This window comes from Shewanella sp. OMA3-2 (genome assembly GCF_021513195.1).
Taxonomy (GTDB): Bacteria; Pseudomonadota; Gammaproteobacteria; order Enterobacterales; family Shewanellaceae; genus Shewanella.
Window position 1 is genome coordinate 433,015 of sequence record NZ_CP090974.1, and the last position, 230,686, is coordinate 663,700.

Annotated in this window: 186 protein-coding genes, 1 tRNA gene, 3 rRNA genes, 13 pseudogenes and 1 riboswitch (2 of these 204 running past the window's edge); of the genes and pseudogenes, 123 read left to right on the forward strand and 80 right to left on the reverse strand. The window is 41.6% G+C overall.

Translation table 11 applies throughout. The features are described 5' to 3' along the window. Positions 1-322, reverse strand: partial view of a YigZ family protein gene (locus tag L0B17_RS02000; protein WP_235087205.1) — the 5' portion only. It extends 293 nt beyond the left edge of the window; the window shows 322 of its 615 coding nt (coding positions 1-322); it begins with the start codon at positions 320-322; its stop codon lies off the left edge, out of view. After that, a pseudogene (gene pepQ, locus L0B17_RS02005) lies at positions 315-1,630 on the reverse strand (Xaa-Pro dipeptidase). Before pepQ ends, L0B17_RS02000 begins: the two are co-directional and overlap by 8 nt. Before the next feature lie 235 nt (positions 1,631-1,865). Here pepQ and fadB point away from each other — a divergent pair. The 5 genes from fadB to L0B17_RS02030 all read left to right on the forward strand — a co-directional run bounded on the left by fadB (position 1,866) and on the right by L0B17_RS02030 (position 9,706). After that, positions 1,866-4,016, forward strand: coding sequence for a fatty acid oxidation complex subunit alpha FadB (gene fadB / locus L0B17_RS02010; RefSeq protein WP_235087207.1), 2,151 nt, complete (start codon positions 1,866-1,868; stop codon positions 4,014-4,016). Between the two features lie 22 nt (positions 4,017-4,038). Continuing rightward, the gene (gene fadA, locus L0B17_RS02015) at positions 4,039-5,202 is read left to right on the forward strand and encodes an acetyl-CoA C-acyltransferase FadA (RefSeq protein ID WP_235087209.1); all 1,164 of its coding nucleotides are present in this window, start codon (positions 4,039-4,041) and stop codon (positions 5,200-5,202) included. Positions 5,203-5,476: 274 nt separating this feature from the next. After that, complete coding sequence (gene tusA, locus L0B17_RS02020; RefSeq protein ID WP_235087210.1) at positions 5,477-5,740, forward strand: sulfurtransferase TusA; 264 nt, start codon at positions 5,477-5,479, stop codon at positions 5,738-5,740. A 2-nt stretch (positions 5,741-5,742) separates the two neighbouring features. Beyond that, positions 5,743-6,186, forward strand: a complete 444-nt coding sequence (locus tag L0B17_RS02025; RefSeq protein WP_235087212.1) for an MOSC domain-containing protein — start codon at positions 5,743-5,745, stop codon at positions 6,184-6,186. 334 nt (positions 6,187-6,520) lie between these two features. Beyond that, a complete protein-coding gene (locus L0B17_RS02030) occupies positions 6,521-9,706 on the forward strand; it encodes an amidohydrolase family protein (RefSeq protein ID WP_235087214.1) in 3,186 nt (1,061 codons plus the stop codon). Between the two features lie 114 nt (positions 9,707-9,820). Here the strand turns inward: L0B17_RS02030 and L0B17_RS02035 are convergent, their stop codons facing one another. Continuing rightward, positions 9,821-10,390, reverse strand: a complete 570-nt coding sequence (locus L0B17_RS02035) for a DNA-3-methyladenine glycosylase I (RefSeq protein WP_235087216.1) — start codon at positions 10,388-10,390, stop codon at positions 9,821-9,823. A gap of 113 nt (positions 10,391-10,503) precedes the next feature. Here L0B17_RS02035 and glyQ point away from each other — a divergent pair, with 113 nt between their 5' ends. Both glyQ and glyS read left to right on the forward strand, forming a co-directional pair. Further along, a complete protein-coding gene (glyQ, locus tag L0B17_RS02040) occupies positions 10,504-11,409 on the forward strand; it encodes a glycine--tRNA ligase subunit alpha (protein ID WP_235087217.1) in 906 nt (301 codons plus the stop codon). 9 nt (positions 11,410-11,418) lie between these two features. Next, positions 11,419-13,488, forward strand: a complete 2,070-nt coding sequence (gene glyS, locus L0B17_RS02045; protein WP_235087219.1) for a glycine--tRNA ligase subunit beta — start codon at positions 11,419-11,421, stop codon at positions 13,486-13,488. 82 nt (positions 13,489-13,570) lie between these two features. On the opposite strand, the gene L0B17_RS02050 is transcribed toward glyS, so the two are convergent. From L0B17_RS02050 to dnaA, 5 genes are all read right to left on the reverse strand, one after another. Continuing rightward, positions 13,571-14,632, reverse strand: coding sequence for an HDOD domain-containing protein (locus L0B17_RS02050; RefSeq protein WP_235087220.1), 1,062 nt, complete (start codon positions 14,630-14,632; stop codon positions 13,571-13,573). Positions 14,633-15,077: 445 nt separating this feature from the next. Next, entirely contained in the window at positions 15,078-17,495 is a 2,418-nt protein-coding gene (gene gyrB / locus L0B17_RS02055) for a DNA topoisomerase (ATP-hydrolyzing) subunit B (protein WP_235087222.1), read from the reverse strand. Positions 17,496-17,510: 15 nt separating this feature from the next. Next, entirely contained in the window at positions 17,511-18,593 is a 1,083-nt protein-coding gene (gene recF, locus L0B17_RS02060; RefSeq protein ID WP_235087223.1) for a DNA replication/repair protein RecF, read from the reverse strand. Positions 18,594-18,689: 96 nt separating this feature from the next. Further along, positions 18,690-19,790, reverse strand: a complete 1,101-nt coding sequence (dnaN, locus tag L0B17_RS02065) for a DNA polymerase III subunit beta (RefSeq protein WP_235087225.1) — start codon at positions 19,788-19,790, stop codon at positions 18,690-18,692. 19 nt (positions 19,791-19,809) lie between these two features. Next, positions 19,810-21,198: a chromosomal replication initiator protein DnaA gene (gene dnaA, locus L0B17_RS02070; protein WP_226412258.1), complete on the reverse strand. Its 1,389-nt coding sequence runs from the start codon at positions 21,196-21,198 to the stop codon at positions 19,810-19,812. Positions 21,199-21,644: 446 nt separating this feature from the next. Here dnaA and rpmH point away from each other — a divergent pair, with 446 nt between their 5' ends. The 6 genes from rpmH (at position 21,645) to L0B17_RS02100 (ending at position 26,103) form a co-directional block, all read left to right on the forward strand. After that, on the forward strand, positions 21,645-21,782 hold the full coding sequence (rpmH, locus tag L0B17_RS02075) for a 50S ribosomal protein L34 (RefSeq protein WP_006083827.1): 138 nt from the start codon (positions 21,645-21,647) through the stop codon (positions 21,780-21,782). Between the two features lie 15 nt (positions 21,783-21,797). Beyond that, positions 21,798-22,154 carry a ribonuclease P protein component gene (gene rnpA, locus L0B17_RS02080; protein ID WP_235087227.1) on the forward strand — a complete coding sequence of 119 codons (357 nt, stop codon included), beginning with the start codon at positions 21,798-21,800 and terminating at the stop codon, positions 22,152-22,154. After that, entirely contained in the window at positions 22,121-22,375 is a 255-nt protein-coding gene (gene yidD, locus L0B17_RS02085) for a membrane protein insertion efficiency factor YidD (RefSeq protein WP_235087228.1), read from the forward strand. The genes rnpA and yidD overlap by 34 nt, the downstream gene beginning before the upstream one ends. A gap of 3 nt (positions 22,376-22,378) precedes the next feature. Continuing rightward, complete coding sequence (gene yidC / locus L0B17_RS02090) at positions 22,379-24,007, forward strand: membrane protein insertase YidC (RefSeq protein WP_235087230.1); 1,629 nt, start codon at positions 22,379-22,381, stop codon at positions 24,005-24,007. Between the two features lie 96 nt (positions 24,008-24,103). Beyond that, positions 24,104-25,465 (forward strand): tRNA uridine-5-carboxymethylaminomethyl(34) synthesis GTPase MnmE, encoded by a 1,362-nt coding sequence (mnmE, locus tag L0B17_RS02095; RefSeq protein WP_235087232.1) that lies wholly within the window; start codon positions 24,104-24,106, stop codon positions 25,463-25,465. Between the two features lie 26 nt (positions 25,466-25,491). Continuing rightward, positions 25,492-26,103, forward strand: coding sequence for a 3'-5' exonuclease (locus L0B17_RS02100; protein ID WP_235087234.1), 612 nt, complete (start codon positions 25,492-25,494; stop codon positions 26,101-26,103). Between the two features lie 28 nt (positions 26,104-26,131). Here L0B17_RS02100 and L0B17_RS02105 read toward each other — a convergent pair whose 3' ends face one another. After that, complete coding sequence (locus tag L0B17_RS02105) at positions 26,132-27,001, reverse strand: LysR substrate-binding domain-containing protein (RefSeq protein WP_235087235.1); 870 nt, start codon at positions 26,999-27,001, stop codon at positions 26,132-26,134. 141 nt (positions 27,002-27,142) lie between these two features. Here L0B17_RS02105 and L0B17_RS02110 point away from each other — a divergent pair, with 141 nt between their 5' ends. The 22 genes and pseudogenes from L0B17_RS02110 to L0B17_RS02215 all read left to right on the forward strand — a co-directional run bounded on the left by L0B17_RS02110 (position 27,143) and on the right by L0B17_RS02215 (position 51,157). Continuing rightward, positions 27,143-28,273 (forward strand): S-(hydroxymethyl)glutathione dehydrogenase/class III alcohol dehydrogenase, encoded by a 1,131-nt coding sequence (locus tag L0B17_RS02110; protein ID WP_235087237.1) that lies wholly within the window; start codon positions 27,143-27,145, stop codon positions 28,271-28,273. A gap of 90 nt (positions 28,274-28,363) precedes the next feature. Then, positions 28,364-29,209, forward strand: a complete 846-nt coding sequence (gene fghA / locus L0B17_RS02115) for an S-formylglutathione hydrolase (protein ID WP_235087238.1) — start codon at positions 28,364-28,366, stop codon at positions 29,207-29,209. A 610-nt stretch (positions 29,210-29,819) separates the two neighbouring features. Next, complete coding sequence (gene mioC, locus L0B17_RS02120) at positions 29,820-30,263, forward strand: FMN-binding protein MioC (protein ID WP_235087240.1); 444 nt, start codon at positions 29,820-29,822, stop codon at positions 30,261-30,263. 484 nt (positions 30,264-30,747) lie between these two features. Continuing rightward, complete coding sequence (gene mnmG / locus L0B17_RS02125; protein ID WP_235087241.1) at positions 30,748-32,637, forward strand: tRNA uridine-5-carboxymethylaminomethyl(34) synthesis enzyme MnmG; 1,890 nt, start codon at positions 30,748-30,750, stop codon at positions 32,635-32,637. Positions 32,638-32,750: 113 nt separating this feature from the next. Next, positions 32,751-33,371 carry a 16S rRNA (guanine(527)-N(7))-methyltransferase RsmG gene (gene rsmG, locus L0B17_RS02130; protein ID WP_235087242.1) on the forward strand — a complete coding sequence of 207 codons (621 nt, stop codon included), beginning with the start codon at positions 32,751-32,753 and terminating at the stop codon, positions 33,369-33,371. Positions 33,372-33,427: 56 nt separating this feature from the next. After that, positions 33,428-34,216 (forward strand): ParA family protein, encoded by a 789-nt coding sequence (locus L0B17_RS02135; protein ID WP_226412236.1) that lies wholly within the window; start codon positions 33,428-33,430, stop codon positions 34,214-34,216. A gap of 9 nt (positions 34,217-34,225) precedes the next feature. Then, complete coding sequence (locus L0B17_RS02140) at positions 34,226-35,107, forward strand: ParB/RepB/Spo0J family partition protein (RefSeq protein WP_235087244.1); 882 nt, start codon at positions 34,226-34,228, stop codon at positions 35,105-35,107. A gap of 226 nt (positions 35,108-35,333) precedes the next feature. After that, positions 35,334-35,717, forward strand: a complete 384-nt coding sequence (locus L0B17_RS02145; RefSeq protein ID WP_235087246.1) for an ATP synthase subunit I — start codon at positions 35,334-35,336, stop codon at positions 35,715-35,717. A gap of 12 nt (positions 35,718-35,729) precedes the next feature. After that, positions 35,730-36,550 (forward strand): annotated as a pseudogene (atpB, locus tag L0B17_RS02150) (F0F1 ATP synthase subunit A). Between the two features lie 38 nt (positions 36,551-36,588). After that, positions 36,589-36,864, forward strand: coding sequence for a F0F1 ATP synthase subunit C (gene atpE / locus L0B17_RS02155; protein ID WP_235087248.1), 276 nt, complete (start codon positions 36,589-36,591; stop codon positions 36,862-36,864). Between the two features lie 28 nt (positions 36,865-36,892). Next, positions 36,893-37,363 (forward strand): F0F1 ATP synthase subunit B, encoded by a 471-nt coding sequence (gene atpF, locus L0B17_RS02160; RefSeq protein ID WP_188843211.1) that lies wholly within the window; start codon positions 36,893-36,895, stop codon positions 37,361-37,363. Positions 37,364-37,378: 15 nt separating this feature from the next. Further along, on the forward strand, positions 37,379-37,912 hold the full coding sequence (gene atpH / locus L0B17_RS02165) for a F0F1 ATP synthase subunit delta (protein ID WP_235087250.1): 534 nt from the start codon (positions 37,379-37,381) through the stop codon (positions 37,910-37,912). 14 nt (positions 37,913-37,926) lie between these two features. Beyond that, a complete protein-coding gene (gene atpA / locus L0B17_RS02170) occupies positions 37,927-39,468 on the forward strand; it encodes a F0F1 ATP synthase subunit alpha (protein ID WP_235087251.1) in 1,542 nt (513 codons plus the stop codon). Between the two features lie 51 nt (positions 39,469-39,519). Next, on the forward strand, positions 39,520-40,380 hold the full coding sequence (atpG, locus tag L0B17_RS02175) for a F0F1 ATP synthase subunit gamma (protein ID WP_235087253.1): 861 nt from the start codon (positions 39,520-39,522) through the stop codon (positions 40,378-40,380). A 35-nt stretch (positions 40,381-40,415) separates the two neighbouring features. Continuing rightward, positions 40,416-41,807 (forward strand): F0F1 ATP synthase subunit beta, encoded by a 1,392-nt coding sequence (gene atpD, locus L0B17_RS02180; RefSeq protein ID WP_235087254.1) that lies wholly within the window; start codon positions 40,416-40,418, stop codon positions 41,805-41,807. Between the two features lie 36 nt (positions 41,808-41,843). Further along, on the forward strand, positions 41,844-42,272 hold the full coding sequence (locus L0B17_RS02185) for a F0F1 ATP synthase subunit epsilon (protein WP_235087255.1): 429 nt from the start codon (positions 41,844-41,846) through the stop codon (positions 42,270-42,272). A gap of 177 nt (positions 42,273-42,449) precedes the next feature. Further along, entirely contained in the window at positions 42,450-43,814 is a 1,365-nt protein-coding gene (gene glmU / locus L0B17_RS02190; protein ID WP_235087257.1) for a bifunctional UDP-N-acetylglucosamine diphosphorylase/glucosamine-1-phosphate N-acetyltransferase GlmU, read from the forward strand. 190 nt (positions 43,815-44,004) lie between these two features. Further along, positions 44,005-46,152: a TonB-dependent receptor gene (locus tag L0B17_RS02195; protein WP_235087258.1), complete on the forward strand. Its 2,148-nt coding sequence runs from the start codon at positions 44,005-44,007 to the stop codon at positions 46,150-46,152. Between the two features lie 141 nt (positions 46,153-46,293). Further along, positions 46,294-47,070 (forward strand): DeoR/GlpR family DNA-binding transcription regulator, encoded by a 777-nt coding sequence (locus L0B17_RS02200; protein ID WP_235087260.1) that lies wholly within the window; start codon positions 46,294-46,296, stop codon positions 47,068-47,070. Between the two features lie 28 nt (positions 47,071-47,098). Next, positions 47,099-48,928, forward strand: a complete 1,830-nt coding sequence (gene glmS / locus L0B17_RS02205; protein ID WP_235087262.1) for a glutamine--fructose-6-phosphate transaminase (isomerizing) — start codon at positions 47,099-47,101, stop codon at positions 48,926-48,928. Positions 48,929-49,116: 188 nt separating this feature from the next. Next, positions 49,117-50,178 carry a type I restriction endonuclease gene (locus L0B17_RS02210; RefSeq protein WP_235087264.1) on the forward strand — a complete coding sequence of 354 codons (1,062 nt, stop codon included), beginning with the start codon at positions 49,117-49,119 and terminating at the stop codon, positions 50,176-50,178. 385 nt (positions 50,179-50,563) lie between these two features. After that, positions 50,564-51,157, forward strand: a complete 594-nt coding sequence (locus L0B17_RS02215) for a TetR/AcrR family transcriptional regulator (RefSeq protein ID WP_235087266.1) — start codon at positions 50,564-50,566, stop codon at positions 51,155-51,157. 239 nt (positions 51,158-51,396) lie between these two features. On the opposite strand, the gene L0B17_RS02220 is transcribed toward L0B17_RS02215, so the two are convergent. Both L0B17_RS02220 and L0B17_RS02225 read right to left on the reverse strand, forming a co-directional pair. Beyond that, positions 51,397-52,050 (reverse strand): DsbA family oxidoreductase, encoded by a 654-nt coding sequence (locus L0B17_RS02220; RefSeq protein WP_235087267.1) that lies wholly within the window; start codon positions 52,048-52,050, stop codon positions 51,397-51,399. Between the two features lie 78 nt (positions 52,051-52,128). Further along, complete coding sequence (locus tag L0B17_RS02225; protein ID WP_235087269.1) at positions 52,129-52,683, reverse strand: carboxymuconolactone decarboxylase family protein; 555 nt, start codon at positions 52,681-52,683, stop codon at positions 52,129-52,131. 409 nt (positions 52,684-53,092) lie between these two features. On the opposite strand from L0B17_RS02225, the gene L0B17_RS02230 reads away from it, so the two are divergent. The 4 genes and pseudogenes from L0B17_RS02230 (at position 53,093) to L0B17_RS02245 (ending at position 60,751) form a co-directional block, all read left to right on the forward strand. Next, positions 53,093-56,416: an MHYT domain-containing protein gene (locus L0B17_RS02230; RefSeq protein ID WP_235089492.1), complete on the forward strand. Its 3,324-nt coding sequence runs from the start codon at positions 53,093-53,095 to the stop codon at positions 56,414-56,416. Between the two features lie 14 nt (positions 56,417-56,430). Further along, positions 56,431-57,425: pseudogene (locus L0B17_RS02235) on the forward strand (response regulator). A gap of 427 nt (positions 57,426-57,852) precedes the next feature. After that, a complete protein-coding gene (locus L0B17_RS02240; RefSeq protein ID WP_443019916.1) occupies positions 57,853-59,862 on the forward strand; it encodes an alpha-amylase in 2,010 nt (669 codons plus the stop codon). A gap of 190 nt (positions 59,863-60,052) precedes the next feature. After that, positions 60,053-60,751, forward strand: a complete 699-nt coding sequence (locus L0B17_RS02245; RefSeq protein ID WP_235087271.1) for a FadR/GntR family transcriptional regulator — start codon at positions 60,053-60,055, stop codon at positions 60,749-60,751. A 224-nt stretch (positions 60,752-60,975) separates the two neighbouring features. Here the strand turns inward: L0B17_RS02245 and L0B17_RS02250 are convergent, their stop codons facing one another. From L0B17_RS02250 to L0B17_RS02260, 3 genes are all read right to left on the reverse strand, one after another. After that, entirely contained in the window at positions 60,976-61,185 is a 210-nt protein-coding gene (locus L0B17_RS02250) for a DUF2061 domain-containing protein (RefSeq protein ID WP_235087273.1), read from the reverse strand. Positions 61,186-61,350: 165 nt separating this feature from the next. Further along, complete coding sequence (locus L0B17_RS02255) at positions 61,351-62,253, reverse strand: 1,4-dihydroxy-2-naphthoyl-CoA synthase (protein WP_235087274.1); 903 nt, start codon at positions 62,251-62,253, stop codon at positions 61,351-61,353. An 84-nt stretch (positions 62,254-62,337) separates the two neighbouring features. Next, positions 62,338-62,688 carry a hypothetical protein gene (locus L0B17_RS02260; RefSeq protein ID WP_235087276.1) on the reverse strand — a complete coding sequence of 117 codons (351 nt, stop codon included), beginning with the start codon at positions 62,686-62,688 and terminating at the stop codon, positions 62,338-62,340. Positions 62,689-62,765: 77 nt separating this feature from the next. Here L0B17_RS02260 and ccoG (L0B17_RS02265) point away from each other — a divergent pair, with 77 nt between their 5' ends. The 7 genes from ccoG (L0B17_RS02265) (at position 62,766) to L0B17_RS02295 (ending at position 71,111) form a co-directional block, all read left to right on the forward strand. After that, positions 62,766-64,193: a cytochrome c oxidase accessory protein CcoG gene (gene ccoG, locus L0B17_RS02265; RefSeq protein WP_235087277.1), complete on the forward strand. Its 1,428-nt coding sequence runs from the start codon at positions 62,766-62,768 to the stop codon at positions 64,191-64,193. Between the two features lie 566 nt (positions 64,194-64,759). Then, positions 64,760-66,303: ribosomal RNA gene (locus tag L0B17_RS02270) — 16S ribosomal RNA — on the forward strand. Between the two features lie 377 nt (positions 66,304-66,680). Then, positions 66,681-69,583 (forward strand): 23S ribosomal RNA (locus L0B17_RS02275). A gap of 159 nt (positions 69,584-69,742) precedes the next feature. Then, positions 69,743-69,858, forward strand: a 5S ribosomal RNA gene (gene rrf / locus L0B17_RS02280). The 16S, 23S and 5S rRNA genes sit together here with 1 tRNA gene alongside, the layout of an rRNA operon. A 104-nt stretch (positions 69,859-69,962) precedes the next feature. Next, positions 69,963-70,039: transfer RNA gene (locus tag L0B17_RS02285), tRNA-Asp, on the forward strand. 330 nt (positions 70,040-70,369) lie between these two features. Next, positions 70,370-70,621, forward strand: coding sequence for a YkgJ family cysteine cluster protein (locus L0B17_RS02290; protein ID WP_235087279.1), 252 nt, complete (start codon positions 70,370-70,372; stop codon positions 70,619-70,621). Between the two features lie 34 nt (positions 70,622-70,655). Next, positions 70,656-71,111, forward strand: coding sequence for an Rrf2 family transcriptional regulator (locus L0B17_RS02295; RefSeq protein WP_235087281.1), 456 nt, complete (start codon positions 70,656-70,658; stop codon positions 71,109-71,111). On the opposite strand, the gene L0B17_RS02300 is transcribed toward L0B17_RS02295, so the two are convergent. The 4 genes from L0B17_RS02300 to gpmM are packed head-to-tail and all read right to left on the reverse strand — an operon-like array spanning position 71,086 to position 75,806. Continuing rightward, complete coding sequence (locus L0B17_RS02300) at positions 71,086-71,841, reverse strand: divergent polysaccharide deacetylase family protein (RefSeq protein WP_443019917.1); 756 nt, start codon at positions 71,839-71,841, stop codon at positions 71,086-71,088. The two genes, L0B17_RS02295 and L0B17_RS02300, sit on opposite strands and share 26 nt — an antisense overlap. Before the next feature lie 29 nt (positions 71,842-71,870). Next, positions 71,871-73,082 carry a S41 family peptidase gene (locus tag L0B17_RS02305; protein WP_235087282.1) on the reverse strand — a complete coding sequence of 404 codons (1,212 nt, stop codon included), beginning with the start codon at positions 73,080-73,082 and terminating at the stop codon, positions 71,871-71,873. A gap of 35 nt (positions 73,083-73,117) precedes the next feature. Continuing rightward, positions 73,118-74,251: a murein hydrolase activator EnvC family protein gene (locus tag L0B17_RS02310; RefSeq protein WP_235087283.1), complete on the reverse strand. Its 1,134-nt coding sequence runs from the start codon at positions 74,249-74,251 to the stop codon at positions 73,118-73,120. Positions 74,252-74,261: 10 nt separating this feature from the next. After that, on the reverse strand, positions 74,262-75,806 hold the full coding sequence (gene gpmM / locus L0B17_RS02315) for a 2,3-bisphosphoglycerate-independent phosphoglycerate mutase (RefSeq protein WP_235087285.1): 1,545 nt from the start codon (positions 75,804-75,806) through the stop codon (positions 74,262-74,264). Between the two features lie 337 nt (positions 75,807-76,143). Between gpmM and L0B17_RS02320 the strand changes: the two genes are divergently transcribed. From L0B17_RS02320 to L0B17_RS02350, 7 genes are all read left to right on the forward strand, one after another. Next, positions 76,144-76,578 carry a rhodanese-like domain-containing protein gene (locus L0B17_RS02320; protein ID WP_235087286.1) on the forward strand — a complete coding sequence of 145 codons (435 nt, stop codon included), beginning with the start codon at positions 76,144-76,146 and terminating at the stop codon, positions 76,576-76,578. Between the two features lie 207 nt (positions 76,579-76,785). Beyond that, on the forward strand, positions 76,786-77,271 hold the full coding sequence (gene secB, locus L0B17_RS02325) for a protein-export chaperone SecB (protein ID WP_235087288.1): 486 nt from the start codon (positions 76,786-76,788) through the stop codon (positions 77,269-77,271). 3 nt (positions 77,272-77,274) lie between these two features. Further along, positions 77,275-78,285 carry an NAD(P)H-dependent glycerol-3-phosphate dehydrogenase gene (gene gpsA, locus L0B17_RS02330; RefSeq protein WP_235087289.1) on the forward strand — a complete coding sequence of 337 codons (1,011 nt, stop codon included), beginning with the start codon at positions 77,275-77,277 and terminating at the stop codon, positions 78,283-78,285. A 260-nt stretch (positions 78,286-78,545) separates the two neighbouring features. Beyond that, entirely contained in the window at positions 78,546-79,727 is a 1,182-nt protein-coding gene (locus tag L0B17_RS02335; RefSeq protein ID WP_235087291.1) for an NAD(P)/FAD-dependent oxidoreductase, read from the forward strand. A 412-nt stretch (positions 79,728-80,139) separates the two neighbouring features. Beyond that, a complete protein-coding gene (locus L0B17_RS02340; protein ID WP_235087293.1) occupies positions 80,140-80,316 on the forward strand; it encodes a DUF1328 family protein in 177 nt (58 codons plus the stop codon). A 98-nt stretch (positions 80,317-80,414) separates the two neighbouring features. Then, positions 80,415-80,609, forward strand: a complete 195-nt coding sequence (locus L0B17_RS02345; RefSeq protein ID WP_235087294.1) for a hypothetical protein — start codon at positions 80,415-80,417, stop codon at positions 80,607-80,609. A gap of 61 nt (positions 80,610-80,670) precedes the next feature. Next, the gene (locus L0B17_RS02350) at positions 80,671-82,335 is read left to right on the forward strand and encodes a diacylglycerol kinase family protein (RefSeq protein WP_235087296.1); all 1,665 of its coding nucleotides are present in this window, start codon (positions 80,671-80,673) and stop codon (positions 82,333-82,335) included. Here the strand turns inward: L0B17_RS02350 and L0B17_RS02355 are convergent. Then, positions 82,332-83,690, reverse strand: coding sequence for a sigma-54 interaction domain-containing protein (locus L0B17_RS02355; protein WP_235087298.1), 1,359 nt, complete (start codon positions 83,688-83,690; stop codon positions 82,332-82,334). The two genes, L0B17_RS02350 and L0B17_RS02355, sit on opposite strands and share 4 nt — an antisense overlap. Positions 83,691-83,950: 260 nt before the next feature. Here L0B17_RS02355 and L0B17_RS02360 point away from each other — a divergent pair, with 260 nt between their 5' ends. Beyond that, positions 83,951-84,451, forward strand: coding sequence for a hypothetical protein (locus L0B17_RS02360; protein ID WP_235087299.1), 501 nt, complete (start codon positions 83,951-83,953; stop codon positions 84,449-84,451). 201 nt (positions 84,452-84,652) lie between these two features. Then, entirely contained in the window at positions 84,653-85,207 is a 555-nt protein-coding gene (locus L0B17_RS02365; RefSeq protein ID WP_235087301.1) for a BON domain-containing protein, read from the forward strand. A gap of 109 nt (positions 85,208-85,316) precedes the next feature. Here L0B17_RS02365 and L0B17_RS02370 read toward each other — a convergent pair whose 3' ends face one another. Then, positions 85,317-86,090, reverse strand: coding sequence for a substrate-binding periplasmic protein (locus tag L0B17_RS02370; RefSeq protein WP_235087303.1), 774 nt, complete (start codon positions 86,088-86,090; stop codon positions 85,317-85,319). A gap of 306 nt (positions 86,091-86,396) precedes the next feature. On the opposite strand from L0B17_RS02370, the gene L0B17_RS02375 reads away from it, so the two are divergent. The 3 genes from L0B17_RS02375 (at position 86,397) to L0B17_RS02385 (ending at position 88,487) form a co-directional block, all read left to right on the forward strand. Beyond that, positions 86,397-87,515, forward strand: coding sequence for an anaerobic C4-dicarboxylate transporter (locus tag L0B17_RS02375; protein WP_235087304.1), 1,119 nt, complete (start codon positions 86,397-86,399; stop codon positions 87,513-87,515). A 5-nt stretch (positions 87,516-87,520) separates the two neighbouring features. Beyond that, the gene (locus tag L0B17_RS02380) at positions 87,521-87,712 is read left to right on the forward strand and encodes a hypothetical protein (protein ID WP_235087305.1); all 192 of its coding nucleotides are present in this window, start codon (positions 87,521-87,523) and stop codon (positions 87,710-87,712) included. Between the two features lie 214 nt (positions 87,713-87,926). After that, positions 87,927-88,487, forward strand: a complete 561-nt coding sequence (locus tag L0B17_RS02385; RefSeq protein ID WP_235089497.1) for a C40 family peptidase — start codon at positions 87,927-87,929, stop codon at positions 88,485-88,487. A gap of 94 nt (positions 88,488-88,581) precedes the next feature. Here L0B17_RS02385 and L0B17_RS02390 read toward each other — a convergent pair whose 3' ends face one another. Beyond that, positions 88,582-91,731 (reverse strand): efflux RND transporter permease subunit, encoded by a 3,150-nt coding sequence (locus L0B17_RS02390; RefSeq protein ID WP_235087307.1) that lies wholly within the window; start codon positions 91,729-91,731, stop codon positions 88,582-88,584. A gap of 11 nt (positions 91,732-91,742) precedes the next feature. After that, positions 91,743-92,978, reverse strand: a complete 1,236-nt coding sequence (locus tag L0B17_RS02395; protein ID WP_235087309.1) for an efflux RND transporter periplasmic adaptor subunit — start codon at positions 92,976-92,978, stop codon at positions 91,743-91,745. A gap of 417 nt (positions 92,979-93,395) precedes the next feature. Between L0B17_RS02395 and L0B17_RS02400 the strand changes: the two genes are divergently transcribed. Then, positions 93,396-94,025 (forward strand): TetR/AcrR family transcriptional regulator, encoded by a 630-nt coding sequence (locus tag L0B17_RS02400; protein WP_235087311.1) that lies wholly within the window; start codon positions 93,396-93,398, stop codon positions 94,023-94,025. Between the two features lie 302 nt (positions 94,026-94,327). Beyond that, positions 94,328-94,861: a molybdopterin adenylyltransferase gene (mog, locus tag L0B17_RS02405; protein ID WP_235087312.1), complete on the forward strand. Its 534-nt coding sequence runs from the start codon at positions 94,328-94,330 to the stop codon at positions 94,859-94,861. Between the two features lie 69 nt (positions 94,862-94,930). Here the strand turns inward: mog and L0B17_RS02410 are convergent, their stop codons facing one another. From L0B17_RS02410 to L0B17_RS02425, 4 genes are all read right to left on the reverse strand, one after another. Further along, entirely contained in the window at positions 94,931-95,155 is a 225-nt protein-coding gene (locus L0B17_RS02410; protein WP_235087314.1) for a hypothetical protein, read from the reverse strand. Between the two features lie 76 nt (positions 95,156-95,231). Continuing rightward, the gene (locus L0B17_RS02415; RefSeq protein ID WP_235087316.1) at positions 95,232-96,380 is read right to left on the reverse strand and encodes an ABC transporter permease; all 1,149 of its coding nucleotides are present in this window, start codon (positions 96,378-96,380) and stop codon (positions 95,232-95,234) included. Beyond that, complete coding sequence (locus L0B17_RS02420) at positions 96,380-97,114, reverse strand: ABC transporter ATP-binding protein (RefSeq protein ID WP_235087317.1); 735 nt, start codon at positions 97,112-97,114, stop codon at positions 96,380-96,382. Before L0B17_RS02420 ends, L0B17_RS02415 begins: the two co-directional genes overlap by 1 nt. Before the next feature lie 2 nt (positions 97,115-97,116). Beyond that, positions 97,117-98,811, reverse strand: a complete 1,695-nt coding sequence (locus L0B17_RS02425; RefSeq protein ID WP_235087319.1) for an alpha/beta hydrolase — start codon at positions 98,809-98,811, stop codon at positions 97,117-97,119. Between the two features lie 93 nt (positions 98,812-98,904). On the opposite strand from L0B17_RS02425, the gene L0B17_RS02430 reads away from it, so the two are divergent. The 5 genes from L0B17_RS02430 to L0B17_RS02450 all read left to right on the forward strand — a co-directional run bounded on the left by L0B17_RS02430 (position 98,905) and on the right by L0B17_RS02450 (position 104,558). After that, a complete protein-coding gene (locus tag L0B17_RS02430) occupies positions 98,905-99,279 on the forward strand; it encodes a GntR family transcriptional regulator (RefSeq protein WP_235087321.1) in 375 nt (124 codons plus the stop codon). Positions 99,280-99,318: 39 nt separating this feature from the next. Beyond that, positions 99,319-100,194, forward strand: a complete 876-nt coding sequence (locus L0B17_RS02435; RefSeq protein ID WP_235087323.1) for an ABC transporter ATP-binding protein — start codon at positions 99,319-99,321, stop codon at positions 100,192-100,194. Further along, on the forward strand, positions 100,194-101,522 hold the full coding sequence (locus L0B17_RS02440) for a hypothetical protein (RefSeq protein WP_235087325.1): 1,329 nt from the start codon (positions 100,194-100,196) through the stop codon (positions 101,520-101,522). The genes L0B17_RS02435 and L0B17_RS02440 overlap by 1 nt, the downstream gene beginning before the upstream one ends. A 134-nt stretch (positions 101,523-101,656) precedes the next feature. Continuing rightward, complete coding sequence (locus L0B17_RS02445) at positions 101,657-103,444, forward strand: AMP-dependent synthetase/ligase (RefSeq protein WP_235087326.1); 1,788 nt, start codon at positions 101,657-101,659, stop codon at positions 103,442-103,444. 169 nt (positions 103,445-103,613) lie between these two features. Next, entirely contained in the window at positions 103,614-104,558 is a 945-nt protein-coding gene (locus tag L0B17_RS02450) for a hypothetical protein (protein WP_235087327.1), read from the forward strand. On the opposite strand, the gene L0B17_RS02455 is transcribed toward L0B17_RS02450, so the two are convergent. Then, complete coding sequence (locus L0B17_RS02455; protein WP_235087329.1) at positions 104,524-104,667, reverse strand: hypothetical protein; 144 nt, start codon at positions 104,665-104,667, stop codon at positions 104,524-104,526. The genes L0B17_RS02450 and L0B17_RS02455 overlap by 35 nt on opposite strands. Before the next feature lie 214 nt (positions 104,668-104,881). Between L0B17_RS02455 and L0B17_RS02460 the strand changes: the two genes are divergently transcribed. From L0B17_RS02460 to L0B17_RS02470, 3 genes are all read left to right on the forward strand, one after another. Next, complete coding sequence (locus tag L0B17_RS02460) at positions 104,882-105,049, forward strand: hypothetical protein (protein ID WP_235087330.1); 168 nt, start codon at positions 104,882-104,884, stop codon at positions 105,047-105,049. Between the two features lie 112 nt (positions 105,050-105,161). Next, positions 105,162-105,950 (forward strand): lipase family protein, encoded by a 789-nt coding sequence (locus L0B17_RS02465; RefSeq protein WP_235087332.1) that lies wholly within the window; start codon positions 105,162-105,164, stop codon positions 105,948-105,950. Between the two features lie 85 nt (positions 105,951-106,035). Beyond that, positions 106,036-106,437: an acyl-CoA thioesterase gene (locus L0B17_RS02470; protein ID WP_235087333.1), complete on the forward strand. Its 402-nt coding sequence runs from the start codon at positions 106,036-106,038 to the stop codon at positions 106,435-106,437. 35 nt (positions 106,438-106,472) lie between these two features. Here L0B17_RS02470 and L0B17_RS02475 read toward each other — a convergent pair whose 3' ends face one another. Further along, complete coding sequence (locus L0B17_RS02475; protein ID WP_235087335.1) at positions 106,473-106,721, reverse strand: GNAT family N-acetyltransferase; 249 nt, start codon at positions 106,719-106,721, stop codon at positions 106,473-106,475. 12 nt (positions 106,722-106,733) lie between these two features. Next, positions 106,734-107,159: an acyl-CoA thioesterase gene (locus L0B17_RS02480; RefSeq protein WP_235087337.1), complete on the reverse strand. Its 426-nt coding sequence runs from the start codon at positions 107,157-107,159 to the stop codon at positions 106,734-106,736. A gap of 187 nt (positions 107,160-107,346) precedes the next feature. Here L0B17_RS02480 and L0B17_RS02485 point away from each other — a divergent pair, with 187 nt between their 5' ends. Beyond that, positions 107,347-108,411, forward strand: coding sequence for a hypothetical protein (locus L0B17_RS02485; RefSeq protein WP_235087338.1), 1,065 nt, complete (start codon positions 107,347-107,349; stop codon positions 108,409-108,411). A 39-nt stretch (positions 108,412-108,450) separates the two neighbouring features. Here the strand turns inward: L0B17_RS02485 and mtnC are convergent, their stop codons facing one another. Next, positions 108,451-109,128 carry an acireductone synthase gene (gene mtnC, locus L0B17_RS02490; protein WP_235087340.1) on the reverse strand — a complete coding sequence of 226 codons (678 nt, stop codon included), beginning with the start codon at positions 109,126-109,128 and terminating at the stop codon, positions 108,451-108,453. 431 nt (positions 109,129-109,559) lie between these two features. Between mtnC and L0B17_RS02495 the strand changes: the two genes are divergently transcribed. Beyond that, a complete protein-coding gene (locus L0B17_RS02495; protein ID WP_235087342.1) occupies positions 109,560-110,009 on the forward strand; it encodes a dCMP deaminase family protein in 450 nt (149 codons plus the stop codon). Between the two features lie 70 nt (positions 110,010-110,079). Here the strand turns inward: L0B17_RS02495 and hutI are convergent. Beyond that, a pseudogene (gene hutI / locus L0B17_RS02500) lies at positions 110,080-111,308 on the reverse strand (imidazolonepropionase). A gap of 133 nt (positions 111,309-111,441) precedes the next feature. On the opposite strand from hutI, the gene hutC reads away from it, so the two are divergent. From hutC to L0B17_RS02520, 4 genes are all read left to right on the forward strand, one after another. Continuing rightward, on the forward strand, positions 111,442-112,149 hold the full coding sequence (gene hutC / locus L0B17_RS02505; RefSeq protein ID WP_235087343.1) for a histidine utilization repressor: 708 nt from the start codon (positions 111,442-111,444) through the stop codon (positions 112,147-112,149). 125 nt (positions 112,150-112,274) lie between these two features. Next, the gene (hutU, locus tag L0B17_RS02510) at positions 112,275-113,963 is read left to right on the forward strand and encodes a urocanate hydratase (protein WP_235087345.1); all 1,689 of its coding nucleotides are present in this window, start codon (positions 112,275-112,277) and stop codon (positions 113,961-113,963) included. A gap of 13 nt (positions 113,964-113,976) precedes the next feature. Continuing rightward, positions 113,977-115,500, forward strand: coding sequence for a histidine ammonia-lyase (gene hutH, locus L0B17_RS02515; protein WP_235089499.1), 1,524 nt, complete (start codon positions 113,977-113,979; stop codon positions 115,498-115,500). Between the two features lie 301 nt (positions 115,501-115,801). Beyond that, positions 115,802-117,079, forward strand: coding sequence for a mechanosensitive ion channel family protein (locus tag L0B17_RS02520; protein ID WP_235087347.1), 1,278 nt, complete (start codon positions 115,802-115,804; stop codon positions 117,077-117,079). Positions 117,080-117,127: 48 nt separating this feature from the next. On the opposite strand, the gene L0B17_RS02525 is transcribed toward L0B17_RS02520, so the two are convergent. The 5 genes and pseudogenes from L0B17_RS02525 to L0B17_RS02545 form a co-directional block, all read right to left on the reverse strand. After that, positions 117,128-117,679: a 1-acyl-sn-glycerol-3-phosphate acyltransferase gene (locus L0B17_RS02525; protein ID WP_235089506.1), complete on the reverse strand. Its 552-nt coding sequence runs from the start codon at positions 117,677-117,679 to the stop codon at positions 117,128-117,130. Positions 117,680-117,832: 153 nt separating this feature from the next. After that, positions 117,833-118,300: a DUF2489 domain-containing protein gene (locus L0B17_RS02530; protein WP_235087349.1), complete on the reverse strand. Its 468-nt coding sequence runs from the start codon at positions 118,298-118,300 to the stop codon at positions 117,833-117,835. A 69-nt stretch (positions 118,301-118,369) separates the two neighbouring features. Beyond that, positions 118,370-118,928, reverse strand: a pseudogene (gene yihI / locus L0B17_RS02535) (Der GTPase-activating protein YihI). A 55-nt stretch (positions 118,929-118,983) separates the two neighbouring features. Continuing rightward, positions 118,984-119,646, reverse strand: a complete 663-nt coding sequence (locus L0B17_RS02540) for a methyltransferase domain-containing protein (RefSeq protein ID WP_235087350.1) — start codon at positions 119,644-119,646, stop codon at positions 118,984-118,986. A gap of 812 nt (positions 119,647-120,458) precedes the next feature. Then, entirely contained in the window at positions 120,459-121,079 is a 621-nt protein-coding gene (locus L0B17_RS02545; RefSeq protein WP_235087352.1) for a c-type cytochrome, read from the reverse strand. A 254-nt stretch (positions 121,080-121,333) separates the two neighbouring features. Here L0B17_RS02545 and yihA point away from each other — a divergent pair, with 254 nt between their 5' ends. Continuing rightward, positions 121,334-122,005 carry a ribosome biogenesis GTP-binding protein YihA/YsxC gene (gene yihA / locus L0B17_RS02550; protein ID WP_235087354.1) on the forward strand — a complete coding sequence of 224 codons (672 nt, stop codon included), beginning with the start codon at positions 121,334-121,336 and terminating at the stop codon, positions 122,003-122,005. Positions 122,006-122,669: 664 nt separating this feature from the next. Here the strand turns inward: yihA and polA are convergent. After that, positions 122,670-125,426, reverse strand: coding sequence for a DNA polymerase I (gene polA / locus L0B17_RS02555; protein ID WP_235087356.1), 2,757 nt, complete (start codon positions 125,424-125,426; stop codon positions 122,670-122,672). Positions 125,427-125,994: 568 nt separating this feature from the next. On the opposite strand from polA, the gene elbB reads away from it, so the two are divergent. Further along, positions 125,995-126,648, forward strand: coding sequence for an isoprenoid biosynthesis glyoxalase ElbB (gene elbB / locus L0B17_RS02560; RefSeq protein WP_235087357.1), 654 nt, complete (start codon positions 125,995-125,997; stop codon positions 126,646-126,648). A 26-nt stretch (positions 126,649-126,674) separates the two neighbouring features. On the opposite strand, the gene glpG is transcribed toward elbB, so the two are convergent. The 5 genes from glpG to L0B17_RS02585 form a co-directional block, all read right to left on the reverse strand. After that, positions 126,675-127,529 (reverse strand): rhomboid family intramembrane serine protease GlpG, encoded by an 855-nt coding sequence (gene glpG / locus L0B17_RS02565; protein WP_235087359.1) that lies wholly within the window; start codon positions 127,527-127,529, stop codon positions 126,675-126,677. Then, entirely contained in the window at positions 127,526-127,834 is a 309-nt protein-coding gene (glpE, locus tag L0B17_RS02570; protein ID WP_235087361.1) for a thiosulfate sulfurtransferase GlpE, read from the reverse strand. The genes glpG and glpE overlap by 4 nt, the downstream gene beginning before the upstream one ends. A gap of 124 nt (positions 127,835-127,958) precedes the next feature. Continuing rightward, positions 127,959-128,984: an L-threonine 3-dehydrogenase gene (gene tdh, locus L0B17_RS02575; protein WP_235087363.1), complete on the reverse strand. Its 1,026-nt coding sequence runs from the start codon at positions 128,982-128,984 to the stop codon at positions 127,959-127,961. Between the two features lie 44 nt (positions 128,985-129,028). Beyond that, the gene (locus L0B17_RS02580) at positions 129,029-130,222 is read right to left on the reverse strand and encodes a glycine C-acetyltransferase (RefSeq protein WP_235087365.1); all 1,194 of its coding nucleotides are present in this window, start codon (positions 130,220-130,222) and stop codon (positions 129,029-129,031) included. Positions 130,223-130,502: 280 nt separating this feature from the next. Beyond that, positions 130,503-131,159 carry a TetR/AcrR family transcriptional regulator gene (locus tag L0B17_RS02585; protein WP_235087367.1) on the reverse strand — a complete coding sequence of 219 codons (657 nt, stop codon included), beginning with the start codon at positions 131,157-131,159 and terminating at the stop codon, positions 130,503-130,505. A 134-nt stretch (positions 131,160-131,293) separates the two neighbouring features. Between L0B17_RS02585 and waaA the strand changes: the two genes are divergently transcribed. Further along, positions 131,294-132,559, forward strand: a complete 1,266-nt coding sequence (waaA, locus tag L0B17_RS02590; RefSeq protein ID WP_235087369.1) for a lipid IV(A) 3-deoxy-D-manno-octulosonic acid transferase — start codon at positions 131,294-131,296, stop codon at positions 132,557-132,559. A 55-nt stretch (positions 132,560-132,614) separates the two neighbouring features. Here waaA and L0B17_RS02595 read toward each other — a convergent pair whose 3' ends face one another. Continuing rightward, complete coding sequence (locus tag L0B17_RS02595; RefSeq protein WP_235087371.1) at positions 132,615-133,349, reverse strand: 3-deoxy-D-manno-octulosonic acid kinase; 735 nt, start codon at positions 133,347-133,349, stop codon at positions 132,615-132,617. A gap of 102 nt (positions 133,350-133,451) precedes the next feature. Here L0B17_RS02595 and L0B17_RS02600 point away from each other — a divergent pair, with 102 nt between their 5' ends. Next, positions 133,452-134,483: a glycosyltransferase family 9 protein gene (locus tag L0B17_RS02600; protein WP_235087373.1), complete on the forward strand. Its 1,032-nt coding sequence runs from the start codon at positions 133,452-133,454 to the stop codon at positions 134,481-134,483. Between the two features lie 201 nt (positions 134,484-134,684). On the opposite strand, the pseudogene L0B17_RS02605 reads toward L0B17_RS02600, so the two are convergent. The 4 genes and pseudogenes from L0B17_RS02605 to L0B17_RS02620 form a co-directional block, all read right to left on the reverse strand. Further along, a pseudogene (locus tag L0B17_RS02605) lies at positions 134,685-136,873 on the reverse strand (YjbH domain-containing protein). A 2-nt stretch (positions 136,874-136,875) separates the two neighbouring features. Continuing rightward, on the reverse strand, positions 136,876-137,652 hold the full coding sequence (locus L0B17_RS02610) for a capsule biosynthesis GfcC family protein (protein WP_235087375.1): 777 nt from the start codon (positions 137,650-137,652) through the stop codon (positions 136,876-136,878). Continuing rightward, entirely contained in the window at positions 137,649-138,275 is a 627-nt protein-coding gene (locus tag L0B17_RS02615; RefSeq protein WP_235087377.1) for a YjbF family lipoprotein, read from the reverse strand. The genes L0B17_RS02610 and L0B17_RS02615 overlap by 4 nt, the downstream gene beginning before the upstream one ends. 185 nt (positions 138,276-138,460) lie before the next feature. Then, positions 138,461-138,763 (reverse strand): hypothetical protein, encoded by a 303-nt coding sequence (locus L0B17_RS02620; RefSeq protein WP_235087378.1) that lies wholly within the window; start codon positions 138,761-138,763, stop codon positions 138,461-138,463. A 242-nt stretch (positions 138,764-139,005) separates the two neighbouring features. Between L0B17_RS02620 and coaD the strand changes: the two genes are divergently transcribed. The 3 genes from coaD (at position 139,006) to L0B17_RS18260 (ending at position 141,403) form a co-directional block, all read left to right on the forward strand. Then, positions 139,006-139,503: a pantetheine-phosphate adenylyltransferase gene (coaD, locus tag L0B17_RS02625; RefSeq protein ID WP_235087380.1), complete on the forward strand. Its 498-nt coding sequence runs from the start codon at positions 139,006-139,008 to the stop codon at positions 139,501-139,503. Between the two features lie 16 nt (positions 139,504-139,519). Continuing rightward, positions 139,520-141,013, forward strand: a complete 1,494-nt coding sequence (locus L0B17_RS02630) for a capsule assembly Wzi family protein (protein ID WP_235087382.1) — start codon at positions 139,520-139,522, stop codon at positions 141,011-141,013. A gap of 252 nt (positions 141,014-141,265) precedes the next feature. Beyond that, entirely contained in the window at positions 141,266-141,403 is a 138-nt protein-coding gene (locus tag L0B17_RS18260; protein WP_443019933.1) for a transposase domain-containing protein, read from the forward strand. A 107-nt stretch (positions 141,404-141,510) separates the two neighbouring features. Here the strand turns inward: L0B17_RS18260 and mutM are convergent, their stop codons facing one another. The 7 genes and pseudogenes from mutM to L0B17_RS02665 all read right to left on the reverse strand — a co-directional run bounded on the left by mutM (position 141,511) and on the right by L0B17_RS02665 (position 147,801). After that, the gene (gene mutM, locus L0B17_RS02635; RefSeq protein WP_235087383.1) at positions 141,511-142,326 is read right to left on the reverse strand and encodes a bifunctional DNA-formamidopyrimidine glycosylase/DNA-(apurinic or apyrimidinic site) lyase; all 816 of its coding nucleotides are present in this window, start codon (positions 142,324-142,326) and stop codon (positions 141,511-141,513) included. 51 nt (positions 142,327-142,377) lie between these two features. Further along, on the reverse strand, positions 142,378-142,830 hold the full coding sequence (locus L0B17_RS02640) for a hypothetical protein (protein ID WP_235087385.1): 453 nt from the start codon (positions 142,828-142,830) through the stop codon (positions 142,378-142,380). 149 nt (positions 142,831-142,979) lie between these two features. Then, positions 142,980-144,809 carry a bifunctional molybdopterin-guanine dinucleotide biosynthesis adaptor protein MobB/molybdopterin molybdotransferase MoeA gene (locus L0B17_RS02645; RefSeq protein WP_235087387.1) on the reverse strand — a complete coding sequence of 610 codons (1,830 nt, stop codon included), beginning with the start codon at positions 144,807-144,809 and terminating at the stop codon, positions 142,980-142,982. An 87-nt stretch (positions 144,810-144,896) separates the two neighbouring features. Beyond that, positions 144,897-145,517 (reverse strand): molybdenum cofactor guanylyltransferase MobA, encoded by a 621-nt coding sequence (gene mobA, locus L0B17_RS02650; protein WP_235087389.1) that lies wholly within the window; start codon positions 145,515-145,517, stop codon positions 144,897-144,899. Next, positions 145,501-146,265 carry an ABC transporter ATP-binding protein gene (locus L0B17_RS02655; RefSeq protein ID WP_443019918.1) on the reverse strand — a complete coding sequence of 255 codons (765 nt, stop codon included), beginning with the start codon at positions 146,263-146,265 and terminating at the stop codon, positions 145,501-145,503. The genes mobA and L0B17_RS02655 overlap by 17 nt, the downstream gene beginning before the upstream one ends. Continuing rightward, positions 146,265-146,971, reverse strand: a pseudogene (locus tag L0B17_RS02660) (ABC transporter permease). Before L0B17_RS02660 ends, L0B17_RS02655 begins: the two are co-directional and overlap by 1 nt. Next, entirely contained in the window at positions 146,971-147,801 is an 831-nt protein-coding gene (locus L0B17_RS02665) for a substrate-binding domain-containing protein (protein WP_443019919.1), read from the reverse strand. The pseudogene L0B17_RS02660 and the gene L0B17_RS02665 overlap by 1 nt, the downstream one beginning before the upstream one ends. A 295-nt stretch (positions 147,802-148,096) precedes the next feature. Between L0B17_RS02665 and L0B17_RS02670 the strand changes: the two genes are divergently transcribed. Both L0B17_RS02670 and L0B17_RS02675 read left to right on the forward strand, forming a co-directional pair. Next, on the forward strand, positions 148,097-149,476 hold the full coding sequence (locus L0B17_RS02670; protein WP_235087394.1) for a sigma-54-dependent transcriptional regulator: 1,380 nt from the start codon (positions 148,097-148,099) through the stop codon (positions 149,474-149,476). Between the two features lie 44 nt (positions 149,477-149,520). Further along, positions 149,521-151,608 carry a sensor histidine kinase gene (locus L0B17_RS02675; RefSeq protein WP_235089512.1) on the forward strand — a complete coding sequence of 696 codons (2,088 nt, stop codon included), beginning with the start codon at positions 149,521-149,523 and terminating at the stop codon, positions 151,606-151,608. 384 nt (positions 151,609-151,992) lie between these two features. Here the strand turns inward: L0B17_RS02675 and L0B17_RS02680 are convergent, their stop codons facing one another. From L0B17_RS02680 to L0B17_RS02690, 3 genes and pseudogenes are all read right to left on the reverse strand, one after another. Continuing rightward, positions 151,993-152,655: a 7-cyano-7-deazaguanine/7-aminomethyl-7-deazaguanine transporter gene (locus L0B17_RS02680; RefSeq protein WP_235087395.1), complete on the reverse strand. Its 663-nt coding sequence runs from the start codon at positions 152,653-152,655 to the stop codon at positions 151,993-151,995. 231 nt (positions 152,656-152,886) lie between these two features. Then, a pseudogene (locus L0B17_RS02685) lies at positions 152,887-156,047 on the reverse strand (efflux RND transporter permease subunit). A gap of 9 nt (positions 156,048-156,056) precedes the next feature. Further along, positions 156,057-157,204: pseudogene (locus tag L0B17_RS02690) on the reverse strand (efflux RND transporter periplasmic adaptor subunit). A gap of 618 nt (positions 157,205-157,822) precedes the next feature. On the opposite strand from L0B17_RS02690, the gene L0B17_RS02695 reads away from it, so the two are divergent. Further along, complete coding sequence (locus L0B17_RS02695) at positions 157,823-158,440, forward strand: TetR/AcrR family transcriptional regulator (protein ID WP_235087397.1); 618 nt, start codon at positions 157,823-157,825, stop codon at positions 158,438-158,440. 15 nt (positions 158,441-158,455) lie between these two features. Here the strand turns inward: L0B17_RS02695 and L0B17_RS02700 are convergent, their stop codons facing one another. Both L0B17_RS02700 and L0B17_RS02705 read right to left on the reverse strand, forming a co-directional pair. Beyond that, entirely contained in the window at positions 158,456-159,145 is a 690-nt protein-coding gene (locus L0B17_RS02700) for a DNA-3-methyladenine glycosylase I (protein ID WP_235087399.1), read from the reverse strand. 135 nt (positions 159,146-159,280) lie between these two features. Further along, positions 159,281-159,811: a thioesterase family protein gene (locus L0B17_RS02705; protein ID WP_235087401.1), complete on the reverse strand. Its 531-nt coding sequence runs from the start codon at positions 159,809-159,811 to the stop codon at positions 159,281-159,283. A gap of 148 nt (positions 159,812-159,959) precedes the next feature. Further along, positions 159,960-160,153, forward strand: a riboswitch (FMN riboswitch). A gap of 93 nt (positions 160,154-160,246) precedes the next feature. Between L0B17_RS02705 and ribB the strand changes: the two genes are divergently transcribed. Next, positions 160,247-160,903 (forward strand): 3,4-dihydroxy-2-butanone-4-phosphate synthase, encoded by a 657-nt coding sequence (gene ribB / locus L0B17_RS02710; RefSeq protein ID WP_235087402.1) that lies wholly within the window; start codon positions 160,247-160,249, stop codon positions 160,901-160,903. A 125-nt stretch (positions 160,904-161,028) separates the two neighbouring features. On the opposite strand, the gene L0B17_RS02715 is transcribed toward ribB, so the two are convergent. Then, positions 161,029-161,691, reverse strand: a complete 663-nt coding sequence (locus tag L0B17_RS02715; protein WP_235087404.1) for a flagellar brake protein — start codon at positions 161,689-161,691, stop codon at positions 161,029-161,031. 180 nt (positions 161,692-161,871) lie between these two features. Beyond that, positions 161,872-163,910, reverse strand: a pseudogene (gene prlC / locus L0B17_RS02720) (oligopeptidase A). Between the two features lie 389 nt (positions 163,911-164,299). Between prlC and L0B17_RS02725 the strand changes: the two are divergent. The 4 genes from L0B17_RS02725 to L0B17_RS02740 all read left to right on the forward strand — a co-directional run bounded on the left by L0B17_RS02725 (position 164,300) and on the right by L0B17_RS02740 (position 168,055). Continuing rightward, entirely contained in the window at positions 164,300-164,989 is a 690-nt protein-coding gene (locus tag L0B17_RS02725; RefSeq protein ID WP_235087406.1) for a hypothetical protein, read from the forward strand. Between the two features lie 104 nt (positions 164,990-165,093). Then, positions 165,094-165,618 carry a hypothetical protein gene (locus L0B17_RS02730; protein WP_235087407.1) on the forward strand — a complete coding sequence of 175 codons (525 nt, stop codon included), beginning with the start codon at positions 165,094-165,096 and terminating at the stop codon, positions 165,616-165,618. Between the two features lie 78 nt (positions 165,619-165,696). Beyond that, positions 165,697-167,052, forward strand: a complete 1,356-nt coding sequence (gene gorA, locus L0B17_RS02735; protein WP_235087409.1) for a glutathione-disulfide reductase — start codon at positions 165,697-165,699, stop codon at positions 167,050-167,052. A 529-nt stretch (positions 167,053-167,581) separates the two neighbouring features. Continuing rightward, a complete protein-coding gene (locus L0B17_RS02740; protein WP_235087410.1) occupies positions 167,582-168,055 on the forward strand; it encodes a CYTH domain-containing protein in 474 nt (157 codons plus the stop codon). Between the two features lie 88 nt (positions 168,056-168,143). On the opposite strand, the pseudogene L0B17_RS02745 reads toward L0B17_RS02740, so the two are convergent. Continuing rightward, a pseudogene (locus L0B17_RS02745) lies at positions 168,144-169,671 on the reverse strand (DUF3612 domain-containing protein). Positions 169,672-169,828: 157 nt separating this feature from the next. Between L0B17_RS02745 and L0B17_RS02750 the strand changes: the two are divergent. Further along, a complete protein-coding gene (locus tag L0B17_RS02750; protein ID WP_235087412.1) occupies positions 169,829-170,347 on the forward strand; it encodes a malate synthase in 519 nt (172 codons plus the stop codon). On the opposite strand, the gene ccoG (L0B17_RS02755) is transcribed toward L0B17_RS02750, so the two are convergent. Next, positions 170,261-171,904 carry a cytochrome c oxidase accessory protein CcoG gene (gene ccoG / locus L0B17_RS02755; protein ID WP_235087414.1) on the reverse strand — a complete coding sequence of 548 codons (1,644 nt, stop codon included), beginning with the start codon at positions 171,902-171,904 and terminating at the stop codon, positions 170,261-170,263. The genes L0B17_RS02750 and ccoG (L0B17_RS02755) overlap by 87 nt on opposite strands. A gap of 207 nt (positions 171,905-172,111) precedes the next feature. Continuing rightward, positions 172,112-173,552, reverse strand: a pseudogene (locus L0B17_RS02760) (sigma-54 interaction domain-containing protein). A gap of 249 nt (positions 173,553-173,801) precedes the next feature. Here L0B17_RS02760 and L0B17_RS02765 point away from each other — a divergent pair. Then, positions 173,802-174,737 (forward strand): YeiH family protein, encoded by a 936-nt coding sequence (locus tag L0B17_RS02765; RefSeq protein ID WP_235087416.1) that lies wholly within the window; start codon positions 173,802-173,804, stop codon positions 174,735-174,737. Positions 174,738-174,812: 75 nt separating this feature from the next. Then, on the forward strand, positions 174,813-175,151 hold the full coding sequence (locus tag L0B17_RS02770; protein WP_235087417.1) for a DUF1971 domain-containing protein: 339 nt from the start codon (positions 174,813-174,815) through the stop codon (positions 175,149-175,151). A gap of 49 nt (positions 175,152-175,200) precedes the next feature. Here L0B17_RS02770 and L0B17_RS02775 read toward each other — a convergent pair whose 3' ends face one another. After that, positions 175,201-175,383 (reverse strand): hypothetical protein, encoded by a 183-nt coding sequence (locus L0B17_RS02775; protein WP_235087419.1) that lies wholly within the window; start codon positions 175,381-175,383, stop codon positions 175,201-175,203. 483 nt (positions 175,384-175,866) lie between these two features. Between L0B17_RS02775 and L0B17_RS02780 the strand changes: the two genes are divergently transcribed. Genes L0B17_RS02780 through L0B17_RS02795 form a run of 4 tightly spaced genes read left to right on the forward strand, consistent with a single transcriptional unit; the run spans position 175,867 to position 180,140 of the window. After that, a complete protein-coding gene (locus L0B17_RS02780) occupies positions 175,867-176,547 on the forward strand; it encodes a methylamine utilization protein (protein ID WP_235087420.1) in 681 nt (226 codons plus the stop codon). Then, the gene (locus L0B17_RS02785) at positions 176,537-178,834 is read left to right on the forward strand and encodes a bifunctional diguanylate cyclase/phosphodiesterase (RefSeq protein WP_235087421.1); all 2,298 of its coding nucleotides are present in this window, start codon (positions 176,537-176,539) and stop codon (positions 178,832-178,834) included. Before L0B17_RS02780 ends, L0B17_RS02785 begins: the two co-directional genes overlap by 11 nt. Positions 178,835-178,890: 56 nt before the next feature. Next, a complete protein-coding gene (locus L0B17_RS02790; protein ID WP_235089514.1) occupies positions 178,891-179,709 on the forward strand; it encodes a DUF3034 family protein in 819 nt (272 codons plus the stop codon). Further along, a complete protein-coding gene (locus tag L0B17_RS02795) occupies positions 179,706-180,140 on the forward strand; it encodes a group I truncated hemoglobin (RefSeq protein ID WP_235087423.1) in 435 nt (144 codons plus the stop codon). The genes L0B17_RS02790 and L0B17_RS02795 overlap by 4 nt, the downstream gene beginning before the upstream one ends. Positions 180,141-180,175: 35 nt before the next feature. On the opposite strand, the gene L0B17_RS02800 is transcribed toward L0B17_RS02795, so the two are convergent. Further along, entirely contained in the window at positions 180,176-181,369 is a 1,194-nt protein-coding gene (locus L0B17_RS02800) for an HD-GYP domain-containing protein (RefSeq protein ID WP_235087425.1), read from the reverse strand. A gap of 264 nt (positions 181,370-181,633) precedes the next feature. Here L0B17_RS02800 and L0B17_RS02805 point away from each other — a divergent pair, with 264 nt between their 5' ends. Further along, positions 181,634-182,992, forward strand: coding sequence for an isochorismate synthase (locus L0B17_RS02805; RefSeq protein WP_235087426.1), 1,359 nt, complete (start codon positions 181,634-181,636; stop codon positions 182,990-182,992). A gap of 114 nt (positions 182,993-183,106) precedes the next feature. Here the strand turns inward: L0B17_RS02805 and L0B17_RS02810 are convergent, their stop codons facing one another. Further along, the gene (locus tag L0B17_RS02810) at positions 183,107-184,723 is read right to left on the reverse strand and encodes an AbgT family transporter (protein WP_235087428.1); all 1,617 of its coding nucleotides are present in this window, start codon (positions 184,721-184,723) and stop codon (positions 183,107-183,109) included. A gap of 531 nt (positions 184,724-185,254) precedes the next feature. Here L0B17_RS02810 and L0B17_RS02815 point away from each other — a divergent pair. The 4 genes from L0B17_RS02815 (at position 185,255) to L0B17_RS02830 (ending at position 188,511) form a co-directional block, all read left to right on the forward strand. Further along, positions 185,255-185,773 carry a LemA family protein gene (locus L0B17_RS02815; RefSeq protein WP_235087430.1) on the forward strand — a complete coding sequence of 173 codons (519 nt, stop codon included), beginning with the start codon at positions 185,255-185,257 and terminating at the stop codon, positions 185,771-185,773. A gap of 281 nt (positions 185,774-186,054) precedes the next feature. Continuing rightward, positions 186,055-186,708 (forward strand): lytic transglycosylase domain-containing protein, encoded by a 654-nt coding sequence (locus tag L0B17_RS02820; protein ID WP_235089515.1) that lies wholly within the window; start codon positions 186,055-186,057, stop codon positions 186,706-186,708. Positions 186,709-186,826: 118 nt separating this feature from the next. Further along, positions 186,827-188,227 (forward strand): M28 family peptidase, encoded by a 1,401-nt coding sequence (locus L0B17_RS02825; RefSeq protein ID WP_235087432.1) that lies wholly within the window; start codon positions 186,827-186,829, stop codon positions 188,225-188,227. A 23-nt stretch (positions 188,228-188,250) separates the two neighbouring features. Further along, positions 188,251-188,511, forward strand: a complete 261-nt coding sequence (locus L0B17_RS02830) for a hypothetical protein (protein WP_235087433.1) — start codon at positions 188,251-188,253, stop codon at positions 188,509-188,511. Between the two features lie 86 nt (positions 188,512-188,597). On the opposite strand, the gene L0B17_RS02835 is transcribed toward L0B17_RS02830, so the two are convergent. Then, a complete protein-coding gene (locus tag L0B17_RS02835) occupies positions 188,598-189,440 on the reverse strand; it encodes a 23S rRNA (adenine(2030)-N(6))-methyltransferase RlmJ (RefSeq protein WP_235087435.1) in 843 nt (280 codons plus the stop codon). Between the two features lie 153 nt (positions 189,441-189,593). Here L0B17_RS02835 and L0B17_RS02840 point away from each other — a divergent pair, with 153 nt between their 5' ends. The 7 genes from L0B17_RS02840 (at position 189,594) to L0B17_RS02870 (ending at position 198,072) form a co-directional block, all read left to right on the forward strand. Beyond that, positions 189,594-190,352 carry a class I SAM-dependent methyltransferase gene (locus tag L0B17_RS02840; protein ID WP_235087436.1) on the forward strand — a complete coding sequence of 253 codons (759 nt, stop codon included), beginning with the start codon at positions 189,594-189,596 and terminating at the stop codon, positions 190,350-190,352. Between the two features lie 1,178 nt (positions 190,353-191,530). After that, positions 191,531-192,757: an efflux RND transporter periplasmic adaptor subunit gene (locus tag L0B17_RS02845; protein ID WP_443019920.1), complete on the forward strand. Its 1,227-nt coding sequence runs from the start codon at positions 191,531-191,533 to the stop codon at positions 192,755-192,757. A 2-nt stretch (positions 192,758-192,759) separates the two neighbouring features. Continuing rightward, positions 192,760-194,769 (forward strand): MacB family efflux pump subunit, encoded by a 2,010-nt coding sequence (locus L0B17_RS02850; protein WP_235087439.1) that lies wholly within the window; start codon positions 192,760-192,762, stop codon positions 194,767-194,769. A gap of 17 nt (positions 194,770-194,786) precedes the next feature. Next, positions 194,787-195,566 carry a HAMP domain-containing protein gene (locus L0B17_RS02855; protein ID WP_235089517.1) on the forward strand — a complete coding sequence of 260 codons (780 nt, stop codon included), beginning with the start codon at positions 194,787-194,789 and terminating at the stop codon, positions 195,564-195,566. Then, positions 195,527-196,207 carry an ATP-binding protein gene (locus L0B17_RS02860; RefSeq protein ID WP_235087441.1) on the forward strand — a complete coding sequence of 227 codons (681 nt, stop codon included), beginning with the start codon at positions 195,527-195,529 and terminating at the stop codon, positions 196,205-196,207. Before L0B17_RS02855 ends, L0B17_RS02860 begins: the two co-directional genes overlap by 40 nt. Before the next feature lie 29 nt (positions 196,208-196,236). Next, positions 196,237-196,941, forward strand: a complete 705-nt coding sequence (locus L0B17_RS02865) for a response regulator (protein WP_235087442.1) — start codon at positions 196,237-196,239, stop codon at positions 196,939-196,941. A gap of 618 nt (positions 196,942-197,559) precedes the next feature. Continuing rightward, positions 197,560-198,072, forward strand: a complete 513-nt coding sequence (locus tag L0B17_RS02870) for a DUF2937 family protein (protein WP_235087444.1) — start codon at positions 197,560-197,562, stop codon at positions 198,070-198,072. An 89-nt stretch (positions 198,073-198,161) separates the two neighbouring features. Here L0B17_RS02870 and L0B17_RS02875 read toward each other — a convergent pair whose 3' ends face one another. The 4 genes and pseudogenes from L0B17_RS02875 to putP all read right to left on the reverse strand — a co-directional run bounded on the left by L0B17_RS02875 (position 198,162) and on the right by putP (position 202,938). Continuing rightward, on the reverse strand, positions 198,162-198,773 hold the full coding sequence (locus L0B17_RS02875; protein WP_235087446.1) for a HutD/Ves family protein: 612 nt from the start codon (positions 198,771-198,773) through the stop codon (positions 198,162-198,164). A gap of 313 nt (positions 198,774-199,086) precedes the next feature. After that, a complete protein-coding gene (locus L0B17_RS02880) occupies positions 199,087-200,334 on the reverse strand; it encodes a glutamate-5-semialdehyde dehydrogenase (RefSeq protein WP_235087447.1) in 1,248 nt (415 codons plus the stop codon). Further along, entirely contained in the window at positions 200,331-201,434 is a 1,104-nt protein-coding gene (gene proB / locus L0B17_RS02885) for a glutamate 5-kinase (RefSeq protein ID WP_235087449.1), read from the reverse strand. Before proB ends, L0B17_RS02880 begins: the two co-directional genes overlap by 4 nt. Positions 201,435-201,442: 8 nt before the next feature. After that, positions 201,443-202,938: pseudogene (gene putP, locus L0B17_RS02890) on the reverse strand (sodium/proline symporter PutP). 362 nt (positions 202,939-203,300) lie between these two features. Between putP and L0B17_RS02895 the strand changes: the two are divergent. From L0B17_RS02895 to L0B17_RS02925, 7 genes are all read left to right on the forward strand, one after another. Continuing rightward, on the forward strand, positions 203,301-203,780 hold the full coding sequence (locus L0B17_RS02895; RefSeq protein ID WP_235087451.1) for a MarR family winged helix-turn-helix transcriptional regulator: 480 nt from the start codon (positions 203,301-203,303) through the stop codon (positions 203,778-203,780). Positions 203,781-204,335: 555 nt separating this feature from the next. After that, on the forward strand, positions 204,336-205,076 hold the full coding sequence (locus tag L0B17_RS02900; RefSeq protein ID WP_235087452.1) for a PepSY domain-containing protein: 741 nt from the start codon (positions 204,336-204,338) through the stop codon (positions 205,074-205,076). Position 205,077: 1 nt separating this feature from the next. Continuing rightward, on the forward strand, positions 205,078-205,809 hold the full coding sequence (locus L0B17_RS02905) for a hypothetical protein (RefSeq protein ID WP_235087454.1): 732 nt from the start codon (positions 205,078-205,080) through the stop codon (positions 205,807-205,809). Between the two features lie 269 nt (positions 205,810-206,078). Continuing rightward, the gene (locus L0B17_RS02910; RefSeq protein WP_235087456.1) at positions 206,079-206,534 is read left to right on the forward strand and encodes a hypothetical protein; all 456 of its coding nucleotides are present in this window, start codon (positions 206,079-206,081) and stop codon (positions 206,532-206,534) included. 109 nt (positions 206,535-206,643) lie between these two features. After that, positions 206,644-208,032 carry an efflux RND transporter periplasmic adaptor subunit gene (locus L0B17_RS02915; protein WP_235087457.1) on the forward strand — a complete coding sequence of 463 codons (1,389 nt, stop codon included), beginning with the start codon at positions 206,644-206,646 and terminating at the stop codon, positions 208,030-208,032. Between the two features lie 12 nt (positions 208,033-208,044). Beyond that, positions 208,045-211,179, forward strand: a complete 3,135-nt coding sequence (locus tag L0B17_RS02920; RefSeq protein WP_235087459.1) for an efflux RND transporter permease subunit — start codon at positions 208,045-208,047, stop codon at positions 211,177-211,179. A 243-nt stretch (positions 211,180-211,422) separates the two neighbouring features. Then, positions 211,423-213,897, forward strand: a complete 2,475-nt coding sequence (locus tag L0B17_RS02925) for an alpha/beta hydrolase family protein (protein ID WP_235087461.1) — start codon at positions 211,423-211,425, stop codon at positions 213,895-213,897. Positions 213,898-214,255: 358 nt separating this feature from the next. Here the strand turns inward: L0B17_RS02925 and ppiC are convergent, their stop codons facing one another. Beyond that, complete coding sequence (gene ppiC / locus L0B17_RS02930) at positions 214,256-214,534, reverse strand: peptidylprolyl isomerase PpiC (protein ID WP_226412588.1); 279 nt, start codon at positions 214,532-214,534, stop codon at positions 214,256-214,258. Positions 214,535-214,649: 115 nt separating this feature from the next. Then, complete coding sequence (locus tag L0B17_RS02935; RefSeq protein WP_235087463.1) at positions 214,650-215,081, reverse strand: PACE efflux transporter; 432 nt, start codon at positions 215,079-215,081, stop codon at positions 214,650-214,652. 91 nt (positions 215,082-215,172) lie between these two features. On the opposite strand from L0B17_RS02935, the gene L0B17_RS02940 reads away from it, so the two are divergent. From L0B17_RS02940 to hmpA, 3 genes are all read left to right on the forward strand, one after another. After that, positions 215,173-216,051 (forward strand): LysR family transcriptional regulator, encoded by an 879-nt coding sequence (locus tag L0B17_RS02940; RefSeq protein ID WP_235087464.1) that lies wholly within the window; start codon positions 215,173-215,175, stop codon positions 216,049-216,051. Between the two features lie 276 nt (positions 216,052-216,327). Continuing rightward, positions 216,328-216,801, forward strand: coding sequence for a peroxiredoxin (locus L0B17_RS02945; RefSeq protein WP_235087466.1), 474 nt, complete (start codon positions 216,328-216,330; stop codon positions 216,799-216,801). 207 nt (positions 216,802-217,008) lie between these two features. Continuing rightward, a complete protein-coding gene (gene hmpA, locus L0B17_RS02950; RefSeq protein WP_235087468.1) occupies positions 217,009-218,202 on the forward strand; it encodes an NO-inducible flavohemoprotein in 1,194 nt (397 codons plus the stop codon). Positions 218,203-218,283: 81 nt separating this feature from the next. On the opposite strand, the gene L0B17_RS02955 is transcribed toward hmpA, so the two are convergent. From L0B17_RS02955 to L0B17_RS02975, 6 genes are all read right to left on the reverse strand, one after another. Beyond that, a complete protein-coding gene (locus L0B17_RS02955) occupies positions 218,284-219,135 on the reverse strand; it encodes a hypothetical protein (protein WP_235087469.1) in 852 nt (283 codons plus the stop codon). 75 nt (positions 219,136-219,210) lie between these two features. Continuing rightward, positions 219,211-220,545 carry a two-component system sensor histidine kinase EnvZ gene (gene envZ, locus L0B17_RS02960; protein ID WP_235087471.1) on the reverse strand — a complete coding sequence of 445 codons (1,335 nt, stop codon included), beginning with the start codon at positions 220,543-220,545 and terminating at the stop codon, positions 219,211-219,213. 3 nt (positions 220,546-220,548) lie between these two features. Next, the gene (locus tag L0B17_RS18150) at positions 220,549-220,818 is read right to left on the reverse strand and encodes a winged helix-turn-helix domain-containing protein (protein WP_272491881.1); all 270 of its coding nucleotides are present in this window, start codon (positions 220,816-220,818) and stop codon (positions 220,549-220,551) included. Then, positions 220,764-221,273, reverse strand: coding sequence for a response regulator (locus L0B17_RS02965; protein WP_272491882.1), 510 nt, complete (start codon positions 221,271-221,273; stop codon positions 220,764-220,766). Before L0B17_RS02965 ends, L0B17_RS18150 begins: the two co-directional genes overlap by 55 nt. Positions 221,274-221,518: 245 nt before the next feature. Then, positions 221,519-222,157: a hypothetical protein gene (locus tag L0B17_RS02970; protein WP_235087472.1), complete on the reverse strand. Its 639-nt coding sequence runs from the start codon at positions 222,155-222,157 to the stop codon at positions 221,519-221,521. Positions 222,158-222,324: 167 nt separating this feature from the next. Next, positions 222,325-223,077 carry a putative porin gene (locus L0B17_RS02975; protein ID WP_235087474.1) on the reverse strand — a complete coding sequence of 251 codons (753 nt, stop codon included), beginning with the start codon at positions 223,075-223,077 and terminating at the stop codon, positions 222,325-222,327. Between the two features lie 366 nt (positions 223,078-223,443). Between L0B17_RS02975 and greB the strand changes: the two genes are divergently transcribed. The 5 genes from greB to L0B17_RS03000 all read left to right on the forward strand — a co-directional run. Further along, the gene (gene greB / locus L0B17_RS02980; protein ID WP_235087476.1) at positions 223,444-223,923 is read left to right on the forward strand and encodes a transcription elongation factor GreB; all 480 of its coding nucleotides are present in this window, start codon (positions 223,444-223,446) and stop codon (positions 223,921-223,923) included. Positions 223,924-224,405: 482 nt separating this feature from the next. Further along, a complete protein-coding gene (locus tag L0B17_RS02985; protein WP_235087477.1) occupies positions 224,406-226,766 on the forward strand; it encodes a Tex family protein in 2,361 nt (786 codons plus the stop codon). Positions 226,767-226,946: 180 nt separating this feature from the next. Continuing rightward, on the forward strand, positions 226,947-228,608 hold the full coding sequence (locus L0B17_RS02990) for a phosphoethanolamine transferase (protein ID WP_235087479.1): 1,662 nt from the start codon (positions 226,947-226,949) through the stop codon (positions 228,606-228,608). An 83-nt stretch (positions 228,609-228,691) separates the two neighbouring features. After that, positions 228,692-229,366: a response regulator transcription factor gene (locus L0B17_RS02995; RefSeq protein ID WP_235087482.1), complete on the forward strand. Its 675-nt coding sequence runs from the start codon at positions 228,692-228,694 to the stop codon at positions 229,364-229,366. Beyond that, on the forward strand, positions 229,366-230,686 hold the 5' portion of the coding sequence (locus L0B17_RS03000; RefSeq protein WP_235087484.1) for a sensor histidine kinase. Its footprint extends 143 nt past the window's final position; the window shows 1,321 of its 1,464 coding nt (coding positions 1-1,321); its start codon is at positions 229,366-229,368; the stop codon falls past the right edge of the window. The genes L0B17_RS02995 and L0B17_RS03000 overlap by 1 nt, the downstream gene beginning before the upstream one ends.

Sequence of the window (230,686 nt, forward strand, 5' to 3'; positions counted from 1 at the left end):
TTGTACCACCAAAGTAACGTATGACAATTGCACCAATCTCACCTACATTGGCGCCTTGTAAGCTGGCTAACATAGGTCGTCCAGCGCTACCACCTGGTTCACCATCGTCACTGGAGCCAATATTAACCATCTCATTAGGCTCTCCCGCGATAAAGGCATAGCAATAGTGACTCGCCCCTGGATACTCTTGCTTCATGTTAGTAAGTGTTAACTTCATAACATCTTGATCTGGGCAATGAAATAGAAAAGAGATAAAGCGACTATGCTTTATCTCCTCTTCAATTAACAAATTGGAGTCAGGTATTGAATAACTCTCAGTCAAGACCTAACTCTCTTGTCATATTTTCATTTCGATCACTGTGCACAATCACATTATCTTCAATGCGAATACCACCAAAAGGTCGCATTACATCAACCGTTTGCCAATTAACTAACTGCTTAGCGTTGTCGCTTAAATCATTAAGCAAGGTATCGATAATATAAATACCGGGCTCAATCGTCAGTACCTGGTTGGCCGCTAAAGTACGAGTACAACGTAAAAAAGGATGATTGTCAGGCGCTGGTATATGAGTACCACGTTCATCATGGGAATACCCGCCCATATCATGCACCTGCAACCCGAGCATATGCCCTAGCCCATGAGGGAAAAATGCCCGCGTGACACCAGAATCAACCAGCGCAGCCACATCAGACTTTGCCAGCTCAAAGTCTATCAATAGCTGTGCAATTCGCTCATGGGTCATAACATGCAAGTCGGTATACTTCACCCAGGTTTCATTGCATCGACAATGGCAAGTTGCTGCTGACTTAATGCCGCGATAAGCTCAGAAAAACGATTTTTTTCAAATGCATAAGTACGAGTAATATCTGCAGCATACCCATGGTAACTTGCACCTGCATCAATAAGAAACGACAAACGCTGCTTTGGCTTTACGTGAGCTAAGGTCATGTAATGCAAAATAGCCGCATTTTGATTTAAGGCGATGATATTGCCGTAGGGCATTTCGTTTTCACCTTGATTGATTTCAGCTAAATATTGTTGCTGGATCTCAAACTCGCTTCCACCATTAAAAAATGCGCTTTTAGCTGCTTTGTGACCCTTTACGGCAATCTGGTTTGCACGACGTAAACACTCAAGTTCATATTGCGTTTTATCTGCGCGATGATAATGCAAGTAATTCATTACGGCATCGGGGTTACGGGACTTAAACTCTAATACATCGGCTACATCTAAATGTTCACCAATATAAGCCCAATTGCTCAAATCTTTCGGTAGAAACTCGGCAATTTTGTCAGCTTTAGTTAATAACTTAATCTCAAAATGTGCAGTCCAAAAAGCATCAGGTACATCACTCACCTTATGCCAAAAATCCACTGGACGATAAAATACTAATATTGGCTTATCAACCCCGTTGGCTATAATCCAACAGTTTGGGTTATCCAGAATAGGCAGCCATGCTTTGAAATGAGGATTGACCTTAAATGGATAATTCATATCATCTAAAAACTGACGATGGGGTTGTCCTGAATGAATAACGACACCTGCAAAATTCTCACGACGGCTGACTTCTGCAACCCGACGGTTTAACTCGGCAATATGCACATGATATAAGCTATCCAGCTGATCCATTTTTTGATTCCTATTCAGTAGTTGGCAAACACTCACAGTTTATCACAAAGGATAAAAATCACCTTAGTAGACAAAAATTAAACGGCCGTTTAAATTGGGTGTTGTAATTTATGTAATTTAGTCGCACACTGTTGTGTAACTGGTCAAATGATGGCCTATACTGCTGTGAAACAAGCTTGATAACTACACGATTATAAAGATGTTGAAATCGCTTTAAGCAATAAGGAAGCAAGCAATGATCTACCAAAGCCCTACCATTCAGGTCGAGTTACTTGAAGATAATATTGCCAAGCTGTGCTTTAACGCACCAGGCTCGGTAAACAAATTTGACAGAGAAACTCTAGCCTCTTTAGATGCTGCATTAGATAGCATCAAGCAAAACTCTGATATCAAAGCATTAATGCTTACCTCAGCCAAAGGCACATTTATTGTCGGTGCCGATATCACTGAGTTTTTAGAATTATTTAAGCAAGACGATGCCACACTGCTCGCGTGGGTTGAACAAGCTAATGCAGTATTCAATAAGCTTGAAGACTTACCTTTCCCTACCGTATCAGCTATTAACGGTTTTGCTTTAGGCGGTGGCTGTGAAACGGTTCTAGCAACTGACTTACGTGTTGCTGATACCAATGCACTTATCGGTTTACCTGAAACAAAATTAGGCCTAATTCCTGGCTTTGGTGGTACGGTTCGCCTACCTCGCGTAATCGGTGCTGACAATGCTTTAGAGTGGATCACATCAGGTAAAGAACAACGCCCTGACGATGCACTTAAAGTCGGTGCGATTGATGCGGTTGTGGCGCCAGAAAACCTACACACTGCTGCGATTCAAATGCTACATGATGCATTAGCGGGCAACCTAGATTGGCAAGCTCGTCGTAAGCAAAAGCAATCACCACTGTTACTGGGTAAGCTTGAAGCTATGATGTCGTTCACCACAGCCAAAGGCATGGTGTTCTCTATTGCCGGTAAACATTATCCAGCGCCAATGGCTGCTGTGAATGTTATCGAAAAAGCAGCAACGTTAGACCGTGCTGGTGCATTACAAGTTGAAGCTCAGGCGTTCATTAAGCTTGCTAAAACAGACGTTGCGACTGCACTGATTGGTATTTTCTTAAATGACCAGTTCGTTAAAGGCAAAGCCAAAAAAGCCAGTAAACTAGCCAAAGATGTTAACCAAGCAGCAGTATTGGGTGCAGGTATTATGGGCGGCGGTATTGCTTACCAAAGCGCCAGCAAAGGCACGCCAATTGTCATGAAAGACATTGCTCAACCTGCACTAGAGTTAGGCTTAAATGAAGCGGCTAAAATTCTGACAACTCAAGTTGCCCGCGGCCGCTCAACGCCAGAAAAAATGGCAAAAATACTAAACAACATTACACCGTCTCTAGATTATGCTTCTATCAAAAATAGCGACATCGTTGTAGAAGCGGTTGTTGAACATCCAAAAGTTAAGGCCACAGTACTGGCTGAAGTTGAAGGCTATGTATCAGAAGATGCCATTATTGCCTCCAACACTTCTACAATTTCCATTAATCTACTGGCGAAAAGCCTGAAGAAGCCTGAACGCTTCTGCGGTATGCATTTCTTTAACCCAGTGCACAAAATGCCATTAGTCGAAATTATTCGTGGTGAGCACAGTTCAGAAGAAACCATTGCATCTGTTGTGGCTTACGCCAGCAAAATGGGCAAAACTCCAATCGTTGTAAATGATTGCCCAGGCTTCTTTGTTAACCGCGTATTGTTCCCATACTTTGCAGGTTTTAGCGGTCTACTTGCTGATGGTGCTGACTTTGCCGCTGTCGATAAAGTGATGGAAAAACAGTTCGGCTGGCCAATGGGTCCAGCTTACTTACTTGACGTAGTCGGTTTAGATACCGGTCATCACGCACAAGCAGTAATGGCCGAAGGTTTCCCTGACCGCATGGGTAAAAATGGCAAAGATGCCATCGACATTATGTTCGAAAACAAGCGTCTAGGTCAGAAAAACACTAAAGGATTCTATGCCTACTCTGTTGACCGTCGTGGTAAGCCGAAAAAAGACGTTGACCAAACTAGCTATGAATTATTAGGCGCTGAATTTGGTGAACTAAAAGCATTTGAGTCAGATGACATCATCGCTCGCTGTATGATCCCAATGATCATCGAAACAGTTCGCTGTTTAGAAGAAGGTATTATTGCATCACCTGCTGAAGGCGATATGGGTCTAGTATACGGTATTGGTTTCCCACCATTCCGTGGCGGTGTATTCCGTTACTTAGACACCATGGGCGTAGCAAACTTTGTTGCCCTAGCAGACAAATACGCACATCTTGGTGGCTTATATCAAGTTACCGATGCCATGCGCGCACTTGCAGCCAACAACGGTAGTTACTACCAAGCCTAATTAGTGGGAAAGGAATTAAATCATGAAACAAGCTGTTATCGTAGACTGCATTCGTACCCCAATGGGCCGTTCTAAGGCTGGGGTATTTAGAAATGTACGTGCAGAAACTCTTTCTGCAGAACTAATGAAAGCCTTAATGCTGCGTAACCCACAACTTGATCCAAATACTATCGAAGATGTTATTTGGGGTTGTGTACAACAAACACTAGAGCAAGGTTTTAACATTGCGCGTAACGCATCATTACTGGCTGGTATTCCTAAAACAGCCGGTGCTGTAACCGTAAACCGTTTATGTGGTTCATCAATGGATGCGCTTCATCAAGCAGCCCGTGCAATTATGACTGGCCAAGGTGACACCTTCATTATTGGTGGTGTTGAACACATGGGTCATGTCCCAATGAACCACGGTGTAGACTTTCACCCAGGCCTTGCAAACCGTGTAGCTAAAGCTTCAGGTATGATGGGGTTAACGGCTGAAATGCTAGGTAAGTTACACGGCATTACCCGCGAACAACAAGATGCTTTTGCAGTACGTTCTCATCAACGTGCACATGCAGCAACGATTGAAGGTCGCTTTGCCAAAGAAATTTGGGGAATTGAAGGCCACGATGTAAACGGCGCCCTGATCAAAGTGATGACAGACGAAGTTATTCGTCCTGAAACCACGCTTGAGTCACTTGCAGGTTTACGTCCAGCGTTTGACCCAGTTAACGGTACAGTAACTGCCGGTACATCATCTGCATTATCAGATGGTGCATCTGCGATGCTAGTGATGGAAGAATCTAAGGCTCGTGCTTTAGGTTTACCTATTCGTGCTCGCATTCGCTCTATGGCAGTTGCCGGTTGTGATGCTGCAATTATGGGTTACGGCCCAGTTCCTGCTACTCAAAAAGCATTAGCACGTGCTGGTCTTTCAGTTGCTGATTTAGATGTGATTGAACTTAACGAAGCATTTGCTGCTCAGTCTTTACCTTGTGTTAAAGATCTTGGTTTACAAGATGTGGTTGATGACAAAATTAACCTTAACGGTGGTGCTATTGCATTAGGCCATCCACTAGGCTGTTCAGGTGCGCGTATTTCTACCACCCTGATTAACTTAATGGAAGACAAAGATGCGACTCTTGGCTTAGCCACTATGTGTATCGGATTAGGTCAAGGTATTGCGACTGTTTTCGAACGCGTTTAAGTTAACTTAATTGTCGGCGTTAATTGACTAATCAAATGGGTTTACCCTAGCGATTATAAATTACCTCTTAAAAAAACCGAATTATTGAAAAATAATTCGGTTTTTTATTTTTCATCAATAAGCTAATGTTCCACGTGAAACATGTTTGAGGAAAATGTAAAAACGTGTCAAAAACTGTAATTTATACATAAATCACATTAGTTGCGCCTAAACTTGGCAATCTAGATTTGGCAGAGTAAAATTATTAATATTGAAAAAGCTAAGTTGAAGTGGAATGTCAAAAGAATTAACCTCCCTAGAAAAATTTGCACAAGCACAACACCAACTGGATGCGTTGGGTTTACGCTGCCCAGAACCGGTAATGATGATCCGCAAAGCGGTGCGCAAAATGGCAGACGGTGAAACAATATTAATTATTGCCGATGACCCAGCAACAACTCGAGACATTCCAAGTTTTTGTGAGTTTATGGACCACACTCTAATTGCTAGCGAGACAACACAAACACCCTATCAATATCTGCTAAAAAAAGGATTATAAACATGGAAGCTAAGTTAGCGGCAATTGCTTATAAAACAGCTAAGCGTGGCAAAATGAATCAAGTATTTTGCGCCAATGTGACCTTAGAACGCGGTGTTGAAAATGATGTATTTGGCCGCCCAGGAAAGCGTCAAGTCACGGTGCTTTCACAGCAGCAATGGCAAATAGCCTGTAACAAATTAGATGCGGATTTAGACTGGTTAACACGTCGAGCTAATTTACTTATCACAGGATATGAGTTTAGCGCTACCGATGTTGGAAAAACACTCCAGATTGGCGCCGATTTACAATTATTAATCACAGGTGAAACCGATCCCTGTAAGAAAATGGAAGCCGCTTTTGCTGGACTAGAACAAGCATTAACACCTGACTGGCGAGGCGGCGTCACCTGCAAAGTGGTCCAAGCAGGACTGATTCAACCTGATGATGTCGTTACGCTGTGCTAAGTTTTACAACTAAGTCGACTGAATAACGCTCTGCGAATAAATCAGTCGTACCAAATTAAAGGGTCATTTATCAAAAATGAACCTTCACCAAACTTCCAACCTAACCACCTCCGCATATCCAAAAACTGTCCACCACCTAATTCAAACATGTGAAATTGTTACATCCAAGATACTTTTCTGTCATCAATTGAAACAGATTTTTTGTGTCGTTTTATGGCCATTTATGCGATAAAGGTGACCAAGCCAGATTTGGTGCTAATAAGCTAGTGCTAACCACAATAGCGACAGCTTACAGGCATTAATATTCTTATAATGATAAATAAATGGATCTTGCATGTTCACACAAAAATTAACCCCAATTTATACCGCGATAGCATTATCGCTTGGTATTAGTTCGACCAGCTTTGCCACAGAAGATGAAGCGGCCAAATGGCAAGTAAACGCACCAGAAAATGCCCCACTACAAAAAGTCGACATCAATGTCACCGATGGTACATGGATGAACGTCAATGTGTCACCTGACGGTAAAACCATCGTATTTGACCTATTAGGTGATATTTATCAAATGCCGATATCTGGCGGTGAAGCAAAGCAAATTGCTAGCGGCATTGCATGGCAAATGCAGCCTGTTTATAGTCCTGATGGTAAATATATTGCGTTTACATCCGATGAAGATGGTGGCGATAATATATGGATAATGAATGCTGATGGCACTAACCCACACCCTGTAACAAGTGAGACATTTCGCTTGTTGAATAGCCCAGCATGGAGCCCTGACTCACAGTATTTAGTTGCCCGTAAACACTTTACCGCCAGCCGCAGTTTGGGTGCGGGCGAAGTGTGGATGTACCATGTTGCAGGTGGCGAAGGCGTTAAATTAACTGAACGTCCAAACGATCAAAAAGATTTAGGTGAGCCAGCCTATTCACCAGATGGTCGTTATATTTATTTCAGCCAAGATGCGACCCCAGGTAAAACCTTTCACTACTCGAAAGATTCGGTAAAAGGGATTTATAAAATTAAACGTTATGACACCCAAACCGGTGACATTGAGGTATTAATTGAAGGCACTGGTGGTGCGATTCGTCCAACACCAAGCTCTGATGGAAAATCACTAGCCTATATAAAACGCGATGGTTTTCAGTCAACCTTATATTCTCTTGACTTAAAGTCTGGTGAAGAAACTAAGTTATATGACAAACTCGATCGTGATATGCAAGAAACCTGGGCTATCCACGGTGTTTACCCAACAATGTCTTGGACCAATGATAATAAAGACATTGTGTTCTGGGCCAACGGTAAAATCAATAAGCTAAACGTTGCTAAAAAAACGGTTAGCGATATCCCTTTCTCAATTAAAACCCAGCTGGATGTACAACCATCGGTTCGGTTTACTCAAAATCTTGATCAGGATAATTTCGATGTAAAAATGCTGCGTATGGCACAGGTATCACCCGATGGCGAACAAGTGGTATTTGAAGCATTGGGTAAATTATGGATCCGCGACATTAAAGATGGAAAGAAAAAGCGTTTAACTCGTTTAGATAATGATGTTAACGAGTTATTCCCTCAATGGTCACGTGATGGTAAAAACATTGTATTTACCACTTGGAATGACCAAGACCAAGGCACCGTTAGTATCGTCAGTTCACGTGGTGGAAAAGCCAAAGTACTCACTACAGAGCCAGGTAAATATGTTGAGCCAACATTCTCTCCAAATGGAGAATTCGTTGTTTATCGTAAAGCCAAAGGCGGCTATATGACAGCTCGCACTTGGTCTCAAGAACCGGGTTTATATAAGGTTGATACCAAGGGTAACAAAAATACCAAGTTATCAGCCAGTGGTTACCAACCACAGTTTGGCGCAGATAACGACCGTGTATACTTTATGGATTACGGCACCTCGCCACAACTTTCATCTATTGGTATGAACGGTTTCGAAAAACGTACTCATTACACTAGCGAACATGCGACAGAGTTTCGTATTGCCCCTAATGGTGAACATCTTGCATTTGCAGAACGTTTCCGTGTTTATGTCACCCCATTTGCTAAGCATGGTGAAACGATTAACATTGGCCCTAAAGCCAACAACCTACCGGTAACTCAACTCAGTGTGCGTGCTGGTGAAAGTATTAGTTGGAATAACAATAGCAACCAGCTTTACTGGACCCTTGGCCCAGACTTATACCAGGCCAAAGTTGACACTCAGTATGAAAAATCTGACGTAAAAGTTGAGCCAAAAATAACCTCTATCGGCTTTAAACAAAATGCAGATGTTCCACGTGGAACCATTGCGTTTGTTGGTGGTAAAGTCATTACCCTTGAAAATGATCAAGTCATTGATAACGGTATTGTCATTGTTAAAGACAATAAAATTGTTGCTGTTGGCGATGCCTCAACATCCATTCCATCTGGCGCACAAGTTATCGATATTACGGGCAAATCTATTATGCCTGGACTATTTGATGCCCATGCTCATGGTGGACAAGCCGATGATGAGATCATTCCACAACAAAACTGGGCACTCTATTCAGGTCTATCGTTAGGCGTTACCTCAATTCACGACCCTTCAAATGACACCACTGAGATTTTTGCAGCGTCTGAGCAGCAAAAAGCCGGTAATATTGTTGGCCCACGTATATTTTCAACAGGTACTATTTTATACGGCGCTAACGGCCCAGGTTATACCTCACACATTGATTCGTTAGATGATGCAAAATTCCATTTAGAACGTCTTAAAAAAGTCGGAGCATTTAGCGTAAAAAGCTATAACCAACCTAGACGTAATCAACGTCAGCAAGTCATTGCGGCTGCACGTGAACTAGAAATGATGGTGGTGCCAGAAGGCGGTTCATTGCTTCAGCACAATCTAAGCATGATTGCAGATGGCCACACAACCGTTGAACATTCACTACCTGTAGCGTCAATTTACAGCGATATCAAACAGTTTTGGAGCCAAACAAAAGTAGCTTATACACCAACACTCGTGGTTGCTTACGGTGGTATTTCTGGCGAACATTACTGGTATGACAAAACTGATGTGTGGGCTCATCCACGCTTAAGTATGTATGTACCGCATGACATTCTAGATGCGCGTTCAATGCGTAGAACCACTGCACCAGATGCACATTACAATCACTTTAATGTGGCACGCGTGGCAAATGAGCTAAATGATATTGGTGTTAAGCCAAACATTGGTGCCCATGGACAACGTGAAGGTTTGGCGGCACATTGGGAAATGTGGATGTTTGCCCAAGGCGGCATGAGCAATATGGATGTATTAAAAACGGCAACCATTAACCCTGCAACCACTTTTGGCATGGATCATCAGCTTGGTACAATCAAACCAGGTAAACTGGCCGACTTGATAGTGATCGATGGTGACCCACTGACAGACATTCGCACTACGGATAAAGTCACTTACACTATGGTTAACGGTAAGTTATTTAACTCAGAAACCATGAATGAGTTAAACGGCGATAAGGTACAACGCAAACCATTTTTCTTTGAAACCAAATAGTACTGTTTTAACCAATGGTACTGATTTCAAAGTGTAGTAATACGCTTTAAACAACAAAGGGTGTTCCACGTGGAACACCCTTTTTTATTAAGTGTAAATCAAACCACTCAAATATTATTGATGCTTAGATGCAGCACAAAAACAACCTGTTGTGTGATCATCAACCATGCCAACGGCTTGCATGAAGGCATAACAAATAGTTGGGCCAACAAAATTAAACCCCATCTTTTTCAGCGCTTTTGACATAGCCTCAGATTCTGGCGTTTGCACTGGTACATCTTTAAGCGATGCGGGAAAATTGACTATGGGTTTACCGTTGACAAAACCCCATAAAAATTCTGAAAAATTATTACCCTGCTCAACAAAAGCCAAATATGCCTTAGCATTGCCAATAATCGAATTAACCTTTAATCGATTACGTACTATTCCAGGGTTAAGCAATAACTCCTCAACTTTATCTTGATCATAAGTCGCAATAATAGTCGGTTCAAAATTAGCAAAGCATACTTCATAGTTAGCCTGCTTTTTAAGAATCGTAATCCAGGATAATCCAGCTTGCTGTCCGTCTAAACACAGTTTAGCAAAAAGCTCTATGGGGTCATAAACCGGCCGCCCCCATACCTCATCGTGATATTGTTGATACATAGGGTCTTCACTTACCCAGCCACATCGGTTAACTTGCATGTTATGGTGTCCATTAACAAATTCAGTAATACGTTAAAAAATAACCTACATCTACCTTGTTCTACAAGGTATAATCAATTCCATTTTCTATTAACAGCCTGACAGTAGTAGACATGACGACGAAACATGACGTAAAGACATTCCAGGGTTTCATCCTAACCCTACAAGAATACTGGGCGCAGCAAGGTTGCGCTATTGTTCAACCGTTAGATATGGAAGTGGGCGCAGGAACTTTCCACCCACAAACATTCTTACGCTCGTTAGGGCCAGAGCCAATGAGCAGCGCTTATGTGCAGCCATCGCGCCGTCCAACTGACGGCCGTTACGGTGATAACCCTAACCGCTTACAACACTATTACCAATTCCAGGTGGTATTGAAACCTTCCCCAGATAATATTCAAGAGTTATACCTTGGTTCGCTTGAAGCCTTAGGTATTGACACTCAAGTCCACGACATTCGATTTGTGGAAGATAACTGGGAATCACCGACTTTAGGTGCTTGGGGTTTAGGTTGGGAAGTCTGGCTAAACGGCATGGAAGTCACTCAGTTTACCTACTTCCAGCAAGTTGGCGGTATAGAGTGTAGCCCTGTTACGGGTGAAATCACTTACGGCTTAGAACGTCTAGCTATGTATATCCAAGAAGTCGACAGCGTCTATGACCTAGTGTGGACCGACGGACCAATGGGACGAGTCACATACGGCGACATTTTCCATCAAAATGAAGTTGAACAATCTACTTATAACTTTGAACACGCTAATGTTGAAGTGCTATTTAGACAATTTGATGACTGTGAAAAAGCTTGCCAACTTTTACTCGGTTTAGAAAAACCTCTGCCTCTACCTGCTTACGAGCAAGTGATGAAAGCCTCGCATGCTTTCAATCTACTTGATGCCCGCCATGCTATATCAGTCACTGAACGCCAGCGTTATATTTTACGCGTTCGCACCATGGCTAAAGGCGTTGCAGAATCTTATTATAAAGCACGTGAAGCGTTAGGCTTCCCTATGTGTAAGTAGAGGTAAACGATGAAATTTGAAAACTTACTCATTGAAATTGGTACTGAAGAGTTACCGCCAAAGGCACTGCGTACACTTGCAGAATCATTTTTAGCTAACTTTGAAGCTGAACTAACCAAAGCAGATTTACCTTTTACTGCATCGACTTGGTATGCAGCACCGCGCCGTTTAGCTATTAGCATTACCCAGTTAGCGTTAGCGCAAGCGGATAAAGTGGTTGAGAAACGCGGCCCAGCTGTCAGTTCAGCATTTGATGCTGACGGTAACCCAACCAAAGCAGCTCAGGGCTGGGCACGAGGCAACGGTATTACCGTAGAACAAGCTGACCGCCTAGTGACCGACAAAGGTGAGTGGTTAGTTCATCAAGCCAAGGTTGTTGGCGTAACCACAAGCAGCCTTATTGCTGACATGACTCAGCAAGCATTAGATAAACTGCCAATTCCAAAGCCAATGCGCTGGGGTAATAACAAAACTCAGTTTATTCGCCCAGTTCATACTGTCACCATGTTATTAGGCGGCGAGTCTATTTCGGGTGAAGTATTAGGCATTCAATCTGCACGAACTATTCGTGGCCATCGCTTTATGGGTAAAGCCACATTTGAGTTAGATCATGCAGACAACTACATCACTATGCTAAAAGAACAAGGCAAAGTGATTGCTGATTATCATGCTCGTAAAACCCTGATTAAAGCCGATGCAGAAAAAGCTGCTGCGGTTATTGGTGGTATAGCAGAACTGGAAGATGGCTTACTTGAAGAAGTCACCTCATTAGTTGAATGGCCAGTAGTATTAACCGCCAGCTTTGAAGAAAAGTTCTTAAACGTGCCAGCTGAAGCTTTGGTTTACACCATGAAAGGCGATCAGAAGTATTTTCCTGTGTTTGATAACGCAGGCAAGTTACTGCCTAACTTTATCTTTGTCACTAACATTGAATCTAAAGATCCACAGCAAATTATTTCAGGTAATGAAAAAGTGGTTCGCCCACGTCTTGCTGATGCTGAGTTTTTCTTCAACACAGATAAAAAACACACGCTGGAGTCTCGTTTAGCCAGCCTAGAAACTGTGGTATTCCAAAAGCAACTAGGCACGTTAAAGCAACGCGTTGAACGTATATCTGCAATGGCAGGTTTTATCGCAGCACAATTAAATGCCAACGAAGCTGATGCTAGTCGTGCCGGTTTATTATCTAAAGCAGACTTGATGACCAATATGGTAATGGAGTTTACTGATACTCAAGGCACTATGGGCATGCATTACGCCCGCCTAGATGGTGAGTCAGAAGCGGTTGCAGTTGCTATTGAGCAACAATATAAACCTAAGTTTTCAGGCGATACAGTTCCAACAGATGCGGTATCTTGTGCAGTTGCCTTAGCTGAAAAATTTGACACTCTTGTGGGTATTTTTGGCATAGGTCAAGCACCTAAAGGCGCTGCAGATCCATTTGCCCTTCGCCGTGCAGCTATTGGTATTCTACGTATTATTGTAGAGAACAACTTGCCATTAGACTTAGTCGAGTTAATTGCTCAAGCGCAAACACTGCACGGTGGTAGCCTTAGCAATAAAACAACCGCTGATGATGTACTTGAATTCTTTATGGCGCGATTCCGCAGTTGGTATCAAGATAAAGGCATTCAAGTTGATGTGATCTTGGCGGTACTCGCTCGTCGCCCTACTCGTCCGGCTGATTTTGATAGTCGTGTTAAAGCAGTATCACATTTCCGTAGTTTAGAAGCGTCTACAGCACTTGCCGCAGCCAATAAGCGAGTATCTAATATCTTGGCTAAGGTTGAAGGCACACTGCCTGAAACGATTAATCAAAGCTTATTAGTTGAACCAGCAGAAAAAGCCCTCGCGGATAAGTTAACTCAGCTGCAACCAGAGTTAGCACCATTATTTGCTAATGCAGATTATCAGCAGGCATTAACCTTGTTAGCCGATTTACGTGAAAGCGTAGACACTTTCTTTGAAGATGTCATGGTAATGGCTGATGATGAAGCGCTTAAAAATAACCGCTTAGCATTACTTAATAGCTTACGTGATCAGTTTTTACATGTGGCTGATATTTCGGTTTTACAGTAACTTCAGGTTTGCACTAACTGTTAGGTTAAATATCTATTATAAAAAAGCGCCCTAGGCGCTTTTTTTATGTCTTTAACAATATTTAAAATCGTAATAATTTCTGATGTAGCTCTTCAAAATATTCACGGGTAATATCCACTTGACTCAATAGCTTAATCAGCACTTCTTCTGATATTTTATTCGCTTGCAGCAGCATGGAACATTCGCTTATCACATTGGCTCGCCAGACCGCTTTAGCCGCACCAGACTTGGGTGGTACATTAGTATTAGCCAGCAAAGATAGATTTTCAGCAAAGGTATTTGGTAATTGCCAGTACTGAGCTAATAAAGCGCTTAACATCAGTGATTTTGAGGTCATCAGCTGACTAAATAATAATGAATTAGGCTGCTCGTCAGGTTCGGCCTGATAAAAAGCATCTATCAATATTTTGAAAATGGCAATTTTACCCACATCATGTAATAAGCCTAATAAAAAAGCACTATCACGTTCCCCCACAACAAGCTCGCTAGATAGAAAAGCCACTTGCATTGAGTGACGCCATATTTCGGCACCAAAACGACGAAAATAAATTGGCTTAATATCTATCATTTCTCGGGCTAAACAAGCCGACACAAACTGTCTTAATTGTTCTCGGCCTAATTGCACTAAAGCTTGCTGTAAATTGGTCACTTCTTTATCAGAGCGTTTGAACATTGTGGAGTTACACAGTTTTAGTACTTCAACACTTAACAAAGGATCTTGTTCAATTAATTGCAATACCTCTTTAATATCGACACCTTGATTAGCCAACTTATTATCTAGTTCAACTATTTTACTGGGCAGTTTTAAAACATTTTCCGCTATCTCTTTGGGGGAGCTTAACGCAACCTCAATTTTTCCCATCACTTGGCGTTCAAGATTGTTGGCTATGCCAGTACATTGCTGTTGCACAGGAAAAAGTAAGCTATAAAATAACGCAGAGACATCAATTGATGACAATTGCTCTGCCTCATTAACCTGTAACTCTGATTTAACCAAAGCTCGTTCGGTGGCATTAATACCCGATGTAGCTTTTAATTTTTCAGTATTTGATATTCCAGTAAACTTAGCTTGTTCTGCATTATCGCGAATATTAAATAACTTCTTAAAAAATGTTATGACCACGGCTTTGACCTAAAATGATGGTGAATAAAAGACTATGACTTAACCATAGCACCCTGGCATAAAATTGAGCGCTAGAGGGTACTGTTTTTTGACATAGCGCAGCAATTAAATCGAGACTAGGGCCTGTTGAAATTTCAAGGTTATTTTTGCAGCGAATTGTTGGTTTTAATAAGCCCACCAGCTTAATTTAGGCGGTACTTATCAAAATAACTTTATTCTTGAGCCGTTCAAAAACCTCAATAACTCATCGCGATAAACAGCTAAACTCAAACTGTTCAAGTTTAGCAGAATTAATTAGAGTTCATTTTAGCTAAAATTAGCAACATAAAATTCATCTGTTAACCCGAATAGAGGTTACCCACAACCTTGAATAAAAGGCAAAATATACCAATAAAAAAAGGAAAGCCTAAGCTTTCCTTTTTCAACATTACGTTTAGTTTGAAAACTAGACGTCTAAGTTAGCCACATTTAACGCGTTAGTTTCAATAAACTCACGACGAGGCTCAACGTGATCACCCATCAAACAAGTGAACAGTTGATCGGCAGCTACCGCATCTTCAATCATAACTCGCAACATACGACGTGATTCAGGATCCATTGTAGTTTCCCACAACTGCTCAGGGTTCATTTCACCCAGACCTTTGTAACGTTGAATGTATAAACCGCGTTTAGCTTCGCTTATAGTCCAATCTAACGCTTCTAAGAAGCTATCCACTTCTTTTAAACGCTCACCACGTTGTACATAGCCGCCTTCTTCAATCATACCGTCTAAAGCTGCGCCTAATTTAGCAATACGCTGGTAGTCGGTTGAAGTGAAAAAGTCATATCCAAATACGTAGCTAGTATCAATACCGTGCTTACGAATAATTACTTTTGGGGTATACACCTTACGCTCAGGATCAAGAATAACTTCTGCAGAGAAAATAATACCGCTGCTTTCACGTTCAACTAACTCATCGATAAAGGTTTTACACCATTGTGTCATTCGCGCTTCGTCACTTAACATCTCTAACGTGACTTCTGGATGATATAACATGCGATCGGTTAGGTTCATCGGGAAACGTTTTTCTAAACGTTTAATGATTTTTTCAACTTCACGATACTGAGTCACTAAACGCTCTAATGGTTCACCACTCATGCCAAGTGCACCTTGGCTTGGATAGACATGGGTGCCATCTAAAGCTTGGGTTGTTAGGTATTCAGTTAGCGCTAACTCATCTTTTAAGTACTGTTCTTGCTTACCTTTTTTAACTTTATACAAAGGTGGTTGTGCAATATACACATAACCACGTTCAATAAGTTCAGGCATTTGACGGAAGAAGAAGGTCAACAGCAAGGTACGAATATGTGAGCCGTCGACGTCAGCATCGGTCATGATAACGATATTGTGGTAACGGGTTTTATCTGGATCATATTCATCACGGCCAATACCACAACCCAGTGCGGTAATCAGCGTGGCGACTTCTTGTGAAGATAACATTTTATCAAAACGAGCTTTTTCTACGTTTAAAATTTTACCTTTTAACGGCAGAATAGCCTGGTTTTTACGGTTACGCCCCTGCTTGGCACTACCGCCAGCAGAGTCACCTTCCACTATGTATATTTCAGAAAGACCAGGATCTTTCTCTTGGCAATCGGCCAGTTTACCCGGTAAACCACCTAAATCTAATGCGCCTTTGCGACGTGTCATTTCACGTGCTTTACGCGCTGCTTCACGGGCTCGAGCGGCATCAACAATTTTACCGACAATCAACTTAGCGTTAACTGGGTTTTCCAATAGGTAGTCATTTAACTTCTCACCCATGGTTTGTTCTACTGCACTTTTCACTTCACTTGAGACTAATTTATCTTTGGTCTGTGAACTGAACTTTGGATCTGGCACTTTAACTGAAATAACCGCTGTTAAGCCTTCACGGGCATCATCACCTGTGGCGCTAGTTTTACCTTTTTTATTAAAGCCTTCACGCTCCATGTAGGTATTCAAGTTACGGGTTAACGCACCACGGAAACCGGCTAAATGAGTACCACCATCACGTTGAGGGATGTTATTAGTAAAACAGAAAATATTTTCTTGATAACCGTCATTCCATTGCATAGCCACTTCAACGGTTATGCCGTCTTCACGCTCTTGAACAAAATGGAATACTTCTTTGTTGATCGGTGTCTTATTACGATTTAAGTAATCGACGAACGCGCTAATACCGCCTTCATATTTAAAGAACTCTTCTCTGTTTTCACGCTCATCTACAAGGCGAATACCGACGCCTGAGTTAAGGAAAGAGAGCTCACGAACACGTTTGGCTAAAATATCAAAATGAAACTCTACGTTGGTAAACGTTTCAGAGCTTGGCCAAAAACGAATTTCAGTACCGGTTTTAACCGAATCGCCAATTTCGGTAATAGGTGAATCAGGCACACCATGGGTGTAAAACTGTTCATAAATCTTACCCGCTCGACGAATAGTCAACTGCAGTTTTTTTGATAATGCATTAACTACCGATACGCCGACACCATGAAGTCCGCCAGAGACTTTATATGAGTTATCATCAAACTTACCACCAGCATGCAGGATAGTCATGATCACTTCAGCGGCAGAAACCCCTTCTTCTTCATGAATAGCAACCGGGATACCACGGCCATCATCTTTGACAGACACTGAACCATCTGTATGGATCATGATAGTAATGTCACTACAGTGACCGGCTAACGCTTCATCGATAGAGTTATCGACGACTTCGAATACCATATGGTGAAGGCCCGTACCATCATCAGTATCACCAATATACATACCAGGGCGCTTACGTACTGCATCAAGGCCTTTTAGCACCTTAATACTCGAAGAATCGTAACTATTCTCTGACATATTTCTCTCTCGTTGTTATTCAATAACCGTTACTTGTCCATCTTCAACATGAAATATCCTGTCGGGTGGACTTGTTAACGAATCGACTATTGCTGCAGGTTCGATAGCGGTGACAAATATTTGTGCGCCGGTTTCAGTTAACTGTTTCAACAATAGCTGCCTATGCTGTGCATCCAACTCTGACGGTAAATCGTCGACTAAATAAATGCTGTTTTTATTCAGTTGTTGTTTGAGCAACTTTCCCTGTGCAATACGCAGTGCACAGACTAATAATTTTAATTGACCACGGGATAACGCATCCTGCGCAGGCAAATTACCTACCCGTAAACGTAAATCCGCTTTATGCGGGCCGCTTGCGGTATGTCCGCTGGCTAAATCTCTAGGATATTGGTTTTCTAATAATTGCGAAAAATCCGTTTTGCTATCCCACCCTCGGGTAAAGGAAACATTAATATTAACCTGAGGTAAAAACTCATTGATTATACCCTTTAGTAGCTCATTTAACGAGTCTACATAGTGATTTCGTATATCAGTGACCTGTTCAGCATACCGCACCAATTCCTTATCCCAAAACTGTATTTGAGAATAGGCGGTTTGATTTCTAAGAAGTTGATTTCTTTGCTTTAAAATGCGTCTAGTATTGACCCAAGCTTGGTAAAATTGTGGATCAGAATGAAACGCCCCCCAATCAATAAACTGCCGTCTGGCTTTTGGTCCTTCAAACAGTAATGAAAAACTTTCTGGAGTGATCACCTGAATAGGTAATGTTTCAGCTAATACCGACAGTTTTTTCACTTTATCGCCATTAATTTTAACTTCGATTTCGCCACTACGGTGGCGGCGCAAACCTATTTTGGTGTGTTCTTCATCATCGATAAGTTGGGCAAATAGCACTAAATTGTCGGCGTCGGTATTAATCACCCGTTGCGATAAGTGGCTACGAAAAGAGCGTCCCATACCTAAAAAGAAAATAGCTTCAAGAATGCTGGTTTTGCCACTGCCATTTTGACCATAAATCAAATTTAACCCATTGCCAGTGCTAAGGTTAGCAGACAAAATATTACGGAAAGAGTTAATAGTAAGGCGGCTAAGATTCATGCAAACCTATGGGTAACTAAACGTGCTGAATTAAAGACAAAACAAGGTGCTTATAAGCACCTTGTTAACCATGGTTAGTAGACTACCACAACGCCCTTATAGGCGCATTGGCATAACCACATACATAGAGTCTTCTTCAAGATGATTTTCAATTAAGGCACTGGAATTGCCATCAATTAGGGTAATACGCACTTCATCACTGGCAAGATTATTAAGGACATCCAGTAAATAGCTAACATTAAAGCCTATTTCTAAATTATCTGAATCATAATCAACATCAATAATCTCTTCGGCTTCTTCTTGTTCAGGGTTATTAGCGGTAATTTTTAATAAGCCTGGCTCAAGCTGAATACGTACACCACGGAATTTCTCGTTAGATAAGATGGATGCTCTAGTTAACGCCTGTTTAAGCTGATTACGACTGGCAATAACAATTTTATTACCGCCTTTTGGTAACACGCGACGATAATCTGGGAAGCGCCCATCAACTAATTTACTGGTAAAGACTGCATTTGCCGTTACCGCCCGAATGGCGTTATCACCAATACTGATAGTAATATCTTGATCTTCACTATCCAATAAGCGCGACATTTCAACCACACCTTTACGCGGTACAATCACTTGTTTTTCTGGCAGTGTTTGTTCAACCTTACGATGGCTTAATGCTAAACGGTGGCCATCGGTTGCAATAGAACGCAACATATTACCTTCGGTTTCAAATAATAAACCATTGAGATAATAACGCACATCTTGGTTAGCCATTGAAAACTGGGTTGAATCGATAATCGACTTCAACACACCCTGCTTTATACTAAATTCAATATCCGCTTGAAAAGCTTCAACATTAGGGTAATCTTCAGCCGGTAATGTGGCCAATGAAAAACGGCTACGGCCAGAACGCAGTAACCATTTATTATCTTGTTGTTCAATATGCAGCTCAGATGAGTCAGGTAATGATTTAACAATATCTAACAGCTTTTTAGCTGGAACCGTTGTGCGCCCAGTAACAACATCACCTTGAATAGCGGCTTGGCCAACCAGTTCAACCTCTAAATCTGTACCGGTTAACTTAAGTGAGTTGTCACTAACTTCAACAAGTAAATTGGCAAGAATGGGTAAGTTGTGTCTACGTTCCACGGCACCACAGACCAATTGCAATGGTTTTAACAGTGCATCCCTATCAATTGAAAATTTCATTGTGTCAGTATTCCCTGAATTAAGAAGAAAGCGTTCTAATTAAGTTGGCATAATCTTCTTTAATGTCGTGACTTTCTTCGCGCAGCTGTGCAATTTTGCGACAAGCATGTAGCACGGTTGTATGGTCACGACCACCAAATGCATCACCTATTTCAGGTAAGCTATGGTTTGTGAGTTCTTTAGATAGCGCCATCGCCACTTGTCTTGGCCTTGCCACACTACGCGAGCGACGTTTAGACAGCATATCTGCCATTTTTATTTTGTAGTATTCTGCCACTGTTTTCTGAATATTGTCTATCGTGACTAGCTTTTCTTGTAACGCTAAGAGATCACGTAACGCTTCACGGACAAAATCAATGGTAATTGGGCGGCCAGTAAAGTTAGCATTAGCAATAACACGGTTTAATGCGCCTTCTAATTCACGCACGTTAGAGCGTAAACGCTTGGCAATAAAGAAAGCCACTTCATCGGGAAGGTTAATACCACTCTCTTGTGCTTTACGCATTAAAATCGCTACGCGGGTTTCTAACTCTGGTGGCTCAATGGCCACGGTTAACCCCCAACCAAAACGTGATTTTAAACGATCTTCTACACCGTCAATCTCTTTAGGATAACGATCTGAAGTTAAGATGATCTGATGATTCCCTTCTAATAACGCATTGAAGGTATGGAAAAATTCTTCTTGTGAACGATCTTTATTGGCAAAGAATTGAATATCGTCAATAAATAATGCGTCAACACTGCGATAGTAACGTTTGAATTCTTCTATCGCATTATTTTGCAGCGCTTTAACCATGTCCTGCACAAAACGCTCAGAATGCATGTAAACCACTTTTGCATTGGGATTATTTTTAATGATGCCATTGCCGACAGCATGCAATAAGTGAGTTTTACCTAAACCTGTGCCGCCATATAAAAATAACGGGTTATAGGCTCCACCTGGATTTTCAGCAACTTGTAATGCAGCCGCCTTACCTAATTGGTTTGATTTACCTTCAACAAAGTTATCAAACTGATAAGTAGGGTTAATATTACTGCGATGATTAGCATTGGCTACAGGGTCAGCCTGGGTGTTGAAGGTTGTACCAACACGCGCCTTAGTTTGATGACCACTTGGCTTTGCATAAACAGGCGCTGAAACCACTGGGGTTTGGCGAGCTGAAGGACGACTACCAATATCAAAACGCAGTTTTGGCGCATTACTGCCCATTTGCTCGGTAAAAAATTGATTAATGATATTAATGTACTTATCACGTACCCAATCTAATACGAATCTATTCGGAGCATAAAGAACTAAGGTATCACCGTCCATTTCAGCTTGTAACGGACGGATCCACATACTGAACTGCTGAGCCGATAATTCGTCTTGCAGCCTACCGATACATTGTTGCCAAAGTGAAACCGCCACTTATTTCTTCCCCAAAATAGGTTAACAAAAGGAGATCTATTCTATAGTGAGATCAGGATGATCGCTATCGTTAATCTAATATTTATCCCCAAGGCGATCATTGTATGTGGATATCTTCGATCATTAAAGATCAAAGCCGATCTATTTTTTGTAAAAATGATGCAACTCCCGCTTTATTAACCGATCCGGAATGATCTATAATGCGCTATCTTCGATCTAGTAAGATAGTTCCAAAACCACTAGATATTGTGTTGATACACAGAGTTATCCACACAATATTGTGGTAATTACCGAATAGTAACGAAGGTTCATTGGCAGAAATTTATCATATAACCATTTTGGCTGTTGACGCTGAGAGTTAAAGTGATTACAATTCGGCCTCTTTTTTACCCTTACCTCTAATGTTGGAGATAAGGCAAATTCACTAACAAAGACGGATTGCCATCATGAGTAAACGTACTTTTCAACCTAGCAACCTGAAGCGCAAGCGTTCTCACGGCTTTCGCGCTCGTATGGCCACTGTAGGCGGCCGTAAGGTGCTTGCACGTCGTCGTGCGAAAGGTCGCGCTCGTTTGTCTGCTTAATAAGTAGATAACTAGGTGACTAGCTATACCTTTACGCGGGAGTTACGTTTGTTAACTCCCGCGCAATTTAAATCTGTATTCTCCAATCCAATCAAAGCATCCTCTGCTGAAATAACTCTGCTCGCCGTTCCAAACCAAGAGCTACATCCCCGTTTAGGATTAACTGTTGCCAAGCGTTTTGTTAAACGTGCTAATCAACGTAATCGTATTAAACGTGTGATAAGAGATAGTTTTCGTTTACATCAACACGACATCCCCAACATAGATATCGTAGTATTAGTCAGAAATGGCGTGATGGAAATGGAAAATGCAGAACTACATAAATTGATAGAAAAGCTATGGCGCAAACTCAGTCGCCGTTACAATGGCTAGCAACCACGTTAATTCGTGGCTATCAACTTCTTATCAGCCCAATGATTGGACCGCGTTGTCGATTCAATCCAACATGTTCACATTATGCTATTGAAGCAATAAAAACACATGGAACGGCAAAAGGTTGTTGGTTTGCAATCAAACGCATATTAAAATGTCACCCTTTACATCCTGGCGGAAGTGATCCCGTCCCACCCAAAAATGACAGGTGTAATAAATAGGCTATGGAATCTCAACGCAATATATTGCTAATCGGTTTGCTGTTTGTCAGCTTTTTAATGTGGCAGCAATGGCAAACAGATAACACACCACAACCCGTCGCAACTGAATCATCGGTTGTAGCATCGACGGCAAATCATTCTCAAACGTCTGATGTTCCAGATGCAGATACTTCCCTACCGGAAGTGGTCAGTGCATCTAAAGAACTTATCACTATTACTACTGACCAATTAGTATTAAAAATTGATCCAGTGGGTGGTGATATTGTTTATTCAGCATTAGTTGGACACAGACTTGAAATCGATAAAGAAGAATCTTTTGTGCTACTTGAGCAAACAAAAGACATCTACTATATCGCCCAAAGCGGCTTAATTGGCCGTAATGGTATTGATAGCAGTGCAAAAGGTCGCGCACATTATACTAGCTCGTCACAGCAATATACCTTAGCTGATGACCAGGATAGTGTAGAAGTGCCATTAACTTTTGTTGCTGACAACGGCGTTACTTACACGAAAGTCTTTGTACTTCACCGTGGTAAATTTAGTATTGACGTTGATTACCGCATAAACAACACTTCAGCTGAACAACTGCAAGTTCAAATGTATGGCCAAATTAAGCACAGCATCAAAGAAAGCGAAGGCAGCATGATGATGCCAACTTATCGCGGTGCGGCATTCTCAACGGCAGACACTCGTTATGAGAAATACAGCTTTGATGACATGGCAGACAAAAACCTAGACAAGAAAACATTAGGTGGTTGGGCAGCAATGCTACAACACTATTTTGTTTCAGCTTGGGTGCCACCGGCTAATGACCAAAACATCATTTTTTCAAGCGTCAGTGCGGGTGGTTTAGCTAACATAGGTTTCCGTGGTGCAATATATGATATTGCACCAGGTGCTGAGCAAACAATTTCATCGCAATTCTATGTTGGCCCTAAAGATCAAGAAGCATTATCTGCTATCTCTGAGTCTTTGAACCTAGTAGTCGATTACGGTTTTCTTTGGTGGTTAGCTATTCCAATTCACTGGTTATTGATGTTCTATCAATCATTTGTGGGTAACTGGGGTATGGCGATTATTCTAATTACCTTAACTGTACGTGGTTTGTTATATCCATTAACCAAAGCGCAATATACCTCTATGGCTAGAATGCGTAACCTGCAGCCTAAGCTAACGGATATGAAAGAACGCTTTGGTGATGACCGTCAAAAGATGGGTCAAGCTATGATGGAACTGTACAAGAAAGAAAAAGTAAATCCACTTGGTGGCTGTTTACCTATCTTGTTACAGATGCCTATATTCATCGCACTTTATTGGGTACTACTTGAAAGTTATGAATTGCGTCATGCGCCATTCATGCTATGGATTAACGATTTATCGGTACAAGATCCTTACTATGTACTCCCATTATTAATGGGTGTGTCTATGTGGTTAATGCAAAAGATGCAACCAATGGCACCGACTATGGACCCAATGCAAGTTAAGATGATGCAGTGGATGCCGGTTATCTTTACCGTGTTCTTCCTATGGTTCCCAGCAGGTTTAGTACTTTACTGGTTAGTAGGTAACTTAGTGGCCATTACCCAACAAAAGATTATTTATGCCGGACTTGATAAAAAAGGCTTAAAATAAGCCCAAGCTCTGCAGTAAACTAATTATATAGTTTAATAATAAAAAAGGCGGCTTAATTGGCCGCCTTTTCCATTAATGATTTAGCAGGAAATAACCGTGACAACAGATACTATTGTGGCACAAGCTACTGCACCCGGTCGTGGTGGCGTAGGCATTATTCGCGTATCAGGTGACTTAGCTAGCTCAGTGGCCACCGCCATAATTGGCCATGTGCCAAAAACCCGCTATGCAGAGTATTGTGACTTTAATAGTAGCGATGGTCAGGTTATCGACCAAGGCATTGCTTTGTTTTTCAAAGGCCCTAACTCATTTACTGGTGAAGATGTATTAGAGCTACAAGGTCATGGCGGCCAAATAGTATTAGACATGCTAATAAAGCGTGTTATGGAAGTTGACGGCATTCGTATTGCTAAACCGGGTGAGTTCAGTGAACAGGCATTTTTGAACGACAAACTTGATTTAACCCAGGCTGAAGCCATTGCAGACTTAATTGATGCAACCAGTGAACAAGCCGCTAAAAGCGCGCTGCAGTCATTACAAGGTGAGTTCTCTAAGGAAGTTCATCAATTAGTTGAGCAAGTCACCAACCTACGTTTATACGTTGAAGCAGCGATTGATTTCCCAGATGAAGAAGTCGACTTTTTATCCGATGGAAAAATTGCCAATGCGCTGTATAAAATAATCGACAAATTAACCCACGTTCAAGCCAGTGCAAAGCAAGGTTCAATTATCCGCGAAGGCATGAAAGTGGTTATTGCTGGTCGTCCTAACGCCGGTAAATCAAGCTTACTTAATGCATTAGCAGGTAAAGAGTCCGCCATTGTGACTGAAATTGCTGGTACAACCCGTGATGTGTTACGTGAGCATATTCACCTTGATGGCATGCCACTGCATATCATCGATACAGCAGGTTTACGTGATACAACAGATACCGTTGAACAAATTGGTATTGAGCGCGCCTGGGCTGAAATAGCCACTGCTGACAGAGTGTTATTTATGGTCGATGGCACCACAACCGATGCCGTCAACCCACATGATATTTGGCCAGACTTTATTGACCGCTTACCACCAAGATTAGGTATTACCGTTATTCGTAATAAAGCGGATTTAAGCGGTGAAGTTTTAGATAATACCGAAGTCCAAGGTAACAGTGTTTATCGTATTTCGGCTAAAACTGGTTTAGGAATTGAAGATCTGAAACAGCATCTTAAATCGTTAATGGGCTATCAAAGTAACCTAGAAGGTGGCTTTATTGCCCGTCGCCGTCATTTAGAAGCATTAGATTTAGCCTCAAGCCATTTAATGCTAGGCAAAGAACAGCTTGAAGTGTATTTAGCAGGAGAGTTACTGGCAGAAGAATTACGCATGTGCCAAATGGCCTTATCCGAAATAACCGGTAAATTTACCTCCGATGACTTGCTAGGCAAGATATTCGGCTCATTCTGTATTGGTAAATAGTGGATAGATAAATAGGCTTATATTTTATGACGCTTGCTAATCGTGTTGTCGTTCTCGACTTTGAGACCACGGGTTTATCACCTGACAATGGTGATCGCGCCATTGAAATTGGCGCGGTGAAGTTGATTGATGGCCAAATAGTGGATACTTTTCAAAAACTCATTAATCCAGGTAAACGGGTAAACAGCTTTATTGAACAATATACCGGTATTAGCAATAGCATGCTCAAGCACGCCCCTAGCTCTAAAGAAGTGATGGCACAATTTGCCAAGTTTATCGATGGATTTAATTTAGTGGCGCACAACGCCAGTTTTGATAAAAAATTCTTAGATGCTGAATTCAACCATAATAAGCTGCACTATAACGGCCACTTTGCCTGCTCTTTGTTATTATCGCGCCGGATCAGCCAAGATGCGCCTAACCATCAACTCGGTACATTAGTAAATTATCACCAATTGCCTAACGACGGTGTATTTCACCGTGCCTTAGCAGACGCCACCATGACCAGTCACCTTTGGTTACATCAACTTAATATACTGCAACAGCAATTACCACAGCACCAGATAACCTTGGATATTATCAATAAAATATCCAGCCTGCCCAAAACGCAAATTAATCGATATTTAGCCAATCTATAAAGGATTTAAACTCCATTAATGATATAGATTAAGGTAATTTATCAGCCAGCATATCGACCAATAAACGCACTTTAGCAGACAAATGTCTATTCTGCGGATACAAGGCCCAAATACCTTCTTTTGCCTGTTGGTACTGAGCCAGTAACACCGTCAGTTGGCCTTGTGCTATAGCATCATTAACGTAATAACCAGGTAGTTGCACAATGCCCATTCCCCTTAATGCTGCATCCAGTAAAGTCATGCCACTGCTACATTGTAAACGTCCCTGCACTTTAACCACTTTCTCTTTACCCTGCTCATCAAAATGCCAGTGGCTGTTAGTACCAATTAAGCAATCGTGCTGATTTAAATCGGTTAAATATTCAGGTACGCCATATTGCTTTAAGTAGGTTGGTGAAGCACAGACATATTGGCGCCGACTACTAAGCCGCTTAGCAATTAAACTAGAATCGGCCAAACGCCCTAATCGAATAGCCAAGTCATAACTACCATCTACCAAGTCCAATTGTTTATTGGTTAATTCGCAAATGACTTCAACTTGAGGATATTGCGCCATAAAATCAACCACGATAGGCATAATAAACCTTTCACCATAAGTGACTGGTGCGGTCATTCTAATTAACCCCTGCGGAGAATGATGTAAACGAGAAACAGCACGTTCAGCTTCTTCAAGACCATCAAGCACTTGGCGGCAATGACGAAAATATATAGCGCCTTCTTCGGTGAGTGATACTTTACGTGTGGTACGATAAAATAATTTTATTGTCAGTCTATTCTCAAGCTGACTCACTTGGCGACTCACCTGTGCAGTAGATATGCCCAAGCGGCTAGCAGCTTGAGTAAAACTTTCCGTTTGTGCAACCGCGACAAACTCGACCACCCCATCCCATGGCATCATTGTTACACCCTCGTAAAAGTGATTTGTAATATAAGCTAATTATCATCTTACAGAAAACAATTACAATAGTTTTATGATCTACACTATGTAGAGAGATTTTTTGTTAACCTAGCTTAAGTAACCCAAAATAGGAATAACCATATGTCAGCACAATTTATAAAATCTAAAGCCGCCGTTGCTTGGGGACCAGGTCAACCGTTAAAAATAGAAGAAGTCGACGTGATGTACCCAAAAGCGGGTGAAGTCATGGTACGTATTGTGGCATCGGGCGTTTGTCACACCGATGCTTTCACCTTATCTGGCGATGATCCTGAAGGTGTATTTCCAGCTATTTTAGGTCATGAAGGTGGCGGTATCGTTCATATGATCGGTGAAGGTGTTACTAGTGTAAAGGTGGGTGATCATGTTATTCCACTTTACACCGCTGAATGTGGTAAGTGTAAGTTCTGTACTTCAGGTAAAACCAACTTATGTAGCGCAGTACGTGAAACCCAAGGTAAAGGCTTAATGCCTGACGGCACCACTCGTTTCTTTAAAGATGGCGAGCCTATTTTTCACTATATGGGCTGTTCAACATTTTCTGAATACACGGTATTACCGGAAATATCATTAGCAAAAGTTAACCCAACAGCCCCGCTTGAAGAAGTGTGTTTATTAGGTTGTGGTGTTACTACAGGTATGGGGGCGGTACTGAAAACAGCTAAAGTTCAAAAAGGCGATACAGTCGCTATATTCGGTTTAGGTGGAATAGGTTTATCAGCAATTATCGGTGCAACCATGGCTGGCGCTAGTCGAATTATTGGTGTTGATCTTAATGAATCTAAATTTGAGCTGGCTAAAAAATTAGGCGCAACCGACTGCATTAATCCTAAAAACTTTGATAAGCCTATTCAAGATGTGATTGTTGAAATGACTGATGGCGGTGTTGATTTCTCATTCGAATGTATTGGTAACGTCAACGTAATGCGCAGCGCACTAGAATGTTGTCATAAAGGATGGGGAGAGTCTGTCGTTATCGGTGTTGCGGGTGCAGGCCAAGAAATATCAACCCGCCCATTCCAATTGGTAACTGGTCGAGTATGGCGTGGTAGTGCATTTGGTGGCGTAAAAGGACGCAGTGAATTACCTGGTATTGTTGAACAATACTTAGCAGGTGAATTCAAATTAGACCACTTTATTACCCACACTATGGGACTTGAAGGTATTAATGATGCATTTGAATTAATGCATAAAGGTGAAAGTATTCGCAGTGTAATTCACTTTAATAAGTAATTTTATTCAACAAAATAACCAGATAGAACAGCCTAATAACACTATTTAGTGTTATTAGGTTTTTCTTATAAAACAGCAAAAGGAATCAAGATGCCTATTCAACAAGTGAGCTCAACTAAAGTATTTAATGGCTGGCATAAACAGTTTAGTCATCAATCAACTAGCACACACTGTAGTATGCGTTTTGCTATTTTCTTGCCACCACAAGCGCAAACAAAAAAAGTGCCGGTGCTTTATTGGTTATCAGGGTTAACCTGCACAGATGAAAATTTTATGCAAAAAGCTGGAGCACTAAAACTTGCAGCAGAATTAGGCATTGCTATTGTTTGTCCAGATACCAGCCCCCGCGGTGATGATGTAGCAGATGACAGTAAAGGTGCATATGATTTTGGCCTAGGCGCAGGCTTTTATCTAAATGCCACCCAAGCTCCTTTTGATAAGCATTATAAAATGTATGATTATGTCGTTGATGAGTTACCTGCCATTATTGAAGCTAACTTTCCCGTCACAAAACAACGTGCAATTAGCGGCCATTCTATGGGAGGCCATGGTGCACTGCTTATCGCCTTTAGTAATCTTGCAAGATACAGCAGTGTTTCAGCATTCAGTCCAATCTGCCACCCCATTAGTTGTCCCTGGGGCCAAAAAGCCTTCAAAGGCTATTTAGGAGAAGATAACAATGCCTGGCTTGAATATGACAGCTGTGAGCGGCTAAAAATGTTAACCGATGAAAAAAACTATATTCCAGCGCTGGTGGACCAAGGTAGTGATGATAACTTTTTAGCTGAACAGCTAAACCCACAAGCATTACAAGAGGCCGCTAAACAGGTTAATTACCCGTTAACCTTACGCATGCAAGAAGGCTATGATCACAGTTATTATTTCATCTCTAGTTTTATTGAAGAACATCTACGCTTTCACGCTAGATATTTTTAACCAGTAAAACCCACCTTATAAAAATGAAAAAGGAATGTATCTACATTCCTTTTTTAAGTTGTAAAATCAATATATATCCAATTAATTTAGCTACTTGAATTTTAACTTATAAAAATATTTAACCAAATCATCCTTAGCTTTAAGATCCAGAAAAAAGCAGATGTCATTGTTGCAATAGCCATTAATGCGTGAGCAACATCAATAACATTAACTATTTCTTATAAACTGGCGGATGCAGCAAACAATATAGCCAAGAATTACCTTTAAAAAACTAATCTAATCATATATATAACAACCCCGTAAATCACCATCTTCATATTCACACGGTACATAATGGCAAAAGTACAGCTAAAAAACTTAGTTGCTATGCCTACTATGGCGCTGATCCACAACCCAAAATAGCAACTGCAACTCTGCCTATATAACCCATCCCACAGTACCTCAATAGTACTGGCAAATACTCACGCATGGCTAATATGACCCCTCTGCACCATCCTCATGATGTTTACCACGCAGAATACTAATTGTATGGTCTAAATATCTAAATGGTACAAACCGAGAGTAAATCAGGCAAAATGAATAGATATCCCGAACATTATTTGGAGTTAACATGGCAAAAGTAGCACTATTAGTTGGCACAACTTTAGGCGGTAGTGAGTATATAGCTGATGATTTGGCTGCTCAACTGGTTGAAATAGGCCATCAAACAGCCGTTATTTTAGACCCAAATCTACACAATTTACGCGAATATCCACTATGGATTTTAGTCTGTTCGACCCATGGAGCAGGTGATCTACCCGACAATATCCAGCCTTTTTATCAACAATTAATAGTAGAAATGCCGGATTTAAAACAATACCAGTTTGCTTTATGCGCAATTGGTGATTCAAGTTACGATACTTTTTGTCAGGGGCCTGAATTGCTAATTAGCTTATTTGAAGCCGCTGGAGCAAAAGCCATTGTGGATAAGATCCAAATTGATGTACAACGCGATCCTATCCCTGAAGAGCCCGCTTTATCATGGTTATCTAGTTGGCAGGAACAGATCATTTAGATCTATTAACACTTTTTATGGGTGTAAAAGATCAACCACCCACAATTTAGTTCCAGTTTATCCACAAAAAACTAATTTAATTTATAAGTATGTGGATAAACTATTAATTTATACGATCATAACCCTGTACTGTTCACACCCCGATCTTGATCAAGATCGTCCCTGTGGATAACTGTGCGATCTATCCCCAGCTTATCTTGGGTTTGATCGCTGAATGATCACAGGTTTGAGATCTTGTAAACCCATAATACTAAATAGAAATTAGCGTTACCCACAGATTTAGTCGATCCTAATAATAAACATAATAAGAAGATCTATATAAAGATCTTAAGATCTATTAGTCAAACCTCATTAGATCGAACAGGTAAAAATGATCTTTCACCAAGTGCCCTGCAAATGCTAAAATGATCCGCTCAATTTGAACTCGACTAAAACTCGATTATTTTTTTAACCCATTTTTTAAATTAGTTAACGTAGGTTGCAAATGCATTTTCATGAACGGTTTGATGTAATTGTTGTTGGTGGTGGTCATGCCGGAACTGAGGCTGCACTCGCCGCTGCAAGAATGGGATCAAAAACCCTATTGCTCACACACAATATCGATACCCTAGGACAAATGTCCTGTAATCCAGCAATTGGTGGTATTGGAAAGGGTCATTTGGTTAAAGAAATCGATGCCTTAGGCGGTTCAATGGCAATTGCAACTGACTTTGCAGGAATTCAATTTAGAACATTAAATTCTAGCAAGGGCCCAGCAGTTCGCGCCACTCGAGCACAAGCTGATCGAGCTTTATATCGTCAAAAAATACAACAGATTCTTCAAAATCAAGCTAATTTGCGTATATTCCAACAAGCTGTAGATGATGTTGTTGTTGAAAACAATAGAATTATAGGTGTTGTTACTCAAATGGGATTAGCATTTGAAGCACCAAGCGTGGTGTTAACAACAGGCACTTTTTTAAGCGGTAAAATACATATTGGAATGCAAAATTATAGTGGTGGCAGAGCCGGTGATCCGCCAGCTATCGCATTAGCCAATCGTTTACGTGAGTTACCTATCCGTGTAGGCCGATTAAAAACAGGTACGCCACCGCGTATTGATGCGAATACAATAGATTTTGATCAAATGACAGAGCAAAAAGGCGATACACCATTGCCAGTAATGTCTTTTATCGGTGATGTCAGTCAGCATCCTAAACAAGTGTCTTGTTATATCACTCACACTAACGAAAAAACTCACGATATTATTCGAGGCGGATTAGACAGAAGCCCTATGTATTCTGGGGTTATCGAAGGTATAGGCCCAAGATATTGTCCCTCTATTGAAGATAAAATACATCGTTTTGCGGACAAATCATCTCACCAAATATTTATTGAGCCTGAAGGTCTTAGTACCAATGAAATTTACCCCAATGGTATTTCAACCAGTTTACCATTTGACGTACAACTTAATTTAGTTCGTTCGATCAAAGGCATGGAAAATGCTGAAATTATGCGACCTGGTTATGCGATTGAATATGACTATTTTGATCCAAGGGATCTGAAAAACTCACTCGAAACCAAAGCGATCGGCGGATTATTCTTTGCTGGACAAATCAACGGCACAACCGGATATGAAGAAGCTGCTGCGCAAGGTTTACTTGCAGGAATGAATGCAAGTTTACAAGTGCAAGGTAAAGACAGTTGGTGTCCACGCCGTGATGAAGCTTATCTTGGTGTTTTAGTGGATGATTTATCAACTTTGGGCACCAAAGAACCGTACCGTATGTTTACTAGTCGAGCTGAATACCGTTTACTGCTTCGTGAAGACAATGCTGACTTACGCCTCACAGAAAAAGGTCGTGAATTAGGATTAGTAGATGATGATCGCTGGGCTAAGTTCAGTAAAAAACGTGAATCGATCGAGTTAGAGTTGCAACGTCTCCGTGGTCAATGGGTTCACCCCAATTCACCTTTGCTAGATGTATTAAACCCTGAGTTAAATACACCTATATCGCGTGAGGCCTCTTTTGAAGATTTATTACGTCGTCCGGAAATGGACTATGCTAAGTTAATGTCTTTAGAAGGTTTTGGTCCTGGACTGGAAGATCCACAAGCAGCAGAACAAGTTCAAATTCAGGTTAAATATTCTGGTTATATTCAACGTCAACAAGGTGAAATTGATAAAGCTATTCGCCATGAAAGCTCATTATTACCATTAGATCTGGATTATCAAGAAGTGCCAGGCTTATCTAATGAAGTGATCGCGAAATTGAATAATCATAAACCAGATACAGTAGGTCAAGCATCACGTATATCAGGAATAACTCCTGCAGCCATATCCATTTTATTAGTGCACTTGAAAAAACGCGGTTTATTAAGAAAAACAGCATAAATTCAAACAAACTAATTAAACTCAATAATAAGGGGAGCCATAAGGCTTCCCTTAGTGCTTTTACGGCTTCATAATACCGAGGCTTACCGTTTTAAATTAAAGAGGCATTATCTGTGTTAGCTGCTCAACTTAGTGATTATTTAGCTGAAATAAATATATCAGCAACAGAATTACAGCAAAAACAACTTGTTGGCTTTGTTGAAATGCTCAATAAATGGAATAAAGCCTATAATTTAACCTCGGTTAGATTACCTGAACAAATGTTAATCCGTCATGTGATGGACAGTTTAGTGGTATCCCCTTATCTTGAGGGTCAACGTTTTATTGATGTTGGAACCGGTCCCGGTTTACCTGGGATCCCACTGGCTATTTTAAATCCCGATAAAGAATTTGTTCTGTTAGACAGTTTGGGTAAACGGATCCGTTTTCAAAAACAGGTTCAATTTGAGTTAAAGATTAACAACTTCAGTTCCATTGAAAGCAGAGTTGAAGCATATCAACCACAGGATAAATTTGATGGTGTGTTGAGCAGAGCATTTGCTTCCATAACCGACATGCTGAACTGGTGCCACCATTTGCCTAAAGAAGGTGGGTTATTTTACGCCTTAAAAGGACAATTGACTGAAACCGAAATAGCCGCAATACCTGCTGAGTTTAAACTGATAGAAACCATTGTTTTACAAGTACCAAAGCTTGATGAACAGCGACATTTATTAAAATTGGTAAAAGTGTAATACTCACTAGCAGATATACGTATACCGGACATCAATAATTACAACAGGATAATATAGTGGGTAAAATCATTGCCGTAGCCAACCAAAAAGGTGGCGTAGGAAAAACAACAACTTGCGTAAATTTAGCCGCATCACTTGCCGCCACAAAGCGTAAAGTGTTGTTGATTGATTTAGATCCACAAGGTAATGCCACTATGGGCAGTGGTGTTGACAAATATGAAGTCGAAAACACCGCTTATGAGTTACTAGTAGAAGAAAAACCATTTGATGAAATGGTGATAAGAAACACAGTGGGTAAATATGATCTCATAGCAGGCAATGGAGATGTTACTGCTGCTGAGATCAAATTAATGGAATTTTATGCTCGCGAAATTCGCTTACGTAATGCACTTGCGCCGATTAAAGATCAGTACGACTTTATTTTTATTGATTGTCCACCGTCGCTAAACATGCTGACAGTTAACGCAATGTCTGCAGCAGATTCTGTGTTAGTACCTATGCAATGTGAATATTATGCTCTTGAAGGACTAACAGCATTAATTGATACCATCACCAAATTAGGCGCTATGGTTAATCCGGCCCTAAAAATTGAAGGGATCTTGCGTACTATGTACGATCCCCGTAATAGACTATCTAACGATGTATCTGATCAACTGAAACAACATTTTGGTGAGAAAGTTTATCGTACCGTGATCCCAAGAAATATTCGTTTAGCTGAAGCACCAAGTTTTGGAGCACCTGCCATGTATTATGATAAAAGCAGTGCCGGAGCCAAAGCATATTTAGCCTTGGCGGGTGAAATTATTCGCCGTGCAGAGCAGCAAACAACCATTAAACAAGCGTAGGATAAGATAATGACGGTAAAGAAACGCGGTTTAGGTAAAGGCTTGGATGCCCTACTTAGCCATAGCAATGCAGCAAGTCGACAATCAGATATTCAACAAAATAGTATCAATCAACAGGATAATGAGCTGATACACCTTGATCTCGATTTATTGCAACCAGGCAAATATCAACCTCGTAAAGATATGTCACCTGAAGCACTTGAGGAGTTAGCTGAATCTATTCGTTCACAGGGGATTATTCAGCCTATTGTTGTGCGTAAAGTATCAGAATTTAAATACGAAATTATTGCCGGTGAACGTCGATGGCGTGCAGCCCAAATAGCAAAGCTGAATAAAGTACCCTGCTTAGTTAAGCAAGTGGCCGATGAAGCGGCTGTGGCCATTGCCCTAATTGAGAATATTCAGCGCGAAGACCTCAATGCAATGGAAGAAGCCATAGCATTACAACGACTATTAACTGAATTTGAACTCACACATCAACAAGTGGCCGATGCCGTAGGTAAGTCACGGGCATCAGTATCTAATTTGTTACGCTTAAACAGTCTTAATGAACCCGTAAAGCGTTTATTAGAGAATGGTGATATTGACATGGGGCACGCACGCGCCTTACTTGCTATCGAAGGTGACGAGCAAACTAACCTTGCCAGATTAGTCGCATCAAAAGAAATGACTGTTCGTGAAACTGAACGATTAGTTAATAAAGCAATAAATCCGACTAAAACCCCTGAAACTACCGCTAAAGATCACGATGTAAGCCGTTTAGAGCAACAGTTAATTGAAAGATTAGGTGCTAAAGTTGCAATTAACCATGGTAGTAAAGGAAAGGGCAAAATTGTAATAAATTATCAAAATCTCGCTGAATTAGACGGTATTTTGAGTAAAATTCACTAATTTTTAACAAAAAATCACATCATCAGTAAGTTTGTGACGCAGCTAGCTATTTTTGTTTTTGCGGTTCTTCAGGCAAATCATCTTGAAAATAGCTGTTTTACACTTATCAAAGTTGCAAACAAAATGCGAAAAGGTATACTTTGCAGGCTTTTTGTAAGTTAAGGCTGGGTTAATAAAGTTAATTTAGACTTCAGCTCGCAAAAAACACGAATGCGGAGAGAAAAATTTGACTAATGTTTTAGCGCGTCGTGGCCGGTCTTCAGCCTATAAAATGGTGGTATTTCAGGCGGCGGTTGTTGGGGCAACATCAATTTTACTTTTCGCTCTGTGGGGAGTTCAGTATGGTCTTTCTGCTTTTGCAGGAGGTGTTATTGCTGTATTGCCCAATTTTGTATTCGCAACCCTAGCCTTTTCCCATGCGGGGGCAAGTGCGTCAAGAAAAGTCGTTCAATCGTTTTTTCTGGGGGAAGCGGTAAAGTTACTGCTAACCATAGTATTATTTTCTATGGCATTTGGTTTGTTAGATATGGTGTTCGCACCTTTATTTGCAACCTATGTTTTAGGGCTTATATTACCATGGACAGTCCCTTTATACTTCAAGCAAAATTAAGTGAGATTAATCATGGCGACAACTGGTGAAGCATTAAATGCTTCCGAGTATATCCAGCATCACCTGACTAATGCGAAAATGTGTTCTGCCGATGGTGGAATTGCTTTTAATTATGCATGTCAAGATGCGGGTTTTGGACTTGGCACATTGACTCACTTTTGTTTTCAGTTGGCCTTGGGGTCTTGTTTTTGTGGTTATTCCGCAAAGCAGGAAAAAAAGCGACCACTGGTGTTCCAGGTAAATTTCAATGTTTTGTTGAAATGTGCATGGAAGGTGTTGATAAAATTGCAAAAGACTCATTTAATGGTCGTAATGCAGTTATTGCACCGTTAGGTTTAACTATATTTGTCTGGATTTTCCTGATGAACTTAATGGACTTAATCCTGGTTGACTTTATACCTGAAGCTGCAAACAGATTATTAGGTGTTCCTTACCTTAAAATTGTACCAACCACCGATTTAAACGTCACTTTAGGCATGTCCTTAAGCGTGTTTGTGTTGATTGTGTTTTACAGTATTAAAGTTAAGGGTATTGGCGGTTTCACTAAGGAACTAACATTACAACCTTTCAATCATTGGTTATTGATTCCAGTTAACTTTATATTGGAAACAGTTACTTTGGTTGCGAAGCCTATTTCATTAGCGCTTCGTCTGTTTGGTAACCTGTATGCAGGTGAGTTAATTTTTATTCTGATTGCACTAATGCCTTGGTGGGCTCAGTTCGCACTTTCAGTGCCTTGGGCTATATTCCATATTTTAATTATAGTGCTTCAGGCCTTTATTTTCATGATGCTGACAATTGTTTATTTAAGCATGGCTCATGAAGAACATTAATTTAGACAATTGATAATTAGATATTTATCGGAGATAAAATGGAAACTGTAATTAGTTTTACGGCAATCGCTGTTGCTATCATGATTGGCCTAGCTGCTTTAGGTACTGGTATTGGCTTTGCTATTTTAGGTGGCAAGTTCTTAGAAGCTTCTGCACGTCAGCCTGAGCTAGCGCCTGCATTACAAATTAAGATGTTCATCGTAGCGGGTCTACTTGATGCGATCTCTATGATTGCGGTTGGTGTTGCATTATTCTTCGTATTTGCTAACCCATTCTTAGCTCAATTCTTAGAAAACGTAGCTAAACTTGGCTAATCTTAGCACCCTGTAAGGAGTTAACGTTATGAGTATTAACGCTACCCTGCTAGGCCAAGCAATATCTTTTGCGCTCTTTGTGTGGTTCTGCATGAAGTTTGTATGGCCGCCGTTGATGAATGCAATCGAAGAGCGCCAAAAGAAAATTGCTGATGGTCTGGCCGATGCCGGCCGTGCTGCAAAAGATCTAGAGTTAGCTCAAGCGAAAGCCACTGAGCAACTTAAAGATGCTAAGGCAACTGCTAACGAAATTATTGAGCAAGCTAACAAGCGTAAAGCTCAAATCGTTGAAGAAGCAAAGGCTGAAGCAGATGCTGAGCGAGCTAAAATTGTCGCTCAGGGTAAAGCAGAAATTGAGAACGAACGTAATCGCGTGAAAGATGACTTGCGTAAGCAAGTAGCTGCTCTAGCCATCATTGGTGCAGAGAAGATTCTTGAGCGTTCGATTGACCCAGCAGCCCACAGTGACATAGTTAATAAACTAGTTGCTGAAATTTGATTAAGGAGTTGAGTAATGGCTGAATTAAGCACCATCGCTCGTCCTTACGCAAAGGCAGCTTTTGACTTTGCAGTTGAACATAAAGCAGTCGACAGTTGGACAGAAATGTTAACTTTCGCGTCATTGGTAAGTGTAAACGAATCAATAAAGCCACTGCTTAATGGCACTCTAGCGAGTGCTGAACTTGCTTCACTATTTATTAAAGTATGTGGAGAACAAGTCAACGAGCAAGGTCAAAACCTGATAAAGGTAATGGCTGAAAACGGTCGTTTAGCGATACTGCCTTCTGTATCGCTGATTTTTGCTGAATACCGAAATGAGTGGGCGAAAGAAGTTGAGGCCGATGTGGTTTCTGCTTTCGAGTTAAACTCTGAGCAACAGCAGCAAATTAGTGTTTCTTTAGAGAAACGTCTCGCACGCAAAGTTAAGCTGAATTGCAGTATTGATCCATCGCTAATCGGCGGTGTGATTATTAAATCAGGCGACCTAGTCATTGATGGCTCGGTAAGCGGTAAGTTATCGCGTCTGTCTGATAAGCTGCAGTCGTAATTGGGAGTTTTAGCATGCAACTGAATTCCACTGAAATCAGCGATCTGATTAAACAGCGGATCGAGCAGTTCAACGTCGTTAGTGAAGCTCGCAACGAAGGTACAATCGTTGCAGTAAGTGACGGCATCATTCGCATTAACGGCCTTGCCGATGTAATGCAAGGTGAAATGATCGAACTGCCTGGTGGCTGTTTTGCAATCGCGTTGAACTTAGAACGTGATTCTGTCGGCGCTGTAGTGATGGGGCCTTATGCTAGTTTAGCAGAAGGCGATAAAGTTAGAACCACTGGTCGTATTCTTGAAGTACCAGTTGGTCGTGGTCTACTTGGTCGCGTTGTTAACACACTTGGTGAGCCTATTGACGGAAAAGGACCTGTCGACAACGATGGTTTCTCTCCTGTTGAAGTAATTGCTCCTGGTGTTATTGAACGTAAGTCAGTATCGCAACCAGTTCAAACAGGTTATAAAGCCGTTGATTCTATGATCCCTATTGGTCGTGGACAACGTGAATTGATCATTGGTGACCGTCAGACTGGTAAAACAGCGATGGCAATCGATGCAATTATCAACCAGAAAGATTCAGGCATTAAGTGTGTCTATGTTGCTGTTGGTCAGAAAGCCTCTACCATAGCCAACGTAGTACGTAAACTTGAAGAACATGGCGCATTAGCAAACACTATAGTTGTAGTTGCATCTGCTTCAGAAACAGCTGCACTGCAATTTTTGGCGCCATATTCTGGTTGTTCTATGGGTGAATACTTCCGTGACCGCGGTGAAGATTCTTTAATCGTATATGATGATTTGTCTAAGCAAGCAGTTGCTTACCGTCAGATTTCATTACTATTGAAGCGTCCACCAGGACGTGAAGCATACCCAGGTGACGTTTTCTATCTACACTCTCGTTTATTAGAGCGTGCTTCACGCGTAAACGAAAATTATGTAGAGAAATTTACTAAAGGTGCAGTAACAGGTAAAACCGGTTCTTTAACTGCGTTACCTATTATTGAAACCCAAGCTGGTGACGTATCAGCGTTCGTACCGACTAACGTAATTTCGATTACCGATGGTCAGATCTTCCTTGAAACTGACTTGTTTAACTCAGGACTTCGTCCAGCAGTTAACCCAGGTATCTCTGTTTCTCGTGTTGGTGGTGCAGCGCAGACTAAGATCATCAAGAAACTGTCTGGTGGTATTCGTACCGCACTTGCACAGTATCGTGAGCTTGCAGCGTTCTCACAGTTTGCGTCTGATTTAGATGAAGCAACTCGTGCTCAACTTGAGCATGGTGAGCGTGTAACCGAATTAATGAAGCAAAAGCAATATGCACCAATGAGTGTTGCCGCCCAGTCTGTGTCTATTTTTGCAGCTGAAAAAGGCTTCCTTAAAAGTGTTGCTTTAAATGAAATCGGTCGCTTTGAAGCCGCTCTGCTTTCATACATGAACAGTCAACATGCTGACCTTATGAACACCATCAATGCTACTGGCGATTATAACGCTGATATCGAAGATGAGTTAAAGGCAGGCATGGACAAGTTCATTGAAACCCAAACCTGGTAACAATGAACGGGGTGTCCGTGGGCACCTCAGGTCCCAGATTGGAGAGTAGAGATGGCTAACGCTAAAGAGATTAAAACCAAGATCGCGAGTATCAAAAATACTCAGAAGATCACTTCCGCTATGGAAATGGTTGCAGCCAGCAAAATGCGTAAAGCGCAGGAACGCATGGCAGCAAGCCGTCCATATGCTGAAAATATGCGTAAAGTGATCGGTCATGTAGCGCAAGGTACTCTCGAATTTAAACATCCAATGTTAGAAGTTCGAGATGCTAAGCGGGTTGGTTACATTGTTGTAGCAACCGACCGTGGTCTTTGTGGTGGTTTGAATACCAACTTATTTAAAAAGGTTGTGACAGACATTAAAAAATGGAAAGAACAAGGCGCAGAAATTGAGTTTTGCCCAATTGGTGCCCGTTCTGTTCAGTTTTTTAAAAGCTTTGGTGGTGAAATATCTGCCCATGCATCAGGTTTAGGCGACGCGCCCAAACTTGCTGATTTGATTGGCACTGTACGTGTCATGTTAAAAGCTTACAACGAAGGCAAACTGGACCGTCTGTACATTGTGTTTAACAAGTTTGTTAATACAATGACCCAGACTCCTGTGATCGAGCAACTGCTACCTTTACCTAAATCAGATGAAGAAGTAGCTAGTTATCCTTGGGATTATATTTACGAGCCAGATCCAAAAGAAATTTTGGAAACACTGCTAACTCGTTATATAGAATCACAAGTATATCAAGGTGTTGTTGAAAATATTGCCTCTGAACAGTCTGCCCGTATGGTAGCAATGAAAGCGGCAACAGATAACGCTGGCGACATGATCGATGGTTTACAACTCGTCTATAACAAGGCCCGTCAGGCTGCTATTACGCAAGAACTGTCGGAAATTGTATCAGGCGCTGCAGCGGTTTAGGTTTAGGTAACGAAATCAAGTTTAGAGGATTAATCATGAGCACAGGTACTGTTGTCCAAGTAATTGGCGCGGTTGTGGACGTAGAGTTTCCACAAGATTCTGTACCTCGAGTATATGACGCTCTGAAGATCACAGGCGAAAGCCCATGTAATGGTTTGGTGCTGGAAGTTCAGCAACAACTAGGTGGTGGTGTTGTTCGTACCATCGCTATGGGTTCTTCTGATGGTCTGCGTCGTGGTTTAGAGGTAGTAAACTCAGGTTCACCAATTTCTGTTCCGGTAGGGGTTGCAACCCTTGGCCGTATTATGAACGTATTGGGTGAACCTATCGATGAAGCGGGTCCAATTGGTGAAGAAGAGCGTTATGAAATTCACCGTGCAGCACCTTCATACGAAGAGCAGTCAAATTCAACTGAGCTATTAGAGACGGGTATCAAGGTTATCGACCTTGTTTGTCCTTTCGCTAAAGGTGGTAAAGTCGGTCTGTTCGGTGGTGCTGGTGTTGGTAAAACAGTTAACATGATGGAACTGATTAACAACATCGCTAAAGCTCACTCAGGTCTTTCTGTATTCGCTGGTGTTGGTGAGCGTACTCGTGAGGGTAACGACTTCTACTACGAGATGGAAGATTCAGGCGTATTAGACAAAGTAGCCATGGTTTACGGTCAAATGAACGAGCCTCCAGGTAACCGTTTACGCGTAGCGTTAACAGGCCTGAGTATCGCTGAAAAGTTCCGTGACGAAGGTCGTGACGTACTGTTGTTCGTTGACAACATTTACCGTTACACCTTAGCCGGTACTGAAGTATCTGCACTTTTAGGTCGTATGCCTTCTGCAGTAGGTTATCAGCCAACACTGGCTGAAGAGATGGGTGTTCTTCAAGAACGTATCGCTTCAACTAAAACAGGCTCTATTACTTCTGTACAAGCGGTATATGTACCAGCGGATGACTTAACGGATCCGTCACCAGCAACAACCTTCGCTCACTTAGATGCGACTGTTGTATTGTCTCGTAATATTGCATCGCTAGGTATTTACCCAGCGGTTGACCCATTGGATTCGACTTCACGTCAGTTAGATCCACAAGTTGTTGGTCAAGAGCATTATGATGTTGCAAGCGGTGTACAAACTGTATTACAGCGCTATAAAGAGCTGAAAGACATTATTGCTATTTTGGGTATGGATGAATTGTCAGATAATGACAAAACCATGGTATTCAGAGCACGTAAGATTGAGCGTTTCTTGTCTCAACCTTTCTTCGTAGCAGAAGTGTTTACTGGTTCTCCTGGTAAGTACGTTTCTCTTAAAGACACTATTCGTGGCTTTAAGGGTATCTTGGATGGTGAGTTCGATCACATCCCTGAGCAAGCGTTCTACATGGTTGGCTCAATCGATGAAGCTATCGAAAAAGCGAACAAGAAGAAATAACTAGGCCGTAAAGCTTAGTTCTTTAAGGAGAGCTCAATGGCAGGCATGACAGTCAAACTTGATATTGTTAGTGCAGAGAAAAGCTTGTACCACGGCGAAGTTACTTTTTTTGAAGTATCTGGCGCTGAAGGTGAGTTAGGTATAATGCCTAATCATGCTCCTTTGCTAACAAAAATCAAACCTGGCATGGCGCGCATGATCAAGCAAGATGGCAGTGAAGAAGTGTTGTATCTTTCAGGTGGTATTCTGGAGGTTCAACCTACATCTATTTCTGTCCTTGCTGATGTTGCATTGCGTGCCGATGATATTGATGAGCAAGCAGCTTTAGAAGCTAAACGTCGCGCAGAAGAGAAAATTGCTAATGCCGGTGTAGACTTTAATTATGAAGCGGCAACAATTGAATTGGCTAAATCTATAGCACAATTGAAAGTTGTTGAGACCATCAAAAGAAATATCACCAGATAAATTGATTATTTGCTGAATAAAAAGGCGACTCATTTATGAGTCGCCTTTTTTTATTGCTGTCGTTTTGCTACGAAGGTTTGTTTATCGTTGCTAGCAATGGTGAGTATTTTCCATTTTAGACAGTATTCAGCTAAAATAGCGCCAATTATACTTTTTAGTCTTTTGAAGGAATCAATCATGTCGTTAAATGTTGTGATCTTAGCTGCAGGCAAAGGAACGCGTATGCGCTCAGATCTCCCTAAAGTGTTACATCCAATCGCCCATAAAAGCATGGTTCAACATGTTATAGATACGGCAAACGCTTTAGGTTCAAAGGCCATTCAACTTGTATATGGCTATGGCGCAGACAAACTAAAGCAAGCATTAGGTGAACAGCCTTTAAATTGGGTATTACAAGCCGAACAACTTGGAACCGGTCATGCTGTAGCTCAGGCCAATTCAAACATTAGTGATGATGATACGGTATTAATTCTTTACGGTGATGTACCGCTTATTCAGCAATCAACCTTAGAAAAATTATTAGCCGCCCGTGCCGATAATGGTTTAGCTATTCTTACCGTCAACCTTGTTAATCCAACCGGATATGGCCGTATAGTGCGTCAAAATAATAATGTGGTTGGCATTATTGAACAAAAAGATGCTAATGCTGAGCAGTTAAAAATTACCGAAGTCAATACAGGCATAATGGCTGTACCGGGCAAGCAATTAAAAGCTTGGTTAAGCCGTTTATCTAATAGTAATGCACAGGGTGAGTATTACCTTACCGATATTATTGCCATGGCACATGCAGATGGTGTAGCTATAACGACAGCACAGCCAGAATCTGCTATCGAAGTTGAAGGGGCAAATAATCGAGTACAGTTGGCTCAATTAGAACGAGCTTATCAGGCGCGTGCGGCTGAAAAGTTAATGCTTGCAGGCGCTAACCTTCGTGATCCCGCCCGTATTGATATCCGCGGAGATGTTACCGTAGGTATGGATGTGATGATTGATGTTAACGTGATTATTCAGGGTACTGTTACCTTAGGTAACAACGTGACTATAGGTGCTGGCGCAATTCTTATCGATTGTGACATTGCCGATAACGCTGAAATTAAGCCTTACTCTATTATAGAAGGCGCTAAATTAGGTAAATCTGCCAGTGCTGGACCATTTGCCCGTTTACGTACCGGTGCAGAACTTCAAGAAGATGCCCATGTAGGTAACTTTGTTGAAATGAAAAAAACCGTATTAGGAAAAGGGTCTAAAGCCGGACATTTAAGCTATTTAGGTGATGCACAAATAGGTGCAGGGGTTAACATTGGTGCCGGGACTATTACCTGTAACTATGATGGTGTTAATAAGTTTTTAACGGTAATTGAAGATGGTGTATTTGTTGGCAGTGACACTCAACTTATCGCCCCTGTTACCATAGGTAAAAACGCTACATTAGGCGCTGGTTCAACAATAGCTAAAGATGTTGCTGAAGGTGAGTTAGTGATCACTCGTGTTAAACAACGTCATATCGCTGGATGGCAACGTCCGGTAAAATTACCAAAATAACGATAATTAATATCTATAACCAATATTAGCCATTCATTATTAAGCGATAAGTGCAAAACACTTATCGCTTTTTTTATTGTTCAAAAATCAAATTTACATTGTAAATTTATCGTAAGGTTAGTGTTAATGTAAATCATTCTCATTTAATATGCGCGCAATAAATAGGTATAGCATCTTAATAGAGGTATGTATGTTAATTAAATTATCAGCCGTAGCCATAGCCGTAACAACGGGACTATTGTCATTTTCAGTGCATTCTAATGCTCAAGCAGAACCAGCCGCGTCAGTTTCTTCAGTGCTAGTCTCTCCAGATCAGGCACATAAAAATATTGAACATATGGAAGTCACAGGACGCATGTTCAACGACTACAAAGTAGGTTCGGCTTCAGGTGCTATGCGTGGCAATATTGACTTAATGGACACTCCACAGTCTGTTAATGTTATCCCTGATTTTGTTACAGATGAACAGCTTGCTACTAACTTAGCTGAAGTTTTAGTTAATGACTCAAGTGTTACCGCGGGTACCACTCGTTGGAACCGCCAAGTGTTTAGCATCCGCGGTTTTGAATTAGATTCTGGCAACGGTTACCTGATAAATGGCCACCAGCAATGGTCGCACTATGTGCAGCCTATTGAAACACTACAACGGGTAGAAGTATTAAAAGGCCCTTCCAGTATGCTTTATGGTCAATCAGGCCCTGGCGGTTTGGTTAACATGGTGACCAAAAAGCCTACTTACGACAACATGCTAGATCTAGGCTTTGATACCGATGAAAATGGTTCAACGCGTTTTCAATTAGATGCCGGCGGCAGTTTTAATCAAGCCCAAACTATGCGTTATCGTGCTGTGTTGGTGAAGCAAGATACTGAGTATTGGCGTGAGTTTTCCGCCAATGATGAAGCCCAGGAACGCGATCGTTGGTTAGGCTACATTAATACTGAGTTTGACCTAAGTGACGATGTTATGTTGTCACTTAAGTATGATCACACTCAAGATAAAGCAGGTATCGATGCTGGTGGTTGGTTAGACAAACAAGGCAATGTTATCGGTAACAACCAAACCATATGGGATGCCCCTTGGGCTTTTACCGACAATACGGTATCAAACCTAGGTGCTGACTTAACTTGGCATATCAACGACACATGGAAATTGAAGACGGGATATAACGAGCAGCAGTTTAATCGTCAACGTTTTGATTCAGCTCCACAGTATGTTGAAGACCCATTCACCACTAATGGTTATAACATCAAACCATTTGACCGTTATGATGATTGGCAGCATAAAACCGCTTATGCTGACTTTACGGGCGAATTTGATTTAGCTGGCATACAGCATCAGTTGCTGATTGGCGCTAACTACTTAGATTATTTTTATCAACAACGCCGTGATGGCGGTAAAAAATTAATCAATGTTATTCCTGGCCAACCTGTCGCTGTGCCTGATTATGACTATAACAATGTAGCAGCGGGAGCCGCGAGTACTTATAAATACTACGGCTTTTATCTACAAGACTTAATGACCTTGAATGAGCTGTGGAAGTTGCTTGCCGGTGTACGTTATGACGAGCAAAAGAAAGAGGGTTTAGGTGAAAACAGTTATGCCGTATCACCTAAGTTTGGTGCAATCTACTCACCTGCTGATAATGGCAGTATTTATGTTAACTATTCAAAAAGCTTCAGCCCGCAAGGTGCAGTGAATAATGAATCTGATGTTAACCATGAGTTAGATTTAAAACCAGAATATGGTATCCAATATGAAGTGGGTACTAAATGGGAGTTATTTAATGATAGCTTGCTATTAACGGCAGCAGTTTTTGATATAACACTAGAAAATATCACTATTACCGAAAAACTACCGACACCAGATAGCAAGTTTACCGACATCACTACTCAAGGTGGTGAGCAAAAACATCGGGGTTTTGAGGTGAGTGCCCAAGGTCAATTAAGTGAAAGCTGGTTTATAACCTCCTCTATGATGTTTTTAGATGCTAAATATCATACCGGTGATGAGCGTGAAGGTAATACCCCAGTAGATGCACCAGAATGGTCTGCCAATATTTGGACTCGTTATGAAGTGACAGAAAACTTTGCCATGAATTTGGGTGCTGTATATGTCGGTGAGCGTTTTGCTGATGTTAATAACACTATAACTAAAGATGACTATATTCGTTTTGATATGGGAGCGGCATACACTCTGGATATGATGGGCAAAGATATTAGCCTTCGTGCCAACATAAAAAACCTGTTTGATACCGATTATGTCGAAGGTGGTCAATACAATATGGCCACCATAGGTCAAGGTCGTAACTTTAGCCTAGCGTTAGAAGCTAAGTTCTAATATTGATTTACACTTAACAATTAAAAAAGCAGCGATAATAGCTGCTTTTTTGTTATTTATCTTTCAAAAAACCTAGATAAAGTTTCATTTGCTGCTAAAATATCTTTCGTTTCGTAACTTAGATGAAAGTAAAACACCATTATGAATAAACGTAATACCCAACAACGTCGTCATAGCATTATCAATTTGCTTAATCAGCAAGGAGAAGTCAGTGTTGAAGAGTTGTCTTTACGTTTTGAAACATCAGAAGTCACCATTCGCAAGGATCTAGCTACTTTAGAAAAAACAGGCTTACTTTTACGTCGTTATGGTGGTGCAGTAGCAGTCCCTGATGAAGTGACCCAGCAGTTCAGCGCCAAAATTCCCCCTAATAAGTTGGCCATAGCTAAAACGGCCGCTGCACTGATTAAAGATCACAACCGCATTATTATAGATAGTGGCAGCACTACCACAGGTATTGTGCAGCAGTTAAATAACTTGCGCGGTTTAGTGGTAATGACTAACTCATTACAGCTGGCTAATGCGATCCATGAGCTTGAAAATGAACCGACATTATTGATGACCGGTGGTACCTGGGACCCGCATTCAGAATCCTTTCAAGGCCAGGTGGCTGAGCAAGTTTTACGCTCATATAACTTTGATCAATTATTTATCGGCGCAGACGGCTTGGACTTAGATCGTGGAACCACCACATTTAATGAACTAACCGGACTGAGTAAGGTGATGGCAGAAATGTCACGTGAAGTGATCGTATTACTCGAATCATCAAAAATTGGTCGCCGTATCCCGAATTTAGAATTGCCCTGGAATGAGATAAACGTATTGGTCACCGATGACCATATCTCAGCTGAGGCATTACAAATCATTCAAAACCAGGGTGTTAAAGTGTTACTTGCACCCTACGTTGAATCAAATTAATTTAAAAATACTCAATAGGTAAATAACCATGTGTGGAATCGTTGGCGCAGTAGCGCAAAGAGATGTTGCTGAAATTTTAGTTGAAGGTTTACGCCGCTTAGAATATCGCGGTTATGACAGTGCTGGTGTGGCGGTGATTAATGGTACAGAACTAAACCGCACTCGCCGTTTAGGTAAAGTACAAGAGCTATCGTCAGCGTTAGCTGAAGCGCCACTGTCTGGCGGAACGGGTATCGCCCACACTCGCTGGGCAACCCATGGTGAACCAAGTGAACGTAATGCCCACCCGCATTTATCAGAAGATGATATTGCCGTTGTTCACAACGGCATCATTGAAAACCACAATAAGCTACGTGAAAAACTAAAAGGCTTAGGCTATGTGTTTTCATCAGACACAGACACCGAAGTTATTTGTCATTTAGTCCACCATGAACTTAAAACAGCTGATACGTTGTTATCAGCAGTACAAGCCACTGTTAAGCAGTTAGAAGGTGCATACGGTACAGTGGTTATTGACCGTCGCGACAGCGAACGTATGGTTGTGGCTCGTAGTGGTAGCCCACTTGTTATCGGTTATGGTATTGGTGAAAACTTTGTTGCATCAGACCAACTTGCACTACTACCTGTAACCCGTAATTTTGCTTTCTTAGAAGAAGGCGATGTGGCAGAAGTGACTCGTCGTGAAGTGAATATTTTTGATTTTAACGGCAATGCGGTTAAGCGTGAAATCAAAGAATCAGAAGTGACCCATGACGCTGGTGATAAAGGTGAATACCGTCACTATATGCTAAAAGAAATCTACGAGCAGCCAATGGCTTTAGCCCGTACGATTGAAGGTCGCATTGCCAACAAACAAGTATTAGACAGTGCTTTTGGTGATAATGCAGCAGAGTTCTTAAAAGACATTAAACACGTACAAATTATCGCCTGTGGTACCAGTTACCATGCCGGTATGGCTGCGCGTTACTGGCTAGAAGATTGGGCTGGTGTGTCATGTAATGTTGAAATTGCTTCAGAGTTTCGTTACCGCAAATCGCACTTATTCCCAAATAGCTTGTTAGTGACTATTTCACAATCGGGTGAAACTGCTGATACCTTAGCGGCAATGCGTCTTGCTAAAGAAATGGGCTACAAAGCCACCTTAACCATTTGTAACTCAGGTGGTTCATCGTTAGTACGCGAATCAGACATGGCTTACATGATGAAAGCGGGTGCTGAAATTGGCGTAGCATCAACTAAAGCGTTTACCGTGCAATTAGCTGGTTTACTGATGCTAACAGCTGTAATTGGTCGTCACAACGGTATGTCAGACGAGATGCAAGCTAACATCACCCAAAGCTTGTTATCAATGCCTGCTAAAGTAGAGCAAGCATTAGGTTTGGACGATGCCATTGCTCAGTTAGCGGAAGACTTTGCCGACAAACACCATGCACTATTCTTAGGCCGTGGCGATCAATATCCAATCGCAATGGAAGGCGCATTAAAGCTAAAAGAAATTTCATATATTCATGCAGAAGCTTATGCCTCTGGTGAGTTAAAACATGGGCCACTAGCCTTAGTTGATGCCGATATGCCTGTTATTGTTGTTGCGCCAAACAACGAGTTACTTGAAAAGCTTAAGTCAAACGTTGAAGAAGTCCGTGCTCGTGGTGGATTAATGTATGTGTTTGCAGATATCGACGCTGAGTTTGAGTCAGACGACACCATGAAAGTTATCCAGGTTCCTCATTGTGATGAGTTTATGGCACCCTTGATTTACACCATTCCATTACAGTTATTGTCATACCATGTGGCACTAATTAAAGGTACCGATGTCGACCAACCACGTAACTTGGCAAAATCGGTCACTGTAGAGTAACTGTTTGATTTTAAGTAAAAATATTTTTAAAGAAGGCTTTCTAAGAAAGCCTTTTTTATTAGTCATAATTTAATTGACAAGAGCGCGCAAACAGACGATAAAAGATCATGTTTGAAAATTAGGTAGGGAGTTTTTATCTGCTAATTCAAATAGATGTTTTTAACGTTATCAAATAAGAGGTCGATGAGATGGATTTTATTGAACGAATAGATGCTTTATCAAAACGAATCCCGCAGATATCTGCAAGCTTGCAAACGGAGGAAGCAACAAAAAATGCACTAATAATGCCATTTTTGCATACGGTATTGGGATATGATGTTTTTAATCCTAATGAAGTCATTCCAGAGTTCACCGCCGATGTAGCAACAAAAAAAGGTGAAAAAGTTGATTATGCACTAGTCAAAGATGGTGAAGTACAAATTCTTATTGAATGTAAAAAATACGGTGAAAAGCTTTCAGTAAAGCATGCTGGCCAGTTGTTTAGATATTTTTCTGTAACAAACTCAAGATTAGCTATTTTGACAAACGGTACAGAATATCAATTTTTTACCGATTTAGATGCGCCAAATAAAATGGATGAAAAACCATTTTTAACGTTAGATTTATTAAATATTGATGAGCATTTAATTCCAGAACTAAAAAAACTCACTAAAACATCATTTGATGTCGATTCCATAGTGAGCGCTGCTGGAGAGCTAAAATATTTAAATCAAATAAAAAAATTATTAGGTGAGCAGTTTAAAGACCCAGAAGAGGAATTTATTAAATTCTTTGCAGCAAGGAGTTATGAAGGTGTACTTACGCCAAAAGTAAAACAGCAATTTACTGAGATAACTAAAAAAGCATTAAGGCAATTCTTAAGTGACAGTATCAATGAAAGGTTAAAATCAGCAATTGGTAGTGAACAAGTTTCGAAAGCAGAAGTTGACGAAAAATCTCTTGTTGATGATGAAAAACCTAAAGTCATTACGACTAATGATGAAGTTGAAGGCTTTAATATTGTAAAAGCTATTTTGAGACAAAAAGTAGATGCTAATAGGATTATTGCCAGAGATACCCAAAGTTATTTTGGTGTATTACTGGATGATAACAACCGTAAACCACTATGCCGTTTGCATTTCAACGCAAAACAAAAATATATTGGATTATTTGATTTAGATAAAAATGAAACAAGGCATCCAATAGAAACGTTAGATCAAATTTTTGATTTCAATGATGCCCTTTTACAAACAATCTCATGTTATGAATAACAGCCCCACAAGCTAGTACAAATAAAAATACTGTCATCCTCGAGTGTTTTTATCGGGGATCCAGTTTTGTATTTGAGTAGGTATAAAAAAGAAATAAAGTGGCTTTTTTATCTAAATTTAGTCGAGTCAGGGTAAGTTTTTATAGAAAAACCTTCTAAGCCAATTCTGTCCACTAATGTGTTAGTTCACTTTGACTCTACTATGACATAACTATCGAGATATAAAATTGAATCTTCATTTGTATCGATATCAAGCTAAGATAGCTAGAAGGTACTGTATCGTTTAAGTTAATAGAATACCGTTAAACGGCTGGACTAAAATAAGTGTCATGACTATAATTGAGCGGTCGTTCAAAAAATAACCCCCTGTTTTTAGAGATATGCCAATGAGTAAACCAGCTAAATTTAATCGCGAAGACATTATTGAAAAAGCGGCCAATTTATATTGGCAAAAAGGCTTTCATGCTACTTCTATGCGTAACCTTCAAGAAGTCATCGACATGCGCCCTGGTAGTATTTACGCTAGCTTTGGCAGTAAAGAGGGATTATTTAAAGAAGCATTGCAGCATTATGCTAATGCTGGTGTTGCCCAGTTGCACATTTGTATTGCTGAAACTCGCTCTCCGTTAGCGGCGTTAAAGTTGTTTGTTGAACGTGCTGTTTTGGGTCAATGTAATGCGCCAAGTGGCATGTGTATGTTGGTTAAAACCGTAGCTGAATTAACCGAAGATAACGCTGACTTGTTAGCTGAAGCAAAAGAGTCTTTAGTGATGGTAGAGGCTGAGTTTGCCAAGTTATTAGCTCAGGCACAACAAAATGGTGAGTTAGATACAGCACAAACGCCACAAGCATTAGCGCGTTTTTTACAGGTGCAAATTATTGGTATTCGCACTTATGCCCATGCTAATAATGACGACAATACCATTGGTGATTTTATCGAGGCTATATTCAGTAACCCACCGTTAGCCATTAAAAAATAGGGTATTCACGCTATATCACTAATGGCATATTTTGATTTATACATTGTGATAAATGTACTTTGAAAGACGGCAAATTTAATCGATAGCTATAGCTGATTAGGTGTTCAAACTAGATGAAAAATATCAACTAATAATTGATGTTGCCTTTGTTAACTATCACTACCACTACATTTACTCCCCTAAATACCAAAAAGCCAAAACTGCTAAGGTTTTTGGCTTTTTAAGTTGTGACTTTTAATTTACGCTTTTTGTTCAGCCAGAAGTTCGCTAAGCACTTGTTTATAAGATTCAACAGGGTGAGCGCCATTTAATGCGCTGGTGCGATTAAATACCACGGTTGGCACTGAATTTATGCCAGCAGATAACCACTGGTTTTTCTCTGCGATGATATGCGCTCTAACTTCTGCATTATCGAGTAATGGTATAGCCTCTTCTGGATTCAAGCCGACGGCGATAAGTTCATTGGCGAGAACCTGTCTGTCAGACACATCTTTATGCTCGCTAAAAAAAGCCTTAAATAGACGTATTTTCAGTTCAGTTTGTTTACCAAACGCTTTGGCATAATCTAGCAAAATGTGGGCGTCAAACGTGTTGACTATTTTCATGTCATCAGCATAGTTGAACTCAAAACCAAACTCTGCACCACGGGCGGTAATATTGCTGCGAGCACGATCACTGTCTTCACGGCTAGAACCATATTTACGGGCAACATGTGCGCGCAGTTCTTCACCTTCTGGTGGCATATCTGGATTAAGTTCGAATGGTTGCCATTCAATATCAACCTTATCTTCAATACCAAGCTCTACTATCGCTTGTTTTAATCCTTCATATCCAACGATACACCATGGACAAACGACATCTGAAACTATGTCTAGTTTAATTCTATCTGCCATATTTTTACCTGCTTTTATGTGGTTAACGAGTAAAAGCGCCTACTGTGTGGGCTCTTTTTTAGGTTTAGCTATTTGTACTTACTTATTGTCTTGCCACGCAAACTTTTTAAAAGGGGCATCAACAGGTGTATGAGCAAGATGATTAACATAATTGCTGATCACTTTTTGTGATAAACCTAAGATTATTTCAAGCAATTGGCGTTGGCCATAACCCGCTGCAAAAAACGCGTCCATTTCAGCATCTGACAATATCCCGCGGTTACGTACCACAAGTAATGTAGTGTCGTGTAGCGCCTGTAATTTAGCATTTGGCATGGCTTCACGGTTTCTTAATGCATCTGATAGTGCAGAATCCACTTTCATCATTTCAGCTATACCCGTGTGGGCAGGCACACAGTAGGTACAACCATGTTCAACGTTTATGGTTTGCCATACTACGGTTAATTCATCTGCATTAAATGACGATTCAGTAAATAGTGTGTGCAGTGTTTGATAGGCCTCAAAAATGCCAGGAGACTCAGCCAATACTCCGTGAAGGTTAGGAACCATGCCGTAAGCTTTTTGAGATTGCTCTAGCAATGCTTTGCTTTGTGCTGGAACCGTTTCTAAATTATGGATAGTAAATTTGCTCATGTGGCACTCCAAAAGGTAGTTAATTTATTAAGCGAGAAGTAAATCACTTTATTGTTAAGCGCTGTGCTTAATATGAACATAATATAAACCTAATTGAACGTTCGTTCAAGTTGTATTTTGAACAATCGTTCAGTTGTGGGTCGTTGTTTAAAAAAATCAAATGATTAACCAGGAGCTGCATTAAAATGAGCTTAAAGAGTCTTGCTATTATTTTGACCTTATTCTAAGACTAAATTTAGCACCTCAATAGATTTTGAAGCAAAATAGCAGCAAAACCTTTTATTATGATATTTTGCGTTTTAATCATTATTGATTTAAGACAGGTTTTGGTAAAATTAAGTAACGACGCTGGTGTTTTCAGCTTTGATGCCGATAAACTAATGACTAAACACAGCGGTATTTATAAATGATGTTTGAATCTATTCGTATACTTTTTTCCGTCACCGATGACAGTTTGCTGATTATTGGTAACTTCCAGCCTTGGGCTGTATTGATTTCAATAGGTATTGCTACGTTAGCTTCGTTCATGGCATTACAAGTGGCTGCGCAAGCCGCAGTAACTCGCGATAAGAGCAAACGTTTAATATTAACAATGTCTGGCAGCATTGCCTTGGGTGGCGGTGTGTGGTCGATGCATTTTATTGGAATGTTGGCATTTAGTTTGTGCACTCCAGTAAATTACGATGTTACGTTAACTTTACTGTCTTTTATTCCCAGTATTGCCGCGTCATGGGTTGCTTTCCATGTCATATCAGCCTCTAATCCGAAACTTATCCAGTTTGTTATTGGTGGTGTTCTTGCTGGAGCGGGCATTGGCACTATGCACTATGTCGGTATGGCTGCTATGCAAATGGCTCCAATATTAAGATATGACTTATTTTATTTTGGTTTGTCGATTTTTGTCGCGGTATTTTTGGCCATTTTATCCTTATGGATTCGGTTTAGTTTAAATAAGTTTGGTCGTTTCACTTTAAGCGAACTTCAAAAAAATATTATTGCAGCTATGGTGATGGGATGCGCCATATCTGGAATGCATTACACCGGTATGGCAGCCGCCCGCTTCGTTAGGCCGCCAGGTTTTGAGTTTTCAGAACAAGATCAAATGATGTCGCTTTTTCTTGGTGGGGCTGTTGCGATAATAACCATTACGATTATTTTATTAGTACTGGGCGTTAATTTACTAATGAAATATCGAGCGTCTTTACATCAAGCTAAGCTAAGTGAAGCACGTTACCGCGCGACAATTAGTACCGCAATTGACGGTATTATTACTTTTAACGCTGAAGGCAAAATTGAAAGTGGCAATAAAGCTGTTGAAGCATTGTTAGGTTTGCAGCTTGATAAACTATGTCATCAAAATATTCGCAACTTTATTCCTGCAAATTTTATTGATGACTTTAATGATTATTTGGAAAGCTTTTTAAGCTGTGTTATTTCAAGACAACAAGGTGATGGGCGTGACGTAGAAGCGTTACACAGTAATGGTTCAACAATACCTGTAAGAGTATCAATAGGTCATGCGTCCATTGAAGGACGAAGCCTCTTTATTATGTATGTAAGTGACCTGCGTTATCGTATTGAAATGCAGCGCGCCTTAGTAACAAGTGAGGCTCAATTTCGCTCATTGATTACCAACATTCCAGGTATTGCTTACCGTTGTATGAATACTGAAAACTGGCCTATGATGTTTATTAGCGATGCTGTAGAAAGTATTACAGGTTATCCAGCAAGTGATTATTTGGGGTCACCGCCGAAACGCTATTTTTCTGAACACGTGCATCATGATGACCTTGAACAAATAACTCAACAAATTAACGCCGGTTATGTTTATCAACTAGAGTACCGCATCTATAATATTAAAGGCGAAATACGTTGGTTACTGGGTTATGGCACCCATGTTGATGATGCTGGAGATAAATGGCTTGATGGTTTTATTATGGATATCACTGAGCGTAAAGCCATGGAGCAATCCTTACTTATAGCCAAAGACAAAGCGGAACAAGCTGCGTCTGCAAGGGCGGCTTTCTTAGCGAATATGAGTCATGAGATCCGTACCCCAATGAATGCCATTATAGGCTTTAGTGATATTTTACTTGATGATAAATTACCTCCACAACAGCAAAAATATCTCCATACGATTAATCAGTCAGCTAAATCATTATTACACCTATTAAATGATGTGCTCGACAGTGCAAAATTAGACAAAGGCAAATTCGAATTAGAGCTAAGGGATTTTTCATTAATTGAAGAAATAGACTCAGTTGTGTCTACCCTGTGGTTACAAGCAAACTCTAAGGGGTTGTATTTAAATGTGAGTGTGGCTGCCGAAGTCACTCTGTCTTATCACGGTGCCCCCGATCGTATTCGCCAAGTGCTAACAAACATAATTGGTAATGCGATTAAATTTACCGCTGAAGGTGGGGTGAATATAGTGGTGAGCGTCAAGCCTAGTGGTTGCATTGAATTTGCCATTACAGACACAGGTATTGGGATGACCCAAGATCAGCTTAAAATGGTGTTTGATGCATTCGCTCAAGCTGATGCTAGTATGAACCGTCGTTTTGGAGGCACAGGCTTAGGTACCACAATTAGTAAACAATTAGTGGAGTTAATGGGCGGTAAAATTACTGCACTGAGTACTTATGGTGAAGGAAGTTGCTTTACTTTCTCATTGCCATTGCTTGCACCTATAAAAGCACTGCGTTCGACAGTGCCTTTGGAGAGAATTAATCTTAAACCGCTAGATATTTTGATTGTTGATGATATTCAGCAAAATATTGATTTATTAACTATTTTAATGAGTCGTCAAGGTCATACTGTCATTAGCGCACGCGACGGTAAACAAGCGTTACTTAGGATGCGAAGTGATAAGATAGATGTAGTATTAATGGATATACAAATGCCTATTATGGATGGCTTAACGGCATCACTTGAGCGTCGCGAACAAGAGCGTGCAGAACACCTACCCTACATGCCCATCATTGCATTAACGGCCAGTGTACTGCCAGAAGACAGGAAGGCCGCCCTTGATGCTGGCATGGATGGTTTTGCTAACAAGCCTATTGATATTGCCCTGCTGAATTATGAAATAGCACAAGTGCTAAAGCTTGAAATAAACCATGATATTACCGATGCTACGCTTACGGCTGTTGATAATAAACAGGTGGTTAATGAGAAAAAAGGTATCGCTTTGTGGGGTGATAAAGCGACACTAATTAAAGAAATTACCAACTTTATAACTAAACAACACAGCACGAGTGTGGAACTAGTACAAGGTATAACGGCGGCCGACTGGCCTGCGGTGCATAACTTATTACATAGTCTTAAGGGGTTATCAGGTAACTTAGCGTTAACACAGCTCACTCGTTTACTCAGTGATGCAGAGCGTTTAGCGCATATTCCCTCGCCTGCAGAGTTACTGACTTTGGTGGCCAATATTGATCAAGCATTTTCCAGAGTAGATGCTTATCTCGAAGCTCTGCAAGTTGATGATAATGAAGTGTTAGCCAGTGACCGTTTGAGTGTGGATCAGATACAACAGCTTATTGATCATATTCGACTAAGTGCAAAAGATAATCAATATAATGAATCAGATGTTGCGTCACTGGTTGCATCAGCGCCGACAATGCATCGACCACTTTGCATACTGATACAAAATGCTTTAGATGATTTTGAATTTGAACAAGCACTTATAGCACTAGATAATTTAGAACTGCAAATAAGTACACAGTAAAAAGACCTAATTAAATGATAAATAATAGTCAAGATTGTCAGCAGACCATTCTCATTGTCGACGATGAGCCAGCAAATCTAAGAGTATTGAAAAAAATGCTTGAGGATCAATATCGGTTAATTTTTGCCAAAAGTGGTGAGGAGGCTCTGCGTTTAGTGCAAAGAGAGCTGCCTAATTTAATTCTGCTTGATGTCATGATGCCAGGTATGACTGGGTTTGAAGTTTGCCAGCGACTAAAGGACAACCCTATTAGTAAAGCGGTACCTATTATTTTTGTGACGGCACTGAATGATGAACTTGATGAAACAAAAGGCTTTGAAGTAGGGGCCGTCGATTACATTACTAAACCGGTATCACCGGCCATTGTAAAAGCTCGCGTGCGTACTCATTTGTCTTTAGTGCAAGCCGATGATTTACGTCGTACACGCTTGCAAGTGATTCAGCGTCTTGGGCGGGCATCAGAATATAAAGACAATGAAACAGGCATGCACGTTATGCGGATGAGTCATTTTTCTAAGGTGATAGCTCTTGCCTATGGGTTATCAGAGTCGGCGGCAGATAATTTACTGCATGCCGCCCCTATGCATGATATCGGTAAAATTGGGATTCCAGATAGTATTATGCTCAAACCGGAAAACTGACCGATGAAGAATTTACCATCATGAAAACGCATCCAGAAATTGGCGCTGAGATATTAGGCGAATCAGATTCTGATTTAATTGCTTTAGCAAAGGTTGTGGCATTAACGCATCATGAAAAATACGATGGTAGCGGCTACCCAAAAGGCTTAAAAGGACAAGATATTCCGATTGAAGGGCGTATTGTTGCCATTGCGGATGTGTTTGATGCACTGACAAGTAAACGCCCTTATAAAGAGGCGTGGAGCGTTGAAAAAGCGATGACGTTCATTAATGAGCAAAGTGGTATTCATTTCGACCCAGATTTAGTGGTTTTATTTCAACAGTGCTTGCCAAGCATTTTAGACATTAAGCAACGTTGGCATGACTAACTCACCATTAAGAGTTAAATATTATCCAGTTCTATTTTGCTTGCTATCTAGATTTACTCCGCTGACAGAAACCAAGTCGTCGACACGATAGCGCGTGCTACATTTATAGTCATCTCGAATATAGTCACCTCGAATTAATCTTATCCCAGCCCTTACAGTAGCTTGCTTTGCCGTGTTTGGTTTGTTAATTGCTATACCCAATCCTAAACACTCTTATGTGGTTTACAGTAAACTTTATCAATGACTTGTGTTTAATTTAAGAAAGTATTTTAGTTGTCGTTATTAAAATATAAGCGGCGACTACTTTAGTTGTTATGCATACGTATTCAGCATTATGGCATGTTTATTTGTTTGATTATTGAGCGATACTGATTCGTGTTAACAAATTGTTAGCAACAATGATAATTTAATAATAAAGGCCTTAAACATGAATTGTAATCACGCGTTAACTAAGGTGGCCCTAGCAACTGGCTTATCTGTGTGTATGTCATCATCCGTATTTGCTACTTCACAACCGACAACATTTGTGCATTTATTTGAGTGGAATTGGCAAGATGTCGCTCAAGAATGTGAGCAGTTTTTAGGGCCTAGTGGCTATGCCGCAGTACAAGTCTCCCCGCCTAATGAACACATCCAAGGCAACCAGTGGTGGACCCGCTACCAACCTGTAAGTTATGTGTTGCAAAGTCGTGGTGGCAACCGTAGTCAGTTTATTAATATGGTTAATCGTTGTAAGGCGGTTAATGTTGATATTTATGTTGATGCAGTGATTAATCATATGGCTAGCGGCAGCGGTACAGGCACTGCTGGCAGCGCTTATGGTAATAAAAGTTACCCTGCATATAGCCCGCAAGATTTTCATAATACCTGTGCGATTAAAGATTATAACAACCGCTGGGAAGTACAAAACTGCGAGCTTGTTGGTTTAACCGATCTTAATACCAGTGCTAATTATGTTCAGACCACTATCGCTGGATTTTTGAATGACCTGACTAACATAGGTGTTGCAGGTTTCCGTTTTGATGCTTCTAAACATATGGCCGTTGAAGATATTCAAGGTGTTATGTCAAAAGTGAATGGCTCTCCTCTGGTTTTTCAAGAAGTGATTGACCAAGGTGGTGAAGCGATTAGTGCCAGTGAATATACCAGTGTTGGCTTGGTGACAGAGTTTAAATATTCAACCCAGTTAGGCAATACATTCCGTAATGGTAACTTAGCATCCTTAAAAAACTTTGGTGAAGGCTGGGGGTTTATGCCGAGCAGCTCAGCGGTTGTTTTTGTTGATAACCATGACAACCAACGTGGTCACGGTGGCGCAGGTAATGTGATTACGTTTGAAGATGGTCGTTTATATGACTTAGCCAATGTGTTTATGCTTGCTTATCCTTATGGTTATCCAAAAGTAATGTCGAGTTATTCATTTAATGGCAATACCGATGCTGGTGGACCTAACGTGAGCGTTCATAATAATGGCAATTTAGAATGTTTTGGTAACAACTGGAAGTGTGAACATCGCTGGAGCTACATTGCTGGTGGAGTGAGTTTTCGCAACAATACCGCAGATAATTGGGCCACAACAAACTGGTGGGACAATGGTAACAATAAAATTGCTTTCGGTCGCGGCAGCTCAGGTTTTGTGGCTATTAATAAAGAGAACTCAAATTTAACCGCATCGTTAGCAACATCTATGGCTCCAGGGACTTATTGTAACGTGCTTAAAGGTAAAATCGCCCAGGACAAACGTTCATGCAGCGGTGAAACCATAGTGGTTAATAATAATGGTGCGATTAATGCTAACGTCACAGCATGGGATGCGTTTGCAATTCATCAAGGGGCGAAGCTCATCGCTGGTGGCGTTGTTAATAATCCTGATTGGCAGCGGACGGTTATTTTTGTTCAAGCTCAAACCCAAAGTGGTCAAGATATGTTTCTTCGTGGCGGCATTGATCATGCCTATGCAGCAAGCAACTTAAATAAAACCTGTACCAGTAGTAATTTTGAGTGTGCGATCCCGATTAGACATAACAATCTACGTAACGTGACCACTGCCCCCTGGAAAGCTAATGATGCATATTTAGATTGGTATGGTCCTGAATCTGCCCAAAGCACAGCATCAGCGGGTTCAGCGTTGGATTGGACAACCAATTTATGGCCTGCGGCTTGGGGAGCCAAACAAACCGTGACCAATAATGGATATGGAGAAGAGCCTTTAAACATCTGGGGGCAACATTATTGGATGTTAGATGTGGATATGGATTGCAGCAAAACGGTCAATGGACACTTTGAAGTAAAAGCGTTTGTCAAAAATGGCCAAGGCTGGGAAAGTAGTATTAGCCAATCTAATACGCCATTTCCTTCAAGTAATCATGTTGCACAATGCGGCAAGGTGAATCAATTTAGTTTCAACAGTAATAGCATTCAAATAAGTAATTTTTAAGGTTTATAGATAATGAAAACGGCCAAAACTGCTGTTTTGGCTGTTTTAATTGATATTCAATTAACCTCAAATCGAGTTAAGAGATGCATTAAATTATCTGTACTAAATTTTACATATACTCAGTAATAAGCTTGATGTCTTTATAGTATGATGTAATTCATCCGTGAAACATCAAAAGACAGCCACTTGAATGACAAGCATAACTCGTCAAAATCTAACTCACCAATTAACTCATGATCTTGGCATTGCTATCGTCAGTGGGGAATACCCTATTGGAGAAGGATTACCTTCCGAAGCTGACTTGTGCATTAAGTATAATGTAAGCCGTAGTTCAACACGTGAAGCGGTAAAGATGTTGTCGGCTAAAGGTTTAATTACATCACGTCCAAAGCAGGGTATAAAAGTGATGTCAGAAAGCCAATGGAATATGTTCGATATTGATGTTTTGCATTGGATATTAAGCAGTAAACCCTCTTTATCATTATTAAAAGAGTTTACGCAAATGCGTTTAGCATTAGAACCAGAGGCCGCAGCATTGGCGGCGAAACATGCAACTGCTGAACAGATAGAACATTTAGACATAGCGTTACAGCGAATGAGAGAAGCTGAGCTAGGACTTGAAGATCCGCTTGAGGCTGATATTTTGTTTCACGCAAATATTTTGTGTTCTAGTAATAATCGCTTTTTCGTACAAATGACCGGCTTTACCAGTACAGCATTAAAGGTGAGTTTGCGTTATACCAATCAAATGAAAGGCGTTAATGGTGCCAACGTGGAAGATCACGCTGCCATTTATAATGCGATAAGAATGCGTCAGCCGGAGTTAGCCAAAACGGGAATGGTTAAAATTATTAATGAGTTATTAGTGTTAATTGATTCTAGATTATAACGGCTTATTTCCTCTGTGTTTGCTGCTCTGGTGTAGAGAGCGGCTAAAACAGCCTGAAGCTAATCAGGTAATAGCAGAACAAATATTTAAACCAACATCGTAAAGTTACCTTTTGTACACAGCGTTGTGCTGAAAACATAGGTGCCCACTCTTATATTGTCATTGCTAGAGTGTCTAGCTAGGTTCGCTATCACTAAGTTGCCATACTAAGTGACTAAGGCTGATTAATGGATAGCCGTTAGCTCGAGCTCTTGAGCTAGTTTTTTTGCTTCAATATGATTCCAAATTTTGTCATGAAAGTAAAACACCACTGTGTTCACAGCGGGTTCAATTAATGCAACCGCACCACCAATAACAATGCTACCAGTGAGTAAGTAGGTAATGGTAAATGCGACAGAAAAATGCAGTACCGCAAATGTCATGGTTTTTTTCATGGTAAGACCCTCCAATTGATTTGATTTAATGATAGTGATTATCATTTGCAATTGAAAGTTAAATTTATCAGTTGGCTTAATCGATTTTTTAAATGAATAAGCCCGCCAAGAAAAAGCGGGCTTAAAATGTATTTTGTTTATAGTCAGATTAAGTCATTAACCGAGTTAATAGTGCCAAGGAAACTTAGAGAAATCTTGCTCACGCTTTTCTAAAAAAGCATCTCGTCCTTCTTGGGCTTCTTCAGTACCGTAAGCTAAGCGAGTTGCTTCACCGGCAAACAGTTGCTGACCCACTAAACCATCGTCAGCCATGTTAAAGCCATATTTAAGCATGCGCATTGCGGTAGGTGACTTAGCGTTAATTTCCTTCGCCCATGCTAAGGCTTCTGTTTCAAGTTCAGCATGTGAAATAGCGCGGTTAACCATGCCCATAGCAACGGCTTCTTCTGCCGAGTAATTAAACCCCAAAAAGAAAATTTCACGGGCGCGTTTTTGGCCAATCATCTTAGCTAAATAAGCACTGCCATAACCCGAGTCAAAACTGCCTACATCAGGATCGGTTTGCTTGAAAATAGCATGCTCTTTAGATGCTAATGTTAAATCACAAACCACATGTAAACTATGGCCGCCGCCAACAGCCCAACCAGGCACAACCGCAATAACCACTTTTGGCATAAAACGAATTAACCGCTGCACTTCTAAAATATGCAGGCGACCCATACGAGCCACATCGGGTTTGCCTTCTTCAGCACCTTCATACTTATAACCGTCTTTACCGCGAATACGCTGGTCACCACCGGCGCAAAAAGAGTACTGGCCCTTTGCTGATGGTCCATTGCCAGTGATTAGCACACAGCCGACATCTGACCATTGCCTAGCGTGGTCTAAAGCCATAAAGAGTTCATCTACGGTTTTAGGGCGAAACGAGTTTAAGCAATCTGGGCGATTAATTGCAATACGCACAGTACCTTGATCTTTAGCGCGGTGATAGGTGATGTCTTCAAAGTCGAAACCACTGACGGTGTTCCAACGTGTAGGGTCAAATATATCGGAAATCGCTTGTGTCATTATAAGCTAGCCTTTTTCAATCAATTATTCAAAGGCTATGCTGTATTAATATCTAGGTCAATCTCGCGAGTTCAAAAGCGTTAACTATATCTGGTCGCAAATAAACAGTAAGTTATCTCGGCTAAAAACAGGATGGTTTACCGTTGAGCGTGAACAATACTCTTGTTTAAAGTTTGCTATAGAATCACTATCAATGAAAACACCATCAAGTTCACGAATTTCTATGGTCGACAAGCGTTCATAAATTTTCTCTTTAATAATAGGTATTTTTTTATCAATCCGTTGAATTGTTGTCCCCGTCATTGAAGTGACTTTTTTATCTGCTGTAGTAAACATTGTTTGCACATATTCAATAGGCTCGTCTAGCTTATTGGTTTCTGTTGCAAAGTAATAAATAATGCCACCTATGATGGCTAAACCTATCCAACCTCTCATTTTTTTGTCCGGGTAAATGTTAGAAAGGTATATACTATGCCAGTTTGTTTGTAATGTTAATGTAGTAAGGGCGTAAAATGACAATAGAATCGAAACCCAAAGATTATTCGAAACAAAATCGAATTCAGATTCATCAGCCCGATGCGAACAAGGCCGACCGTTTTAATCCCAGCAATAGTATTTATGTAAGAGCCGTTGATGGACTTTGGACAAGAGTGCGCCGCCGTATGGGCTGGATTACCATGCTGTTCTTCCTTATATTGCCATGGATCACATGGGGCGACCGTCAAGCTGTATGGTTTCACCTCGCAGAACAGAAATTTCATGTTTTTGGTCTGACTATCTGGCCACAGGATTTAACATTACTCGCCGCCCTATTTATGATCTCCGCCTTTGGATTATTTTTTGTCACGACATATCTCGGTCGAGTATGGTGTGGCTATACCTGCCCGCAAACCGTATGGACGTTTATCTTTATCTGGTTTGAAGAAAAATTTGAAGGGGCACGTAATAAGCGTATCAAGTTAGATCAAATGCCGTGGGGCCTTAATAAAGTCTGGCGTAAAACCGCCAAACATACCGCCTGGATATTCATCTCCCTCTTAACTGCCATGACTTTCGTATCTTATTTTGTGCCGACAAGAGAAGTCTATATAGATGTCTTTACGTTAAATGCTGATGGCGGTATCTACTTTTGGGTTATTTTCTTTACTATAGCCACATACGGTAATGCAGGATGGATGCGGGAGATCATGTGTATTCATATGTGTCCTTATGCGCGATTCCAAGCAGCAATGTTCGATAAGAACACCTATATAGTTGGCTATGATGTTAAGCGCGGTGAAACTCGCGGGCCTCGTTCTCGTAAAGATGACCCTAAGGAAAAGGGATTAGGAGACTGCATTGACTGCGACCTTTGTGTTCAAGTCTGCCCAACCGGGATCGATATCCGTAACGGCTTGCAATATGAATGTATTAACTGTGGTGCATGTATTGATGCATGCGATAACACCATGGAACGTATGGGATATGACAAAGGCTTAATTAGTTACACTACAGAAAACAAGCTTGATAACATAAAAGAGACAGTGTTGCGCCCCAAGCTGGTGGGTTACGGCGTGATCTTAACTGTGATGATATTATTGTTTGTTTACGCCAGTGCAACCATAGCGCCGGTCCGAATGGATGTTATCCGTGATCGTAATGCCCTTTACCGGGAAAACAATCGAGGGGAAATAGAAAACACCTTTACGATTAAAATCCTGAATAAGACCGAGGCCAAGCACGATTATCAGTTAAGTGTTGAAGGGCTTAATAATGCCAGATGGATCGGACAGGAGAATGTCAGTATTGCAGCAGGTGAGATTTTAACATTACCTATTAGCGTGGCAATTGACCCAGTAGAGCTAAAACGAAGTGTTACCAACATAAATATCGTAGTGAAGGCTGAAATAGATGGTGAATCAGTCATTACCACCCAAGAAACACGGTTCTTCGGTGAGTAAAAAACATTAATAAGAGTCATAAAGCATATAAAGAAGGGACGAATAGTCCCTTTTTTGTGCGTTTCGTCCAAAAAATGCCCCCTTGATGCTATTTTGGTAAAAAACTTCTTAAAAGCCCTTGCACTACCTCAGAATCTCCCTATAATGCGCATCCACTGACACGGCACAGCGCGAAAGCAACGCGGCGAGTTAGGTTGATTTGAAAGGATAAAAACTTCGGTTTCATCATCAAATCAACAGCGACAAGAAAGTTTGAAAAAACACTTGACGCTGACAACAGGGTCTGTAGAATACGCAGCCCAAGCCAACGACCTAGCGTCTAACGGCGATGTTTGAAAAATTAACATCAACGCTCTTTAACAACTTAAACAAGAAATCTGTGTGGACATTCACAGGTATTGAGTTATTCGAAATTGTCTTCTGTTCTTCGGAATGTTGGCAATCAAAAAATTTAAACTCAATGCAACGATGAATGTTCATAGCAATATGTACAAAAAGACTTTGTTAACTTCGGTTGATAAAGCAATCAGAATTCATTGAGCCGAATCGCAAGATTCAAAAAACTTTAATTGAAGAGTTTGATCATGGCTCAGATTGAACGCTGGCGGCAGGCCTAACACATGCAAGTCGAGCGGCAGCGGGAAGATAGCTTGCTATCTTTGCCGGCGAGCGGCGGACGGGTGAGTAATGCCTAGGGATCTGCCCAGTCGAGGGGGATAACAGTTGGAAACGACTGCTAATACCGCATACGCCCTACGGGGGAAAGGAGGGGACCTTCGGGCCTTTCGCGATTGGATGAACCTAGGTGGGATTAGCTAGTTGGTGAGGTAATGGCTCACCAAGGCGACGATCCCTAGCTGTTCTGAGAGGATGATCAGCCACACTGGGACTGAGACACGGCCCAGACTCCTACGGGAGGCAGCAGTGGGGAATATTGCACAATGGGCGAAAGCCTGATGCAGCCATGCCGCGTGTGTGAAGAAGGCCTTCGGGTTGTAAAGCACTTTCAGTAGGGAGGAAAGGTAGTCGTTTAATAAACGGTTACTGTGACGTTACCTACAGAAGAAGGACCGGCTAACTCCGTGCCAGCAGCCGCGGTAATACGGAGGGTCCGAGCGTTAATCGGAATTACTGGGCGTAAAGCGTGCGCAGGCGGTTTTTTAAGCCAGATGTGAAAGCCCTGGGCTCAACCTAGGAATAGCATTTGGAACTGGGGAACTAGAGTCTTGTAGAGGGAGGTAGAATTTCAGGTGTAGCGGTGAAATGCGTAGATATCTGAAGGAATACCGGTGGCGAAGGCGGCCTCCTGGACAAAGACTGACGCTCATGCACGAAAGCGTGGGGAGCAAACAGGATTAGATACCCTGGTAGTCCACGCCGTAAACGATGTCTACTCGGAGTTTGGTGACTTAGTCACTGGGCTCCCAAGCTAACGCATTAAGTAGACCGCCTGGGGAGTACGGCCGCAAGGTTAAAACTCAAATGAATTGACGGGGGCCCGCACAAGCGGTGGAGCATGTGGTTTAATTCGATGCAACGCGAAGAACCTTACCTACTCTTGACATCCACAGAAGATTGCAGAGATGCGATTGTGCCTTCGGGAACTGTGAGACAGGTGCTGCATGGCTGTCGTCAGCTCGTGTTGTGAAATGTTGGGTTAAGTCCCGCAACGAGCGCAACCCCTATCCTTATTTGCCAGCGAGTTATGTCGGGAACTTTAGGGAGACTGCCGGTGATAAACCGGAGGAAGGTGGGGACGACGTCAAGTCATCATGGCCCTTACGAGTAGGGCTACACACGTGCTACAATGGCGTATACAGAGGGTTGCAAAGCCGCGAGGTGGAGCTAATCTCACAAAGTACGTCGTAGTCCGGATTGGAGTCTGCAACTCGACTCCATGAAGTCGGAATCGCTAGTAATCGTGAATCAGAATGTCACGGTGAATACGTTCCAGGCCTTGTACACACCGCCCGTCACACCATGGGAGTGGGCTGCAAAAGAAGTGGGTAGTTTAACCTTCGGGAGAACGCTCACCACTTTGTGGTTCATGACTGGGGTGAAGTCGTAACAAGGTAGCCCTAGGGGAACCTGGGGCTGGATCACCTCCTTACCTATACGACTAACTCAATACCTAAAGTGCAGCAATGCATGTGAGTGTTCACACAGATTACTTGTTAACTTCTTCGGAAGTAGAGTGAAACACGCCGCTTGCCGGTCAGTGTTGTTCTTTAACAATTTGGAAAGCTGATAGTACTAACTAAAGGCGCATAGATGATGATTCGTTGTTGTTTGTGTGATTATGTTAGTGCGAAAAACGTTAATACGAAAGTATTAACACTTGAGTTCTCAAAACACTGTTTAAGTGTCTTGAATATTCTAAAAACTAAGGCGAGTCACACTTCCTGGTCGGGAGTGAGACAAGTAAAAACCAGCTAGTTGCGATACAGTCTAATTAGTTCACGCAAGTGAAACTCATTTGGGTTGTATGGTTAAGTGACTAAGCGTATACGGTGGATGCCTTGGCAGTCAGAGGCGATGAAGGACGTAATAACTTGCGAAAAGCGTTGGCGAGCTAGTAATAAGCATTTGAGCTAACGATATCCGAATGGGGAAACCTGGCCACATAAGTGGTCATCATGCAGTGAATACATAGTTGCATGAGGCGAACCTGGGGAACTGAAACATCTAAGTACCCAGAGGAAAAGAAATCAACCGAGATTCCCCTAGTAGCGGCGAGCGAACGGGGATTAGCCCTTAAGTCTATGGGGTGTTAGTGGAATGTGTTGGAAAGCACAGCGGCACAGGGTGATAGCCCCGTACATGAAAACTAACCATAGATGAAAACGAGTAAGGCGGGACACGTGACATCCTGTTTGAATATGGGGGGACCATCCTCCAAGGCTAAATACTCCTGACTGACCGATAGTGAACCAGTACCGTGAGGGAAAGGCGAAAAGAACCCCTGTGAGGGGAGTGAAATAGAACCTGAAACCGTATACGTACAAGCAGTGGGAGCGGTTCTTGAGACCGTGACTGCGTACCTTTTGTATAATGGGTCAGCGACTTACGTTTTGTAGCGAGGTTAAGCGAATAGCGGAGCCGTAGGGAAACCGAGTGTTAACTGCGCGTTTAGTTGCAAGGCGTAGACCCGAAACCGAGTGATCTAGCCATGGGCAGGTTGAAGGTTGAGTAACATCAACTGGAGGACCGAACCGACTTATGTTGAAAAATGAGCGGATGACTTGTGGCTGGGGGTGAAAGGCCAATCAAACTCGGAGATATCTGGTTCTCCTCGAAAGCTATTTAGGTAGCGCCTCGAGCGAATACCATTGGGGGTAGAGCACTGTTAAGGCTAGGGGGTCATCCCGACTTACCAACCCTTTGCAAACTCCGAATACCAATGAGTACTACTCGGGAGACAGACAGCGGGTGCTAACGTCCGTTGTCAAAAGGGAAACAACCCAGACCGTCAGCTAAGGTCCCAAAGTGTATGTTAAGTGGGAAACGATGTGGGAAGGCTTAGACAGCTAGGATGTTGGCTTAGAAGCAGCCATCATTTAAAGAAAGCGTAATAGCTCACTAGTCGAGTCGGCCTGCGCGGAAGATTTAACGGGGCTAAACATACCACCGAAGCTACGGGTTTGCAGTTTACTGCAAGCGGTAGAGGAGCGTTCTGTAAGCGGTTGAAGGTGAAGGGGTAACCCACACTGGACGTATCAGAAGTGCGAATGCTGACATGAGTAACGATAAAGGGAGTGAAAAACTCCCTCGCCGAAAGACCAAGGGTTCCTGTCCAACGTTAATCGGGGCAGGGTGAGTCGACCCCTAAGGTGAGGCCGAAAGGCGTAATCGATGGAAAACAGATTAATATTTCTGTACCTCTGCTAACTGCGATGGAGAGACGGAGAAGGCTAGGCTAGCGCGGCGTTGGTAGTCCGCGTTTAAGGTAGTAGGCGGTGTTCTTAGGCAAATCCGGGAACACGTACTTAAATGTACACGTTGAGAGCTGATGACGAGTCACTAAGGTGATGAAGTAGTTGATGCCATGCTTCCAGGAAAATCTTCTAAGCTTCAGGTTAGTAGGGATCGTACCCCAAACCGACACAGGTGGTCGGGTAGAGAATACCAAGGCGCTTGAGAGAACTCGGCTGAAGGAACTAGGCAAAATGGTACCGTAACTTCGGGAGAAGGTACGCTGCTGTTGGTGATGGGACTTGCTCCCTAAGCTGACGGCAGTCGCAGATACCAGGTGGCTGCAACTGTTTATCAAAAACACAGCACTGTGCAAAATCGCAAGATGACGTATACGGTGTGACGCCTGCCCGGTGCTTGAAGGTTAATTGATTGGGTTATCGCAAGAGAAGCTCATGATCGAAGCCCAAGTAAACGGCGGCCGTAACTATAACGGTCCTAAGGTAGCGAAATTCCTTGTCGGGTAAGTTCCGACCTGCACGAATGGCGTAATGATGGCCACGCTGTCTCCAGCCGAGACTCAGTGAAGTTGAAATTGCGGTGAAGATGCCGTATACCCGCGGCTAGACGGAAAGACCCCGTGAACCTTTACTATAGCTTGGCACTGAACATTGAACCTACATGTGTAGGATAGGTGGGAGACTTTGAAGCTTCGTCGCTAGATGGAGTGGAGTCAATCTTGAAATACCACCCTTGTAGTTTTGATGTTCTAACTCTGGCCCCTTATCGGGGTTGAGGACAGTGCCTGGTGGGTAGTTTGACTGGGGCGGTCTCCTCCCAAAGAGTAACGGAGGAGCACGAAGGTTGGCTAAGTACGGTCGGACATCGTACGGTTAGTGCAATGGCATAAGCCAGCTTAACTGCGAGACATACACGTCGAGCAGGTACGAAAGTAGGTCATAGTGATCCGGTGGTTCTGAATGGAAGGGCCATCGCTCAACGGATAAAAGGTACTCCGGGGATAACAGGCTGATACCGCCCAAGAGTTCATATCGACGGCGGTGTTTGGCACCTCGATGTCGGCTCATCACATCCTGGGGCTGAAGTCGGTCCCAAGGGTATGGCTGTTCGCCATTTAAAGTGGTACGCGAGCTGGGTTCAGAACGTCGTGAGACAGTTCGGTCCCTATCTGCCGTGGGCGTTGGATGATTGAGGGGAGCTGCTCCTAGTACGAGAGGACCGGAGTGGACGAACCGCTGGTGTTTGGGTTGTCATGCCAATGGCATTGCCCAGTAGCTACGTTCGGAATCGATAACCGCTGAAAGCATCTAAGCGGGAAGCGAGCCCCAAGATGAGTCATCCCTAGAGCTTTAAGCTCTCTAAAGGGCCGTAGGAGACTACTACGTTGATAGGCAAGGTGTGTAAGCGTTGTGAGGCGTTGAGCTAACTTGTACTAATGACCCGTGAGGCTTAACCATACAACCCAGATGGGTTTTACTGATACGACTTAGTATTAGAATGTGACACTTAAGCAGTGCGAAAACTCAAATAAGCGAAGCTCTGATAAGGGCGTAAGCAAATCAGCTTTCCGAATTATTATTTAATGCACAATGAGTGTGTTAGATAAACCAAATTTGTCTGGAAACCATAGAGCTGTGGCACCACCTGATCCCATTCCGAACTCAGAAGTGAAACACAGTATCGCCGATGGTAGTGTGGGGTCTCCCCATGTGAGAGTAGGTCATTTCCAGGCGCCAAATTATCTCGTTAAGAGATGCTCGAAAGAGCAAGTCTCCTAGTTATGACATACTAGCGACTTAAAAAGCATTTAGTATCTTGCGTAAGCATTTTACTAAAGGAGCGGTAGTTCAGTTGGTTAGAATACCGGCCTGTCACGCCTGGGGTCGCGGGTTCGAGTCCCGTCCGCTCCGCCAACTTAAGATGAAGGCCTTTGCAGCAATGCAAAGGCCTTTTTCGTATGTGTAATTTAAACTTATTCAGCGTTATATCATTATAATTAATTGGTATAACTTCAATTGTAGATATGATTAAAGTGGTTGATGAGCTTCTTTGAGGAAAACTTATCGTTCCGATTAATGTATTGCTGATATTATGGTTATTTGAAATATACTTGGACGTTCATCGATATTGTCATAAAGCATGCCTTTATTTAAGTGTGTTGATTGTTGAGCCAGAACGGTTAGTGTTTCTTTAAACGGTATATCAGATATATAATTGATGTTACTTTATTATATGAGATTAGAATGGATTGTCGGTTAGGTTGTGGCGCGTGTTGTATTTCACCGTCGATTACGAGCGCTATACCTGGAATGCCTGATGGGAAACCTGCAGGTGTCCGTTGTACTCAATTAAGCGATAAAAATCTATGTATGATCTTTGGTAGACCAGAGAGACCTTCAGTGTGTAGTGGTTTCTCTGCAAGTATAGATGTTTGTGGTGCTTCATATGAGCAAGCTTTATGGTTGATCACTGATTTAGAGCGTTCAACATGCTAAAGTCGTTTTTTCTTTTATAGAGTATGGTTTATCAATGCAATTAACCCGCTATACAGATTATGGTATCCGCATTTTGATGTACCTTGCTGTACAACCAGAGCGAGAAGCTTTGTTCCGTATTGCTGAGGTTACTAAAGTTTTCGATTTATCATCAAATCATGTCGCTAAAATTGTTCATCAGCTTGGAAGATTAGGCTATTTAAAAACTATTCGAGGTAAAAGTGGCGGGTTTAAATTGGCTATTCCTGTTAAGGATATTCAAATAGGCTTGCTGGTTAGACAGCTAGAACACTCATTAATTGCTGTTAATTGTGAAGAACCTTTTTGTCGCTTTACCCCTGTATGTAATTTGAAAGGGGTACTAGGGAAAGCGGTTGCTGCTTATTTGGCGGTATTGGATCAATATTCATTAGCGGATATAGTGAATAATAAAGCAGAGTTAATTTCAACCTTGCCTGATTTATCTATCTCAGTGTTTGATGTGAGCTAATTGGGTATACCTTAGCAATATCAGTCGCAAGTAGATCTGAAGTGTGTACTAAGTTGATACCATTTTGTTTCAGCCTAGGAAGGTTGGCCTTGAGGTAGGCAATAGTTTCAGGATATGGATGTGCAATTGCAACTAATGTTCCTTGTTGTTTTGTTTGTAAAATAATTTTTTTAAACTGCTTTTCAAGTGCGTGTTGATGTAAGTCATTATCTAAAAAGACTTGTCGCTGTAATAAAGGCACCCCTACCGCTTTAGCTTTATCACTCGCCTTACTGTATTTTGTTGTCATGCTGTCAACAAAGTAAGCTTGTTTGCTTTTTAAACTTTGCATCACCCATAGCATGGGCTTCTCTAATTGAGTCAGTAAGCTACCCATGTGATTATTTGCCCCTCGGGCATAAGGGATATTTCCAAAAGCGGATGTTATTTCGTGCTTAATTTGTTGCTCGTTCATGTCATTGGTTAGTCCACCAGGGCCTAAGGCGTTACCGCTTAAAGCTTGCATAGGTAAATGGATCATTATTTCATGGCCTTTATTATGACCTTCTAATGCAAGTTTTTGTCCTAAAGGTGTGTGGGGTAAGACTGATAAGGTAATATTGTTAGGCAGTGACAAAACAGCCTCATCTGTTTGACGGTATCCAATATCGTCAATGATGATAGCTAGGTTTGCTGCGTATGTTGATGAAAAACAGGCAAATTGTAATATTATTATCGATAAAAATCGCACAGTTATTATTATTTTCTTTTTTATTTTATTTAGTTTTCTCTGCTATCTATCCAGGCGATGGCTGAGTCGATTTGCTGATCGTAATCTTTGTTTAATATTTTTTCTGCACCGATTATAGGCATATTCATCTCGTCTGTAACAGCAGTAATTGCTATTTCGATATCTGGAGTAATGCCTATGGTGTTTATATTATTTCCATTAGGGGTGCTGTAGTTGGCAATAGTCAGTTTTATCGCATTACTTTGACCAAGTATGGGTATAACACTTTGAACAGTTCCCTTACCAAAACTGGTTTCTCCTAATAAGGTTGCGCGATGATTCTCTTGCAGCGCCGCGGCTAAAACCTCTGAAGCCGATGCTGAGCCTTTATTGATTAACACAATCATGGGTATGTTAGCAAAAATAGTCTTTTGGGAGGCGTAGTAATCTTCATTTGCATCAAAAATACGTCCAGTAGTTGTCACTATTCGACCGTGATCAAGAAATAAATCTGCAATACTAATCGCTTGGTCGAGTAGTCCGCCTGGGTTATTTCGTAAATCTAGAATTAGCCCCCTTAATGGTACATGCTGCCATTTTGTTGCTTGTTCACTTATCGCATCAGTAGCGTCTTCTTGGAAACTTGTTAGGTGTAAGTAACCAATATCGTCATTAATAATTTCACTGTTAAGAGAATTGATGTGGATAAAGTCAGGTTGTAAGGTGATGGTAATCGGTGTTTTATTTACGATAGGAAGGAGGCTTAAGGAAATAGCTTTGTTGTCATTACTATACTGTCTAATTTCGCTTAACACCATTTGCAGGTTTGTGGCATCAATAAGTGTATCATTAAGCTTGATAATCTTATCACCCGCTTTAATACCCGCGCGTTCAGCTGGCGAGTTTTTGAATGGAGTGATGATGGTGATTTTTCCATCTTCAGTCGCGATCTCAAAACCAAAGCCAAAATATTCCCCCTTATTGGAGTCGTTTATCGCTTGAAAATCGTCATGGGTTAGAAATCCAGAGTAGGGGTCAAGTTGTTCAAATATCCCTTTTATCGCAGCATCAATAAGTTGCTGGCGATCTATTCTATCTACGTAGTAAGTTTCGACAGTATCAATAATATCGACCAAAAGTGGGTAGTCAAAATGATAATCGGTAGATTGCGGATTAGCATGTTCTGAACTTGAGATACTGATTGATAGCGCCACGAAGACGCCAAGTGTAAAGCAACTGATATAACGAATGATTTGATGCATAACTGCCCCGTTAACCATAGGCAGTTTGAGCCATCCTAGCGACAGTATCTTGCCGGATCGACCGCTTGCCCTTTATGTCTTATCTCAAAGTATAGGCTAGGTTCGGTCTGTCCACCTGAACGACCGACTAAAGCAATCGATTCACCATCATTAACATTATCACCAGCCTCTTTAAATAAGGTTTGGGCATGGCCATATAGACTCATATACCCTTTACCATGATCAAGTACCATTACCATGCCGAAACCACGCAACCAATCGGCATAGATGACTTTACCTGCGGCAACCGCTTTAATGTTTTGACCTTCTGGCGCGGTTAATACGGCGCCTTTCCATTTTATTTGACCTGAACGGCTACTACCAAAACGTTCACTCATGCGGCCCTTTGTTGGCCAACTTAACTTACCTTTTCGATTTTCAAGTCCGTCCATTAATGGGTTGGCTTTTGCTGTCACAACCGCTTGTTCAACAATACGTTTTAAGCTTGCTTCTTCAATTTGTAATTGTTCTAGCTGAGCACCTTTATCAGAAAGTGTACGCTGAATTTGAGTTAAGGTTTGCTGGCGTTGATTTTGTTCATTACTTAATTGTTTAGCTTGTTGTTTTTGGTCAATAATCACAGTATTCAGTTGTTGTTGCTTTTTGACTTGTTTGTTTTTAACTTCAGCTAATTGTTCACTAGTCGTTTTTAGTTTGCTGATCGCTTTGATTCGGGCATTGTTTAAATATTGATAGTAAGCCAGCATGCGTTCAATGGTTGCAGGGTTTTGCTGATTAAGCATCATCTTGCTGTAATCATGGTTTCCGGCTAAATAAGCGCTAGATAGTTGCTTTGATAACGTTTTTTGTTGTCCAACCTTTTGTGCAGTTAAACTTCTTTGTTGTTTTTCTAACTCGATTAATTGACTGCTGATATTTTTTAATGATGTTTGAGTTTCATTGACCCTGCCTGCCGCACGTGCGATGGCTTGCTCATCTTTTTTAAGCAAATTAATGAGCTTCTCTCGCTGTTTTGAAGTGTTTTTTAAATCATTTTGCTGCGCACTGATTTGTGTCTGAATAGACTTTAACTCAGACTGACGTTTGCTGAGGTCGGCGCCTGTAGCGGCATAAGATAGTATTATAAAGCCAGCAAAAATGCTGGCTTTAACAAAGAAACGAGTTATCACAGGTAATTAATTACTCTTTTAAGTCAATGATACAGCGGCCAGTCATTTCGGTTGGCACACTTTGCCCCATTAACGTTAACATCGTTGGTGCGATGTCACATAAGCGGCCGTTAGGTTTGATAGTAGCATCACGACCGACATAGATGAAAGGAACTAATTCACTTGTGTGCGCAGTATGAGCTTGCCCTGTAGTTGGATCTGTCATTTGTTCAGCATTACCGTGATCAGCGGTAATAATACATTCACCCCCAACTTTGGCTAACGCTTCTATTACTCGGCCAATACACGCATCAACAGCTTCACACGCTTTAACAGCAGCATCAAACTTACCAGTATGGCCAACCATGTCGCCATTAGGGTAGTTACAAATAATCACATCATATTTGCTTGATTCAATCGCCCCTACCAGCTTGTCTGTGAGCTCTGCTGAGTTCATCTCTGGTTGTAAATCATAAGTCGCCACTTTAGGTGACTCAATTAAAATGCGGTCTTCACCGTCAAATGGGGCTTCTTTACCGCCATTGAAAAAGAAAGTTACATGAGCATATTTTTCTGTTTCAGAAATACGTAACTGAGTTTTATCTTGCTTTTGCAGTGTCTCACCAAGTGTATTAACAAGGTTGTCTGATGCAAATGCCACTGGTGCCTGAATATCGTCTGCATATTGTGTCAGCATGACAAAATTAATTTTAGGGGTTTTATGGCGAACAAACCCATCAAAATCTGGATTAACAAAGCTACGGCTGATTTGACGCGCGCGATCTGCACGGAAATTCATGAAAATCAATGCATCGTTGTCATTCAGTGTCGCTGCTTGGCCTGTTGTATCAACAATAGCTGACGCAGCGACAAACTCATCATTTTCATCTCGTGCATAAGCGGCTTCAAGTGCATCGACTGAGTTTGCATATTCAAACTTTCCTTTGCCTTCAGTGATCAGCTCATAAGCTTGAGTTACTCGATCCCAACGGTTATCACGATCTAATGCGAAGTAGCGTCCAATTAGGGATGCAATACGACCTGTACCTATTTCAGCAAAAACAGTATTGAAGTGTTCAATACTGTTTTTGGCGCTTCTTGGTGGAGTGTCTCGACCATCTAAGAAGGCGTGCAAGTAAACTGCTTTAGCCCCACGGGAAACGGCCATGCGGCACATAGCTTCAATATGTTGCTCATGGCTATGGACGCCACCTGGTGATAATAATCCCATGATATGCACAGCGCCGTTTGCGGCAATGGCTTGGTCTACCGCGTCAATTAGTGCTGGGTTTTGTTCAAATTCATTATCTTCAATGGCTTTACTGATCCGCGTGAGTTCTTGATAAACAATGCGACCAGAACCAATGTTGATATGGCCAACTTCAGAGTTACCCATTTGGCCATCAGGTAAACCTACGTCAAGACCTGAACCTGAAATTAAGCTGTTAGCATAGGTGGCAGTTAACTTATCCAAGACCGGTGTGTTAGCGTGAAAAATCGCATTATCTTGCGGATTTTCACGATAGCCCCAGCCATCAAGAATAAGCAGTGCCAGCGGACGTTTAGTTGTCGTCATGGAAATACCCTTATTTAAAGTGTTAAAGATGAAATTAAAAATGAAATTGGACAAATATTACTACTTATTGGCTGCTGGCAACAGGCTTAGGTTCTCGATTGCCCTAACAGGTGATTAAATTTCATTTATGCGGATGCATTTGTGCAATTAAGTTTTTTGACCTTATTCGGGGCGCATAATTCTGGATGAAACACGTCTGAAAGATAATGACTATATCTCCCAATAATGAATCTTACCTAACCTCTTTGATGTCACTCTGAGCCCTATATCTTAAGCTTGTTTGGGTATATACTCTTGGCCAAATTAATCTTAGCTCGATACGTTATAGGCAGTGACCATGCAAGAATATATTGAATTTTTAAGAGCAAACCCAATGTTGTCTTTAGCTTGGGCAGGCTTATTTTTTGCTTTAATTGTGACAACATTCAAATCAGGTACATCAAAAGTAAAGACTGTTAACAATCATGAACTCACGCTAATGATGAACAAGCAAGACGCTAAAGTTGTTGATGTTCGTGGCAAAGAAGAGTTTAAAAAGGGTCATATCGTTGACGCGATAAACGTACCATTGTCTGAAATTAAAAATAATCAGGCAACGAGTCTTGAAAAGTTTAAAACCAGCCCCATTATATTAGTATGTAACGCTGGCATGACATCTTCTCAAGCAGCTCAACTTCTTGTTAAGCAAGGCTTTGAAAACGTACATAACCTTAAAGGTGGTATGGGTGATTGGCAATCAGCAAATATGCCAGTTGTCAAAAGCAAGAGATAGTCACTAGGTTCATCATATTGCAGTAAAAACATCGTATTGATGAGTAATCAATACCATTAAGTTTTGGTCTTATTGACGTAAAATGCTTAGTGATTTTTTAGCTGTATTATCGATTTTAAGGGAATGCGAGATTATTCTCGCTTACAAGCCTAACACCATATTCGCTCCACAGAAAAGCGAAAAATAACATTAAATAGGTAGGATATCATGGCTGAAGAAATAGCAAACAACGAAGCAGTTGCACCACAGTTTAACATTCAGCGTGTTTATACAAAGGATTTGTCTTTTGAAACACCAAATAGCCCAGCAGTTTTCCAAAAAGAGTGGAACCCAGAAGTTAAGTTAGACCTAGACACGCGTAGTGCTAAGTTATCTGACGACACTTATGAAGTAGTACTTTCTTTAACTGTTACCGCTAAAAATGGTGACGAAACAGCTTTCTTATGTGAAGTTCAGCAAGCAGGTATCTTCTCTATAGTAGGTTTAACTGAGCCACAACTAGCGCATTCTTTAGGTGCTTATTGTCCTAACGTATTATTCCCATATGCGCGTGAAACCGTTTCTGGTTTAGTTGCCCGTGGTACTTTCCCACAACTTAACTTAGCGCCAGTGAACTTTGATGCATTATTTGCTCAATATGTTCAACAGCGTCAAGCGGCAGCTGCAGAAGCCCCAGCTGAAGCTAACGCGTAAGTGATGAACAGCACTGCCGAAATAACGGTAATTGGGGCGGGGTCTTATGGCACCGCCCTTGCTATTTCTTTAGCAAGCAACGGTCATAAAACCTTATTGTGGGGACATGATCCCAAGCGCATGCAGGCTTTGGCTGACTCTCGCAGTAATGAAACTTACCTGCCTGGCATAACATTTCCTGATTGTTTACAAATTGAACTTGATTTGGCCACAGCCTTAGCCGCCAGTAAAAATGTGTTGGTTGTTGTACCAAGCCATGTTTTTGGTGATGTACTAAAACAAGCTAAACCGTTATTGCGCAGTGACGCTCGTATTGTATGGGCGACCAAAGGTCTAGAGCCTGAAACCGGCCGCTTATTACAGGATGTAGCACGTGAACAATTGGGTGAGCAATATCCCCTAGCGGTATTGTCGGGCCCTACATTTGCCAAAGAATTAGCCGCAGGTTTACCAACTGCGATATCAGTAGCTGGTACTTGTCCGCAGTTTACCCATGATTTAGTTGAACTGTTACACAGCCCAAAACGGTTACGTGTATATGCCAATGATGATTTCACTGGTATTCAGCTTGGCGGTGCGGTTAAAAATGTTATCGCCATTGGCGCTGGCATGTCTGACGGCATTGGTTTTGGCGCGAATGCACGCACAGCATTAATCACTCGTGGTTTAGTTGAGTTAACTCGCTTAGGTGTCGCACTAGGCGCTGACGCTAATACCTTTATGGGGATGGCGGGCTTAGGTGATTTAGTGCTGACGTGTACTGATAACCAATCTCGAAATCGTCGTTTTGGGCTCGCCCTTGGAAAAGGATGTGATGTCGATACTGCGCAAATTGAAATTGGCCAAGTAGTTGAAGGTTATCGAAATACCAAAGAGGTATTTACCTTAGCAAAACGACTAGGGGTAGAAATGCCGATAACCGAGCAAATTTATCAAGTACTTTATCAAGGTAAAGCGCCTGTTGATGCGGCTAAAGAGTTATTAAGTCGAGATAAAAAATCAGAAACAGTGTAACGGCTAGCGAATATACAAATACCGATAAAAGGGTGCTAATATAGCGCCCTTTTTTGTACATGGAAGTAATTATCCTTGAAGGCCATGGATGGCATACGTAAAGGATTTGTACATGGAAGTAATTATCCTTGAAGGCCATGGATGGCATACGTAAAGGATTTGTACATGGAAGTAATTATCCTTGACGGCCATGGGTGGCCTACGCAGGGACTGCGACCCTAGTGTCAGTATAACCAACTTGTTTAAAGAGAGTCTCAACAGTGAAACATCATGACGTAATTATTATCGGCGCCGGTGCAGCAGGGTTAATGTGCGCTGCTACAGCGGGTTATCGTGGCCGTAATGTTTTGGTGTTAGACAATGCAAAACAAGCAGGACGTAAAATTTTGATCAGTGGTGGTGGTCGCTGTAACTTCACTAATCAAAAGGTTGAACCGCATCAGTTTCTTTGCAGTAACCCCCATTTTGTCAAATCGGCATTAGCACGTTATCGCTCAAGTGATTTTATTGAGTTGGTTGAGCGTCATGGTATTGAATACCATGAACGTGATCACGGACAGTTATTTTGCAATAACTCAGCCAAAGAAATAGTGACTATGCTGATGACCGAATGCGAATGGGCTGGGGCAAAAGTCCAGCTGCGCACGGATATTTTATCTGTTAGTAAAACGGGTACAGGCTTTAATCTTACTACCTCTAATGGTGACTTTAGCTGTGAATCACTCGTGATAGCCACAGGTGGCTTATCAATGCCTAAACTTGGCGCGACGCCTTATGGTTATAAGCTGGCTGAGCAGTTTGGTTTAAAAGTGCTGCCAACTAGCGCAGGTTTAGTGCCTTTTACCTGGCATGCTGAACAAAAAATTCGTTTTGAGCCGTTATCGGGTATTGCTGTACCTACAACGATTACCGCACAAGATGGCACCCAGTTTAGTGAAGCATTATTATTTACCCATCGCGGCCTGTCTGGCCCAGCTGTATTGCAAATATCAAACTACTGGCAGGCTGGTGAAGCGATTTCAATTAATTTACTGCCAGGTGAAAATGCTGTAGATAAAATCGAGTTTGCACTGAAACATCATCCAAAACAAAGTTTACGAAATACCTTAAGCCAATGGCTACCAAAACGACTCGTTGAAGCGTTATTTGAAGAGGCGCAATTAGACAAAGCGTTAAATCAACTTGGTCATGGCGAACGTGAAACGCTGGCTAGTGAGTTAAACAGCTGGTTAATAGTAATGAATGGTACAGAGGGATATCGTACAGCAGAGGTCACTCTGGGCGGTGTAGATACTAATGAACTGTCATCTAAAACCATGCAAGCCAATAATGTTTCTGGATTGTATTTTATTGGTGAAGTGATGGACGTCAGTGGTTGGCTGGGAGGGTTCAACTTCCAATGGGCATGGTCGTCTGGCGTGGCTGCTGGGTTAGCTGTTTAAAGAATTTTATTGAGTTCTTCTGATAAAACACAGAGGAACTCAGCTTTATCACTTTCTGTTATTTTTTATTTTTGCTTATATCTTTTTTCACTTTCTCTAAATCATCTTTCTGTAATTATCTCTATCTTGATTTGTTATTTCCAATATTTACTGATGTGTCTACTGTCCCATCATTAATTTGAAACTCTTACCGAATTGTCGGTAATTTTTGCCAATAATTGCGTGAGTTAATGGTGAGGTAATAAAAAATACAAATTTATTTTGCTTTATTATCATGTTGTTATATATTTCATGTAAGTTTGGCATGAAGTTGGCTTAGTATAAGTTAGCTAAACGATACACAAACAGTTGTTCATTATTATAAGTTGATTTTTGTGTGTTATTTATCATTTCATATTTAAGGAGATTACTTATGTTAGGTTGGACATTGATGTTTTTAATTATCGCTATCGTTGCTGGCTTATTAGGTTTTGGTGGTATTGCAGGTGCAGCAGCCGGTATTGCGAAAATAATTTTCTTTATTTTTATCGTATTACTTGTTATTTCTTTAGTGGCAAGTGCAATACGAGGTAAGGCGCCAAAGGCATAACGCTATGTAAGCGACGCCTTATTATTTAATGATAGAAGATGAATATATCTAAATATAGTAACCACAAATGGAATGACCTAGTGGTCAAGGAGATCAATATGAATTTACTAAAAAAATTAAGCATCATGGTTTTATTGGGATTAACAACAGTAGGTATGATGGCATGTTCAGACAATAAAGCTGAAAATGCGGGCGAGAAAGTTGATGAAATGATGAAGGACGCCGGTAATGCAGTTGAAGATGCGTGTGAAGATGTAAAAGAAGGTCTTAAAGCAGAAGATCCTGATTGTTAAAGAAACTAAGCGGCGCACTATAGTGCGCCGCTTTTTGCTGTTTCCAAAATAGGACATCTATATGCTAACCAAGATAAATATTAAGTATTACTACACAGCCGGCGCATTATTGGCTGTGATTTTGTGTGTGCTACTTAATTCTCCGTGGGCTAAATTTTTTATTGGCTGGCTGGCATTATCTTTGGGGTTAGTGAGTTTTGCTTATTGGTTTAATGCTGGTGGTGTTTTCCGTAAAAAGCAAAATGGTTCAATTCCTTGGTATATCAGTTGGGGCTTTGTGCCTTTTCTATTGGGATGCCAGATTTATAATGCTTGGGCAAGAAAACACGATAAGGTACCCGCAATTCAAAAGATTGAAGATCAGCTCTATTTAGCATGTCGTTTATTTCCTTCTGATATTGACTACCTTAAAACCCAAGGGGTTGATGCTATTCTTGATGTGACCGCTGAATTTGATGCATTAGATGGCACATTATTGGCTGAGGATATCGATTATTTAAATGTGCCTGTTTTAGATCATAGTGTCCCGTCAGAAGCGCAACTCAACCAGGCGATCAATTGGCTTAATAATCAGGTGCGTAACGGTAAGAAAGTGGTAGTGCATTGTGCGCTAGGCCGTGGACGTTCGGTATTAGTATTAGCCGCTTATCTTGCTTGTCGCGATAACAAAAGTCACTTAGATGAGGTGTTGAGCTCTATTAATGAAATTCGCCATACCGCCCGTTTGAATAAATGGCAATTTGCTAAAGTCTCTCAAATGTATCAGCAAAATCGGATTAAAATTAATAAAACACTCTATTTAATTGCTAATCCAGTATCGGGCGGGGGTAAGTGGCAGGATGATGCTGAGTATATTCAACAAACCTTATCGAGCTATTATCGAGTAAAGCTGCTTGAGACGACGGAAGATAAGGATGCAGCTGTGCAAGCCTGCGAAGCCGTTAAGCGTGGGGCTGATATTGTTGTAGCTTGCGGTGGTGATGGCACCGTTAACGAGGTGGCTTCTATGTTGGTTAACACCTCAATCACATTAGGTATTATTCCTATGGGGACAACAAATGCTTTGGCGCATACCTTATTTGGTGTAGGCAGTAAGCTGATCCCTGTTTCTCAAGCCGTGGATATTTTGATTCAAGGTCATTACCAACCTATTGATACAGCACTGTGTAATGAACGAATAATGCTATTGCTGGTGGGTATTGGCTTTGAGCATAAGATGATTGAAAGCGCGAATCGAGACAAGAAAAATGAATCGGGTCAGTTTGCTTACTTAAGTGGTTTATGGAATGCGATTGATGAAAATCAGCCGCTATCTTTGTCTATACAATTAGATGATGGTGAAACACATACAATTGAGACCACTAGTATAGTAATAGCCAATTCTGCTCCGTTTACCAGTTTACTCGCACAAGGTAATGGTGAGCCTAATATTACTGATGGATTACTCGATATTACTTGGATTGAACCTACAGAGTCATCACAGGAGCAGTTAATGAGTTTAGTCGATTTACTGTTTACAGGTGTTTCTCGTTTGTGGAATCAAGCTAACAATAAGCCTGATGCAATACATCATGCCCAAGCTAAAAAGATATACCTAAAAGCTCAACAAAAAACACCTTATGTGATTGATGGAGAGCTTTTTGAGGCTAATGATGTCACGGTAGAGGTTGTGCCAAAGTCTCTGAAGGTTTTTGTGCCAGCAACAAGCCCAATCTTGAAGCGTTAATCGGTACTGCTGTTATCTTCATATTTACTGAGTTTGTTATATAAGGTTTTAACGCTTATTCCCAATTGTTCGGCGGTTTCATTTTTATTGCCTCCAGCCTTGTCTAGTGCTTGAAAAATAGCGACCTTTTCAATTTCATCTAAACGCATACCTGAAGGTACTTGAATCTTATCTGTGGTATTTTCTGGCTTAGACTCGGTTTCAAAGGTGTTAAAATGACTTTGGTCGATCGTGTCATCAGCGAGAATATATGCTCTTTCAATAGCATGTTTTAACTCTCGCACATTACCTGTCCAGCGCTGTTGTTGAATAAAGCTGATAGCTTCTGGGGTAAAGGTTTTGGTGAGTTTTTCTGCTACATTTCGATAAGCTAAAAAGTGTTTTGCCAACCCGCTAATATCATCACCTCTGTCACGTAGCGGTGGAACGCGAATAGGGAAATGAGCAAGTCTGAAGTATAAATCCTCACGAAAAAGACCTTGTTCAATAGCGCTTGCTGGATCACGATTGGTCGCGGCGACAATACGCACATTGGCTTTTTTTAGGCTGGTGCTACCAATAGGGCGATATTCACTATTTTCCAATACCCTTAATAATTTCACTTGATGATCAATAGGCATCTCAGTAATTTCATCTAGAAATAATGTCCCGCCTTCTGCTTGATCAAATACCCCGCGATGATCACGGTGTGCCCCCGTAAAAGCCCCTTTAACGTGACCAAATAGCTCACTGTCAACTAATTCTGGACTGAGTGCACCACAGTTAATTGCAATAAAAGGCTCGTTTGCTCTGTTACTTGCAAGATGAATCGTGTTGGCTACTAATTCTTTACCTGCACCACTTTCGCCAACAATTAACACATTACTTTCAGTCACCGCGACTTTACGAACCGTGCGATACAGCTTATGCATTGCACGGGATGATCCAACTAATAATCCGTATTGATCGAGTTCACTTGATAATACCTGTTGGCGCTTAGTTGACTCTAACAATAAGTCTTGAGCAAAATCATTCAGGGTGTCATCAATCAGTTCCATATTGTATGGCTGTCTAAAGTGATAGCCCGCGCCCTTTGACATTAATTTATCAAGGTGAGGGTTGGGTTTTCCCTCACTTAAGAAGATAAATTCTATATCAGACATTAAGGCGTTATCTGTAAGGCAGTCATAATCAGCTTGGCCTAATTGAGATACTTCAATAATTGCCACATCCGCATTACTCGCTTCAAGCTGTGTTAGCCAGGGGAGCTCCGTAATACTCGCTATTTTATTAAAACGTCCACAACTAGGTGCTTTTAGAAGCAGTGTTGCTGTTTGAGGGTGGAGCAAATGGTAAAACAAGGTAGGACTAGCCATGTCAGTGTTACTCCTTTTTCGTGGTCATTTCATTAATGGCCACTTTGTAAATTTGACAATAACAATCGGTAATTATTTCTTAACATACTGTTTACATTTGGGGGTGTTTGTTATTAATTCCTTATTTATTAATGTCTTATTGTATTTTTTGTTTTGTGTACGAATTATGCATGAGTTAATCATAGGGTAAACAATAATAGTTTATTCATTATGACTATAAATATTACAGGATAGCTATTAGTTATTTAATGATAGGAGAAATGACATTGCAATATTCACATATCAACCATTTATCAAGCAAGCAAATTGACCTAGGAGTAATTAGCGATGCCATTAATTTGTGTCAAGCAGGGCAGCTGTTTTACACGCAAACCGTTGCGGATGCAGATGACTATAATATTAAGCGTATTTTTATGGATATGGCAGAAACGAGAAGATCGATGCTGCAGCATCTAGTGCCGTTATTTCAACAGGCTAAGCAAGACGGGATAGCCTCAAATGATGTCCAACCAATTAGTTTATTTTCCTTTACTGATGGCTATGCTCAGGCAGGTAAAATGATACAGCAAGACAAACTATGGACAGCGATAGGGTTATTACTAGATATAGAGCAACAGGCTTTACATCAACTTAAGTGGGCCGCTCGCCAGGCGACAAATAAGAAGGTCGCTCAACAATTAGCTGAAGGCTGTGCGTGGCTGCAAATGGGGTGTGATAGCATGAACAGTCTGTATGTGAGTCGTAAAGGTGCCGCTAATTGAGTGATCGCATTGTTATTTGAATATGAGTTATCACTAAGATGAAAAAATTACCTGTTGTCGGTAAAAATGTCCAAAAAAATCAGACTTACATACATGTAAAAATAGCAAATTAAACATAAAAATAAATTATAACAGTAACTTATGTTTGTTGGCACGGTTTGCGCATTACTTATGTTGAGATAAACAATGGAGGATATCTTTATGAATAAGACAACATTATCTTTAGTAGTAAGTACGATGCTTGGTGCAATGGCTTTTTCTGCAAATGCAGCACAAGATTGGCAGGATGACGCTAAAGACGCATGGATTGATGGTAAAGTTGAAACCACATTATTGCTCAATACCAACCTTAACTCGTTTGACATCAATACCGATGTGCATGCCGGTAAGGTTACCTTAACGGGTAAAGTTGATAGCAGTATTGATAAGTCATTAGCGGGTGAGCTGGTTAAAAGCTTGGACGGCGTAAAAAGTATTGATAATCAATTGACTGTTTTGAAGCAACAAGATGATAGTAACGATAGCGATTTAGGTGATGATCTAACTGATGCTAAGGTTGCTATGATTGTTAAAACTCGTTTGCTGTTTTCTGACGATGTAGCGGGCTCTAAAATTGATGTTGATGTTAAATCTGGTGTTGTGACATTAAAAGGTACGGTCACAAGTGATGCTGAACGTGATTTAGTTGTCGCAATTGCGAAAAATGCTGACGATGTAGATAAAGTGGTTGACGAACTGCGTATCGCTGATTCATAAATCAGAGTCAATAAGTTATCAACATTAGTGTCACATTAAATCGAGAAAGCCAGCTTGCATGCTGGCTTTTTTATGCCCTCAGTTAATTGAAGCTATTTGGCTATATCGTTTAGTTAGCTTGCTCTGAAGTAAATCTACAGCTTTCAGTATGTTGATTAAATTTATCTAAAAAAGCGGGATATTGCTTCAAAAATATTTTGCCAAAATAAACTCCTAACGATCTATCTAGATTGGGCACCACAGAAAAGTCACTTAATGGAATGTTTACTCGTTTGGCAGCAGCTTCAAAAAATAAATCGCTTTCTAAGATTGCACCTATACGATTTTTTTCCAGTAAATGAATTAATTCATCGAGAGAGCTTGCTTGGTGGATAACGTTATAATTATTTTTTTGTAGCCAGAACGTGGTGTTAGAGTGCTTACGACCACCAAATTGTGCATTTGATTTTATGGCGTCTTTATTTAAAGGTATAGAAGTGTGCTTGAGTAAGTAAAAGTTCCATTGCTGCGCAATAAAAGTATTTGATAAAACAGCATAGCGGTCTCTTGCGCTATTTTGCGAGGCTGAAAAGAAACCATCGTACTTTCCTTGTTTTACTTCTAGCTGTGCACGACCCCATGGGAGAAATACAACCTTATAAGGTTGCTGAAGTTTATCCATCACACAAGCTAACGCTTCTATCGCATAACCGTCATTTTGCAAGCCAACTTCCATTTGGTAGGGCGCCCATTCTTGGGTGGCAATAGTTATGACTCTATCAACTTCAGCAGCTATTGCTACTTGGCTTGTAAGTAAAAATAATAACCCACTTAACATTATGCTTAAGTGCGCTGTTAAAGGTTTTTGCTTGGCATCAAAGTACTCATTTATTAGTTGATTCATTAGTTGCCACTCTTTTTGTATCGCTACTCTATTACACTTAAGATTAACTTAGACTCGTTGTAAGTCAAAAGTATATATCCGTGGCAGTTTGTTAATCAGGGTATATTGCTTAGCTGCGATAACCTTTCAAGTTGATTTTTATAAACTAATTAGTTGGATGAGTATAAATAAAATAAAAAGTGTTCAATAACTCACAGTTTTATCTATCAGGTGCGGCACTTTATCCAATAGCTTGATTTAGGTCACCCACTGTATTTTCTGCTGTGTTATATCTGCAATAGGCACTTAATATTGTGGGTATTGATAATGTTTTATATACATATGTTGTTGCTATTAACCGTCATTTTTGTCGGCATACGTCACGGCGGAATCGCATTTGGTTTATTGGGTGGGTTAGGTGTTTCAGTACTGGCTTTTGTATTTGGTATAGCACCAGGTGCGCCTCCTGTCAGCGTAATGCTGATTATTCTGGCTGTAGTCGCTGCCTCAGCAACGCTAGAGGCCACTGGCGGTTTAAAACTGTTGGTCAAGTTTGCTGAAAAGCTGTTACGTAAACACCCTGAACATATCGTCTTTTTAGGTCCTCTTTGTACTTATTTTTTAACCGTACTTGTTGGTACTGGTCATTCGGTTTACCCACTTTTACCGGTTATTTATGATGTCTCATATAAAAAAGGTATTCGACCAGAGCGCCCATTAGCAATGGCTACAGTGGCTTCACAAATGGGGATTACAGCAAGTCCAATAGCCGCCGCAGCGGCTGTGGTATTGGCAACTGCGGTCGATAATAACCTTGATATCAGCTTAATTGATGTATTGATGGTGACTATTCCCGCGACCTTAATCGGCTTGCTGGTGGCGTGTACTTGGAGTCTAAAGCGCGGTAAAGATTTGGATAAAGATCAACAGTTTCAGGCTCGTCTAATTGATAAGGAATTTCGCGAATCATTAATAGACCCAAGTGCTGAGCAAGTACAAACGCCTGCCGCAGAAGCGACTGCAAAAAAAGGGTTAACCGTATTTTTATTGGGTATTTTTGCCGTTATCATGGTGGCAATGTTTAGCAAGCAAGTGTTACCTAGTGGTGTCAGTATGTCGGTTGCGATTCAGTTTATGATGCTGTCTGTCGGCGCTATCATATTACTAGCCACCAATATATCACCGAAAAAAATTGTCACCAGTAATGTGTTTACCGCAGGTATGACAGCGGTCATCATTATTTTTGGTATCGCATGGATGAGTGACACTATTATAGAGCACCATAAAACCTACTTAGTGAATGCGGTGAGCGATATTGTCAGTATTTATCCGTGGACATTTGCCATTGCTATGTTTGTGTCATCGATATTCTTAAAAAGCCAAGCAGCGGTATTAACCATTATGTTGCCATTAGGGTTTTCATTAGGGATCCGGCGCCAGTACTAATAGGTGTGCTACCAGCGTGTTATGCCTACTTCTTTTTCCCATTTTATCCAAGCGATTTAGCGGCAATAAGTTTTGATAGAACTGGCACAACCCATATTGGTAAGTATGTGCTTAATCACAGCTTTATTATTCCTGGGTTTATTGGCGTCATCACCGCAACCTTGGTGGGTTACTTCTTGTCGGTGGCGATAAATTAGTCATGGTTTAACGTTATCATAGTTGATGCTTATAAGTGGCAAGCAACAAGCTGTCATTTTACTTTTTAGATGAAAAAAGTTTTATTTTGAGATTTTTTTTAACTGGTGTAAATTACGCTGTTTATTACTTGAACAGTATAATGATAAGTTAATCTTTTTAAACAAAGTGTAGTGTGATTAACAGATATGTTTAGGCTTAGAGGTCTATAAATTGATAAAGAAATTATCGCTTATTAGCGTGTCGGTATTATTGAGTGCTTGTGCCACTCAGGTTCCCGTGACAGTGGTTAAGCCTCCAGAAAAGCCTGTGATTGTAAAAGCTGAGCCCAAATTACCTAAGTGGAGCGAGCCTAATTTATTAGCTTACCACCAGAATTGGGCGGGCACGCCTTATCGATTAGGTGGCATGAGTAAACAAGGTGTTGATTGCTCAGGTTTTGTGTATTTAGCTTATCTTGACATAGTGGGTGAGAAGTTACCTCGCTCGGTCAATGCGCAACGTGTGTTAGGTAAAGAAATCCCACGTGAAGCCTTAGAAGTGGGTGATTTAGTTTTTTTTAAAACAGGTAGAAGCGCTCGTCATGTGGGCATTTACATGGGAGATGCCAGGTTTTTACATGCATCAACTAAAAAAGGGGTTAAGATTTCAAGCTTAAATAACGTGTATTGGAAACCGAGATTTTGGTTTGCTAAACGGTTAAAAAGCACCACGTTTGAGCAAAATATGTCTTTAGTCAGTTTAGTGGATTATGCTCAACAACAGCCAGCTTTATAGCCCACGTATTTTGCGTGTGGTGATTGCCAATAAAAAACCGCTAACAATGTTAGCGGTTTTTTATTATCTATGACCCAGTTTACCCAGGGGGCTCCTAAAGTTCGTCAACTGATGCTGTTTTACTTTTACCGCGTTTAGCGAGAGCATAATAAAATAATGGTGTGAGTATTAAACCAAAAATAGTCACCCCAATCATGCCAGAAAATACCGCCACCCCCATGGCTTGACGCATTTCTGAGCCTGGTCCGCTTGAGAATACCATAGGCACCACACCCATAATGAACGCTATCGAGGTCATTAAAATTGGGCGTAAACGTAAGCGACCCGCTTCAAGTATTGCCTCTAACGGTTCCATACCATCGTCTTGTAACTCTTTGGCAAATTCAACAATAAGAATGGCATTTTTGGTTGCCAGCCCCACCAGTACAATTAACCCAATCTGGGTAAAGATGTTGTTGTCTCCACCGTAAATCAGTACTCCTGTTAATGCGGACAACAACGTCATAGGAATAATCAGAATGATAGCTAAAGGTAAGCTTAAGCTTTCATATTGCGCGGCTAATACCATAAACACTAATAAGATAATTAATGGGTAAATATACGCGCCCGCATTACCCGCCAAAATTTGTTGGTAGGTGATCTCAGTCCACTCGTACGTCATGCCATTAGGTAAGGTTTCAGCTAAAATCTTTTCAATTGCAGCTTGTGCTTCACCGCTACTGAATCCAGGTGCGGCACCGCCGTTAAGCTCGGCAGTGGTAAAGCCGTTATAATGCATCACTCGGTCTGGGCCTGATGAGTTGGTGACATTAATAAATGATCCAATTGGCACCATTTCACCCTGGTTATTACGCACCTTTAGTTGGGCGATTTGTTCCGGTGTTTGCCTAAACTGCTCATCCGCCTGCACATTTACTTGATAAGTACGGCCAAACTGGTTGAAGTCGTTGGCGTAAACCGACCCCATATATCCCTGTAAAGTAGCGAACAACTCGTCTAACGACACCGATTGCTGCTTAGCTTTAGTGCGGTCAATATTCACTTCAAGTTGTGGCACGTTAACTTGATAACTTGAGAATACTCCAGCAAGTTCTGGTGTTGCCCAGGCTTTTTGCATCACTTGCATGGTCACTTTATACAACTCTTCATAACCGTAGTTAGCCCGGTCTTGAATTTGTAATCTAAAGCCACCAATAGTGCCTAAGCCTTGTACCGGCGGCGGTGGGAAAATCGCAATAAATGCGCCGTCAATGGCTGCAAATTGCTGATTTAACGCAGCGGCTATAGCCTCTGCTGATAGCGATGGATCTTTACGGTCATCAAAACTATCTAATGGGGTAAACACAATGGCACTATTAGTACTGTTGGTAAAACCGTTAATGCTTAAGCCAGGAAAGGCGACAGCGTGGGCAACACCAGGTTGTGCCAAAGCAATACGTGACATTTCTTTTACCACGGCTTCAGTGCGGTCTAACGATGCGGCGTCAGGCAGCTGAGCAAAAGCAATAAGATACTGTTTATCTTGGCCAGGTACATACCCAGTTGGAGTGTTGGCAAACTGCAAGCCCGTTAAGCCCACTAAACCGATATATAGGATGCCAACTACAGCACCAAAGCGAATGATTTTTTTAACTAACCAGCCATAACCATTAGACATACGCGCAAACAGGCGATTAAACGGATTAAATAACCAGCCTCCAAGCAATTTATCCATACCGCGGGTTAGCGCGTCCTTTTTCTCGTGATGACCTTTAAGCAATAATGCCGATAACGCAGGGCTTAGGGTTAATGAGTTAATCGCCGAAATAAAGGTTGAAATGGTAATGGTGAGTGCGAACTGCTTATAAAACTGTCCGGTTAAACCCGACATAAAGGCGGTTGGAATAAAGACTGCAGCCAGTACCAAGGTGGTGGCAACAATTGGGCCAGTCACTTCTTTCATTGCTTTTTGAGTAGCAGCAACAGGCGATAAACCATCAGAAATATTTCGTTCAACGTTTTCAACTACCACAATGGCATCATCGACCACGATACCAATAGCGAGTACTAAGCCAAACAGCGACAAGGCATTCAGTGAGAAGCCCATTAGGTGCATAAAGGCAAATGTACCCACAAGCGATACCGGCACAGCCACTAATGGAATGATAGATGCGCGCCAGGTTTGTAAAAACAGTACCACCACAAGCACAACCAGCAATAAAGCTTCAAGCAGTGTTTGTACTACCGCTTTAATTGAACCGCGCACGAATACAGTGGGGTCGTAGACGATATCGTAGGCTAAGCCGTCAGGGAATGACTTAGAAAGCTCTGCCATTTTAAGGCGCACATCATCAGATATTTGAATCGCGTTAGAGCCAGAAGCTTGAAACACAGGTAATGCCGCAGCGTCTTGATTATCTAACATTGAGCGTAGGGCGTAAGTTGACGCGCCTAATTCAACCCGAGCAATATCTTTTAAGCGGGTAATTTGACCTTGTTCGCCTACCTTAACAATGATTTGCTCAAACTCTTCAACGTTGGCTAAACGGCCCTTAACATTAATAAGTAGCTGAAAATCACTGTCGCCACTCGGCTGCGCACCTAAGCTACCGGCCGCAGCTTGTTGGTTTTGTTCGCGTATTGCGGCAACTACATCATTAGGTGACAAACCAATAGCGGCCACTTTGTTAGGGTTTAGCCAGACACGCATGCTGTAATCGCCAGCGCCAAATACTCTTACTGCGCCCACTCCTTCAATCCGCGCGAGCTCATCTTTTACTTTTAATACCGCATAGTTAGACAGGTACAACATGTCATAACGATTATCAGGAGAAGTTAAATGCACCACCATGGTTAAGTCAGGTGATGACTTTTCGGTGACAATACCTAACCTTTGCACTGCTTGTGGTAACCGTGGTTTAGCGCGCTCCACTCGGCTTTGCACCTGAGATTGAGCTAGATCAACATCACTGCCAATGGCAAAGGTGACGGTTAATGTCATGCGGCCATCAGAGGTAGCTTGAGATGACATGTATAGCATGTTCTCAACGCCATTAATTTCTTGCTCTAGTGGCGACGCAACGGTTTCAGCGATAACTTTTGGGTTAGCACCAGGGTAGCTTGCCGTCACCACTACCGTTGGTGGAACGACTTCAGGGTATTCGGTGATCGGTAATTGCCAAACTGCGAGTGCGCCCGAAATAAAAAACAGCAGCGATAAAACCGCGGCAAAAATCGGTCTTTTAATAAAAAATTGAGACAACATGGTGTGATTCCTTAGCCTTGACTAGCGTCATCAGCAACACGTGCTGTGAGTGGCTGAATATCAAGTAGTCGCTGTGCTTGATGTAGAGCTTCAATTTGACTGCTATCAGCCATTTCGGTCAGTTTTGGCGTGATAGTGACGTTGGGACGAACCTTTTGTAGGCTGTTAACTACAATAGTGTCTTCTGGCTGTAAACCAGCCGTCACAATACGTAAGCCATGAATTTTTTCACCTAAGGTAATGCTTCGATATTCAAGGGTATTTTGAGCATTAACCACTAACACAAACTTGTTATTTAAATCAGTGAAAATGGCTTTGTCGTCGATTAAAATACCTTGATATGAGGCACTGCCTGCAATACTGATGCGGGCAAATAAACCAGGTAATAAGCGATTGTCTGAATTTTCAAATGAAGCGCGCACACGGATAGTGCCGGTTTGCTGATTAACCGCATTATCGACAAAGTCGATAACACCTTGGTAAGTGAATTCGGTTTGATTAGCCAGCGCCATAAGTACGGTGTTGTTTTCAGCTCGTGGGTCTTTACGCTTGTTCTCAATCGCTAATGAAGAATATTTAAGGTAGGTTTGTTCGTCGACATCAAAATAGGCATGCATATTAGCGGTCGACACTAAACTGGTTAGCTGAGTTTGTCCGGCAGTAACATAGTTACCGGCTGTTTCATTGGCGTAAGATACTCGGCCAGATATTGGCGCTGTGACCTGGGTGTATTCTACATTTAGCGTCGCGCGCGTTAACGCCGCTTTTACTGATGCAACCGCAGCAGCAGTTTGGTGTAAGTTACTGCGACGAGTGTCAATTAACTCTTCTGATACCGCCTGCTGATTAAATAATTTATTAGCACGTTCAAAATCGTTTTTAGCTAACTCATTGGCGGATATGGCACTGGTTAACTCAGCCTGTAAGCGCTCAGCTTCAGCAACAAATACTTTCGAGTCGATAGTAAATAACACATCACCTTTATTAACTAGGGTACCTTCTTTAAAATTTACTGACTCAATGTATCCCGACACTCGAGGTACTAAGGTGACTTTTTCTGGTGCTTGTAAGTGACCGGTAAACTGGTCCCATTCGGTAATACGCTCATTGATCACATTGGCAACATCCACTTCCATAGCTGCTGGTGGCATCGTTTGTTGTTGAGGCGATTCATTACCACATGCGATTAATAGCAATGCGGTTAGGCTCACTATCAGTATGGGTAGAATTGATGTAAATCTGTTCATGTAATTGTCCTTTCAACAATGGCTTTAATGTCATCTAGCGTGTTGCTTTTGTTGTTTGAGAGTTAAATTGTACCGAAAGGTAAAAAATAATCTGTACCGAACGGTAATATATAGATTAATATACACCTGTCAATTAAATCTATACCGGTAGGTATTAAAATATTTCATAAGATATGCTATTTTTGATGGCGTAATCTGGTACTGGACGGGTGAGTATTAGGTGGCTTGAGTCAAGCTTGGTACATTAAGGACTTTATTGGTTTGTGACAGGGGTCAAAATACACCGTAATTCGTTAGAGTTAAGTCATTCTGACTTTGAGCCAAAGTCAGACGTTATGGTAAAGTGTGCTGATTATTTTTCCGTGTTTGGTTAAGTTATTAATCATTAACAATTAATCAATTTAAAGAGGGTATATTATGACAGAAATTAAGGCAGCTTGTGTCGGACGTCCTCGTGGATTTGATATTGATTTTGCTTTAGCGCAAGCATTGGATGTATTTTGGCGTAATGGTTATGAAGGGGCGTCTTTAAGCGAGCTTACTGCCGCGATGGGAATTAAAAAGCCGAGTCTTTATGCCGCGTTCGGCAATAAAGAGCAATTGTTCTTAAAGGCGATTGATTTATATGAAAATCGACCGGGATCATTCTTTAATCAGGCATTTCAATGTGATCATATTGGTGATGTAGTTAAGGGATTATTACTCGGTGCTGCTATGCAGTTTACTGATAAAAATCATCCGCAAGGGTGTGCGTTGGTTAACAGCACTTTATCTTGCAGTGAAGCTAGTCAGTCAGTTAAGCAGGCTATTCTTGAACGTAAAGCACTGCATAATCAAAATTTAGCCGCGCGATTTGAAACCGCAAAAAGACAGGGCGAATTAAAGGAAGAGTGTTGTCCTGAAGACCTCGCTAGCTTAATGGCGGTGTTGTTGCAGGGGATGTCGGTGCAGGCGTCAGAAGAGGCAAATGTTGATGCGTTAATCAAAGTGGCGCAAATGGCTGTCGACTGTGTGTTAACCCAGTATGTTAATCCTGTCTGTGAATAAACAATGGCGGCGGTCAAAGGTGCGTATCAGTCCCTAACTGCCTTATCAATTTGAAACTGTCATCAGATTAATTTTTTGTTTTAACCCTTCATGTTAATTCTTTGCCAGGTTACTTCAATTTCACTGTTATACAGGCACTTATATGCTTGCTAGCATATATAGCTGACAGTGAGATAGGCACAACTCAAATAGCCATTTAGTGATCAAGGTATCAGTTTAAGATTTTGTGAACATAGCTTTTTTTGTTAAATTAGCAGTATATTTTTAAGTATTAATTTTACCCACACGAGGGAAGAAATAGCATGAGTAAAGCAAAAATCGGTATTGTTACAGTAAGCGATCGTGCCAGTGCAGGCATTTATGAAGATTTATCTGGCAAAGCCATTATTGACGTACTCAATGAGTATTTAACTTCGCAGTGGGAACCTGTTTATCAAGTTATTCCCGACGAGCGGGATGTTATTGAAGCAACTTTAATTGATATGGCTGATAACCAAGGCTGCTGTTTAATTGTAACCACAGGAGGCACAGGCCCAGCAAAACGTGATGTTACGCCAGAAGCTACAGAAGCGGTGTGCGATAGAATGATGCCAGGCTTCGGTGAGCTAATGCGTGCTGAGTCATTAAAGTTCGTGCCAACCGCGATTCTTTCTCGTCAAACGGCTGGCCTGCGTGGTGATTCATTAATCGTTAATTTACCCGGTAAGCCTAAATCTATTCGCGAATGCTTAGATGCAGTATTTCCCGCTATTCCATACTGTATCGATTTAATGGAAGGGCCGTTTTTAGAGTGTGATGAGGCGGTGATTAAACCGTTTAGGCCGAAAGCAAAATAGTGATAGCAGGGTATTAGACTGATACTTAATAAACTAATACCCTTTTAAAGCCATCATGCTTATTGTTCATCAAAGCTGTTTAAACTGCTGCTTTAATTCAAAGTCACTGTCGGTCACTAACCTTTCTAACACTTGCACTCGTTCTACTAACGCTTGGTTTTGTGACTTAAGTTCTGCCACGCTACTTGTGTCTAAATTTTGCTTGTGTTTCATATAATACTTAAACATTTCTGTGGCCGTAGTACCAATAACGATAATCAGCACTAGGGTAATTATTGCAAAATCGCTTTCCATGTTTAGCGCCTTAGTTTCAAGTTTTAATAACTCGATCCTTAGCGATGAATGCTAAGGATCGAGTAAGCCATAAAGGTTATAGACCAAATACTACTTTCTCACTTTTAAGCATTTTTTCCATACCCAGTATTAAGCCGATAGAGATTGCTAATGTGGTGATAGAAGACACCGCGAGTTGCAGCATCGGGATATCTTTGCCTTTAATAAAGTCCATTAATGCTTGCTGCTGGCCAGACACTGGCAACCACTGCAATGCATCAGGGGCTATGTTGTAACTGGCTGCAATTGATAGCGCCAGTGGTACAAACAGCACCATGGTTAAATACGATTGGGCTTCTTTGAAAGACTTAGCCATAAATGACACAAACAATTGTAAGCTTGATGCCATTAAGGCCACAGGTATACCAATGGCAAACATCAGTTTCATAAACTCGGTGGAGATATTGATGCTAAAGCCCAGCTCTTGCCATGGCACAAAGGTGTAGGCCACTTTGGATATAAGCAAAATAAGCACTAAACCGAGCAAGGCAAAGGTCGTTACCGCAATGACCTTACCTAATACAAGCTGACGAGTGCTGATAGGGTGGCTGAGCATTAACGCTAATGAATTACGCTCACGCTCACCGGCACTGGTGTCGATGGCTAAATTCATACCCGAAATAAATACCGAGTAAATCATAGTGAAAATAGCGATGCCCAAAATCATGCCGCCTTTTGAATCTGGGGTGGCTTGATCTTTCATATTCACTTTTAATGGTTGCATGACTTGCGGGTTAATACCGCGAGCAATTAAGCGTAGGCTGCCCATTTCTGAGTTATAGGCTTGTAGTTCAAGCTGCAAACGACGGATAGATTTTTGCAGTTTCTCGTTAGAGTTATCTGCTTCTAATATCACTTCAGCAGGTTTTGCTTTGGCCATATTAGCGGCGTAATCGTCACTGATGGTTAAGATTATCGCCTTTACATCTGCGTCTGCCTCAGTGGTTAAGTCTGCCTGGTTAATGCCTTTTCTGCCTAAATAACGGACGAGATCTGGGGCGTTGTCTGCTTTATTAATGGTGATGTTTAAATCTTCTGGGCTGGTCAACTGACCAATTAGCACCATGAACATGGCACACATCAGTAAAGGTGTGCCGATGGCGTAATACAATCCAGCCATTACCGAGCGTTTGTCACGTGCGGCATCAATGAGTTCTTTGCGCACCATTGCGATGAGTTTATTCATTATGCTGCGATCCCTTCGTCAGTTCCGATAAGTTTAATGAAGGCTTCTTCTAGTGAAGTTTCTCCCGTTTGTTGGCACAGCTCATCAGGGCTGCCTGTAGCGACCACTTGACCATTGGCCATTACGATAACGTGATCACATAGGGCGGCGACTTCTTGCATGACATGGCTTGAAAATAATACGCAGTGGCCACGCGCTTTTAGGTCAACCAAAATATCGCGTAATAAACGGGTGCTCATCACATCTAAACCGCGTGTTGGCTCATCTAAAATGATATTAGTTGGCTGGTGGACAATGGCCTGCGCTAACGCTGTTTTCATCCGTTGCCCCTGTGAAAATCCTTTGCAGCGTCGGTCACTAATGTCACTTAAGTTAAGTTGATTGATGACATTCTCGGTGGCGATTTTAGCGTCTTTGCGCGACATACCGCTTAGTTCAGCAAAGTAGGTAATATATTCGCGCGGGGTGAGGCGCTCATATAAACCAAATGGGTCTGGGAATAGGCCTAACTGTTGTTTGGCGGCAATAGGGTTATCGGCAATGTTGATGCCGTCTACTTCAGCATAGCCCTCATCTGGCTTTAATAAGCCAAATAAAGTTCGTAAACAGGTAGTTTTACCGGCACCATTAGGGCCGAGTAAACCGGTAATATGGCCATCTTGAGCACTAAAGCTAAGATTGTTTAATGCTTGAACATCACCGATTTTTTTCGATAAATTGGTCACTGAAATCATGATTATTCCTTATCTGCGCCAGTGGCATTGTCAGTCGAATTATCTATTACGCTGTCAGTTACATGACTTGTTGTGCTATCTTCTACAATACTGATTGGATTTTCTGTCACTGGTGTGGCTGTCACATTGTCTTCAGCGCTTGACGGCGTGGTCATGGTGAGAGGTTCAACTGAGTTCGCATTGAGGTAGAAACTACGACGAATATCTTTTTGTAAACAACTCGCATCTAGGTTTTTAACACTACCGCTGTCGACCAAGTCGGCAATTAAATCATTAGCGCAGGTTTGAGCCGCAACACCATGGGTGGCGAAAGGTGAGATTAAATGCTTAGCATTAGTCATTTCTGCTTGTGCTAACGCCCCCCAATTAGGCGGTGTTGCAGGGTCTAATTCACCTGATAATAATAATGTGGGTAAATCGCTGCGAATCGGTTCACTAAAGGTGTCTTTAACGGGCGGTATTTTCCACACTTCACAGGTTTTCTCAAGACCTTCAATCATGCTTGCGCTGATGTAAGATTCTTTAGCATCTTTGCGCATTTGATCGGATATTCGGTGTATATCTTCACCGCACACTACTGAGGAATGCATCCCTATCGCTAGCCCAAGGCCATCAGCAGACAATGTATAAATTCCTAAGATAGCTTGATAGTCTTGTTTTGCTGCTTGATGAATAGCATGGGGTAATAATGCGCGTACAGCAGGTGCGTACAGTCCCATTCTAATGGCACCGGTAAACTTGCTACGGGTGAGCAATAATGTGCTGGGCTCATTGGTTTGTGGGTCGCGCACGTTTTGAGTAATGGCTTTCTTACCAAGGCGTTCATTCACTGTAATAAAGTCTGCCAGTAAATCGGGGTATTGGGTGTGGCAAGCTGTGTTGTTGGCGCAATCACGCATTAATAACTCAAAGCCGCGTTCAATTGCACCGCCAATGGCCAACACACTTTGTTGCATAGGCACTACACCGTCAAGTGTTACTGTAGCAAGTGCTTCAGGGTAGTGACGCATATAAAGCTGCGCCATTCTTGTGCCGTATGAAATGCCATAAAGGTGTAGTTTTTGGTAGCCTAAATATGCTCGTACAGCTTCAAAGTCGGTTAAGGCTGTCTCGCTACCGTATTGGGTAATATCGGCTTTGATTTGCATTAAACATTTTTCAGTTTCGGCAATCACATCGATATTTTCGTCATCAAACGCCAACATAGATATCGCTTCGCTGTCTTCGCAGCTAAGGATGTTTGATTGACCGGTGCCGCGCTGATCGATAAGCAAAATATCACGTTGCTGGCGAACTTTACTGAGTAATTTATCAAATCCTGCAGCGTGCTCAATTGCTGATTGGCCTGGGCCACCGGCAATGGCTAACAAGGCTTCGCTTGGGTGTGTATCTTTAATGGCCGGTAATATCGCAAAGTGGATATCAATATGCTTGCCGTCAGGTTTTTGCGGATTCTCCGGTACGCTAATTTTACCGCATTGCAGTTGTTCAGACATACCGTCTAAGTAACACGCGCTGGTTTTAGCGGGCGCGGTAATATTGAGATCATTTGTTGTTTCAGTTGCAAAGCTAGCATTGGCAAAAACCATCGCCATAACGATAGTTGTTCCACGACGAGCAAGTTTTGCCGATTGGCATAAGGCGGTTGGGCTTAGCCTTGAGATAAGTGCTTTGCTGACAAACTTCCTATAGATCATCGCAACGTTTCCTTTTTGCATTTTTAGATGATTGTGTTAACTTACTATAAGTGTATGAGTGTATCAATGTATTAATACAGTTATTAGAGACTAATGTTAGCACTATTAAATGTCAACCCCAGCAGCGGCGAACCGATATATCGTCAATTACATGATCAAATAGTGAGTTTGATTGTGGGCGGACAGTTGCAAGCTGAAGAAGTATTACCTTCAGTAAGGCAAATGGCTGAGTTTTTAGCGGTCAACCCAATGACGGTATCACGGGCGGTACAGCAATTAGTCGATCAAGGCTGGATAGAGCGTCGTCGTGGACAACCTTCGATAGTTGCGACTCGTACAGATACTCATACCACTTCTGGTAGTAGTTTATTACAACCTAAAATTAAAGACTTAATTTCTCAAGCTCAGCAATTAGGTGTGAGCTTAGCTGAGTTAGAAGTGCTAATTGGCCAGCATTGGCAAGAGTAATCCGATCCACCTAGATTATACAAGCAAGGAATAGCTAAAATGACCCCTGAAGTGCCACCGATACTTACCTTTTCAAACGTCAGTAAAACGTACCCTGCTAAAGGTAGCCAAGCTGCGCGTGTGGCGTTAAGCAATCTGTCATTACAACTTACACCTGGTATGGTGGTGGGGTTATTGGGGCAAAACGGCGCAGGTAAATCGACTTTAATGCGCTGCGCATTAGGCATACTTGATATCGATCAAGGCGAAATTAGCACCTTAAATCAAACCCCCTTAATGTTATCAGCCCAAGCCAAGGCTAAAATTGGCTATGTGCCGCAACAACCTTTTGGTTACGAAGGATTTACAGTTGAGCGTGCGTTAGAGTTACATCGCAGCTTTTATCCTGACTGGGACATGCAATTAGAACAAGATTGGCTAGTCAGGTTCGATTTGGATGCGACGCAATCGGTGCAGAGGTTGTCGGTAGGTCAACGCCAAGCATTAGCATTAATTATGGCGATGGCGTATTGCCCACAACTGTTAATTCTTGATGAGCCGGTTGCCAGCCTTGACCCAATAGCAAGACGCAAATTTATGACCGACTTGTTTGATTTAGCGTTAGAGTCAGGCTCTGCGGTATTATTTTCATCGCATATCACTTCAGATTTAGAGCGCGTAGCCAGCCATGTGGCGTTAATTAAACAAGGTCGACTAGTATTATTTAAAGAAATTGATGCGTTACGTGAACAGGTTAAGTTGTTAAAAGTCAGCACGGATGCACAGCTTCCGACACATTTAATTGTGCTGCATCAAACAGAGACTCAAGCTACCCGAACAATCGTGGTGGATGATTACTTGGGTAATGAAAAGTTCCCTGGGTTAATAAGCGTGCAATCCTTGAATTTAGAGCAGCTGTTTATGGAGCTGCATTGATGAAAGCTTTTATCAATGACTTTGTTAATGCCAGTAAGCGGCTTACTCCAGATGGCGTTAAGCTTGCGGATTTTAGTAACCCCCAGTGCTATCGAGGTATGTGGCGTTTGTGGGGATACGATATTGGTAGCATTAGCTTTTTGTTAACAGCGTTAGTAGGTTTATCAATCGCGCTTTTAAGTGCTTATATGGGTAAAACCAATGCCGTTAGCATGATGCTGTCCATGTCTATGGTATCAATCGTCGTGGCGGTGACGTGGCAAATAAACCGCTTAATAGCCACCGAAATATGTCAGCTTATTCCTAGCTATCAACGTAATGTTATCGTGCAAGCATGCAGTATTTTATCAGGGTCCTTCATTCTGATGATGCTGTTGAGTTGGTGTTTGGCTCCTCAGGGTATTAATACTGTGTTGCTGTCTTCAATTGTGGCGTTAGGTTTTTTGATTTTAAGCTTACGCTGGCAACATGGTTTTCAATTTTCAATGTTGTTATTTATTAGCATAGTGTTTATCGATGACGTCGCTGCGCAGTTACCTTTAGTGCTATTAATTGTATTGATGGGGGTGATGATTGTTGCGGCAAGAATGCAGCTGAGTTTATTAAGTTGGCATGCCAACGCCAGGCAACTTTATTTAAATGGTATGGAAATGGGTTGGGTATGGGTGCCTAACCTAAAACAAAGTATTTTACTTGATTGGCTGAATCGTCAACTGCATCCTATCAACTTCTTTGTCGGGCCATTACTGGCGCTATTACTTATCTTTATTATCCTTGTCTGCTCATTTTTGTTTATTTTATCTAGCTTATTTGACTGGGACTTTCCGGTACCATTTTTAGTGGGACAATCATTGCTAATGGCTGCAAGTTTAGTGCATTGGACCTGGCTGCAGCGTTGGCGTAGTACTGAAACTTTATTTTTACTCCCTTGTTTTAGTGGTTTAGTGGGATTACAAAAAGCGTTTCATGATGCTTCTTATCGATTTGTTGGGCTATCTTTAATAGTGATGTTGTTAGTGTGTTTAGTCGGAAATCTATTTGGCCAAGGATTATCGACACTTTTTGTGGTTCACTTATTGTTAGCCACAGGTTGGGGCGTTGCTATGGCTCTGGGGTTTGGAGCAATAAGTCGAAGTGTCAGCCAACTGTCTGTGTCTATGGTATTGATGATTGCCCATTCGGTATTTATATCGTTAAGTTTTGAGTCATTTGAGGTGCAAGCTAACCTTGTTTATTGGTTGGTTGCTGATGGAGTATTGCTGTTATTGGCGATAATACTATTAACCTTGGGGCGAAAGCAGCTGTGGAAAAATGGGCTCATCAGCTAATAAGTATAAACGCTGTAGATTAGAAAATGTGCTACGGTTCATTAAGTAGAGCAAAAACTCTTATTGTTTATTATTGCTTCAGGTAGAATGCAACCAAAAGCAGTACAGCTGTAAGCTAAAAAGGTAGTAATAAAATGTCTCTTGAAAAATACCATATTGTCAGACTTCTTCAGCAACAAAGCCAAGCTTTAGGCGATAATGTTGCCCTTGAAGGTTTTGAAATGGCGGCTCCTTGGAATACGGTTTCTTGGCAACACTTTGATACTATTACCAGTAAAATAGCACAGTTGTTGATCGACTTTGGCTTGCATGTACAAGATAAAGTGGTCATTTTGGCACAAAATAGTCCACAGTGGAGCTGTGCTGATATCGGCTCGCTGAAAGCCCGTAATGTTGTGGTGCCGGTTTACCCAACCAGTACTATGGAACAAGCGGTTTTTATTGTCAGTGATGCCCGCGCAAAAGTCATTTTTGCCGATGATGAAAGCCAATATGCTACCGCCTGTAAAATTCAAGCTCAATGCCCAAGTGTTGAGCATATTGTGGTGTTCGGCAGTGCGGTGACATTGGTCTCAGATGAGCATTTTCATTTAGATACCCTGTTAAGTTCGGTCCCCTCATCCACTAGCGAAGCAGAACTCACACAGCGTTTGTCGCAAACCTCTTTAGATGACTTGCTAACCCTCATTTATACTTCTGGTACAACAGGTGATCCTAAAGGCGTGATGTTGGATTATCGTAATATTGCATCAATGGTTGAGCAGCATGATACCGAGATAGCTTTTAAAGAAGGTGATGTGTCATTAGCATTCTTACCGTTAAGTCATGTGTTTGAGCGTGGCTGGAGTTTTTACGTGTTATGTCGTGGTGGCCGAAATGTGTATTTAAATGATACCCATAGAATTAAACAAGCTATTGCAGCAGTAAGACCACATACTTTATGTGTTGTGCCGCGTTTTCTTGAAAAAGTGTACAGCGCAGTACATGACAAGGTAAATACTGCGCCCGCTTTACGCCAAAAATTATTTCATTGGGCAATAGGCGTAGGCGCTCGACAATTTGAAGTCAGTCAAGGTCGCCAACCTGCAAACTTGATGTTATCTGCGCAGTGGAAATTGGCGAATAAACTTGTGTTTAGCAAGTTGCAAAATCTATTAGGCGGGCGGTTGAAGTTTATGCCTGTCGGCGGCGCAGCCCTTGATGTTAATGTGACGGCTTTTTTTCACAGTATTGGTGTGCCTATTTTATGTGGTTACGGCATGACAGAAACTTGTGCCACAGTAACCTGCAATACATTAAGCAATCGTGTTACTGGCTCAAACGGCAAACCTTTACATGCAATGGAAATTAAAATCGGTCACAACAGCGAAATTCTGGTGCGCGGTGATACCGTCATGCGGGGATACTTTAACCGACCTGAAGATACCGCTGAGGCTTTTGAAGCGGGTTGGTTAAAAACCGGTGATGCAGGCGTAATAGATGCCAATGGCAACCTGTATATCACTGATCGCATTAAAGAGTTGATGAAGACCTCTAATGGTAAATATATTGCCCCACAACGTGTTGAAGGCAAAGTCAGTTGCTGCCCGTTTGTAGAGCAAGTGGCGATCATTGCCGATGCTAGAAACTATGTGTCGGCCTTAATTGTACCAGCATTTGAAACATTAGAAATTTGGGCGAAAGAGAAAGGTATTAATGTTGAAAGCCCTGTGGATTTATTGCGCCACAGTCAAGTAGTCGATCATTTTGAGCAACGCTTAAAAGAGCTACAACATGAGCTTGCCAGCTTTGAGAAAATCAAAAAGTTTACTTTGCTTCCGGAAGCTTTTTCAATGGAGTCAGGGTTAATTACCCCGACTATGAAGCTGAAGCGTAAGAATATTTATAACAAATATGCTAACGAAATTAACGCTATGTATTAATGCCTCTATTAATTGAGTCATTAATTGTTAGATATTGATTAAAGGACGCTTAGGCGTCCTTTATGCTTCTTGAGCGTTGATTTTAAAAGCTAATACTTAGTGATAATTGTCAGTATTTCTATGGAGGGTACAATACTTTATTTCAAACTCAGGATACGTAGAGGGAACTATGGGGATAATCACGGTAAATGGACAACCGACTTTTCAATCAAGCACTCAAGCTTTTTATCATAATCAATTGAAACAAAAAGTATTAGCCAATATTGATACCGAAACGCTTTTTAAAAAAATCGACGCTATATGGGGGCTTTCTGGAGCAGGGATTGTTTATATTGATAGTCAATATAATATTGTTGAGTTGAGGAAGTTTGAACCTGTTTGTCAGCTTAATCCCATTAAAATAGTATTAAGGGAGCCGCCACAGTTAATGAGTCAAATAGAGTTTGCTGCTCATTTGCGAGGAAGCCAAGGCAAAGTTCGTGAATCTAAATTAGTCGGTGAGGTCACTGGTGCAGTTTTAAGTTGTAGTGCAGCACTGATTGGTTGGTTTGTGGTCGTAGGGAGTTCAGTTGCAATTCCATTAACCGGCGGCACAAGTACAGCGATAACATATTTAGCTTTGGGAGCGACTGCAGCAAGTTCACTTCAATGTGCTAACGGTGGTTATAGAGTGTTGAATGAAGTTTATGCACCTGAGCAAAATGATTATCTTGATGATCAAGTATGGTATCAAGCATCTACAACAGCAATTGATTTGGTCTCTTTAGCTGGTGCGGGTGCATCAGCGGCAGTCACGTTAAAAAGTATTAAGTTAATGCAGGCGCAAACGGGAAAGACGACATATGATTTGTTAAAAGGGCTATCACGACCTGAGCAAAGGAGATTAAGTGCAGAGTTATTAAGATTGAATATTCCTGGAGTATCTAAGAAAGCGTTTAAAAACATGGTTAAAAAAGGCGTTATTAAACAATACTCAGGAAGACAAATCACTGCATCTTTTAGGCTACAAATAACCGATGCTGTAGGTGCAGCGGTAAGTTTTTCTGGTAGTGTATTTTCTGACACTGTGAGGAATTTGGCTATTGGTATTTATCAAGAGATGGTTGTTGAATGATGGAATATAAGCAGAACACAAACAATTCCGAGGTTGGGTTAATACCACCAATACGGTCGATAGTGTTGTTTTTAATCGCTTCACTGTTAATGACCGTATCAATAGGCATGATAACCTCGTTAATCATGTCGTTCTATTTTTCCTCAACCCCAGAAGTCACGTTAGTAGCACTTGCTGTCGTTGTTTTATTTTTTTGCTGGGTTAATTTTCAGGTTGTGCTGGGTTCATTTTTCGCGGTTAAATTATTGAAATTCCTTATTTACGCTTTGTTAGTGCTGTTAATTCCATTGATTGTAATAGATGGTTTTTCAGTAGGAGTGTTTATGTTTAAGTTGGTTGCCGCTTCTGCTGCGGTATTATCGATATTTATTCTGAACAGTAAGCAATATCATATTTTTGTGCAGCATCGATTAAATAGCGTTGAAGATTATAAATTAGTCCAAGCGGAAGTTGCGGCTGAAGAGCTGGCTAAACGTAACAGAGATAGCTAATGGATAAATTGGCTAAGTTCAAACCAGTGTAACTACAAATATGCAGCATCACAGAACTGTCATCAGTTTTTATTATGCTAGAAGCTAGTACTAGCTTACTGACGACATTGATTTGAAAAAACTTAAGCGCTATCAATATGAACGTTATGCTGTGTTATGCAAGGTGACCTATAGACCTGACTTTTCGCCAGAAAAGCTCGGTTTTTCAGCAGAAAATTACCAACAAATTACGAATCGTTGGGGCAATGTTTGCGCACGTATTCTGTGGCGTGAAGATCAAACGGAAGTGCTGGTGGTATTTCGCGGCTCGCAAACGGTGAATGAGTGGTGGATTAACACCTGGTGTTGGCCGGTAACCAAAGTTTTTGCTGATACTGAATATCGAGTGCATGCAGGATATGAATATTTACTTGAGCAAGCCGCTAACCCAAAAGCCCCTGAGTATCTGGCTGATATCAGCCTTTATCAACAATTGTATAGTATTCTGACTCCTTTGATTCAATCCGGTAAACGTATTAGTTTAACTGGACATTCATCTGGCGGTGCTATGGCTATTCTAGCCGCGGATAGATTAGAGCGAGCCTTTCCCAAAGCCATAAAGCGGGTGGTGACATTTGGTCAACCTGCACCGGGCTTTAAAAGTTTTCAGCAGCAATATTTACTGCATAGACGGACTTATCGTATTTGTTGCGGTGTTGATATGGTGACCTTTTTACCGCCTTTACCGGGTATTTATTATCATGTGGGTAAAATGTTGTGGCTTCATAATGAAAGAATTTATGACAATATTCATCCGGTAAATCGATTTTTATTAAGTATGATCAGCTGGTGGCTATCACCGTTTGCATATCATTACATGCATAAGTATATTCGGGACAAAGACTTTTTTGATGATGTTTGATGACTTGATTAGAATATTGTGACTGCTAGATTGAGTTTGGTGGTAACGATATTGAATCTACCAATAATAAAAATAAGGAATTACCGTGTCAGTTACTCAGTTTTCAATGGACTTAACACCGCGTTTTTGTGAAACCGACGCTCTAGGGCATATTAATAATACCGTGCTTCCGGTGTGGTTTGAGGCAGCGAGGGAGCCTATTTTTGAAATAGTGAACCCAGGGCAAGATTTATCAAAGTGGAACATGATTATTGCTGGATTTACCATAGCGTTTAATGCGCCGACATTTTACGGTAAAACCGTCACGGTAAAAACCCACATTAGTCGTATTGGTAATAGTAGCTTTGAAATCGCTCAAAGTTGTTGGCAAGAGGGCAAGCAAACGGCAGAAGCGAAGACCACTATGGTGCACTACGATTATAAAACCGAGAAAAGCCAGCCCTTGTCTGAGGCGGTAAAAGTTCAATTAGCCGATCTAACTGGGTAACTTCTTGCGATAGCAAGTCGGATGATAGCGACTCATTAACGCAGAAATTTTTGAACGTAACTGCAACTGGCTTCTGTGGTCAGTTGCTGTTCATTCGCCCAGCTTAATCCTGCTCGAACTAATTTTTCAGCTACGCCTTTACCGCGCATTGATGGTGGCACAAAAGTATGGTGAAAGTTGATGGTTTTATTGGCTAGACGATACTCTAACATGGCTTGATCTGGTGCTGAGCCCACGATAAAACGAAGCTGCTCTGGCTGATGAACTACAGTAATATCATTCATACTTTTTCCTTATTATTTGGCATAAAGCGTTAGTGCATCAAGTAAGGGCGCTGTTAGATCGGCTTTTTTACCTGTTCTAAAGTTGAACATGACTACTTTTGCCCAGCCTTGAGTGGTAATCGCTTGTTGTGCTTCACTAAATGCAGTGTAGTGCATGGTAAAACGGTCCGCTTGAATATCACTAATGGTCACGCCAACAATTAAAGTATCAGGAAAGGTCACTGGACGTTTATAGCGTGCGTTCGTTTCACTTAACACTGGGCCGATGCCCGTTTTATGTAAGTCTTCTAGTAAGTTTATTTGATTAAAAAAATCTAATCTGGCGGTTTCGAAATACCTAAAATAAACGGCATTATTAACATGCTGTAGAGCATCCATTTCGCCCCATGCGACCGGAATTCTGGTGTGAATAGGGTGCTCAGCGATAAAGTCTTCCATGGTTTGTCCTTATTATTGGCAGTCGGTATCAATTTTTTAAACGATCGTTTATATATACCACCAATCTAGCAATCATTGATACTGACAACAAGTGTAAAAACACGTTATGTTATTGTTTTGCCATAAACTTAAATGGCTTTATTTATATGTATGTATTCTGACGCGATAGTCAAAGTGAGTGAGATAAATGTTTGCACGAATAAAGTCGTTTAAATTACCTAAAGCAACCTCAATACCTAAATTAATATTCCAGCAGTGTATTAGCCAGCTTATTGTATTACGAGATCAATTATCTATTGCGCAAAAACTCTATTTAGTGGCAGTTATGTTGCTGATTTTTAAGCAACCATTGGCATTAGTTGCCCTGATTAGTTTAATCGCTATATTGTTAGAGTTTTGGCCTATTTTTGAGAAAGTGTGGCACAGCTTAGCAGGCAAAGCAGTACTGTTATTGTTTTATGCTCTTATTGCTAATTTTGCTTTGGCTAATGCTAGTGCGGTAGTCAATGACGTTGTTGGCGTGCCAGCACAACACTTTAATTACACACATAATTTTGCCATTTTGCTATATATTCCAGCGTGGTTTATTACGATTAGCGGAATTGTATTATTTTTAGTGCAAATCATGTCACCAGCTTACTTCATACTACTATGGATGTTGAGACCACTTGGCATTAAGCTTCCTCTGTTTTTTAAGCATAGTACTTTTCGGCGCAGTACCTTTCTAATCAGAGTGATATTATCTTGTATTGTGCTTTACCATTTATGGATGTTGTTAGGAGTAGACCTTGAAGACAGTATCGAAGATCCTGATAGTCATGTGTCTCAGGTGTTAAATCAGCAAGATATTAATGTGGAAGCGGATATACTGAGTCAGCTTCAACCACCTCTAACCAAAGACATTGAAAACCGCAGTGCGATAGATGATATAAAGCTATTTGATAAAGAGTCTGAGGGCTTCAATATTAATGTTAATATACTTCAGGATATTGATTTTAATAAAGTTCATCATAATTATTATATTGGGGTGCGCAAGGCAGTGGCATTTTTTGCGTATACCTTTGAAGCAGATGGTTTCTCGCGTTGTGAAAAGTCGGTTGACTCACATATTGTAGAGTTAAATGACTATGAAATATTGGCTATTACGGAGAATAGTAATGCGCTTTATGACTATGATTTTGTGGTTAAGCCTTGTGTGTCTGCTACGTTTGGCCGAATGTTACCCAGACCTGCCAACGTGACTGAACAATAATGATTATCCCGCACATTCTTATGTGCGGGGGATTTTTGCTTATACTGATAGCTCATCAAATGTGGTAATGGTTTTGAACTTAGTGGCTTGGGTGCTGGGCCCTCTCACCATTTGACAAGTCATTAAACCCGCAGCCTCAGCTGCTTTTAACTCTTCAACTTTGTCGGAAATAAACAGTAATTGTTTGGGCTTTAGGCTGATGGTATTACAAATGTTGCTATACGCTTGTTTGTCTAATTTATTGCCGGTACGAGTATCAAAGTGGCCGCTAAATTTAGCGGTTAGGTCACCTGAATCTGTATGGCTAAACAGTAATTTTTGCGCGTCAACAGACCCAGATGAAAAACTATAAATACGCAGATTAGCATTAAGAATTCGATCAATATTGTCGATGAAATCTGGGTAAATATGGCCTTTAAATTCTGAGCGATTATAACCCTGCTTCCAAATCAATCCCTGTAAGGTTTTTAAGGGGGTGAATTTACGGTCTTCATCAATCCATTGGCATAAAATTTCATTTACACGGGCAATATCAGCTTCTGGCTCAAGGGCTATATCTTTAACATCACTAATACAATAATCAACTAATGCATTGCTTTGATTTTGCTCTAGGAAGTCAGCCATTGCTTTTTTGGAGTAAGGAAATAATACATCCTGAATAAAGTTTAGATCGGTAGTGGTACCAGCGGTATCAACGATGATGGCTCTAATACTCATAATGTTTTTTGACTCCAAATAAACAAATTAACTTGACTATGATCCTATGCTTTATTGCTGCTAATGGCTAGTTTAATTGCATTCCCTAAGCTGAGGATTTGTTGTAAGTAAATCATCAATCACAACAAATGTTTGAAAGTTGTACGTTTAGCCTAAAAAGATAAGTTAGGATTAATTAGGTGATTCATTTTAAGGCAGAATTTGACTCAAGTTATACGAGTTTATTCTAAAAGACGTGCTATGTTGCACTGGCTTAAAGCGTATGTTTAATGAGGGAAGTTGCTACGGTAAAGTCTTCGCAGAAAAACGCATTAGTCATCAGGGGTAATGAAGTATCATTCGATAAGGCATCTTAGTTGCGTGATTTATTAATCAGGTATGATATTTTATCGAATAAGATTGTTATTTGTCATTCATTTAGGGCTGTTAGTATGATTTCAAAGTGGGCAAAACGTTTTTTTCAAATGGCCGAGTTAGTAGGGTCTTGGAGCAAAGACCCGTCGACTCAAGTGGGCGCGGTGATCACCAAACATAATCGCATAGTGTCTGTTGGCTTTAATGGTTATCCGCATGGAATTTCAGACAGTGCTGAAACCGACGACCGGGACATGAAGCTGCTTAAAACATTGCATGCCGAAGAGAATGCGATTTTGTTTGCCAAGCGAGATTTAGATGGTTGTGATATTTGGGTAACACATTTTCCTTGTCCTAATTGTGCAGCAAAAATCATTCAAACGGGTATTACTGGAGTGTACTGTCCTGAGCAGAGCGAAGATTTTCTTTCTCGTTGGGGAGAGAAAATTAAAATCAGCCAAGATATGTTTTTACAAGCAGGCGTAACAGTGAACTGGTTGCCACTTGATGAGTTAGTCGACAAGTAAATTGAGTGAGCTTAAATAAAATCGCCCTGATGGGCGATTTTATTGTCTATGTTTGTTGAGATTGCTTTATTTATGGGTGTTGAATGATTTGTCCTGCTTTAATGACTTGCTCGCAAGGGTTTACCCCAAAAGTGTAGGAAAGCTCTGCTGGTGAACTAATATCCCACAAACAGAAATCGGCTTGTTTGCCTACCACTAAACTGCCCACTTTATTGTCGATGCCTAATGCTTTGGCGGCATTAATCGTCAAGCCTTTTAGCGCTTCTTCAGGGGTCAGTTTAAATAATGTACACGCCATATTCAGCATCAATTTAGTTGAGCAAATGGGTGATGATCCTGGATTGAAATCACTGGCAATTACCATTGGTACCTTGTATTTACGCAGTAAATCTATAGGTGGTAGCTTGGTTTCACGTAGAAAGTAATATGCACCAGGCAGTAATACCGCGCAAGTTCCACTTTGGCTGAGGGCTTTTACGCCTGCTTCGTCTAAATGTTCAATATGGTCGACTGACAATGCGCCCAGTTTGGCGGCTAATTCACTGCCACCGATATTAGACAATTGCTCGGCATGCAGTTTTATGGCTAACCCCGCTTGTTTGGCTGCTGTTAGTACTCGCTCAGTTTGTTCAAGATTAAAGGCAATACCTTCGCAAAACACATCAACCGCATCGGCAAGTTTATGCTCTATCACCTGTGGCAACATCTCATTTATAACTAAATCGACATAAGCATCAGGCTGGCTTTTATATTCTGCTGGAATGGCGTGGGCGCCCAAAAGGTGGTGCGCACATCAATATGATGATGCTCGCCGAGTTCACGCGCAACCCTAAGGAGTTTTAATTCGGTTTCGGTATCTAAGCCATAACCTGATTTAATTTCAATTGTGGTAACACCTTCTTTAGCCAGTGCATTTAAACGCTTACGACCCAGATCAAACAAGGTTTCTTCATCGGCTTCTCGGCAGGCTTTAACGGTTGAAATAATACCGCCGCCAGCTTGGGCAATCTCTTGATAACTTGCACCTTGTAGGCGTTGTTCAAACTCATTAGCACGACTGCCAGCAAACACTAAATGGGTGTGGGCATCAATTAAACCAGGGGTGATCCATTTACCTTTACCACGGTAAATAGGCGTGGCTAGGGCATCAAACTCAGGAAGTTCAGCACGAGGGCCTATCCAGGCTATTTTGCCATCTTTTACCGCAATCGCACCTTGAGCAATAGCGCCATAACTTTCTGTTCGGTTAGGGTCCATGGTGGCAATGTTAATGTCTATCCAAACGTGATCAAACGTCATGGCGGCCTCGATAGTGATGAGTTTATTAATGATCAAACAATACTTGCTTTTGGTTGTATATACAAGGTAATGTTAATGACGATTGTATGGTGATGACAAGCCGTTTACTGACGAATTTTGAGACAAAGGTGTTATGGCACAAGCGAAGTTTGCACAGATAAAACAGTTCATTCTTAATAAGATAGAAGCTGGTGAGTGGCAAGAGAACGATCAAGTTCCCTCTGAAAACCAACTAACCGAAATGTTTAGTTGCAGCCGTATGACCGCAAGACGATCGCTCACCGAATTGGTTGAAAGCGGTGTTCTAGAACGCACTCAAGGCGTAGGTACGTTTGTTGCGGGGCTTAAATCTCAGTCATCTTTGTTAGCGATTCGTAACATTGCTGATGAAATTAAAGATCGCGGCCACGGTTACAGTGTGAAGCAGTTGCAGCTAAGTCAAATTGAGTGCACACAGCAGATAGCCAATGCGTTAGGTGTCGATGTTGGCAGTAACGTTTTTTATTCCGTATTGGTGCATTGTGAAGATGGAGTACCGCTGCAAGTAGAAGAGCGCTTTGTTAATCCATCATTAATCCCCGATTACCTGTCACAGGATTTTGCACTGCAAACACCGCACGAGTATTTATCAGAAGTTGCGCCGTTAACAGAAGCAAAACACATCATTGAAGCCGTTATGGCCAATGAACAAATTCAACAACGATTGGCGATATCAGCCACTGAACCATGCTTGCAAATCATACGCAGAACATGGTCACGTAAAGGCATTGTCAGTTTTGCACGACTTACCCATCCGGGCAGTAAATTCCGCTTAGGTGGTCATTTAACCATCAAGCGATAAGCGCTTTAAATAGCAACGTTGACCCTCCAATATTTGGTTCAGCGACTAAGCGTTAATGATTTTGATGACACAACTAAAAAAGATTTAGAACAAAAAAACAAACCGAACAGGTTGAAGAGGAAAGTATGGATAAAAGACATGACCCAAGCCGCCGCATCATAGCACCACATGGCACCACACTCAGCTGTAAAAGCTGGTTAACAGAAGCAGCGATGCGGATGTTAATGAACAACTTACACCCAGATGTTGCTGAACGCCCAGAAGATCTGGTGGTTTACGGTGGTATTGGCCGTGCAGCAAGAGACTGGCCAAGCTATGACAAAATTATTGAAGTGCTGCAGCGTCTTGAAGATGATGAAACTTTATTAGTGCAATCAGGCAAACCCGTTGGTGTGTTTAAAACTCACAGTAATGCACCACGAGTGATTATTGCTAACTCAAACCTAGTACCGCATTGGGCTAATTGGGAACACTTTAACGAGCTCGATAAAAAAGGTTTGGCTATGTATGGCCAAATGACCGCGGGTTCGTGGATTTATATTGGCTCGCAGGGCATTGTCCAAGGCACTTACGAAACCTTCGTCGCCATGGCAAATCAACACTTTGGTGGTTCATCTGCTGGTAAGTGGATTCTAACCGGAGGGTTAGGTGGCATGGGCGGTGCTCAGCCGCTTGCAGGCACGATGGCAGGCTATTCAGTATTAACCTGTGAAGTGGATGAAACCCGTATCGATTTTAGAATGCGCACCCGCTATGTAGACAAAAAAGCCAAGACGTTAGATGAAGCATTAGCCATGATTGATGAAGCCAATAAAAGTGGCAAGCCTGTATCTGTCGGTTTGTTAGGTAATGCGGCCGATGTATTTACTGAGCTAGTCGAGCGTGGCATAACCCCTGATGTGGTGACTGACCAAACGTCGGCACATGACCCATTAAACGGTTATTTACCTCAAGGCTGGACATTAGAGCAAGCAGCCAGCATGCGTAAAACAGATGAAGCAGCGGTGGTAAAAGCGGCTAAACAGTCAATGGCAGTTCAAGTGAGAGCGATGTTGGCATTGCAAGCTGCTGGAGCAGCAACAACTGATTACGGTAATAACATTCGTCAAATGGCGTTTGATGAAGGTGTTGAAAATGCCTTTGACTTCCCTGGCTTTGTGCCTGCTTATGTGCGTCCTTTATTTTGTGAAGGTATCGGCCCATTCCGCTGGGTAGCCTTGTCGGGTGATCCAGAAGATATTTATAAAACCGATGCCAAAGTAAAAGAGCTTATTCCTGATAATCCTCATTTACATAATTGGTTAGACATGGCGCGTGAGCGTATTGCATTCCAAGGTTTACCTGCACGTATTTGCTGGGTTGGTCTAAAAGACCGTGCTCGTTTAGCGTTAGCCTTTAACGAAATGGTTAAAAATGGCGAGTTATCTGCACCAATCGTTATTGGTCGTGACCATTTAGACTCAGGCTCAGTAGCCAGTCCAAATCGCGAAACTGAATCTATGCTTGATGGTTCAGATGCAGTGTCTGATTGGCCATTAATGAACGCGCTGTTAAACACGGCTAGTGGTGCCACTTGGGTGTCATTGCACCATGGTGGTGGTGTGGGTATGGGCTTTAGTCAGCATTCTGGCGTGGTAATTGTTGCTGACGGTACTGATGACGCGGCGGCTCGATTAGGTCGAGTATTATGGAACGACCTGGCAACAGGTGTGATGCGTCATGCTGATGCAGGATACGATATCGCTAAAAACTGCGCTAAAGAGCAAGGTTTAGATTTACCTATGATTTCAAGTGACAAGGCAGGAACACAATAATGACTAAGCATAAATTCACATTAACACCGGCACACTCACATTGGCTGAGTTACGCCAAATTAGTCGCAATTCTGTTGAACTAACACTTGCCGAAAGCGCTTTTGCCGACATTAATAACAGTGCTGAAATTGTTCAGCAAGTATTGCGAGATGGTCGCACCGTTTATGGTATCAATACCGGTTTTGGCTTATTAGCGAATACCAAAATTGCGCCAAGTGATTTACAGCTATTACAGCGCTCAATTGTATTATCGCATGCGGCGGGTATCGGCCAATACATGCAGGATGCGACCGTGCGTTTAATGATGGTATTAAAAATTAACTCATTAAGCCAGGGTTTTTCGGGTATTCGTCTTGAGGTGATCAACTTCCTTATCAAGCTGGTTAATGCCGGTGTTTATCCCTGTGTGCCAGAAAAAGGTTCAGTGGGTGCATCGGGTGATTTAGCTCCGCTGGCGCATATGTGTTTGCCTTTATTAGGCGAAGGCGAAATGAGTTACCAAGGCGAGTTAATTAGCGCCAAAGAAGGCTTAGAAATTGCCGGTCTACAACCTTTAGAGTTAGCCGCTAAAGAAGGCTTGGCATTACTTAATGGTACCCAAGCTTCTACCGCGCTGGCGTTAGAAGGTTTGTTTAATGCTGAAGACTTATTTGCCGCCAGCTCAGTGATTGGTTCAATGAGTGTTGAAGCCGCTATGGGCAGTCGCAGTCCGTTTGATGCGCGTATTCACGCAGCTCGAGGCCAGAAAGGCCAAATTGACTCTGCAGCTATTTTCCGTCATCTATTGGGTAATGACTCTGAAATAAGCCAAAGCCATGCAAACTGTGACAAGGTGCAAGACCCGTATTCACTTCGTTGCCAACCACAAGTATTAGGTGCCTGTTTAACTCAAATTCGCCATGCTGCAGATGTACTGGGCGTTGAAGCAAACGGCGTAACAGATAATCCATTAGTGTTCCAAGACACGGGTGATATTTTGTCAGGTGGTAACTTCCATGCTGAACCGGTTGCAATGGCGGCGGATAATTTAGCGATTGCGATAGCCGAGTTAGGTTCGATTTCTGAACGTCGTATGGCGTTGCTGATTGACTCTAGTTTATCAAAACTACCGCCATTTTTAGTCAATAATGGTGGGGTTAACTCGGGCTTTATGATTGCACAGGTTACCGCAGCAGCCCTAGCATCTGAGAATAAAACCTACGCGCATCCAGCATCGGTAGACAGTTTGCCAACGTCTGCAAACCAAGAAGATCATGTGTCTATGGCAACATTTGCAGCACGTCGTTTACGCGATATGAGTGAAAATACCCGTGGCGTGTTGGCAATTGAATTATTGGCAGCAGCACAGGGGCTTGATTTTAGAAAGCCATTACAACCAAGCGCAGCGGTTGCCAAGGCAAAAGCCGAGTTACGTGAGGTTGTGACCTTTTATGATCAAGACCGCTTCTTTGCACCAGATATTGAAAGTGCGATAGACCTATTGATGCAAGCAAACTTCAATACTTACTTACCTATGGGTATGATACCAAGCCGCTAGGGATACAGCTTTCAAGCATAGCGCTAAAGCTGAAGTTAAGCAGTAAAAGGACCGCAAGGTCCTTTTTTACTTTCTGCAAGGTGTCAGAAATAATGATTAGTTTAGGGCAAAGTCAGCAATATCAATATTGTTTAATCTTTCATATAAGTGCTGAAATGATAGTGTTAAAATCGCAATTTGAAATAGTGGGTTGTGCCTGGCTTTATAGAGGGAATTATGGTTTAAAAGATGACCATTTACCCAGCACTTGTGATTTTTAGGCTTATTTAAAAGCCATACTATTAAATGAATAGGATTGAATGTGAATACAAATTGGCGAGTTGAAGTGGCCTCCTGGCTAACAGATTTAGGTATTAATAGTCAGCCTACAGATGGTATTGCTACCTCAGTATTACTGCTGGCGTGTGTACTTGTGGCAGGCATTGGCTATTTTATCACTCACCATTTTTTCGTCAGTGGTATTAATCGTATTATTCGACGCTCTAGTGTGACCTGGGATGATATTTTTATCCGCTTCAAAATGTTTGAACGTTTGGCAGTACTAATACCACTGCTGATTTTAGATTTTTTATTGCCGATAGTATTAACTGAACATAAAGTTTTGAGCTTGTTTTTAGATCGTACCATGAGTGCCTTACTGGTAGTGTTAATTATTCGTGCCATTTATGCCGGTTTGAATGCTGCTAATGAGATTGCCGATGTTAAACGAATAAACCGTAATCTACCGGTTAAAAGCTTTGTACAACTGATCAAGCTGTTTTTATTCTTTATTGGCCTAATTGTTATCATTGCCATATTAAGTGATCGATCACCTGTGTATTTTTTTAGTGGCTTAGGTGTGGCCACAGGTTTAGTGATGTTAGTTTTTCGCGATACCATTTTAGGCTTTGTTGCGGGTATTCAACTTGCGGCGAACCGGATGGTGAGCAAAGGTGATTGGATCCAAATGGATAAATATGGCGCCGATGGCGCGGTTGAAGATGTCACCTTAACAACAGTAAAAGTGCGTAATTGGGACAACACTATCACCATGATCCCCGCTTATGCGTTAGTGTCAGATGCGTTTAAAAATTGGCGCGGTATGTCAGAGTCAGGCGGACGCCGCATAAAGCGATCCATTAATATCGATGTAAATAGTATTAAGTTTCTCAGCGATGATGAAAAAAGTCGCCTATCAAAAGTGAATCATCTAAAAGCGTATATTCCACAAAAACTGTCAGAGATTACCACGGCAAACCAACTGATTAGCGATCTTGATATGCCAGTTAATGGCAGAAGATTAACCAACATTGGTACCTTTAGGATATACCTACAGGAATTTTTAAATCAGCATCCTAAAATTCACAAAGACATGACCTTAATGGTGCGTCAGTTAGCGCCGACAACCGAAGGGCTCCCGATTGAGTTGTATATTTTTACCAATGATATTCGTTGGGCATATTACGAGGAAATTCAAGCCGACATATTTGATCATGTTTTTGCGGTATTGCCAGAGTTTGGCTTACGTGCATTCCAAAATCCGACAGGCATTGATATGCGATCTATCAACACTGTCGTTAATAAGTGCGAAGATGAGTAAACTATTAAGGTTGTGAATCACAGCCTTAATAGTTTATATATACGATTTTTACTTTTGATAAACAGGGATGGTTTTAGTATGACGGCCATTAATGGTGCGATAGAAAGCCATCAATTGATTGATTTCTAACTCTATCGCCCCAGTCGGTTTTAATGCTGTGGCGATAATAATTTTTTTACTGCGAAAATCTAACCCTACCGGCACAATATCAACACCTGCCTGCAGGGCAATATGATAAAAACCACTTTTCCAGCGTTTAACTGGGCTGCGAGTTCCTTCCGGTGCTAATGCAAGTTTGTAATTTGCATCTTGATTAAAGAGCTGTACCGCTGAATCAACCAAGTTATTATGTTTTCGTCTGTCTACCGGGCTGCCCCCCATGGCTTTAAATATCCAGCCCCAAGGCGGAATAAACAATTGGTGTTTGCCTAAAAAATGGATAGGGGTGTTTAATGCACCGCGCGCCAAAATCCCAATCACAAAATCCCAATTGCTAGTATGCGGGCCAACAATAATCACACATGATTGATTATGATTAATATGACCATCAAATTGCCAACCCAGCTTGGTAAGTGACCAGCTACAGAAGCGATTAAACATAGATAACCCTTTATTTTTGGTTATCACTAAAACCGATAACCTTATTATTTTTTATGTGTTTTAAATTAACAAACCCGTTTGAATTAGCAAGCGCTAAAATAGATCTCGCGCATTTGGCAAGTATCCTGTTGAGTGTCACTCGTGCTTGGTCAATTAATGTGTCGGAGCTTGTTCGAATTCTGCAATATTTTTAGCTTCTTGCAAAATAGCCTCACCTAAATCGGCTTCAGAGCGCATTCTGGCAAAATCCAGTTTCATACGTTGTTGCTTGGGCAGTGCTTGACGCGCGTCCATAATGGGATGAGATCTTATAATGTCATAATGGGTGAACAGTTGTGGGAACAGCGGAGTCACTTGTTCAGTCATTGACAAAGCATCGAATAACTTACCAATACGAATGACCCCTTCAGAAAGCTCACAGCGTTCCTCTAGCATCGCTGTTGCGATATAACGAATGTCGGTAAGGATTTGTTGGCGACGTTCCTCTGCTTTTGCTAGGCGCGCCTCTAGAGCTTGTTGATTACTGGCAGCTTGGCGTTTCAATTTTAATAACAATGATGCGGCATAAGCAGCTAAGGCGATAATGATAATAATGGCGATAATAATAACAGCGGTAGACACAAAGACTCCTTAATTGGATGAATACGGCGCATAAAAAGCTGGCGCATTAAGCGCCAGTGGGGAGTTTATTTAGTCTTTGGAGAAGTAATCGTTTAAGTGATTCTCACCAGACTCAAACCGAGGCTAATAAATCATCATCAGAATCAGACTTAGCGGGTTTCTTGGTTGCTTTTTTGGTTGGTTCTAGTTCATTTAACCCTAAGCGGTTCATTAAATGTTCCATTTTGTCTAACTGTGCATCAAGCCACTTTTGATCTTCTGTAGACAAATCACGGCCTTCTTCTAGCATATCTAACAAGCTATTTAGACGTGGATCATCTTCTAACTTGAGCAATTTCTGCTCGTCAGTCATTTTAGGTTGCTTAGGTTTATCCTGTTCAGCAACTTTAGATACTTTAACCACAGGAGCTAGGGCAACAGGCTTCTTACTGCCATGGCGAGGATCAGTCGACTTACCGGCATTAGAAGGTGCACTTTTCTTAAGTAAGGCTTCGTTATGACGACTACCAGACTTACGACCTGTTTCGCCACGTTTACCTTCAGCATCTTTACGATCGGCTTTTTTGACTCTAGGTGCAAATTTAGGGCCGTTCTCTCCGCCCTTGCGAGTTTTCTTACTGCGCGCCATGAATTATCTCAGTTACTTTTTAAAACAGCTCACGCCGGTAAAACACCAACGTGCATTAAATTAGGATGCGCTTTATATCAGATCCTGATGATTTTTGCATCAAAATGAGCGCCTGCGATGCAAATAATAGCGTAAATTCGCTATTTTCGGTTAAATATTCGAAAGTTTGTCGTTGATAGAAGCTCACATGAGTGGGATTATTTTTATAATGCCATTTATTAAAATGGTTTAAATCCGTTATCAGAGGCGTGCTAATGGCTAACCATCCCCCCGCTTTCACTAAACCTGATAACAATTGCCACTCCTTTTTAGGGTAGCGAAAATGCTCAAAAACTTTATAACTACAAACAAAGTCATAGGTTGTTTGTAATACACTGTGATCTGCTGCAAAAAAAGGATCGTATTGCTTAACACTATGGCCAGATTCATTAATTGACTGCAGGCATTGTGCATCTAATATCCGACCAAAGTTAAGTCCAGATAATGCGCCAGATTGTTGTAAATTAATTTGCGATAAAAGTGGCAGTAAGAATTGTGAAAGCTGACGTTGTTTAGCGCCTTTTTGTGCTCGGCCATAACGCTGTCTCTCAATGCTAGGTCTTAAATGAGACTTAGGATCTGCTACCACTAGGCCACAACGTGGACAGACATAAAACGCTCGCTTTTTATCCTGAAAAAAAAATTGAGTCTGATGATTGCACAAAGGGCAGGGTATCATTAAATATTTATACACCTATAGAAGGATGTGTCATGACAGTATATAGGGATTGTTTGAGCTTTAAAATCACCAAGATATGCCGTATAGCTTGAAAAACAGACAAGAAAAAAGGTGGCAGTAAACTGCCACCTTATAAACAGTGCAAAAAGCACCTTATTCTGATTCCAAGTATCCATGCTTGCTATGCGACTTCCTGGTCGGATCCTTCTTATTTTTCAAGCTTTCCATGCGCTTATTGTTATTGGTCATCTATGACGCTTTTTTATATGTTCTGTCGTCATCCTGACTTCAGTTTCCGTAGACGGTCACTAATGACACATCATATTCCGAATCGTCATCTTTGACGTGAATTTACCATCCTTGTATAAAGTACCTTCCAGTGATATCCAGCTTCCAGCGAGTGCATCCTAAGCATAAGCTTTGTGTGCTAATTACAGTTGGCTTTTATCTCTGTTGCGTAAGGCAGTGCTATATAGCATATCGACCAATTGGTCTGTTCCTTACAAATTATCTGACCTGGATTTCAAACCGAAATCGCGACTCTTGTTATTATTATTGAGCGGCCGTAAGCATATTATTATTATTGATTTAATTTATTCTTATATCTTAAATGACAAAGTCCGAAATCTGTTTTTACATTATTATTTTTAGCAATAAACAGTAGGGTTCATCTCGGTACGGGGTGTATTTAACCCTAAAAGTGTGGGCGCTGTCAAGCATTGGCGGTGTAAGTTGACGTAAACGTAAGCTTGGGTTTAAAAATAATGAGTCAATCAGACCCATTATTTTATCAGTATATTTATGACCAAAAACTACTTAATGCTTGAAATATATTTAGATAATGCTTCCATATCAGCATCAGATAATTTTTTTGCAACGTCTTGCATCATACCGTTCATATCGTTATGACGATTAGTATCACGGAACTTAGTTAACTGAATTTTGATATAATTAGCATGCTGACCACCAATGGCTGGAAAACCTGCCGCTTCCATACCTTTAGCATCAGGGCCGTGGCAAGCAATACATGATGTAATACCGCGAGCCATATCGCCACCTTTATAAAGTGACTCTCCCAGTGCGGGAACATCGGCTACATCAGCAACAACAAGCTTCAGTGATGAATAATAAGCAGAAAGATCAGCAATATCTTGATCACTTAACCCAATAGCCATACTGCCCATGATTGGGTCCATACGACCTTCTTTACCACCCGTTTGCATTGCTGCACGAAACTCTTTTAACTGTTTCTCAAGGTATGATGGGTGTTGTCCCGCTAATTTGGGGTACATATCAATCATGCTATTGCCGTCAACACCGTGACAGGCAGAACATACGAGTGCTTTAGTTTTGCCCGCTTCGGCATTACCTTCAGCCATAACAGGTGATGACATAGCGGCTACTACAGACAGCGCAAGAGCTAACTTTTTCATGGCGTTCCAACTTCTTGTTAATTTATTGTCCTGAGCTTACTAGGATAACCCGCAAGCGTGGTAAAATAGTTTTCCAAGCGACAATTTTGCTATAAATGAGACTTTAGAGGTTCATTTAAGGGCTTTTTAAATCACAATGTTAAGATTTGCTTGGAGTTATAATGTGATCTGGCTGATATTTTACACGAAAACGTGCAAAAGGCAGCATTTGATACATAAATATGATGTTAGGTAAACATTTTCTGGAGTAAACCGTGTCTGAATCTCAAATCGACTTTCGTCAAACTAAGTTTTTAATCAGTGCACCTGACATTGCACACTTAGATCAATATCTTCCTGGCGATGTAGGTGTTGAGATTGCATTTGCGGGTCGCTCTAATGCCGGTAAGTCGAGTGCCTTGAATGCGTTAACTGAACAAAAAGGGTTAGCGCGAACCAGTAAAACACCTGGACGTACTCAATTAATTAACGTGTTCTCTCTTGCTGCTGATCGCCGTTTAGTTGATTTACCAGGTTACGGTTTTGCTAAAGTACCATTAGCGTTAAAAAATAAATGGCAACTTGCGCTGGGCGAGTATTTGCAAAAGCGTGCCTGCTTAAGTGGTGTGGTGGTATTGATGGACATTCGTCATCCGCTTAAAGATTTAGATATGCAAATGATTGAATGGGCGGTTTTTAGCGAAATTCCTGTATTAGCTTTATTGACCAAATCTGACAAGCTTGCGCAAAACGTGAAGATGAAAACTGTCAATGCAGTGCGTAAAGATTTGGCTAAATTCGGCGATTGGGTTCAAGTGGAGCCATTTTCGTCAACCAAAGGCACAGGCAAACCAAAAGTACTGAGTATTTTAAATAAGTGGTGTAATCCACAATGGTTACTTGATCAGCAAGCGTTGGAAAAAGAAGCGCTGGAACAACAAGATTAACTATTACTTTTCGACAATAAAAAAGCGTAATGTGTTAAACACATTACGCTTTTTTATTGGGCGTCATTTTTACAAGCAAAAAAAAACCGATAACCATAGGGCTATCGGTATAAAATTCTTTAGCTCTTTTTGGGGAGAAGCTAAATTCAACAAGACTCAAGCGACATCAACTCAATTTGATGACTCTCAATGACGGTATAATAGCGTTATTTTTAACTTAGTTAAAGTATTTACTCTAAAAATTTAGCGTAAAGTTTAAAATAAAACGTAACTTGTCAGCGATTCAGTTTCAAACCACAGAAATCATTAAAAAAAACCAAAAAAAAGCCTCAGCAATAAAATTGCTGAGGCGCCGAATTTGGCTGGTCACTATCGCTAGTGAAATAAAGGTTTGAAAGACTGAACATCTTAACCTCTGTACCCTACGACAAGAATGATACCCCATTGAACTTTAAATGGAAAACTGTTTTTCATATAAAACGGCAATAATGTGAGCTCAAGCACAGGTAACTTCAGTTTATTTTTTATTCATTTATCATTACCATAGATTTTAGTCATTAATATCAGGTTGTTGGAGTTGATTGTAGGCAATAAAAAACCGCGCTATTACGGCGCGGTTTTCGTTTTATTTTAAATAGAGTTAACTATTTTGACATTTATAAACTTAGTGAGCTTGATCCCAGTTATCACCAATACCGGCTTCAGCCAGCAGATGAACATCTAATTTGGCAGCATCAGCCATAAGTTGACACACTTTTTGTTTTAACGCCTCAGCTTGATCAGCGTCAACTTCAAACACTAATTCATCGTGTACTTGCATGATCATGTTTATCTCGCCATGGGTGTCTTGCTTTATCCAGTTTGCGACTGCAATCATGGCCTTTTTGATAATATCTGCAGCAGTGCCTTGCATTGGCGCATTAATCGCAGCGCGCTCAGCAGCCTGGCGTCGCATGGCATTGCGGTCTTTTATTTCCGGTAAATACAGGCGGCGACCATATAAAGTTGACACATAACCTTGTTCAGCGGCATCTGCTCGTGTGTCTTCCATATACTTTAATACACCTGGGTAGCGGGCAAAGTAGGTGTCGATATAGGTTTGAGCCTCATTGCGTGGAATATCTAATTGTTTAGCTAAACCGAATGCTGACATACCGTAAATCAAACCAAAGTTGACAGCTTTAGCGCGGCGACGTTGCTCTGTGGTGACTTCTTCAAAATGTACGCCAAACACTTCAGCAGCAGTTGCCTTGTGAATGTCTTTACCTTCGGCAAAGGCTGTTAACAGGCCTTTGTCCTGTGACAAATGCGCCATAATGCGCAGTTCAATTTGCGAGTAATCCGCCGCTAATATCTTACGACCTTCAGGGGCAATAAATGCTTGGCGAATACGACGACCTTCTTCGGTGCGAATCGGAATATTCTGTAAGTTAGGATCGCTAGATGATAAGCGTCCGGTTGCCGCATTAGCTTGATGGTAACTGGTGTGTACACGTCCGGTGGTTGAGTTAACCATTAGCGGTAACTTATCAGTATAAGTGCTTTTTAATTTTGCCAAACTGCGGTGTTGCAAAATAATTTTAGGCAATGGGTAATCTAAAGCGAGTTCAACTAAGACATCTTCAGCGGTAGAAGGGGCACCTTTGGGGGTTTTCTTTTTAATAGGATATTTTAACTTGTCGAAAAATATCACTTGCAGCTGTTTGGGCGAGGCAAGATTAAATTTCTCTTCGGCTATTTCATACGCTTTTTGCTCTAGTTGATCGAGCTTTTGAGCTAATTCACCACTTTGTTGGCTGAGTAGCATTGAGTCGATATATACACCTTGTCGCTCAATGTCGGACAATACATGAATTAGAGGTAATTCTAGCTCATTAAATACGCTGGCAAGTTTGGCTTCCTTCTCGACTCTTGGCCATAAATGCTGATGTAAACGTAAGGTAATATCGGCATCTTCTGCTGCATAAGGTGCGGCAATGTCGAGTGACACTTGATTAAAGGTAATTTGTTTGGCACCTTTACCTGCAACTTCTTCAAAACTGATATTTTTATGGCCTAAATATTTAAGGGCTAAGCCGTCCATATCATGACGTGATGCCACCGAGTTAAACACGTAAGACTCAAGCATGGTGTCATACCGCACGCCCTGTAGCTTAATGCCGGCATTGGCAAAAATACTGATGTCGTATTTAAGGTTTTGACCGACTTTCTCAGGTTTAGTCCCTTCAAGAATAGGGCGAAGTTTTTCTAATGCCGCCGCTTTATCTAGCTGTTGTGGCGCACCTTCATAATCGTGTCCCAAAGGTAAATACGCCGCTTTCCCTGCTTCTACTGCAAATGAAATCCCGACTAATTCAGCATCCATATAATTTAAGCTAGTGGTTTCGGTGTCAATGGCAATTAATTCAGCCTGATTTAAAGTGGCAATCCATTGATCAAGTTGCTCGTCAGTTAAAATGGTTTGATAGTCAGTTTCTACTGCGATTGGTGACGAACTTGGCTCATCAGTTTCTTCAGCTTTAGGTGCTGTTGGGTTGTTGTTATCCAATACCTCGGCTAACCAACGCTTAAATTCCATTTCGCCATAACAGGCAATAAGTTCGTCACGGTTTTGTGGTTTGATATCCAATCCATGCCAATCTTGTTCTAGTTCAACATCGGTTTTGATGGTGGCTAATTCATAAGACAATTTCAACATGTCTGCGTTCTCGATGATTTTAGCAGGCATGGTTTTTGAGCCTCTAAAGTTCACCTCTAGTACAGATTGGGGATCAGCCAGTAATTTCGCCACGCTGCCAACCCTGGTTAACATTGCAAGGGCTGTTTTTTCACCTACACCAGGCAAGCCTGGAATGTTATCGGCTTTGTCTCCCATCAAGGCTAAAAAGTCGATGATCAATTCAGGACCAACACCAAATTTAGTTTTTATTTCTTCTGGCCCCATGATGGTATCTGTCATGGTATTAATTAACGTGACATGCTCATCTACGAGTTGGGCCATGTCTTTATCGCCAGTACTGATTAATGTTGCCCGGCCTTCTTTACTCGCCTGGCGAGAAAGAGTGCCTATTACATCATCGGCTTCTACACCTTCAATACTGATCAATGGCAGGCCTAATGCGCGAATAATACGGTGCAATGGCGCAATTTGACTGCGTAAATCATCCGGCATAGGAGGACGTTGCGCTTTGTACTCACTGTACATGTCGTTGCGGAATGTTTTGCCTTTAGCATCAAAAACCACCGCTATATGGGTAGGCTCATATCGGCTTAATAAGCTACGCAACATGTTTACTACGCCATAAACCGCACCAGTTGCCTCCCCTTTAGAGTTGGTTAAGTGTGGTGGTGCGTAGTAAGCGCGATAAAGATAAGACGATCCATCGACCAAAATAAGCGGATTATGAGCAACTGTAGGCATAATATGAGTTCGTTTCTGTTATGTTGAAAAGAATATACTAGCAGTGAATATAGCATGAAATGGGCTGTGAATGTTTGAACGTTATGAGTAACTTAACTCGGGAGGGATGTGTTAAGAAAAATGACCACGTAAAATGGTCACAGCCTGTGGATAAGTCTGTGAGTCATTTTGTGTAAATAACAGGATAGTTTTAAATACGACTAGAATTGAAAAACTTAACTTGTTGAATTTTAGGTTTTATTTTAAAACTTGTGAGCGGTATATAAGTTTTGTAATTTATTCTTATTATGTGGACTTTTTTATTTAACTGGGTTAGCCCCTTGATATATAAACGATAGATTGAAGATTTTTTTGGCGTTTAAAGCCATATCAGATACATTCATTTTTATAGGGTTAATTATCCGCTAAGCCAGTCATTGATTATTCGTTGTGAGTGGCTTAAAAATAGAATAAGTGACTTAATAAAAATTGGATGAGCTAAGTTAGCACGATTTTTAATCAGATCAAGTGTTTTGTTGAGCAGTTGTTAAAAAATTATGTAATCAACCTTAAGGTGAAGGAGCCAACAATGAAAACTATTGCAGTATTATTAAGTGGATGCGGTGTGTTTGATGGCACAGAAGTGCATGAAGCAGTATTAACTTTATTGGCACTGTCACGCGCGGGCGTTAAGTATCAGTGTTTTGCGCCTGATATCGATCAAATGCATGTGGTTAACCACTTAACGGGTGAGGTTACCGTTGCAGAAACCCGCAATGTATTAGTAGAGTCCGCACGAATTACCAGAGGGGAGGTGCTCAATACTACAACTTTAAACATCGACTTGTTTGATGGTTTAATTGTCCCTGGTGGCTTTGGTGCGGCAAAAAATTTATCTAATCTTGCCACTAACGGGAGTGATTGCACTATTTCACCTATTGTTGAAACCTTTTTGCGGGAGTTTGCCTTGGCGAATAAACCTGTAGGCTATATGTGTATTGCCCCTATGATGCTTCCAGCTATTTATGCAAATGCTAAAGGGACGATTGGTCGTGACAGTGAAACTGCCCATGCATTTAATGAAATGGGCGGCGAACATCATGTGGCTAATGTTGAGGATATAGTTGTTGATGAGGCTAATAAAATAGTCACTACCCCAGCATATATGCTGGCAACAAATATCGCACAAGCCAATATAGGTATTGAGAAGTTAGTTAATAAAGTACTGGAAATGGTAGGGTAAGCACTCACTATTTGCCTTAAACCTTCTTAAGGGGGCGATGAATTGTTAGCTGATTTTCGGCTATCAAATAGTGCTTGAGCTAAGCCAACTAACAAACCGCCAACATGGGCGCCGTTGGCTATTGGCATGCCTAATAAATCGGTAAATCCCAGCACTAGCCAAACCATCATAAAGCCCATATACGATTGTGGTAGTGCAATACCACAATTAGGTTTTCGCACGCCCATTAACCAAGTATATCCAACAACCGCATAGACAACGCCAGATAAGCCGCCAAAATTTGGCCCGGTGATAAAAAATTGCAAAATATTAGGCAAAGTACCTGCCATAAGCAGTAAGAACAATAAGGGTCTGGTACCTAAGCGGGTTTCTATTTTTCCACCTAAATACCACCACCAAAGCAAATTAAAAATAATATGCATAGCCGAGAAATGCATTAATGATGGCGTAAATACCCGCCATATTTGATTAAGATGACTGTCAGGCACAGCGCTAAAAAATGATAATGCGCTAAATGTGACGTTAGCCATGCCTAAATTCATTAATGCGTATATGGCAACGCAGCTAAAAAAGGTGATCAACGTCAGCGGTCCCGCACCAGTAAGGAATTGCTGAACTAGGCCTAAAACCCCCGAACCATAATCAAACTTTGTCTGTGTATTGCCATTATCCCACGAGGCTTGTAGGTACTTTTCATCGTGAGGGTGCAATACAAATTGAGCAAACTCATTACGAGCTATTGCTTCATGTTGTGGCTCAACTAACATAATGGCCACGCCATGAGGGTGAGGCTCAATATGGCTCTCAATACCCAACCCTGCTAGGTAATCCACAAAAGCTTGTGCAGTGCGAGCGTATGGTAGTAGGCCAATTTCTATCATGCGTGGGCGGCTCCCCATGCTGCATAACCACCATCAAGGCTATAGACGTCATCAAAACCTTGCTCAATAAGGTAGCCGGCTGCGCCTTGGCTGCTTACACCGTGGTAGCACACAACCACTAGTGGTTTATCCATATCGGCATCGGCAATAAACTGAGCGATATTTTCGTTAGTTAAGTTGACCGAGTTTTCAATATGTCCGGCATTAAAAGTGGCGCCATCACGAATATCAACAATCTGTACATCATTAGAATCTGTGGTCATATGAATGAGTTCGTTGATAGATAAATGCTTAAAAGTCGACATGCTGCACCTTAGGTAAAAATAACGGAATAAATAACAAAGTAAACGTGATTATGTAATAAGGGGTTGTACTGATACAACCCCTTATTGGTATGAATATTAAGTTAGGTTTAGGGCGATGCCTAAATTAGTCCCAATTTAAAATCACTTTTCCTGACTGGCCTGAACACATGGCGTCAAAGCCCTGTTGGAAGTCATCAATACTGAAATGATGAGTAATAATAGGCGTCAGATCTAATCCCGACTGAATTAAACTGGCCATTTTATACCAGGTTTCAAACATCTCGCGGCCGTAGATGCCTTTGATGATTAACCCTTTGAAAATGACTTTGCTCCAGTCAATAGCCATATCGCCACCAGGAATACCCAGCATGGCAATTTTTCCGCCGTGGTTCATGGTGTCTAACATGGCGTGGAATGCTGATGGAACACCAGACATTTCTAAGCCGACGTCAAAGCCTTCGGTCATGCCGAGATCTTTCATCACATCTTTTAAGTTTTCTTTGGCGACGTTTACTGCGCGAGTTACCCCCATTTTACGAGCCAAGTCTAAGCGGTATTCGTTCACATCGGTAATCACCACATGACGCGCACCGACATGCTTACACACAGCTGCGGCCATAATGCCAATAGGGCCTGCACCTGTGATTAATACATCTTCACCAACCAAATCAAATGACAGTGCGGTGTGAACAGCGTTACCAAATGGGTCAAAAATAGCCGCTAATTCATCCGGAATGTCCGCTGGAATTTTAAAGGCGTTAAATGCTGGCAATACTAAAAACTCAGCAAATGCGCCATCACGGTTTACACCCACACCTGAAGTGTTGCGACATAAATGAGTGCGACCGCCTCGGCAGTTTCGGCAATAACCACAGGTAATGTGGCCTTCACCAGATACGCGGTCGCCAATAGCAAATCCGCGTACTTCTTGACCCATGCCGACTACTTCACCGACATATTCATGACCCGCAATCATAGGAACAGGAATAGTCTTTTGCGCCCATTCGTCCCATTTATAAATATGTACGTCAGTGCCACATATGGCGGTTTTACGAATTTTGATTAATAGGTCGTTATGACCTACTTCTGGTTTTGGTGCATCAACCATCCAGATGCCTTCTTCAGGCTTTAATTTACTTAGTGCTTTCATCTTAATAACCTATTATTTCCGAGCAGTTGTCGTCTTGGCTAAGATCAAATAATGCCCATGTCTTTACCAATTCGGGTAAAGGCACTGATAGCATGGTCTAATTGCTCACGGGTGTGTGCTGCTGACATTTGGGTGCGAATACGTGCTTGTCCTTTAGGAACCACAGGGAATGAGAAACCTACCACGTAGATATGCTCCGCCAGTAACTGGTTAGCGAAATCGCTGGCGAGTTTGGCATCGCCAATCATCACCGGAATAATGGCATGATCTGCGCCGCCTAAAGTAAAGCCAGCGGCTGTCATTTTCTCACGGAAATAACGGCTGTTTTCCCATACCGCTTCACGCAAGTTTTGCCCAGTTTGGAGCATTTCAAGCACGCGAATTGACGCACTGACAATGGATGGGGCTAAAGAGTTGGAAAATAAGTAAGGGCGTGAACGTTGGCGTAACCATTCAACCACTTCTTTTTTCGCGGCAGTAAAGCCACCAGATGCGCCACCTAATGCTTTACCTAAAGTACCAGTAATGATGTCCACTCGGTCCATCACATCACAGTACTCATGTGTCCCTCGGCCATTTTGACCAATAAAGCCCACGGCGTGAGAGTCATCGACCATGACTAATGCCCCGTATTTATCGGCTAAATCACATACGCCTTTTAGATTGGCAATTACGCCGTCCATCGAAAACACACCGTCGGTGGCAATCAAAATATTGCGTGCACCAGCGGCTTGAGCGGCTTTTAATTGGACTTCTAAATCAGCCATATCATTATTGGCATAACGGAAGCGTTTCGCTTTACATAAGCGCACACCGTCAATGATTGAAGCATGGTTAAGTGCATCAGACACAATAGCATCTTCGGCATCTAATAAGGTTTCGAATAAGCCGGCGTTGGCATCAAAACAAGAAGAGTACAAAATAGTATCTTCAGTGCCTAAAAATTTGCTTAAGCTTGCTTCTAATTGCTTATGAATATCTTGAGTACCACAAATGAAACGTACCGAAGCCATCCCAAAGCCATGGCTGTCCAAGCCTGCTTTTGCTGCTTTGATAAGTTCAGGATGGTTAGCCAATCCTAGATAGTTATTAGCACAAAAATTAATGACTTGAGTATGATTTACTTCAATCGCAGTTTGCTGTGCGGAAGCAATAACACGCTCACTTTTATATAAGCCATCAGTTTTCACATCGGCAATTTGTTGGTTGATACGGTCATAGAAAGAGGTTGAGGCCACCTTTTATCTCCTAGATATTGGTTATTATGCTAATCCAAACCGCAGCGTAAAAACTGTCTACACGGGGCTGGTCAGTTGGAGTTGATGGCATTCTAACCTGTATTTTTGTTGTCCCACAGTGTTTTTTATAGTGGTAAATGCAACATTAACAAGATTAGGGCAATTGAGGTGTTTTGATTAGAAAATCTAATCAGAATTATGAATGAATTGTTATTGAAAATACCCTCAACCCGCATACAAGTGTAGCGGGTTTGAGCATTATTGTGTGATGGTTGTAAGTTTACGCAGCTGCGGCACGCTCTTGACTAGCTATGTCACGATAATGGCGTTCTAAACGGTCAAATGTCGCGATTGATGAGGGCGTAGAATAAGCTTTGAAAATCATCATAACCCGTAATAAACCATCGTATAAAGTGGCTTTAGTTATTGTGCCAATACTGGTTTGAGTTAACTGGTAACTAATCCAGAAACTCACCATCATTTTAATGGTATCTGCTAAGTCGATAATGCGCTCATCTTCAACTGCTAAGATGCCGTCTTTTTTCAGCTTGCGCAATACATCACTAGAGCGATTTAATACCTGCTGCTGGGCATGCAAATAACGCTTTTTAAGTGCATCGTCGCGACTTAAAATATCGGCTAGGTTGGCATACATAAAGCGGAACTGCCATAAAGTGTAAAACATGGCATCAAAATAGCCAATCAGTAAGTCAACTGTAATCGGGATATCATCGTAGGGCTTAAACCTGGACTCTAAATGACTTTCATACAAACTGAATATAGAGTTGATGATGTCTTCTTTATTGCGGAAGTGGTAATACAAATTACCTGGGCTAATGCCTAAATGGGCTGCAATATGATTAGTTGTTGTAGCACGTTCACCGTGCTCATTAAACAGTTCGAGACTTGCAAAAACAATTTTATCGCGGGTTTTCATGCAATTTCCAATTTCAACAAAAAGTCATTTACGCTTATGGCGACATGATAATCGAGAGTTCATATCCCTATGAATTATGATTATGTTAACATTGTGTTTATCTGACAAGCAAAAATCTCAAAAGTAGCCAATTAATGTTCCGAATTCTGTATTCGATATTTCTTTACCTCTTGTTTCCATTAGTTGTGATTTATTTTGGCGTGCGTGCTTATAAAAGTGTTGATTATCGCAGTCGTTGGAGCGAACGTTTTGGTCTAACCCAATGGGCAAAAGCCGATGTGGTGGTGCATTGTGTCTCAATGGGCGAAACTTTGGCCGCGGTGCCGTTAATCAAAAAGCTGATTAAAACCTACCCAGAGTATAAGTTTATCGTCACCACTACTAGCCCAACCGGTTCCAGTGAAGTGGTCAAAGCATTTGGTAATAAAGTGCAGCATTGCTACTTACCGCTGGATTTTGCTTACGCAGTGAAGCGGTTTTTACGCCAGACACAACCTAAAATGTTGATCATTATGGAGACCGAATTATGGCCAAACTTAATATATTTTGCTGATAAACAGCATGTTAACTTAGTGCTGGCCAATGCGCGTTTATCTGCCAAGTCAGCGAAAAAGTACCAAAGTAAGTTATGGTTAATTCAGCCTATGTTAAAGCGATTAAGTGCTATTGCGGTGCAAACTCAAACAGAAGCAGGCCGGTTTACTTCATTAGGCGTTGACCCCGCAGTTGTGCATGTGTGCGGCAGTTTAAAGTTTGATCTCGAAATTGATCCGCAAAAGCAGCAGCAAGCTAAAGCGTTAAGGCAACAATGGCAGCGTCAACAAGTTCCCATTTGGGTAGCGGGCAGTGTTCATCCTGGTGAGTTTGAGGCGGTATTAACGGCACATAAGCAACTGCTAGCCCAATACCCTCAAGCTTTATTAATTATGGCGCCGCGTCACCCTGAACAATTTAATTTAGCCGCGATTACCATTGCGCAAGCTGGGCTGCAATTAGCGCGCCGTAGTATGAATGATAGCGTAGTTGAACAAACTCAGGTCTTGCTTGGCGACACTATGGGGGAGTTGCTGATGTTATATGGCGTAGCAGACCAAGCTTTTGTGGGCGGGACGCTAATTAAGAGCGGGGGGCACAACCCACTTGAACCGGCCGCAATGGGGCTGTCAGTCACTGTTGGTCCTAACCATTGGGATTTCGCCGAAATTACAGCGCTGCTAGAACAGGCTGGCGGCCTTAAAGTGGTAGCCAATGCTGATGAGCTTGGCAATACATTAATGCACTTTTTTGAACATCAACAAGACTATGAGCAAGCGGTGCAAGCCGCTCGTGATGTCGTTGAGCAAAATAAAGGTGCGCTTGAAAAACAACATACGCTAATCGCGCAGTTATTAATGCACTAAAATGCACTATCAGAGGCTTAATGATTGTTGTTGGTTTATGTTATTAACGCTTAATTTACAGTCCAATCGAATTTAACGTTTGATAGCCTAGTAGTAATTGTTGCCAGTTTTCTGTGGTGAATGGTAAGGCTGGTTGCTTAGTTTGCTCTTTGTTAAATGAGCGTAATAATCGTTGTAAATTAGCCTGTTGCCATTGCTTATTAGGTAGTCTTATTTCACCGCGGTCAAAATCAATTAACGAGAATGACTCACCAGAGATTAAAATGTTTTTCGCGTTAAGGTCAGCGTGATACACGCCACGCAGATGAAACTTAGCAATGGTTTCGCCCAATGAGAACCAATTAGCGTCACTAAGCGGTTGATTCGCTAAATAAGCCACCAAATCTTTAGCGCCAGCGACGCGCTCAATAATAATATCTGCACGATACCACAAGCCAAAACGTTCAATTTTTGCTGCAATGGGATTAGGTACCGCAAAACCTTCTTGATAAAGTAGGTCTAATAACGCTAATTCGGTATAGGCACGAGTGCGAGCTAATCCAGTATAAACATAAGCATCACGACTAAACTTTTCCATTAATCCACCACGCCAATAATGACGTAATACCCACTGTTGCTTTAAGTGTTCAGTACCGGTTTGTACAAACCAAGTGGTGTAGCGCCCCTTCGACTGACCCACTACCGCATCTTTAGCTTGCCAATGCTCAACGGTGAAGCTGTCGACAGTTAATTGTGCTGCCGATGGTTGGCACCAAACAATAACGCCCTTGGGTATGGATTTTAACTGCATGAATACTTAATAACCCTGCTAGATCAAAAGGGCATTATACCTTAAGATCACTCACTTGCACTCACTGGCAACTTCGCTTGCTTACTCTTACATTGGACACCCATGAAGTTTGACCCTAGCAAGATGAAATCATTATGCCTTTTAAGGTTATCAGCCATTGGCGATGTATGTCACGCCGTGGCTATGGTGCAAGCGATTCAGCGAGAATATCCTGAGCTAAGCATTACCTGGATAATTGGCAAGGTGGAATATCAGTTATTACAGCATCTACCAGGCGTAAAGTTTGTCATATTTGATAAATCCCAAGGTTGGCGAAGTTATGCTGTATTGCGTAAAGCATTAGCCGGACAAAAGTTTGATGTGCTGTTGCATATGCAAGTTGCGCTAAGGGCCACTATTGCCTCCTTGATGATCAAAGCCAGGGTTCGTATTGGCTTTGATAAGGCTAGAGCCAAAGAGGGCCAATGGCTAGTGACTAACCATGCGGTAGAACCGCTCGCAACGCCGCATGTTTTAGACGGCTTTATGGGGTTTGCCAAAGCGATTGGCGTTGCCAACTTAACCCCTCGTTGGCATATTCCTGTTCCACAAGCTGATACCGACTTTGCCTCACAACTTATTGGTGATGATAAGGTATTGGTGATTTGCGCTGCAGCCAGTAAAGCCGAGCGTAACTGGCTGCCAGAGCGCTATGCGGCTGTCGCTGATTATGCCGTAATGCAAGGCTTTAGGGTAATGCTATGTGGTGGTCCGACAAAACTAGAAAAAGAGTTAGCGGATGCGATTCAATCACACAGCCAGCACATACTAGATAACCAGGTAGGTAAAACATCCTTAACGCAACTGCTTGCGGTGTTAAAACTGGCTAAACTGGTACTTGCACCCGATACTGGGCCATTACATATGGCGGTTACTCAAGGCACAGCCGTTATTGGTTTATATGCACACTCTAACCCAGATAGAACAGGGCCTTATTTTCATCGTCAACATACCGTTAGCGTTTATCCACAAGCTATAGCGGCACAAGTGCAGGAGGGTCATATTCTTTGGGGAAAAAGAGCCAAAGGCGAGCACTTAATGGCGATGATTGAGGTTGCTGCAGTTATTGAACAATTTGATTGTTTGAACGGCTAGGTATTTGAATCGTTTGAGTGGCGTTGGCATTTTTTAGAGCTCAATTGACCGCGCAATTATGACATTAGCTTAGTGGTCAATGTTTAGCTCAGCCAATATTTTATCTGCCAATAATTGATTTGACCTCGTGAGTGCTGAAAGAGCATATAAAAACGGGCAAAGTAGTAAAGACTTTGCCCGTTTTTTATTGTCTAGTAATTGTTACTTGGCCTTGGAAGGTTTATTTAACCAAGGTGATCTAGCGTCTGTTCCGCCGTACAATTCAAATTTGCGACTCAGCTTTTGTCCGCCATCGCGAGTCAAAGGCTGCCAAGCTAAACTGCCGCGGTTTGATACTGGTTTTGGAAATAGGGCATCAAAAGGTATTGAGATATAAAACCCTTTAGTAAAGCTGCCTTCACCAAACTCCTCAGCAGACAAGTTTGTTTTAGATGCAAAAGCTCCCACAATCACACCACTATGGAACTGTTTAGCCAGCTCAACTTGGACGCCACGATCTTCTGCTAGGAATTGACCATAGCTGACTCTAAGTGACACATCATCAAACCACTTTGGCTGATAGTACACACTAGCATGGCCGGTAAAGGTCCCTGTTTGTGCTCTGAAATAGGCATTTGAGTCGGGATCAAAATTGATTTCTTCGTCAAAGAAGCCAAATATATCATCAGGGTCACGTTGCTTTACATAGTTAGCGTCGACCCCAAAAGCCCACTCACTGTCTAATGGACGGTAAAGTACTTCTCCACCGACACCACCAAACATCATTTCTAAATAGCCAACATAAGCCTGGGCATAAATATTCTCACTGACTTTATCTAACCAGGTGAGTTGCAGATTATCGACTCGAACAGGAGTGTCTGAAACATACTGTCTTACTAACGTTCTGACTCGTTTTAAGTCAGTTCCATCAGGCGGTGTTTTGTATTTAAATTGGTCATAGTTATCAAGTATATTGATATACATTGAACCGCCGACTTCAATATGCTCGGTTAACCAGCGACTGGCAGAACCATTAAGGCCAATGTTGTACATATAAAAGTTTTCTGAACCACCAAAAGACTGCGCAAGCTTAGGTGCAAAACCAAAGTTCCACTGATCTTCAGTCTGCCAATCAGCTTTTTCTGTTGGCAAGCTAGGCTCAACTACTGTAATGCTATCTTTGATATCGGCATCAATATAATCATATCTTGCAGCCGCTTTAAACTGCTTGGCATCAATACGCGTTTCTGTAGTGGGTAAATGACCTGCTTCTTCAATAATATTGAATATTTTAGCTTCAGGAAATTGATTGGCTAAAATGCGACCCGCTTGATCGTGAGCGTGCTTTCTATCACGATATTTAGTTTGCGTCGCAACAACAGTGACTTGATCATTCTTAATATAAATCTTAGCGCCTTTATATCCTGCATCAAAAGCAAGTTGCTTATTCAATTCAGGTAAATCGACTTTGCGGTCTGCGGTATCTGGTTTATCTTCAATCGCAGGTTTTGGTGTGTCACGCCAGTGAGATTTAAGCGTATTAAAATTGGTGGCTAAGCTAAAGCCTAATGTCCAGGTATTACCACGTTCGTAACTGAGTTTAAAGTCCCCCCAATTACCAGCCTTATATAGGACACCATAGTTAATCGGGCTGTCTTGTTGTATTGGCACGCCGGTTCGAACTGCAGGGAAATCAGACAAGTAATCATTACCGTCATACTCTACCTTTAAGCGCAAAGGGTCCCAAGGGGTTTGGTACTCAATCCCTGCAAAAATAGCACTACAACCTTTAAACCAACGGTCAAAGTCAATACTGCCACCCGTACCTTTGTAACCAGTACTGCGATTACAATCGTCAGATGATGATTTATCGGTGTCAATTAAATTACCACTATTACCAATATAGCCCCAGCCGATACCAATAGTGGCATCAAAAGGACCAAAGGCTTTGGTCATAGCAATAAATTCACTGTCAAATAACCCTGTACCACCAATGTCACGTAAGCCTATAGATGTTTCAGGTATCCAATAGCTTTCTTCAAGTAAGCGCAGCTTTACGTCAATACCTTTATCTGTGTAATAAGTGTCGCCACTAAAGCTGGGGTCATCACTGTACAGTACATCAGGGACTTGAGTGTATCTAATGGTCGTTTCTAACCAGGGAAAAGTTGCAGTGATAAGGCGCCGTGGTAGTAGTCTTCATTGAAGGTGGCGTTGACGTTAAACTCGCCTTCTGGTGCCATTCTGCCTGTTGGCATTTGAATTAAACCAACGCCGCCAAAATCATTCTGTGATGGGGTCAGTTTAATGGTTGCAAATTTATCACTTTTCGCTTGAAAAGAGATAGCTATACCACTGATTATTAACGGGATAGCAAGAAAGAAATAAGCAGTCTGTTTTACATGACTCATGATTAACGTACCCAATGTCTTAGTAATTCAAGTATTGCACTATTTAACTCTGGCTCGTTATCTCTCACACCTTGAAAGTTTAAATAAATAATCGCGCCAGGTGCAATATCAATGTGATGTTGATTCCAATAAGCAATTGGATAACGTTCTACTTTACCGTCAGGCTGAATAAGCCAAGCAAAACTATTTTCGGAGTCATTAATTGGCATAGCCAAATCAATATAGGCTGTGGCTTGTTGATTCGCTTTAAATGGTAATGGGCCGTTTTTCTCTACAGCACCGAGTACCAATACATAGTCTGGTTTTGTTGGTAAAGTCAGTAAATATTTGCCAGCAAGCAGAGGGTTTAGTGCTTTTTTTAATCGAATGGTATCGAAATCAAGTGGAATAAATTCTCGCTTAATGAAGTGGCTCTTATGTACCCATGAGGACAGTGTTTTTAATGCACTAATATTTTGCGGATGACCCATGTCAGCATATTGAGTTTTGAGTGAATTCAGTATTTTCTGCTGTTTTTGTTGAAATTGAACTGCCGTTTTAGAGTCGTACAGCCCAGCTGATAACCAATAAATAGCCTTGGGCTGTTGTTTTATGGCTAGTTGGTCACTGTTTAATAAGCTATCTTGGATAACCTGTACCAGTCTAGGCGACTGCTCATACAGCAGTGTCAGAGATTCCTGTGCCGTAATTGACTGTTTAACCGTAATTGAAGTGCTTGCATTGATATTTTGTGAAAAAGCTACCACAAACACCAAGCATAATTGAATGAAAGACTTCATTTAGCGTCTCCAAAACCGTATGGTTTTAACAGGGTGATATCGATATATGGCAAATTAGGCGCAATTTTTTGACGACTTTTCAGCACTAATCCTGTGGTGCTATCGACCCAGAATTGATTGGTATATTCCATATTCAAATTGCTAACAACGACGTGTTCATTAAATTTTTTAACTAATACAGGTTTGTCATTAATCGATAATGTTTCATCGGCGATAAAAGTAAATATCGAGTGCTGTGGATAATTAATGTGGTAACCTGGCTGCCAATCAATAGTGCTTTGCCATTGTAAGGGGGTACTGGCTAAATGCAGTCCTAATGCAATAGGATCTGTTTGATCGCTACTTAAACTCACCCTGTTGCCATCATAAAGATTGACGGTTTTTAATAAGCGGCTATTGCGGGTAACTAACATACCTGCATCAGATGAGATCCATTTTAACTCTGCATTCTGTGGGGTAAATTGAGTGGATGGAAGTGTTTGTGGTGCTTCGGCTAACGCTAATAAAACATAGGCTTGATGTGCATCGTTAATAGTAACGTACACACTCGAATATGGGCTGCTTGCTATTTCACTTGCCGGAATATTATCACTAGGTAGGCCGACAACGCTTTCTTTTAGCATTGATCCCACCTGCATAACCGAATTGGTACAGCCTGTGAGTGCCAAGATGGTGATAATAAATGACAAGGCTTTGTTATTGAAAGTCGGATGCATACGAGCTCAATTCCTTAAGCTTTAAGATGATGGCTAAAAAAAGAAAATAAAAAAGCACATTAAAAAATGTGCTTTTAGTACAGCAAAACTAATTAGTTTGATACTGAAGTTGTTGTCGTGCCAGTACCAGTACCAGTGCTAGATGTTGTTGTACCAGTGCCAGTACCTGGAGTAGTACCAGTACCTGGATTGGTATCTTCAGCAGCATTGTCTTGTGTTACGGTTACAATACCAGCAACAGCAAGAGCACTACCTACAACCAATCCTCCAGTTGTAAGAGTTGCACCCGTAGTCGTAGTTGTTGTGGTCGTAGCAGTACCAGTGTCAGCAGTAGTTGCAGAAGCTGAACCGATTGTTAATAAAGCAATTGATAACGCGATAGCTGATTTTTTCATATTCAAAGTCTTCCCATAAAAAATAATTCAAACAAACCTGATGGAATATTAGCACATAACCGACCTACATCCATATATAATTCGACATAATTGCTCAATTAATATTCAGCCCTATCGAATGGTAAATTTACACGGTTTTATGATTTTTTACAAAAATTGTTTCGTTAATTATCATTGATAAGTTTGTTGGGATGCCTATAACTGATAAAATCGTTGGAAATATCTCCTTAAGACTATCAATTATGCACAGAAGAGCAATTTACCCTGGTACGTTTGATCCTGTCACTAATGGCCATGCTGATTTAATTGAGCGTGCGGCGCGTTTATTTAAGCATGTCATAATAGGTATCGCTTCTAATCCTTCTAAGCAGCCTAGGTTTTCTTTGGAAGAACGGGTGGCGCAGGTTAACTTGGTTACAGCACACTTAGATAATGTTGAAGTGGTGGGATTTACTGGGCTGTTGGTTGATTTTGCTAAAGAGCAACAAGCCAGTGTGTTGGTTCGAGGCTTGCGTGCTGTGTCTGACTTTGAATATGAATTCCAGCTTGCTAACATGAATCGGCGTTTAAGCCCTGATTTAGAGTCAGTTTTTTTAACTCCAGCAGAAGAAAATTCGTTTATATCATCGACCTTAGTAAAAGAAGTGGCGTTACACGGCGGTGATGTGAGTCAGTTTGTACACCCAGAAGTCGCTGCCGCACTTAAACATAAAATGGTAAAAACTAACGTTGCAAAATAACAAGGGTAAGTCAGCCATGACAAAAGGATTTAATACCACGAAAGTGGCAGCAATTGGTTTTAGTGCATTATTTGCTTGTCAGTTGGCTCAAGCTGCACCTTGGGTAGATACTTCAGATATTTATCTGCGAGCAGATATTCAAACACTTGCTGATGCTGGGGTTATTAATGTGCCTATTAATACCTACCCATTAATGTGGGCTGGTATTGGTAACGACTTAGCAAAAGCAGAGCCTGCTTTGTTTGCTGAAAATATCGTAAGTGCTTACGCACGAGTTAATTTTTATTATCAAAATGCGGTTAATAACCGCGCTAATACCGCAATTAAAGTCTCTGCAGCATCTGATGCTGCTCGTTTTCAGCATTTTGGGTCTGATTATCGAGAAAAAGGGCAATTACAAGCTTCGAATGAATATATGGGCGACCGCATAGCGTATAAACTTAGCGCCTCTGCGGTATATGATCCTCTAGATGATAAAGAAGTTCGCTTTGATGATAATTATGTCGCATTAATATTAGGTAATTGGGTGACAACCTTCGGGACTGTGGCGCAATGGTGGGGGCCAGGTTTTGATTCCGCTTTACATATGTCGACTAATGCAAGACCTATGTCTTCATTAATGATCAGTCGTCATAATCCACAAGCATTTGAAACCCCGCTATTATCATGGTTAGGCCAATGGACTCTAAATGCTGGGGTGAGTTTGTCAGAGCAAGAACGTTATGCTTCCAATGCCTTGCAGTGGAGCTTACGAGCTGGTATTAAACCATTAAAACAGTTAGAGCTTGGTTTATCTTGGACAACGCAGTTTTGTGGTGAAGGCCAAGAATGCAGTGTAGAAAGTGCAATTGAATCGATAACTAACCCTAAAGATTGCCAAATGGGGGCAAGCGATAATAGCGAGTGTGTCTCGAATACGAATCAAATGACAGGATTTGATGCTCGTTATGCAGATACCTGGTTTAACGTACCAGTGGGGTTGTACTTGGAGCGAACTTGTGAAAATGCCTCCGGCGACTCTTGGACCATGGCCGATTGCGGGCAGATGGTGGGCGTTGATAGCCGATTTAACTTTTCAAAACAACAGTATAAATTATTTATAGAGTATTCAGATACTAAGGTTAATTGTGGTAAAGAAGGTTTGTATAACTGTTTTTACGAACACTCAACCTATAAAAGCGGCTCTCGTTATTATGGTCGCGCACTCGGTAGCACCTATGAAAGTGATGCTAAAGTGGCGGTGCTAGGCTTGGTTGGCCAATTTCAAAATAGTCATGGTTTCACCTCTATACTACGCTACGCTCAACTTAATAATGATGGTGAAAACATAGCCAGTGAATGGTCACCGCAGCCTTTGAAAGAAGATCTTATCATGCTTGAGTTATCATATCGTTTACCGATATTTAAGGGGATGTTGACCTTAGGAGGCAGTGTGTCGAACTCTACTTATGACATTGAAGAAGATGATTCACAGGCAAGTATTTTTTCAGCCTATGAATATCGATTTTAAACTATGATGAACAAATAAAAAGAGCCAAGTGGCTAATGCCGATCAGTTAAGAAATAAATTAATCGGTTAACCGATCATGTAAAGACATAAAAACCCCAATATCATTGCTGATGTTGGGTTTTTTATGTCTTTAGAACAAGCTTTTTGCACCGCCTTTGAATATCACCACGAAATGCTAACGCTTTCAAATTTGGTTATTTACTTGATGAAGATATCATTAAGCAGACCTTCCAAACCGCTGACGTAACCACTATCAGGAAACGTCGATTACCGCTTGAGGCTGTCATGTGGTCAGTCATTGGAATGAGTTTTTATAGACAACAATCCGTTTGGGATTCAGCCAACCAGGCAATTGACACTTCCAAGTACAAAACAACTTATTGCATCTAGCGCACTTGTTCAAGGTAGACAGAGGCTGGGAGCTCAAAGTATAAAAAATGCCTTTCAAATGATGGTTAAACATTTCTAGCCTAAAAATGTAAAGCCAAATGGTTATGTTATCGTGTTTGGCACACACCGCAAAAAACCGTCGTGCGCTGGCCTAATTTTATTTCGCTCAATAAATTGCCACAGACGGTGCAGATTTGACCGCCGCGGCCATATACATGCAGTTTTTGGGCAAAGTAACCAGGTTTGCCATCGGCATTGGTAAAATCTTTAAGCGTTGTGCCACCTTGTTTGATTGCATGCGCTAGAATTAATTTTACCTCATTAACTAAGATAATTAGCCGCTCAATATCTATATCACCGGCCGCTGTTTGTGGGTGAATTCCTGCCGCAAATAATGCTTCATTGGCATAAATATTACCTACTCCGACGACAATATGATTATCCATCAAACAAAGTTTAATGGCCTTTTTCTTACCTGCTAGTGCCGTCTGTAGTTGGATATTATTAAAGGCATCGCTCAGTGGTTCAGGACCCAACTTAGACAATAGCGGATGAGCTTCTTCAGGTAATTCATACCATAACCAAGCACCAAAGCGACGGGGGTCGTTATAGCGAAGCATGCGACCGTTATTGAGTATTAAATCGATATGGTCATGTTTTTCTGGCGGAGTATTACGCGGTAAAATACGTAAACTGCCAGACATGCCTAAATGTATAATAGTGATGCCTGCATCGGTATCTATGAGTAGATACTTAGCCTGGCGACGCACGCTGTTAATTGTTTGACCAACAATGTTTTGCGCCACATCAGGCACTGGCCAACGTAATGAGCTATTGCGGACAATTAACTGGTCAACAGTCTGATCAACAAGGAAAGGGCTGACACCTTGGCGGGTGACTTCTACTTCTGGTAATTCTGGCATGGCTTAGCAATCTCTCTTAGGGTGGGTCATTTACAATTATTCATTTGCTGCTCAGCGGGATTTTACCTTGATGATGGGCAATAGATCAGCGCGTAAACTTGGGGGGATTTTATACCAATTGCCTCCAGGTGATAGCAATAAACCTTCCTCAGTGAATAGCTGCCACACAAGGGGTTCGTCAATATTGGCAATGGCAAAAGCAACCTTGATAGGCTTTGAGGTATGTATGGGGTCAACTTGTAATGCCGTTATAGCAATGTTTTGCCAAGCAGCAGCCCATTTCTGGCAGTTAAGGACGCCATCAGAACACTGCCATTGACCTTGAGAGTCAGCAAGCCATTGCTTATTAATATGCAGTTGCTTTAACGGTAAGCTACTGTCAAACAATGGCATAGCATCAACTGGTACTTGTTCGGTTTTACTATTAATAAAGCTCAGTACAGTAATCATTATTGCTGTGACGAGAATAATAATGGTATTCCATTTTTTACGTGATAAAGCCATAAGCTCAACAGGGTAATGAAACGTTATTTGAGTTTATCATCTATGGTGAGAAATACTAACTAACCTCAAAGAGGAAGCGCAGGAGATAAAAGTAATCACCTGCATGATTGTAGTAATATCTGCACCTCTTGTTTTACTGCTTTAGTAGATTAAAGCGCCGCTGCAAAAGGTTGAATAAAAACATGCTCTCCCTTGGCGATATGTTCATCGACCTCACCTATGACAATCAAGCAGTTAGCGGTAACCATCGAACTTAGCATGCCAGAACCTTGAGCACCGTTTGAAATAACATGGACTTGTCCGTCAGCAGCAATATGATAAAACCCGCGTAAGAATTCAGTGCGGCCTGTTTTACTGCGTAAAAATTCATCGGCAATTGCAGGCATATAATTAGGTTGCCACTGTTGTTCTTCAGCCAGTGAATGCTCACCCGCTAATTTGCGTAATGCTGGCTGAACGAATTGTAAAAATGACACCATAACAGCGACAGGATTTCCCGGTAAACCGAAGAACAAACTGTTATTGATTTTACCTACCGCAAGCGGTCTACCTGGGCGCATATTGATGCGCCAAAAGTTAATTTGACCAATTTTAGCCAGTACGGTTTTAATGTAATCGGCATTGCCTACTGACACGCCACCAGAGCTGATCACAATATCTGCTTGTTCAGAGGCCTGCAGTAAAGCGGTGGTCAGTGCCTGTTCATTATCTTCAATAATGCCTAAATCGATAATGTTGCAGCCTAACTTTCGTGCCATCGCTTTGATGGTGTAGCGGTTAGAGTCGTAAATACAATTTGGCTTAAGGGTTTCACCTGGCTGGCTGACTTCATCACCCGTTGAAAAAACCGCCACTGTCGGGGCATTAATTACCTGTACTTGGTGATAGCCTAGCGAGGCTAACAACCCCAGTTCTGCTGCGCCTAAACGGGTTCCTTTGCTTAAGGCTACATCATTAATAGCAATGTCTTCACCCGCCAAACGCACATGTTGACCTAGCTTAATATTAGTGGTTTCTAGCAGCGTTAATTGGTTATCTTGAATGTCGCACAGCTCCCGAGGTTGAATGGTATCGACCCCTTGTGGGGTTGGCGCGCCGGTCATAATTCTTACCGCTTCTCCCGATTTTACTGCTTTATTATAGCCATGGCCTGCTAGCACCTCAGCAACTATGGTGAGTGGCTTAGCAGATGCGATATCCTGATAGGCAAATCCGTAACCGTCCATAGCCGAATTAGTTTGCTGCGGAACATTAACCGGAGAGATACAATCACTGGCTAACACGCGGTTATCCAGTTCGTCTAAATCGACTAATTCAGTTGCAATAAGCGGGGTAACTTGGCTAAGAATGTGGTTAATGCCTTGGGCGACCGAAAGCCCTTGCTGGCCTTCACTTGGTATTAGGGCCGTTATAGTGTCAATGGGTAACGCGACAGGTTTTGCTTGCCAGCTTTGTTGGTATTGCACCACAAAATCAGCAATCTGGGTGATATTGTTGAGATCTAGGCGAGTCATTTCAGCCAGGGTTTGTGTGTCATTGCAGCAGGCAATAGCAACAATATTGTCATCATGGGTATGGATCAAAGGTTTGCCATGTGCAGCGCGATGTAATTCAATTTTAGGCAAGGCCAGTTTTTTAAAACCTTCGACTAAGACAATATCGACTTTATCCGTTTCAATTTGTTTAAGTAGATGCGGTAAGCTTGGATCAGTATCTAAAGCATCTTCTGTCATTAACGCCCAGCGAACATGGGAGGCAACAAGCACTTGCTTAGCACCTGCCTTGCGCATTTCATAGCTGTCTTTACCAGGAATATCGACATCAAAATTATGATGGGCATGCTTGATCACCGCTAAACGAAGCCCGCGACGATTAAGTTCAGGAATAAGCTGTTTCAGTAGCGTAGTTTTACCGGTGCCACTGTATGCACAAAAACCAAGAACAGGGATAGACAGTGGATTATTAAAAACGGAAGACATAATGACCTCTAATTGAAAAACTGTGCTAGTTTTTGCCTAATAATTTGACTAATAATACTACTCATAACTTGCCTAATAGCTGGCAAGTTACTCGACTAATGGTTCTGCAAGTTGCTCGGCGAGTTGTTGTTTTTGTTCTGGGGTATTCACATTGATAAATGCGTTAGGCTGATCAGCAAAGCTGGTCACTTCATAGTGATGTTTGGCGTACCAAAAATCGATTTTACGTTCACCGGCATCTAAAAATGCTTTCATGGAATCACGTAAACTTGGCTTAAGTAATAACACCACAGGTTGTTCACGTATGCCATCGCTAGCCACAACCAGCTCTGCGCCGGTCTGCTGCATAGTGGCTAACATTCTACTGGCTAAATCATGTGGTAATAATGGGCTGTCACAGGGCACCACTAATAATAAGTCTGCTTGAGTATGTCCCATCGCGGTGATCATGCCTGCTAAAGGGCCTAAGTATCCAGAGTCAATATCACTCATCACCAGGTAACCGAATTCAGCATAACGTTGTTGATTACGATTGGCATTAATCATAATGCGCTGCACTTGTGGTGCTAATCTATTAATCGTATGACTAATCATCGGCTGGTTGTTTAACTCGACTAAGCCTTTATCTTCTCCGCCCATACGCCTAGCCATGCCGCCGGCAAGAATAACGGCTTCAAGAGTGGGTTGGTGTTCAGTTGGCAATGACATATTGTGATTCCATAACAGAGTGATCTTGTTGAGTATCTAAATTGGGCACATGCTGGCTTGTGTGTACAACATTTTGTGTAATATGCCAATGCTGCTGGCATAAAGCTGTCAAGCCACAGGTTTGATGACTGCTAATAAGTAACCCCGTCCCTTCTGATTTAAGCTGATTGATCATGGCAAGCACAAGGCGTTGAGAATGCTTGTCCATATTAGAAATAGGTTCATCGAGCATGAGTAATTTAGGCTGACAGATCCACGCTCTAGCAATCGCTAGCCGTTGGCGTTCACCGCCTGACAACTCACTGGAACAATGGCGCATCAAGTCGGTAAGATGAGCCATTTTTATTGCCTGAAGCAAGCGTTGCTGTATGGCTGGTGAGCGAGTTTGTCTTATCGTTAACCCGTAGGTTAAATTGTATTGCACACTGCCATCAAATAAGTAAGGGTGTTGGTGCAAATATACAGCTTTACCCAGTAAAGAGTCTGCTTGCCACCAGGCTGGTTTATTAAAACCTTGGCTATTAATGGATCCTTGCGAAGGAGATATTAATCCCGCCAGAATTTTCATTAATGTCGATTTTCCTGAACCATTATCCCCCTGTAAATAAATCACATCCCCTTGGGTAAAATGCAATTCATTTACGCTAAAAAGTGTTTTTTGATCAAATCGCATCGATACATCAGTGGCATTGATCGTCGCTTTTACGGTTGTCGTTACTGAGTCAGTTGGCGGTTTTTGGCGGTTCATTAATGACTCCTCGGCAGGGCTTTACCCCGTAATGAGCCCAGGGAAAAATTTAACACTAACGCCAAAATAAGTAAGACTAAACCCAATGCAATAGCCTGGGCAAAATCGCCCTTGCTGGTTTCTAAAGCAATAGCGGTAGGAATATTGCGGGTGACATGCATAATATTGCCACCCACCATCATTGAACACCCAACTTCAGTCAGAATTCGACTAAATGCCGCAACAACCGCAAGCAATAATGCCGCTCGTAACTCTCGGCATACAGTCCAAATAGCGTGTAACCAGTTAGCACCTAATGTGCGTGAGGTTTCCCATGCCTGGCGGTCGACGCTGGTAAAGGCAGCTTGTGATAAAGCGATTAACACAGGAGCGCAAATTAGCATTTGACCAAAAATCATCCCATTTTGGCTAAACAACCATTTTAAATCGCCCATAACACCGTTACGGGTCAGTAGTAAGTACACTAACAACCCAATAACAACCGTGGGGATGGATTGCAAAGTTTGCACTAAGTTAGTGACAATCCAGCGGCCAGGGAAGTGAGTGAAAGCCAGCAAAAAACCCAGCATGATAGAAGGTATTAGCGTGATCAATAGCGCCGCGAACGAGACGGAGAAAGACACATGAATAATTGACCACACATCGGGGTCAAAGAGAGCAGCAAGCTAAATGCTTGCTGTAAAAGGGCTAACCAGCCTTCACTCATTATTTATACGTTGCCTTAAACAATTGCTCTCCTTGCACGGTGAACTCATTAATCATTTTTTGTGTCGCAGGGCTGATTAACCAGTCACTTAATGCTTGTGCACCTTTATGGTTCAGTTCAGGGTATTTAGTCGGGTTAATCAACATAACTTGATATGGATTGGCTAATTCCGCACCGCCTTCAAAGCTAATAGTTAACTCCAACTTTGCTTTGTAAGCCACAAATGTACCACGATCTGTTAGCGTATAAGCTTGTAATTCATTTGCCATTAATAGGGTTTTACCCATGCCTTGGCCTATCGAAGTATAGCCTGCAAAATCAGGCTTTACGTTAGTTTGTTGCCAAATTTGTAACTCTTTCATATGTGTGCCAGAGTTATCGCCGCGGGAGATAAACGTGCTTGGCTTAGCCGCGATACGTTCAAATGCCTGAATAACGCTTTTAGCATCGTGCACGCCAGCAGGATCATTTTTAGGGCCTAAGACTACAAAATCATTCTCCATAATGCCGCGGGGTTGAATGCCATAACCGTCAGCGACAAATTTTGCTTCAGCTGCTGGAGCATGGGTCATTACAATATCAACATCGCCTTGGCTGGCGAGTTTAATTGCCTGGCCCGTGCCTGTTGCTATGACCTGTACCGAGTAGCCTGACTGTTTTTCAAACCTAGGTAATAGTGCACTTAATAACCCCGAATTTTCAGTGCTGGTGGTGGTGGCTAATTTTATTACGCCATGACTTTGATGCTCATGCGCTTGCAATAATGGACTAAAAACCAAGCTAGCCATCACGCTAAATGATGCCGTAATCCCTGCGATTTGCTTTAACATTAAATTATCCTTTTAAACTGCGATGAAATTGCATAATCCATTACTGGAGGTTGTAAGACTCGGTTTTGTAACCGTTAATACAGCTCTACTGTTAAGCAAGTTAAATGCCAATTGAATAATGTGCAAATTCAGTTCACGGCAAAAGCTTAATATGTGAAGCAGATCCCACTGTGATTAAAAACACCTAAGACAAATTGTCTCAAGATCACTTTTTGGTGGTTCATCCTGACCTAGTTTGTATCCTTGAGTGCTAAAGTAGCGCCATGTTGAGTCAAAATGTCCAATTGGAGTGATCATGAGCATAGCAGTAAGCGTGAATACCAGTATGTCGGTTTTAATTGTTGACGATGAACCTGGAATGCGCAGCTTTTTAACTAAAGCTATGTTGAAAAAATTTGCGTTAGTCGAAACCGCATCAAGTATTGCAGAGGCAGAGCAACTTCGTAGCCAAGGTCATTTTGATTTGTTAATCGTCGATATTCGACTACCCGATCGTTCAGGCATTGAATGGCATGAAGCATTAGATGATACAGACCGTCAATCCGATATTATTTTTATGACGGGTTATGCCGATATGGATGTGGCGATTAGAGCATTGCGAGCGGGCGCATCAGACTTCATTATGAAGCCGTTTCACCTTGAACAAATGATGACAGCTGTCGATCGTTGTATTGAAAAACGTTTACTAAAGCGTGAAAACTTTATGCTAAAACGTCAGCTATCCCATGGGCAATCTTCTACTATTATTGGCAGCAGTGACGCTATTAACGAAGTAAAGCAAGTGATAAGCCGTGTGGCGCCGACTCATGCTGTGGTGTTAATTGAAGGTGAGTCTGGTACAGGTAAAGAGTTGGTCGCGCGTCAGTTGCATCAATTAAGTGGACGAACAGGTCCGTTTGTACCAGTAAACTGTGGTGCTATTGCGCCAGAGCTATTAGCCAGTGAATTGTTTGGTCATATAGCGGGGTCATTTACTGGAGCAAAAAACTCTCGGGAAGGGTTATTTAGTTTTGCCTCCGGTGGCACCATTTTTTTAGATGAAATTGGTGAAATGCCAATGAACATGCAAACGGCATTATTAAGAGTACTAGAGCAGCGTTCAATTCGCCCTGTGGGCAGTGAGAAAGAAGTCGCAATTGATGTACGAGTTGTCGCGGCCACCAACCGACTATTAATTGAAGAAGTCGATAAAGGGCATTTTCGCCGAGATCTATATTACCGTTTAAATGTGCTTAATATTTTAATACCGCCTTTACGTGCTCGGCCTGAAGATGTGGTGGAATTAACCCATCATTTTACGGTGCAGATATCACAAGACTTAGGCATTAAACCTGTGCTGTGGTGCCATGAAGATTTACAAGTGTTAAAGCAACATGAGTGGCCAGGTAATATCCGCGAGCTTAAGAATATGATTGAACGATGTATTTTACTTGGTAAGCCTCCGGCAGAATATTGGAAAAAAGCTGAACTGGCAGAAACCCTAGACAATCACGGTTATCCTTTAAGTTGGACATTAAAAGATGTTGAAAAGCAGCATGTAACACAAGTGGTTGATTCACATGCTGGCAATAAGTCCGCTGCTGCAAGGGATTTAGGGGTCTCACGCAAAACCTTAGACAGAAAATACAAAGATTGGCTCGGTCAAGATAATAGTGGTGAGCAAGGGGAAGATTAACCGTGTCTCTTTTTAAACGAATATTCCATATCAGTTGGCAACAAATGCAGGCTAAGGTGCGTTATCGACTATTAATTCTAACTCTATTGCCGATCTTAATGACATTAATCAGCTTAGTGTTTATTACTATTTATTGGAATATTAGCTATACCAGTCAACAGTTATTTATGAAGGTTAAAGCGGATTTAACCGTTGCTGAAAATACCCTGCAGCAAGTTCAAATCCGTCAAGAGCAACAACTGGTTCACGTGGCTAATTCATGGGGGTTTCAAACCGCATTGAGTCAGCTGCAGCAAGATAACAATAATCAACATGCTCAACAGACTATCGCGGCAGTATTAACGCAAACTAAGCAACAATTGAACTTAGATTTTTTACGGATTATCAGTGTAGAACAAGCCGAAAGCGATGCTGATTTAAGTACATTATTGCGTCAAACCCCTAGATCTCCTGCTTCAGGCCTCATGGTACTCAATCCTGAGAGTTTAAAGCAGATAAATCCACAGTTGGCACAATATGCCACGATTGATCTTAAAACCACTCAAAGAGCATTAGCGCCGAGTCAACAGCAAGAGCCCCGAGGTTTAGTTAGTCGAAGTATATTACCGATAATAAATTCAGACGCTTCAGTGCACTGGTATCTTGATGGGGGAAATTTATTCAATAAAGATACTATGATAGTCGATTACATTCGCAATCTTGTTTATGACAAAGGGACTTTGCCCACACTCTCAATCGGCACTGTAACCATTTTTTTAGACAATATTCGAGTCAGCACCAACGTACCAATCGATGGCACATTATCACAATATTCTGAACAAAATCGCGCGCTAGGTACCTTAGTGTCAGAAGACGTGAAGCAAAAAGTACTCGTGGATGGACAAACTTGGGTTGATAGGGCGTTTGTGTTTAATGACTGGTACATTTCCGCTTACTCTCCGTTGCTTGATATCTATGGCAAGCGAGTGGGTATGATATACACAGGCTTTTCTGAAGGGCCTTTTATTAAGAATTATCTGCTGAATATTATCGAGTTAGGCAGTATTTTAATGCTGGTGTTATTGGGTTCAGGCTTACTGGTTTATCGTGGTGCTTACAGTTTATTAAAACCTATCGAGCGCATTCATCAGGTGGTTAAGGCGGTGCAATCAGGTCGAAATGTGCGCATAGGTGAGCTAGGTTTAGATCGCGATAATGAATTGGCTAATTTAGCCGAGCAGTTCGACAGCATGCTGGACTTGCTACAAAGGCGAAATTTACAGATTCAAGCGGCGGCAGAGCAACTCGAATTGAAAGTGGAGCAACGCACCAAAAGCCTGCAAGACAAAACAGAAGAATTACAACGTAATGTCGAATTACTGAATGAAACTCGTCAGCAGTTGGTCACTAATGAGAAATTAACGGCATTAGGTGAGTTAACTGCGGGTATTGCCCATGAAATTAATAACCCTACAGCGGTGATTTTAGGCAATATGGAATTATTAAAGTATGAATTAGGCGATCAAGCTGAGCAAGTAGCTGAAGAGATTGATCTCGTTATCCAGCAAGTGGGGCGTATAAGCACTATTATCCGCAGCTTGTTGCAATATAGCCGCCCTGGTGAATTCAATGCTCCCATCGAAATGCATCAAATGACGCCCATGGTTGAAGAAGTTTTAGTATTAGTGCGTCACTCAATACAAAAGCAAGAGGTTGTACTAATCAAAGAGCTTAATGCCAGCTGCCCAGTTGAGGTAAATCGGCCGCAGTTACAACAAGTACTTATAAACTTGGTCGTTAATGCCGCCCATGCTATTGAGGCAAGAAATGATACTACTAAGGGCAAAATTTGGATTAGAAGCCAAGATTGGCTGCAAGCTGATGAGCCTATTGGGATTAAAATTGAAGTTGAAGATGAGGGCATAGGCATAAACCCAGAACAACTAAGCCGCATTTTCGACCCTTTTTATACCACCCGTAAAGACGGCACTGGCTTAGGGTTATCACTCAGTTACGGAATTATAAAGCGCTTAGGCGGTACGATTGAAGTGAAGTCTACCGAAGGTAAGGGCACAGTATTTATTATTGGTCTTTATCATAGAGCTAAAGATGAACAGCCCAATAATCCTTATGAGGGGTTGCAGTTTAACTAAGCGATAAAACTAATGTGAGTCACCGGTGGCTAAATGAAGCTTGATGATTAACAGCATGGCATGCAGTTGTTAATTACAAACTAAGGTTGTCGTGTAAATGTGTCTGTTGCTAAATTTTAGACAAAAAAAAGCCGGATGATTAATCCGGCCACAAAGAGTGTGAGCAATGTCGTGCTTGCGAACTCAGCGTAATAATAAAGGTGATGAATCTTTAACATCGTAACTGAGTTTTGGAACGCAAATAAATAATAATCATTCTCATTATCGCTTGCAAGTTAAATAAACTCTTTTTTGACTCTTTACACTTCATTGACGTACTTCAAGACAATAGAAAAGCGTGATAGCCGACATCATCACGCTTATTATTTTATTATCACAACAGGGTTATAAAATACGTCTTGAATGCTGGTGTGTGCTTAATAATCTATCTTGCAACACCCGCAGTAGCACTCCGTAAGCCGGTAAAAATAATCCCAAACTCACAATCAATTTAAAACCATAATCAATAGTCGCAATTTCTGGCCAGTGTTGTGCCATAAAAGTATCGGTAGAGGCATAAAATGCCACACTGAAAAAGACTAAGGTATCGACTAGGTTACCTATTAAGGTTGACGCCGCTGGCGCTATCCACCATGCACGTGCTTTTCTTAGCTGAGCAAATACAGTGATATCCATTAATTGGCCAATAAGATAAGCAATGAAGCTTGCAAAGGCGATGCGAAATACAAAGGTATTGGCTTCGAGTAAGGCGTCAAACTGTTGAAGTTGGCCTTGATGAAATAGCACGCCAATTAAATATGACACAATTAAAGCAGGAAACATGGCTTTGAAAATGATTTGTCTGGCAGCTTGCTGGCCAAATATACGCACGGTGAGATCCGTTGCTAAGTACACAAAAGGAAAGCTAAATGCCCCCCAAGTAGTGTGATAGCCGAATACTTGAAACGGCAATTGCACTAGGTAATTGCTGGCGCAAATTATCAGTATATGAAAGCTGACTAAAAATAGCAGCGCACGACGCGTCTGCGTCGGGGTAAGTGTTAACATCTTGTGGCCTTTTTATTGAGATTAGGCGGGGTGAGGGAACCCGCAATTTTATTGGTTCTGGGTGTTCAGTCCCAAAACGTGTACAGAAATTTATTATGATTATATCTTGCCCAGTGTTCACTATCACAATGTTATGGATAGCAGCTGCTAGCAAGGGGGCAGGATAATACCACCACAGTATAAAAAAGCCCAGCTTAAGCTGGGCTATTTATTGTTCAATCTCTAACGGGGTTAAGCGTCAGGCTTACTGCTTGTTGCAGCAGGATCTATAGTGGTTGTTTCAGCTTGGCTTTTTTTCTTACTGAAAATTCTTTCAACTACTACAAAGAACAGTGGAATTAAGAAAATACCTAAGAAAGTCGAGCTCATCATGCCGCCTAGTACACCTGTACCAATAGCATTTTTACTACCAGAACCTACACCTGTACTTATTGCTAATGGTACAACACCGAAACCGAATGCTAATGATGTCATTAGAATTGGACGTAAACGCACACGAACAGCATGCAATGTTGCTTCGATTAGTCCAGCGCCTTTGTCGTAGAATTCTTTAGCAAATTCGACGATTAAGATGGCATTTTTAGTTGCCAGCCCCACGGTTGTTAATAGACCTACTTGGAAGAATACGTCATTAGATAAGCCGCGGCCATTCATAGCGAGTAATGCACCAATAACACCTAAAGGTACAACTAATACGACGGCAAATGGCACCGACCAACTCTCATAGAGTGCAGCAAGCACCAAGAAGACCACTAAAATGGACAAGGCATATAACGCAGGTGCTTGGTTGCCCGATAAGCGTTCTTCATAGGACAGACCGCTCCATTCAACGCCAAACCCAGGTGGTAACTGTTCGACCATTTTCTCAATAGCGACCATAGCATCACCGGTACTGTAACCCGGCATGGTCGAACCTTGAATATTAACAGCAGGTAAACCACCAAATCGTTGTAACTGTGGTGAACCAAAGCTCCAAGTACCTGTTGCGAAGGCCGAAAACGGCACCATTTCACCTCCAACGTTACGCACGTACCATGTGTCTAAATCACTCGGTTTCATACGATATTTAGCTTCACCTTGCACGTAGACTTTTTTAACTCGGCCGCGGTCAATAAAGTCATTCACATATGAGCCACCCCATGCTGTAGCCAGTACGCTATTGGCACTATTGATATCAACACCTAGCGCACGCACTTTAGCGTGGTCGATATGGATTTCGTAAATTGGGGCATCTTCCTGGCCATTAGGACGAACGCCTACCAAGTTTGGATTTTGTGCCGCCATAGCCAATAACTGATTACGTGCCTCAATTAGTGCATCATGGCCTTTACCGTTTCTATCTTGCAGGTATAAATCGAAACCATTGGCGGTTCCCAGTTCAATCACTGCTGGAGGAACAAAGGCAAATACCATAGCTTCTTTTATTTGCATAAAGCTGCCCATTGCACGACCTGCTATAGACTGTACATCCTGGCCAGGCGCTTCTCGTTCAGACCAATCTTTTAAGCCAACAAACGACATACCCATGTTTTGGCCCATACCCGCAAAGCTGAAGCCCGCAACACTGAATACAGATTTAACCGTATCACCTTCTTGGGTGAAGAAGAAATCGTTGACTTTTTCTAATACTTTTACGGTGCTTTCTTGGGTTGAGTTGGTTGGTAAAATAGCTTGAGTAAATAAAATACCTTGATCTTCATCCGGTAAGAATGCCGTTGGCATACGTAAGAAGATCCACGCTGTGGCTATTACAAGCACAATATAAATGCCCATCATACGGAAGCTGCGCTTAAGAATTTTGGCAACACTGGCTTCATAGCGTGAGGTCATGCGGTCAAACATACGGTTAAACCAACCAAAGAAGCCGGTATTAATATGGGTATGACCTTTAGGCAGTGGCTTTAACATGGTTGCACATAATGCAGGTGTTAAAATTAATGCCACCAATACAGATAAGGCCATAGCTGACACAATAGTGATTGAGAACTGACGATAAATTACCCTGGTAGACCCTGACATAAACGCCATAGGTACAAATACCGCCGAAAGAGTTAAACCAATACCAACAAGTGCACCAGTGATTTGATCCATCGACTTACGGGTTGCTTCTAGAGGGCTTAAGCCTTCTTCAGACATTAATCGCTCAACGTTTTCGACTACCACAATGGCATCATCAACGAGAAGACCAATTGCCAGTACCATGGCGAACATCGTCAGGGTGTTAATAGAGAACCCTGTAGCTGACAAAATAGCGAATGTACCAAGTAATACTACAGGTACCGCAATGGTTGGGATCAGGGTTGCTCTGAAGTTCTGTAAGAACAGATACATGATCAAGAACACTAATACGATGGCTTCGATTAACGTATGAACTACACCTTCAATTGATTTCTCAACAAATGGCGTAGTGTCGTAAGGGTAGTAAATTTCTAACCCTTCAGGAAAATAGGTTTTTAAGTCATTTAAACGATCACGGATATTATTCGCGGTATCCAGTGCGTTAGCGCCTGTAGCCAATTTAAAAGCTAAGCCAGATGCAGGTTTACCATTATAGAAAGATTCAACCGCATAGCTTTCGGCACCCAGCTCAACACGGGCCACATCTTCAAGATAGACATTGGCGCCAGAAGAATCTGATTTTAGAATAATACGTTTAAATTGTTCTGGGGTTTGTAAACGGCTTTGTGCGGTAACTGTGGCGTTTAACTCCTGACCGGGCATGGCAGGAGAACCGCCTAATTGGCCCGCTGATATTTGAGCGTTTTGCTCTCTAATTGCCGCCATTACGTCAATACTGGTTAAATTGTATTGGGTTAGCTTTAGCGGTTCAAGCCAGATGCGCATCGCGTACTGTGCACCAAATAACTCCAGTTCACCCACGCCGGAACACGGCTCATAGGATCTTGAATATTGGCTGCTACGTAATCTGAAATATCGGTCTTAGCCAACGAGCCATCTTCAGACACAAATGCAACTACCATTAAGAAACCCGCGCTGGATTTATTAACGTTTACCCCTTGAGATTGCACTTCTTGAGGCAATAAAGTCATTGCCGCCTGCAATTTATTCTGCACTTGAACTTGAGCGATATCTGCATCTGCTTCGGCGTTAAACGTTAAGGTGACGGTAGCGTTACCAAAACTATCACTGCTAGACGAAATATAGCGTAAATGGTCAATACCCGTCATGCGCTGCTCAATAACTTGAGTCACGGTATCTTCCATGGTTTTAGCCGAGGCACCAGGGTAAAACGCAGTAATTACCACCGTTGGCGGTGCAATACTAGGGTATTGTGCAATGGGGAGACCTTTAATGGCCAATATCCCAGCTAACATAATCAGAATTGAGATCACCCAAGCAAAAATTGGCCGATCGATAAAAAAGCGAGCCATAATAATATCCTATTTTTGTGGAGTGTCTTCAGTTAATACTTGTGGTGATACCGCAGCACCTGGGCGAATTTTTTGTAAGCCTTCTACAATTAATTTGTCGCCAGCTTGCAGGCCATCAATAATGCGCCATTGGTTATCAATCACTTCAGCGGTCGTGACAATACGCACTTCGACATTGTTATCTTGATTAACAATCATCGCTATCGCCTGACCTTTGGTATTGCGAGTAATAGCCCTTTGGGGCACTAAAATTGCTTGTGGATCAGTGCCCGTATCTAAACGTGCACGTACATACATGCCTGGCAATAGCACACCATCAGGGTTAGGGAACTCTGCACGCAATGTCACAGAGCCCGTCGTTTCATCAACACTGACTTCGGTAAACTGCATAGTACCTTGCTGATCATAGGTGGTACCGTCTTCTAAAATTAGCGTAACAGTAGCATTGTCACTCTTAAGTAATTTACCTGCTTTTAGTTTGCTTTTAAGGCGTAATAACTGGGTACTAGATTGAGCGATATCAACATTGATAGGGTCTAATTGTTGAATTGTCGCCAAAGTACCGCCTTGGTTAGCGGTAACTAAAGCGCCTGCTGTTACCGATGATTTACCAATGCGCCCAGCAATCGGCGCTTTTACTTCAGTATATTCAAGGTTTATTTTCGCAGTGTTGATATTGGCTTGTGCCACAGTGACTGACGCTAACGCTTCTTTATAAGCCGCTTTGGCTTCATCAAAATCTTGTGCGCTAACGGCATTGGTTTTAACCAATGTTTGATAGCGAGCTGCTTTAGCCTTAGCAGATTCCAAGCTTGCATTTGCACGGGATAAATCAGCTTCTGCACTGACTAAAGCCGCTTTATAGATAGCTGAATCAATTTGATACAGAGACTGGCCTTTTGTGACCTCCTTGCCTTCAATAAATCCACGCTCAGTTATAATACCAGACACTTGTGGGCGAACTTCAGCTTCTAAAAAAGATTTGCTACGACCGGTAGTTCTACTTGAATAGACTGTGATTGGGTTGTGACGATCATTACGCCCACTGGAGTAGGCGGATGCTCTTGCTGAGCTTGTGCTCCTTCGTCTTGTTTGCCACAGGCTGTTAGCCATAACGTCGCAGTAATAACTGCGGCAATTTTCAATGCTTTGTGCATGAGAGCTCCTACTCTTAATGTTCTCACACTAGTAGGTTACTGTGTGAAAAGGCTATTTCAATTCTAACTGTATATTCTGCTACGCGATTAACATTGCTCATAGCAAGATCCGCAAAACCAATGGGTTAAATTGTAAATAAATACGTTAATCCGCTTGATTGATACTAATTTGTTAACAACTTTGAGTAAAATAATCTCTTAATGGATAATTTAACTAAAAGTGTTTATTCAGTGTGGTTAACTTAACTGCAGCATAGTGCCGTTACACGAGTAAATTTAGCTTACCTTGCTGACAGTTATTGTAGTATTTCACTATAAATGATTTTTGTCTGTTAGCTCTTTTGCTTAATTGAGTATATTTTTCTATAACGGCCGCTTGTTGCTTTGGTTCTACAGCGTTTTACCACTACGCGCTATGCGTTTAAGTACCGCTGTACTCAAATAACTGCTGTTATGTTTAACATTGCAGGTCTAGCCATTATCAATAATTTCATTACCCAATTAAAAAAAGTAAACTATACGGTGTAGTTTATCGCGGTGTAGTTTATTGTGGTACAGTTGAAAAGTAAACTGGTCAGTGTAAAATAACTTCCATTAACTTTGTGAATATGAAACGCCATGGACATTGAAAATAAAAGTCGCAGTCAGCTAAAACGACATGCCATTATCGAAGCTGCAAAGCGTACCTTTAAAGTAATAGGTGTTGCAGCGACTAGTATGGATAAGTTAGCTGAAGAGGCGCAAGTATCTAAGCGCACAGTGTATAATCATTTTGCGACTAAAGAAGCTTTAGTCATGCATTTGATCAGCGAGTTATGGCAAGAAGCCATGACCAAAAATCAAGGCCGCTATCAGTCTGGTATTGCGTTGAAAAGCCAGTTCTCTGCCATTATTCTCACCGAAATTGAGTTTATTAATTCACAGGAACATATTGATTTAGCGCGGGTAGCAATTGGTCATCTGTTTTATAACAATGATGAAATGGCTCGAGAAATTGAAAAAATGAAACAGCAAGAAACGGCCCTGATACGTTGGATAAAAGCGGCCATAAGTGATAATAAGCTATCATTAACCGACGCTAATTTTGCCAATGAACAGTTAATGCACTTAATAAAAGGACATTGTTTTTGGCCACAATTATTGGGCTATCAACCCCTACTTACTACTGAAGAACGTCAGCACTTAGCAAGTGAAACCGCACAAATATTTTTAAGCCGTTATCAAGTTACAGCTTAATATCCGCTATCACTTCTACACATAGTTATCACCGACGCCGAGTGAAATAATTCGGCTTATTTCAGCTAATGTTAGTCCTGATTCTTGCTGCCAAGTATTGAACGCTGCTTGAGTTTGTTTAAGGCCTGTTTGTGAAGTAAATCCGGCATCGACAACGTTTTTAGCTTTTAAATACCCTTGTACATCGTTGGATAATATAAAAGTCTCTTTGCCAATCGATCGTAGAAAGTAGGCGCCAGTATTACCGCCTAAACGGGTGCCTTGTTTTTTCAGCAACTGCCATAAGCCGATAATATCTTCGTTTGGCCAGTGGGCGATAAGTTCGGCAAAGCTACCGTGTTTAGCGGATAATGATTGCACCATATAGGCATTGTCCACAATCGCTTGGGTTTTCTTTTGATGGCGTATTAATGTTGCATCTGTCGCACGTTGCTGAATTTGCTCAGGTGATAACATCAGCACTTTTTGTGGTTCAAAATCAAAGAAGGCTTTTTCATAAGCGGGCCATTTGTTTTCAACGACACGCCATACAAAGCCACTTTGAAATACCCGCTTAGACATAGCCGATAATAACTGGGCATCGCTATACTGAACTATTTCCTTGCTTGATAATGTCTCTGGCAGTAGTGCTTCAACTGCCGCTATTCCGCCTTTGCGTTCACAGGCTCGTGACATGATGTCAGCAAATTTTTCTAACTTAGCCACAGTATTATCCTCAAGAGTATTAATGTCATTTAGCGTTTGAGTCGTGTGTTAAATTAACAGGTTTAAATAGCCGTATAACACAAACAAAACAGCCATCTATACGATGGCTGTGGTGATTTAGATTAACATTGGCTGTTAAATATTTCTTTCTTTTTTAAGCTGTAAAAACTGCTTCCACTTTACCACTTCGGGCGGTAACTCAGGTGCAGCACCTTCATAGCCTGCTTCAAAGACTAAGGTGTTAATTGGCACTTGTTTGCCTTTGCAGATAAATACACCGCGCACATGTACAATACAATGCAAGCCGCGTGCGGTAACAAAACGTTGCTCAATATAAAAATATTTTTCATCCCAGCCAACCACTTTAGTTTCAACGTCAAACTTTTCAAATGGTTTAATATCACGGATATAGGTAAATTCAGACGCGTTAACAATCGGCATCCACTTCATCTTTAAAAACTTTTTCATTAACCCCATGTCGGCGATCATATAGGTACGTGCTAAGTCCATAAATGCAGGGTAGCGCGAGTTAGTGAGATGCAAGTTTACATCGCAATCAAACGGCAACACTCGATAACTAATTCTGCTGGTACCTAAAAAACCAATACCAGGACAATGGCGAATACGCCACATGAACAACCACACTAATCGAAAATACAGATTCATTTACAACCACTCCTTTGTGAGCGCAACAGGCTAGCAGAGGTCATACCAGCTAGCAAGCAAGTTTTTGCGATTTTAACCTGTGTTTATGCACTGAGTTGATTGAACTTATATGGCGTGGACATTACTATAGTGCTGCTGAATTTTCAGCATTAATTCTCAGGGCGGGGCGAAATTCCCCACCGGCGGTAAAATACTTGAGGCCATTTTTTATGGCATAAGCATAAAGCCCGCGAGCGCTCGATTCGTCGAGGTCAGCAGATTTGGTGACTTAGTCTATTACTCATATAGTAATCACTAATATTCCAGAGCCGACGGTTAAAGTCCGGATGAGAGAGAATAGCAACACCATCAGTAGACTCTGTCGGCTGATGCAATTCTATTTGGCGTAAAAACCCTCTTCAAAGCCCTGATTCTGGTATTTTTTAGGAGTAAACCATGAATCAGTTATCTTTACTTGCACCTTTTGGTGATCCAATCGAACGCGTTGAAAAAGCCATTATAGCCTTACAGCAAGGCCAAGGTGTGTTATTGCTTGATGATGAAGACCGTGAAAACGAAGGTGATATTATCTATTCAGCGCAGCATCTGACCACAGCGCAAATGGCATTAATGATCCGTGAATGCAGTGGCATAGTGTGCTTATGTTTAACCGATGAGCAAGCTAACAAGCTTGAGTTGCCACCCATGGTGATGGATAACAACAGTGCTAATCAAACGGCATTTACGGTATCGATTGAAGCCAAAGTGGGCGTGACCACCGGCGTTTCTGCGGCAGATCGTGTTACTACAGTAAAAACGGCAACAGCAATAAATGCTAAAGCCAGCGACTTAGCAAGACCTGGACATGTGTTTCCATTACGCGCCCGTGCTGGTGGGGTCATGTCTCGTCGTGGCCATACTGAAGGCACGGTTGATTTGATGCAAATGTCAGGTTTAGCGCCTGCTGGGGTGTTGTGTGAACTGACCAATGAAGATGGCACTATGGCTAAAACAGCAGAAATTGTCGCTTTCGGTTTAAAACATAATATGCCAGTTTTAACGATAGAAGACATGGTAATGTATCGATTAAAGTATGACTTAAAATTAGCCTAGTTGCTTTGAGCAGGCTTAATCGTATTTGAAATTCGATAACTCAAAACAGGCGCTGATGCGCCTTTTTTATTGTTATGTAGCTTGCGCTTTAATAGAGTCTGAGTGAGTCACTGAGGTTATGTCGATTACAATTCGATAAAGAGTTGATTTAATAGTTTTTTGACCTGTTCATCATCTTCTTTAAATTGCACACCGACATTCACTTTGCCATTGTCAAAACGACTATTGCACACTCTAGCTGGAATGGTAATTTCAATATCACTGGGTGAGCGCAAAACGACAAAAATATCTTTTTGATTTACTTTCACTTTAGGGTTATCTGTTTTAAAAGCAAAGCCACAACCTTTAGCGGAAATATCAGAAATAATTCCCTTTAATTGGGCCGTTTTTTTAACGCCTTGATCATATCTAGCAATAATAGAGGCAGGTAAATGCGTGATATAACGTTGGTGAGTGCGCAGCTGTCTGTTTTCTATTTTTTCTGGATAGGTCAAAAATATGAATTTTTCAGGAATTTTAGTGATATTTCGAATGGTAGCTTTAAAAGCGTAACATTCTCCTTGCTGACCTTCTAATAAATAACGAACGACAACCACATTTCCTTCAGCCAACACATCACTATAGTTACTCATATTCTGCGGTGCTGGGTGTTTTAAGATAATATATTGGCCCAAGTCATACCCAGCTAACGTGGCTTTAATACGTAGCTTAACAGGATGGTCAATTTGTAAGTCGACGATTTTTCCTGGTTTTAAATCAAAGTAGATAGGCTGTATATTGGCAGTCAACGTTCAAGTCCGTTTGTGAATTATCGCAATGAATAAGGACTGGTTAATGTATTGCGATAGCCTCTATAAGGCAATGCTTTTTATGCCAATAGTTGATAAATCGCTATCATTTATAGGCTGTTAATCTTGTATCAACAAAAAAGCGCTTTAACAGCGCTTTTTGTTGATTATTACATATTGTTAAGCAGCAATACCGCAGTGTCTTAACAGTGCATCTGTATTCGGTTCGCGTCCCATAAAACGTTTAAATAGCTCCATAGGTTCTTCACTGCCGCCCATTTCAAGTATGTTGTGTAAAAAGCTTTTGCCTGTTTCTGGGTTGAAAATGCCTTCTTCTTCAAAACGAGAAAACGCATCTGCAGACAATACTTCAGCCCACTTATAACTGTAATAACCCGCTGCATAGCCACCGGCAAAAATATGGGCAAAACCATGCTGGAAACGGTTAAAGCTAGGGGGGTTAATACTGCTATTTTACTGCGAACTTCATCTAAAATACCTTGAATATCGGCACCTTTAGCAGGGTCGAACTCATGGTGCATTCTAAAGTCGAATAACGAGAACTCTAGCTGACGTAACATCATCATCCCCGATTGGAAGTTCTTTGCGGCTAACATTTTATCCAGTAAAGCTTTAGGTAGCGGCTCTCCAGTTTCAAAATGACCTGAAATCTCCGCTAATGCTTCTTCTTGCCAGCACCAGTTTTCTAAAAATTGGCTAGGTAATTCAACCGCATCCCATGGTACACCATTAATACCCGATACCCCGCCAACATCTACCTTGGTTAGCATATGGTGAATACCGTGACCAAACTCATGGAATAAAGTGATCACTTCATCATGGGTAAATAAGGCTGGTTTGCCATTTACTGGGCCATTAAAGTTACAGGTTAAGTAAGCAACTGGCTTTTGCAAACCTGTTGAAGTAATTCTACGACCTCGGCAGTCGTCCATCCACGCTCCGCCTCGTTTACCCGTGCGAGCATATAAGTCGAGGTAGAAGCTACCACGATGAATGTTTTCAGCATCAAAAATATGGAAAAAACGCACATCTTTGTGCCAGGTATCAAATTGTTTTTCTTCTTTAATGGTTAAACCAAATAGCTTGTTTACCGTAAAGAAAAGCCCTGATAACGCTTTGTTTTCAGGAAAGTATGGACGTAATACTTCTTGAGACACTTCATACTTATGTTGTTGCAATTTTTCGGCGTAAAAGCTTAAATCCCACGAGGCCATTTCAGTGACATCATAATGTGCTTTGGCAAAAGCTCGCAGTTCAGCCAACTCATTGGCTGCTTGATCTTTTGAGCGTTCACCTAATTCATTTAAAAAGCCCAGTACTTGCTCAGGGGTTTCTGCCATTTTGGTGGCTAAAGACTCATCAGCATAACTTTTAAAGCCGAGTAAATTAGCGATTTCATGGCGTAGTGCGATGATCTCATTCATGTTGTTACTGTTATCAAACTCACCCGCATTTGGGCCTTGGTCCGATGCGCGAGTCACAAATGCACGGTAGCACTCTTCACGTAACTCACGGTTTTCGCTATAGGTCATAACCGGTAAGTATGATGGAAAATCTAAGGTGAATAGCCAGCCTGTTTGCCCATTTTCTTGAGCCATCGCTTTTGCTGCTGCGATAGCGGATTCAGGTAAACCAATTAACGCTGATTCGTCAGTGATTAATTTGGTCCATGCCTGAGTTGCATCGAGTAATTGGTTGGAAAAATTGCTGGTGAGTTCAGACAGGCGTTTCACTATGTCACCATAACGGGCTTTATCAGTATCACTTAAACCAATACCTGATAATTCAAAGTCACGCAGACTTTGTTCAATTACCATTTTTTGTGCCTGAGTTAATTGGGCAAAATCGGCTGATTGGTGAATCGATTTATACGCCTGATACAAACCTTGGTGTTGGCCAACATAGGTGCCGTAGTCTGATAGTAACGGCAAGCAGTCATCGTGTGCTTCACGCCATTCATCATTACTGAGAACTGAGTTCATATGAGAAACAGGTGACCAGATCTTACTGAGCGCATCATCAACTTCTTCGAGTGGTGCGATGAGGTTGTCCCAAGTGTATAGGCTGTTCTTGGCGAGGAGTTCGTCAATACTGTTGCGGCAATTTTCGATTGCTTGTTCCACAGCGGGTTTAATGTGTTCGGTTTTTATCTGTGAAAAAAGGGGTAATTCTGTGCCACTTAGCAATGGGTTGCTCATCATGTTTCCTCGAAGAATAGGCGTATGTGATCTTTATGAGGGCGACAGAGTGGAATTTCAAGTCAAATAGGTCGAGCTGACAGAGAGAAGGTATGCCTAATTGGTTTGTTGCAGACGTGTCTACGCTAGAAACGAACTTAAAAAAGTGATTTAGCTCTCGATTTGCATTTACATAGTATTTACACTGCAAGTATTGACAGCCAGATAGCAAATGCAACTAGTTATCATTACCTTTTACACGGCTATTGGTTAGTATCACTAAAATTGTTAATTTCTGTTTCCATGAGTACATGATCACTATGGTAAAGTTACCTTCTGTTTCTGCAATCATCAGCCCCTATATCTTAAGTCAAGTTGGTCTTTTTCGAACTGTGGTTATGGGATTCACCTTGGCAGGTATCCTGATATCTTCATCCGTATCAGAGCTGTCAGCATCTGAGTTTACACTAGATATGGCTTGGGATAGCGAGTACATCTCTGAGGGGCGTAATAACCTTAATAAAGGCGGTATTGCCTGGGGCGTAGCAAGTGTTCATCAAGATGATTTAGTCGTTTTTGCTGCATTGGGACGTGGTGATCAAACACATTATATTGAGTGGAACTTTGGTGTTGAATATACCCTTCATTTACATGCACAACTTGAGGCGACTATAGGTTATCAACGATTAGAATTTTATGGTGATGAACGCGCCTCAGATAACGAGCTATTTAGCTCACTCACCTATACCTTAGTTAATTGGTTATTGCCTACCGTGAGCTACACCTATGCCACTGAAGCGGCTGGGTATTTTGTAGAAGTAAGCTTACATAGCCCATGGGATATAACTGAACAATTAAGTGTGACACCGTATATGCTTCAAGGTTTTGATTTTCAATATGTGACCGAACAACATGATGGCGCTAACCATATACAGTTTGGCGTGGAGGCGGGTTATGCGTTATCTAACAATGTGAAGTTGTCTATGCATATTAGCCGCACTAAGGCATTAGAGGATATTAAGCGTGAAGCGTCGGTTGATGGTGTAACGGGGAGTTTAAATCAAACCTATGCAGGTGTGCATATTAATTGGGCTTTCTAACTCGCTCAGAAGCCATTACACCTTTATGGAAAATGTAGTCTACACTTTAATCGCAACTAGATGGTTGCGCTTTTTATTCACCTCTGTTTTTGCAAGGATGCAGCATGAAGACTCTTACACTATTTCGTTTTGTCCTTTTTTCAGTCATTTTCCAGTTAAGCCTAAATCAAAGTGTTGCAGGGGATGATTGGGCACAGCTGACTGATAAGGCTAAGTCAAAACAAACTGAGCTTAATAATCAATCCGCAGTCGAGCTTGGTAAAGACGGTGTTTATGACAGTGAAGGTCGACCGATTAAAATAAGCCAGCCTGCATTTGCACTTGAATATAATGCAGATGAGGCATCAATAGCGCCGTATCAACAAAGTGCCAAAAAATCTACTAAAGGTGCTATAAAAACATCTGCAAAAACAAAACCATCCGCAACGGCTAACATGGCCGATGATCCCAGTTGTCGCTGGCTGAATAACCGTATTAGCTACTTACAAGGTAAAGTTCGATCAGAAAACCGCCATCAACAACATTTTGACAAAGAATTGTCCGCCAGGTTATCTGAGTGGAAGTGTTTGCAATGTGCAGAAAAAGGACCCTCTCAAGGGGATCACGACCGATGTCAGTATAAACGTTAACGCGAGTTTATTAATGCTACCTAGCATCCAAGTCATTTCCTCCCTACAATAGCCCTATCAATTGCAGCGGAGATTATCATGGCTCAACATTTTGACTATATTGCTTTGGGTGCCGGCAGTGGCGGTATCGCATCAGCAAATCGTGCAGCAATGCGCGGCGCAAAAGTATTAATTATTGAAGCAAAACATGTGGGTGGCACCTGTGTAAACGTAGGTTGTGTCCCTAAAAAAGTAATGTGGTATGGCGCCCACGTTGCTGAAGCCATTAATCTTTATGCCAAAGATTATGGTTTTGATGTCACAGTGAATAAATTTGATTGGAACACCTTAGTTGATAATCGTGAAGCATATATTGGACGTATTCATGAAGCTTACGGCCGTGGTTTTGCTAGCAACAAAGTCACTCTGCTTAACGGCTATGGTAAGTTTGTTAATAACAATACTATCGAAGTAAATGGCGAACATTACACTGCCGACCATATTGTAGTGGCTACCGGCGGCGCACCGACTATTCCTGATATTCCTGGTGCAGAATACGGTATTGATTCAGATGGATTCTTTGAACTACGTGAACAGCCAAAACGCGTTGCCGTGGTTGGTGCTGGCTACATTGCCGTTGAGTTAGCAGGTGTATTACACGCTCTGGGTAGCGAAACCCATTTAATGGTGCGTAAACATGCACCATTACGTAACTTTGACCCTATCTTAGTGGATGCGCTTGTTGAAGCAATGGCAACCGATGGGCCAACTTTACATACCAATAGTACGCCAAAGCAAGTGATTAAAAATGCTGATGCTAGCTTAACGCTAGAGCTTGAAAACGGTAATAGCATTACAGTCGACACGCTAATTTGGGCGATTGGTCGATCACCTGCAACAAATAATATTGGTCTTGAAAATACTGATGTTACCCTTAATGCCAAAGGCTATGTGGTGACAGATGAGCAGCAAAATACTACCGCTAAAGGCATTTACTGTGTTGGCGATATTATGGAAGGTGGCGTTGAGCTGACTCCTGTCGCAGTTAAAGCGGGACGTTTATTGTCAGAGCGCTTATTTGGCCAAATGCCTAATGCTAAAATGGATTACAGCGTGATCCCTACGGTAGTATTTAGCCATCCTCCAATTGGGACTATGGGACTGACCGAACCAGAAGCCATTGAGCAGTATGGTAAAGATAAAGTGAAAGTGTACACCTCAGGTTTTACCTCAATGTACACCGCTGTGACAGCGCACCGTCAAGCCTGTAAAATGAAGCTAGTATGTGCTGGTGATAATGAAGTTGTGGTAGGTATTCACGGTATCGGTTTTGGTATGGATGAAATTCTGCAAGGCTTTGGCGTTGCAATGAAAATGGGCGCAACCAAAGCAGATTTTGATTCAGTTGTTGCGATACACCCAACGGGTGCAGAAGAGTTTGTTACCATGCGCTAGGTTTTTTTTACTGTGTTAATATTGGTGCTGTGGCAAACATAACTAACTTAACTGACAGTAAACAGATAGGTACATAATAGAAGAGGCGACCCGTGGGTTGCCTTTTTTGTCGTTAAATTCCTGACTTAACTAAATGTATCTCAATATCATTAACATCAAAAAATAAGATAAGCATACCATCAGGAAATCAGTGCTATCGTCCTTAACCTCAAAGACAGCGCGATATTTTATAATGTCATTCATTAGGTCACTATTGTGCTGTTTTCTGCATTAATACAACTTTATTGTAACCCCAGTTTGGGATGGCCGATAAACAATCAATTAAAGGCATCTACACCAATAGCCGCATTAGTTTCATTGCTGGTTATGGTCACTCTTTTGCAGCCAGTTTCTACCTTAATAACATAAATCTGTTAGGAATAAATGGGGTAGAATGAGTGACAACGGCATTGTAAGGATATAAATGACTATACAAATAAACGATAACTTTCAATAATGCTCTTCATCACCTTTAGCTGAACCTTATCATATGACTGTCGAAATTGAACGTAAGTACCTTGTGCATAATGACCAATTTAAATCGCTTTCTCACCGCTCGAGCAGAATTGTTCAGGGGTATTTAAACTCTGAAAAATCGCGCACTGTCAGAGTTAGAATAATGGGTGATCAAGGTTTTTTAACCATTAAGGGTATGAGTAACCAAGCCAGGTTATCACGCTTTGAGTGGGAAAAAGAAATCAGCGTACCAGAAGCACAAGACTTACTTAACTTGTGTGAACAAGGTGTAATTGATAAAACCCGATACTTAGTTGAATATCAAAACCAAGTATTTGAGGTTGATGAGTTTTATGGTGAGAATCAAGGTCTGATAGTGGCTGAGCTGGAACTAGAAAGTGAGCAGCAAATCGTGATTAAACCAGATTGGTTAGGTGACGAGGTGACCGGCGATAATCGTTATTACAATTCTTCATTAATGAAGCAGCCATATAGCCAATGGGTATAAGCTGTTATCGGCCGCATCTTTTTTAAACTAATAACATGCCGTTTAAATTGATATTTAAACGGCATGTTAACTGCCGCAATATTTTGACTTAACTATCATCACATAAACTTTTGCCCGCGGCATAGCAACTAGGCTGTCTTGGGCACACTGCGCCGCGTGAGCAAATCAAGCGGGCGTCGTTTTTAATGCCGCGTTCAATCCAATTAATGTTAAGAATTTTAGCCACACTGATCAGATCTTGTTTGATGTGCCGTGGGATCACCACAGAGCCACCATTGGAGGCACACGCTTGTTTCAAGTCATTAGCAATCGACAATGAATCTTTACCTTGGGCATCAATAGCTGGATTCAAATCAATACCGGCACACAACACATGTGGATTGCCAGCTGAGTCTTCAACCTTGATAGATTCACAGCAATATATTCGAGGTTGATTACCGACATTAAGAATCGAAATTTGCGCTGAAGTACCAGATGAAGGCTCATTAATCATTCTGAACACCGCCCAGTGCTGACAAGGATCCTCAACTAAACGCATATTGCCCCACGGCAGCGGAATACCATTACCGCGATATACCGCTTTTAATTTGCCAGGCGCATAAGCATCAAAGAAATGCCAATGTGGATAAGGTGACACTACCGTCATACGGCGCATGGCGACCGATGCAGAAACCTGTAATTGCTTGTGCACACTAATTTCATAACCGTGACGGTCAAGTAATTGCCTAAAGGGAACCTTAGGACATAATAATGCGCCGGCAAAAAAGCTTGATTCAAAATCACGCCAGGCATGTAAAATATCTTGGGCGTTTAGGGTGTTTGATTGTGGAATGCCGTTGTCATCACCTTCTTCTTTTCGCCCTGATGTCATGACTGACTTTAAACCATCTTTATTGTGTAATACACAATGACCAATATGCACAGCTAAATCATATTTCAAACGATGAGGGCGATTTTTTAAAGTGTTGTTGAGGTAAATTGTGCGGGAGGCTCAAAAAAAGAGGTCACTAATTGACGTGAGCTGGCCCCCATTTCATCACGAATTTCTTGCGGTGTGCGGTCAATCCACTTAATCACTAGCCCCATTCTGGCGGCAATGGTCAGCATGTCATCGGCCATTAATGGCATGCGTTTTAAACCAACATCTTCAGCGGCACGCTCTAAATCAGGAAAATGGTTTTGGTGATGTTCTTGGTGCGCGCGGATCAACAAGTGGGCAAATTGTCTGCCCGATGTCCGGTTTGCGACAGCATTTCGGGTATCGCGATTTGTAAAATATCATTAGAGAATAAAAAGCTTGGCTCTAGCGGCATACCACTAATGCCACCTTTATTACCTTTTTCAGGCGTAATGGCGTGATCTTCTGGCACATCATCAAGAAACCAGCCCGCTTCTTTTTGAAAAACCACCGCAATAACCGCTAACATATCGGCACTTGGTACACGCTTACCACGTTCAATCATAGATAAATATGACACAGAAGGTGAGTTGTTAGCGTCCACCCGCATGCAGCGGGCAGATAAATCTTCCATGGTTAAGTTATTGCGTTTACGCAAATTTCTTATCTTTGTGCCCAAAAAGTGGGTCTTTCGCATCAAGCTTTTATCATTTCTCATTTTGTATAATTCACACTGTAAAATTTTTATTGTGAAATTCTTTGTAAAAATAGCATAGACTAAAAATCAAGCTGTGAACAAGGCTTAAATTAAAAACTACTTTGAATCATTATAAATAAAATAATGTGACCTACGATTAAAAGAAGAGGATAAGGCTATGAACATGTCTACTCAAGCAAGCAAAACATCTACCCAAAACCTTAACCACTTCATTGGTGAGCAATTTGTGGCAACCACTAACCCATTGGACCGTTCTATTAATGCGAAAGAATTTTTAGACGCTCAATTTCCATTAGCGACAGGTTCACACCAAGATGTGACTAGCTATGTGGTTTACTACACTCATTTGCTTGCATTTTTAAAAGATGGCACACAATGTGGCTTATTAAATCCCTGCCAGTTCGTTGCGCTAACGGGTCATAAAAGCGAGCCAACGTCAGTGGTATTAAAAAATAACGACACTCATATTGAAATTTGTTTTGACCGCCAAGGCGATATTGGTACAGATGATTTAGCACACATTGAAGATATTCAAATTGAAATGCCTATTAAGAATTTACCTACACCTTACAAACAGTGGATCAGCTTATTACACGCAAGCTGCAAGCCTACCGAAGGCCGTTGTAAAGTGTTTACCGCTAAAGATGGCAGTGATTACGCTATGCACCTGCGTTAAACGTGTAGCTAACATTAGCGGATTAAGAAAAGCATTTTTGAAAGCCAGCGGGATAAAACCGCTGGCTTTTTCATTACTTGCTTGAGTTGCTTGGCCAAAAAAATTAGAGTGTTGGCTGACTCTGTTTGATGGAGTTGTTTGGTCGGCGATATAAAAGTTGATGGTTTGTTTACTCATCGATGTTGTGTTTTCTGACAGCTTACAGCGTAAAGTCACCGGATATTCAATTTGCTCACCTGGTTGAATATGGACTTTATTGTCGGTGATAAGGGTGAGAACGCAACCCTGATACAGGCTATCGACACCAATAATATAATCGACAGCTTGTTGGGTTTTATTACGAATTTTGAGCTGATAGCTATTTTCGACAAACTCTCCAACTTCGCGATAGAGACTTTGGCGGTCTCGGATGACATTAAGTTGAATTAAGCTGCGATTGGCTAAGTCTACGATCATTAATGCGCACATAATGATCAACGCCAATGCGTATCCTAGCGCTTTTAACGATAGCTTTTTAGCTGGAATACTGGTTTTTGGGTTTGTATGGCTTTGAGCTATTTGACTTTGGGGAGCCAGAAGCGGTGGCGTTGGCTTTAGGGCATTCTCGCTGGTAAAACTGATTAAATTCGGTAAATAGCCAAATTTTTCCATCGTTTGATTACATGCATCGACGCAGGCGCCACAGTTGATACATTCGTATTGTAAACCATTGCGAATATCTATGCCTGTTGGGCAAACATCGACACATAAATTACAGTCAACACAATCACCTAAATCGGTATTTTGCGAGCGTTTTCGTGGCCCTCTTGATTCGCCTCGGGCAGCATCATAGCTGACGGTTTTGGTATTTGAGTCAAACATAACGGCTTGAAAGCGCGAGTATGGGCAACAATGTAAACACATCATTTCGCGCATCCAACCGGCATTGATATATGTACAAAGTGCAAAAAACCATACCCAAACGCCAGTCCAAAAACCGCTAGATAAAGTGAAAATATCGATATATAACGTTCTGGCGGGCATAAAGTAACCCATAAAACCACAACCAGTCACTAATGCGGTAAGGGCCCACAAACTGTGCTTGGTAACACGTTTACGGATTTTTGATACAGATAATGGCGCTTTATCTAATGCGGCACGGTGATGGTGATTTCCTTCAACTTTAGCCTCTATCCACATAAACATAGCGGTCCAAGCGGTTTGAGGGCATAGAAACCCACACCATACTCTGCCCCAATAAACGGTCACAAAAAACAACGCAAATGCCGCCGCCATAAACATCCAGGCTAGAATGGTAAAGTCTTGTGGCCATAAGGTGATATTAAAAAAGAAGAACTGTTGCTGGGTTACATCAAGTAAAATAGCCTGCCGGCCTTGATAGCTTATAAAGGGTAATAAAAAGAAAACGGCTATCAGTAAAGTATTACTGTATTTTCTGATCCGCTGATATACACCGTATTGTTCACGCACATGAATTTTGCCTGAGGGAGGGGAGCTGACATTCACAATCGGGATGCGTTGGGATGAAGTTAATCGACTTAATTCTGATGCTGACATATTGTTTTCCTAAAATGACATTACGTCGATATATAGCAATAGGTAAGCCAAGATGTTTTTTAGTTATGCACTTGATTTAAAATGATAAATTATTAGCTTGCTTGATGGTGTGTCACGATATATCGCTATTTGGCGATATATCGTGACTTGGTGACTGTGATGTTTAAGTCTGCGGTAAGATTGATCTGATATTTACTCGGCGTGAGGCTAACGCTCAATACCCAGTTTTTTCATCCGCGAACGCAATGTGCTTGGCGGTAATGCCAGCATCGCCGCCGCGCCATTTGGGCCTGATATCCGCCATTGAGTCAATTCTAATGTGTCGATAATATGCGCAGTTTCGGCTTCTACCATGGTCATGGGCTGCTTAATGTGGGGGTTGCTTCCTTTGAGTGTCGGCAGTACCAGACTATCAAAGGTTAGCGTGTTGTCGTGGGTTATAATGATTTCTCTTTCAATTAAATTTTGCAGTTCACGTACATTTCCGCCAAGGATATTGTTGTAATTTGTGTAAGCCTTTTGCGCTCACTTTAGTTATTTTTTTTCCGAGTTTTTGACTGAGTGATGCGACCAAATCACTCACCAAGTTAGGTAAATCTTCTTGTCGATCGCGCAGAGGAGGAACTTGAATAGGGAAAACATTAAGGCGGTAAAATAAGTCCATCCTAAATAACCCTTGCTCTACACGGGTAGGTAAATCATGGTGAGTTGCCGCAATAAGGCGAATATTAACTTTAATGGTTTCGCTGCTACCAACACGCTCAAAAGATTGCTCTTGAATAACACGTAATAGCTTTGACTGTGCTTCAAGACTGAGTTCAGCTATTTCATCTAGAAATAGCGTGCCGTTATGGGCTAATTCAAAGCGGCCTTTACGTCGACTAATTGCCCCTGTAAATGCGCCTTTTTCATGGCCGAATAACTCACTTTCTAAAATGGATGCCGAAAACGCAGCGCAATTGACGCTCACCATGGGGTGGTTTTTTCGGTGGCTTAATTGGTGCAGGCTTCGCGCGACTAATTCTTTTCCTGTGCCATTTTCACCGCAAATTAATACCGTGCTATCGGTATTGGCAACAAGATTAATTTGTTGGGTTAAATGGTTTATCGCTTTACTGTTGCCAGACAAACCCATAGCCCCTTGCTTACCTTGCAGTTCGGTGAGTAAGTATTGATTCTCTGAGGTTAATCGCTCTGATAGTGCCTGTACTTGTGCCAGGGCATTACGTAATGAATCTTCGGTGTGTTTTTGAATGCTCACATCTCGAAATATGGCGATAACACCAATTAGAATATTGTTATCATAAACCAGGGTTGAACTATAATAAACAGGGAAATAACTGCCATCTTTACGCCAGAACACATCATCACTGACTTGGCGGGCAATACCGTCATGCAGAGTACGATATATAGGACAATCTTGGTGAGGATAAGGGCTGCCATCGGCATGACTATGATGGTGACAATTATGGATGTTTTTGCCGATTAACTCTTCACTATGCCACCCCGTCATGAGTTCTGCCGCAGGGTTAATGAAAACGGCATTACCCTGAAGATCAAAGCCATATACCCCTTCCGTCATCGCATTGAGCAGTAACGTATTCTTAGGTAAAAAATGGCTGGTGGCTAGGCTAGTTTTTTCGGTCATATGTAAACTTATAAAAATTCATCAGCAAGATATTTTTGTCATTATAGTTAAGTCACGATATTTCGCGACCTAAATCGAATGCTCATTATAATCGATGCGATTATGTTGAGTTTTATGAGAAATTGCATCTTGGTAGAGGTTGCCGCGCTAGCACTCATTTGCATATCAGTTGAAAATATCCACTATAAACATCGTTTGGGGACAATCAAGTTGCTACAATAACGCATTGCTTTTTTAAAGTGTTATTCCATGACTAACTTATCTAATCCACATTATAAAATGTGGTTGTTTGTTGCAGTGGGCTTGTTATGCCTCACGCCGTTAATATCTTCTCCGGTAGCCTTACTCATAGGATTTACCTTGGCGAGTGTCGGTTTAGTGCCTGACAGTATTGATTTAGGCAAGTGGACTAAAAAGTTATTGGCGTATTCGATTGTTGGTTTGGGTTTTGGGATTAACTTACCCGAGGCGATTGACGCCAGTAGTAATAATCTTGGCCTGATAGTGGGGTCTATTTTCTTTACGTTAATTCTAGGTTACGGCCTAACACGGTTGATGGGCTTAGACAGTAAAACTGGGCATTTAATCAGTTGTGGTACCGCTATTTGTGGTGGTAGTGCTATTGCAGCAGTGGCTCCGGCGATTAATGCTAAGAATGATCAAATTGCGGTATCGTTAGCCTGCGTATTTTTACTCAATTCAATTGCCTTGTTTGTGTTTCCAACGATTGGTCATGCGCTGCAATTGTCTCAATATGATTTTGGCGTATGGAGCGCAATTGCTATTCATGACACTTCGTCGGTTGTGGGGGCCGCAGCTGCCTATGGTGATGAAGCATTAAAAATTGCCACCACAGTTAAATTAGCCAGAGCATTATGGATAATTCCCATCGCATTATTAAGTGCTATTGCCTTTGGTGGTGATAAAAGCAAAATTACCATCCCATTTTTTATTCTATTTTATTGTGTCGCGATTCTGGTGGCGTACTTTATCCCCCAAGGCCAACCGGTTTATAACCTATTGTTTGCTGCGTCTAAACAAGTGTTAGTGTTGTGCTTATTTTTAATTGGTGCGGCGATTACAGTGAAAAAAATGCGTGCCAATGGCCCTAAACCGTTATTGTTAGGTGTGCTGTTATGGTGTGCTATTGGTGGTAGTTCATTGTTTTACATTGTTAAATTTTAATCTTTAGCTTTTAAGTTGTAAATTTGATGTATGATGCTTTAGCGTTAGTCGACTTTTCTTTTTTGCAGGATTTTAATGATGAATATTCCAACTGATTTTGTTAATTATAAAACGACGGCAGTATTTACTAAAACCAACGTTCCTAAATTATTCTTGTTTGAGCACAATACCAAAGCCGGTGTGTATGGCAAAATATGTGTGTCAGTTGGATCATTAAAGTTCTATGGGTTTGCTGAAAGGCGCGGAGCAATAGACAAAGAAGTGGTAATTAATGCTGGCGAGTTTGGTATTTCTGCCCCTGAATATTGGCATAAAGTTGAATTTTTAACCGCAGATACAGCGTTTACCGTGCAGTTTTATGCACATAAAGACTCTGAAATCGTTAAGCAAAACCTATCAGAAAGAAATGAATAACTTGCTTGAGTGGATATGTTCCGTTGCACCATCTTATAAGATTTAACCGTTAGACATCGTGCTGTTTTATATCAGGCTTGCTTAATGCTAGCCAAATAAGACTACCGAAAGCAATTAATTCGATTAACGCACGCGTGAGTCCTGTGGTTTGTATGGAGGCAATAACGGCGATAATACATAAGATAATAATCACAGCAGATTTAAGCCGAGGTGATAACCATAATTGTGTCATATTTCCTCCAATATAATCATAAAAAGCGAGTGATATTATCGAGGCAAGGACTTTGTTGACGCCAATATTAATTTTAACTATCTCATAACTGATTGGTTATCATTCTGTGGTGACTGGATTGGCTGAGTTAAATACGGTGTTCAATCATGTGCCAAATGCAAAGTGTTATTTCGAGTGAATAGTTCCCCACGATAACGGGTAAGGCAAAAGTGAGTTGTTGATATTATCGGGGTCGGTTAATGGGTATCTGAGTTTTATGTTGACGCACCTAACACTTGTTTGCTGGTATGGATAAACCTCAACAACGTAAATCATGTTATTCGTTATAATTAGTGATATTAGTAATAAGTTGGTTATATTTAGTTATATATTGCTTATATTGGTCATATTTAGTTACATAGTGAACAGAATTATATTGTGCAGTTAAGCAAAGGGTTAAGCTAAACTTGCTACAAATGTGTCATCAACCAAGAAGAGATGTAAATGCTGATTTTTCGATTGCGGGTGTTGATATTGTTAGTTTTTGTTACCTCATCTTTTAGCGCGTCTGCGACTATTGTTGATGTTAATGTTAGCGACCTTGAAGGTACTTTAATCAGCGATGCTGTGGTGGAGTTGATCCCAGAACATAGCATGCCATCATCAGCCATTAACAATCATGAAATGAGGCAGCAGAATCGAATATTCCAGCCTTTTGTATTGGCTGTTCAACAAGGCGATAAGGTGAACTTTCCTAACTTTGATCGTACTCGGCACCATGTGTATTCGTTTTCACCCGCGAAACCGTTTGAATTAAAGTTATATGTCGGCAAAGCAGAGGAGCCCATCGAATTTGCGCAGCCGGGTATTGTCGCTATAGGCTGCAACATTCATGATTATATGCAGGCATTTATTTATGTCGCCCAAAGCCCACTTTATGCTGTTAGCGATAATAAAGGCCATGTAAGCTTTAATGATTTAATCCCAGGCACATATAACGTTAAAATATGGCATCCATGGCAGAAAGTCCCTGTGATAGCCGCGCCAATAGTATTAACAGGTGAAACCAAACAAACGCTTGAGCTACAGTTTGATATAGAACATCAAGACAAGCCAACATCTCCCCAGGCCGGTTTTGCTTTAATAAATCAGTCGACGCAAATTGAGTTCGCCAATGCGACATAGCTTTCGACATCGACTGATTTGGGTTTTCCTTGCCGTACTCACCGTGGTGCAACTACTAACGGCTGTATTTGTGTTAAACGCGACTCAAAATGCGAGTCGGCAGCAACAAATGCAGCGATTAAGTGTTGGTATTAATGTTTTTAGTGATATTTTGGCCAACCGCAGTCAACAGTTGAACCAAAGTTTGTCATTGCTGAGTGCTGACTTTGGCTTTAAACGTGCGGTTGCCACTAAAGAGCAAGAAACTATTTCTTCAGTGTTATCAAATCACGGTAAACGTATTAATGCGAATGCGGCTATATTGCTCTCGCCGCAGGGGCAGTTATTATCGTCAAGTTTGACTGATTTATCAGCCGACGATGTCGCCAGCTTATTTGCCAAACATAAAAGTGAAGATAACGACTTTGTGATGTTAAATGTTAATCACGCTAATTATCAATTTGTGTTTCAGCCGGTAAAAGCACCAACATTAATAGCCTGGGTTGGTATGGGCTTTTTACTTGATGAAAATGTCGCTCAACAAGCTAAGACCATGACCGGAATTGATGTTAGCTTTATTAACTCAACGTCAGTACCTGTTGAGATTATCTCTACTTTAGCGCCAGAATTGATTCAACATTTAAGCGATACGCCATTCAGTTTTATCGATGCCACGCGTCACGCCAAAGGTAATTACCCTGATAACTACTTGTCTCAAGCTATTCAGTTAGATGCACAAAGTGATGCACAGTGGGTAGTATTGCATCAGTCTAATCAACGCTGGCAGCTCAATTATCAGCAATTGCGTAATAACATGTTGATGATATTCGCATTCACTTCCGTTTTAGCTTTTATTGTCGCTATGTGGGTGACCAATGGATTAACTAAACCTATTGATGCCCTAGTTAATTTTGCTAAAAAAGTTGGCCAGGGCGAAAACCCCACCAGAATTCAAGGTGCTCCAGCAGAATTACAAACCCTAGCAGATACCTTGTCGACAATGCGCAGCAATATCGAACAGCGCGAACAAGATTTTATTTATCAGTCAGAGCACGACTCCTTAACGGGATTGTTTAATCGTTTTGCCGCCGAAAAGCACATCAAGAATAGAATAGTAGGTCTAACCAGGACCTTACTATTGATTGATATTAAGCACTTTAGGCAAGTTAATGACATTATTGGTTTTGCTAATGGTGATCAGCTTCTGATTAGTTTCTCTGAGCGACTTAGTCGGTTACCTCTTGATGCATCCTTATTAGCAAGGTTAGATGGTGATGCTTTCTTATTATTACTGGAGCAGCCGATAACTCAGGCAGAGGCTATCGCACATTTACAAAATGTTATTTTGCCATTTGATGTAGCAGGGTCAAAAATTACGCTTACGATCAGAACCGGCATAGTTCAATTAGATGGGCTTTATCAACATATTGATACTTTATTACGCCATGTCGAGATAGCGTTAAATCATGCATGTACCCTAGGTGATGATGCCTATGTTTATCAGGAAGGCGATGATGATAAATACCAACGAGAGTTGTCATTGGTGCGGGATTTACCGCAAGCCTTAATTCAAGGACAGTTACACTTGGTGTATCAGCCTAAGGTGAATATCCAGTTAAATACTTGCTATGCCGTTGAAGCGCTTATTCGTTGGCAGCATCCAGAGCTTGGCTTTATTCCACCGGATGAGTTTATTCAGCTAGCGGAAAATTCAGGTAATATTTCTATTATTAGTGAATGGGTAATTGCAGAAGCGATTCGTCAGGCTCATGTTTGGCATCAACAGGGATTGGCTATTTCAGTGGCCATTAATTTATCTGCCCATGACTTAACCGATGAGACATTACCTACCCGCTTAGCCCAGCAAATATACGCAATGGATCTCCCTATAAATGCTATAGCGATAGAAGTGACTGAAGGTGCTGTGATGACTGATACTGAAACCACCATTAATGTGCTTAATCAGTTTAAGGATAAAGGTTTTCATATTGCGATTGACGATTTTGGTACAGGGCACTCATCACTGTCTTATTTAAAGCTACTGCCAGTAAATGAAGTCAAAATAGATCGTAGTTTTATTAAAGATATTCATCAAAATGCAACAGACCGTATGATAGTTGAAACCAGTATTAAGCTGATAAAAGGACTGGCGTTGTCTGTGGTTGCCGAAGGGGTTGAAACCCCACTAGGGATTGATATTTTAAAGCAAATGAACTGCGATATTATCCAAGGCTATGTGTATTCTAAACCGATAAAAGCTGCCGAACTGCAGGTTTGGGTGAATGAATTTAATCGCACGTCAGCTTAACTCTTACAGCGTGGAAATTTAAGATGCAACGTATTCTACAGACCATATCAGCCGTAATGTTATTCTTTTTCATGGTTTTCATCCCCAATAGCCAGGCTGGGTCGAGCAGAATCATTGCCACCGGCGGCACCAGTGAAATAGAGGGCTCAGCGGGTGGTGGTATTGTGCCTTGGGCGGTGATTAATGGTTATGGTAGTAGTGGTGAGTGGGCGGCAACCGCAATGGCAAGCTGGGTAGCAGTTGATGACTTTACCCTCAATGTTGTGGGCGCATCAGTCAGTTATGATAATCAATTTGAACTTAGCATTGCCAAACAAACATTTAATTTAGATTCTTTAGGTGGTGAACTTGGCCAAGATATTTTAGGCATAAAATATAAACTGGCAGGCGATCTACTTTATAGCAAGATGCCACAAATCAGTGTGGGTATGCAGTATAAAAAAGTTGATGACTTTGGTTTGCCGAGCGCCGTAGGCGCCCAAGATGATTCAGGTTTAGATATTTATATCGCCTCTAGCAAGGTGTTTTTAGATGTTGTAGCAGGTCGAAATTTATTACTTAATGCTACAGTGCGTGCCACTAAAGCCAACCAAATTGGCTTACTTGGTTTTGGCAGTGTCAACTCAACAGACTATCAGTTGATGGTAGAGGGCTCGTTAGCGGTTTTACTGCGCGATGATCTCGCTTTGGGTTATGAGTATCGCCAGAAACCGAATCAGTTAGATTTTGCTAAAGAAGACGACTGGCAAGATATTTTTCTTGCCTGGTTTGTGAATAAACATTTTTCAGTCACAGCCGCTTATGCTGATTTAGGTGATATTGCAGGTTTTGAGCAACAAAAAGGTTGGTATCTGTCGGTAGAGGGCGCGTTATGAGACATATTGGCATGATGCTGGTTAGTTGTATTTTGTTAGTGACGTGCTTAGGGTGTTCTATAGCCAAGCCATCTAGCAACCTGCTTTACCAACGTTTAGGCGGTTACCATGGTCTTGAATTGATTGCCGATGATTTGTTACAGCTTATTTCACAGGATGAACGCATAGTTGGTCACTTTCGTGAAACAGATATTAGTATTTTTAAACAAAGGTTAGTAGAGCATTTGTGTGTAGTGTCGGGTGGTGGGTGTGATTATCAAGGCGAGAGTATGCTTAATGCGCATCAGGGGTTAAACATTAGCCAAGCTGACTTTGACGCCATAGTTGGCCACTTGACTCAAGCAATGCAACAGAACGATATTCCGATACAAACTCGCAACGCTTTACTCGCTAAGCTTGCTCCAATGTACGGGGACATTACTAATCATTAGCTTCTATTATTAATGATGAGTATTCATTATGGCCATTAATAAAATGGCGCAGGGTCTACATCTAATGCGCTGGGCGAGATACCGCGTTCAATGTTAAGGTCAGATTTACGTAAATCTACCATAGTGACATCGGTATAACGTTTGTACCTTAACGAGTAGAAACATTTCACAATCGGATGCAATGCATCACGGTCTTTCGCTTCCCAGACAATGCCGACGCGCTCGTCAGACAGTTGTACCAGTGATCCCACAGGATAGACGCCAATACAACGGATAAATTCGTACACTAAAGACTGGTCTAAATGGAATGGTGTTAAGCTAATTAATATTTTAAATGCGGCGGCGGGGCTCATGGCTTCTTTGTAACAACGTGCCGCTGTTAGCGCGTCAAAAATATCAACAATACAGCTCATGCGTCCATGTACAGGCAGTGCATCACCTTTTAAGCCTTTAGGGTAACCTCTGCCATCCAGTTTTTCATGGTGCATCAAGCAGACGTCCTTACTTATCTGCGACAAGCCTTTAGTATCCTCCATAATTTCAACTGCATACACTTGATGCAGCTTCATATGTTCGAACTCTTCTGGTGTTAATTTACCAGGTTTATGTAAAATTTCATTATCAACTTTTACTTTGCCAATATCATGCAAAATACCCCCAACAGCCATTTGACGCAGCATGTCGACATCGAGTTTTAAGTGTTTACCAAAAGTGACGAGTAAGAATGCAACATTAATAGAGTGCTCTAGTAAATAAGCATCTTTTGATCTCAGTGCTGAAATACATTTAAATGCGTCAGCATCATCCATAACTGACTCAATCATTTTATCAGCAACTGCTTCAAAAGGCGCAACCTCAACGGCTTTACCATCAAATGTTTCAGATAAGACTTTTTTGATTAAATTTTTAGCTTCTTCAAGAATTTTCTTCGCTTGAACTTGCTGAGTTTCACGACTGACATTGGCTTTTTTAGCCATGGGTTTGGCTGCAACTTCTTGTTTTTCCGGCTTCTTTAGGCCGCAGCTGTCTGATGAGCGGTCAATGTCTACCCATACGTGCTTAATATTATTTTGAACGAGTTTAATCACCGCTTCACGGCTTTTTATTTGGCCAGCATTGGCAATAGCAACCGTGCCGCTATTATGATCGATAGCGGTAACAAACATACCAAGGTTTAATTTGGCGACTGGAATTTTTATTATATTTGACGATTCTATAGAATCACTCATCTGGCAAACGCCCTTAAGATCAAGATGTACTTAACTGTCTAGATTTTGATTAACCTAGTGTTGGTTTAATAAATGTTAAGCCTTCCCTGGGGGGTAAATCTAAGTATGTTTGTACGTTATAGCATGCACTATAGTTTACATCATTAGTTTATCTATATTAACAGATTAACTCATTATAGATCACAGTGTATAAAGTAGATGATTGACATCTTATTCTTTGGTTGATTAACTTTATCTCAGTATCGTCACAGAGGGGAGTTAATATTGTCTGGTCACTTTTTTAGTTCACAATTTAATGAGTTAAAGCAAAAGCTTGAACAAATAATTTTGGTGCCTAACATCACACCCATTGTGCAACTATCTGTAGAGGCTCCAGCACTTCCGCTGTTATCTTGGCTGAGCGCACAAACCCAGTATCCGCGTATTTATTGGCATGGTCGCGATAAAATAGAAGAGGTGGCCGCTATTGGGGTCTGTAAACAATTTTATTATCAAGACCAAGTTGATGATCATCAATTGGCCGCGGATTATCAGGCGCAGCGAAGTAAAGATGTAAGCCAAGACTTACGTTATTACGGTGGTGTCGCGTTTGACCGTACAGTAGAGTGCTGGGCAGACTTTGGACGGGTTCGATTTGTGCTGCCTCGTATAGAGTTAAGACGTAGCGGTCATAAAATTAAAATTTTGCTCAACTTAAATTTCGATGATCAAAATCGTGATTCGGAATATCAGCAAGCACTGGCTGCTATTGCTAAAATTGAAAAACCAAAACCATTATCACCACCGAATAAAACACGTCTAATAAGCCGCAGAGATTTACCTGATCAAGACAGATGGCGTGAGTTAGTTGAGCAAGTGACTCAAGACAATTTTAATCAAAGTACACCCAAAGTGGTGCTGTCGCGACAAACACAAATTGATATTGCTGAATCACTTGACCCCTGGACTGTATTGGCTTGCTGGCAAGGGCGTAACCCCAATAGTTTTCAGTTTGGGTTTCAATTTAGCCCTGAACGGGCGTTTATATCTTGCTCACCAGAACGGTTGTATTTACGTCGTCAAAATGAGTTATTTACCGAAGCGCTAGCGGGTACAACCACTCGAGGACTAAATCAAGAAGAAGATGATATTCTGGCGCAGCAGTTATTGAATGATGCAAAAAACAGTCATGAAAACCAGTTGGTTAGGCAACATATTGTTGAGGCGTTAAAACCACTTAGTCAATATGTCGGTGCTGATAAGCAAGCTAGCATTTTTAAACTAACCCATATTCAGCATTTACATCGTGCTATTCGTGCAGAGTTAAAAGCTGGGGTGAATGATTTTGACTTATTACGCGCGTTGCACCCAACCCCCGCGGTAGGAGGCTTGCCTCGCCACAGTGCATTGAGCTTTATACGTCAGCGTGAAGGTTATGCACGGGGTTGGTATGCCGGTGCTTGTGGTTATTTTAATCATTATGAATCTGAGTTTTCAGTGGCTATTCGCAGTGCATTGATTGAGCCAGGTCGAATTAGTTTATTTGCGGGTGCAGGAATAGTGGCAGGATCAGACCCAGATGCAGAATGGCAAGAGTTAGAGAATAAATTGGCAACAATTTTGTCGATACTAATCGATTTTTAAGGTTATTAAATCGTTATTTTTCAAGCTGGTGGTTTATTAATGAGTTAATCCGTTTTAATAAAAAACGCATCTAATATCGATGCGTTTTTTATGCGTCATGTTGTAATCTACGGGTTATGGGGCGTAGTAAGTTCCAGCATTGGGACCGACGGGAATACCTAATACAAATACCCACAGGAAGAAGAACATAGTCCAACCAATAAAGAACACAATACTGTAGGGCAGCATAGTGGCAATTAAGGTGCCGATCCCTAAATCCTTCTTGTAACGGCAAGCCACAGCTAAAATTAGACCGAAATAGCTCATCATTGGGGTGATAAGGTTAGTGACTGAATCACCAATTCGATAGGCCGCTTGAATGGTTTCTGGGGCATAACCGACCAACATCAACATGGGGACAAAAATAGGTGCCGTAACAGCCCATTGCGCAGATGCGCTGCCTAGCATTAGGTTGATAACGCCGCAAAGCATAATGAATAACACAAACACCAATGGTCCAGTTAATCCAATGGTACTTAATGCTTGCGCGCCACCAACAGCCAAGACAGCGCCTAGGTTTGTCCAATTAAAAAAGGCCACAAACTGAGCAGCGAAAAAGACTAACACGATGTACATGCCCATGGTACTCATACTGTGTGACATGGCATTGATGACATCAACATCCTTTTTCATGGACCCAACCACTTTACCGTACACTAAACCTGGAATGGCGAAGCCGATAAAAATAAAGGCAACAATTCCTTTCAAAAAAGGTGATCCAGCCACTAGGCCTGTTTCTGGGTGACGTAACGGCCCATTTTCAGGAATAATTGTCAGTGCTAATAAAGCGGAAAATGCGACCACAGCCAAGGCTGCCATTTTTAAGCCGCGCTTTTCAATGTTACTGACCTTTTCCATGGTTTGGTCATCTAAATCGCTGGCTTCGCTGGGATCATATTTACCGAGTTTAGGTTCAACAATTTTTTCAGTGACCAAGCCTCCTAGCAAGGTAATTAAAAACGTGGAGGCAAACATAAAGTACCAGTTAACTTCTGGTCCAACGGTATATTCAGGGGCGATCATTTGCGCTGCGGCTTCGGTAATGCCTGACAATAATGGGTCGACAGTACCCAGTAATAGGTTAGCACTATAGCCGCCAGACACTCCGGCAAAAGCGGCTGCTAACCCCGCTAAAGGATGGCGGCCTAATGAATGAAATATCATAGCCGCCATTGGAATTAGCACAACATAGCCTAGCTCTGCCGCGGTGTTAGATATAATGCCCGCAAACACAATTGTGTAAGTGACTAAACGTTTTGATGCTCCCATTACCAGCAAACGCATAGAGGCTGACAACAAACCCGAGCGTTCGGCAATGCCGACACCTAGCAAGGCCACTAATACAGTGCCTAATGGGGTAAAGCCAGTAAAGTTAGTGACTAAGCCTGACACTATGCGCTGTAATCCTTCAGCACTGAGCAGGCTAACAACATGAATTAAGCCATCAGGGCTTCGGCCTGAGGTGCCTTCGGGTCTAGGGTCTACGACCGATAATTCAAAGTATCCCGCAATACCGCTTATCACTACTACAGCGACACAAAATATAGCGAATAACGTTATTGGGTGGGGTAATAAGTTACCGAGTTTTTCGACTGTGTTTAAAAATCGAACAAATGCCCCTGAGGAAGTTATATCAGGGGGCGCGGCGGCTGGTTCAGGTTTTTTGGTATCTGGTTGGTTTGTTTGACTCATGTTGTTCCTTGATTTATTAGGACCTTTCCTCATCGACATGAATACATGTATGTATTTATGTGAGCATGATTGTCAGGATAATTAATATAGTTTTTCCAGCCTATTAACTTACACATGCTGAGTTAATTGAAAATTAATTTCTTTTTATGCATTAATCAGCTTTGGGTCAAAATGAATGCTTTAGCGGGTAAAAAGAGGCGTTTTACAGTGAGTTATTGTATGATATGACGGTGTTTATTACTGTGTGGGTTAAAAAGTGTTCACCAGGTTTTTTGTTTAACGCATTGTTTTAAATATATTTATGTTTTATTTTTAAGCTGTTCATTGAGTGTTGTTGTATCATTACTTATTTAGTCACTATATTGAGCCAGATGCAATAGAATTGTTTATTTTGTCAACCAAGTGTTACTGTTTACTATTGTGGTGCAATAAATATAGTTGCTACTTCACTGAGAATTAAGTGAAATATGAAGTAAATTGTGCTTATTATGCAGCATAAGAATTATAAAAATCATCATTAAGGAAAACATCATGCAAGCATTGCTGCTGAGTGTAAGCTTAGCTGTTATTCTATGCTACCTATGGTACGCCAGTTTAATCAAGAAACGTCAATCAGCGGTAGATTCACTGATTGTTTTGAATCAAAAAATTGATGCACGCTTGATTTTATTAGCCCAGCTATCTGATGTAAGCCAGCAGTATCAACCTTTGGATGTCACGCAAGCCGCTCAATGGCAACAGTTACGTGCCTTGGCCGATAAAAGCCAGTGGTCAAATGAAGTTGACGAGCATTTAATTCATGTTCTAGCTACCTGGTCAGAAATGGACATGTTACAGAAAGGATTGTTTTCAGCTTTGCATGGCGATGATCTGGATGAGCAGCAGGTGAATGAATATTTGCAATTAGAATTAGATTATCAAAATGTTGTTGAGTTTTATAATCAAACCGTAACAGAGTTGAATCAAGGTGTTGGTATGTTTCCTGGTTCTATTGTAGCCAAGTTAGCCAAGGTGTCGGTTATGCCTCAACTTACCCATACCGCAGGTTAATCGTGTTGAATTGTTGCTCGTTTTTAACCAATATATGTAAACGAGTACAGTTGAGTGTTGTATTGATAAGTTTGGGGTTTTGTTCTGGGTTACTGGCTAATCAAACTGAGGCCGCTAAAGCAGAAAAACCACTGATAAAAGCGGTATATCAAGCCAATTCTCAACCTATACCCGCTGAAAAAACCCATCTTAGTTTGTTTCCAAACCTCAATGAGCGAGCTGTGGTGCCGCTAAGAACTCCGCCAAGTGCGGATGGTAAAAATAAATCGATTACATCAACAGTGGTGCTAGACAATAGCTATCCACTTGCAAAACCAGATATCAGCAAGCCGACTAAAAAACAACTTAAAGCCAGCTATTCAGAACACGGTATTTTATCCGACCTAGGTGTGGAAAAGCGCAAAGTCTATCAATATGAAAAAGATGGTATTACCGCATTTAGTGACAAACAGCCAGATCATACTAACTACCGAGTGTTACTTTTTGAGTGCTATGCATGCCGTCCAGATTCGACCATTGATTGGTATAAAACCCCATTATTCACTCAGGATTATGCGAGTTATGTCGCCGTTGCTGCATCACGATATAAACTCGAACCTGCATTAATTAGAGCGGTTATTCATGCCGAGTCCGCTTTTAGAAGTAATGTAGTGTCTAAAGCTGGTGCTATGGGGTTAATGCAACTCATGCCAGGCACGGCTAAAGATATGCAAGTGCTAGATGCGTTTCACGCGGAGCAAAATATCAACGGGGGCAGCCGTTATTTAGCTTTGCTACTGACTCGATTTAATGGTGATATGGATCTGGCCTGTGCGGCCTATAATTCAGGTCCATCAACGGTTGCGCAATATAATGGTATACCGCCATATCCTGAAACCCAAGCATATGTTCAGCGGGTAAAAATTTTATACAGCCGCTACCGTAAAGCCAGTTGAGTTGATTGATAAAGTGCACGCTCAAATAATAAAATAGTGATTCACATCATTAATACCAAAGAGAATTCCAATAAATAACCCTGCCTGATGATACAGGCTAAAAACTAAAGGAATGTTTATGACTTTTTCACCCGTTATTGCGTCTCTATCGGTTGCCATTGCAGCCCTGTGTTTATCTTCCTTAGGTTATGCAACCGCAGCTGTGCCAACTACCGCCATTAATACTGCGCCATCCCAAGAGGATGTGCGCTTATATGACATAGCCACCGCGCCACAAGCGAGTCGGCTAGAACAAGATGTGCGTAAACTGGTGAGCTTTGGCACTCGTCATACCCTGTCTGAAACTGAATCAGACACCCAAGGTATTGGCGCGGCAAGACGTTGGATAGAGGCCGAGTTTAACCGTATATCTAAAGACTGTGGTGGCTGTTTAGAAGTGATTACTGTCAGTGAGACTGTTCAGGGTAATCGTATTGCTAAGGCTACCGATGTCGTCAATGTTATTGCTATTCAGCGCGGTAAAACTGACCCCAAGCGTGTGGTGATGATGAGCGGAGATATCGACTCTAGAGTTACCGACGTATTAGATGCTACCTCTATTTCACCTGGCGCAAACGATAATGCATCAGGCGTAGCTGGCGCAATTGAAGCTGCCCGCGTGCTGTCTAAATATCAGTTCAATGGCACCATTGTTTATGCCGCTTTGTCAGGGGAAGAGCAGGGGCTTTATGGCGGTGATATTCTTATCAATTATGCTAAAAAGCAAGACTGGCAAGTGCAAGCTGTATTGAATAACGACATGATCGGCAATATTGCTGGCATTAATGGGGTGATAAACAATTCCACAGTGCGGGTGTTTTCCGAAGGCGTTCGATTTGCTGAAACCGCCGACGAAGCCAAAGAACGTTATTTTAGCGGTGGTGAGAATGATTCTGCCTCGCGAAATTTAGCCCGTAAGATTAAAGCCTTAGTTGATCAGTATATGACTAATCTTGATGTTATGTTGGTATATAGGCTGGACCGATTTGGCCGCGGCGGACATCACTTACCCTTCAATAAAGCCGGTTTCCCCGCTGTACGAGTGATGGAAACAAATGAGCATTATGATCGCCAGCATCAAGACATTCGTACTGAAAATGGCATTAATTATGGTGATGTTATCGAAGGTGTTGATTTTGACTTTAATGCCAAGTTAACCGCACTCAATGCTATAAGTTTAGCCTCAATGGCATGGGCACCCGCGCCACCGTCAAATGTGACCATAAAAGGTCAAGTGTTACCGAGTACCACACTTAATTGGGCCAAAACAGCAGATAAAGATGTAGTTGGATACCGTGTTTACTGGCGATTAACGACTGAGCCTGAATGGACTCACAGCCGTTATGTTGGCAATGTGAATGAATTTATTCTCAACAATATGGTCATAGATAATTATCTGTTTGGTGTTGCCAGTGTGTCTGCCAATGGCAATGTAAGTCCCGTGGTGTTTCCGGGGGCGGCAGGTAGTTTTTTAAACTGAAATTTTACAACTAAGGATTAAACATGAAAAAAAGGATTTCAATTGTCAGTGTTTTGTTACCTAGCCTACTACTGACAGCGTGTACCTCTAATTCAGGAGTCAATGCGGCTTGTGATTTTGTTGATGGTGCAACAGCTAGCAAGAGTCAGACTCAGCATAAAACGTCGGGTGAGCCATATTACGAGAAAGAGGTTCCACAGGAATTTAATCCCTCAATGGGTGGTGCGACGGCAATAGTAGGATTTATTTTTCGACCATTATTTGGCGATGATGAATGCGATTAAATGCGTAAATATTGAATGCTTAGATAAAAAGCCCATTTAACGTAAATTAAATGGGCTTTTTATCTAATATCAGCGAGCTAGCAAGATTACTCTGGCACTTCTAGCTTCACTACCGTTTTACCACCGCTATGGCCTAAACGACGCTCTAAGTAATTAAGCGTTTCTTTTGCGGTGACATCTAGTTGCCAAGGAGGATTAATAATCCATAATCCTGCTGCAGTCATACCAAATTCATTACTGTCAGGTTTAATTGCTTGCTCAACTCGTAGCTGATTTTTAATGCCGCTATTTTTAAGTAAATTGAGCATGGATTCAGTTTGTTCACGCTTAACCACCGGATACCACAACATATATACCCCAGTCGAAAATCGCTTATGGGCTTTAATGATAGCTTCCGCAACATCAACGTAATCAGATTTAATCTCATAACTTGGGTCGATTAATATTACCCCACGACGCTCTGGCGGTGGCACTGCTGCGATTAAACCCTGTAAACCGTCACCTTTAAGTACCTTGACTTGCCTATCTTTAGCAAAATATTCTGCTAATAGATCGTGATCAGTACTGTGTAATTCGTGTAATAACATCCGATCTTTTTCACGTAATTCGGCATCGACAAAACTGGGTGAACCTGGGTAAACCGTTAACTGATCATATTCAGCGTTAAATACTTTAACGGCTTCGACATAATCCGCTAATGCTGCTGGTAGATTGCTGGCATCCCACAGTTTGGCCACACCGTCTAAGTATTCACCGGTTTTTTGAGCAAACTCATCGGTTAATGAATAAGCTCCCGCACCCGCATGGGTATCAATATAAGCAAAAGGTTTGTCTTTTTTCTGCATTAATTTAAGCACTTGCAGCAACATTGAATGCTTTAGTACATCGGCATAATTGCCAGCGTGATAACCGTGACGATAACTTAACATGAGATATTCCAAAAAATTGGCAGCGTGGACTGCAAGATAATCACATTATAAGTTTTATCTGGGCTAATACCAATCGGCTTAAACGCAGTAGAGGTATTCACTGCGGTAGCCTTTTGGCATAATAGGCTTATTCACCCTAAAGTAGGTAATACAGTGACCGCGATTTATTTCAATCAACAATACCCAAGCCTTGTCGATATTTGCCAGCGATGGTCACTGAATTATGAGCCAAGCGCCCCCTTTGAGCTGCGTTTCGAGCAAAATCAATTAACCCTTCACAAACGCGACGAGCCAAAGCTTGACGGTATTTTGGTCGACTTTGTTACCGGTGCCGTTGCCCACAGACGTAAGTTTGGTGGTGGCCGTGGTCAATCAATTGCCAAAGCCGTTGGTCTTAAGCAAGGTGTCACTCCAACAGTGGTAGACGGTACAGCAGGTTTAGGCCGTGATGCATTTGTGTTAGCTAGCTTAGGTTGCAAAGTCATTATGGTTGAGCGTCATCCCGTTGTTGCAGCGTTATTAGAAGACGGTTTACGCCGTGCCTATGAAGACGCTGAAATAGGCGATTGGATGACGGAGCGCATGAGCTTGTTTCATGGTTCAAGTATTACCGCATTAGCCGATGCTGCAAAAAACAGTGGCACTGAAATAGATGTTGTCTACCTTGACCCAATGTACCCACACCGTGAAAAATCAGCCCAAGTAAAAAAAGAAATGCGCGTGTTTCAAACCTTGGTCGGGGCCGATTTAGACGCCGATGGTTTGTTAGCTCCCGCAATCGCACTCGCCACAAAACGCGTAGTGGTAAAGCGTCCTGATTATGCTGAAGACCTAGACGGGGTAAAACCGAGCATGGTGATTGAAACAAAGAAAAATCGCTTTGATGTGTATGTTAATGCCGCAATGAAATAGCGGCTATTTAGGTGGTCAAAATTAGTGTACCACTACTGTCGCTGAATCCATACATTGACATAATGCACCCATAGTTTGACAAAAAATTGCTATTTGTAGTTAAATTACAAATAGTAATTTAACAACATCAGATGGTTGTCAGAATATTGAAGCATAGTCTGACAAATTCAATAAAACCACGAGCCTTAATACTATTAAAGCGCATATGGAACCTCCTTTAATTCCGTTGCTTATCCATGAAATGCCCCAAGGTTTGTTTGGAATATGGCCTGCGGTCACCAACGTCGTGGCGCTTCGCTTATAGCAAAGCATGTATCGTGAAGTTTATCTATGTAGGTTCAGCATGGCATTTACTCACCGACACGCGCAAGTACGTCCTTGTAGCTCAACCGACCCATCCCTGGGTCGGATGGTCGGCTCGCAAACTACCATAATGAACCTTTTCAGTATTTTCTTAATCTGCTGGTTTTAAAGATTGAGTAGAATAAGATTATTTTTAACACTGACTTGGTTTTGCCCCAAAGCTTGATTAGATGTATGGCCTAGGGCCACTATGAGAATGATGCTTCGCTCATAGCAAAGCATGTATAGTGAAGTTTATCTATGTAGGTTCAGCATGGCATTTACTCACCGACACGCGCAAGTACGTCCTTGTAGCTCAGCCGACCCATCCATGGGTCGGATGGTCGGCTCGCAAATCACCATAATGAACCGTTCGAGCATTTACTGAATGAACGAGTTTTAAAGAGAGAGTAACAAAAGATTATTTCAAACATGCAAACTTGTTTATGCCCCGTTGTGGGTTACGCCTTGAAGTTCGAATAAATATGTTCAGGTAATTTGGATATAAAAATCTAATGAATGGCAAAAAGCAAGATCTAACCCTATTGGCGATAGAATATTTAGCCGTATTAACCATATACATACTCTCCAACTAAGTCTTAGCGCATGGTTATGTTGATATAGACTCACGACAACAAGTTTGAAAAAAGAAATGGTGCAGAATTTCCTGGGTTGTGGCTAGTTACTTCTCTTATCGCCACACACTCACTACACAATTCAATCTTACCCAACCAAAGCCATTTATTATCAATGGTTTATAATTTAATCTTGTCTCAAAGTTCCCTCACATTTTTCCGTTATCCTAATAACAATTAAAAAATTGGGAAAACTTGCACATGAAAAATATCAAACGTTTAGTGACGATCACTTTACTTGTTGTCGCTACCGGTGCCGTCGCCGCTTATTTTTATACGAAGAACGACGCCTCAACCGTGGCGTATTCTACGGAGCCTGTTCGCATCGGGAATATTGAAGATGTGGTGCTAACTAACGGTGTGTTATATCCGTCCAAAATGGTGAATATTGGGGCCCAAGTATCCGGTAAGTTAGAGTCGATAGCCGTTTCGCTTGGCGACAGGCTTGAAGCGGGGGCACTCATTGCGCAAATTGACAACCTTTCTCAAGAAAACGCATTAAAAGAAGCTCAAGCATCATTGACCAGTATTAACGCTCAATATAAAGCGAAAGTAGCGCAAATTCATCAATCAGAAGTCTCTTTCGAAAGGCAGAAGGTGATGCTTGAAAAAAATGTCACCTCACAGTCTTTGTATGACGCTGCGGAAGCGGAACTTATTGTTTATAAATCGGAATTAGACCAACTGGTTGCTGAAAAAGAGAAAGCGTTGATCAATGTTGATGATGCCCAGTTGAACTTAGGCTACACGACGATTGAGTCACCCATTCATGGCACTGTTGTTTATCTCTCTGTCGAAGAGGGGCAAACCGTGAATACAAACCAGTCTACACCTTCTATTGTGGAAGTGGCTCAACTCGATGTTATGACGGTCAAGGCGCAAGTATCTGAAGCCGACATTATTCACGTTACGACAGGACAAAAAGTATATTTTTCGATTTTAGGCGCCCCACAACACTATTTTCATGGTGAACTAAGAACAATAGAGCCAGGGCCAACCCTTCTTACCGGTGATGATAGCAGGATTAACATTGGTGATGATGATGCCATTTACTACAATGCGGTATTTGATGTCGACAACACGAAAGGTTTGCTTCGTTTCGGTATGACAGCGCAAGTGTCGATTGTTTTAGATTCAGCGCAAGATGCATTACTGGTTCCATCCCAAATTCTCACTCGCAAGTTGCCGGGCGATAATCGCTATCGTATCCCTGTATTGGTTGATGGGGCGTTGGAAATGCGAGAAGTTGAGATTGGTATCGACAATAAGGTGTATGCGCAAGTGCTGAGTGGGTTAGAGCAAGGCGATCGAGTCGTTATGGGTCAGGCGAACACCAAATCGGCATCAAGTTTTAATATGTCATCCACATTAGGACAAGAAAAAGGCGGGCGAGGCAATGGTGGCCCGGGTAAAGGCGGGAGATCTTAACCATGAGTGACGTATTATTAGAAGTCTCAGGTCTTAGTCGTCGTTTTCCTGCTGGTGATGAGGAATTAACGGTATTGAACAACGTCAATCTGACTATTCGTCGCGGCGAAATGATTGCGATTATGGGGGCATCCGGTTCGGGTAAATCAACCCTAATGAATATTTTAGGTTGCTTAGATACACCCAGTGAAGGGGCGTATCTGGTCAATGGTCAAGATACCTCCACAATGAATCCAGACCAACTAGCAGAGTTACGACGTGACTATTTTGGTTTCATATTTCAGCGTTATCACTTGTTGGATGATCTAACCGCTATCGGAAACGTTGAAATTCCGGCGCTCTACTCGGCAGAAAATAAATTATCGCGTCAGGCACGCGCAGAGAAGTTGTTAAACAGATTGGGATTAGCCGATCGTATGAGTCACAAGCCTAGCCAATTAAGTGGTGGACAGCAACAACGGGTCAGTGTCGCTCGCGCTTTAATTAATGGTGGTACGGTGATCCTTGCCGATGAACCGACCGGTGCACTTGATAGTCATAGCGGTAAAGAAATGATGCAGCTACTTCGAGAGTTGCATCAGCAAGGGCACACTATTGTACTGGTCACTCATGACCCTAAAATTGCCGCATCAGCAGAGCGTGTTATTGAAATATCTGATGGTGAAATCGTTAGTGATATCACTAACGATAACGCCTCAAATAAACATTCAGTAATAGCTAATTCGGAAATAGCTAATTCGGAAATAGATACTTCATCGACAAGTGTTGCAGAACAAAAAAAAGCGAATACATTCACATCAAGGCCATTTTCCGCACAGTGGTTCAGCTTTGTTGAAGCGTTCAAAATGTCACTATCGGCGATGGGCAGTCACCGCCTAAGAACGTTTTTAACGATGCTGGGGATCATCATCGGTATTGCCTCGGTGGTATCCGTAGTGGCGATTGGTAATGGTTCTCAGGCACAAGTGTTGTCACAAATGGCTTCGATGGGGACCAATACCATTGAAATTAAACCCGGATCTGGTTTAGGTGATAGACGTGCGGGACGAATAAGAACGCTAACCGCAAGTGATGTAAATGCCTTAACGAATCTATCATTTGTTGATAGTGTGACGCCAACCGTACGTGCTAATGTCACTGTACGCTATGCTAGTGAGGTCGTCACCGCAGAGGTGCTAGGCGTTGGTCCTGACCATTTTCGCGTGCAAGGTTTAGAGTTAGCACAAGGGCAATTGTTTGATGATAAAAGTGTCGCTTCATTGGATCAAGTCGCAGTCATTGACAATAACACCTTAAACGATCTCTTTCCTGATGGTGATGCACTTGGGCAGGTGATCTTTTTGGGCCAGTTGCCAGTGCGCATTATCGGAGTCACTGCAGCAAGTAAAATGGCAGCTGGTAATAGCGATGCTCTGAATGTATGGCTGCCTTATAGTACGGTAAACTCTCGTATCTTCAGCCAAAATTACGTCAATGATATTACAGTTAGGGTGAGTGATGACGTATCGAGTGTCGCCGCAGAGCAAGCGATCATTAACTTAATAAAAATGCGTCATGGCGTAGAAGACTTCTTTACTGTTAATACGGATACGGTAAGGGAAAACATTGAACAAACCTCATCAACGATGACGTTACTTATCTCGGCCATTGCCTTTATTTCATTGGTGGTTGGTGGTATCGGTGTGATGAATATCATGTTGGTGTCGGTCACCGAGCGCACACGAGAGATTGGTATCCGAATGGCCGTAGGGGCAAGACAAGCGGATATTATGAGACAGTTTTTAATCGAGGCGGTTCTGGTGTGTCTATGTGGCGGTGCTTTGGGTATTGGCTTAGCTTACCTTGTGGGCTTGGTTATCTCATCAATGAGCAGTGGATTGAGTCTGATTTATTCGACCAACTCAATTATTGCCGCCTTTATGTGCTCAACACTGATTGGGGTTCTGTTTGGTTTCTTACCGGCCAGAAATGCAGCAAGATTAAACCCTGTAGATGCGCTATCTAAAGGATAAGGAAACAGACGTTGAAAGTGAATTTCAAGCTGAAGATCATTCATAAGTTCTTTCTAGCGTTTTGTATTACAAGCTTTTTGGCTGTGTGCATTATGCTCGCTCTGATCATGCAAAACCTGTCAACAGGTTTTCATGATTTCATTAAAGATGCGGAATCGAGCTATGTCGAACAAGTCAGCCAGAAATTAGGCGAGTTTTATCAAGAAAATGGGTCGTGGCAATCGTTAAAAGACGATGAAAGCAATTGGCGACGCCTCGTTGGCACGAGAAGATCGGGTGATGATCATACGTCGCTATCTGTACCTACAGATACAACAGGTATAAGCCAGTTATTGCAAACACAGCGAAGGCTCAGTTTGTATGATGTGAATAAAACGGTCGTGGTTGGCCGTTCTCAAATTGATGAAAGCCTGTTAACTCAAACCATAGAGTACGAGGGTAGCGTGATTGGTTGGTTAAGTTATGTGCCATCACAACTGGCCGAACAAAGCCCTGCGAATATATTTTTGGCTGAGCAATATCAAAGTTATGTCTCTATTACGCTCGCCGTCATTGTCCTTGCGTTTGTCACTGCCTGGTTTTTCTCACGTCACTTGGTTGCGCCCATATTTAGGGTCAATCAAGGTACGACTCAATTAATTCAGGGTAACCTTGCTACAAGAGTGGTTAGTAATAGCAACGATGAGTTAGGTGTCCTAACGGACAATATAAATATTCTGGCTCAGACGTTGGAGAAGAACAAAACGGAACGTTCTAAATGGATGTCAGATGTTGCACACGAACTGAAAACCCCCTAACGGTTGTTCGAGGGCAACTCAATGCGATTCAAGACGGAATTTTTAAAGCAGATGAAAAGCGTTTACAGGTGATGATTGACCAAATAGATGGAATGAGTCATTTGGTGGGTGACATTTATCAATTGTCTATTACCGACATTGGTGGATTGTCATACAAAAAAACATTATTTAATCTCGTTGAACTCCTCAAAGATATCTTACTTGGCTTTAAGGTGAAAACCGATGAGTTTGGGTTGGCATTACATTGTGAAGCGTTGTATTTGAAAGAGAATGCTGAGTGCTTCGTCATCGCAGATAGAGATCGTTTGACGCAGTTGTTTATCAATATAATGGAAAATAGTTGCCGTTATACCGACGCACGGGGAGGTATTACTTTATCATTTCGCAAAGATAAAAATAATGTTGAGGTGATTATCGAAGATACATCGCCATCGATACCAGAAGGCGCTTTCACTCAAGTATTTGAACGCTTTTATCGAGTAGAACAATCTCGCAGCCGAGAGCATGGCGGCTCCGGTATTGGTTTGGCATTGTGTCAGCAAATTATCGAGGCACATCAAGGCACTATTTGCGCTAAAAAGTCAGATATGGGCGGTGTTAAAATGATGATAACCCTACCGATCCATCGCCATACTAGCTAACAATAAGACTTCGATAGAGGAAGAAGAGAATGAAGACGCATATTTTGATTGTGGAAGACGAAGAATACATTGCCGAAGTCTTGATTGCGTATTGCCAAAATAGCGGTTTTGAAGTGACCCATCTTGCGTCGGGTGCAGAAGTCGTGGCGACGGTGAAGTCGCAGACGTTTGACTTAATGCTGCTTGATTTAATGTTGCCAGATATGGACGGTATCGAGATATGCAAACAGGTACGCCAGTTCTCTCAGTTGCCCATTATTATGGTGACCGCAAAAAGTGAAGAGATCGACCGATTGATTGGTTTAGAGCTCGGAGCCGATGATTATATTTGCAAGCCGTTTAGCCCTAGAGAGGTGATTGCGAGGGTCAAAACGGTACTGCGCCGAACTTTGGCGATTCAACCGAATCCTGCCATACATAGCCCTGAGTTAGTTTTAGGACAATTTGTATTGAAGCCTGACGAGTATGAGGCTCGATTTAGCGGCTGCTTTCTCGACTTAACGCCCAAAGAGTTTATGTTACTTCGTCTATTGGTTGAGCATCCAGGGCGAGTGTATAGTCGTGATGATATTCTCAATGCGCTTTACAGTGATCTTGCGGATGTATCAGACAGAAATATTGATACCCACATTAAGAATATCCGCAAAAAAATACATGCCGTTGCACCAACAGCTAACCCTATCCGTTCGGTTTATGGGGTGGGCTACAAATTGTTGCATGAAACACTTAAATAATTTGTGTATAGCCAGTTAGCGAGATGACGATTGGGTGTACAGTGGATGATCAAAACTGGCCACTCGAGCAGAAGTTTTGCCATACCCTTGATAATTCGCCAGAAGCTAAATTAGCAAATTCACTGACACAAAAATGTCCAGAAATGAGCTAATTTTTTTATGTTTATCGTTTTCCACAGCCATCAATAAAGCTAAATCGAAGAAACAAAAATTCGGGTGCAGATGAGCCAGCGAGTATCCAAAACAGGGATGTTTTGGTTAAGCCCACATGGACGTGCTTGCAGCGTCTCGCGGGATCATTTGCACTTGAAGTCACCTTCCTACCAAATTTTGTCCAAAAGATAACTTCTCATCCACGGTTACATTTCCTCGCTTATCTTGAAGGCAGGCATTTTCGCTACGCTCAAGTAAGACGCTGACGACTAAGTCTGCGGTATTTTTTGGTTTTTAGGTTTGTGCTTGGTTGAAAGTTAATATCTAAACTTGTATTGGCAATTAGCGGCCAATCGTTATTTTCTGATTAACGGTGTTAATCCTTATGCCGCCATTCATTCAAGATGCTTAGTAAGAGGAACAGTGATATTGTGATGCTTTGTACTTGGCGACATCTTATTCATTATGATTAAATATTTTATGGACTATCTGCGCATTATTTTATTTGTGTGTGGGGTGTTAATCGGTATTCAGGTGCCGGGTTTTGTTGATCAATACGGTCAACGGCTCGAGGCGCATCAATTGGAAGCGAAACTGAGCTTAGCTGAGTTTCAGCGCGATGCAGATCGTTTTTTTGCAGGAGATATTAGCCGGTTAATTAGACATTATCGGCAAAATAATGATCCGATAGTGAATGCCGGCGGTGAAAGTATTGAATCTATTTATCAACGTTATGTGTTGCTTACCGATGCGCTTACTCAGTTCCGTCAACACAGTTACAGCCCTTATCAGCAAATTATTCTGGCACCGCAACAGGACATTCAAGTTGAGGTATGGAAAAATTATTCCCATGTCATCTTGTTAAAGCCAGAGGCTATTGCCATTGGGATGTTGCTGGGGCTGTTGTTTGCCGTGTTGTGTGAATCGATATTATCGATATTATATTTGGGTTGCCGTAAGGTATTTGTGTCAAATTAGTACATCTGAACAGGTTATGTATTGCTTAGCCTGTTCGTTAATGTCAAACAATGGGTAAGCATGTGGAATTTAGTCGATTGAGACTCAGGCTAATCGGCACACTTAATTAATTGGGTGATTATTACGGGAGTCGCGTGTTTAAAATGCCATTGAGTGATGATGTTATTTGAAACAGTTAATAAATCATATTGAGCTATTGAATGTGTTTTAGCTGTTTCATCTAAATATTCAGCATTGGCTAAAAATAGCACCATAAGCTCATCATGACACTCAGTCTGAATATCAGGCAGATTGCCTGTGGTTAATAGATGTTGGGTGACAGTAGCCCGATACACCCCTCGACGTACCATGACATTAAAATCTAACACCTGTGAGTCCATTAGCTCACTATCAATAGACCATTCGCCTTTAAATGCATAAGGCGCAGTGGTTTGAGTTAACTCTACTGCAGGGTGATTAGCGGTATTAGACGTGGAATTCTCTGTAAAGGTTAGCCTCAGCCCATTACCTTCAAGCACTGCTAAATAACGGTCAACGCCATTAAATATTGAAAAAGGTCCAGAAGTTTGCACCTTTGCCATGCTGATCCGTACATCAAAGTTATCTAGGTTAGCACCAAGGGGAAATATATAGCGCTGAAAGGTACTGCCTAAGCCATTTTTCCAGGGAGTGGCTTGGCATTGGTCGAATTTGAATAACATTTTTGTGCGCTTATATGACTTTGATGATTTTTAAAAATAAGCGTAAAGCTTTGCGAGTACAAGTGGCTATTGAAATATAAGTATTCAGAGTTATGATCAACAGACCAATACAGGTGCTAGTGGTGCATGACAACCGTGGTCTTAACCCATATATAAAAAATGTGGCTAGACGTTTAGCCAAAGCCTAGTTTTAGCTATCGTTTTAATACATAAAAAAGAGGCTCACATAATGTGAGCCTCTTTTTTATTGAGATATTCATAGCTGGTTAACTCGTAAATGCTTTAACGGCTTTCACGGGCTAAAAGCTAATGACTAGCCTCTAACGTGGCCGTTACCAGACACTAAAAACTTTTCGGCTGTTAAGGCTTCGAGTCCCATTGGACCATAAGCATGCAGCTTAGTGGTGGCAATACCAATTTCGGCACCTAAGCCCAACTGGCTACCATCAGAGAAGCGCGATGAAGCATTAACCATAACAACAGATGCATCAACACTGCGCTGGAAACGTTGAGCACGCTCAGCATTCTCTGTGCAGATTACTTCGGTGTGATGGCTGCCATTTTGATGGATATGATCTAAGGCTTTATCCATACTATCAACCACTTTAATCGCGATTTCTAAATCAAGATATTCCTGACCAAAACCGTCATCAGCTAACAAGTTCGCTTGCTTAAAGAATGGTAGGCTGGTGGCGCAGGCATTAATAGTAACATCATGTTCTGCTAAGCGCTTTGCCACTAACGGCATAAAGTCGTTAGCAATTTTCTGATGAACCACTAGACCTTCTAGTGCGTTACACACCCCAGTACGCTGGGTTTTTCCGTTTAGCAGAATATTGATCGCTTTGTCAAAATCTGCATCTTTATCAACATATAAATGGCAAACACCTTTGAAATGCTGAATAACCGGTACTTTGCTATTATCTGTGACAAAGTTGATTAACCCTTCACCGCCACGAGGAATGATCACGTCAATCAGGCCGCGTTGATCCATTAAATCCATTAGCAGTTGTCTATCTGCATTCGGCACTACACTGATTAATGCTTCAGGTAAGCCGAACGAAGCTAAGGCTTTTTGTAAAATAGTGGCAATGGCTTTGCTTGAATGAATAGCTTCTTTGCCGCCGCGCAAAATAATAGCATTACCTGACTTGAAGCACAGGGCACCAGCATCTGCTGTCACGTTTGGTCTTGCTTCATAAATCATGCAAACTACGCCTAAAGGCATGCGCATTTTACTGATTTTAAGTCCATTAGGTTGTTCACCTATATCGCGTATTGTGCCGACAGGGTCATCTAGCTTAACAATGTCTTCTATGCCTTTGGCCATTAATTCAATACGTTCTTCGTTTAGCAATAAACGGTCAAGCATTGCACTGGCAACATTATCTTGCTTGGCGCCATCCATATCTAACTTATTTGCTTCAAGTATTGCGGATAAACCTTTACGTAGCTCTGCGGCCATGACTAATAAAACGTTATTTTTTGTTTCTGTATCTAAATTTGCTAACACGCGTGCTGCTTGTGACGCCTGCTGTGACATAGTTGTCATTAAATTCATGTGTTCTCCAAAACGGTTAAATGCTCTTTTGCGATAATAGAATTGTCTTCAGAAAAATAGCCGTCGGTTGTTTTTATATCGTCTTGCTCTTGGGCGATATAATTTAATAAACAACTACTGTAATTCGTCATGGCTTTAGCCACTCTAGTACCATCGTCTGTGGTGACTAGAATCGTATCTCCCGCAGAAAACTGACCCCTTACTTCAATAATATTTTCGCGGGTCAACATATCTTCATTATCGCCAAATGCTGTTGTGGTGTCATTGATGATCACTTCGCCACGTTCGCGAACCGTGTGAGTCATCCAATGCACTGCCGGTGATAATGGCTCGTTGCTAGGTAAAAAGTGAGTGCCTGGGTTGTTACCTTCAAGTAACTGGTTAAAAGAGTTAACGTCAAAACCATTTATAATAAAGGTATCAATACCATGTGCGGTGGCTTTTTCTGCAGCTTCAATCTTAGTTTGCATACCACCTGTGCCAGTTGAGCTTACCGCTCCACCTGCCATGGCGTATATTTCTGGCGTAATCACATTCACTTGCTGTAATAATTTTGCATCACTGTGGCTGTGTGGGTTTTTATCGTAAAGCCCATTCACGTCAGTACACATAATTAAAGTATCAGCATTGATAGCTGCAGCAGCCATTGCGGCCAGATTATCATTATCGCCCACTTTCAGTTCTTCAGACGTAACTGTGTCATTTTCATTAATCACTGGCAGTACGTTATATTCCAAAAGTGACTCAATGGTCTCCTTAATACTGACATAACGCTCACGGTTACATAAGTCGCCCTGGGTCAGTAATATTTGTGCCAGAGGCATATCAAGCAATGTAGCCCATATGGCCATCATGTCGTTTTGACCTGCGGCAGCCATGGCTTTCTTCAATGCTTTTGAAGGATTATCTACATTAAACCATTGACGACCGGCAGCCACTGACCCTGATGAGACTAAAATGACTTGTAGGCCTTGTTTACGGCACGATTTAATAAAGTCGGCAATGTTTTTCAGGTACTTAGGACTGCAACCGTCATTTCCTGGGGCAATTAATGCACTGCCCACTTTGATAACGATTCGTTTATTATTACTTAAAGACATACTTCCTCTTATGATGTGCTTTCAATCAATACTTGATTAACTTCTTTAAATTGGTCTGTTATTTTCTGTGAAGGCTTTTCGCTCCAAAGACTAACAAGCCATATGCTGAGTGCACTAATTAAAAACCCAGGTAGCATTTCATACACTAAACTACTGAGTGTTGCGCCATTTTCTAACACCGGCGCATAAATCCAGAATAATACAGTTACCGAGCCGCTGATAATACCGGCTAGCGCACCACTATAAGTGACTCGTTCCCACAGTAGGCAGAACAAAATTAATGGACCAAATGCGGCACCAAATCCAGCCCATGCATTACTGACAATGCTGAGAATATTACTAGATGGTTGCAATGCCATGACAGCGGCGATGAGTGCAACGGCAAATACGCATCCTCGGCCAACATTCACTAAATGTTTTTGCGACAGCGTTTTTTTACTGTAAACACGGTAAATGTCTTCGGTTAACGAACTCGATGACACTAAAAGCTGTGACGATATTGTGCTCATTACCGCGGCTAAAATAGCGGCTAATAAAAATCCACTAATTAATGGGTGGAATAAAACATTCGAAAAGAAAACAAAAATAGTTTCAGGATCTTTTAGCTCAACATTAAATTTATTGACATATGCTACCCCTGTTAACCCTGTTGCTAGCGCGCCAACAATGGTGACTGTCATCCAACTCATGCCAATACGTCTTGCCGTTTTGATATTCTTAACGGTATCGATAGCCATAAATCGGACAATAATGTGTGGTTGACCAAAATAACCTAGGCCCCAGGCTAAGCTAGACAACAAGGATAGTATGGTCAGATTTTCAAAGCTTTGGCTAAATGATGGAATTTCTTCTAACGAGTAGGCCATCATAGTCTCTGCACTTTCAAAATAGGTAAAAGCCACCACAGGCACCATGACAAGTGCGATAAACATAATCACGCCTTGGACAAAGTCAGTAAGACTTACCGCAAGAAACCCGCCTAATAATGTATAAGCCACAACTACAAACATGGTAATGAATACACCTAACTGGTAGTCGAGTCCGAATGCAGATTCAAATAGCTTTCCGCCGCCGACTAAACCCGCCGAGGTATAAAGCGTAAAAAAGATAATCACTACAACTGCAGAAACCAGTTTAATAATGCCGTCATTCCGATGAAAACGTTGCCCAAAAAAATCTGGCAGGGTTAGCGCATCATTAGCGACTTCTGTGTATACACGCAGCTTAGGGGCAACGAGCTTATAGTTTGCCCATGCGCCAACCACCAAACCGACTGCAACCCAGATAGTACTAAAGCCGGAAACAAAAATTGCACGGGTAAACCCATTAGCATCCAACCACTCATATCTGAGGCGCCCGCTGAAAGCGCGGTGACTTGAGGGCTGACTTTTCGGCCACCAAGCATGTAATCAGATAAGTTAGATGTGGATTTTTTAGCGGCATAAATCCCGATGCCTAGCATTAACATAAAATATAAAGTTAATGTGAAATAGGTATAATTCATTACTTTCCTGCGTTATTGTTTGAGTTCGACTTATATATTGTATACAAAGGGCTGAAAACATAAGTCGCAAGTATTAACCAGAAACAAAGCAACTCCACTGAGTTTTTAGCGATTCTCTTCGGCTTTATTTTTGAGTTGAATATTTTTCTCATAAAATTTTTACGTTTCATATGATTCACCACGAATGATTAGAGTACGAATCATTATGATACGTTGTTAACGAAGAATATCAACCCATGTTGGTAATTTTATGACAACTATTTCGTTTTAAAATAAACAAAATAGACTGTTTATGAATTATTCTGAGTTTGATAGAATTGTAATTATTAGTGTTGAACCGACTGTTGGGGTGAATAAGTCCGATGAAAAAGTATGAAGAGTTACTCGTCTCTTTGCGGCAGGTGATCCGCGCAATTGATTTGTATTCAAAGAAGTTATCTAAAGAGACTGGCTTGACAAGCCCGCAGCTATTGGTTTTGCTGTCAATTGCTGAACACGATGATGCCATGGTAAAAGAAGTGGCTAAAACCATTAATTTAAGCTCGGCAACCATTACGAGTATTGTTGATCGTTTAGAAAAGCGTGGGTTAGTGACGCGTACGCGTTCAACTACAGATAAACGCAAAGTAGGCATCAGTTTAACTGATCATGGTAAGGAGATAATTAAAGACTCCCCTAAGCCTTTGCAAGATCACTTCATTGCTCGTTTTGAGTCAATGCAAGAATGGGAACAGTCGCAGATGTTAGCAACCATGCAGCGCATTTCATGCATGATGGATGCAGAAGGTTTAGATGCTTCACCTGTTTTAGAGGTTGGGCAAATACATCAGCAAGAATATTAGTGATATAACTATATGTTTATTTAGATATAAGTGTTTATTAAAATATAAGTGTTGATAAGTTTTAATGGCCTCAGATTAGATAAAGTCAGTAGGATTAATGCACCAAAGGGGTGTTTGATACGCCTTTATTATTTCTATCTGAGGTTAAGACTACTGATATGTACATTAAGGTGGTTGTATTGAATTTGGTTGTTACCATCAAATGTGCGATTAACTGGCATGATGCTTTTATTAGATAATAAGCCCCCAAGGTGATATTAGCATTGGGCTAATATCACCACTGACACTTCAAACACCACAGGCTGAGTTTTGCCAGATACCCAGTATCAATGCCTTATGATCACCACGGCTAACATCGAAGGCATAATTCTTGACACAATGTGAAGTACACATAATGACAAGCCCCCAAACTTCTGACTTTATGTCGTAATAGTTAATATACTTAAACTCTCGCAATAGAGAGTTTTTTTCTTTATATTTTGCACAATTAAATAGAATGTATATTCAGCAGGCTTAATCCACAATGTCTGCCGCACAAACCTAATAGAGAGATCCATGCATAAAACGGCAAGAAAAATCCATAAATGGTTAATGCTATTTTTGGGGATACAGTTTGTTATCTGGTCGGCGACCGGTGCATATATGGTATTTTTTGATATCGATTATATTCATGGCGACTCTTTGGTGACCCACCATCAAACTAAAATTCAAACCGATAAAATCGATTACTCGCTTAAGCAATTACTGCAGGCATACCCAGGTGCCAACAACATCAGTGTTGGTACTTTTATTGGGCAAAGCGTGTATCGGTTTACCTTAGCCGATACGCCACAACAATCCACAATGCTAGTCAGTGCAATGACGGGGAAGGTGTTGTCGCCATTGACGGAGTCTACTGCGGTAACAGTGGCTCAGCATGTTTATACAGGTGAAGGTGACATTGCCGACATAACCTTAATTACTGAAAACCCGCCTTTTGAATTAAGTTCGCGGCATTTACCTGCGTGGCGAGTCAATTTTGATGATTTTGGGTCTCCATCATTGTATGTTTCGGCTCAAAGTGGCTTGCTAGTGGGTAAGCGCCATGAGTTTTGGCGATGGTTTGATTGGATGTTCCGTTTTCATATTATGGACTACAGTAGCGGTGAAGATATTGATAATGCTTTACTGTTTTGGGTGGCATTATTTGCCAGCTTTGCCGTAGTTTCAGGTTTGGTATTGACCTATTTTAGAGTGTTTAAAGCAAAGCCTAATCGCCGAAAAAGACTTAATTCTTCATCTGTTGGAGCGGCCTAATATGGGGTGGGTCAGAAAAGTTCACAAGTGGATGTCGGTCATTGTTGGGTTACAGTTTGTATTGTGGTTAGCAAGTGGACTGTATTTTAATTTGATGGATCATACCAAAGCTGGTGGGCACACTTACCGTCAGCATGCTGCAGCAGTTAAGCATATTGACATGGCTCAGCTGGTCGAGCCTAAAGCTGTGTTACAAAACCATCCAGATAGCGTGGCACTGGAGACGATATTTTTACTCGGTTCACCATATTATCAGCTCACCCATAAGCAAGGCTTATATGCTCATTTAGATAACCAATATACTTTGGTCGATGCCTATACTGGCAAAACGCTTGAGCTAGATAAAATCTGGATAGGCCAATTAGCAAAGGCTTCTTATTCAGGGCCTGGTGAGTTGGCTAGTATTATCAAGCTTAACCCGCCGATTGCGGATTTTCCTAAGCAACAAAATGTCACATGGCAGGTGAGTTTTACTGATGATGTTGACACTCAAGTCTATGTTGAAGCGCAATCTGGACGCATTGTTGGCCACAGTGATAGTGATAAAAAACTAGCCGACATATTCTTCATGCTGCATTTTATGGATTATACCAATGAAGGTAGCTTTAATAATGTGCAAATGATGTTACTGGCATTTTTTAATCTGTGGCTAACCTTTACAGGGGTCATATGGAGTGTAGATTTACTGCGCAAAGGCAAGTACCGCATTAAGCGCAAATCGGCATCACGATAACGACATTGATACTGAGAGCGGATGCTGGCTGCGGATTTTTTAAAGGTTCAACAATCCACCCAAATCAGCTATGTATCACATTATGCAGCAAGTAAAAAAGTTATCATCTGGTTGGCTTTAGCGGTATTATCTTCATTAATTGAAAAAAGCGGCTGTAATTTGAAAGATAATTACTGCTTTTAAGGTCAAATCAGTTAGCTGTCTATTTAAATAGGTTGCCACTGATACAGTCAATTTATGAATTAGCACATAATCGGATTTTGAGTGATATGCACAAGACACTGAAAAACTACTGGATAATAGCTTTTACTTTGCTCGCACTCGTCGGGCAAGGGTTAATGGCTAATGGTAGTTCTATGGTGCCAATGACGCATGCAGACTTGGTTATGACACTGCAAAATGATGACAATCATCAAATGATGACTATGGCATCTGTTACGCCACTTGCAAAACAATCTGTATTTATATCCCAATCAATGACCGATTGTCATGGGGGCCAGCGGGCTAATATTGACCCGCAAACCGCTAACAGCAATAATTGTTGTAACGGGCTGGGTGGTTGTAGCATTGATTGTAATCATTGTTTAACCATTTCATTTACTGCCGGTTTAATAGACATGCAGCTAGATATAGCCAATGCTCCGGCTAACCCTGCGCCTATAGCGGTTGCTTTGAACAGTTTTTCTGTCGACTTTCCGCCTGCCTTTAGACCTCCCATCGTCTAATGTAAACATCTTAGCTGTCCCATGATTTATTGTTCGTGTAAGCAGCCAATTCTACTGTTTATTGTTAAACGAGTATTAACACCTCAGTGTTAAACCGTTCGAGGTCTATATGAAACCTGTTATTTTTAAAAACGCTGTTAACCAACGCTTTGTGACTTATTTTGTGTTGATATTACTTACAAATGTGCTGCTGTCATCAGTTACGCTAGCCAGCGAGGATGATCATGCGGGACACAGTCACGTCAGCCAATCAATTGATGCTGCAAACAGCGTCAACACCTCAGCAGATAAGATTTTTAATCAATCTAAGCCAGCAATATTACCGACTAAAAATAGCGCGAATGATGCCAATATTAAGTATGTTTGCCCTATGCACCCGCATGTGGTTTCAGACGTGCCTGGAACGTGTCCAATTTGTGGTATGAACCTAGAAAAAGTGACTCTCGGCGGCATGGTCGGTGAAGATGTCGTGGTGGGTGTGAGCGGTGGTATGCAGCAAGCCTTAGGTATGCGCAGTGAAACTGTCAGCAAAGGCACGCTGTGGAAGTTGGTTAAAACCATTGGCACTGTCGAATATAATGAAAACGCGATTGGTCATGTACATACCCGCGTGACAGGATGGATAGAAACCTTAAAAGTGCATACCGTTGGCCAGCAAGTTAAAAAAGGCCAGTTACTATATGAGCTGTATTCACCTGAATTAATCAATGCCCAAGATGATTACATGCAGGCAAGAGATTACCTTAAACAAGATAAAAATCGTGGCTCAGTATTACTGAGTAAAGCAAGGCAGCGTCTTGAGTTATTAGGGGTTAGTAGCAGCACTATCGAGCAGTTAGAACGTACCAGTAATACCATTTATCGAGTGCCTTTTTATGCCGAACAAGATGGGTTTATCAGCCAATTGACCGTGCGTCATGGCATGTATGTTCAGCCAGGTGACACCTTATTTGAAATTGTTGATTTAAGCAGTGTGTGGGTAATTGCTGATGTGTTTGAAAATGAACAAAGCTGGTTAAAACAAGGTCGCCCAGTTGAGGTGACCTCTGCGGCGCAAGGTTTGTTTGATATTGAATCTAGCATTGATTACATCTACCCAGAGCTTGATCCTGTCACCCGCGCGATGCGAGTAAGAATAAAACTCGACAACCCAGGTAAACAACTTAAGCCGGGCACGTTAGTGGATGTAAAACTGTTCGGCGGCCCCAATCATGATGTGTTATCTATTCCTATCGAAGCATTAATTCTTACCGGGCGTGAAAACCAGGTCGTGGTGCAACGCAGTGATAACCAATTTACTTCAGTGGCAGTTAAAGTGGGCATAATTGCTCAAGGTAAAGCTGAAATCACCGAAGGCTTAAAAGCCGGTGATAAAGTGATTGTATCTGGGCAGTTTTTACTCGATTCAGAAGCCAGTATTCAGGGCAGTTTACAGCGTTTAAGTGGCAGTAATAGCACGAGTGATAGTGCTGTTACCGACCCTCACGCCAACCATTAATCGGAGGTCGCTATGTTAGCAAAAATTATTAGCGCGTCGATTAAACAGCGGGCAATGGTATTACTACTGACCGTGGTTATCGCCTTGATTGGTTATCAAGCTATGCGCACAACCCCCCTTGATGCACTACCTGATTTATCGGATGTGCAGGTTATTGTCAAAACATCTTATCCAGGACAAACGCCACAGCTAGTAGAAGACCAAGTCACTTACCCATTATCTACCGCCATGTTGGCTGTGCCTGGTGCGAAAACGGTACGTGGTTTCTCGATGTTTGGTGACTCTTATGTGTATATCATTTTTGAAGATGGCACCGACATTTACTGGGCGCGCTCAAGGGTATTGGAGTATTTATCACAAACCCAGGGTCAGTTACCCGCCAATGTGACACCCACTTTAGGGCCAGATGCGTCAGGTGTAGGTTGGGTATTTCAATACGCGTTAGTGGATCGTAAAGGTCTGCATGATCTCGCTCAGCTAAGGTCACTGCAAGACTGGTTTTTAAAGCTGGAACTGCAAAGTGTTGAAGGAGTATCTGAAATTGCCACCATAGGCGGCATGGAGCAGTCATACCAAATAATTGTCGACCCACATAAACTGGCATTGTATCAAATTGATTTAATGACGGTGAGAAACGCGCTTGATAACTCCAACAGTTCAACGGGCGGCTCGGTCATTGAAATGGCAGAAGCTGAATACATGATCAGCTCGTCGGGTTATCGTCAAACCATAGCAGACTTTGAAGAAATCCCTTTGGGTATTGTGTCTGAATCAGGCACGCCCGTGTTAATGAAAGATGTCGCACAGCTGCGTACTGGCCCCGCGGCTCGCCGTGGTATTGCTGAGCTTGATGGTCAAGGTGAAGTGGTCGGTGGCATTGTGGTGATGCGCTATGGCGAAAATGCCCTCGCAACCATTAATAACGTCAAAAACAAACTGGCTGAAATTGAAAATGGCTTACCCGATGGCGTTGAGTTAGTGATCACCTATGATCGCTCGGAACTGATTTTAAATTCCGTTGATAACCTTAAGCATAAAGTGTTAGAAGAAATGCTGGTGGTTGGCTTTATCTGTCTTATTTTCTTACTGCATGCTCGCTCCACATTAGTCGCCATTATTTCACTGCCGATTTCGATTTTAATCAGCTTTATCGTGATGAATATTATTGGGGTGAATGCCAATATTATGAGCTTAGGCGGTATTGCCATCGCGATTGGTGCTGTGGTTGATGCCGCCATTGTGATGGTTGAAAACGTCCATAAACATCTTGAGCAATACAGTGAACAACATAATGGCGAAACGCCCACGGGTGAAACCCATTGGGAGCTTGTGCGGCAAGCGTCGGTTGAAGTGGGGCCGGCATTGTTTTTCAGCCTACTGATTATCACCTTAAGTTTTGTTCCTGTGTTCGCATTAGAGGCGCAAGAAGGGCGCTTGTTTCATCCTTTAGCCTTTACTAAAACTTTTGCTATGGCGGCTTCGGCTATTCTAGCCATTACCTTAATTCCAGTATTAATGGGTTATCTTGTGCGCGGAAAAATACCCGCAGAAAAGAAAAACCCCTTAAGTCGGGTATTAATTGCCATGTACGAGCCTTTACTTAGGGTTGTACTGCGCTTTCCCAAAATGACCATTTTGGTTGCGTTAATTGCCCTTGGCAGTGCGATATATCCAATGACAAAAATGGGTAGCGAGTTTATGCCTGTGCTTGAAGAAGGCGATTTACTGTATATGCCCACCACGTTACCAAGCGTCAGTTCGGGTAAAGCGGCGGAAATTTTACAGCAAACCGATCGTCTGATAAAAACCGTGCCCGAGGTTAAGCGAGTATTTGGTAAAGTCGGTCGAGCAATTACCGCCACAGATCCTGCGCCGCTGACCATGCTTGAAACTACCATTATGCTTAATCCTCGTGATACCTGGCGGGAAGGCATGACATTAGAGGGCATCATCAGCGAGCTGCAAAAAACCGTCAAAGTGCCAGGTATGACTAATGCATGGGTGCAGCCAATTAAAACCCGTATCGACATGTTATCTACTGGGGTGAGAACGCCTGTGGGGATAAAAATCTCCGGTGCAGATATTAATGAACTGCAACGAATAGGCACTGAAATTGAAGCTGTGGTCAGTAAATTGCCAGGCACTATTTCAGCGTTTGCGCAGCGAACCAGTGGTGGTCGTTATATTGATATTGAGCCCGATCTAAAAAATGCCGCCCGTTACGGCATGACCTTAAAAGACATTCAAGATGTAGTGCAAATGGCCATAGGTGGCATGCAAGTGGGTCAGTCGATACAAGGGCAAGAGCGTTACCCTATTATCATTCGCTACCCACGCGAGCTACGTGACAACATAGAAAAGCTCAAGGACTTACCGGTACTCACCAAAACCGGTAAATATGTGCCTTTGGGGAATTTAGCCAGCATTAGCATCAGTGACGGTGCGCCTATGCTGGCCAGTGAAAACGGTCGTTTAATCAGTTGGGTGTTTGTTGATTTGCACGATATCTCAATTGGTGAATATATCGCGATGGCGCGCATTGCGCTGGATGAACAAGTTACTCTTCCACCCCGTTACAGTTATAGCTTTGCTGGTCAGTATGAGTATATGCAACGGGTTGAAGCTAAAATGAAGCTAGTGATTCCATTGATGTTAATAGTGATTTTCATTTTGTTGATGATGACATTTAGCTCATTTATTCAAGCGTCGGTGATCATGTTAAGCCTACCATTTTCATTAGTGGGCAGTGCCTGGTTATTGTACTTACTCGACTTCAATTTTTCGGTTGCGGTATCGGTCGGCATGATAGCCCTTGCAGGCGTAGCGGCTGAGTTTGGTGTGGTGATGCAAGTGTATTTGAATAACAGCATTAAAGATCGCCAAGCCGCAGGACAATACAATCACCGCGCAGATTTAACCGAAGCATTAATTCATGGCGCGGTCATGCGTATACGCCCCAAAGCGATGACGGTAGCAACAATTTTCTTTGGATTGTTGCCCATAATGTGGGGCAGCGGTACAGGTAATGAAGTGATGCAAAAAATAGCCGCCCCTATGGTTGGTGGCATGGTCACCGCACCGTTATTATCATTATTTGTTATTCCGGCGATATATTTACTGATATACGGCCGTAAAATGGCCAAGTAATTTAGGCGCTTTTTATTTTCTAACTAAATGCCCTCAGTCACTTGAGGGCATTTTTATATGTGTTATTTACATAAATCCCAGCTTTAACTCGATGACTTTATAGATTTTGCTATTCACATCTGTTTGCAATTCAATTCTTTGCTACAGACTAAAATCGGGTGCATTGCTAAGCTATTTTTGTCAAACTACTATGCATAAAATAGATAAAAAACATCAATATAATAACGACAACAAGGACTCTTCATGAAAGCTTTTACACTGGTGTTGACCAGTTTAGCCATGGCTATTTCAGGCATTGCCCACGGGGCTGAAATAGATACCCGCTACATTCAGCGCTTAGGGCCAGTCAGCCAGATCACCGCAGCACCATTATCAAAAGGCGAACATGCGGATGTTTTACGGGCTAATTTGATTGCTAATTTAGTTGAACAACTTAGTCAAGTTGAGCCTAAGCCAGTGCAAATATTTAATCAAAAACTGACCTGGCAAGCGGCCTCATCTAAAGTTGAGGCTGAGGGTTGGTTAGCGTATCAGTTACCTGTAGCTACCCAGCGATTTACCCAAGGTACACTAACAGTAAAAGGGCTTGAAAACCCGCAGGTATATTTGAATGGTCAATTGGTCAAGTCGGCCAATGACGTGAAATTAACCTTAGCCAATGGCGACTATCAAATTTTAATTTTGGCCGATGGCCAGAAAGCTGATGAGCCTTTCAGTTTAGATTGGCAGGGCAATAGTGATGTTGATCAGTTGGATTTTAGCCAACAAAAAAGCCAACGTTTATCAGCGCAACAGCTATTTGACGCCAAAGTGATCAACAGTTTAAATTTGTCGCCAAATGGCAAATACTTGCTGCAATCGACTCTCGAATATCAAGCGGGTCAAGGCGACAATGCTGTTCAGGTGGCAGAGCTGCGTAATGTAGCAGACAATAGCGTGATGTATCGTTGGCAAGACAACCGCCCAAGCAGTGCGGAGTGGTCAAACGACAGTAAACAACTGGCATTTGTAGCCAATAAACAAATTCAATTACTTAATATTGCTGATTTAAGCATTCAAGTAGCCGCGACAGATATGGACAATGTGTCGGGTTTACATTGGTACGGCAACAGCTTGTTGTTTAGCTGGCAAAAACCTTTTAAAGCCGATGACAAAGCCACCTCAAAACGTTTTCAAGCATTAGAAGACCGCTGGAGTTACTGGCGTGACACTAACCAAATTTATCAATTAGATGTCGCTTCAGGTTTTATGCGTCAGTTAACCGACAATAAAATCAGCAGCGACTTGTTAGACAGTAATGCTGATAAAGGCACATTATTATTGGTCCGCTCGCCAGTTAATTATACCGAACCCGCACATGGCTTAACCCAGCTAATTGAGTTAAATCTAGCTAACCTAACTGAAACCTTCATTGGCGAATACCGTAGTTTTAGCGATGCATTATATGCCGATGACGGTATGTATATTACCGCCGGCCCTCGCTTTATGGATGGCGTAGGCATACAAGATAACACCATTGAAGTGAATGACTATGATGGCCAACTATACTGGCGAGACAGCAAGGGCGTTGTTAGTGCGTTAAGCAAAGACTTTGACCCTGCCATTGGCAGTATGACCAAACTAGAAAATGACGATGTGGTATTAACGGTAACCGAAGGTGATCGTTCACCATTGTATTTGTTTGATAAAAGTAAAAGTCGTTTCAGTAAAATAGACACAGGTGTCGATATGGTCGACAGCTTTAGTGTGGCAACAAAGCAATCTACGCCAACTATAGTCTTTGCTGGTACTTCAGCGACGATACCGCAAAAAGCCTACAAAATGACCGTTAATTCCAGCCGAAAGCAGGTACTGTTTGATAGTCAAAAACAAAGCTACGCCGCGACGCGTTTAGGTAAAATTGAAGACTTTGATTTTACCAATAAGCATGGTCATAACATTGATGGTCGGGTGTATTTACCCACTGACTTTGATGCTAATAAAAAGTACCCTGCGCTAGTGTATTACTATGGCGGTACTTCACCGGTAGGGCGCCACTTTACGGGTCGCTGGCCATTCAACCTCTGGGCAGCACAGGGATATGTGGTGTATGTATTACAACCTAATGGTGCAACCGGTTATGGGCAAGCTTTTAGTGGCCGTCATGTTAATGCATGGGGTAAATACAGTGCCGAAGATATTATTGATGGCACTAAAGCTTTCTTAAATGCCCACAGCTTTGTTGACCCCAAACGAGTAGGTAATATGGGCGCATCATACGGCGGTTTTATGACCATGTATCTAGCCACCCAAACCGATATTTTTGCTGCATCAATGTCACACGCGGGGATCAGTAATTTATCATCTTACTGGGGACATGGCTGGTGGGGTTATGGTTATTCTGGCGTCGCCAGTCGCGGCAGTTTTCCGTGGAACAATCCTGATCTCTACGTTGAGCAAAGTCCTTTGTATCACGCCGATAAAATCACCACACCGCTATTACTGATCCACGGTAATGCAGACACTAACGTGCCTGTAGGTGAAAGTCATTACATGTACACAGCACTTAAGATATTAGGTAAAGAAGTTGAATTAGTTGAGTTTAACGACCAAGACCATCATATCAATACTCGCCAAGTACGGTTCGACTGGTGGGATACCACAATCGCATGGTTTGATCTTAAGTTAAAAGATGAACCCGAGTGGTGGAATAGCCTTTATCCTGAAACCAAAAAATAATCCATTTGGTCGTGCAATATAAACAATCAGCCTCGCAATGCGGGGCTGATTGATTTCAATCGGATGTGGACACTGTGGCTTCGTGGCTGAAAGGCGATAAGAGCCCGACAAAACTCTTCATGGGCGTAAAAGAGTGAATTTTTATCTCTTAGATTTAGCTTGATTTGTGATTGTGGCAAAAGCTAAATCAGAACAAGAGTTAACGTATTTGTGAACCTTCCAGACTCAATTTGAATTGAGGTCATCAAGAAAAGGCCGTGAGCTTGGCATGGATGCCACGCTCACGACCTTAGTGGCCGCTGGCCATATTTGGAACACTCTTTTGGGCATAAATGAATCAATTATGGCAGCCTTAACTCTATGTTCTGTAAAGCACTTTTACCACATGCCAGCCAAATTTGGTTTTGACTAAATGCGGCGTGATGAGCTCGCCGCTGAAGCAGACTTTATCAAATGGCGGCACCATTTGGCCTTGTTTGAACTCACCTAAACTACCGCCTTTTTTACCTGATGGGCAGCTAGAGTGTTGCTTAGCTAGCACATCAAATTTGGCGCCTTTTTTAAGTTTGGCCATAATGTCGTCAGCCAGTTCTTTGTGTTTAACTAAAATATGTAATGCGCTAGCTGTGCGAGCCATGGGGTAAACCTTTTATAAAATATCGCTAATGGCGGCATTATATCACTGCTTACCCAGGTTGCTAACCTCGCTTGTGTAGCCTACTTCATCAACGGTTATTGTCGACGTAGAGTCACTATCGGGATGAGCATAGGCGTGTTTTGAGCTTTTGAAATGGTTGAAATTTGTCATAGCACCAGTTAAAGCCAATCGCATAGAAAAAGAAAAATACTAAAAAACCAGCTTCTAATGCCAATGCTGCCATCAGACTAACATCCAGTAACCATGCAATTAATGGTACAGATAAAAAGACAATACCCCCCTCAAACCCCAGAGCATGTATTACCCTTTTCATCATAGAACGATCAAGTCGGTTATGGCCAAATACCTTATCAAACAAAATGTTATAAACATAATTCCATGCCACCGTGTATAGGCTGAGTAATATACTGACCACCACTAAGCTATTGGCTTTTTCATCACTGAATACATGCGCTATGAGAACAATAAATAGCAGTGCAATAAGTTCAAATGCGATGGCATGAAAAATCCGCTCAGTTCTGTTCATTTGATATCCTGATGCTATAACACAATATAATAACTATATTAATATCATGAATTTCGATACTTTAAAGTTAGATACTATAAGGTAAAACGATATGTTTAGTCTTGAACAGTTAGAAGCTTTTGTTACTACGGTTGAGAAAGGGTCATTTTCGGCGGCTGCGCGCGCTTTAGGTAAGGCGCAATCTGCTGTAAGTCAGCATGTATTGAATTTGGAAATAGATTGCCAGTGCGATTTATTTGACCGCAGTGGTCGATATCCGGTATTAACCGACAGCGGCCATAATTTAGTTGCTCATGCAAAAGCTGTGTTACAGCAACATAAGCGATTACAGCATCAAGCATTGCATCTTACTATGCATGGCCATTCAACATTAGTGCTGGCAATTGATGAAGGTATTCCTTTAGCGGGTATTACCGCTCAATTAGGCGTGTTAGCGGCAAAGTATCCGCAATTATCGATTGAATGTTTGTCAGCGGCCAGTACTGACATTATTGATATGGTCAGTTCAGGCAGGGCAACAACAGGGGTGATTTTTAGCGAGCAAGCCTTACCAAGCGATATTGATTTTGAAAACCTCGGCGCACTGACATTTGATGTGTTTGTTTCAAGCCATCATCCGTTGGCGCAAAGTACCGCTATGCATATTGATATGTTAAAACTACATCGACAATTATTGATCAGCGCCCGTAATGCGAAGCAAAGTACGTTTCATCAAGCCCATAGCCCAGATATTTGGCATGCGGATAATTACTTTATGCTACTGGCATTAACGGTTAGCGGTTTTGGCTGGAGCTTTTTACCAACCCATATTGCCCAGGACGATTTAGCGGCGGGTCGTATAGTGAAATTGCCCATCGAGTTTGAAGAATTACGCTGGCATGTGAATGTTGATATTATTCAGCATCAAAATTGCAGCACAGATCCTATGCATAAACGCATTCGGCAATTGTTTGCGACTATTTTGCAGTAGACTGACTTTGCTAGGAAGATCATTAAAGGTTATTGTTTAAAGCGATAAATTAGTTTGGACTAATTTATCTTTGCAGACGTACAATGAGACCAGCAATTCGACGATATGATTGATGACAATGTCTTGATAGCCGAGTGTCAATAATGCGCGTTAGCAATGAGCTATAGCAATAAATTGTCATAATTATCAGTCATAATCAGTTATAAGCATCAACTTCTATTTTATACAGTGGCATTTCGACAATGCCTTTAATAACCTCACCATTAAGGAACAAACATGATTACTCAAGGACAAACTTTACCAGTAGGTACATTAGGCCAATTAACTAAAGACGGTATGGTAAACCATAATGTTGCTGAATTATTTGCTGATAAAAAAGTCGTGTTATTTGCCGTACCAGGTGCATTTACGCCAACGTGTTCAGAAGCACATTTACCAGGCTATGTTGTTTTAGCTGATCAATTAAAAGCCAAAGGTGTTGATTTAATTGCGTGTGTATCAGTCAATGATGCATTCGTGATGAAAGCTTGGGGCGAAGCGCAAAATGCCAGCGAGTTAATGATGCTTGCCGACGGCGACGCTAGCTTTACTAAAGCATTAGGATTAGAAATGGATACTGCAGGCTTTGGTGGCGTGCGTTCACAACGCTATGCCATGGTAATTGATAAGGGTGTCGTTAGCGTATTAAACGTTGAAGCGCCAAAAGCATTTGAAGTCAGCACAGCTGAAGCGATATTAGCCGCCCTATAAGCTTCTCTTTCATCACTTTCACGTGATGATGAATTAAAAAAGCACGCCATCATCACTTTGATTGGCGTGCTTTTTTATTTTCACAGCATTACCGCGTTTCAATGTGTCTTACCTGAAATAATGTTAATGCAAAAATAATTGATCTAAATCAAATAGATGTTTAGTATGCGTCAAAACATTCATATTATATACATGTTAAGGTTGTTTATGTTAGATCAACATACCAAAGAGATTATTAAAAGCACGATACCGTTACTAGAGTCTGCTGGTCCTGCGTTAACGCAGCATTTCTATCAACGGATGTTTGCCCATAATCCGGAATTGAAAGATGTGTTTAACTTAGCGCATCAGCATACTGGCGGCCAGCCTGTTGCATTATTCAATGCCGTGGCTGCGTATGCGAAGAATATTGATAACCTGGAGGCCTTAGGTGCAGCTGTTGAGCGCATTGCACACAAACACACAGGTTTTTTAATTAAACCTGAACAATATTCGATAGTTGGCGGTCATTTGTTAGCCACGCTAAAAGAGCTAGGCGGCGACGCGGTTACCGACGAGGTGTTAACAGCGTGGGGTAAGGCTTATGGTTTTTTAGCTGATATTTTCATTAATCGTGAGGCGCAGTTATATCAACAAACGGCGGCTAAAAAAGGTGGCTGGGAAGGAACGCGCCGTTTTGTGATTAAGGCGAAACGCAAAGAATCATCAGTTATCACTTCTTTTATTCTTGTCCCTGAAGATGGTTTGCCAGTTGCGGATTTTATTCCTGGACAGTATCTCAGCGTATCGATTACTAACAATCAATTAGCGCATAAAGAGACCCGCCAATATTCACTTTCGGATGCGCCAAATGGTTGCTCTTATCGGATCAGCGTTAAGCGAGAGTCAGAAGGAAAAGTATCTAATCTATTGCATGATTATTACCAAGAAGGCGATGTGATTGATGTTGTCGCGCCAGCGGGTGATTTTGTGCTTAACGCCAGTAATGATACTCCTGTGGTGCTATTGTCGGCGGGTGTTGGATTAACACCAATGAAGAGTATGTTGAACCAACTGTTATTAAAGTCACATAGTGGCAATATCACTTGGGTCCATGCTTGTGAAGACGGAGAGCAACATGCTTTTAAAGTGTGTACCTCGGATCAGGTGGCAAAGAATACTCATTTAGACCGTTATGTGTGGTATCGCAAGCCATTAGCGACCGATTTACCTGCTGAAGATTATGATTTTGATGGTACTGTCGAGTTAGAAAAAATTGCAGGACGAATGGTGTCTAATGCACGCTACTACTTCTGTGGGCCTATCGGGTTTATGAAGGTGGTTAAACAGCAATTATTAGCGCTGAATGTACCAGAAGATCAGTTGCACTATGAAGTGTTTGGGCCACATTCAGACTTGTAATCGACTTTATGTGAACCTTATTCAAGTAAAAATGGACGCTAATAGCGTCCATTTTTATTGCATAAACGGCACTGCGTATAATTAAAAATAGTGAATATATTCAGCGCCAACACGATATAACACGTCATCAAAGCCTATTAAGTCTTGCTCGTAATCGCGTTGAATATATTGGCTGACAAAATGCAGTAGATTGTTTTCATCACCTAGCGGAACAATAACACCAAAAGTGAGTTTGTTAACAACATAAAATTTGCCATCATCGTATTGCCAACGCCCATCAAAACGGCTCAAGCTTGCTTGAATTTGCACATTGGAATGGCTAAATGTGTAGCGGTTATCCCATTCTAAAAAGTAACCTAAACCGCTACGTCCTAAGGCTTCCACTCCAAAGCCTCCACTTTCACGTGGCCAGTCATCATCTTTCTCTTCTTCGCTATAGCCTAAAGCTGCGGTAAAGCGTAAGTCATAATTATTCACTGCAGTAAAACGACGATTTAGTGATAATCCTGCGACCGCAAGCTGCTCAAATTCTTCTAATTGTTGGCTGTTGTAATGGCCTTCGTAACGAGCGTGGCCACTGAGTAAGTATTGCTGCTGATCACCAAATACTGTTAAGGGTCGGTAATAGTGAATTTTAGCATCCATAGAATCACGAAAACGATCATCATCATATAATTCTGAGTCGCGTTCATAATAGTAGGTTGCTCTGGCGCGGAAGTAGTTTTTATTCAATTCAAGAGTATTCTGATAGCGTAATTCATCCCAAATGAATGACATACCCATGCCGCGGGACAGTGAGCTAAATTCTGAATCAGGATAAGACTCTAATCCGGCAATAACGGACATCGCAAATGGAGAGTCATCAGCAATACTTGAGGGGCTTAGTAATAGCGCGTAGCTTGTGCATAAAGCAAGCGTGAATCGAATGTTCATTGGTGTCGTCATAGGAATGTTTCGGCTGCTAACAATAAGATCATTTTAGCATACCTAACGCGATATCTGAGCGACTTACTTTTTAGGCAGTAGCACTTTAGCGATTAAACCACCCTGTGGGCGATTGATGAGTTTAACTTTACCGTGATGACGGTCAACAATACGTTTAATAATCGCTAGGCCTAAGCCTGAACCTACGCTGCCACGAGCACTGTCACCTTGGGTAAAAGGCTGAAAAAGCGTTTCAGCTGCATCTTCATCAATACCTGGACCATCATCTTCCACTGAAAAACCGACAAATACACCTTGTTGAAATGACGATATCTTGACCCAGCCATTACCGTATCTAAAGGCATTTTCTACTAAGTTACTCAGTACACGCTTAATGGCAACAGGATGAATAAGAATGGCAGGACATTCCCCTAAATCAATATCTAGTACACCAGTGCGATGACTTTCTTGTTGGCTTATTTCTTGAATTAGCTGATTAACTTGAAATAATTCACGTTCAACATCTTCGTCATTGCGAATATATGCAATAAATTGGTTGATGATGGCATCCATGTCTTCTATATCACCGACAATGCCGTCTTTTAAATATTGGTCATCTTCCACCATCATTTCTGAGGCTAAGCGAATACGGGTTAAAGGTGTGCGCAAATCGTGGGATATACCGGCCATCAGTAATGCGCGATCTTGTTCTAGTTGTTTCATACTGTGCGCCATTTGATTAAACGCATGGGTTACTTCAACTATTTCTGTCGAACCACTTAATGGTAAAGGGTCTGGGAACTGGCCTTTTGATACCGCAAAAGCCGCCTTTTGTAATCGTTTTAACGGTTTATTCTGTTTACGTGCAAATAGCCAACCGCCAGCAACACTGAGCGCACCGATAACCAGCAAATATAATGTCAGTGGTGATAAGTCAGATTCGTTAATGCTAGTCAGCGGAACTTTTATCCATAATGTAGGGGCTTGGGGTGGGCGTATCCAAACATTTAATGTCTCTCCTTGAGAAAAGCGTACTTCAGCTTCACCACCTAGATAGCCTGACATTTGCTCAGATAAAAAACCATAGTAAGCGGCACTGTCTAAGCCTGCTTCACGTGCTTGCTTGATATTGTAGACGGTCATGCCATCGTGACGAACTTTGGCATTAAGCGCGTCAACCATAGATAGGTGCTCGCGGCCAACATCGACACCATCAACAAATAAAATATTGATTTGCCGAGCGATAAGCTGATTAATTTGCTCATAACTGGGCTTAATAAAGTACACAGCAACAGACCAGTAAGACACCAGTTGATTGATCAGCAGCAAGCTACCAATCAATACCACAGTTTGACTAAAGGCGTTTCGAGGTAAGAGGCGTTGCCACCACTTTAATACTAATTTGGCTGATTCTGGCACGGTTTACTTACGTGCCGAACCGTCAGGCACAAACACATAGCCTAAACCCCAAACTGTTTGAATATAGCGTGGGTTTGCGGCATCTTTTTCAATTAATCGACGTAAACGCGATACTTGCACGTCAATTGAACGCTCTAGGGCGGAATAATCTCGGCCACGGGCTAGATTCATCAGTTTATCGCGCGATAGTGGCTCTCGAGGGTGGGAAACTAATACTTTTAAGACCGCAAATTCGCCACTAGTGAGCGCAATGCTTTCATCACCATGAAACATTTCCGGGTGGCTAAATTAAGTGAAAACTCACCAAATTCAACCATTTCTTCTTGCTGGGCGGGTGCGCCAGGCACGTCGGTAATTTGTCGGCGCATAACGGCTTTAATACGAGCAAGTAATTCGCGTGGATTAAATGGTTTGGGTAAATAATCATCGGCGCCTAGTTCCAGGCCAATAATACGGTCGACTTCATCGCCTTTTGCTGTAAGCATCACAATCGGGATTGGGTTTTCCTGTTGGCGTAAACGACGACAGATAGATAAACCATCTTCACCAGGTAACATTAAATCTAATACGAGTAAGTGAAAGTTTTCACGTTCAAGCAGTCTATTCATTTGCTCGGCGTTGGCGGCACTGCGTACTTGGTAGCCTTGCTCCATTAAATAACGCTCTAACAACGAACGCAATCGCATGTCGTCATCAACAACGAGAATTTTAGATGTTTCTTGGCCCATGAAAATATCCCTTTACCTTCAGCATTTTTAGTTAATATAACCAGTTTACTGTCTGGCTAATAGTGTCTTAAAAGTAACTTTAGCTTGAAGTCGTGTGTTTATAGTTGCTTACTGCTAAATGTCATTGATTATATTGGTTTTTAATCAGTGTGAGTGACAGTGTGAAAATTGTAACAAATCCCATTTTGTAGATGATTAACAAGGCTTTGTTAGTCAGAAGTGCAAATGATACCGTACAATTATGTTTAGAATAATCTTCCCCACAAAAACTCGGTGTCGGTGACTTGATCTAAATTACTGTGAACTTGGGCATAATAGCCGTTAGCAAAAATCACAAAATAGCTGCTATCAATTGCCAATTTGTCAGGCCAATAACCGAAGGTATGATGGGACTCAACAGCTTGGTACTGCTGACCAAGAATATCCACATCGCCATACTGAGAGGATAAAGTGAGTAGCGCACTGGTTGCAGACAATGAGTATTGAATCGGCTGGGTCACAAGGTCGTGAGTAAGCCAGTAGGTTGCTGCTGTTTTTTGTAATGCTAACGATTGTTGTTGATAAAACATCAGCTCACTGGGAATAAATTGCAGTATATTCGCTTGCAGCTTGATACGTCCCCAATGGTGGAAACTGCTATTGGGCGCATCGAGGTTGATAAAAACGTGGCTATAACTTGTGTCAGGATTAATGTGCAGCAATGCCATTTGGCGCGTCGATTGATACAGCCAGTCGCCCGCTATGGGCAGGTCATTAGTCGGTAAATCACTATTACTGTGGGCTAAGCCAATATGAAACCACAGTGATATAGGTAATATGATGGTCAGTTTATATCGCGATCTAAGTTGATACTTTTCAAATAAGTTTTTTAATATTGAGTACATATAATTCCCTTTATGTGTACAAATTGAAGGTTACACTCATTCCATTAATTATCTGGTCACATAATTAATGGAATTGGTTTGAGTATAGTTGATAAAATGACACATAAAAAAAGAGCCTCATAAAGAGACTCTTTTTTAGGTGTTGATTAAGTATCAACTAAGGCGTATTAAAAACGACCTACAATACCTGCACCTATATCAAAACCATCAGCATCTGAATCAAGATTTTTTGATAAACCAAATGTGGCAGAGAATGCATCTGACATGCGTAACCAGTATGCGGTTTTAACCATAAAAGCATCATCAGAGCCAGCATCGGCATAACCTAAACCTACAGACCAAGCTTTAGTTACATACCAATCGGCATTGATATTGATTAAATCATCATAATCTGTGTGAGTCCAAGATGCACCAAGGTCAATACCTGTAGTGGTTTCAAGTGCAACAAAACTGCGTACTTCAAGCCCGTACTGTGATTCAAAGTCATCACTGCCATCAATATAGAAAGCGGCTACTTTTGAGCTATCATTGAAAAAATAACCCCCATCTAACCTATAAATGCTACCGTCATTGTTACCAATTTCTACATGTTGAAATTGACCGCCGACGAACCATTTTGAATCAAACACATAAGTGCCATCAACACCTAAAATATCCACATCAGCAGCATCAAATATTGAGTAGTTAGCGCCAACGTTAGATTTTTGTGCTAAAAAGCCGTTAAGTGCATAAGGGCCGTTTGCTTGATCTACTGGGCTAACATAGTAGCGATATTTTGCATTCCAAATACCGTCGCCAAACTCTTCTGAGTTAGCGTTATAGCTTAAGCCTGCTTCGTGTTGAAACGCAGTATCTTGTGCAGCTACAGCAGGTAAGCTTGCAAAACTTAATAATAACGCTAGAGCAGTAACATTTTTCATCAATAATTCCTTTATCTGATTATTTTTCGCTAGGCAATTCAAGCAAGGTTGGGAGGTTGGGAGATAGACACAACATACAAGATGTTTAATCCACTACATTTTTTATTCCAAAACATTCAGGTTTGGGAAGTGTGCTTTCCTAGCGGCGCAAACCATAAAGCAAATGCAGTTAAAAATAAATTAAAACTTATAAATTAATAAAAAACTTAGATTTTTTGTAAATGTCAACCTGCTAAATGGAATGGGTTTTACTGTTGACATTCTACTTTGTAATTAGTTTTATGTGCTATTCAGCTGCACCGAGTTAATCGTGATATATTGCGCTATTGAATTTTTTTATCCTCTAACTGTGATTGTAAAATTATTATGAGAACGGCGATTGTGACCCGTGAAGGGTTTGAAAAACTACAGCAAGAACTGCATTTTTTATGGCGTGAAGAACGACCAGAAATAACTAAGAAAGTGGCTTGGGCCGCTAGCTTGGGTGATAGAAGTGAAAATGCTGATTACCAGTACAATAAAAAACGTCTGCGTGAAATTGATTGGCGAGTAAGATACTTACGTAAAGCAATTGAAAACCTTAAAGTGGTCGACTATTCCCCTGAACAAGAAGGCAAGGTGTTTTTTGGTGCCTGGGTAGAGATTGAAAACGATGATGGCCAACAACTGACATTGCGGGTGGTTGGTTATGATGAAATTTTTGGACGTAAAAATTACATCTCGATAGATTCCCCTATGGCACGTGCTTTACTCAAAAAAGAAGTGGATGATGAGGCGATTGTCAGTACACCTGATGGTGATAAGTGTTGGTATATTAATAAGATATTTTATCGACAAGCTGAATAAGTGAACTTAAGAACTGTTATTTGCAAATCCTTTTTTGATAGCAATAAACATGACTAAATTCTGATTTATGTGCGGCTGTTGGTGCTACTTTTATCAAACTTGTTAACCCCGCCCTAGGCTGCGACACCTTGTCGCAGTTTCCGCTTTAGCTTTTGTCTGACGCCATTGTCTTAGGCCCCGCGCTGACGCAACTTATCTACAAAAATATCAATGAAAAGTTTTCAATATTAATCGCTGCAGTGTTGTCAGGAATGTTTATTGGCTAAGCTTTTGCTGCTGAACTGGACATTCTCATTATTCAATACTGTGATAATGATGCTCAGCCCATCGACTTAGCCAACTCTATGCAAGTTTAAACTTCCCACAGTTGCTGTGAACTATATCAACGACCATGTTAAGTAAAAACTATCTTCAGCAGCCAATTTTGTTTGGTTTGTGGTATTGTGAGGCAATTTTAAAATTCAAGCCTATAAACATCTGCTATGCATAATATTGCCCAAATAATTGCTCAAGAATTGAATGTTCGCCAACAACAAGTCGATGCTACGATTGCCTTGCTTAATGATGGTGCTACAGTGCCCTTTATTGCCCGTTATCGTAAAGAAGCCACCGGCGGGTTAGATGATACTCAACTGCGTCAGCTTTACTCACGCTTAGGGTATTTGACTGAGATGAGCGATCGACGCCAAGTTATTTTGTCCAGTATCGACGCCCAAGGTAAGTTAACCCCAGCATTAAAGTATGCAATCGACGAGGCTGACAGTAAAACTCGCCTTGAAGATTTATACCTGCCTTACAAACCTAAACGTCGCACTAAAGGACAAATAGCCATTGAAGCGGGCATTGAGCCATTGGTGGATATATTACTTGCAGACCGCAGTGCAGATGCTGACGTTAAAGCCGCCGAATTTATTAATATTGAAGCAGGTTTTACTGATGTTAAAGCCGTGCTGGATGGCGCACGTTTTATTTTAATGGAACGTTTTGCCGAAGATGCTGAGCTAGTGCTTAAAATTCGTAACCATTTAGCCCAACAAGCTGTGTTAGAAAGTAAAGTGGTTAAAGGTAAAGAAAAAGAAGGCGCTAAATTCCGTGATTACTTTGAACAAAGTGAAAGAATAACCAAGGTCCCATCACACCGTGCGTTAGCTATGCTTCGTGGTCGTAACGAAGGCATCTTAAGTTTAAGCATGAATGCCGACCCAGATACTGAAGCCAAACAAGGCAGTTACTGCGAAGTGATTATTGCCGATCATTTCAAGCTTAAACTCACCGACTCAAGTGTCGACCAATGGTTAAAAACCGTTGTAACCTCGACTTGGCGAATTAAAATTGCATTGCAAATGGAAACCGAGTTTATTGCTAAAATGCGTGAAAACGCAGAGGAAGAAGCAATTAAAGTATTTGCCCGTAACTTGGGTGATTTACTGATGGCTTCACCAGCGGGCGCAAAAGCGACTATGGGGCTAGATCCAGGTATTCGTACCGGCGTGAAGGTTGCCATTGTGGATAACACAGGTAAGTTAGTCGCCCACACAACGGTTTTCCCCCATGCGCCACAAAATTTGTGGGATAAATCAATCAAGACATTAGCTAATCTGGTTGGCATGCATAAAGTGGATATTATCGCGATAGGTAATGGCACGGGTTCGCGTGAAACCGACAAGCTGGCAGGTGAGTTAATTGCGGCGGTGAAAGAAAGTCGTCCAACATTGACCAAAGTGATGGTCAGTGAGGCTGGCGCATCTATTTATTCCGCTTCTGAATTTGCCGCGAATGAATTTCCTGATTTAGATGTGTCGATTCGAGGTGCAGTCTCAATTGCGCGTCGCCTACAGGACCCATTAGCTGAATTAGTTAAAATTGAACCTAAAGCCATTGGCGTAGGGCAATATCAACATGATGTGAGTCAAAGTCAGTTATCACAATCGCTTGAAGCTGTGGTGGAAGACTGTGTTAACAGCGTGGGTGTTGATTTAAACATGGCCTCTGCACCGTTATTGGCACAAGTGGCCGGGCTCAACAAAACCTTAGCGAAAAATGTAGTCGATTATCGTGATGAACACGGTCAATTCACTAACCGTAAACAGTTATTGAAAGTCGCGCGTTTAGGGCCAAAAGCGTTTGAGCAAGCCGCCGGTTTTTTACGGATCCGTAATGGTGATAATCCACTTGATAGTTCCGCTGTACATCCGGAAGCGTATTCAATAGTTGAGTCTATTGCCGCGGCATCTAAACATGATGTCACTCAATTGATTGGCAATGGCGAGTTATTAAAAGGCGTCAAAGCTGAGCTTTTTGTTACGGAATCATTTGGTTTGCCGACCATTACCGATATTTTAGCTGAATTAGATAAACCCGGACGTGATCCACGTGGTGAGTTTAAAACAGCTAATTTCAAAGATGGCGTAGAAGAGCTTAAGGATCTTAAGGTTGAGATGATCCTTGAAGGTGTTGTCACCAATGTGACTAACTTTGGCGCCTTTGTTGATGTAGGTGTTCACCAGGATGGTTTAGTGCATATATCTTCACTAACTGACAAGTTTGTTAGCGATCCTCATACCGTGGTTAAAGCGGGTGATGTGGTAAAAGTTAAAGTCATGGAAGTGGATATTGAGCGCCGCCGAGTCAGCTTAAGCATGCGCCTTGATGAAACGCCGCAACCTATTAATACTGACAGCAAACCACAGTATACGGGTCAGGCTAAAAATAGTAAGCCAGCTAGCCAAGGCCATAAATCTGCACATGCAGGCAGAAATTCAGCGCCATCAAAGGCCAAAGCACCTGCTAATGCCGCCATGGGTAATGCGTTTGCTGATGCATTGGCTAAGATGAAAAAATAACCTAAAAGTAAGCTAGTAGGTATATGCCATCAAAAAGCGCTTATTATTAAGCGCTTTTTTTGTTTTCGCCTGTAATAAACTGAAGTTTAACTGAATAAGTGATCATTCAGTTTTTCTTCAGTACTTCTTAAGTTCCGTTGCGCATTATTCACCTAAGTTAGTTTACCTTAGGCGAAAAAGTTGAAATTAATATCACAAGTAAATGAATATTGGCGAACAGTGGTACTGACTAAAGAGGCGATGATTGTGCTAATGGCGTTGTATTTCGCCACCGTGATTAATTTCCCAATCGTTGAGCGTATATATCAGTTGTCGACAGCCGGACACCTGTTTTTTTCACTTACCCCAGCCGTAGTGTTAACTGGTTTTTTTATGATGATATTTAGCCTATTGTCATCACGATTTATTTTTAAACCACTGCTGACGGTTTTGCTTATCTCTTCTGCTGCGGCCATGTATGCCATGCTGCAATACAATGTGTTATTTGATTATTCTATGATTGAAAACATATTCGAAACAAACTCATCAGAGGCCATTTCTTATCTTAGTTCCCGATCTATTTTGTATGTCGTTGTATTTGGTGTGCTACCGAGTATTTTTCTATGGTGTACGCCGATAGTTTCATCCGCTGGATTCTTTCGTACCTTGTTGCATCGCGTAGGGCTTGGTGTTATCGGCTTTGCATTAGTCGGTGTTGTAACGCTATTTTTCTATAAAGATTACGCTTCAGTGGGGCGCAATAATCACTATCTTAATAAAATGATTATCCCTGCGCATATTTTCAACACAGTAAAATATCTCAATAATACTTATTTAACTAAACCGCTGGTGTATAAAGCACGAGCAACTGACGCTAAAATGATCGCTTCACAATCGAATAAACCGACCTTGTTTGTGTTAGTTGTAGGTGAAACTGCCCGAGCCGAAAATATGGCTTATTATGGCTATGCGCGTAATACCAATCCTTATACTGCAGACTTAGGTTTGATTGCAGTTAAGGATGTATCCTCATGTGGCACAGCTACAGCACATTCATTGCCTTGTATGTTTTCAGACTTTACCCGTAATAATTATCATCGAGAGCAAGCAAACGCCCAAGATAATGTGCTTGATATTATTAAACAGGCAGGTGCTGAAGTGGTCTGGTTTGACAATGATGGTGGCGATAAAGAAGTGGCTGCGCGTATTGTGAAACACGAGATATCAGCTTCTTTAGACAATGCTTTATGCGATGGACAAAGCTGTTTTGATCAAATACTGGTGCAGCAATTATCCGCTTATTTAAGTGAGAAAGTGGCTAATAAAAATCAGCAAGCATTAACCAACCAAATGGTCGCTTTGCACACTATAGGCAGCCATGGACCAACATATTACAATCGTTATCCTAAAAGCTTACAACGCTTTGAGCCAGCATGTGAACGCAGTGATATTGAGAACTGTAGCGATACCGAAATCGTTAACGTTTATGATAATACCTTAGTGTATACCGACTACGTGTTAGCACAAACGATTGCATTACTAGAACAATATTCATCTGAATATAATGTTGCCATGGTGTATTTATCTGATCACGGTGAATCTCTAGGCGAACAAGGTCTTTATCTTCATGGTACGCCTTACGCTATTGCTCCAAGTCAACAAACTCATGTACCTTGGTTGATGTGGCTACCAGAAAGCTACACGGAGTCAAAAATGCTTGACCGAAAATGTATTGTTAAGCAAGCGACTCAAGGTGAGCACTCACATGACAATCTTTTTCATACCTTGTTAGGCTTATATGGAGTACAAACTCACTTAAAAAATAGCCAACTTGATATCAGTCAGAATTGCAAAATAGGTTAAGTGTTTTTATCGATAAATTGTTGCCGTAAGATATTAAAGTCGTGTGGCCATGAGCGGGTTAATGTAATTAATCAGGAAGATAAATGAAAGTGTTACTAATTGAAGATTCTGAAGCGCTGCGCAGAGGGATCAGAGTGGGGCTTGATCACTTAGGCTATACGGTCGATGAAACTGGTGACGGTTCTGAAGGCTTAAGTATGGCACTGATAAATCACTATGACTTTATTATTTTAGACTTAATGCTGCCTAATGTGGATGGCATTAGCTTACTAAAAAGTATCCGTAAATTGGGTAATCAAGCTAAGGTGATTATTTTATCTGCCAAATCGTTAACAGAAGATCGGGTTGCGGGGTTGCTCGCTGGCGCGGATGACTATCTCACCAAACCTTTCTCATTTGACGAGCTTCAGGCGCGTTTAGTTACTTTAGGGCGTCGTGGCGAGCTAACTTCACATTCGCAAAATGTGCGCATGGGTGAATTGCTGCTTGATGATAGCCAGAAGGTGTTGATTTATAAGCAAGCCACGATTGAACTGACTAAAAATGAATACAAAATTATCGAGTATTTATTTAACAACCCCAATCAAGTGCTTAATCCTGAGCAGATCAGTGAGGCCGTTGTCGGCTCATTCAATCATTTATCGAAAAATACTATCGAAGCCCACTTATCCGCCGTGCGTAAAAAAGCAAAACTAGTGGGTGCGACCTTACCGATAAAAAATAAACGCGGTTTTGGTTACTTTGTGGGTGAAGATTAATGAAGTCATTAGCTAGCAGTTTAGTGAATCGCATGACCTGGGCAGTATTAATTATTGTAGTACTGGTATTTTTAGCAATTGATATCATTATTGATAATTGGATTGATACTGAATTTGATAATGCGTTAACGACTAAATCTAACTACCTTAAAACCTTAATTAAAGTGTCGCCTGCCGGAGTTGAGTTTGATTTTGCAGGGGAATTTATGCCTGAATTTACTTTACCAGCTAAGGGAGAGTATTTTCAGTTATGGCAAGATGGTGTTGTATTTGAACGGTCTGAGTCATTAGAGCATTTTGGTCAAGCCAACCTCATTAACGTTGATTTACCGATTAATGGTCGGCAGTTTTTTGATGTGATTTTACCAGATGGGCGCTCAGGGCGGGCAATGGTGTCAGCTTTTGAACCACAGGTGCCCGATAAGTATCAAAACGTCCTTTCTGGCGGCGTTGCTCCGATGATATTAACCGTGGCGCTGTCAGAAGAAGAGTTAAATCATATTCTTATTATTATCGACTCCAGCCTAGCTATGGGTTTATTGCTGGTTATTCTATTTATGCGTTGGGCTGTGGTTAAGCTGATTCATCGAGGCTTACAACCATTAAATGAGTTAAACCAAGCTCTTAAAAACATTGATTTTCAGCAAACTGAGTTACAACTTCCTGCCAGTTTTAAAGCGTTTATCGAAATTGAACCGATAAAAAATGAGCTGAATAAATTTATTAGAATTAATCACAAGCATCTGCAAAATGAAAAGCGGATCACCGCTGATATTGCCCACGAGCTAAAAACCCCAATCAGTGAATTAATTAGTTTAAGTGAGATCTATATTCGTTATCCCCAAGATGAACGGATTGGCGTGAGTTACAAGCAAGATGTGTTGGCGATTAGCTTAAAAATGAAAGACATAGTTAATAATTTATTGTTATTGCAAAAGGCGTCTTCAGAAGGGTTGCAATTAAGCCAAACTATTATTGATATAGAGGTCTTTATTGACAAAATAGTCGCAGAATTGAATGCCATCCGAGCTGGAACCTTAGCCAGAGTGAACATTATCAGTGAGTTGGATGGGGTGAACTGCCGGACCGATGCATTTTCGCTTCATACTGTATTGTATAACTTGATTGATAATGCACTGTTTTATAGCCCGCAGCAGTCAAAGGTTAATATTCGCCTCGTTGAGCAAAAACCACGTGGCAATGACAACAAATCAGCGATAGTGATCACAATTGAAAATGAGTTGCTAAATAGCATCAGTGAAGATGATTTAGAACGGTTAACGCTGCCTTTATTTCAAACCGAAAAGTCTCGCCAACATC

Bases quoted from the DNA above. Each gene is read 5' to 3' on its own strand.
- fadB (WP_235087207.1), top strand. From the start codon at position 1,866: ATGATCTACCAAAGCCCTACCATTCAGGTCGAGTTACTTGAAGATAAT.
- fadA (WP_235087209.1), top strand. From the start codon at position 4,039: ATGAAACAAGCTGTTATCGTAGACTGCATTCGTACCCCAATGGGCCGT.
- tusA (WP_235087210.1), top strand. From the start codon at position 5,477: ATGTCAAAAGAATTAACCTCCCTAGAAAAATTTGCACAAGCACAACAC.
- L0B17_RS02025 (WP_235087212.1), top strand. From the start codon at position 5,743: ATGGAAGCTAAGTTAGCGGCAATTGCTTATAAAACAGCTAAGCGTGGC.
- L0B17_RS02030 (WP_235087214.1), top strand. From the start codon at position 6,521: ATGTTCACACAAAAATTAACCCCAATTTATACCGCGATAGCATTATCG.
- L0B17_RS02035 (WP_235087216.1), bottom strand. From the start codon at position 10,390: ATGCAAGTTAACCGATGTGGCTGGGTAAGTGAAGACCCTATGTATCAA.
- glyQ (WP_235087217.1), top strand. From the start codon at position 10,504: ATGACGACGAAACATGACGTAAAGACATTCCAGGGTTTCATCCTAACC.
- glyS (WP_235087219.1), top strand. From the start codon at position 11,419: ATGAAATTTGAAAACTTACTCATTGAAATTGGTACTGAAGAGTTACCG.
- gyrB (WP_235087222.1), bottom strand. From the start codon at position 17,495: ATGTCAGAGAATAGTTACGATTCTTCGAGTATTAAGGTGCTAAAAGGC.
- recF (WP_235087223.1), bottom strand. From the start codon at position 18,593: ATGAATCTTAGCCGCCTTACTATTAACTCTTTCCGTAATATTTTGTCT.
- dnaN (WP_235087225.1), bottom strand. From the start codon at position 19,790: ATGAAATTTTCAATTGATAGGGATGCACTGTTAAAACCATTGCAATTG.
- rpmH (WP_006083827.1), top strand. From the start codon at position 21,645: ATGAGTAAACGTACTTTTCAACCTAGCAACCTGAAGCGCAAGCGTTCT.
- yidD (WP_235087228.1), top strand. From the start codon at position 22,121: ATGGCGCAAACTCAGTCGCCGTTACAATGGCTAGCAACCACGTTAATT.
- yidC (WP_235087230.1), top strand. From the start codon at position 22,379: ATGGAATCTCAACGCAATATATTGCTAATCGGTTTGCTGTTTGTCAGC.
- L0B17_RS02100 (WP_235087234.1), top strand. From the start codon at position 25,492: ATGACGCTTGCTAATCGTGTTGTCGTTCTCGACTTTGAGACCACGGGT.
- L0B17_RS02105 (WP_235087235.1), bottom strand. From the start codon at position 27,001: ATGATGCCATGGGATGGGGTGGTCGAGTTTGTCGCGGTTGCACAAACG.
- L0B17_RS02110 (WP_235087237.1), top strand. From the start codon at position 27,143: ATGTCAGCACAATTTATAAAATCTAAAGCCGCCGTTGCTTGGGGACCA.
- fghA (WP_235087238.1), top strand. From the start codon at position 28,364: ATGCCTATTCAACAAGTGAGCTCAACTAAAGTATTTAATGGCTGGCAT.
- mioC (WP_235087240.1), top strand. From the start codon at position 29,820: ATGGCAAAAGTAGCACTATTAGTTGGCACAACTTTAGGCGGTAGTGAG.
- mnmG (WP_235087241.1), top strand. From the start codon at position 30,748: ATGCATTTTCATGAACGGTTTGATGTAATTGTTGTTGGTGGTGGTCAT.
- L0B17_RS02140 (WP_235087244.1), top strand. From the start codon at position 34,226: ATGACGGTAAAGAAACGCGGTTTAGGTAAAGGCTTGGATGCCCTACTT.
- atpE (WP_235087248.1), top strand. From the start codon at position 36,589: ATGGAAACTGTAATTAGTTTTACGGCAATCGCTGTTGCTATCATGATT.
- atpF (WP_188843211.1), top strand. From the start codon at position 36,893: ATGAGTATTAACGCTACCCTGCTAGGCCAAGCAATATCTTTTGCGCTC.
- atpH (WP_235087250.1), top strand. From the start codon at position 37,379: ATGGCTGAATTAAGCACCATCGCTCGTCCTTACGCAAAGGCAGCTTTT.
- atpA (WP_235087251.1), top strand. From the start codon at position 37,927: ATGCAACTGAATTCCACTGAAATCAGCGATCTGATTAAACAGCGGATC.
- atpG (WP_235087253.1), top strand. From the start codon at position 39,520: ATGGCTAACGCTAAAGAGATTAAAACCAAGATCGCGAGTATCAAAAAT.
- atpD (WP_235087254.1), top strand. From the start codon at position 40,416: ATGAGCACAGGTACTGTTGTCCAAGTAATTGGCGCGGTTGTGGACGTA.
- L0B17_RS02185 (WP_235087255.1), top strand. From the start codon at position 41,844: ATGGCAGGCATGACAGTCAAACTTGATATTGTTAGTGCAGAGAAAAGC.
- glmU (WP_235087257.1), top strand. From the start codon at position 42,450: ATGTCGTTAAATGTTGTGATCTTAGCTGCAGGCAAAGGAACGCGTATG.
- L0B17_RS02195 (WP_235087258.1), top strand. From the start codon at position 44,005: ATGTTAATTAAATTATCAGCCGTAGCCATAGCCGTAACAACGGGACTA.
- L0B17_RS02200 (WP_235087260.1), top strand. From the start codon at position 46,294: ATGAATAAACGTAATACCCAACAACGTCGTCATAGCATTATCAATTTG.
- glmS (WP_235087262.1), top strand. From the start codon at position 47,099: ATGTGTGGAATCGTTGGCGCAGTAGCGCAAAGAGATGTTGCTGAAATT.
- L0B17_RS02210 (WP_235087264.1), top strand. From the start codon at position 49,117: ATGGATTTTATTGAACGAATAGATGCTTTATCAAAACGAATCCCGCAG.
- L0B17_RS02215 (WP_235087266.1), top strand. From the start codon at position 50,564: ATGAGTAAACCAGCTAAATTTAATCGCGAAGACATTATTGAAAAAGCG.
- L0B17_RS02220 (WP_235087267.1), bottom strand. From the start codon at position 52,050: ATGGCAGATAGAATTAAACTAGACATAGTTTCAGATGTCGTTTGTCCA.
- L0B17_RS02225 (WP_235087269.1), bottom strand. From the start codon at position 52,683: ATGAGCAAATTTACTATCCATAATTTAGAAACGGTTCCAGCACAAAGC.
- L0B17_RS02230 (WP_235089492.1), top strand. From the start codon at position 53,093: ATGTTTGAATCTATTCGTATACTTTTTTCCGTCACCGATGACAGTTTG.
- L0B17_RS02240 (WP_443019916.1), top strand. From the start codon at position 57,853: ATGAATTGTAATCACGCGTTAACTAAGGTGGCCCTAGCAACTGGCTTA.
- L0B17_RS02245 (WP_235087271.1), top strand. From the start codon at position 60,053: ATGACAAGCATAACTCGTCAAAATCTAACTCACCAATTAACTCATGAT.
- L0B17_RS02250 (WP_235087273.1), bottom strand. From the start codon at position 61,185: ATGAAAAAAACCATGACATTTGCGGTACTGCATTTTTCTGTCGCATTT.
- L0B17_RS02255 (WP_235087274.1), bottom strand. From the start codon at position 62,253: ATGACACAAGCGATTTCCGATATATTTGACCCTACACGTTGGAACACC.
- L0B17_RS02260 (WP_235087276.1), bottom strand. From the start codon at position 62,688: ATGAGAGGTTGGATAGGTTTAGCCATCATAGGTGGCATTATTTATTAC.
- ccoG (WP_235087277.1), top strand. From the start codon at position 62,766: ATGACAATAGAATCGAAACCCAAAGATTATTCGAAACAAAATCGAATT.
- L0B17_RS02290 (WP_235087279.1), top strand. From the start codon at position 70,370: ATGGATTGTCGGTTAGGTTGTGGCGCGTGTTGTATTTCACCGTCGATT.
- L0B17_RS02295 (WP_235087281.1), top strand. From the start codon at position 70,656: ATGCAATTAACCCGCTATACAGATTATGGTATCCGCATTTTGATGTAC.
- L0B17_RS02305 (WP_235087282.1), bottom strand. From the start codon at position 73,082: ATGCATCAAATCATTCGTTATATCAGTTGCTTTACACTTGGCGTCTTC.
- gpmM (WP_235087285.1), bottom strand. From the start codon at position 75,806: ATGACGACAACTAAACGTCCGCTGGCACTGCTTATTCTTGATGGCTGG.
- L0B17_RS02320 (WP_235087286.1), top strand. From the start codon at position 76,144: ATGCAAGAATATATTGAATTTTTAAGAGCAAACCCAATGTTGTCTTTA.
- secB (WP_235087288.1), top strand. From the start codon at position 76,786: ATGGCTGAAGAAATAGCAAACAACGAAGCAGTTGCACCACAGTTTAAC.
- gpsA (WP_235087289.1), top strand. From the start codon at position 77,275: ATGAACAGCACTGCCGAAATAACGGTAATTGGGGCGGGGTCTTATGGC.
- L0B17_RS02340 (WP_235087293.1), top strand. From the start codon at position 80,140: ATGTTAGGTTGGACATTGATGTTTTTAATTATCGCTATCGTTGCTGGC.
- L0B17_RS02345 (WP_235087294.1), top strand. From the start codon at position 80,415: ATGAATTTACTAAAAAAATTAAGCATCATGGTTTTATTGGGATTAACA.
- L0B17_RS02350 (WP_235087296.1), top strand. From the start codon at position 80,671: ATGCTAACCAAGATAAATATTAAGTATTACTACACAGCCGGCGCATTA.
- L0B17_RS02355 (WP_235087298.1), bottom strand. From the start codon at position 83,690: ATGGCTAGTCCTACCTTGTTTTACCATTTGCTCCACCCTCAAACAGCA.
- L0B17_RS02360 (WP_235087299.1), top strand. From the start codon at position 83,951: ATGACATTGCAATATTCACATATCAACCATTTATCAAGCAAGCAAATT.
- L0B17_RS02365 (WP_235087301.1), top strand. From the start codon at position 84,653: ATGAATAAGACAACATTATCTTTAGTAGTAAGTACGATGCTTGGTGCA.
- L0B17_RS02370 (WP_235087303.1), bottom strand. From the start codon at position 86,090: ATGAATCAACTAATAAATGAGTACTTTGATGCCAAGCAAAAACCTTTA.
- L0B17_RS02375 (WP_235087304.1), top strand. From the start codon at position 86,397: ATGTTTTATATACATATGTTGTTGCTATTAACCGTCATTTTTGTCGGC.
- L0B17_RS02390 (WP_235087307.1), bottom strand. From the start codon at position 91,731: ATGTTGTCTCAATTTTTTATTAAAAGACCGATTTTTGCCGCGGTTTTA.
- L0B17_RS02395 (WP_235087309.1), bottom strand. From the start codon at position 92,978: ATGAACAGATTTACATCAATTCTACCCATACTGATAGTGAGCCTAACC.
- L0B17_RS02400 (WP_235087311.1), top strand. From the start codon at position 93,396: ATGACAGAAATTAAGGCAGCTTGTGTCGGACGTCCTCGTGGATTTGAT.
- mog (WP_235087312.1), top strand. From the start codon at position 94,328: ATGAGTAAAGCAAAAATCGGTATTGTTACAGTAAGCGATCGTGCCAGT.
- L0B17_RS02410 (WP_235087314.1), bottom strand. From the start codon at position 95,155: ATGGAAAGCGATTTTGCAATAATTACCCTAGTGCTGATTATCGTTATT.
- L0B17_RS02415 (WP_235087316.1), bottom strand. From the start codon at position 96,380: ATGAATAAACTCATCGCAATGGTGCGCAAAGAACTCATTGATGCCGCA.
- L0B17_RS02420 (WP_235087317.1), bottom strand. From the start codon at position 97,114: ATGATTTCAGTGACCAATTTATCGAAAAAAATCGGTGATGTTCAAGCA.
- L0B17_RS02425 (WP_235087319.1), bottom strand. From the start codon at position 98,811: ATGATCTATAGGAAGTTTGTCAGCAAAGCACTTATCTCAAGGCTAAGC.
- L0B17_RS02430 (WP_235087321.1), top strand. From the start codon at position 98,905: ATGTTAGCACTATTAAATGTCAACCCCAGCAGCGGCGAACCGATATAT.
- L0B17_RS02435 (WP_235087323.1), top strand. From the start codon at position 99,319: ATGACCCCTGAAGTGCCACCGATACTTACCTTTTCAAACGTCAGTAAA.
- L0B17_RS02440 (WP_235087325.1), top strand. From the start codon at position 100,194: ATGAAAGCTTTTATCAATGACTTTGTTAATGCCAGTAAGCGGCTTACT.
- L0B17_RS02445 (WP_235087326.1), top strand. From the start codon at position 101,657: ATGTCTCTTGAAAAATACCATATTGTCAGACTTCTTCAGCAACAAAGC.
- L0B17_RS02450 (WP_235087327.1), top strand. From the start codon at position 103,614: ATGGGGATAATCACGGTAAATGGACAACCGACTTTTCAATCAAGCACT.
- L0B17_RS02455 (WP_235087329.1), bottom strand. From the start codon at position 104,667: ATGCCTATTGATACGGTCATTAACAGTGAAGCGATTAAAAACAACACT.
- L0B17_RS02460 (WP_235087330.1), top strand. From the start codon at position 104,882: ATGTTTAAGTTGGTTGCCGCTTCTGCTGCGGTATTATCGATATTTATT.
- L0B17_RS02475 (WP_235087335.1), bottom strand. From the start codon at position 106,721: ATGAATGATATTACTGTAGTTCATCAGCCAGAGCAGCTTCGTTTTATC.
- L0B17_RS02480 (WP_235087337.1), bottom strand. From the start codon at position 107,159: ATGGAAGACTTTATCGCTGAGCACCCTATTCACACCAGAATTCCGGTC.
- L0B17_RS02485 (WP_235087338.1), top strand. From the start codon at position 107,347: ATGTTTGCACGAATAAAGTCGTTTAAATTACCTAAAGCAACCTCAATA.
- mtnC (WP_235087340.1), bottom strand. From the start codon at position 109,128: ATGAGTATTAGAGCCATCATCGTTGATACCGCTGGTACCACTACCGAT.
- L0B17_RS02495 (WP_235087342.1), top strand. From the start codon at position 109,560: ATGATTTCAAAGTGGGCAAAACGTTTTTTTCAAATGGCCGAGTTAGTA.
- hutC (WP_235087343.1), top strand. From the start codon at position 111,442: ATGGCACAAGCGAAGTTTGCACAGATAAAACAGTTCATTCTTAATAAG.
- hutU (WP_235087345.1), top strand. From the start codon at position 112,275: ATGGATAAAAGACATGACCCAAGCCGCCGCATCATAGCACCACATGGC.
- L0B17_RS02525 (WP_235089506.1), bottom strand. From the start codon at position 117,679: ATGTTTAATCGCTTCTGTAGCTGGTCACTTACCAAGCTGGGTTGGCAA.
- L0B17_RS02540 (WP_235087350.1), bottom strand. From the start codon at position 119,646: ATGATACCCTGCCCTTTGTGCAATCATCAGACTCAATTTTTTTTTCAG.
- L0B17_RS02545 (WP_235087352.1), bottom strand. From the start codon at position 121,079: ATGAAAAAGTTAGCTCTTGCGCTGTCTGTAGTAGCCGCTATGTCATCA.
- polA (WP_235087356.1), bottom strand. From the start codon at position 125,426: ATGCCTACAGTTGCTCATAATCCGCTTATTTTGGTCGATGGATCGTCT.
- elbB (WP_235087357.1), top strand. From the start codon at position 125,995: ATGAAAACTATTGCAGTATTATTAAGTGGATGCGGTGTGTTTGATGGC.
- glpG (WP_235087359.1), bottom strand. From the start codon at position 127,529: ATGATAGAAATTGGCCTACTACCATACGCTCGCACTGCACAAGCTTTT.
- glpE (WP_235087361.1), bottom strand. From the start codon at position 127,834: ATGTCGACTTTTAAGCATTTATCTATCAACGAACTCATTCATATGACC.
- tdh (WP_235087363.1), bottom strand. From the start codon at position 128,984: ATGAAAGCACTAAGTAAATTAAAGCCTGAAGAAGGCATCTGGATGGTT.
- L0B17_RS02585 (WP_235087367.1), bottom strand. From the start codon at position 131,159: ATGAAAACCCGCGATAAAATTGTTTTTGCAAGTCTCGAACTGTTTAAT.
- waaA (WP_235087369.1), top strand. From the start codon at position 131,294: ATGTTCCGAATTCTGTATTCGATATTTCTTTACCTCTTGTTTCCATTA.
- L0B17_RS02595 (WP_235087371.1), bottom strand. From the start codon at position 133,349: ATGCAGTTAAAATCCATACCCAAGGGCGTTATTGTTTGGTGCCAACCA.
- L0B17_RS02600 (WP_235087373.1), top strand. From the start codon at position 133,452: ATGAAGTTTGACCCTAGCAAGATGAAATCATTATGCCTTTTAAGGTTA.
- L0B17_RS02610 (WP_235087375.1), bottom strand. From the start codon at position 137,652: ATGAAGTCTTTCATTCAATTATGCTTGGTGTTTGTGGTAGCTTTTTCA.
- L0B17_RS02615 (WP_235087377.1), bottom strand. From the start codon at position 138,275: ATGCTAAAAGAAAGCGTTGTCGGCCTACCTAGTGATAATATTCCGGCA.
- L0B17_RS02620 (WP_235087378.1), bottom strand. From the start codon at position 138,763: ATGAAAAAATCAGCTATCGCGTTATCAATTGCTTTATTAACAATCGGT.
- coaD (WP_235087380.1), top strand. From the start codon at position 139,006: ATGCACAGAAGAGCAATTTACCCTGGTACGTTTGATCCTGTCACTAAT.
- L0B17_RS02630 (WP_235087382.1), top strand. From the start codon at position 139,520: ATGACAAAAGGATTTAATACCACGAAAGTGGCAGCAATTGGTTTTAGT.
- mutM (WP_235087383.1), bottom strand. From the start codon at position 142,326: ATGCCAGAATTACCAGAAGTAGAAGTCACCCGCCAAGGTGTCAGCCCT.
- L0B17_RS02640 (WP_235087385.1), bottom strand. From the start codon at position 142,830: ATGGCTTTATCACGTAAAAAATGGAATACCATTATTATTCTCGTCACA.
- L0B17_RS02645 (WP_235087387.1), bottom strand. From the start codon at position 144,809: ATGTCTTCCGTTTTTAATAATCCACTGTCTATCCCTGTTCTTGGTTTT.
- mobA (WP_235087389.1), bottom strand. From the start codon at position 145,517: ATGTCATTGCCAACTGAACACCAACCCACTCTTGAAGCCGTTATTCTT.
- L0B17_RS02655 (WP_443019918.1), bottom strand. From the start codon at position 146,265: ATGAACCGCCAAAAACCGCCAACTGACTCAGTAACGACAACCGTAAAA.
- L0B17_RS02665 (WP_443019919.1), bottom strand. From the start codon at position 147,801: ATGTTAAAGCAAATCGCAGGGATTACGGCATCATTTAGCGTGATGGCT.
- L0B17_RS02670 (WP_235087394.1), top strand. From the start codon at position 148,097: ATGAGCATAGCAGTAAGCGTGAATACCAGTATGTCGGTTTTAATTGTT.
- L0B17_RS02675 (WP_235089512.1), top strand. From the start codon at position 149,521: ATGCAGGCTAAGGTGCGTTATCGACTATTAATTCTAACTCTATTGCCG.
- L0B17_RS02680 (WP_235087395.1), bottom strand. From the start codon at position 152,655: ATGTTAACACTTACCCCGACGCAGACGCGTCGTGCGCTGCTATTTTTA.
- L0B17_RS02695 (WP_235087397.1), top strand. From the start codon at position 157,823: ATGGACATTGAAAATAAAAGTCGCAGTCAGCTAAAACGACATGCCATT.
- L0B17_RS02705 (WP_235087401.1), bottom strand. From the start codon at position 159,811: ATGAATCTGTATTTTCGATTAGTGTGGTTGTTCATGTGGCGTATTCGC.
- ribB (WP_235087402.1), top strand. From the start codon at position 160,247: ATGAATCAGTTATCTTTACTTGCACCTTTTGGTGATCCAATCGAACGC.
- L0B17_RS02730 (WP_235087407.1), top strand. From the start codon at position 165,094: ATGAAGACTCTTACACTATTTCGTTTTGTCCTTTTTTCAGTCATTTTC.
- gorA (WP_235087409.1), top strand. From the start codon at position 165,697: ATGGCTCAACATTTTGACTATATTGCTTTGGGTGCCGGCAGTGGCGGT.
- L0B17_RS02740 (WP_235087410.1), top strand. From the start codon at position 167,582: ATGACTGTCGAAATTGAACGTAAGTACCTTGTGCATAATGACCAATTT.
- L0B17_RS02750 (WP_235087412.1), top strand. From the start codon at position 169,829: ATGAACATGTCTACTCAAGCAAGCAAAACATCTACCCAAAACCTTAAC.
- ccoG (WP_235087414.1), bottom strand. From the start codon at position 171,904: ATGTCAGCATCAGAATTAAGTCGATTAACTTCATCCCAACGCATCCCG.
- L0B17_RS02765 (WP_235087416.1), top strand. From the start codon at position 173,802: ATGACTAACTTATCTAATCCACATTATAAAATGTGGTTGTTTGTTGCA.
- L0B17_RS02770 (WP_235087417.1), top strand. From the start codon at position 174,813: ATGATGAATATTCCAACTGATTTTGTTAATTATAAAACGACGGCAGTA.
- L0B17_RS02775 (WP_235087419.1), bottom strand. From the start codon at position 175,383: ATGACACAATTATGGTTATCACCTCGGCTTAAATCTGCTGTGATTATT.
- L0B17_RS02780 (WP_235087420.1), top strand. From the start codon at position 175,867: ATGCTGATTTTTCGATTGCGGGTGTTGATATTGTTAGTTTTTGTTACC.
- L0B17_RS02785 (WP_235087421.1), top strand. From the start codon at position 176,537: ATGCGACATAGCTTTCGACATCGACTGATTTGGGTTTTCCTTGCCGTA.
- L0B17_RS02790 (WP_235089514.1), top strand. From the start codon at position 178,891: ATGTTATTCTTTTTCATGGTTTTCATCCCCAATAGCCAGGCTGGGTCG.
- L0B17_RS02795 (WP_235087423.1), top strand. From the start codon at position 179,706: ATGAGACATATTGGCATGATGCTGGTTAGTTGTATTTTGTTAGTGACG.
- L0B17_RS02800 (WP_235087425.1), bottom strand. From the start codon at position 181,369: ATGAGTGATTCTATAGAATCGTCAAATATAATAAAAATTCCAGTCGCC.
- L0B17_RS02810 (WP_235087428.1), bottom strand. From the start codon at position 184,723: ATGAGTCAAACAAACCAACCAGATACCAAAAAACCTGAACCAGCCGCC.
- L0B17_RS02815 (WP_235087430.1), top strand. From the start codon at position 185,255: ATGCAAGCATTGCTGCTGAGTGTAAGCTTAGCTGTTATTCTATGCTAC.
- L0B17_RS02825 (WP_235087432.1), top strand. From the start codon at position 186,827: ATGACTTTTTCACCCGTTATTGCGTCTCTATCGGTTGCCATTGCAGCC.
- L0B17_RS02830 (WP_235087433.1), top strand. From the start codon at position 188,251: ATGAAAAAAAGGATTTCAATTGTCAGTGTTTTGTTACCTAGCCTACTA.
- L0B17_RS02835 (WP_235087435.1), bottom strand. From the start codon at position 189,440: ATGTTAAGTTATCGTCACGGTTATCACGCTGGCAATTATGCCGATGTA.
- L0B17_RS02845 (WP_443019920.1), top strand. From the start codon at position 191,531: ATGAAAAATATCAAACGTTTAGTGACGATCACTTTACTTGTTGTCGCT.
- L0B17_RS02850 (WP_235087439.1), top strand. From the start codon at position 192,760: ATGAGTGACGTATTATTAGAAGTCTCAGGTCTTAGTCGTCGTTTTCCT.
- L0B17_RS02860 (WP_235087441.1), top strand. From the start codon at position 195,527: ATGGATGTCAGATGTTGCACACGAACTGAAAACCCCCTAACGGTTGTT.
- L0B17_RS02865 (WP_235087442.1), top strand. From the start codon at position 196,237: ATGAAGACGCATATTTTGATTGTGGAAGACGAAGAATACATTGCCGAA.
- L0B17_RS02870 (WP_235087444.1), top strand. From the start codon at position 197,560: ATGATTAAATATTTTATGGACTATCTGCGCATTATTTTATTTGTGTGT.
- L0B17_RS02875 (WP_235087446.1), bottom strand. From the start codon at position 198,773: ATGTTATTCAAATTCGACCAATGCCAAGCCACTCCCTGGAAAAATGGC.
- L0B17_RS02880 (WP_235087447.1), bottom strand. From the start codon at position 200,334: ATGAATTTAATGACAACTATGTCACAGCAGGCGTCACAAGCAGCACGC.
- proB (WP_235087449.1), bottom strand. From the start codon at position 201,434: ATGTCTTTAAGTAATAATAAACGAATCGTTATCAAAGTGGGCAGTGCA.
- L0B17_RS02895 (WP_235087451.1), top strand. From the start codon at position 203,301: ATGAAAAAGTATGAAGAGTTACTCGTCTCTTTGCGGCAGGTGATCCGC.
- L0B17_RS02900 (WP_235087452.1), top strand. From the start codon at position 204,336: ATGCATAAAACGGCAAGAAAAATCCATAAATGGTTAATGCTATTTTTG.
- L0B17_RS02905 (WP_235087454.1), top strand. From the start codon at position 205,078: ATGGGGTGGGTCAGAAAAGTTCACAAGTGGATGTCGGTCATTGTTGGG.
- L0B17_RS02910 (WP_235087456.1), top strand. From the start codon at position 206,079: ATGCACAAGACACTGAAAAACTACTGGATAATAGCTTTTACTTTGCTC.
- L0B17_RS02915 (WP_235087457.1), top strand. From the start codon at position 206,644: ATGAAACCTGTTATTTTTAAAAACGCTGTTAACCAACGCTTTGTGACT.
- L0B17_RS02920 (WP_235087459.1), top strand. From the start codon at position 208,045: ATGTTAGCAAAAATTATTAGCGCGTCGATTAAACAGCGGGCAATGGTA.
- L0B17_RS02925 (WP_235087461.1), top strand. From the start codon at position 211,423: ATGAAAGCTTTTACACTGGTGTTGACCAGTTTAGCCATGGCTATTTCA.
- ppiC (WP_226412588.1), bottom strand. From the start codon at position 214,534: ATGGCTCGCACAGCTAGCGCATTACATATTTTAGTTAAACACAAAGAA.
- L0B17_RS02935 (WP_235087463.1), bottom strand. From the start codon at position 215,081: ATGAACAGAACTGAGCGGATTTTTCATGCCATCGCATTTGAACTTATT.
- L0B17_RS02940 (WP_235087464.1), top strand. From the start codon at position 215,173: ATGTTTAGTCTTGAACAGTTAGAAGCTTTTGTTACTACGGTTGAGAAA.
- L0B17_RS02945 (WP_235087466.1), top strand. From the start codon at position 216,328: ATGATTACTCAAGGACAAACTTTACCAGTAGGTACATTAGGCCAATTA.
- hmpA (WP_235087468.1), top strand. From the start codon at position 217,009: ATGTTAGATCAACATACCAAAGAGATTATTAAAAGCACGATACCGTTA.
- L0B17_RS02955 (WP_235087469.1), bottom strand. From the start codon at position 219,135: ATGAACATTCGATTCACGCTTGCTTTATGCACAAGCTACGCGCTATTA.
- L0B17_RS18150 (WP_272491881.1), bottom strand. From the start codon at position 220,818: ATGTTTCATGGTGATGAAAGCATTGCGCTCACTAGTGGCGAATTTGCG.
- L0B17_RS02965 (WP_272491882.1), bottom strand. From the start codon at position 221,273: ATGGGCCAAGAAACATCTAAAATTCTCGTTGTTGATGACGACATGCGA.
- L0B17_RS02970 (WP_235087472.1), bottom strand. From the start codon at position 222,157: ATGTACTCAATATTAAAAAACTTATTTGAAAAGTATCAACTTAGATCG.
- L0B17_RS02975 (WP_235087474.1), bottom strand. From the start codon at position 223,077: ATGAAAAATGTTACTGCTCTAGCGTTATTATTAAGTTTTGCAAGCTTA.
- greB (WP_235087476.1), top strand. From the start codon at position 223,444: ATGAGAACGGCGATTGTGACCCGTGAAGGGTTTGAAAAACTACAGCAA.
- L0B17_RS02985 (WP_235087477.1), top strand. From the start codon at position 224,406: ATGCATAATATTGCCCAAATAATTGCTCAAGAATTGAATGTTCGCCAA.
- L0B17_RS02995 (WP_235087482.1), top strand. From the start codon at position 228,692: ATGAAAGTGTTACTAATTGAAGATTCTGAAGCGCTGCGCAGAGGGATC.